Annotated in this window: 200 protein-coding genes, 2 tRNA genes, 3 pseudogenes and 1 riboswitch (2 of these 206 cut by a window edge); of the genes and pseudogenes, 113 read left to right on the top strand and 92 right to left on the bottom strand. The window is 62.3% G+C overall.

All coding sequences use genetic code 11. The features are described from left to right. The 3 genes from C8D04_RS05485 to C8D04_RS05475 all read left to right on the top strand — a co-directional run. On the top strand, positions 1-320 hold the end of the coding sequence (locus C8D04_RS05485) for a hypothetical protein (protein ID WP_116003950.1). The gene continues 352 nt to the left of window position 1, outside the view; only the last 320 of its 672 coding nucleotides appear in the window; the start codon falls outside the window, past its left edge; it ends in the stop codon at positions 318-320. A 26-nt stretch (positions 321-346) separates the two neighbouring features. Then, positions 347-1564: a chromate efflux transporter gene (gene chrA / locus C8D04_RS05480; RefSeq protein WP_116003949.1), complete on the top strand. Its 1218-nt coding sequence runs from the start codon at positions 347-349 to the stop codon at positions 1562-1564. A 128-nt stretch (positions 1565-1692) separates the two neighbouring features. Next, entirely contained in the window at positions 1693-2649 is a 957-nt protein-coding gene (locus C8D04_RS05475; RefSeq protein WP_116006033.1) for an AEC family transporter, read from the top strand. A 12-nt stretch (positions 2650-2661) separates the two neighbouring features. Here C8D04_RS05475 and C8D04_RS05470 read toward each other — a convergent pair whose 3' ends face one another. The 3 genes from C8D04_RS05470 to C8D04_RS05460 all read right to left on the bottom strand — a co-directional run bounded on the left by C8D04_RS05470 (position 2662) and on the right by C8D04_RS05460 (position 4891). After that, a complete protein-coding gene (locus tag C8D04_RS05470; protein ID WP_116003948.1) occupies positions 2662-3525 on the bottom strand; it encodes an NAD(P)-dependent oxidoreductase in 864 nt (287 codons plus the stop codon). Between the two features lie 98 nt (positions 3526-3623). Then, entirely contained in the window at positions 3624-4271 is a 648-nt protein-coding gene (gene pdxH / locus C8D04_RS05465; RefSeq protein WP_116003947.1) for a pyridoxamine 5'-phosphate oxidase, read from the bottom strand. Then, positions 4268-4891: a gamma-glutamylcyclotransferase gene (locus tag C8D04_RS05460; RefSeq protein WP_116003946.1), complete on the bottom strand. Its 624-nt coding sequence runs from the start codon at positions 4889-4891 to the stop codon at positions 4268-4270. The genes pdxH and C8D04_RS05460 overlap by 4 nt, the downstream gene beginning before the upstream one ends. Positions 4892-4992: 101 nt before the next feature. Between C8D04_RS05460 and C8D04_RS05455 the strand changes: the two genes are divergently transcribed. Both C8D04_RS05455 and C8D04_RS05450 read left to right on the top strand, forming a co-directional pair. Continuing rightward, positions 4993-5511 carry an OmpA family protein gene (locus tag C8D04_RS05455; RefSeq protein WP_116003945.1) on the top strand — a complete coding sequence of 173 codons (519 nt, stop codon included), beginning with the start codon at positions 4993-4995 and terminating at the stop codon, positions 5509-5511. 119 nt (positions 5512-5630) lie between these two features. Next, entirely contained in the window at positions 5631-6221 is a 591-nt protein-coding gene (locus C8D04_RS05450) for a lysophospholipid acyltransferase family protein (protein WP_116003944.1), read from the top strand. A 69-nt stretch (positions 6222-6290) separates the two neighbouring features. On the opposite strand, the gene C8D04_RS05445 is transcribed toward C8D04_RS05450, so the two are convergent. After that, complete coding sequence (locus tag C8D04_RS05445; protein WP_116003943.1) at positions 6291-6737, bottom strand: Lrp/AsnC family transcriptional regulator; 447 nt, start codon at positions 6735-6737, stop codon at positions 6291-6293. A gap of 140 nt (positions 6738-6877) precedes the next feature. Between C8D04_RS05445 and C8D04_RS05440 the strand changes: the two genes are divergently transcribed. Continuing rightward, a complete protein-coding gene (locus C8D04_RS05440) occupies positions 6878-7984 on the top strand; it encodes a saccharopine dehydrogenase NADP-binding domain-containing protein (protein WP_116003942.1) in 1107 nt (368 codons plus the stop codon). Positions 7985-8019: 35 nt separating this feature from the next. On the opposite strand, the gene C8D04_RS05435 is transcribed toward C8D04_RS05440, so the two are convergent. The 3 genes from C8D04_RS05435 to C8D04_RS05425 form a co-directional block, all read right to left on the bottom strand. Beyond that, a complete protein-coding gene (locus C8D04_RS05435; RefSeq protein WP_116003941.1) occupies positions 8020-9873 on the bottom strand; it encodes an AMP-dependent synthetase/ligase in 1854 nt (617 codons plus the stop codon). A 101-nt stretch (positions 9874-9974) separates the two neighbouring features. Continuing rightward, entirely contained in the window at positions 9975-10673 is a 699-nt protein-coding gene (locus C8D04_RS05430) for a DUF3334 family protein (protein ID WP_116003940.1), read from the bottom strand. 127 nt (positions 10674-10800) lie between these two features. Then, complete coding sequence (locus tag C8D04_RS05425) at positions 10801-11436, bottom strand: GntR family transcriptional regulator (RefSeq protein ID WP_116003939.1); 636 nt, start codon at positions 11434-11436, stop codon at positions 10801-10803. Positions 11437-11556: 120 nt separating this feature from the next. On the opposite strand from C8D04_RS05425, the gene scpA reads away from it, so the two are divergent. The 8 genes from scpA to bioB all read left to right on the top strand — a co-directional run bounded on the left by scpA (position 11557) and on the right by bioB (position 21895). Further along, on the top strand, positions 11557-13725 hold the full coding sequence (gene scpA / locus C8D04_RS05420; RefSeq protein ID WP_116006032.1) for a methylmalonyl-CoA mutase: 2169 nt from the start codon (positions 11557-11559) through the stop codon (positions 13723-13725). Beyond that, positions 13722-14750 (top strand): methylmalonyl Co-A mutase-associated GTPase MeaB, encoded by a 1029-nt coding sequence (gene meaB, locus C8D04_RS05415; RefSeq protein ID WP_233521116.1) that lies wholly within the window; start codon positions 13722-13724, stop codon positions 14748-14750. The genes scpA and meaB overlap by 4 nt, the downstream gene beginning before the upstream one ends. A gap of 40 nt (positions 14751-14790) precedes the next feature. Beyond that, the gene (locus tag C8D04_RS05410; protein WP_116003938.1) at positions 14791-16323 is read left to right on the top strand and encodes an acyl-CoA carboxylase subunit beta; all 1533 of its coding nucleotides are present in this window, start codon (positions 14791-14793) and stop codon (positions 16321-16323) included. A 673-nt stretch (positions 16324-16996) separates the two neighbouring features. Then, complete coding sequence (locus C8D04_RS05400; RefSeq protein WP_158550284.1) at positions 16997-17152, top strand: biotin carboxylase N-terminal domain-containing protein; 156 nt, start codon at positions 16997-16999, stop codon at positions 17150-17152. 91 nt (positions 17153-17243) lie between these two features. Then, entirely contained in the window at positions 17244-17807 is a 564-nt protein-coding gene (locus C8D04_RS18540) for a hypothetical protein (protein ID WP_133243604.1), read from the top strand. 22 nt (positions 17808-17829) lie between these two features. Continuing rightward, positions 17830-19878 carry an acetyl/propionyl/methylcrotonyl-CoA carboxylase subunit alpha gene (locus C8D04_RS05395; RefSeq protein WP_116003935.1) on the top strand — a complete coding sequence of 683 codons (2049 nt, stop codon included), beginning with the start codon at positions 17830-17832 and terminating at the stop codon, positions 19876-19878. A 131-nt stretch (positions 19879-20009) separates the two neighbouring features. Continuing rightward, a complete protein-coding gene (locus C8D04_RS05390) occupies positions 20010-20486 on the top strand; it encodes a VOC family protein (protein ID WP_116003934.1) in 477 nt (158 codons plus the stop codon). Positions 20487-20866: 380 nt separating this feature from the next. After that, positions 20867-21895 (top strand): biotin synthase BioB, encoded by a 1029-nt coding sequence (bioB, locus tag C8D04_RS05385; RefSeq protein ID WP_116006030.1) that lies wholly within the window; start codon positions 20867-20869, stop codon positions 21893-21895. Positions 21896-22015: 120 nt separating this feature from the next. Here bioB and C8D04_RS05380 read toward each other — a convergent pair whose 3' ends face one another. Genes C8D04_RS05380 through C8D04_RS05365 form a run of 4 tightly spaced genes read right to left on the bottom strand, consistent with a single transcriptional unit; the run spans position 22016 to position 23273 of the window. Next, entirely contained in the window at positions 22016-22210 is a 195-nt protein-coding gene (locus C8D04_RS05380; RefSeq protein WP_116003933.1) for a DUF2892 domain-containing protein, read from the bottom strand. Positions 22211-22262: 52 nt separating this feature from the next. Next, positions 22263-22709, bottom strand: coding sequence for an OsmC family protein (locus C8D04_RS05375; protein ID WP_116003932.1), 447 nt, complete (start codon positions 22707-22709; stop codon positions 22263-22265). A gap of 33 nt (positions 22710-22742) precedes the next feature. Beyond that, positions 22743-23048: a rhodanese-like domain-containing protein gene (locus tag C8D04_RS05370; protein ID WP_116003931.1), complete on the bottom strand. Its 306-nt coding sequence runs from the start codon at positions 23046-23048 to the stop codon at positions 22743-22745. A gap of 15 nt (positions 23049-23063) precedes the next feature. Continuing rightward, positions 23064-23273, bottom strand: a complete 210-nt coding sequence (locus C8D04_RS05365) for a DUF2892 domain-containing protein (RefSeq protein WP_116003930.1) — start codon at positions 23271-23273, stop codon at positions 23064-23066. 134 nt (positions 23274-23407) lie between these two features. Between C8D04_RS05365 and C8D04_RS05360 the strand changes: the two genes are divergently transcribed. Both C8D04_RS05360 and gloA read left to right on the top strand, forming a co-directional pair. Continuing rightward, positions 23408-23752 (top strand): metalloregulator ArsR/SmtB family transcription factor, encoded by a 345-nt coding sequence (locus tag C8D04_RS05360; RefSeq protein WP_116006029.1) that lies wholly within the window; start codon positions 23408-23410, stop codon positions 23750-23752. A 317-nt stretch (positions 23753-24069) separates the two neighbouring features. Beyond that, complete coding sequence (gloA, locus tag C8D04_RS05355; RefSeq protein WP_116003929.1) at positions 24070-24483, top strand: lactoylglutathione lyase; 414 nt, start codon at positions 24070-24072, stop codon at positions 24481-24483. A 68-nt stretch (positions 24484-24551) separates the two neighbouring features. Here the strand turns inward: gloA and C8D04_RS05350 are convergent, their stop codons facing one another. Continuing rightward, complete coding sequence (locus C8D04_RS05350) at positions 24552-25733, bottom strand: GGDEF domain-containing protein (protein ID WP_116003928.1); 1182 nt, start codon at positions 25731-25733, stop codon at positions 24552-24554. A gap of 119 nt (positions 25734-25852) precedes the next feature. Between C8D04_RS05350 and C8D04_RS18640 the strand changes: the two genes are divergently transcribed. Beyond that, complete coding sequence (locus C8D04_RS18640; RefSeq protein ID WP_165829121.1) at positions 25853-26014, top strand: hypothetical protein; 162 nt, start codon at positions 25853-25855, stop codon at positions 26012-26014. A gap of 14 nt (positions 26015-26028) precedes the next feature. On the opposite strand, the gene C8D04_RS05345 is transcribed toward C8D04_RS18640, so the two are convergent. From C8D04_RS05345 to C8D04_RS05330, 4 genes are all read right to left on the bottom strand, one after another. Next, positions 26029-26709, bottom strand: coding sequence for a hypothetical protein (locus tag C8D04_RS05345; RefSeq protein WP_116003927.1), 681 nt, complete (start codon positions 26707-26709; stop codon positions 26029-26031). Next, on the bottom strand, positions 26706-27689 hold the full coding sequence (locus tag C8D04_RS05340) for an MlaD family protein (protein WP_116003926.1): 984 nt from the start codon (positions 27687-27689) through the stop codon (positions 26706-26708). The genes C8D04_RS05345 and C8D04_RS05340 overlap by 4 nt, the downstream gene beginning before the upstream one ends. Before the next feature lie 20 nt (positions 27690-27709). After that, positions 27710-28510 carry an ABC transporter permease gene (locus C8D04_RS05335; RefSeq protein ID WP_116003925.1) on the bottom strand — a complete coding sequence of 267 codons (801 nt, stop codon included), beginning with the start codon at positions 28508-28510 and terminating at the stop codon, positions 27710-27712. A 103-nt stretch (positions 28511-28613) separates the two neighbouring features. Next, on the bottom strand, positions 28614-29078 hold the full coding sequence (locus tag C8D04_RS05330; RefSeq protein WP_116003924.1) for a Cd(II)/Pb(II)-responsive transcriptional regulator: 465 nt from the start codon (positions 29076-29078) through the stop codon (positions 28614-28616). A gap of 69 nt (positions 29079-29147) precedes the next feature. Between C8D04_RS05330 and C8D04_RS05325 the strand changes: the two genes are divergently transcribed. The 7 genes from C8D04_RS05325 (at position 29148) to C8D04_RS05295 (ending at position 34919) form a co-directional block, all read left to right on the top strand. Then, the gene (locus C8D04_RS05325) at positions 29148-29783 is read left to right on the top strand and encodes a cation transporter (RefSeq protein WP_116003923.1); all 636 of its coding nucleotides are present in this window, start codon (positions 29148-29150) and stop codon (positions 29781-29783) included. A gap of 275 nt (positions 29784-30058) precedes the next feature. Then, positions 30059-30673: a hypothetical protein gene (locus C8D04_RS05320; protein ID WP_116003922.1), complete on the top strand. Its 615-nt coding sequence runs from the start codon at positions 30059-30061 to the stop codon at positions 30671-30673. A gap of 79 nt (positions 30674-30752) precedes the next feature. Next, complete coding sequence (locus C8D04_RS05315; RefSeq protein ID WP_116003921.1) at positions 30753-31388, top strand: YitT family protein; 636 nt, start codon at positions 30753-30755, stop codon at positions 31386-31388. A gap of 57 nt (positions 31389-31445) precedes the next feature. Continuing rightward, a complete protein-coding gene (locus C8D04_RS05310) occupies positions 31446-31853 on the top strand; it encodes a hypothetical protein (RefSeq protein WP_116003920.1) in 408 nt (135 codons plus the stop codon). A gap of 181 nt (positions 31854-32034) precedes the next feature. Then, positions 32035-32556 carry a DUF411 domain-containing protein gene (locus C8D04_RS05305; RefSeq protein ID WP_116003919.1) on the top strand — a complete coding sequence of 174 codons (522 nt, stop codon included), beginning with the start codon at positions 32035-32037 and terminating at the stop codon, positions 32554-32556. Positions 32557-32583: 27 nt separating this feature from the next. Further along, positions 32584-33600, top strand: coding sequence for a P1 family peptidase (locus C8D04_RS05300; protein WP_116003918.1), 1017 nt, complete (start codon positions 32584-32586; stop codon positions 33598-33600). Next, entirely contained in the window at positions 33600-34919 is a 1320-nt protein-coding gene (locus tag C8D04_RS05295) for a TAXI family TRAP transporter solute-binding subunit (RefSeq protein WP_116003917.1), read from the top strand. Before C8D04_RS05300 ends, C8D04_RS05295 begins: the two co-directional genes overlap by 1 nt. Before the next feature lie 38 nt (positions 34920-34957). Here C8D04_RS05295 and C8D04_RS05290 read toward each other — a convergent pair whose 3' ends face one another. Next, positions 34958-37303 (bottom strand): DUF1631 family protein, encoded by a 2346-nt coding sequence (locus C8D04_RS05290; protein WP_116003916.1) that lies wholly within the window; start codon positions 37301-37303, stop codon positions 34958-34960. A gap of 51 nt (positions 37304-37354) precedes the next feature. Further along, the gene (gene ettA / locus C8D04_RS05285; protein WP_116003915.1) at positions 37355-39016 is read right to left on the bottom strand and encodes an energy-dependent translational throttle protein EttA; all 1662 of its coding nucleotides are present in this window, start codon (positions 39014-39016) and stop codon (positions 37355-37357) included. 252 nt (positions 39017-39268) lie between these two features. Here ettA and C8D04_RS05280 point away from each other — a divergent pair, with 252 nt between their 5' ends. The 3 genes from C8D04_RS05280 to C8D04_RS05270 all read left to right on the top strand — a co-directional run bounded on the left by C8D04_RS05280 (position 39269) and on the right by C8D04_RS05270 (position 43339). Beyond that, complete coding sequence (locus C8D04_RS05280; protein WP_116003914.1) at positions 39269-40996, top strand: DEAD/DEAH box helicase; 1728 nt, start codon at positions 39269-39271, stop codon at positions 40994-40996. A gap of 364 nt (positions 40997-41360) precedes the next feature. Continuing rightward, complete coding sequence (locus C8D04_RS05275) at positions 41361-43145, top strand: M14 family metallocarboxypeptidase (RefSeq protein WP_233521115.1); 1785 nt, start codon at positions 41361-41363, stop codon at positions 43143-43145. A 117-nt stretch (positions 43146-43262) separates the two neighbouring features. After that, positions 43263-43339, top strand: a tRNA-Arg gene (locus tag C8D04_RS05270). 48 nt (positions 43340-43387) lie between these two features. Here the strand turns inward: C8D04_RS05270 and C8D04_RS05265 are convergent. Continuing rightward, positions 43388-44137 carry a GntR family transcriptional regulator gene (locus tag C8D04_RS05265; protein ID WP_116003912.1) on the bottom strand — a complete coding sequence of 250 codons (750 nt, stop codon included), beginning with the start codon at positions 44135-44137 and terminating at the stop codon, positions 43388-43390. A 236-nt stretch (positions 44138-44373) separates the two neighbouring features. Here C8D04_RS05265 and C8D04_RS05260 point away from each other — a divergent pair, with 236 nt between their 5' ends. The 9 genes from C8D04_RS05260 to C8D04_RS05220 are packed head-to-tail and all read left to right on the top strand — an operon-like array spanning position 44374 to position 54826. Next, positions 44374-46068, top strand: a complete 1695-nt coding sequence (locus tag C8D04_RS05260) for an AMP-binding protein (protein ID WP_199562973.1) — start codon at positions 44374-44376, stop codon at positions 46066-46068. Positions 46069-46105: 37 nt separating this feature from the next. Next, positions 46106-47653, top strand: coding sequence for a carboxyl transferase domain-containing protein (locus tag C8D04_RS05255; protein ID WP_116003911.1), 1548 nt, complete (start codon positions 46106-46108; stop codon positions 47651-47653). Beyond that, a complete protein-coding gene (locus C8D04_RS05250; RefSeq protein WP_116003910.1) occupies positions 47650-49032 on the top strand; it encodes a biotin carboxylase N-terminal domain-containing protein in 1383 nt (460 codons plus the stop codon). Before C8D04_RS05255 ends, C8D04_RS05250 begins: the two co-directional genes overlap by 4 nt. A 5-nt stretch (positions 49033-49037) precedes the next feature. Next, entirely contained in the window at positions 49038-49262 is a 225-nt protein-coding gene (locus C8D04_RS05245; RefSeq protein ID WP_116003909.1) for an acetyl-CoA carboxylase biotin carboxyl carrier protein subunit, read from the top strand. A gap of 33 nt (positions 49263-49295) precedes the next feature. After that, positions 49296-50339 (top strand): ABC transporter ATP-binding protein, encoded by a 1044-nt coding sequence (locus C8D04_RS05240; protein WP_116003908.1) that lies wholly within the window; start codon positions 49296-49298, stop codon positions 50337-50339. After that, positions 50336-51346: an oligopeptide/dipeptide ABC transporter ATP-binding protein gene (locus tag C8D04_RS05235; RefSeq protein WP_243405756.1), complete on the top strand. Its 1011-nt coding sequence runs from the start codon at positions 50336-50338 to the stop codon at positions 51344-51346. The genes C8D04_RS05240 and C8D04_RS05235 overlap by 4 nt, the downstream gene beginning before the upstream one ends. Before the next feature lie 27 nt (positions 51347-51373). Next, positions 51374-52954, top strand: coding sequence for an ABC transporter substrate-binding protein (locus C8D04_RS05230; protein WP_233521114.1), 1581 nt, complete (start codon positions 51374-51376; stop codon positions 52952-52954). A gap of 23 nt (positions 52955-52977) precedes the next feature. Continuing rightward, positions 52978-53952 carry an ABC transporter permease gene (locus C8D04_RS05225; RefSeq protein ID WP_116003905.1) on the top strand — a complete coding sequence of 325 codons (975 nt, stop codon included), beginning with the start codon at positions 52978-52980 and terminating at the stop codon, positions 53950-53952. Further along, positions 53933-54826, top strand: a complete 894-nt coding sequence (locus C8D04_RS05220; RefSeq protein WP_233521113.1) for an ABC transporter permease — start codon at positions 53933-53935, stop codon at positions 54824-54826. The genes C8D04_RS05225 and C8D04_RS05220 overlap by 20 nt, the downstream gene beginning before the upstream one ends. 103 nt (positions 54827-54929) lie before the next feature. On the opposite strand, the gene C8D04_RS05215 is transcribed toward C8D04_RS05220, so the two are convergent. Genes C8D04_RS05215 through mltG form a run of 4 tightly spaced genes read right to left on the bottom strand, consistent with a single transcriptional unit; the run spans position 54930 to position 58024 of the window. Further along, positions 54930-55289 carry a PilZ domain-containing protein gene (locus C8D04_RS05215; RefSeq protein WP_116003903.1) on the bottom strand — a complete coding sequence of 120 codons (360 nt, stop codon included), beginning with the start codon at positions 55287-55289 and terminating at the stop codon, positions 54930-54932. Continuing rightward, positions 55286-56308, bottom strand: coding sequence for a DNA polymerase III subunit delta' (locus C8D04_RS05210; protein ID WP_233521112.1), 1023 nt, complete (start codon positions 56306-56308; stop codon positions 55286-55288). Before C8D04_RS05210 ends, C8D04_RS05215 begins: the two co-directional genes overlap by 4 nt. Further along, a complete protein-coding gene (gene tmk / locus C8D04_RS05205) occupies positions 56305-56982 on the bottom strand; it encodes a dTMP kinase (protein ID WP_116003901.1) in 678 nt (225 codons plus the stop codon). Before tmk ends, C8D04_RS05210 begins: the two co-directional genes overlap by 4 nt. Positions 56983-56998: 16 nt before the next feature. Further along, the gene (mltG, locus tag C8D04_RS05200; protein WP_199562972.1) at positions 56999-58024 is read right to left on the bottom strand and encodes an endolytic transglycosylase MltG; all 1026 of its coding nucleotides are present in this window, start codon (positions 58022-58024) and stop codon (positions 56999-57001) included. A 9-nt stretch (positions 58025-58033) separates the two neighbouring features. Here mltG and C8D04_RS05195 point away from each other — a divergent pair, with 9 nt between their 5' ends. Beyond that, a complete protein-coding gene (locus tag C8D04_RS05195) occupies positions 58034-58951 on the top strand; it encodes a folate-binding protein YgfZ (RefSeq protein ID WP_116003900.1) in 918 nt (305 codons plus the stop codon). An 86-nt stretch (positions 58952-59037) separates the two neighbouring features. Continuing rightward, positions 59038-60063, top strand: coding sequence for a tRNA dihydrouridine(20/20a) synthase DusA (gene dusA / locus C8D04_RS05190; protein ID WP_255415503.1), 1026 nt, complete (start codon positions 59038-59040; stop codon positions 60061-60063). On the opposite strand, the gene C8D04_RS19100 is transcribed toward dusA, so the two are convergent. Then, entirely contained in the window at positions 60055-62802 is a 2748-nt protein-coding gene (locus C8D04_RS19100; protein WP_279338422.1) for an EAL domain-containing protein, read from the bottom strand. The genes dusA and C8D04_RS19100 overlap by 9 nt on opposite strands. Positions 62803-62985: 183 nt before the next feature. Between C8D04_RS19100 and C8D04_RS05180 the strand changes: the two genes are divergently transcribed. The 3 genes from C8D04_RS05180 to rsxB all read left to right on the top strand — a co-directional run bounded on the left by C8D04_RS05180 (position 62986) and on the right by rsxB (position 66682). Next, complete coding sequence (locus C8D04_RS05180; protein ID WP_116003898.1) at positions 62986-64092, top strand: (p)ppGpp synthetase; 1107 nt, start codon at positions 62986-62988, stop codon at positions 64090-64092. 173 nt (positions 64093-64265) lie between these two features. Next, a complete protein-coding gene (gene phaZ / locus C8D04_RS05175; RefSeq protein ID WP_116003897.1) occupies positions 64266-66011 on the top strand; it encodes a polyhydroxyalkanoate depolymerase in 1746 nt (581 codons plus the stop codon). Between the two features lie 8 nt (positions 66012-66019). Further along, positions 66020-66682 carry an electron transport complex subunit RsxB gene (gene rsxB / locus C8D04_RS05170; RefSeq protein ID WP_116003896.1) on the top strand — a complete coding sequence of 221 codons (663 nt, stop codon included), beginning with the start codon at positions 66020-66022 and terminating at the stop codon, positions 66680-66682. Between the two features lie 24 nt (positions 66683-66706). On the opposite strand, the gene C8D04_RS05165 is transcribed toward rsxB, so the two are convergent. Further along, a complete protein-coding gene (locus C8D04_RS05165; RefSeq protein WP_116003895.1) occupies positions 66707-68221 on the bottom strand; it encodes a methyl-accepting chemotaxis protein in 1515 nt (504 codons plus the stop codon). Between the two features lie 207 nt (positions 68222-68428). On the opposite strand from C8D04_RS05165, the gene dapC reads away from it, so the two are divergent. From dapC to C8D04_RS05135, 6 genes are all read left to right on the top strand, one after another. Beyond that, positions 68429-69634, top strand: coding sequence for a succinyldiaminopimelate transaminase (dapC, locus tag C8D04_RS05160; protein WP_116006025.1), 1206 nt, complete (start codon positions 68429-68431; stop codon positions 69632-69634). A gap of 4 nt (positions 69635-69638) precedes the next feature. After that, on the top strand, positions 69639-70463 hold the full coding sequence (dapD, locus tag C8D04_RS05155; protein WP_116003894.1) for a 2,3,4,5-tetrahydropyridine-2,6-dicarboxylate N-succinyltransferase: 825 nt from the start codon (positions 69639-69641) through the stop codon (positions 70461-70463). Positions 70464-70514: 51 nt separating this feature from the next. Further along, positions 70515-71684: a PilT/PilU family type 4a pilus ATPase gene (locus C8D04_RS05150; RefSeq protein ID WP_116003893.1), complete on the top strand. Its 1170-nt coding sequence runs from the start codon at positions 70515-70517 to the stop codon at positions 71682-71684. 15 nt (positions 71685-71699) lie between these two features. Continuing rightward, positions 71700-72890 (top strand): succinyl-diaminopimelate desuccinylase, encoded by a 1191-nt coding sequence (gene dapE, locus C8D04_RS05145; RefSeq protein WP_116003892.1) that lies wholly within the window; start codon positions 71700-71702, stop codon positions 72888-72890. Next, positions 72887-73822 (top strand): 50S ribosomal protein L3 N(5)-glutamine methyltransferase, encoded by a 936-nt coding sequence (gene prmB / locus C8D04_RS05140; protein WP_116003891.1) that lies wholly within the window; start codon positions 72887-72889, stop codon positions 73820-73822. Before dapE ends, prmB begins: the two co-directional genes overlap by 4 nt. 142 nt (positions 73823-73964) lie before the next feature. Continuing rightward, positions 73965-75971: an ATP-binding cassette domain-containing protein gene (locus tag C8D04_RS05135; RefSeq protein WP_116003890.1), complete on the top strand. Its 2007-nt coding sequence runs from the start codon at positions 73965-73967 to the stop codon at positions 75969-75971. Positions 75972-76377: 406 nt separating this feature from the next. On the opposite strand, the gene phbB is transcribed toward C8D04_RS05135, so the two are convergent. The 3 genes from phbB to phaC all read right to left on the bottom strand — a co-directional run bounded on the left by phbB (position 76378) and on the right by phaC (position 80387). Further along, the gene (gene phbB, locus C8D04_RS05130) at positions 76378-77115 is read right to left on the bottom strand and encodes an acetoacetyl-CoA reductase (protein ID WP_116003889.1); all 738 of its coding nucleotides are present in this window, start codon (positions 77113-77115) and stop codon (positions 76378-76380) included. Between the two features lie 130 nt (positions 77116-77245). Continuing rightward, entirely contained in the window at positions 77246-78424 is a 1179-nt protein-coding gene (locus tag C8D04_RS05125; RefSeq protein WP_116003888.1) for an acetyl-CoA C-acetyltransferase, read from the bottom strand. 259 nt (positions 78425-78683) lie between these two features. Then, positions 78684-80387 carry a class I poly(R)-hydroxyalkanoic acid synthase gene (phaC, locus tag C8D04_RS05120; RefSeq protein WP_116003887.1) on the bottom strand — a complete coding sequence of 568 codons (1704 nt, stop codon included), beginning with the start codon at positions 80385-80387 and terminating at the stop codon, positions 78684-78686. 124 nt (positions 80388-80511) lie between these two features. Between phaC and C8D04_RS05115 the strand changes: the two genes are divergently transcribed. After that, a complete protein-coding gene (locus C8D04_RS05115; protein ID WP_116003886.1) occupies positions 80512-80826 on the top strand; it encodes a hypothetical protein in 315 nt (104 codons plus the stop codon). Here the strand turns inward: C8D04_RS05115 and C8D04_RS05110 are convergent. Both C8D04_RS05110 and C8D04_RS05105 read right to left on the bottom strand, forming a co-directional pair. Beyond that, positions 80746-81621 (bottom strand): laccase domain-containing protein, encoded by an 876-nt coding sequence (locus C8D04_RS05110; protein WP_116003885.1) that lies wholly within the window; start codon positions 81619-81621, stop codon positions 80746-80748. The two genes, C8D04_RS05115 and C8D04_RS05110, sit on opposite strands and share 81 nt — an antisense overlap. Further along, complete coding sequence (locus tag C8D04_RS05105; RefSeq protein ID WP_116006024.1) at positions 81621-82055, bottom strand: MarR family transcriptional regulator; 435 nt, start codon at positions 82053-82055, stop codon at positions 81621-81623. Before C8D04_RS05105 ends, C8D04_RS05110 begins: the two co-directional genes overlap by 1 nt. 96 nt (positions 82056-82151) lie before the next feature. Here C8D04_RS05105 and C8D04_RS05100 point away from each other — a divergent pair, with 96 nt between their 5' ends. Further along, the gene (locus tag C8D04_RS05100) at positions 82152-82847 is read left to right on the top strand and encodes a fumarylacetoacetate hydrolase family protein (RefSeq protein WP_116003884.1); all 696 of its coding nucleotides are present in this window, start codon (positions 82152-82154) and stop codon (positions 82845-82847) included. Positions 82848-82929: 82 nt separating this feature from the next. Further along, positions 82930-83481 (top strand): NUDIX hydrolase, encoded by a 552-nt coding sequence (locus tag C8D04_RS05095; RefSeq protein WP_116003883.1) that lies wholly within the window; start codon positions 82930-82932, stop codon positions 83479-83481. A gap of 13 nt (positions 83482-83494) precedes the next feature. Here the strand turns inward: C8D04_RS05095 and C8D04_RS05090 are convergent, their stop codons facing one another. Continuing rightward, positions 83495-86029 carry a transglycosylase domain-containing protein gene (locus C8D04_RS05090; RefSeq protein WP_116003882.1) on the bottom strand — a complete coding sequence of 845 codons (2535 nt, stop codon included), beginning with the start codon at positions 86027-86029 and terminating at the stop codon, positions 83495-83497. Between the two features lie 59 nt (positions 86030-86088). Between C8D04_RS05090 and C8D04_RS18535 the strand changes: the two genes are divergently transcribed. Then, positions 86089-86763 carry a hypothetical protein gene (locus C8D04_RS18535; RefSeq protein ID WP_133243602.1) on the top strand — a complete coding sequence of 225 codons (675 nt, stop codon included), beginning with the start codon at positions 86089-86091 and terminating at the stop codon, positions 86761-86763. A 22-nt stretch (positions 86764-86785) separates the two neighbouring features. Here C8D04_RS18535 and C8D04_RS05085 read toward each other — a convergent pair. The 7 genes and pseudogenes from C8D04_RS05085 to smc all read right to left on the bottom strand — a co-directional run. Next, a pseudogene (locus tag C8D04_RS05085) lies at positions 86786-87214 on the bottom strand (transglycosylase domain-containing protein); the annotation flags it as partial. 340 nt (positions 87215-87554) lie between these two features. Continuing rightward, positions 87555-88313 (bottom strand): RES family NAD+ phosphorylase, encoded by a 759-nt coding sequence (locus C8D04_RS05080; RefSeq protein ID WP_158550283.1) that lies wholly within the window; start codon positions 88311-88313, stop codon positions 87555-87557. Between the two features lie 129 nt (positions 88314-88442). Continuing rightward, a complete protein-coding gene (locus tag C8D04_RS05075) occupies positions 88443-89264 on the bottom strand; it encodes an HNH endonuclease signature motif containing protein (protein WP_116003879.1) in 822 nt (273 codons plus the stop codon). 258 nt (positions 89265-89522) lie between these two features. Further along, on the bottom strand, positions 89523-90458 hold the full coding sequence (gene rssA / locus C8D04_RS05070) for a patatin-like phospholipase RssA (RefSeq protein WP_116003878.1): 936 nt from the start codon (positions 90456-90458) through the stop codon (positions 89523-89525). Next, a complete protein-coding gene (ligA, locus tag C8D04_RS05065) occupies positions 90455-92623 on the bottom strand; it encodes an NAD-dependent DNA ligase LigA (RefSeq protein WP_116006023.1) in 2169 nt (722 codons plus the stop codon). Before ligA ends, rssA begins: the two co-directional genes overlap by 4 nt. Before the next feature lie 185 nt (positions 92624-92808). After that, complete coding sequence (locus C8D04_RS05060; protein WP_116003877.1) at positions 92809-93924, bottom strand: cell division protein FtsZ; 1116 nt, start codon at positions 93922-93924, stop codon at positions 92809-92811. Between the two features lie 205 nt (positions 93925-94129). Next, positions 94130-97657, bottom strand: coding sequence for a chromosome segregation protein SMC (gene smc / locus C8D04_RS05050; protein WP_116003876.1), 3528 nt, complete (start codon positions 97655-97657; stop codon positions 94130-94132). 243 nt (positions 97658-97900) lie between these two features. Here smc and C8D04_RS05045 point away from each other — a divergent pair, with 243 nt between their 5' ends. Then, the gene (locus C8D04_RS05045) at positions 97901-99640 is read left to right on the top strand and encodes a DUF1800 domain-containing protein (RefSeq protein WP_233521111.1); all 1740 of its coding nucleotides are present in this window, start codon (positions 97901-97903) and stop codon (positions 99638-99640) included. Positions 99641-99648: 8 nt separating this feature from the next. After that, the gene (locus C8D04_RS05040) at positions 99649-101046 is read left to right on the top strand and encodes a DUF1501 domain-containing protein (protein ID WP_116003875.1); all 1398 of its coding nucleotides are present in this window, start codon (positions 99649-99651) and stop codon (positions 101044-101046) included. Between the two features lie 93 nt (positions 101047-101139). On the opposite strand, the gene C8D04_RS05035 is transcribed toward C8D04_RS05040, so the two are convergent. After that, positions 101140-102627, bottom strand: coding sequence for a short-chain fatty acyl-CoA regulator family protein (locus tag C8D04_RS05035; RefSeq protein WP_116003874.1), 1488 nt, complete (start codon positions 102625-102627; stop codon positions 101140-101142). A gap of 112 nt (positions 102628-102739) precedes the next feature. Here C8D04_RS05035 and C8D04_RS05030 point away from each other — a divergent pair, with 112 nt between their 5' ends. The 4 genes from C8D04_RS05030 to prpF all read left to right on the top strand — a co-directional run bounded on the left by C8D04_RS05030 (position 102740) and on the right by prpF (position 108619). Continuing rightward, entirely contained in the window at positions 102740-103138 is a 399-nt protein-coding gene (locus C8D04_RS05030; RefSeq protein WP_116003873.1) for an acyl-CoA thioesterase, read from the top strand. 32 nt (positions 103139-103170) lie between these two features. Continuing rightward, positions 103171-104325, top strand: a complete 1155-nt coding sequence (gene prpC, locus C8D04_RS05025) for a 2-methylcitrate synthase (RefSeq protein ID WP_116003872.1) — start codon at positions 103171-103173, stop codon at positions 104323-104325. 32 nt (positions 104326-104357) lie between these two features. Next, entirely contained in the window at positions 104358-107006 is a 2649-nt protein-coding gene (gene acnD, locus C8D04_RS05020; protein ID WP_116006021.1) for a Fe/S-dependent 2-methylisocitrate dehydratase AcnD, read from the top strand. Positions 107007-107413: 407 nt separating this feature from the next. Beyond that, complete coding sequence (gene prpF, locus C8D04_RS05015; RefSeq protein ID WP_116003871.1) at positions 107414-108619, top strand: 2-methylaconitate cis-trans isomerase PrpF; 1206 nt, start codon at positions 107414-107416, stop codon at positions 108617-108619. A gap of 295 nt (positions 108620-108914) precedes the next feature. On the opposite strand, the gene C8D04_RS05010 is transcribed toward prpF, so the two are convergent. Beyond that, on the bottom strand, positions 108915-110219 hold the full coding sequence (locus C8D04_RS05010) for an SIR2 family protein (protein WP_116003870.1): 1305 nt from the start codon (positions 110217-110219) through the stop codon (positions 108915-108917). A gap of 545 nt (positions 110220-110764) precedes the next feature. Then, the gene (gene prpR, locus C8D04_RS05000; RefSeq protein ID WP_116003869.1) at positions 110765-112738 is read right to left on the bottom strand and encodes a propionate catabolism operon regulatory protein PrpR; all 1974 of its coding nucleotides are present in this window, start codon (positions 112736-112738) and stop codon (positions 110765-110767) included. Between the two features lie 194 nt (positions 112739-112932). Between prpR and C8D04_RS04995 the strand changes: the two genes are divergently transcribed. The 7 genes from C8D04_RS04995 (at position 112933) to C8D04_RS04965 (ending at position 121097) form a co-directional block, all read left to right on the top strand. After that, the gene (locus C8D04_RS04995) at positions 112933-113796 is read left to right on the top strand and encodes an isocitrate lyase/PEP mutase family protein (protein ID WP_116003868.1); all 864 of its coding nucleotides are present in this window, start codon (positions 112933-112935) and stop codon (positions 113794-113796) included. 209 nt (positions 113797-114005) lie between these two features. Continuing rightward, on the top strand, positions 114006-115367 hold the full coding sequence (locus C8D04_RS04990; protein WP_116003867.1) for a GGDEF domain-containing protein: 1362 nt from the start codon (positions 114006-114008) through the stop codon (positions 115365-115367). Positions 115368-115419: 52 nt separating this feature from the next. Next, positions 115420-115890 (top strand): CopD family protein, encoded by a 471-nt coding sequence (locus C8D04_RS04985; RefSeq protein WP_199563039.1) that lies wholly within the window; start codon positions 115420-115422, stop codon positions 115888-115890. A 237-nt stretch (positions 115891-116127) separates the two neighbouring features. Next, positions 116128-116628, top strand: coding sequence for a MarR family transcriptional regulator (locus C8D04_RS04980; protein ID WP_116003865.1), 501 nt, complete (start codon positions 116128-116130; stop codon positions 116626-116628). Between the two features lie 20 nt (positions 116629-116648). Further along, the gene (locus tag C8D04_RS04975; protein WP_116003864.1) at positions 116649-118115 is read left to right on the top strand and encodes an efflux transporter outer membrane subunit; all 1467 of its coding nucleotides are present in this window, start codon (positions 116649-116651) and stop codon (positions 118113-118115) included. A 54-nt stretch (positions 118116-118169) separates the two neighbouring features. Beyond that, positions 118170-119465 carry an efflux RND transporter periplasmic adaptor subunit gene (locus C8D04_RS04970; RefSeq protein ID WP_116003863.1) on the top strand — a complete coding sequence of 432 codons (1296 nt, stop codon included), beginning with the start codon at positions 118170-118172 and terminating at the stop codon, positions 119463-119465. Positions 119466-119477: 12 nt separating this feature from the next. Beyond that, positions 119478-121097 carry a DHA2 family efflux MFS transporter permease subunit gene (locus tag C8D04_RS04965; RefSeq protein WP_116003862.1) on the top strand — a complete coding sequence of 540 codons (1620 nt, stop codon included), beginning with the start codon at positions 119478-119480 and terminating at the stop codon, positions 121095-121097. Positions 121098-121208: 111 nt separating this feature from the next. Here C8D04_RS04965 and C8D04_RS04960 read toward each other — a convergent pair whose 3' ends face one another. Then, positions 121209-121454 carry a DUF2789 domain-containing protein gene (locus C8D04_RS04960; RefSeq protein ID WP_116003861.1) on the bottom strand — a complete coding sequence of 82 codons (246 nt, stop codon included), beginning with the start codon at positions 121452-121454 and terminating at the stop codon, positions 121209-121211. A 120-nt stretch (positions 121455-121574) separates the two neighbouring features. Continuing rightward, positions 121575-122501 carry a LysR family transcriptional regulator gene (locus tag C8D04_RS04955; RefSeq protein WP_116003860.1) on the bottom strand — a complete coding sequence of 309 codons (927 nt, stop codon included), beginning with the start codon at positions 122499-122501 and terminating at the stop codon, positions 121575-121577. A gap of 107 nt (positions 122502-122608) precedes the next feature. On the opposite strand from C8D04_RS04955, the gene metE reads away from it, so the two are divergent. The 4 genes from metE to C8D04_RS04935 all read left to right on the top strand — a co-directional run bounded on the left by metE (position 122609) and on the right by C8D04_RS04935 (position 126370). Continuing rightward, complete coding sequence (metE, locus tag C8D04_RS04950) at positions 122609-124984, top strand: 5-methyltetrahydropteroyltriglutamate--homocysteine S-methyltransferase (RefSeq protein ID WP_116003859.1); 2376 nt, start codon at positions 122609-122611, stop codon at positions 124982-124984. A 184-nt stretch (positions 124985-125168) separates the two neighbouring features. Continuing rightward, a complete protein-coding gene (locus tag C8D04_RS04945) occupies positions 125169-125327 on the top strand; it encodes a DUF3309 family protein (RefSeq protein WP_106447573.1) in 159 nt (52 codons plus the stop codon). Positions 125328-125391: 64 nt separating this feature from the next. Continuing rightward, complete coding sequence (locus tag C8D04_RS04940) at positions 125392-125721, top strand: hypothetical protein (RefSeq protein ID WP_116003858.1); 330 nt, start codon at positions 125392-125394, stop codon at positions 125719-125721. Between the two features lie 4 nt (positions 125722-125725). Continuing rightward, positions 125726-126370 (top strand): AAA family ATPase, encoded by a 645-nt coding sequence (locus tag C8D04_RS04935; protein ID WP_116003857.1) that lies wholly within the window; start codon positions 125726-125728, stop codon positions 126368-126370. Between the two features lie 70 nt (positions 126371-126440). On the opposite strand, the gene C8D04_RS04930 is transcribed toward C8D04_RS04935, so the two are convergent. From C8D04_RS04930 to C8D04_RS04920, 3 genes are all read right to left on the bottom strand, one after another. Further along, positions 126441-126689: a helix-hairpin-helix domain-containing protein gene (locus C8D04_RS04930; RefSeq protein ID WP_116003856.1), complete on the bottom strand. Its 249-nt coding sequence runs from the start codon at positions 126687-126689 to the stop codon at positions 126441-126443. A gap of 19 nt (positions 126690-126708) precedes the next feature. Beyond that, complete coding sequence (locus tag C8D04_RS04925) at positions 126709-127125, bottom strand: SRPBCC family protein (protein WP_116003855.1); 417 nt, start codon at positions 127123-127125, stop codon at positions 126709-126711. Positions 127126-127415: 290 nt separating this feature from the next. After that, complete coding sequence (locus C8D04_RS04920; protein ID WP_116003854.1) at positions 127416-128303, bottom strand: LysR family transcriptional regulator; 888 nt, start codon at positions 128301-128303, stop codon at positions 127416-127418. A 169-nt stretch (positions 128304-128472) separates the two neighbouring features. On the opposite strand from C8D04_RS04920, the gene C8D04_RS04915 reads away from it, so the two are divergent. The 5 genes from C8D04_RS04915 to mmsB all read left to right on the top strand — a co-directional run bounded on the left by C8D04_RS04915 (position 128473) and on the right by mmsB (position 133300). Continuing rightward, positions 128473-129996 (top strand): CoA-acylating methylmalonate-semialdehyde dehydrogenase, encoded by a 1524-nt coding sequence (locus C8D04_RS04915; protein ID WP_116003853.1) that lies wholly within the window; start codon positions 128473-128475, stop codon positions 129994-129996. Between the two features lie 232 nt (positions 129997-130228). After that, complete coding sequence (locus C8D04_RS04910) at positions 130229-131395, top strand: acyl-CoA dehydrogenase family protein (RefSeq protein ID WP_116003852.1); 1167 nt, start codon at positions 130229-130231, stop codon at positions 131393-131395. A 60-nt stretch (positions 131396-131455) separates the two neighbouring features. Further along, complete coding sequence (locus tag C8D04_RS04905; protein WP_116003851.1) at positions 131456-131893, top strand: TfoX/Sxy family protein; 438 nt, start codon at positions 131456-131458, stop codon at positions 131891-131893. Between the two features lie 26 nt (positions 131894-131919). Next, positions 131920-132309 (top strand): DUF488 family protein, encoded by a 390-nt coding sequence (locus C8D04_RS04900; protein ID WP_116003850.1) that lies wholly within the window; start codon positions 131920-131922, stop codon positions 132307-132309. A 94-nt stretch (positions 132310-132403) separates the two neighbouring features. Continuing rightward, complete coding sequence (mmsB, locus tag C8D04_RS04895; RefSeq protein ID WP_116003849.1) at positions 132404-133300, top strand: 3-hydroxyisobutyrate dehydrogenase; 897 nt, start codon at positions 132404-132406, stop codon at positions 133298-133300. Positions 133301-133518: 218 nt separating this feature from the next. On the opposite strand, the gene icd is transcribed toward mmsB, so the two are convergent. Beyond that, positions 133519-134778 (bottom strand): NADP-dependent isocitrate dehydrogenase, encoded by a 1260-nt coding sequence (gene icd / locus C8D04_RS04890; RefSeq protein ID WP_116003848.1) that lies wholly within the window; start codon positions 134776-134778, stop codon positions 133519-133521. A gap of 189 nt (positions 134779-134967) precedes the next feature. Between icd and C8D04_RS04885 the strand changes: the two genes are divergently transcribed. Together C8D04_RS04885 and C8D04_RS04880 are read left to right on the top strand one after the other, a co-directional pair. After that, a complete protein-coding gene (locus tag C8D04_RS04885) occupies positions 134968-135180 on the top strand; it encodes a hypothetical protein (protein WP_116003847.1) in 213 nt (70 codons plus the stop codon). Positions 135181-135294: 114 nt separating this feature from the next. Then, a complete protein-coding gene (locus tag C8D04_RS04880) occupies positions 135295-135765 on the top strand; it encodes a DUF192 domain-containing protein (RefSeq protein WP_116003846.1) in 471 nt (156 codons plus the stop codon). Positions 135766-135899: 134 nt separating this feature from the next. Here the strand turns inward: C8D04_RS04880 and C8D04_RS04875 are convergent, their stop codons facing one another. The 3 genes from C8D04_RS04875 to xseA all read right to left on the bottom strand — a co-directional run bounded on the left by C8D04_RS04875 (position 135900) and on the right by xseA (position 140471). After that, entirely contained in the window at positions 135900-138137 is a 2238-nt protein-coding gene (locus C8D04_RS04875) for an NADP-dependent isocitrate dehydrogenase (protein ID WP_116003845.1), read from the bottom strand. Positions 138138-138426: 289 nt separating this feature from the next. Next, positions 138427-139008, bottom strand: a complete 582-nt coding sequence (locus C8D04_RS04870; protein ID WP_116006020.1) for a Fe-Mn family superoxide dismutase — start codon at positions 139006-139008, stop codon at positions 138427-138429. A 137-nt stretch (positions 139009-139145) separates the two neighbouring features. After that, the gene (gene xseA / locus C8D04_RS04865; RefSeq protein WP_116003844.1) at positions 139146-140471 is read right to left on the bottom strand and encodes an exodeoxyribonuclease VII large subunit; all 1326 of its coding nucleotides are present in this window, start codon (positions 140469-140471) and stop codon (positions 139146-139148) included. A 351-nt stretch (positions 140472-140822) separates the two neighbouring features. Between xseA and C8D04_RS04860 the strand changes: the two genes are divergently transcribed. The 6 genes from C8D04_RS04860 to adk all read left to right on the top strand — a co-directional run bounded on the left by C8D04_RS04860 (position 140823) and on the right by adk (position 144792). Continuing rightward, positions 140823-141455: a MotA/TolQ/ExbB proton channel family protein gene (locus C8D04_RS04860; protein WP_116003843.1), complete on the top strand. Its 633-nt coding sequence runs from the start codon at positions 140823-140825 to the stop codon at positions 141453-141455. 19 nt (positions 141456-141474) lie between these two features. Further along, positions 141475-141909, top strand: a complete 435-nt coding sequence (locus tag C8D04_RS04855) for a biopolymer transporter ExbD (protein WP_116003842.1) — start codon at positions 141475-141477, stop codon at positions 141907-141909. Between the two features lie 18 nt (positions 141910-141927). Further along, complete coding sequence (gene lpxK, locus C8D04_RS04850) at positions 141928-142971, top strand: tetraacyldisaccharide 4'-kinase (protein ID WP_116003841.1); 1044 nt, start codon at positions 141928-141930, stop codon at positions 142969-142971. Between the two features lie 25 nt (positions 142972-142996). Further along, complete coding sequence (locus C8D04_RS04845; protein WP_116003840.1) at positions 142997-143179, top strand: Trm112 family protein; 183 nt, start codon at positions 142997-142999, stop codon at positions 143177-143179. After that, positions 143176-143976: a 3-deoxy-manno-octulosonate cytidylyltransferase gene (gene kdsB / locus C8D04_RS04840; protein ID WP_116003839.1), complete on the top strand. Its 801-nt coding sequence runs from the start codon at positions 143176-143178 to the stop codon at positions 143974-143976. The genes C8D04_RS04845 and kdsB overlap by 4 nt, the downstream gene beginning before the upstream one ends. 159 nt (positions 143977-144135) lie before the next feature. Further along, the gene (gene adk, locus C8D04_RS04835; RefSeq protein WP_116003838.1) at positions 144136-144792 is read left to right on the top strand and encodes an adenylate kinase; all 657 of its coding nucleotides are present in this window, start codon (positions 144136-144138) and stop codon (positions 144790-144792) included. A gap of 88 nt (positions 144793-144880) precedes the next feature. Here the strand turns inward: adk and C8D04_RS04830 are convergent, their stop codons facing one another. Beyond that, the gene (locus tag C8D04_RS04830; protein ID WP_116003837.1) at positions 144881-145849 is read right to left on the bottom strand and encodes an asparaginase; all 969 of its coding nucleotides are present in this window, start codon (positions 145847-145849) and stop codon (positions 144881-144883) included. A gap of 82 nt (positions 145850-145931) precedes the next feature. On the opposite strand from C8D04_RS04830, the gene lexA reads away from it, so the two are divergent. The 3 genes from lexA (at position 145932) to C8D04_RS04815 (ending at position 148237) form a co-directional block, all read left to right on the top strand. Then, positions 145932-146606 carry a transcriptional repressor LexA gene (gene lexA / locus C8D04_RS04825; protein ID WP_116003836.1) on the top strand — a complete coding sequence of 225 codons (675 nt, stop codon included), beginning with the start codon at positions 145932-145934 and terminating at the stop codon, positions 146604-146606. 124 nt (positions 146607-146730) lie between these two features. After that, a complete protein-coding gene (locus C8D04_RS04820; protein WP_116003835.1) occupies positions 146731-147135 on the top strand; it encodes a hypothetical protein in 405 nt (134 codons plus the stop codon). A gap of 94 nt (positions 147136-147229) precedes the next feature. Then, entirely contained in the window at positions 147230-148237 is a 1008-nt protein-coding gene (locus C8D04_RS04815) for a D-2-hydroxyacid dehydrogenase family protein (RefSeq protein ID WP_116003834.1), read from the top strand. Positions 148238-148309: 72 nt separating this feature from the next. Here the strand turns inward: C8D04_RS04815 and C8D04_RS04810 are convergent, their stop codons facing one another. From C8D04_RS04810 to C8D04_RS04795, 4 genes are all read right to left on the bottom strand, one after another. Further along, on the bottom strand, positions 148310-149440 hold the full coding sequence (locus C8D04_RS04810) for a branched-chain amino acid ABC transporter substrate-binding protein (protein ID WP_116003833.1): 1131 nt from the start codon (positions 149438-149440) through the stop codon (positions 148310-148312). Between the two features lie 130 nt (positions 149441-149570). Then, on the bottom strand, positions 149571-149756 hold the full coding sequence (locus C8D04_RS04805) for a hypothetical protein (protein ID WP_233521110.1): 186 nt from the start codon (positions 149754-149756) through the stop codon (positions 149571-149573). Positions 149757-150202: 446 nt separating this feature from the next. Continuing rightward, entirely contained in the window at positions 150203-150637 is a 435-nt protein-coding gene (locus tag C8D04_RS04800; RefSeq protein WP_116003832.1) for a DNA polymerase III subunit chi, read from the bottom strand. 6 nt (positions 150638-150643) lie between these two features. Continuing rightward, positions 150644-152140 carry a leucyl aminopeptidase gene (locus C8D04_RS04795; RefSeq protein WP_116003831.1) on the bottom strand — a complete coding sequence of 499 codons (1497 nt, stop codon included), beginning with the start codon at positions 152138-152140 and terminating at the stop codon, positions 150644-150646. Between the two features lie 23 nt (positions 152141-152163). On the opposite strand from C8D04_RS04795, the gene lptF reads away from it, so the two are divergent. The 5 genes from lptF (at position 152164) to C8D04_RS04770 (ending at position 157049) form a co-directional block, all read left to right on the top strand. Next, a complete protein-coding gene (gene lptF, locus C8D04_RS04790) occupies positions 152164-153258 on the top strand; it encodes an LPS export ABC transporter permease LptF (RefSeq protein WP_116003830.1) in 1095 nt (364 codons plus the stop codon). Then, positions 153255-154361 (top strand): LPS export ABC transporter permease LptG, encoded by a 1107-nt coding sequence (gene lptG / locus C8D04_RS04785; protein WP_116003829.1) that lies wholly within the window; start codon positions 153255-153257, stop codon positions 154359-154361. Before lptF ends, lptG begins: the two co-directional genes overlap by 4 nt. Positions 154362-154372: 11 nt before the next feature. Beyond that, positions 154373-154762 carry a CbiX/SirB N-terminal domain-containing protein gene (locus C8D04_RS04780; RefSeq protein WP_116003828.1) on the top strand — a complete coding sequence of 130 codons (390 nt, stop codon included), beginning with the start codon at positions 154373-154375 and terminating at the stop codon, positions 154760-154762. A gap of 39 nt (positions 154763-154801) precedes the next feature. Then, positions 154802-155743 (top strand): CysB family HTH-type transcriptional regulator, encoded by a 942-nt coding sequence (locus tag C8D04_RS04775; RefSeq protein WP_116003827.1) that lies wholly within the window; start codon positions 154802-154804, stop codon positions 155741-155743. A 148-nt stretch (positions 155744-155891) separates the two neighbouring features. After that, positions 155892-157049, top strand: a complete 1158-nt coding sequence (locus tag C8D04_RS04770; protein WP_116003826.1) for a pyridoxal phosphate-dependent aminotransferase — start codon at positions 155892-155894, stop codon at positions 157047-157049. Here C8D04_RS04770 and C8D04_RS04765 read toward each other — a convergent pair. The 3 genes from C8D04_RS04765 to C8D04_RS04755 form a co-directional block, all read right to left on the bottom strand. Then, the gene (locus tag C8D04_RS04765) at positions 157035-157907 is read right to left on the bottom strand and encodes a YbgC/FadM family acyl-CoA thioesterase (protein WP_116006018.1); all 873 of its coding nucleotides are present in this window, start codon (positions 157905-157907) and stop codon (positions 157035-157037) included. The genes C8D04_RS04770 and C8D04_RS04765 overlap by 15 nt on opposite strands. Positions 157908-157912: 5 nt before the next feature. After that, entirely contained in the window at positions 157913-158833 is a 921-nt protein-coding gene (locus C8D04_RS04760) for an alpha/beta hydrolase (RefSeq protein ID WP_116006017.1), read from the bottom strand. Positions 158834-158897: 64 nt separating this feature from the next. After that, positions 158898-159767, bottom strand: coding sequence for a fumarylacetoacetate hydrolase (locus C8D04_RS04755; RefSeq protein ID WP_116003825.1), 870 nt, complete (start codon positions 159765-159767; stop codon positions 158898-158900). Positions 159768-159847: 80 nt separating this feature from the next. Between C8D04_RS04755 and C8D04_RS04750 the strand changes: the two genes are divergently transcribed. Further along, positions 159848-160984: an iron-containing alcohol dehydrogenase gene (locus C8D04_RS04750; protein WP_116003824.1), complete on the top strand. Its 1137-nt coding sequence runs from the start codon at positions 159848-159850 to the stop codon at positions 160982-160984. Here the strand turns inward: C8D04_RS04750 and C8D04_RS04745 are convergent, their stop codons facing one another. From C8D04_RS04745 to C8D04_RS04725, 5 genes are all read right to left on the bottom strand, one after another. Further along, positions 160985-162151 carry a phospholipase gene (locus C8D04_RS04745; protein ID WP_116006016.1) on the bottom strand — a complete coding sequence of 389 codons (1167 nt, stop codon included), beginning with the start codon at positions 162149-162151 and terminating at the stop codon, positions 160985-160987. Positions 162152-162190: 39 nt separating this feature from the next. Continuing rightward, positions 162191-163030: an HDOD domain-containing protein gene (locus C8D04_RS04740; protein WP_116003823.1), complete on the bottom strand. Its 840-nt coding sequence runs from the start codon at positions 163028-163030 to the stop codon at positions 162191-162193. A 67-nt stretch (positions 163031-163097) separates the two neighbouring features. Beyond that, positions 163098-165512, bottom strand: coding sequence for a Tex family protein (locus C8D04_RS04735; RefSeq protein ID WP_116003822.1), 2415 nt, complete (start codon positions 165510-165512; stop codon positions 163098-163100). Positions 165513-165641: 129 nt separating this feature from the next. Then, a complete protein-coding gene (locus C8D04_RS04730) occupies positions 165642-166502 on the bottom strand; it encodes an ATP-binding protein (RefSeq protein WP_116003821.1) in 861 nt (286 codons plus the stop codon). A gap of 47 nt (positions 166503-166549) precedes the next feature. Further along, the gene (locus tag C8D04_RS04725) at positions 166550-167272 is read right to left on the bottom strand and encodes a response regulator transcription factor (protein ID WP_116006015.1); all 723 of its coding nucleotides are present in this window, start codon (positions 167270-167272) and stop codon (positions 166550-166552) included. A gap of 736 nt (positions 167273-168008) precedes the next feature. Here C8D04_RS04725 and C8D04_RS18790 point away from each other — a divergent pair. The 7 genes and pseudogenes from C8D04_RS18790 to C8D04_RS04690 all read left to right on the top strand — a co-directional run bounded on the left by C8D04_RS18790 (position 168009) and on the right by C8D04_RS04690 (position 175536). Then, positions 168009-169028 (top strand): hypothetical protein, encoded by a 1020-nt coding sequence (locus tag C8D04_RS18790; protein WP_199562970.1) that lies wholly within the window; start codon positions 168009-168011, stop codon positions 169026-169028. A 76-nt stretch (positions 169029-169104) separates the two neighbouring features. Then, positions 169105-169515, top strand: coding sequence for a hypothetical protein (locus C8D04_RS04715; RefSeq protein WP_116003820.1), 411 nt, complete (start codon positions 169105-169107; stop codon positions 169513-169515). Positions 169516-169827: 312 nt separating this feature from the next. Then, on the top strand, positions 169828-171561 hold the full coding sequence (locus C8D04_RS04710; RefSeq protein ID WP_116003819.1) for a DUF4384 domain-containing protein: 1734 nt from the start codon (positions 169828-169830) through the stop codon (positions 171559-171561). Positions 171562-171655: 94 nt separating this feature from the next. Beyond that, positions 171656-172894: an SEL1-like repeat protein gene (locus C8D04_RS04705; protein WP_116003818.1), complete on the top strand. Its 1239-nt coding sequence runs from the start codon at positions 171656-171658 to the stop codon at positions 172892-172894. 355 nt (positions 172895-173249) lie between these two features. Next, positions 173250-173414 (top strand): annotated as a pseudogene (locus C8D04_RS04700) (IS1380 family transposase); the annotation flags it as partial. 274 nt (positions 173415-173688) lie between these two features. Next, positions 173689-174672, top strand: coding sequence for a hypothetical protein (locus C8D04_RS04695; RefSeq protein ID WP_233521109.1), 984 nt, complete (start codon positions 173689-173691; stop codon positions 174670-174672). A 252-nt stretch (positions 174673-174924) separates the two neighbouring features. Then, a complete protein-coding gene (locus C8D04_RS04690; protein ID WP_116003816.1) occupies positions 174925-175536 on the top strand; it encodes a DUF1566 domain-containing protein in 612 nt (203 codons plus the stop codon). Between the two features lie 6 nt (positions 175537-175542). On the opposite strand, the gene C8D04_RS04685 is transcribed toward C8D04_RS04690, so the two are convergent. Then, the gene (locus C8D04_RS04685; RefSeq protein WP_158550281.1) at positions 175543-178701 is read right to left on the bottom strand and encodes an EAL domain-containing protein; all 3159 of its coding nucleotides are present in this window, start codon (positions 178699-178701) and stop codon (positions 175543-175545) included. A gap of 188 nt (positions 178702-178889) precedes the next feature. Then, a riboswitch (yybP-ykoY riboswitch) is annotated at positions 178890-179036 on the top strand. Positions 179037-179165: 129 nt separating this feature from the next. Here C8D04_RS04685 and C8D04_RS04680 point away from each other — a divergent pair. Beyond that, positions 179166-179744: a TMEM165/GDT1 family protein gene (locus tag C8D04_RS04680; RefSeq protein ID WP_116003814.1), complete on the top strand. Its 579-nt coding sequence runs from the start codon at positions 179166-179168 to the stop codon at positions 179742-179744. Between the two features lie 224 nt (positions 179745-179968). Here C8D04_RS04680 and C8D04_RS04675 read toward each other — a convergent pair whose 3' ends face one another. The 4 genes from C8D04_RS04675 to C8D04_RS04660 all read right to left on the bottom strand — a co-directional run bounded on the left by C8D04_RS04675 (position 179969) and on the right by C8D04_RS04660 (position 183120). Then, on the bottom strand, positions 179969-180511 hold the full coding sequence (locus C8D04_RS04675; protein ID WP_116003813.1) for a methylated-DNA--[protein]-cysteine S-methyltransferase: 543 nt from the start codon (positions 180509-180511) through the stop codon (positions 179969-179971). A gap of 65 nt (positions 180512-180576) precedes the next feature. Next, positions 180577-181482, bottom strand: coding sequence for an SDR family oxidoreductase (locus C8D04_RS04670; protein ID WP_116003812.1), 906 nt, complete (start codon positions 181480-181482; stop codon positions 180577-180579). Positions 181483-181708: 226 nt separating this feature from the next. Then, positions 181709-182647, bottom strand: coding sequence for a glutathione S-transferase family protein (locus C8D04_RS04665; protein ID WP_116003811.1), 939 nt, complete (start codon positions 182645-182647; stop codon positions 181709-181711). After that, positions 182644-183120, bottom strand: a complete 477-nt coding sequence (locus tag C8D04_RS04660; protein ID WP_116003810.1) for a GNAT family N-acetyltransferase — start codon at positions 183118-183120, stop codon at positions 182644-182646. The genes C8D04_RS04665 and C8D04_RS04660 overlap by 4 nt, the downstream gene beginning before the upstream one ends. Positions 183121-183288: 168 nt before the next feature. Between C8D04_RS04660 and C8D04_RS04655 the strand changes: the two are divergent. Continuing rightward, a pseudogene (locus C8D04_RS04655) lies at positions 183289-183405 on the top strand (IS110 family transposase); the annotation flags it as partial. Between the two features lie 34 nt (positions 183406-183439). On the opposite strand, the gene C8D04_RS04650 reads toward C8D04_RS04655, so the two are convergent. From C8D04_RS04650 to C8D04_RS04610, 9 genes are all read right to left on the bottom strand, one after another. Continuing rightward, positions 183440-184456, bottom strand: a complete 1017-nt coding sequence (locus C8D04_RS04650) for an NADP-dependent oxidoreductase (RefSeq protein ID WP_116003809.1) — start codon at positions 184454-184456, stop codon at positions 183440-183442. Positions 184457-184565: 109 nt separating this feature from the next. Then, positions 184566-185018, bottom strand: a complete 453-nt coding sequence (locus tag C8D04_RS04645) for a PaaI family thioesterase (RefSeq protein ID WP_116003808.1) — start codon at positions 185016-185018, stop codon at positions 184566-184568. Between the two features lie 5 nt (positions 185019-185023). Next, positions 185024-185815: an SDR family oxidoreductase gene (locus C8D04_RS04640; RefSeq protein WP_116003807.1), complete on the bottom strand. Its 792-nt coding sequence runs from the start codon at positions 185813-185815 to the stop codon at positions 185024-185026. Positions 185816-186056: 241 nt separating this feature from the next. Continuing rightward, on the bottom strand, positions 186057-187895 hold the full coding sequence (locus C8D04_RS04635) for an acyl-CoA dehydrogenase (RefSeq protein ID WP_116003806.1): 1839 nt from the start codon (positions 187893-187895) through the stop codon (positions 186057-186059). A gap of 568 nt (positions 187896-188463) precedes the next feature. Next, complete coding sequence (locus C8D04_RS04630; protein WP_116003805.1) at positions 188464-189639, bottom strand: acetyl-CoA C-acyltransferase; 1176 nt, start codon at positions 189637-189639, stop codon at positions 188464-188466. A 28-nt stretch (positions 189640-189667) separates the two neighbouring features. Beyond that, positions 189668-191155 (bottom strand): M20 family peptidase, encoded by a 1488-nt coding sequence (locus C8D04_RS04625; RefSeq protein ID WP_116003804.1) that lies wholly within the window; start codon positions 191153-191155, stop codon positions 189668-189670. Between the two features lie 17 nt (positions 191156-191172). Then, a complete protein-coding gene (locus C8D04_RS04620; RefSeq protein WP_116003803.1) occupies positions 191173-193272 on the bottom strand; it encodes a 3-hydroxyacyl-CoA dehydrogenase NAD-binding domain-containing protein in 2100 nt (699 codons plus the stop codon). A 111-nt stretch (positions 193273-193383) separates the two neighbouring features. After that, complete coding sequence (locus C8D04_RS04615) at positions 193384-194097, bottom strand: SprT family zinc-dependent metalloprotease (protein WP_233521108.1); 714 nt, start codon at positions 194095-194097, stop codon at positions 193384-193386. A gap of 2 nt (positions 194098-194099) precedes the next feature. After that, positions 194100-197234: an HsdR family type I site-specific deoxyribonuclease gene (locus tag C8D04_RS04610; RefSeq protein WP_116003801.1), complete on the bottom strand. Its 3135-nt coding sequence runs from the start codon at positions 197232-197234 to the stop codon at positions 194100-194102. 66 nt (positions 197235-197300) lie between these two features. On the opposite strand from C8D04_RS04610, the gene C8D04_RS18635 reads away from it, so the two are divergent. After that, positions 197301-197474 carry a hypothetical protein gene (locus C8D04_RS18635; protein ID WP_165829120.1) on the top strand — a complete coding sequence of 58 codons (174 nt, stop codon included), beginning with the start codon at positions 197301-197303 and terminating at the stop codon, positions 197472-197474. Positions 197475-197561: 87 nt separating this feature from the next. Here C8D04_RS18635 and C8D04_RS04605 read toward each other — a convergent pair whose 3' ends face one another. The 10 genes from C8D04_RS04605 to C8D04_RS04560 all read right to left on the bottom strand — a co-directional run bounded on the left by C8D04_RS04605 (position 197562) and on the right by C8D04_RS04560 (position 210588). Further along, positions 197562-198803 (bottom strand): restriction endonuclease subunit S, encoded by a 1242-nt coding sequence (locus tag C8D04_RS04605; RefSeq protein WP_116003800.1) that lies wholly within the window; start codon positions 198801-198803, stop codon positions 197562-197564. A gap of 133 nt (positions 198804-198936) precedes the next feature. After that, complete coding sequence (locus C8D04_RS04600) at positions 198937-199986, bottom strand: PDDEXK nuclease domain-containing protein (protein WP_199562969.1); 1050 nt, start codon at positions 199984-199986, stop codon at positions 198937-198939. After that, on the bottom strand, positions 199983-202406 hold the full coding sequence (locus C8D04_RS04595) for a type I restriction-modification system subunit M (RefSeq protein ID WP_116003799.1): 2424 nt from the start codon (positions 202404-202406) through the stop codon (positions 199983-199985). Before C8D04_RS04595 ends, C8D04_RS04600 begins: the two co-directional genes overlap by 4 nt. Positions 202407-202562: 156 nt before the next feature. Further along, positions 202563-203258 (bottom strand): ABC transporter ATP-binding protein, encoded by a 696-nt coding sequence (locus tag C8D04_RS04590; protein WP_116003798.1) that lies wholly within the window; start codon positions 203256-203258, stop codon positions 202563-202565. A 1-nt stretch (position 203259) separates the two neighbouring features. Continuing rightward, positions 203260-204042: an ABC transporter ATP-binding protein gene (locus C8D04_RS04585; protein WP_116003797.1), complete on the bottom strand. Its 783-nt coding sequence runs from the start codon at positions 204040-204042 to the stop codon at positions 203260-203262. 2 nt (positions 204043-204044) lie between these two features. Then, positions 204045-205358 (bottom strand): branched-chain amino acid ABC transporter permease, encoded by a 1314-nt coding sequence (locus C8D04_RS04580; RefSeq protein WP_233521107.1) that lies wholly within the window; start codon positions 205356-205358, stop codon positions 204045-204047. Between the two features lie 4 nt (positions 205359-205362). Continuing rightward, the gene (locus C8D04_RS04575; RefSeq protein ID WP_116003795.1) at positions 205363-206316 is read right to left on the bottom strand and encodes a branched-chain amino acid ABC transporter permease; all 954 of its coding nucleotides are present in this window, start codon (positions 206314-206316) and stop codon (positions 205363-205365) included. A gap of 72 nt (positions 206317-206388) precedes the next feature. Further along, positions 206389-207624: a branched-chain amino acid ABC transporter substrate-binding protein gene (locus C8D04_RS04570; RefSeq protein ID WP_116003794.1), complete on the bottom strand. Its 1236-nt coding sequence runs from the start codon at positions 207622-207624 to the stop codon at positions 206389-206391. A gap of 132 nt (positions 207625-207756) precedes the next feature. Next, positions 207757-209394 carry a 3-(methylthio)propionyl-CoA ligase gene (locus tag C8D04_RS04565; protein WP_116003793.1) on the bottom strand — a complete coding sequence of 546 codons (1638 nt, stop codon included), beginning with the start codon at positions 209392-209394 and terminating at the stop codon, positions 207757-207759. 42 nt (positions 209395-209436) lie between these two features. Further along, a complete protein-coding gene (locus C8D04_RS04560; protein ID WP_158550280.1) occupies positions 209437-210588 on the bottom strand; it encodes an ABC transporter substrate-binding protein in 1152 nt (383 codons plus the stop codon). Positions 210589-210746: 158 nt separating this feature from the next. On the opposite strand from C8D04_RS04560, the gene C8D04_RS04555 reads away from it, so the two are divergent. Then, on the top strand, positions 210747-211433 hold the full coding sequence (locus C8D04_RS04555; protein WP_116003791.1) for a Crp/Fnr family transcriptional regulator: 687 nt from the start codon (positions 210747-210749) through the stop codon (positions 211431-211433). Between the two features lie 18 nt (positions 211434-211451). On the opposite strand, the gene C8D04_RS04550 is transcribed toward C8D04_RS04555, so the two are convergent. Continuing rightward, positions 211452-213161 (bottom strand): carboxylesterase family protein, encoded by a 1710-nt coding sequence (locus C8D04_RS04550; protein WP_116003790.1) that lies wholly within the window; start codon positions 213159-213161, stop codon positions 211452-211454. Positions 213162-213332: 171 nt separating this feature from the next. On the opposite strand from C8D04_RS04550, the gene C8D04_RS04545 reads away from it, so the two are divergent. From C8D04_RS04545 to C8D04_RS04520, 6 genes are all read left to right on the top strand, one after another. Then, positions 213333-214388 carry an AraC family transcriptional regulator gene (locus C8D04_RS04545; protein WP_233521106.1) on the top strand — a complete coding sequence of 352 codons (1056 nt, stop codon included), beginning with the start codon at positions 213333-213335 and terminating at the stop codon, positions 214386-214388. Positions 214389-214431: 43 nt separating this feature from the next. Next, entirely contained in the window at positions 214432-215922 is a 1491-nt protein-coding gene (locus C8D04_RS04540; RefSeq protein WP_116003789.1) for a protein adenylyltransferase SelO, read from the top strand. Continuing rightward, positions 215919-216332, top strand: a complete 414-nt coding sequence (gene msrB, locus C8D04_RS04535; RefSeq protein WP_116003788.1) for a peptide-methionine (R)-S-oxide reductase MsrB — start codon at positions 215919-215921, stop codon at positions 216330-216332. Before C8D04_RS04540 ends, msrB begins: the two co-directional genes overlap by 4 nt. A 21-nt stretch (positions 216333-216353) precedes the next feature. Continuing rightward, on the top strand, positions 216354-216908 hold the full coding sequence (locus C8D04_RS04530; RefSeq protein ID WP_116003787.1) for a septation protein A: 555 nt from the start codon (positions 216354-216356) through the stop codon (positions 216906-216908). Then, positions 216905-217174: a BolA family protein gene (locus C8D04_RS04525; RefSeq protein ID WP_116003786.1), complete on the top strand. Its 270-nt coding sequence runs from the start codon at positions 216905-216907 to the stop codon at positions 217172-217174. The genes C8D04_RS04530 and C8D04_RS04525 overlap by 4 nt, the downstream gene beginning before the upstream one ends. A 66-nt stretch (positions 217175-217240) precedes the next feature. Next, entirely contained in the window at positions 217241-218026 is a 786-nt protein-coding gene (locus tag C8D04_RS04520) for a peptidylprolyl isomerase (RefSeq protein WP_116003785.1), read from the top strand. Between the two features lie 59 nt (positions 218027-218085). Here the strand turns inward: C8D04_RS04520 and C8D04_RS04515 are convergent, their stop codons facing one another. The 4 genes from C8D04_RS04515 to C8D04_RS04500 all read right to left on the bottom strand — a co-directional run bounded on the left by C8D04_RS04515 (position 218086) and on the right by C8D04_RS04500 (position 220841). Continuing rightward, positions 218086-218865: a heparan-alpha-glucosaminide N-acetyltransferase gene (locus C8D04_RS04515; RefSeq protein WP_165829119.1), complete on the bottom strand. Its 780-nt coding sequence runs from the start codon at positions 218863-218865 to the stop codon at positions 218086-218088. Positions 218866-219010: 145 nt separating this feature from the next. Further along, positions 219011-219087 (bottom strand) — tRNA-Pro (locus C8D04_RS04510). A gap of 87 nt (positions 219088-219174) precedes the next feature. Continuing rightward, positions 219175-219423, bottom strand: a complete 249-nt coding sequence (gene infA / locus C8D04_RS04505) for a translation initiation factor IF-1 (RefSeq protein WP_024815327.1) — start codon at positions 219421-219423, stop codon at positions 219175-219177. 227 nt (positions 219424-219650) lie between these two features. Continuing rightward, a complete protein-coding gene (locus tag C8D04_RS04500; protein WP_116003783.1) occupies positions 219651-220841 on the bottom strand; it encodes an HPP family protein in 1191 nt (396 codons plus the stop codon). A 183-nt stretch (positions 220842-221024) separates the two neighbouring features. Between C8D04_RS04500 and asd the strand changes: the two genes are divergently transcribed. The 6 genes from asd to C8D04_RS04470 form a co-directional block, all read left to right on the top strand. Continuing rightward, a complete protein-coding gene (gene asd / locus C8D04_RS04495) occupies positions 221025-221882 on the top strand; it encodes an archaetidylserine decarboxylase (RefSeq protein ID WP_233521105.1) in 858 nt (285 codons plus the stop codon). A 59-nt stretch (positions 221883-221941) separates the two neighbouring features. Then, positions 221942-223933 (top strand): U32 family peptidase, encoded by a 1992-nt coding sequence (locus tag C8D04_RS04490; protein WP_116003782.1) that lies wholly within the window; start codon positions 221942-221944, stop codon positions 223931-223933. Positions 223934-224027: 94 nt separating this feature from the next. Continuing rightward, positions 224028-225068, top strand: coding sequence for a sodium:calcium antiporter (locus C8D04_RS04485; RefSeq protein WP_116003781.1), 1041 nt, complete (start codon positions 224028-224030; stop codon positions 225066-225068). After that, the gene (locus tag C8D04_RS04480; RefSeq protein WP_116003780.1) at positions 225058-227754 is read left to right on the top strand and encodes a cation-translocating P-type ATPase; all 2697 of its coding nucleotides are present in this window, start codon (positions 225058-225060) and stop codon (positions 227752-227754) included. The genes C8D04_RS04485 and C8D04_RS04480 overlap by 11 nt, the downstream gene beginning before the upstream one ends. Positions 227755-227859: 105 nt before the next feature. Beyond that, positions 227860-229143, top strand: a complete 1284-nt coding sequence (locus tag C8D04_RS04475) for an aminotransferase class I/II-fold pyridoxal phosphate-dependent enzyme (RefSeq protein WP_116003779.1) — start codon at positions 227860-227862, stop codon at positions 229141-229143. A 459-nt stretch (positions 229144-229602) separates the two neighbouring features. Next, positions 229603-230686: the 5' portion of a diguanylate cyclase gene (locus C8D04_RS04470; protein ID WP_199562968.1), read on the top strand. Its footprint extends 806 nt past the window's final position; the window shows 1084 of its 1890 coding nt (coding positions 1-1084); its start codon is at positions 229603-229605; its stop codon lies off the right edge, out of view.

Below are 230686 nucleotides of genomic sequence, written 5' to 3'. Positions count from 1 at the left end.
TGGCATGGCAACTGGGGCGCGAGCCCGTGCGCGCCGCACGCGCTGCCCGTAACCTCAAACCCTGGAGCATGACGCCCCCGGCGCTGGTGGGTGTGGTGCTGGTGGTGGGCCTGGGTGTGGTGGTGGCCGTGCTGCGCAGCGGCGAGGCTGCGGCCCACGCCCGGCTGCTGGCGCAGCAGCAGGTGACGCCCGACTACCGACTGCATGTTCGTTCGGTCAGCAAAACCAGCAGTGGCCAAGGCACCCGCATCACCGCCACCGTGACCGCCTGGACCAACAGCGACATCAAAACGGTACCGGTGCAATGGCAGGCGCCTTGAAGGTGCGTTGAACGGGTACATCTGCAATGGCACATGCACCCCAAGAAACAAAGTACCAGGGCTCCTTGCAGGTGTTCTGGATATTCCTGCGTCTGGGGCTGACTTCGTTTGGTGGCCCGGTGGCGCATCTGGGCTACTTCCGTACCGAGTTTGTGCTGCGCCGCCAATGGTTGACCGAGCGCAGCTATGCCGACCTGGTGGCCTTGTGCCAGTTTCTGCCTGGCCCGGCCAGCAGCCAGGTGGGCATGGCGCTGGGCCTGCTGCGCGCAGGGTTGCCCGGTGCGTTGGCGGCGTGGCTGGGGTTCACGCTGCCCTCGGCGCTGCTGCTGGCCCTGCTGGGCCTGGGGCTGGCCAGCGGCACCACAGTGCTGAATGCGGGCGCGCTGCATGGCCTGAAAGTGGTGGCCGTGGCTGTGGTGGCGCAGGCGGTGTGGGGCATGGCGCGCACCCTGTGCGTGGGGCGGGCGCGGGTCACGCTGATGGTGCTGGCGGCCTGTGCCATGCTGCTGTGGCCCGGTGTGTGGGCGCAGGTGGGCGTGATGCTGCTGGCCGGTGCCGTGGGCTGGTGGTTGTGGGGCAGAAAAGCCACCCTGGCGCCTGCGGTGCAGGGCGCACACGAGGCGTTGCCTGTCCGGCTGGGCCAGCGCACGGGGGCTGCGCTGCTGATCGTGTTTGCCGCGCTGCTGGTGCTGCTGCCGCTGGCCGCGCAGTGGTGGCCCGGCAGGGGCCTGGCCCTGTTCGATGCGTTTTACCGCGTCGGTGCGCTGGTGTTCGGTGGCGGCCATGTGATGCTGCCTTTGCTGCAGGCCGTGGTGGTACCGCCGGGCTGGGTGACCGCCGATACCTTTCTGGCGGGCTACGGCGCTGCGCAGGCGGTGCCGGGGCCGCTGTTCACGTTTGCGGCTTTTCTGGGCGCAGCCATGGCGCCATGGCCAGGGGGCGGGCTGGGAGCGCTGGTGTGTCTGGTGGCCATCTTCGTACCCTCGTTCCTGCTGGTGGCGGGGGCGCTGCCGTTTTGGGAGCCGCTGCGCCGCAGTGCCCACGCGCAGGCGGCGCTGGCGGGGGTGAATGCGGCCGTGGTGGGGCTGCTGCTGGCGGCGCTGTACAACCCCGTGTGGACCAGCGCCATCCTGGGCGCGGCGGATTTCGGGCTGGCACTGCTGGCCTTTGTGGCCCTGGTGTTCTGGCGCGTGCCGCCCTGGGCCGTGGTGCTGGCCTGCGCCACGGCCGGAGCACTGGTTTAGATTTTAAGAGAAAATGGCCTCCAGCGCTTTAAATATAAACGCTGAAAGCTATCAAAAACATAGTATTTTTGGCGCGGATGCGCTGCATATCCTGGCCTATTTCTTTGCCGTCTGTCGGCCTGCGTATCTTGAACTCTCCAGTCTTCGCCTCCCTGGTTCCGGTCGTTCTGTTCATTGCACTGGGTTTTGTGGCCGCGCGCGCCGCGTGGATTCGGGCTGCAGCGGTGAAAGACCTGTCCAACCTGGTTTTCATGGTGCTGACGCCCGCGCTTTTGTTCCGCACCATGAGCACGGTGCACATTGAAACGCTCGATTTCGGGCCGGTGGGCATTTATTTCGCTGCCGCCGCCCTGGTGTTTGGTGCAGCGCTCGCCGTGCAAGGCTTTACCCCGCTGGCCGCAGCGCGGGGGCTGGCCTATACCTTTGGCAACACGATCATGATCGGCGTGCCGCTCATCGGGCTGGCCTTTGGCGAGGCGGGCCTGGTCACGCTGTTCACCCTGATCTCGGTGCATGCCCTGGTGCTGCTGACTGGCGCCACCGTGGTGTTTGAGCTGGCCGCGGCACGCGAGCGTGCCCACACGCCGGGCCAGCCCCCGCCGCACATGCTGCGCACGGTGCTGCAGGCGGTCAAGAACGGCATCCTGCACCCGGTGCCGCTGCCCATCATCGCCGGGCTGCTGTTTGCACAAACCGGGCTGGTCGTGCCCGACGTGGTCGACAAACCCCTGCAACTGCTGGGCCAGGCGCTGGGGCCTCTGGCGCTGCTGCTGGTGGGCGTCACGCTGGCGTTCTCCAAAATCGGTTCGGGCCTATGGCCTGCGCTGCGCGTGGCACTGGTCAAAACGCTGGTGTTCCCGCTGGTGCTGGCCGCGCTGGGTCTGCTGCTGGGTTTTGGGGGCCCGGCGCTGGCGGTGCTGGTCGTCACGGCTTCGCTGCCCATTGGCGCCAACGTTTTCTTGTTTGCCCTGCGCTACGACGTGGCCGAGGCCGAGGTGACCGCGAGCATCGCGGTATCAACCGCCATGGCTCTGGTCACGCTGCCCGTGGTGATGTATCTGGTGGCGCGGTTTGTGGCGGTGTGACGGGCCGCGCCGTCAATCCACAAACAGATCGGGCAGAAAACGGGTGTTGCCCGGCGTGACGGCGTAGCGGTCGAAGTCGGTCACGCCATGCGCTTGCAGCACCGCATCATCGATGTAGAAGTTGCCCGTGGCACCGGAGGTATTGGTCAGGATGTGCCAGGCGGCGTCGGCCATGATCTCGGGCTTGCGGCACAGCGCAATGTCCACGCCGGGAATCATCTGCATGGCAGCCGTGGCAATGGCGGTGCGCGGCCACAGGCTGTTGACGGCAATGCCAAAGCGTTTGAACTCGCCCGCGTGGCCCAGTGTGCACATGCTCATGCCGTACTTGGCCATGGTGTAAGCCGTGTGGGGCTGGAACCAGTGCGTCTGCATGGTGAGCGGGGGCGACATGGTCAGCACTTGTGGATTGCGTCCGGCAGCGGCCGATTTTTTCAGCTCTGGCAGGCAGGCCATGGTGCACAGGTAGGTGCCGCGGGCGTTGACGCCGTGCATCAGGTCGAAGCGCTTCATGGGCGTGGCTTCGGTGCCGGTCAGGCTGATGGCGCTGGCGTTGTTCACCAGGATATCAATACCGCCAAAGGTCTCGACCGCTTTGGCCACGGCGGCCAGCACGGCGGCCTCATCGCGGATGTCCACGGCCAGCGGCAGGGCACGGCCGCCTGCGGCCTCGATTTCAGCGGCTGCGCTGTAGATGGTGCCGGGCAGTTTGGGGTTGGTCTCGGTGGTTTTGGCCACGATGACGATGTGGGCGCCGTCGGCTGCAGCGCGCTTTGCAATCTCCAGGCCAATGCCGCGCGAGGCACCGGTGATGAAGAGAGTTTTGCCTTGGAGGCTGTTTGCGGCAGCTTGTGCGGCATTTTTTTCGGATTGCATTGCGTTGTCTCCTTGTCGTAGTGGGTACCAAAGAATGCGCCGAAGTGTAGGGACGCAAAAATGCCCCTTTGACCTGGTTCACAAGTCCGATAGCCTGTTTACGGTGCCAGGCGCTCGCGTATCCATTGGGTTCCATCGCGCCGGTAGCGCAGCCGGTCGTGCAAGCGGCTTTTGCGCCCCTGCCAGAACTCCCATTGCTCGGGTTGGAGGCGGTAGCCACCCCAGTGGGGTGGGCGGGGAGGCATGAGCATGAATTGCGCACCGTATTTGGCGGCATTGGCGACCAGTACGCCCCGGCCCGAGATGACCTGGCTTTGCGGGCTGGCCCAGGCGCCGATGCGCGAGTCGAGCGGGCGGCTGGCAAAGTATTCGTCGCTCTCTGCGTCGCTGACTTTTTCGACGGTGCCTTCGATGCGCACTACGCGCTCGAGCTCCACCCAGTGAAATTGCAGCGCCGCAAAGGGGTTGCCCGCCAGCTGGCGGCCCTTGCGGCTTTCGTAGTTGGTGTACCAGACGATGCCGCGCTCGTCATACCCTTTGATGAGCACCACGCGGGTGCTGGGCCGCAGGTCACAGCCCACGGTGGCTACCGTCATGGCGTTGGGTTCGGGCACCTGGGAGCGGATGGCTTCCTGGAGCCACTGGTCGAACTGCTGCAGCGGGGCCGCGTGCGAGGCGTCTTCGTTGAGTTCGGCGCGTTCGTAGCTTTTGCGCAGATCGGCGATGGAGGTGTTGGGGCTGCTCATTGCGCCATTGTGCCCGGGCCGTCGGGGCCGGGCGGGGGGCTGGAGAACTGCAGCAGGCGCGCCAGCGCCTGGTCGTGGATGCCCACCTCGCGCAGCCCGTGCAGGGTGTCGCGCGCATAGTCATGTGTGCTGCCATAGCGGCCGCTGGCTTGCTCGAAGATGCGGCGGTATTCATCGGGCTGCAGCTCGCCGGTGTAGCTGGGGCTGCTGCGCGAGAGCGTAAACGCCAGCGCCTGCACCGGCCCCTGGGGGGTGTGGCAGGTCAGCCAGCGCGGGTCGTACACGGCCACGGGCATTTCGCGCTGCCACAGGTTCACCATGACCTGGTGGGCATGCTTTTGTGGAACACGGAACACCATGCCCCGGCAGCTGCCGCCCGAGAGCATGCCAAACACCAGACCAGGGCATTGCGGGGTGCCCCGGTTGATGTGGCTCCACATCTTGAGCGCACGGTGCCAGCCGTGCACGCGGGCGTCGCGCCGCTCGGTGTAGTCGAACTCGGGGCGCCAGATGAGCGAGGCATAGCCAAAAACCCACAGATCGCTCTGGCCGCCCCATTCTTGCAAGGCTCTTTCGAGCAAGGGCGCCGGGTCGCGCGTGGGGGCAGAAAATTCAGGCATGCGGACTCTACAATAGCGGGTTATCCCTTGGGCTCTGTTTGCGACGTTTGGGAGATCGTCAACAGGCTTTTGTTCCACCCCATTTTTCCGGAGTTTCAATAATGTCCTTCAGCAGTTCCGACGACGATAGCCAAGAACGCTTTGCCCTGGGTTTCCTGTTTGCGCTGATTGCGCTGGTGGTGTCCACCGTGGTCGGCGTGGTAGTTTACAAGCGTGGCATCGCCCATGCACCCGCACCTGTGGCTGTAACGGCACCTGCTCCCGCAGCGGTGGTGGTGACGGAAGACGTGGCCAGCGTGCGTGTCGAGGACGGTGTGGTGAAGTTCTACTTTGCCTCGGGCAAGGCCGATCTGGCCGCAGGCGCCAACGAGGCCCTGGCCGATGTGGTCAAGGGCGTGGCCGATGGCCGCATGGCGATCGTCTCGGGTTTCCATGACGCTACGGGCGACGCTGCCCTGAACGCCGAACTGGCCAAGAACCGCGCCCTGGCTGTGCGCGAAGCCCTCAAGGCCCTGGGTGTGGCTGAAGAGCGTGTCGAGCTGAAGAAACCCGAAGAAACCCAGGCCAGCGGCAGCAACGCCGAAGCCCGCCGCGTCGAAGTGGTGTTGTCGGGTTCGTGATTTTGGTCCCGGCCATGGCTGCTGCCATGGCCCATTTTGGTGGTGCAGGCTTGCTACACTCACCCATGATGTAGCAAAAAGTATCAAAAATTTTTGGTGCGCCCTTTGATTGCCTCGCCATGCACCACCACACCATTTTTGATACCCCGGTCGTCAACAGCCTGCTGCGCGGGCTGTCGCTCGCCATTCTTCGTTCCACAGGCTGGAAGGTCGAAGGCTCTTTGCCCGCCCATGCCGCCAAGAGCGTGCTGATTGCGGCCCCGCACACCAGCAATTGGGACTTGCCTTACACCCTGATGATTGCCTTTGCACTGCGCCTGCGGGTGTACTGGATGGGCAAGCAAAGCCTGTTCAGGGCACCGTTTGGGGGGCTGATGCGCTGGCTGGGCGGCATTCCGGTCAACCGGGGCCAGGCTGGCAACTTGGTGGCCATGTCCGCGCAGGCCATGCGCGATGCCGACGGCCCCATGCAGCTCATCATTCCGCCCGAGGGCACGCGCGGCAAGACGCGGCATTGGAAAACAGGCTTTTACTTCATCGCCCACCAGGCGGGCGTACCCATCGTGCTGGCCTTTGTGGACTATGGCCGCAAGGTCGGTGGCTTGGGGCCGGTGTTCGAGCCCACGGGCGATATCGAGCAGGACATGGTGCGCATCAAGGCTTTTTATGCGCCCATCCAGGGCAAGAACGCAGCGCAGTTCGAAGCCTGAAATTTATGAAAAATTGGCCTCTAGCGCTTTACTGGTAAGCGCTAGCAGCTATCTAATCAATAGTATTCATCACACACTGCGCCGATCGATCTTGCGGCTGAGCACGATGCTGGTCTGCGTTTTGTGCACGCCGTCCATCTGGCCGATCTGGTCGAGCAGGCTGTCCAGTCGCTCGTGGCTGGCGCAGCGCAAAAAGGCCAGGTAGTCGAACTGGCCGCTCACGGCCGACACTTCTTCCACCTCGGGCATGGCGGCCAAGGCGCGCAGCACGGCGGGCGCTGTTTGTGGCAGCAAGCTCAGGCTGCACCAGGCGCGTACGGCGGCGCTGTCCATGGGCGCGCCCAGGCGCACGCCATAGCCGGCCACCACACCCGTGCGCTCTAGCCGCGCAATGCGCGCCACCACCGTGGTGCGCGCCAAACCCAGGCGCCGTGCCAGTGTGGATGTGCTCTCGCGCGCGTTGGCCTGGAGCAGGCTCAGAAGCTGGCGGTCGGTGTCGTCCAGAGGGGCGTTCATGGCTTGTGTCGATAGTTTTCGTTATTTTGACGAATATTAGCAAGTTATTCGACGTTTTACATGCTACACATTGACAGCACTGCGCCGTAGCATTGAGTGAGCTGAACCACAGCACCACCAACACTACAAGGAGACACGCCATGATCACGACCCGCCGTTCCATCACCATCCTGGGGGCAGGCCATATCGGCTTTGCCATGGCGCTGCTGCTGTCGCGCAGCGGCGACTATGACGTTCTGGTGGCCGACCGCGATGCGGCGCGCCTGGAAGCCGTGGCCGTGCTGGACGTGGCCACACTGGCCACTCCCGACGATGCGGCATTGCAAACCGCCGTTAGCGGCCGCTACGCCGTGCTCAATGCGCTGCCTTTCCACTGCGCCGTGGGTGTGGCCACGCTGTGCGCGCAGGCCGGCGTGCATTACTTTGATTTGACTGAAGACGTGCAGAGCACCCAGGCCATCCGAGCCCTGGCGCAGGATGCACGCAGCGTGCTCATGCCGCAGTGCGGTTTGGCACCGGGTTTCATTGGCATCGTCGGCAACGACCTGGCGTGCCGCTTCGACGAGCTGCACAGTCTGCGCATGCGCGTGGGGGCGCTGCCGCGCTACCCGCAGGGTGCCCTGCGCTACAACCTGACCTGGAGCACCGAGGGCCTGATCAATGAATACTGCAACCCCTGCGAAGCCATCGTGGACGGCCAGGCCACCACCGTCGCGGCACTGGACGGCCTGGAAACCTTTGCGCTTGATGGCGTGGAGTACGAGGCTTTCAATACCTCCGGCGGCCTGGGCACGCTGACCGAAACCCTGGCGGGCAGGGCGCGGCAGGTGGACTACAAGTCGATCCGCTACCCCGGACATTGCGCCATTCTCAAGCTGCTGCTCAACGATCTGCGCCTGCGCGACCGGCGCGATCTGCTCAAGGAAATTTTCGAGGCGGCCATTCCCACCACCGAGCAGGATGTGATCGTGGTGTTTGCCAGCGCCTCGGGGCTGCGCGGCGGGCGTTTGGTGCAGGATTCGTATTCGGGCCGCATCCTTGGCACCGAGGTGGCGGGCCACCGGCTGAGCGCCATCCAGCGCACCACGGCCGCCGGGATCTGCACTGCGCTGGATCTGGTGGCCCAGGACAAGTTGCCGCAAAAGGGCTTTGTCGGGCAAGAGGCCGTGGCGCTGCAGGATTTTCTCGGCAACCGGTTTGGGCAGGCCTACGCCACTGAATGCGCGGGGGAGGCCGTGGCCGCATGAGGTTTTAGATTCATGCGGCCGCGGCTCAGCAGCGCTTAGCGCCCCCCGGGCTTTTGGTACATGCCCTCGATGGCTTGAGCGAAAGAGGCCATCAAATTGTTGCGCTTGAGCTTGAGCGTGGGCGTCATGAAGCCGTTTTCTGTCGTCCACGGCTCCAGCGTGCAGTACACAGTGCGGGGCACGGCGTAGCGCGGAAAGCTGGCGGTGCTGGTTTCAATGCGCGCCAGGATGGCGCGGTGCACCGCCGGGTTGTTCAGGCTGCCCGGGTCTTGTGCATCCAGGCCCAGGCCTTCGGCCAGGCGCAGCCATTCGTCCCGCTTGAGTACCGCCACACAGGCGATGAAGGGGCGGTTTTCGCCCACCACAAAGGTTTGTTCGAGCAGCGGGTCGGACTGCAGCGCCAGTTCCAGGTCGCCCGGGGGGATTTTTTCGCCGGTCGAGGTGACGATGATTTCCTTGATGCGCCCCCGGATGTAAATGCGGCCATCGACGATGTCGGCCTGGTCGCCGGTGCCCAGCCAGCCTTCGGCGTCCAGGGTTTTGGCGGTGTCTTCGGGGCGCTTCCAGTAGCCTTTCATCACGATGGGGCCGCGCACCTGCAGCTCGCGGTTCTCGCCAATGCGCACTTCCACGCCCGGCAGCGCACGGCCCACGCTGGCAGGGTCGTTGTCGTGCACGGTGTTCACGCACACCACGGGCGAGGTTTCCGTCATGCCGTAGCCCTGCACCAGCGGTAAGCCCAGGCCCAGAAAGCACTTGGCAATGGTGGGTGAGAGCGGCGCGCCGCCGCTGACCGCCACGCGCACGCGCCCGCCAAATTGCGCCAGCAGTGGTTGTGCCACCAGGGCCTGCAGCACAGGCCAGGGCAGCAGGTTCATCCAGCCGCCCAATGCTTCGTCATGTGCGGGCGGCGGCAGGCCTTGTGCGCGGCAAAAGCGCTGCCAGCCTTTGGACTGGGCAGCTTCATAGAGCTGCATTTTCCAGGGCGTGGGCGACAACATTTCGAGCAACTTGGCGTGAACGCGCTCGTAGATGCGGGGCACCGAGACCAGCACCGTGGGGCGAATGGTTTTCAGATCATCGGCCAGCAAAGCCACCGATCGCGCAAAGGCCACGCAGCAACCTGCCGCCACAGGCAGGTAATAGCCCCCTGTGCGCTCGAAGGTGTGCGACAGCGGCAGGAAGGACAGAAAAACGTCGTCCTGGGTGGGTGCAATGCGTTCCAGCACGGCCTGCACATCGCTGACCACGTTGCGGTGCGTCAGCATGACGCCCTTGGGCTTGCCGGTGGTGCCCGAGGTATAGACGATGGCGGCGAGGTCGTCCGCACCCGGCGGTGTGGGCGCTGGCGTGGCCAGGGCTTGCCCTGCACCGCCCAGCCATTGCGCGAGCGATCCCAGGGCAGGGCCGCTGGCGCTGGCGGGATGGGGCTGCAGGGCGGGGTCTTCGTCCGTCACCACCACAGCGCGCAGCGCGGGAAACGGCGTACCCACGCCGCGAATTTGTTCCCACTGCGCAACTTGATCCACGACGAGCACCGAGGCCTCGCTGTCTTGCAGGATGTAGGCAATGCTGCCCGGGTTGTCGATGGCGTGCAGCGGCACCGGCACACCACCCGCAGCCAGGGTGGATTGGTCGGCGCACACGGCGTGCAGCCCGTTGGGCAGCAAGATGGCCACACGCGCGCCGTGGGGCAGCTGCATGGCGACCAGGGCCTGGGTCCACTGCGTCACTTTTTCGGCGGTTTGCGCCCAGCTCAGGTCAAACCAAGCTTGGGTGGCGGGGTCAAAAAGTCGGTAAGCCGGCGCGCTGGGGGTCAGGGCTGCCCGGCGGGCAAAAAGCTGGGGAAGCGTCTGCGCGGAGGCGATGTCGGTGTGGGTCGTGGTCATCTCGGGGCGGTATGGGGTGGGGCTGGCGGCATTGGCATGGATGCCAGAGCGCGGGAAAACCCTTAAATCATACCGCCCGCCCTGGGCGGGGCTCCGCCTGTCTACATGCCCAGGGAGCGGAGCAGATCGTCAGTGGCAGACGATGACGGCTCCGCTGAGGCGGGCGCACCAGCAGCGGCCGCTGCACGCTCGTGGGCCTGGTCGATCAGGGCATCGGGATCGGGCACTTCCTGGGGCGCGAAATCGTAGAGCTTGACGAACTCTGTCTTGTCGATGGCCAGCTCCAGATAGAAGATGTTGTTGGAGCCGGTATAGAAAGTCACGCGCCGCGCTTCGGGCTGGTCAAGGTTGGCATCCACACTCAGCATGACCTGCTTGTTCAACACCAGCATCTTGGGCTGGTTTTGCGTGATGTGGGTGTGCAGCTCGCGGTGCACCTTGCCGGTAAAGTCGCCCACTACCTGGTTCATCAGCTCGCCCATCACGTTGCTGACCTCGTCCGCCGTGTAGGAACGCGCCAGGTCGCTCTGCTGCATGCCCATGTTGAGCAGGTAGTTGGAATACAACTCCATCGCGGCCTGGGCTGAAAAATTGATGATGACCAAGCCAGAGAAGCCGCCATCAAACAGCACAAAGCAGCCAATGTCGGGTTTGAGGCAGGTGCGCGTGATGCGCTGGACCATGCCGGAATAGCGGATATCGCTGTGCGTGGCCACGGTCAGCACGCGCGTGACGGAGTTGCACAGGCTCAGCAACAGATCTTCGGTACCAAAAACAACGGTTTCTTCAGAGGACTTCATGGGCCAGACTGCGTGCGCTAAGTGGTTGGTGCTCACAGCATAGGGCAGGCGGCACAGGCTCGCCAGTTGTTTCAGCCTGTTTCAGTCTTTGGCGGGGTTTTCCTGCCACGGTGAACCAGGGCGCGGATCAGGTGGCAGCTTCCAGGCCGTTGGTGAAATGGCTTTGCATGGCTTGCACCGTGGCCGCCGTGTCGCGGGCGAGCAGGGCGGCCATGATGGCGCGGTGTTCGCGCAGCGAATCGTCAATGCGGCCCTGCTTGAACAGGGAGTTGTGGCGGTTGAGCTTCATCACCTTGCGCAGGTCGGCCACCATCTGGCTGCGCCAGCGGTTGTCGGCCAGCTCCAGCAAGCGCATGTGAAAGCGTTCGTTGATCACAAAAAACTGGTCGCGCTGCCCCTTGGCAGCCTCCAGTTCGGCGTGCAGGTTTTGCAATGCGCGCAGATCTTCGTCACTGGCGGCGCGGGCCACCACGCCTGCAGCATCGCTTTCCAGCAGGCTGAGCAGGTGGTAAACATCACGCAGGTCTTTCTCGGACATCTCGGTCACATAGGCGCCTCGGCGTACCTTCATGGTGACCAGTCCTTCGGCGGCCAGCACCTTCAGGGCTTCGCGCAAGGGGGTGCGGCTGATGCCGAATTCCTCGGCGATCTTGAGCTCGTCAATCCAGCAACCCGGCTCCAGTTCCCGCTGGAAGATGCGTTGGCGCAGCAGTTCGGCCACTTCTTCGTACAGGGCGCGGGGAGTGAGGGTCAGAGTGGACATGGAGCGATTGTAAGCTGCACGGAATATTTTGAATGAATAATTATGAATGATGTAAACTCGCTCACATCACAGGGAATGCCCTGAAACCAAGCTATGCCAACCGCCGGAGAATTTGCCGCCATGAGTGACTCGCAGAACAAAAACGCCCCCGAGTTCGCCGCCGCCAGCCTTGATGCCTGGGCCAAGGCCGCTGCCAAATCGGCCCCCGGCGGCAATGTGGAGGCCCTCAATTGGGTCACTCCCGACGGCATCACCGTCAAGCCGCTCTACACCGCGCAAGACACCGCCGACTTGCCTTACGCCAACACGCTGCCCGGTTTTGAGCCCTACCTGCGCGGCCCGCAGGCCACCATGTACGCGGTGCGCCCCTGGACGATTCGCCAGTACGCAGGCTTCTCCACCGCCGAAGAGTCCAATGCCTTCTACCGCAAGGCCTTGGCTGCCGGCGGGCAGGGCGTGTCGGTCGCGTTCGACCTGGCCACGCACCGGGGCTACGACAGCGACCACCCGCGCGTCACGGGTGACGTGGGCAAGGCGGGCGTGGCGATTGACTCGGTCGAGGACATGAAGATCCTGTTCGACCAGATCCCGCTCGACAAGGTGAGCGTCTCCATGACCATGAACGGCGCGGTGTTGCCCGTACTGGCGGGCTACGTGGTGGCGGCGGAAGAGCAGGGCGTCTCGCAAGACAAGCTCAGCGGAACCATTCAGAACGACATTCTGAAAGAGTTCATGGTGCGCAACACCTACATCTACCCGCCCAAGCCTTCGATGCGCATCATTGGCGACATCATTGGCTACACGGCCAAGAACATGCCGAAGTTCAACTCGATCTCGATCTCGGGTTACCACATGCAGGAGGCTGGCGCCAACCAGGCGCTCGAACTCGCCTTCACCCTGGCCAACGGCAAGGAATATGTCAAAACCGCCATTGCCTCGGGCCTGGACGTGGACGAATTCGCCGGGCGCCTGAGCTTCTTCTGGGCGATCGGCATGAACTTCTACCTCGAAGTGGCCAAGATGCGCGCCGCCCGCCTGCTGTGGTGCCGCATCATGAAGGAGACCGGCGCCAAGAACCCCAAGAGCCTGATGCTGCGCACACACTGCCAGACGTCTGGCTGGTCGCTCACCGAGCAAGACCCCTACAACAACATCGTGCGCACCACCATCGAGGCCATGGCGGCGGTGTTTGGCGGCACGCAGAGCCTGCACACCAACGCGCTCGACGAAGCCATTGCGCTGCCGACCGAATTTTCATCGCGCATTGCGCGCAACACGCAGCTCATCATCCAGGAAGAGACGCACATCACCAACGTGGTGGACCCCTGGGCTGGCAGCTACATGATGGAAAAGCTGACCCAGGACATGGCAGACGCCGCCTGGAAGATCATCGAAGAAGTCGAAGCCATGGGCGGCATGACGCAGGCCGTGGACAGCGGCTGGGCCAAGCTCAAGATCGAAGCGGCTGCGGCCGAGAAGCAGGCACGCATCGACAGCGGCAAGGACGTGATCGTCGGCGTGAACAAATACAAGCTCGCCAAAGAAGACCCGGTCGATATCCTGCAGATCGACAACGTGAAGGTGCGCGACGGCCAGATCGAGCGCCTCAAAAATATCAGGGAAAAACGCGACCCAGCACTTGTGCAGAAAGCGCTGGACGCTCTCACTTCTGCAGCAGAAACCGGCGAAGGCAACCTGCTGGATCTGTCCATCAAGGCCGTGCGCCTGCGCGCCACCGGCGGCGAGATCAGTGACGCGCTCGAAAAAGTTTACGGGCGCCACCGCGCCGATACGCAAAAGGTGACTGGTGTGTACGCTGCTGCTTACGATTCGGCCGAAGGCTGGGACCAACTCAAGGGCGAAATCAACGCCTTCGCCGAAGAACAGGGCCGCCGCCCCCGCGTGATGATCGCCAAACTGGGCCAGGACGGCCACGACCGCGGCGCCAAAGTGGTCGCTACGGCGTTTGCCGACCTGGGATACGACGTGGACATCGGTCCGCTGTTCCAAACCCCCGAAGAATGCGCCCGCCAGGCCATTGAAAACGACGTGCACGCCGTGGGTGTGAGCACGCTCGCCGCCGGCCACAAAACCCTTGTGCCCGCGATCATCGCCTCGCTCAAGGAGCAGGGTGCCGACGACATCGTGGTGTTTGTCGGCGGCGTGATCCCTGCGCAGGACTACGACTTTTTGTATGAAGCAGGCGTCAAGGGCATCTACGGCCCCGGCACGCCGATTCCCGCCAGTGCCAAGGATGTGCTGGAGCAGATTCGCAAGGCAGTGGCGTGATCCCTGCGGAGATTCTCGACGGCATCCTGCATGGCAGCGCCGCCCAGCAGCGCCGCGCCATGGCCAAGGCCATCACGCTGCTCGAATCCACCCGCGCCGACCACCGCGCCCAGGGCGACGAGTTGCTGACGGCGCTGCTGCCGCACACGGGCAAGAGCTTTCGCTTGGGGATCAGCGGCGTGCCGGGCGTGGGAAAGTCCACCTTTATCGAGGCGCTGGGCCTGTATCTCATTGCGCAAGGTCACCGCATTGCGGCGCTCACGATTGATCCGTCCAGCACTGTCTCGGGCGGCTCCATCCTGGGCGACAAGACGCGCATGGAACACCTGTCGGTCAACCCAAATGCCTACATCCGCCCCAGCCCCAGCAGCGGCACGCTGGGCGGGGTGGCCGAAAAAACGCGCGAAGCGATGTTGGTTTGTGAGGCCGCGGGCTACGACATCGTCATCGTCGAGACGGTGGGCGTGGGCCAGTCGGAGACGGCAGTCTCCAGCATGACCGACATGTTTGTGCTGCTGCAACTGCCCAACGCCGGCGACGATCTGCAGGCCATCAAGAAGGGCGTGATGGAGATCGCCGACCTGGTGGTCATCAACAAGGCCGACCTCGACCCCCATGCCGCCATGCGGGCCGACGCGCAAATCACATCGAGCCTGCGCATCCTCAGCCAGCACGGCAACCCCGACAACGCCTCGCACGACACCACGCGCTGGCACCCCAAGGTGCTGCAGATCAGCGCGCTGCTGGGGCAGGGTATCGGTAGTTTCTGGGATGCCGTCACGCAATACCGCCAATTGCAAACGGCCAACGGCCGCCTGGCCGCGCGGCGTGAAAAACAGGCGCTGGCGTGGATGTGGGAGCGCATCGACGCCGGGCTCAAGCAGTCGTTTCGCCAGCATCCGCAGGTACGGCATTTGTTGCCCCAACTGCAGGCCGATGTGGCGGCCGGGCGCATTGCAGCATCGACTGCAGCAAGAAATCTGCTCTCAGCGCAATCAGGACAAGCGCTGTCAGCTATTGAATAAATAGCAACTCAAACAACACAGGCTCACTCAAAGGACGACCATGCAAGACATCCTCGATCAACTGGAAAAGAAGCGCGCGCTGGCCCGCCTGGGCGGTGGGCAAAAGCGCATCGATGCACAGCATGCCAAGGGCAAGCTCACGGCGCGCGAGCGCATCGAGTTGCTCATGGACGACGGCACCTTTGAAGAGTGGGACATGTTCGTCGAGCACCGCTGCACCGACTTTGGCATGGAAGACAGCAAAATCCCGGGCGATGGCGTGGTGACGGGCTACGGCCTCATCAATGGACGCTTGGCCTTTGTGTTCAGCCAGGATTTCACGGTGTTTGGCGGTGCCTTGTCCGAGACGCACGCCGAGAAAATCTGCAAGGTCATGGACCAGGCCATGAAGGTCGGCGCACCCGTCATCGGCCTGAACGACTCGGGCGGCGCGCGCATCCAGGAGGGCGTGGCCAGCCTGGGCGGCTATGCCGATGTGTTCCAGCGCAACGTGCTGGCCAGCGGCGTGGTGCCGCAGATCAGCATGATCATGGGGCCGTGTGCAGGCGGCGCCGTGTACTCGCCTGCCATGACCGACTTCATCTTCATGGTCAAGGACAGCAGCTACATGTTTGTCACCGGCCCCGATGTGGTCAAGACCGTGACGCATGAGAACGTGACCGCCGAGGAGCTGGGCGGCGCTGGCACGCACACCACCAAGAGCGGCGTGGCCGACATGGCCTTCGAGAACGACGTCGAGGCCATCCTCATGCTGCGCCGTCTGTACAACTACCTGCCGCTCAACAACCGCGAAAAAGCGCCTGTGCGCCCCAGCAACGACCCGGCCGACCGGGCCGACAAGTCGCTCGACACGCTGGTGCCCGCCAACGCCAACCAGCCCTACGACATGAAAGAGCTGATCACCAAGGTGGTGGATGACGGCGACTTCTTTGAGCTGCAGCCCGACTACGCCAAGAACATCGTCATTGGCCTGGCCCGCATGGAAGGCCAGACCGTCGGCATCGTGGCCAATCAGCCCCTGGTGCTGGCCGGGTGCCTGGACATCAAGAGCAGCATCAAGGCGGCGCGGTTCGTGCGCTTTTGCGATGCGTTCAACATCCCCGTCATCACCTTCGTGGATGTCCCCGGCTTCATGCCCGGCACCAGCCAGGAGTATGGCGGCATCATCAAACACGGCGCCAAGCTGCTGTTTGCCTATGCGGAATGCACCGTGCCCAAGGTCACCGTCATTACCCGCAAGGCCTATGGCGGTGCGTACGACGTGATGAGCTCAAAGCACCTGCGCGGCGACGTGAACCTGGCCTGGCCCAACGCCGAGATTGCCGTGATGGGCGCCAAGGGCGCGGTGGAAATCATCTTCCGCGAAGACAAGAACGACCCGGTGAAGCTCGCCGCCCGCGAGGCGGAATACAAAGAGCGCTTTGCCAACCCCTTTGTGGCGGGCGCACGCGGCTTTATTGACGATGTGATCCTGCCGCACGAGACACGCAAGCGGATTTGCCGCAGCCTGGTCATGCTGCGCGACAAGAAGCTGGAGAACCCATGGCGCAAGCACGGAAATATTCCGCTGTAGACCCTCATGTTGCCAACCCATGCCCCTGCCAGGCGGTGTTTTCTGACACCGATACCGCAGCTTTCATCTGCTGCGGATTTGCTGGCGTCTGCTGCAGACTGCCTATTGGCAGGTGATGCAGCGAACGCCCGGCAACTAGTGGCAGAGGCCGACATGCCTGTTATCGCCGCGTACACCGCACTGGTAACCGGTGCAGTCAATCCGTTGGTGCACTGGCAATCGGCAATGCCCTCTGTCGGCGATGAGGTTGAACGCAGTGACCAGCGCATGCCCACATCGAGTTCTGAGCGCGCTATTTACGTGCGAGACGGTTGGCGGTGTCGATATTGCGGCACACGCGTGATTGACCGCAGCATGCGAACGCGATTGCATCGCTGCTTGCCAGAAATAGCACGGTGGGGAGCGCGCAACGCTGACAAGCACGCTGCGCTGGCAGCCCTCAGTGCCTCACTCGATCACATCGTTCCGCACAGCCGGGGTGGAACGAATGACGAGCCGAATTTGGTAACGGCATGCAATGCCTGCCAATTCGGTCGAGGGCAATGGACGCTGGAAGAAGTCGGATTCTTTAATCCTCGGAAATATCCGCCGACTCTTGATGCATGGGATGGCCTGACGCGACTCAGTCGCTTGACAATGACCTCAAATGATCTTCAGTGAAAGAGACAAACACATGTTCACCAAAATCCTGATCGTGAACCGCGGCGAAATCGCTTGCCGAGTCTTCGCTACCGCCAAAAAGATGGGCATTGCCACCGTCCCCGTCTACTCCGACGCCGACAAGAAGCTGGAAAATCCGTGGCGCAAGCACGGGAATATACCGCTGTAAATCACCGCGCCCACATATGGTACGTTTCGACCCCCAAAGCTACTCGGGCCTGGATCGGCTTGGACGAATTGCACTGTCCGAGAGCTTTCACATGCGCGAATTCCTGTACAGCGAAATCGCTGTGCAGTATCAACTGCGAAATGTTCCGGAAAAGACTCGAATCGACGTTGCCGTCGAAGCCGGCTCAAAGCTTTGTAGTCAGCTGCTCGAGCCGCTTCAAAAACGATTCGGGCGAATTCATGTTCGCTCTGGCTATCGAAGCCTGGAAGTGAATGCTGCAGGTGTTGAAAAACACAACTGCGCGGCGGATAACCGTGGATTTCACACTTGGGACCATCCGAGTGAAAACAATGGAATCGGTGCCACCGCGTGCATCAGCGTTCCTAGTATTTCAAGAGCAGTTCTTGCAGAAACCTGTACCTACGAAGCAATCGCTTGGTGGATTCACGACAACCTGCCCGAATGGAGTCATTTGGAGTTTTTTGCGACAGCAGAACACTCTGATGAGGTGTGTTTCAACATTGGCTGGCTTTCTAAGCCATTGAAAACCATGACCACCTGGCGGGGTGGACCAAAAGCCTTGCATAAGCGTATCCCTTCGACCGAAGAGAGGGCCATGCTTACTCAATCGTTATTGAATGCCTGCGGCATCTGAGCCGTAGATCGAGGAGTTCTTTATGTTTACCAAAATCCTGATCGCCAACCGTGGTGAAATCGCCTGCCGAGTAATTGCAACGGCAAAAAAAATGGGCATCGCCACCGTCGCCGTCTACTCCGACGCCGACAAGGAAGCCCGCCACGTCAAGCTGGCCGACGAGGCCGTGCGCATTGGCGCGGCGCCCTCGCGCGAGTCGTATCTGCTGGCCGACAAGATCATCGATGCCTGCAAACAGACCGGCGCCCAGGCTGTGCACCCCGGCTACGGCTTCCTCTCCGAGAACGAGGCCTTTGCCAAGCGCTGCGAAGAAGAGGGCATTGCCTTCATCGGCCCCAAGGCGCATTCCATTGCCGCCATGGGCGACAAGATTGCGTCCAAGAAACTGGCGCTGGAGGCCAAGGTCAACACCATCCCCGGCTACAACGACGCGATTGCCGGCCCCGAGCAAGCGGTGGAGATTGCCAAAGGCATTGGCTACCCCGTGATGATCAAGGCCTCCGCCGGCGGCGGTGGCAAGGGCCTGCGCGTGGCGTTCAACGACAAGGAGGCGTTCGAGGGCTTTGCCAGCTGCCAGAACGAAGCGCGCAATAGCTTTGGCGACGACCGCATCTTCATCGAGAAGTTTGTGCAGGAGCCGCGCCACATTGAAATCCAGGTGCTGGGCGACAGCCACGGCAACGTGATCTACCTGAACGAGCGCGAGTGCTCCATCCAGCGCCGCCACCAGAAGGTGATCGAGGAAGCGCCGTCGCCCTTCATCAGCGAGGCCACCCGCAAGGCCATGGGCGAGCAGGCCGTGCAGCTGGCCAAGGCTGTGCAGTACCAAAGCGCCGGCACGGTGGAGTTCGTGGTCGGCAAAGACCAAGACTTCTACTTTCTGGAAATGAACACCCGCCTGCAGGTGGAGCACCCGGTGACGGAATGCATCACCGGCCTGGACCTGGTCGAGCTGATGATCCGCGTGGCGGCGGGCGAAAAGCTGCCGCTCACGCAAGCCGACGTGAAGCGCGACGGCTGGGCCATCGAGTGCCGCATCAACGCCGAAGACCCGTTCCGCAACTTCCTGCCGTCCACCGGCCGCCTGGTGCGCTTTGCACCGCCCGAGGAGAGCATGTTCCAGGCCGACCCCAGCAAAAAATACGGGGTGCGGGTGGATACCGGCGTGTACGAGGGCGGTGAGATTCCGATGTTCTACGACTCGATGATCGCCAAGCTCATCGTGCACGGCACCGACCGCAACGACGCCATCCTCAAGATGCGCGCGGCGCTCAATGGCTTTGTGATTCGCGGCATCAGCAGCAATATTCCGTTCCAGGCCGCCTTGCTGGCACACCCCAAGTTCGTCACGGGCGATTTCAATACCGGCTTTATCGCCGAGAACTATGCGCATGGTTTTGTGGCCGAGGACGTGCCGCACGACGACCCGCTGTTCCTGGTGGCGCTGGCCGCTTACATGCACCGCCGTTACCGCGCCCGGGCCTCGGGCATCAGCGGCCAGCTGGCCGGGCACGAGGTGAAAGTGGGCGAGGCCTTTGTGGTAGCCAGCCTGGGTGCGCTGGGGCAGAACCAGTACCACGACGTAAGCGTGACCGATTTTGAGAACAAATCGGGCTCTAGCGCAGTTTCCGTGGGCGGTAACAGCTATCACATCAGTAGCACGGCAACGCTGGGCCAGATCCGTGTGCAAGGCAGTTGCAATGGCCAGGGCTTTACGGCCCAGGTGGAGCGCGGCGCGGGCAAGAACCCCCTGGCCATGCGCATTGCCCACGACGGCACACAGATCGAAGCCATCGTGTTCTCGCCGCTGGGCGCACGCTTGCACCAACTCATGCCCTACAAGGCGCCGCCGGATTTGTCCAAGTTCCTGCTCTCGCCCATGCCCGGCTTGCTGGTGGATGTGGTGGTGCAGGAAGGCCAGAAGGTGCAGGCCGGTGAAAAGCTGGCCGTCATCGAAGCCATGAAGATGGAAAACGTCCTGCTGGCCACGCAAGATGGCGTGGTGGGCAAGCTGGTGGCGGGCAAGGGCGAGTCGCTCAGTGTGGACCAGGTGATTCTGGAATTCCAATAAGCAGCCGTATCTTCACACCAAGGGGCCTCGCGCCCCTTTTTTGAGTCTTTTTGGCCTCTGGCGCTTATCTATCAAGCGCAAGTAGCTATAAAAACAGAAGCATTTATCGCTTCATCAACCAGAGAATAACCATGGCACAAACAGCAGAGCAACGTCCTTTCCGGGTGCTGGGCATCCAGCAGGTGGCCATTGGCGGCACCGACAAACAGCGCATGAAAACTTTGTGGGTCGACATGCTGGGCCTGACGCAGACCGGCACCTTCCAAAGCGAGCGCGAGAACGTGGACGAGGACATCCTGGCCATGGGGCAGGGCGCCTGGAAGGTGGAGGTGGACATCATGCAGCCGCTGGACATCGACAAGAAGCCGGCCGTGCACACCACGCCCCTCAACCACATCGGCCTGTGGATCGACGACCTGGCCGCCGCCGTGGAATGGCTCACGGCCCAGGGTGTGCGCTTTGCGCCCGGCGGCGTGCGCAAAGGTGCGGCCGGGTATGACATCTGCTTTTTGCACCCCAAGAGCAACGACGAATTTCCGATCGCGGGCGAGGGCGTGCTGATCGAGCTGGTGCAGGCGCCACCCGAAGTGATTTCTGCCCTGGGCTGATTTCCATCTTTCACTCTGACCGAGGGCACAGCCACGCAACGCCCATCAGGTTTGCTGTGCAATCGGCGCACGTTGCGCGACGAAGCGCGACGCTGCTGCAACGGCGGCGATTGTGTGGTCATCTCCCTTCATTTCAGGGTGATTTTGCGTTGAGATGGGTGTATTTTTGGTGGCTTTTATTTGGCAGTATTTGTTACTTTGTGGCGCACATTCAGACTGTTTCAAAAGGCAAAATGTTCTAAAACTGGTGTGCTAGCGCCCATAAATGTTGGCGTGATTTGCGACTTATGTTGCTCTTCCAGGTAGCCTTCATCTCCAAAGGAGTCTCTGTGAAAACCCCACCAATCCATCAACCCGTGCAGGTGCATCTGCCCGTCCAAATGCCGCCCCCCCAGGGCCCCTGGACAGTGGACGCCGTACAGTCCCTGCTCGACAAACCCCTGTTGGAGCTGTTGTTCGAAGCCCAGACCGTGCACCGCCAGCACTGGCCAGCCGGTGACATTGAGTTGGCGGCACTGCTATCGGTCAAAACAGGTGGGTGCCCCGAAAACTGCGGCTACTGCCCCCAGTCGGCCGAGTTCGATACGGGCGTAAAGGCACAAAAACTGCTCGAAGTGGACGAAGTGTTGCGCGCCGCGCAGGCCGCCAAAGATGCGGGTGCCACGCGCTTTTGCATGGGCGCTGCGTGGCGTGCCCCCAAAGACCGCGACATTGAAAAAGTGGCCGCGCTGATTGGCGCCGTCAAAGGGCTGGGCCTGCAAACCTGCGCCACGCTGGGCATGCTTGAATCGCACCAGGCGCAGGCGCTCAAGCAAGCGGGGCTGGACTATTACAACCACAACCTGGACACGGCGCCCGAGTACTACCAGGACGTGGTGAGCACCCGCCAGTACCAGGACCGGCTCGATACCTTGCAGCATGTGCGCGCCGCCGGTATCAGCGTGTGCTGCGGCGGCATCGTGGGCATGGGCGAAGCGCCGGTGCACCGCGCCAGTCTGATTGCACAGCTGGCCAACCTCAACCCTTACCCGGATTCAGTACCCATCAACAACCTGGTGCGCGTTCCCGGCACGCCGCTGGCCGACAGCGACCCTATCGACCCTTTCGATTTTGTGCGCATGATCGCTGTGGCCCGCATCACCATGCCCCAGGCGCGCGTGCGCCTCTCGGCCGGGCGCCAGCAAATGGGCGAGGCCGTGCAGGCCCTGTGCTTCATGGCCGGGGCCAATTCCATCTTTTATGGGGAAAAACTGCTGGTGACGGGCAACCCCGATGCGGGCGCCGATAGGCAATTGCTGCATAAACTGGGGCTGAAAAGCCACCAGACCACGAAGGCACCCCTTGCAGGCGCTGTTGCAGCCAGCGGCTGTGGCGGCAATTGCCAGTGCGCAGAAGGTGTTGCGGCCTGACAGACAGGGAAGGTGGGCGCAAAAAAACGGCCACACCAATGGGGTGTCGGCCGTTTTTTGCTACTAAAAACAGAGCTATAAGCGCTTATTTATAAAGCGCTAGAAGCTCTTTTTACTAGATTAAGGTTTCTTCATCGGGCAGGTCTTGATGCCCAGCAGCGTATAGGCCGGGCAGAAACCAAACAGGCCTGTGGCCACAGGCACTACACCAATCCAGCCCCACAAACCCACCGTGCCGGTAGCGGCCAGGCCAATCAGCACCAGGCCTACCACCACACGCAGAACACGATCCCAGCTTCCCACATTGATTGACATTTCATTTCCCCTTAGTTGATGGTGGCGACCCGTGGAGAGGCGCCGTTTGGATTCATTTCAGGCGCACGCCCTCGGCATCAATGACCTGCAGCTCGATCGCAATACCCTGGCCCACACTTTGCGTCACGGTGCAGAACGCCTCAAACTGGTCCAGCACCCGATCCAGGTGCTGCAACGAAGCGGCAGCCACCCCCAGCTTCAGTACGGCCGTCATCTTGAGCACGCGCAGGCGCTTTTCTTCGTTGCGGCCCACTTCGGCGGTCACCGTGCACTCCATCGGCTCGGGGGCTTGTTTGAACTTGCGCAGCGCAAACAGCAGCGAGTCGGACAGACAGTTGCCCACGGCAGCGGCCAGCAATTGGACCGGCGACGGCCCCTGCCCGCCGCCCAGCGGCGCTGGCTCATCGGCCGCCAGGACGGCAATGCCATTGCCAAAATCCACGTTGAATTGGTAGTCTTTTTGCTGCCGCAGGGTGATTTGAACCAGGTTATCGCTCATGCCAAAGCCTTTATCGTTGGAGTGTTCAAGAGGTCAGAGACGGCGGATGCCGCGTCCTGTCTGCAATGCCACGGCGCCCACTGAGCCGCCATTGACCGCTTGGGTATAGCCCAACTGGCGCATCCATTGCAAGGCCATGCCTGAGCGCGCACCCGACAGGCAGTACAGCACCATCGGCGCAGTCTTGTCAGGTAGCAGCAAGAGCGCATCCTGCGCCAGGCGCTCGAGCGGTAAATGCACTGCGCCATCCACATGCCCCGATTCGAACTCGGAACGCGAGCGCACATCCACCAGCGTAGGGGCAGGGGGCGGCTGAGGGGATTCGTGCAACAGGGTCATGGCGTAGTCTTTGGATCAGCAGCCGGGCTGTGCACCGAGCTTGCGCAGCATGGTTTCCATCAAACACCATTTGGTCAGCCCGCTTTGCATGATGTTGAGACCCACAAAGGCGGTAAAGGCCAACCACCATTGGCTGACAAAGATGGGGCTGCCGGGAATGCCCAGCGCCAACGAGAGAAGAATGAACAGGCCTGCGACCAAACGGACAATTTGCCAGGATTTCATGGGATACCTCACTGTTTTGTTGATGTGATTATTTAGCCAAACAACTAAATAGTCAACTGGCGTATTATGTGGGCAGGCCGGAACAGATGTGGTGTTCAACCGATCGAATGGCCTTGACCCCCAGCAAATTTGCCATGAAGAACCTGCCCCCAGAAGCCATCACGCAAGTTGCCGCGTACTTTCAGACGCTGGCGGAGCCCACGCGCCTGCGCATCCTGAACCTTTTGCGTGAAGGCGAGCGCAACGTGGGCGAGTTGGCCCAGTTGTGCGGCTACACGGCAGCCAACGTCTCGCGCCACCTGAGCCTGATGACGCAACAGGGCTTTGTCGAGCGCGAAAGTCGAGGCACCAGCGTGTACTACCGCATCGCAGACCCGTCGGTGTATGCGCTGTGTGACCTTGTCTGCGACAGCATTGCGCGCCAGTACGAACGCACGGCCAAACAACAGCATGCGATGTTTGGCAAGGGTGTCGCTTAAGGCGACCACAAAGCCTCTCTGGTGTTCCAGAACACTGTGGCGCGTCGGCCACGGTTTGTCGACTTGCATTTCGTAAATGCGCAGGAGCCGTTCTGACCCAGGGCGGCACCCAGGGCCGTGGCAGGAATGTAAAACTGTGAGTAGCGATGGGGTTTCTGTTTTAACAGTTAACATAATATACATCGTATCTAGTTAAACGGAAGATGGAGATCAAGCGTACTGGCTGGCATGCCCCCCGAATGGACGCTTTCTTCCCAGACCGGATTTGTCGTTGAAGCGGTCTGCCTGGTTTTTGATCTCACGGCACAATCACGAACATGAGAATCCTGCACACCATGCTGCGCGTTGGCAATCTCCAGCGCTCCATCGACTTCTATACCCAGGTACTGGGCATGCAACTGCTGCGCCAGTCTGAGAACCCCGACTACAAATACTCGCTCGCCTTCCTGGGCTTTGAGGGGGGCAACCCCGGCCAGGCCGAGATCGAGCTGACCTACAACTGGGGTACCGAGAGCTACGACCATGGCAATGCCTATGGCCATATTGCCCTGGGCGTGCCCGATGCCTATGCGGCCTGCGACAAGATCAAGGCCGCAGGCGGCAACGTGACCCGCGAGGCGGGTCCTGTCAAAGGCGGCAGCACCGTGATTGCGTTTGTGACCGACCCCGATGGTTACAAGATCGAGTTGATCCAGCGGGCTGAAGGTGAACACGGTGCTGGACTGCGCTGAAAACTCTTTATTTGATAGCTGCTGGCGCTTTACCAGTAAGCGTTAGAGCCAGTTTTAACTAAAATTTTTCAACGCACTTCCGGCGTTTTGATAACCACGCGGTTGCGTCCCTGTTCCTTGGCAAGGTACAGGGCTACGTCGGCCAACCGCAGTGCATCGTCCAGGGTTTGGTCGGCCTGTGGCTGCAGATAGGCCAGCCCGATGCTCAGGCTGACATGGGGCGCACCATCGGATGCGGCATGGGGAATCTGTAGTGCGGCGATGTCGTCACGCAGGCTCTCCAGAATGGACCGCATGTGGGCTTCGCTCAGGTTGTACCAAAGGCCGACGAACTCCTCGCCACCGTAGCGGGCCACGATGTCCAGGGGGCGGCCGGCGTGGTTGCCGACCACCTGCGCTACTTTCTTCAGGGTTTCGTCGCCTTCGGCATGGCCATAGTGGTCGTTATAGCGCTTGAAAAAATCCACATCCATCATGACGACGCCCAGCGCATGTTTTTCGCGCACCGCCTGGCGCCAGGTGCAGTTGGCCCGTGTACTGAAGGCGCGGCGGTTGAGCAAACCCGTCAGGAAGTCTTTCTCCGCCATGTCCTGCAACTGCTTTTGCGACAGAAGATTCTGGCGCATGGCCGATTCCAGAAAATGGTTGCCGACCGTGCCGATGACATTGGCTGTGCCCAGGAAGAAGGCGTTGTACAGCAGCACATTGCCTGCCAAGCCGGTGTGCAGTTCCATGCCTAGATAGGCCATGTACGTCGCCCAGCCGCACAGCACCGCTGGCCAAAAGCGGAGCCCGGTCAAAAAATAGAAGAAGAACGTGACCAGGATGATGCCTTCATAGGGCAGTGCAAAGGCATGTACCCGGGCCACCCAGATGATGCCCACCACGCCCAGACCGCAGGTCAAGGCCGCAATGGAGACAAGCGACTGCAAGTGTTGGTGCAGCCGGGCCTGGTAGGTGGCCAACCAGGTCAGAAAAAGCACTGGGAGCATCAGGCCCAGGCGCAAAGCCAGGATGGCGTTGCGTACCTGGGTGGGCAGGCTGATGGCATCGAGCACGGCAAACAACAGAAACAAAGCCATGGCCACCAGCAGGGCCCAGCGCATGCGCAGCAAAAAGACGCCCTGGTGGTAGCGCCGGAAATCCTCTTCCAGTCTGTCTTCAAAACCCAGTCGCAGCGCATGCAGACCCTCGGCCGGTGGTGGGGTTGGCACGCTGCGCTGGCTTGCCCTTTCCCTGGACTGGTTCACGAACGACTCCTATGGTTTAAAACGACGCCAATGCGGCTTTGTCTGACAGCCACAGCGGGCGATCGTTGCTGTAATAAGTTCACCATGCCTTGCAGACTTCGTTCACCCCAGCAACCCCTGTGCCATTACGCGCAGTCGCCGCGTTTGCGCTTGCCGTGGTGCTGGCCCTGGTGGCATCTGCTGCATTGCTGCTGCCTGAGGCGACGGTGCAGTCGGTCGATTCCATGGCAGGCAGTGTGGACGGTCTGGGGCTGGTGCTGAAAATGGCGGTCAGCGACTGACGCGCCTTCCCGTTTTACCCCCCGCCCTGCTCCACCACCGCAATGCGTCGGCGCAATTGCGCTGCGGCATCGCTCTGACCCGCCTGTTCAGCGCGCTGGGCTTGCAAGAGCAGCCAGGCGAGCAGCGGGCGACGCCAGCCCTGGGCGGACGCGGTGTCCGTGGCCAGTTGCATGGTTTGTGGATGGGCATGGCCAGTGCGAAGGAGCACACCCGCCGCCACCAAACGTGACATGGGGTCAGAGATGGCCGCCAGCGCCGTTGCCGCGTTGGCATCCGTGGCGGTTGCTACGGCCTGCTGGCTTTGCGGGAGCAAGGCCGCCGCCGAGGCGGGCAGCGTTCCAGCAAGGTAGTCGGCATAAGCCACTTGCGCCGCGCTCGCGTCGAGGCGCAGTGCTTCGAACGCGCTGCAGGGTTTCATTTCAAGGCTGGCGACCTGGGCAGCGCATTCCAGCAGATGCACCTGCGCCAGCAGCCCGGGTTGCCCGGTACGGGCCGTTTCTTGGCGCGCACGGGCAAACTCCAGTGTGGCCACGCGGGTCTCGCCGGCCAGATAGGCTTGCACAGCCTTTTGTGCTGCACCATGCGCGTTCATTTGCCAGTCAGGTACGGGTGGTTTGCTGGAGCACGCTGCCAGGGCCAGCGCCAGGCACAGGCCCCACGGGCGCCACAGAAGGTGTTGTGTGGTGGGTGTCATGGGAGTTTCAACTCCGTATCACGGGCAAAAGGCCATTTGCGGTTGACTTCGTTCACCAGCCCGTCAATTTTGCGCAGACTGGATTCGACCTCAGCGCGCAGCGCCCCCAGGTCGGCCGTGCCTTCGCGCACGTTGGCACCCACGGCCTGGGCCTCGGCCAGCACGGCATCGACCTTTTTCAGGCTCGCTCGGGTATCGGCCAGCAGGCCCCCGAGTTGCGCCACGGTGGCCTGCACTTCAGGCAGCACGCCACCAGGGCCAAACACCTGGGTATCTGCCTTGGCAGCCATGCCATCAATGCGTGCCAGCAGCGCGTTGGTGCGGTCCAGTGTTGCAACAATCTTGCGGGCATCCTGCTCGTTGCCCATCAGCACCTTGAGAGCGCCGCCCGGGCCCTTGAGTCGATCGGTCAGCTCTTTCACGTTGGCCATGCTGGCACCCAGAGCCGAGTCTTCGGCGGTGAGTGCGTTAAGGTTGCCCAGCAAGGTGCGTGCCTCTGACATAAGTTGCGGGATCTCGCCCGTGGCATCGCCCTTTAGCACGGGGCGCTCTGCGCCATCGAGCAACGGCGGATCCTGCAAGATACCGCTGTAAGCGCGGATGTTGGTGCCGCCCACCACGCCGCGCACCAGCGTGAAAATGCTGGAGACGCGCAACCAGTGCGCGTCTTTGCGTGGCACGTCGATCACGATGCGGGCATTGCCTTCATCGGCCAGTTCGATGCGGCGCACCCGCCCGATGGGAAAGCCCGAAAAAGTCATATCCATGCCCACCACGACACCCTCGGAATCGTCGGCGGTGAGCACCAGGGTTTGCGTGGGTTCGAACGCCCCCCGCGCGTACAGCAGGTACACGGCCGATCCCACGATCAGGGCCAGCGTAAAGAGCATTAACGCCATGGCCTTGAGTTCCAGGTGCGCCACAGGGCGCAGGCCGTCCTCGGCCATGGCGGCTGGTGGCTGTGGTGCGGGGTCTTGCATGGGCGCCGATTTCCTCAATATCAATAGTAGTTGCCTACGAGCGATGCCACTTCAATCAGCAGCAACACGGCAAACATGCGGGCCAGTCCGCCCAGTTCAGTGTCTTGCTGGGCGCCCTCTCCTGCGTCGTACATGCCGGCGGTCATGGGGATCAAGGCAACCGCCAGGCTGGAAAGCAGGGTTTTGATGCCGAACACCAGCGTGACGGCCGGTGAGAACACATGGCCGAACATGCGGGTGTAGCTGGGCAGGCCCGCCAGATTGAAGCCATATACGCCAAGATACGCCATGACCAGCGCCACCACGCACGACAACGCCGCCAGTGTGATGCAGGCGAACACGCCGGCCACCACGCGCGGCAGCAGCTCCATACGCACCGGGTCGGCGCCCCTGCGCCGCAGGGCATCAAGGTGTCCCGACAGGCGCAGTTGTGCCAGGCGGGCTCCGTTGGGAATGGTGCAACGCATGGCGACAAACAGCGCCGCAGTCAGCGGAATCAACTCCAGCACCAGCACGCGAATGACCATTTCCAGCGCATAGGCGGTCAGCCCATAGCTCAGTGCCGTGACCACCACGATGCGCGTGAGCACCAGGCCGAGCAGAGCGGCCAGCACCGTGAACCCCGGCAGGATGGGGGCTGTATCTTCGTAAATGTGGCGGGCCAATTTGCGCCGCGCGCCCGCGCCATAGCTCGATGGCGTGAGCACCAGCACCAGCACCACCGCGCCCAGGTACATGATGCGGCCCCAGGCCAGCGCCCAGCGGCGCATGGCGTGCCACAGGCGCTCGTGCAGGGTCAAGGCGGGCCAGCGGGAGATCATGTGCGCATGATAGCGCCTTGCCCGCTTGCCATGTCATCGAAATGGCATGAAGCGCTTTGTTTACATGCGGTTTAAGCTATTCAAAATGTAGCAAATATCAGAATCAGACATGGCGTTTGGGTGCTGCCGCCAGGGGCGCCGCGGGCAGGGACTGCGCGTCGGCCTGTGCGTGCAGCGCTTCGATGATGCCGCACTGCGGCCCCGTGCCATCGCAGCGGTTGCGCAGTGCCAGCAGGTCCTGCTCCAAGGCTTGCAGTTCATGCAGTCGGGAGCGCACATGGTCGAGGTGGCCGTTCAGCGTCACGCAGGCAGCGTCGCAGTCGGCTTGGGACGCCAGGTCCAGCGCCAGCAGCGTGCGTACTTCGTCCAGCGACATGTCCATGGCGCGGCACAGCCGTATGAAGCGCAGTTGGTGGATGTCGGCACTGCTGTACAAGCGGTAGCTGTTACTGCTGCGGACACCGGGGCTGAGCAGGCCTTCTTTTTCGTAATAGCGGATGTTGGCGGCAGACACACCCGAGCGGCGAGCGGCCTCCCCAATGCGGTGACAGGCGGTCTGGTGGTGCATGGCTTGACCTTATAGTGACTTCAGGGTTTTTAATCAGCAACGATACCGCAACCGATCACGGAGAAACCCATGTCAGCCCATTGCCACGACAACCATTGCCACAGCAGCCCGACCAGCGCCGATCCCCGTTACCGGCGCATCCTGTGGATCGCCCTCATCGTCAACGCTGCCATGTTTGCAGTGGAGATGGGCGCGGGACTGCAGTCGGGTTCAGCGGCACTGCTGGCCGATGCCATCGATTTCCTGGGCGATGCCGCCAACTACGGCGTCTCGCTGTGGGTGTTGGCCATGGCCTTGGCCTGGCGGGCCCGCGCCGCCTTGCTCAAGGGGGCCAGCATGCTGGCGTTTGGAGCGTTCGTGGCCGGACGGGTGGCCTGGGGCGCCTGGCAGGGCATTACGCCTGAACCCCTCACCATGGGCAGCATTGGCCTGCTGGCCCTGGCGGCCAACCTGGGCGTGGCCGTGCTGCTGTACGCCTGGCGCGAAGGCGACGCCAACATGCGCAGCGTGTGGCTGTGCACGCGCAACGATGCGTTGGGCAACTTGGCCGTGATGGCCGCCGCCCTGGGCGTGTTTGGTACAGGCGCTGCCTGGCCCGATTTGGTGGTGGCCGCCACCATGGCGGGTCTGGCCATCAGCGGAGGCTGGAGCGTGGTGCGCCACGCACGCGCAGAACTGGCGCAGGACGCGCATGTGCATGCTTAAGGCAATGCTGAACAAGTCCCTCACGCGCTGCGCATCCGTACCTCGGGCGGTCTGCGGCGTTGCAAATCCTCGCCATAGCTGCGGCCATGGCTGCGGTTTGCGCCTTGCATCCCATCCCGATGCACGGCGCGCATCATCGCGGTGACTTATTCAGCATCGCCTTAATGCGGGCGCTGATAGCTACTAAAATAGTAGCTATCAGCGCTTTCCTGGTAAGCGCAAAACGCCAAAAAATATGTATTTTTCCTGCCCACGGCTCGCGGTACCCTAAGGCCATGCAGATCCAGACCGTTCTGAAAATTGGCGCTGCGCTGTGCGTGGCTTTCTTTGGCATCGAAGCAGCACGCACCAGCCTGCAGGCACCAAAACCCGTGCGGCCCCCGCCAGCACAGGTGCTTGTGCAAAGCCCGGTGCAAACCCCCACCGACAAGGCGGCGTTCGGCTTCGAGGGCTACCAGATCAAGCCCCTGGCGCAGTTCACTGTGCGCGCCCGGGTGTTGGCGCGCGAAGACTACCAGATGGACAAGGAGGCCGATCTGTCACCCATGGACCTGGCGCTGGGCTGGAAGCAGATGGCAGACCCGGCGGTGTACCGCCCGCTGAACATCACGCAGGGCGGCCGCTGGTACCGCTATTCGTGGAAGGAACAGCCGCCTATCCCGCTGCAGGAAATCATCGAATCTTCCGCCAACATGCACATGATTCCGGCCAATGCCAGCGTACACAAGGCGCTCAAGAAGGCGCGCGAAGGCGGCTTGATCCAGATCAGCGGCTACCTGGTAGAGGCCACCCATCCCAAGGGCTGGCGCTGGACCAGTTCACTCACGCGGTCGGACTCTGGCGCCAACTCGTGCGAACTGGTCTTTGTAGAGTCTGCCGTGGTGGAGTAGCCAGCATCGAAAGCCCGCTGCAAGCCCTGCGGGCCTGGCGCGTGCTCCAATGCAAGGCTGCTCTCCACATCCTTTTGTCATGACTCGCCCGCCCGCACCTTCTGCCCCCCTGCCACCGGCTTCGGTGCCGCACACTGCGACCGAGGATGCAGTCGCCATTTTTACCGGTGTACTGATGATTTCCGTGGGCATCGCCTTCTTCACCAGCGCAGGGCTGCTGACGGGCGGCACCGCCGGGCTGGCATTTTTGCTGCATTACGCAACGGGCATCGGGTTTGGCAAAATTTTCTTTGTGCTCAACCTGCCGTTTTACTGGCTGGCACTGCGCAAACTGGGGCGCGAATTCACCCTCAAGACCTTTGTGGCGGTGCTGCTGCTGTCTTTGCTGACCGAGCTGCAATCGCAGTTTCTGCAGTTTGCCCACATCGAGCCGCTGTATGCCGCCATTGCCGGTGGGCTGATCACGGGCACCGGTTTTCTGGCGCTGTTTCGCCACCGCTGCAGCCTGGGCGGCGTGGGCATTGCTGCCCTGTACCTGCAGGATCGCTATGGCTTGCGCGCGGGCAAAGTGCAAATGGCCGTGGACTGCTGCATTGTGCTGCTGGCCCTGTGGACGGTGGAGCCCATGCGCGTCGCCTGGTCCATTGCCGGTGCCGTGGCGCTGAACCTGGTGCTGGCCATGAACCACCGCCCCGGGCGCTACATGGCGACCTGAGCGATGGACGGGCAGCGGGCCACGGAACCTTTGGCGCGTTGCGGCACTCAGTCGTCGATGCGTCTCATGGTTTCTGTGGTGGTCATGCTTGTGCTGGTCTTGCGCGGCCTTGTGGGCACTGCCATGGCTTTTGAGGCCGTGCCCTGCCAACCTGTACCGGCCCAACACAGCGGCATCGATTCACCCCACCCCACCATGGCGCTGCCTGCCCCCCAGGCCAGTGACTGCAGTGAACCCATGCGCTTCGTGGGAAGCACCTGCGAAGACGCTACGCAGGAAGCGTGCTCACCCCTGGGGCATGGCCCTGCCTGCCAGTCGTGCGGCGCCGGTCATTCGGCCCCGTGGGCGCCTGTTGCGCTGCTGTCGTGGCCAACCACGCAAGGCTACGCCGCCCTGCGGCCCCCAGACGCTGCCTGGTTTGCCAGCGTGCCTGTGGCGCCCGCCTTCAAGCCGCCCATTGCCTGATTCTTGCGCCCTCCAGGGCATGCCTTGCGCTGCACTTCAATTGAATAATTTGATAGCTGCTTGCGCAATACAGATAAGCGCTACAGCCATTTTTCTCTAATTTTTCGGCGTTCGATGCCACGGTCGGCGCACCCTGCCCCAGAATCGTCCCATCGATCGCCAGCCATTGAAAGAATTTTCCATGCCTACCCCGCTCTTCCTCTCGCCCCTTCGTGCTTCCCACAGCGGCCTGCAGCGCCGCCATCTGCTGGCGAGCCTGCCTGCGCTGGCGGCGGCGCTGGCCGCATCGCGCCTGGTGCGTGCCGCCCAGGCAACGCCCGTTGAAATCTGGAAAGACCCCAGCTGCGTTTGCTGCCACGACTGGATCACCCATATGGAAGCGAATGGCTTTCACTTCACCATCCACGACACGGGCAACAACGCGGTGCGCGCACGCCTGGGCCTGCCGCAAAAGCTGGGCTCGTGCCATACCGCCCTGGTGGGCGGCTACCTCATCGAGGGCCATGTACCGGCCAGCGATGTGCGCGCGCTGCTGCAGCAAAAGCCCAAGGCTTTGGGACTGGCGGTGCCCGGCATGCCGGTGGGCTCGCCCGGTATGGACGGCCCGGCCTATGGCAACCGGCGCGATCCCTACGACGTGCTGCTGGTCGCGCGAAATGGCAGCACCCGCGTGTTCAAGAGCTACCACCAAGCGCCAAGGTAACCCGGCTGCGGCTTCATAATCGGCCGCATGATTTCCTCCTCTTCCTGCGCCCGAGACCAGGGCAGCATCACCCGTGTGGCCGGTATCGAGGTGGGTCACTACACCGAGAGCCGCCGCCCCACCGGGTGCAGCGTGGTGCTGGCCCGTGACGGTGCTGTGGCCGGTGTGGATGTGCGCGGAGCGGCGCCCGGCACGCGCGAGACCGATTTGCTTGATCCCAGCAACCTGGTCGAGCAGGTGCACGCCGTCATGCTCTCGGGTGGCAGCGCCTGGGGCCTGGAGGCCGCCACCGGCGCTGTGCGCTGGCTCGAAGAACAAGGCGTGGGGCTGGACATTGGCGTGGGCCGCCTGCCGCTGGTGCCGTCCGCCGTGCTGTTCGACCTGATGGTGGGCGATATGCGCGTTCGCCCCGACGCCGCCGCCGGTTACGCCGCCTGCGCAGCCGCCTCCCCTGCCGATCCGCTGGAGGGCAGCGTCGGTGCGGGTACCGGCGCCAGTGTGGGCAAGATGTTTGGCATGGCGCGGGCCATGAAGGGCGGCATTGGAACCGCCTCGGTCACGGTCGATGGCGTGACGGTGGGGGCGTTGATTGCCTGCAATGCCGTAGGCGATGTCCTGGACCCCGACACCGCCCGCCCGGTGGCGGGTGCGCGTACGGCCGATGGGCTGCAACTGGTCGATACCCGGCGTGCCCTGTTGCGCGGCGAGTCAGCACAGTCCCTGCTCGCAGGTACCAACACCACCATCGGCGTGGTAGCCACAGACGCCATGCTTACCAAAGCCCAGGCCCACCGCCTGGCCGTGGCCGCGCACGATGGCCTGGCGCGCAGCATCAACCCGGTGCACACCATGCTCGATGGCGATACCTTGTTTGCCTTGGGCACAGGCCTTGCGGGCAAGAATCCGGGCATGCTGCTGCTGTGCACCATGGCTGCCGAGGCCACAGCCCGTGCCGTGCTGCGCGCGGTACAGGCTGCGCAGGCGATCACCACTTCGGAGGGGCTGCACCTGCCGAGCATGGCCGACATGGACGGGACGATGTGATGCCGCAGGCTTTTCGCTCCACACTGCTCTCCTTGCGGGACATGCTGGTGTCTGCCGGGCCGCTGGCTTTGCTGGCTGTGGGCCTGCTGGCCTTGGCCTATTGGTGGCTCAACCCCACACCGCCCAAGTATGTAGTGCTGGCCACGGGCGCCGAGCAAAGCGCCTACGCTGAATTTGGCCAGCGCTACCAGAAGGCACTGGCGGCACAGGGCATCGAGGTACGCCTGCTGCCCAGCGAAGGATCGCTCGCCAATCTGCAACTGCTGCGCGAGGGGCGCGCCGACCTGGCCTTTGTGCAAGGTGGAACCGCCGTGCTGGAGGCCGAAGACCACGATCAACTGCGGTCTTTGGGAAGTCTGTTTGTAGAGCCCCTGTGGCTGTTCTACCGTACCCAGGCCGTGCGCCACAGCACCCCGGCCGGGCGGCTGGACGCCCTGCCCCAGCTGCGCGGCCTGCGTGTCAATGTGGGTACCGAGGGCAGCGGTGTGCCCATCCTGGTGGACAAACTGCTGGATGCCAACCATATGCTGGCCTCAGATCTGCGGCTGTCCCGCCTGGAGCAAACCCCGGCCACCGTGGCTTTTCTGGACGGCAAGATCGATGTGCTGGTGTTTGCCTCAGCGCCTGAATCCCCCATGGTGCAAATGCTGTTGCAAACCCCGGGCGTGCGCTTGATGGATTTTCCGCAAAACGAGGCTTATGGTCGGCGCTTTCCATTCCTTACCCCGGTCACTTTGCCGCGCGGTGTGGTGGATTTGGCAGGCAATGTGCCTGTCCACGATGTGCGGCTGGTCGCATCCACCACGGCCCTGCTGACCCGCACCGACACCCACCCGGCCCTGCTGCAGCTGTTTGCCCAGCATGCACAGACCCTGCACAGCGGTGCGGGCTGGTTCAACCGGGCCAGGGAGTTTCCCAGCACACGGCACAGCGAGCTGGAGATTGCGCCCGAAGCCGACCGCGCCATCAACGAGCCTGTGCCCTTGCTGCAGCGCTACCTTCCATTCTGGCTGGCCAACCTGGTCCAGCGTATGTGGCTGGTGCTGGGCATCTTGATCGCCGTCATGCTGCCCTTGTCGCGTGTCGTACCGCCGCTCTACCAACTGCGCGTGCGTTCGCGGGTGTTTCGTTGGTATGGGCGGTTGCGTGAGATTGAAAACGACATGGTCTCGGGCCAAGCACCCTCCTGTGATCTGACGCAGGCCCTCGATGCGCTGGAAGCGCAGGTGTTAAAGGTCAGCGTGCCGCTGGCCTATGCCGACGAGTTGTATGCATTGCGCAACCACATCCAGATGGTGCGCGGCAGGTTGGCACGCTAGGAGGTTGTACCGCCCTATAAGGGCGGGCGTTTCAGCTCTCAGCGACGGGTGGATGGCGGACTGCTGCCGCGTCCAGAGCTGGCCATGGCGTCAATAGCGCGTTCCACTACATGTTTGCCCGACATCACGCGCAGCAGCCCCTCTGCCGCCAGCTTGTCGCGCATGCGGCGTGTCATGGACTGGGTGCTGTTATCAGCGGCGGTGAAAAGGAACAGCGTTTTATGCGGGCTGGCCCAGGTCAGTTGCGTACGCATGACCTTACCGTTGGAAACCAGATCCACCCAGGCACCAACCACGAAAAGATCGTCAATGCCGGGCGCTGCATTCAGATCCACATCCACGGCGCTCTGCGAGGAATTGGACAGATCATCGGCCATCGATTCGATGCCGATCTCGGCGCTGTCGACGGGCTCGGTTACGGCAGGCGGCGAATCCAGAATCTGCTGGTGCAGCAAGACGAGCCGTTCAATCAATGCGCTGGTGCTGCTGTCGGGGTGGCCAATAGTGGCCAGGCCCTCGCGCAGCGTCGCTAGCATGCCGGGTATGGCATCGACCATACGGCCGAGGTCTTCACCCACCTGTTCGGGTTGAACGCTCCAGAACAAGAGCGGCACCAAGGCCAGGTAACCACCGGGGTCTCCATCAGCGCCCTCGGGCTGCTTGAGTTGCGCCCGGGCCACCACATCGGCCCAGGGGCCGGTGGCAAATTCCAGGATGTCAGCAGGCACCTTGTCAATATCGGGCAAGGCACGGATGTTGGCGGCAATTTTTTCGGCCAGCAACTCGCGTTGTTCGGCGCGCAGCAAGGCCTTTTCTTCGGCGGTGCGGCGGGCTTGCTGCTTTTTCTCTTGCGTTTCCCAGGCCGATGACAGCGCCTTGAGCACGGCCTCGAAGGGCGCTGCGCTGGTGACATCGGGCTGCTGCGCGAGGTGGTTGACCGCCTGGTCTACCAGACGCATGTAACGTTTGAAGCCGGGCTCTTCCACGTTGGTGAAGGCCAAGCTGCGCTGCGTCAACTCGTCGAGCAGGCGGCGCGCTGGATGGTCGCCATCGCTGAAAAATCGCGGGTCGTGGCGCACCAGCTTGCGGATGGCTGGCTCCAGGTTTTGCACCGCTTGCTGCACGGGGGGCAGCAGGCGTGAATCCTGGGAAATATTCTCTACCATGCGTGCCACCACCTCGGCGGCCATGGCGGGCGATTCGGCCGCGCCGCCATACGGTACGCCGTAGACGCTGCGGGGTGCACCCTGCCCGCTGGGGGCGTACCCGGGCTGGCTTTGGGCCAGGCGCCCGACCAGGCGTTCGAGTTGGGCGATGTCCTCCATAGCTTCGGAAACCGCAACGTTGGCGTACTGTCCGCCAACGGGTGTGCCGTACACGCTGGAGCCGCCACCCTGTGCTTCCATGCGCGCCGGCTGCACATGGGCGTGTGCAAAGCCTGTGACTACCGGTCCAGCGCGCGGAATCTCAAACGGGTCGCCACCACCGGCCAACATCTGGCGCAGGATGCCCACGGTCAGCAAGGCCTCTTCCGCTTCGGGCGCGAGACCCCCCATGGGGCCGGGGTCGCCGCTCCAGCCAGAAGCCATGCCCGCACGCCCGTAAATCGAAGAGGGGCTGCCATAGCCGCTGGCGCCGCCCATGCCATGACCGTAGCCTGTGGGATTGCCATAAGTGCCGTAGCCACTGGCCCCGCCCCTTGCGAGTCCGCCCATGGCGCTCGAGCCCGGCATGGCCACCACGCCATAGCCCACGGGACGCACACCCTGCTCGCGCAGGCTTTTGGCGGCGCGTTTGTACACATCCACCAGCTGCGAGCCCAGTAGATCGCCCATGTGCTGCATCCAGGCTTCACGGATGGGCGCCGCCACCCCGGACTCGGAAATCACCTGCTGCAACGCGCGGATGTAGTTCTCGGGGCGCAACGGGTTGCGTTCGGGTTGCACGCGGTTCAGCCCCTGGGCTCCACTGACCAGTGCGTTGAGTTCGGCCAGCACCGCATCGGTGGCATGTACCGCCATTTGCTGGGTACGGGACAACTCCACCTGTGCCTGCACTTCGGCGTCGTCAACCAGTGAGAGTTCGCCAAAATCCATGCCGCTGGCATCCGCCTGGTGTGGCTTGGCGGCCGACGGACCTTCCGCAAAAATTTCCAGCAAGGCCATGGGGTAGGCTTTGACCAGCGCTGTCTCTTGCTGGTTCAGCAAGCGCAGCGCATCACTGGCCAGGTTGCGCCGCGCAATGTCCCTCAGCTCAGATTCCTGGCTGGTCAGCGCACCGCGCGTGACCTGCACCAGCTGCGTCATCAGGGCTTCGCCCTCGCGCACTGCGTTGACAACGCAGGCGCGGAATACCGTCCTAGTACGAGGCGCAGGCTGTTGCATGGCGGGGCGATGAGGGGCTGGGGAAGAAAACGTCCAGGCGATATCCTACTTCTACTTGAGGGCCTTGAAGCGCATGCGGTGCGGACGCGCACCTTCTTCGCCCAATCGTTTCTTCTTGTCGGCCTCGTATTCCTGATAGTTTCCGTCAAAGAACGTCCACTGGCTGTCGCCTTCGGCTGCCAAAATGTGCGTGGCAATGCGGTCCAGGAACCAGCGGTCGTGGCTGATGACCAGCACGGTGCCGGCAAATTCGAGCAGCGCGTCTTCGAGGGCGCGCAGGGTTTCCACGTCCAGGTCGTTCGAGGGCTCGTCCAGCAGCAGCACGTTGCCGCCGGCAATCAGCGTCTTGGCCAAGTGCAAACGACCGCGTTCGCCGCCCGAGAGCATGCCCACTTTCTTTTGCTGGTCAGCACCGTTGAAGTTGAAGCGCCCGCAGTAGGCGCGGCTGGCCATCTGGAATTTGCCCACATTCAGAATATCGAGCCCGCCAGAAACGTCTTCCCACACGGTTTTTTCGTTCGCCAAAACATCGCGATGCTGGTCCACAAAAGCCATGTTGACGGTCGAGCCGACCACCACCGTACCGCTGTCGGGCTGCTCTTTGCCCGCCAACAGCTTGAACAGCGTCGATTTACCCGCGCCGTTGGGGCCGATGATGCCGACGATGGCGCCCGGCGGAATGGTGAAGCTCAGGTTGTCGATCAGCATGCGGTCGCCAAACGACTTGCTGACGTTGTGAAATTCAAACACCTGCTGGCCCAGGCGCTCGGCCACGGGGATGAAAATCTCCATGGTCTCGTTGCGCTTCTGGTATTCCATGTCGGAGAGCTCTTCAAAGCGCGCCAGACGCGACTTGCTCTTGGCCTGGCGCGCCTTGGGGTTCTGGCGCGACCATTCGAGCTCTTTCTTCAGGGCCTTGGCGTGTGCTTCTTCGCTCTTTTGCTCCTGCGCCAGGCGCTCGCCCTTTTGCTCCAGCCAGGTGCTGTAGTTGCCCTTCCATGGAATGCCGCGGCCGCGGTCCATTTCCAGAATCCATTCGGCGGCGTTGTCGAGGAAGTAGCGGTCATGGGTGATGGCCACCACGGTGCCAGGAAAGCGCTGCAGAAACTGCTCCAGCCATTCCACAGACTCAGCGTCCAGGTGGTTGGTCGGCTCGTCGAGCAGCAGCATGTCGGGCTTGGACAGCAGCAGGCGGCACAAAGCCACACGGCGTTTTTCACCGCCTGAAAGCATGCCGATTTTGGCATCCCACGGTGGCAGGCGCAGCGCATCGGCAGCGATCTCCAGTTGGTGCTCGGAGTCGGTGCCAGCCGTGGCGATGATGGCTTCGAGCTGGGCCTGTTCGGCCGCCAGCGCGTCAAAGTCAGCATCTTCAGCACCATAGGCAATGTAGACCTCTTCGAGGCGCGCCTTGGCGGCAAAGACGGCGCCCATCGACTCTTCCACCGATTCGCGCACCGTGTGCTCGTCGTTGAGCTTGGGTTCCTGCTCCAGGTAACCGATGCTTAGGCCAGGCATGGCGATGGCTTCGCCTTCATATTCCTTGTCGACCCCGGCCATGATCTTGAGCAGCGTGGACTTGCCCGAGCCATTGAGGCCCAGCACGCCAATTTTGGCGCCTGGAAAAAACGAGAGCGAAATGTCTTTCAAGAGCTGGCGCTTGGGCGGCACCGTCTTGCTGACACGGTTCATGGAATAAACGTATTGGGCCATTGTGTGTAGTCAAACCTGCAAATCAAACATGCGCAAGAGGTTGCGCAAACCAGCCCCCATTATCGACTCATGCGACAATACTTGAAGTTGGGCACTCCAGTTGCGCTCGATATCAGCACTTTGCTGGGGACGAAGCAAGTCATTGCAGGCTCCCACCTTTGAACCTCGTCAGCCTGACACTGGCTCGGCAGTCCTTTCGCAGACTGCCTGGACAGGCCGACACCCGGCACCCGGTTGGGTGCATTTCAATCCATGACATTTGACGATTTGAATCTGGCTCCGGCCATCATGAAGGCTGTGCGTGAGCAGGGCTACGAGACCCCCACTCCCATTCAGGCGCAGGCCATTCCAGCCGTGCTGGCGGGCCAGGACTTGCTGGCCGGTGCACAAACCGGTACGGGCAAAACGGCAGCCTTCACGCTGCCCATGCTGCACCGTTTGTCGCAAAGCGCTGCCCCGAAAAACAAGTTTGGCGGCAAGGGTGTGCGCGCCCTGGTACTGACCCCCACGCGCGAACTGGCCGCACAGGTCGAGGAATCGATTCGCCAGTACGGCAAATACCTGGATCTCAATTCCACCGTCGTTTTTGGCGGCGTGGGCATGAACCCGCAAATCGACCGCATCAAGCGCGGCGTTGACTTCCTCGTGGCCACGCCCGGCCGCCTGCTGGACTTGCAACAACAGGGTTTTCTGGACCTCTCCACGGTCGAAGTACTGGTTCTGGACGAAGCCGACCGCATGCTCGACATGGGTTTCATCCATGACGTGAAGAAAATTTTGGCCCTGGTGCCCAAGGAAAAGCAAAGCCTGTTGTTCTCGGCGACGTTCAGCGACGAAATCCGCGAACTGGCAGCCACTCTGCTCAAGAACCCGCAAAGCATCCAGGTGACGCCGCGCAACACCACGGTGCAGCGCATTGCGCAGGTGATCCACCCCGTGGGCCGCACCAAGAAAAAGCAGGTGTTGCTGCACATCATTCAGCAGAACAACTGGAGCCAGGTACTGGTGTTCACACGCACCAAGTTTGGCGCCAACAACGTGGCCGAATTCCTCACCAAGAATGGCGTACAGGCCATGGCGCTGCACGGCAACAAGAGCCAGAGCGCACGCACACAGGCACTGGCCGGCTTCAAGACCGGCGACATCCGGGCCTTGGTCGCCACTGATATTGCTGCACGCGGCATCGACATCGACGAGTTGCCGCACGTCGTCAACTACGAGATCCCCAACGTCCCCGAAGACTACGTGCACCGCATTGGCCGCACGGGGCGCGCGGGCAACAGCGGCGAAGCCGTCAGCCTGGTCTGCATGGACGAAGAAGGCTTCATGATGGAAATCGAGCGCTTCACCAAGCAGGAAATCCCGGTGCAGTTGCTCGAAGGCTTTGGTCCTGAAGATGGTGAACAGGCAGAGCCCATCGCCATGGGTCGACAAACCATTTGGGGCGGGGCCGGTCGGCCGCCCAGCCGTGATGTGATGCAGGCGGCTGCCAAGGCCGCGCGCACCGAAATGATGGACCGCATCCGCACCAACAAGGCAGGCCAAGGTGAGCGCGGCGGGCGTCCGGGTGGCGGTGGCAGCGGTAACGGTGGGCGCAGCGCAGGCGGCGGCGGTCGCAGCAATGCGCCCCGTAATGCCCAAGGCCCGGGTAGTGCACCCAGAGGCCAGGCCCCGGCCCGCAACCGTCCCGCCGGTACAGGCGGCGGCGGGGGCGGCGGGCATCGTTTTGACGACCAGCCACCGCGCGACAACGCCCACCTCGGTACGCATGGTGGACACAGCATGCCATCCCAGCGCAATTCAGGTGGTTCTTCGCAGCCAGATCCTATGCGTACCAGCGTCGACAGCATGGCGGACCGTGGTCGCCGTGGCGGTGGCGGCGCCCGCAGCGGGGGTTATGGCGGCGGCGGTGGCCGCAGCGGAGGTGGCGGTGGTGGAGGCCGCAGTGGCGGCGGCTCGCGCGGTTCCTACGGGCGTTAACCCAAAGCCTGCGTTGCCAATGTGCAACGCAGGCTTTTTTGCCTGTGCGGTGCGAGCGTACCTTTTTCTCGGTTTTTTGTGATTTTGATAAAAAAACCACTCTAACGCCCTGGCAGCAAGCGCATCCAGCTATTAAGTTGATAGTATTTTCAACGTAAATTCCAGACAGCCCTGTTTTCAGCATTCCACTGAACCGGGTCGCTCAGTAACGTACGGTGGCGTTTCCGCTGACATTCACCACAGCTATCGCCGGGTAATATCGCGCCCAGACATGGCCCGGATCCCCTGGGTCTTTGAGGCCGCAACGGCCGTCCGCAGCATGACCATGCCCCCTCTTCCCACACCAGCAATGGTTCCAAATTCCATGCAAACACTCCGCAGACCAGGCCGCTGGCCGCTGGCTTCTTTGCTGGCAGCTGCTTTATTGACCGCTTGCAGCACGACGCCGCTGCCGCCCTGGCCTGCCAAGGCCCCTGCACCACCTCTGCGCGGTACGGTCGTGGTGCCCGCACCGCTGGGTGCGCCGCAGCCTGGGTTTGTACAGGCAGCCCCATCCGTCCAGCCCGTTACCCGGCCAATGCCGGTGCAGGCGGGAACGCTGCAGGACCTTCCCTTCAATGCCGCTGTTGCTGCACGTTTTCCGGACCCGGTGGTGCGCTATAGCACCCCTGGCCTGGCGGATCAGCGCCGCGCCTTTACCACCAATGCCGAACTCAACCAGTGGCTCGATCAGATTGCAGACACCCCATCGCGCAGCGGCACCTTGGCCAGTGTGTTGCGGCTGGGGCCGTCCCAGCGCGGCGAATCCATTTCCGCGTTGGTACTGACCCGCGATAAGGATACCGGTCCCGACACCCTGGTTGCCGGCAAGCGGCCCACCGTTCTATTGATCGGGCAGCAACATGGCGACGAGCCTGCAGGTAGCGAAGCTCTGCTGGTGGTTGCCCAAGAATTGGCCCATGGGTTGCTGGAACCACTGCTCGACCAAATCAACGTCGTCATCGTGCCCCGTGCCAACCCCGATGGCGCCGAAACCGGAACCCGCAGCACGGCCAATGGCGTGGACATGAACCGCGATCACCTACTGCTGAACACCCCCGAGGCCCAGGCATTGGCGGTGCTGACCCGTGACTACCGGCCCATCCTGGTGCTGGACGCCCATGAATTCACCGTGGCAGGCCGCTATCTGCAGAAATTCCATGCAATACAACGCCACGACGTCTTGCTGCAGTACGCCACTACGGCCAACGTCCACGAGTTTTTGACCAAGGCCTCAAGCGAGTGGTACCACGCACCCATGCTCCAGGCCCTCAAGGGCCAGGGATTGAGTACCGAGTGGTACTACACCACTTCCAACCGCTCCGAGGATATGCAGATGTCGATGGGCGGAGTGCAGCCCGATACGGGTCGCAATGTCAATGGCCTGAAGAATGCGGTCAGCCTGCTGGTGGAAACCCGCGGCATCGGCATTGGCCGCATGCACATCCAGCGCCGTGTGCATTCGCAGATCAGCGCCATCAGCAGCGCGCTGCGCAGCACCGCCGAGCGCGCCGCCCGTCTGGAGCAAGTGCGCTCCTATGTGGTGCGTGACACCATTGCCCAGGCATGCCGCGATCAGGTGGTGGTAGAGGCTGCGCAGACGCCAGAAAAACACGCGCTGACCATGCTTGACCCCGAATCGGGTGAAGACCGCATTCTGGACGTCGACTGGAACTCTTCACTCAAGCTGCGCACCGTCAAATCGCGGGCGCGACCTTGCGGTTACTGGCTGTCGGCAGCTTCGACCATAGCTGTTGACCGCCTCAAGCTGCTGGGCGTGCAGGTGATGCGCGTGGCCGAGCCCGGCTCACTGCTGGCTGACACATACCAGGAAACCGCACGCGAAACGACGGCTCGCCAGGACGTGCGTGGCCCCATGGCGGGCAGCGAAGGCATTGTGCGTTCACAGATTGCTCTGGTGCGCAGTGCCATTGACGTGCCTGCCGGAAGCTTTTACGTGCCCCTTAACCAGACCTTGGCCAATGTGGCGGTGGCGGCGTTGGAGCCCGACACGCAAAACAGCTACTACGCCAATCGCCTGATCGAACACCTGGAAGACTCTGCCCGCATCATGGGCACGCCCAGCCTGGTTTTCGAGGAACAGCAATAACTTGCCCGTATCGCTCCCACTGCATGCCGCGTATGCGGCAAGCCGTCATTGGGCAGGTATGATGCCGGGCTGCCTCAACGCCTTGGCCCTTGGCAAGGCTGTCAATTGATTCAAAGGCTGCCCGTAGCTCAACCGGATAGAGCAATAGCCTTCTAAGCTATAGGTCGGGGGTTCGAGTCCCTCCGGGCAGGCCAACACAGCATTCAATACGGGCCATTTTTGGTTATCGATTGCTGAAATCGTCAAAAGCAGCGCAGACGAAACTCATCGACCGGCTCTGCGCGCATCGGTTGGATACGACGCACCATTTCATTGCGAATCAGCGCGCTGAACTTTTCCATGTGCAGCGCTGCGGCATCCGGGTCCTCGGCTTCGATTGCGTTAAACACCTTGCCAAATGACTCACAAGTTTCTTGCCGTCCGGCGCTTGATTCATAGAAAAACGAAGAGTCCTTCCAGATCCGGCTCCACACGGTTTGGTGGGACAAATTGTTGAAGGCATCGATGATGGGCTTGCTTGGGGTTGCCTTTAGCAAGGCCAGCCCGAGTCGACCAATCAGGTGAACAAAGGCCTCCGCCGAAACTGCGTCGGAGTCCACCCCATTACGGGCGTCTTGTAGCGGACCTTCAAGGGTTCGCATCCGTGCTGGATCACCTGAAATGGCCTGGTAGCGCACCGCCAAGGAGAGCAACATGGCTCGTGCGTTGAACAAATCGATGATGTCATTCAGCGTGAGCTTTACAACGGATGCTCCACGTCGCGGCTCGATGCGCACCAAGCCTTGGCGCTCCAAGATGCGTAACGCATCCCGTACCGGCCCCCGGCTAATGCCAAAAATCTCTGCCACCTTGTGCTCCACGATTGCTTCGCCTGGCTTCAATGCGCCAGCCAACATTTGAGCGCCTAAATACTCTGCAATTTGCTCCGCAACGGTCGTTGCTCGCATCTTGGATATACCAGTTGGGGTTGGGGTAAGTGAGGCGACAAGCATGGAAGTGGAGGTTTCAACGACGGAAGAATTGTATTGATCTGCGCAAGAGTGCTTGTGTGTACGTCGTTGCACGCAGTCGAGTGGGACCGCGCCATTCGACTGCCAGAGAACCCATAGAGTACGCGAGAATCCGAGTCTCTTATGTTACACGGTTAACAATCGACAGTTGATCGTGCGCATGCATAATGCAAAACACTGCACGCCATCCACTCCGGATCGCGTATTGGAGGCAAGAGATGAACAACATGCACACGCTCACCGCAAAAATGGCGCGACATGGCGAATCAGTTGTCGAGCAACTCGACAAATGGTCCGTTGAAAGACCGTCGGCCCGTTGCTTTTTCTATGGTGAGAAGGACCTTCTTCTTACCTACCGCGAGTTCAGTGCTCAAACAGATTCCGTGGCTGGTTTTCTGTCGAGCCAAGGATTTGCACGAGGGCGCCGGGTGTCAACGCTGACACGCAATCCCCTGCATGCTGCGCTGCTGATGTTTGGCGTCTGGAAGGCGGGAGCTGTCTATGCGCCGATCAACTTCGCTTTTTCCGGGCGTCTCCTTTCCTATCAAATCAACGACACGCGCCCGTGCGCCGTCTTGGTGGATGCATCGGGATTGCAGGAAATCGCAGCCGTGTGGGATACGTTGACGGAAAAACCGGCGCTGATCCTTTCGCATGATGCTGTAGAAGCACAAACGCCCAGGCCGTCGGGTGCCATCTGTCACCAACTGGCCGATACCACCGTGAGATACACACGGCCAGACGTCCGCACCTTGCCCAGCGATCCAGCGAACATCGTCTACACCTCGGGTACGACCGGGCCAGCCAAGGGTGTGGTGCAACCGCACCGCTGGATGGCGCAATACACCTACAACGCTCGACTCATCATGACGCAGCAGGATGTTGTCTATAACGACCTTCCTCTCTACCACGTTGGCGGCGCCATTTTCAACGTTGTACGCGCCATCTGGGTAGGCTGCGAGGTTGCCTGCTGGGATCGCTTTAGCCCAACGCAGTTCTGGGATCGCATCGACCAAGTCGGTGCAACCACGGCGGTGTTGCTGGACGCCATGATCCCTTGGTTAATGAACGCACCAGCAGGAGAGAAAGACCGCACCAACAGCCTCAACAAGGTGCACATGCAACCGCTTCCGCTCAACCACCACGCAGTTGCGCAACGGTTCGGTATCGACGTCATCACCTGCGGTTTTGGACAGACCGAATCGGGCAACGGCCTCGTGGCTCTGATCAATGAATGTGAGCCCGGCGAGGGAACACCGGCATCCCTCTTCAAAGGCCATGACAGCGCAACGCTGAACCGGCTGTTTGCAGAAAATGGTTTGGCGTGTGTCACTCCAGAGCAGGCCAGTGTGAAGGGATTCATGGGGCGTCCCAGTCCTTTCTTTGAAGTGGCGATTCTGGACGAGTCGGACGAGCTGTGTGCACCGGGCGAAGTGGGCCAACTGGCGCTGCGTCCACTTGTGCAGAACACCATATTTCTCGAATATTTTGGCAAGCCCGAAGCCACCGCCGCGGCATTGCGCAATGCGTGGTTTCACACCGGCGATGCGGCTACTGAGCTTGAAGACGGCACCTTTCTGTTCGTGGATCGTTTGGGTGACCGGATTCGCGTACGCGGAGAAAACTTGTCTTCTTTTCATATCGAAGACTTGCTAAACCAGCATGCGGATGTCTCCATGACTGCCGCTTTTGCGGTTCCTGCCCAAGAAGGCGACGAAGACGACATCGTGGCCTACATCGTCCTCAAAGAAGGCCGCACGTGCGATGAAGTCTCTATGCACAGCTGGATCGCAGAAAACCTACCCAAGTTCATGCGCCCCCGTCATGTGCGTTTCATCGCAGAGCTGCCGCGCACTGCCACAAACAAGATTGAAAAGTACAAGTTGCGCACCCAATTCAGCGCCGCTGTTTGATCGCGTAGCCCTGCGACATAAAGAAAGAATCTATTTCATGACCTGGCAGACCGAATTGAATGAAGTTGCACAGCGTAAAACCTTGGCGCAACGCATGGGCGGGGAGGAGAAAGTGGCGCGCCAACATGCGCACGGAAAACTCACCGTACGTGAACGCATTGATCAACTCCTTGATGCGGGCACCTTCCGTGAAGTCGGCGGACTCAGCGGTTGGGCGGTACGCAATACGCAAGGGGGCATTGAAGATTTCGTTCCCACCAATCAGGTGGCCGGATGGGGTCACATCGACGGGCAACCTGTCGCGGTCGTGGGTGATGACTTCACTGTGCGCGGCGGGGCCAGCGATGCCAGTATTTTTGAAAAACTCATGTATCCCGAGCACATGGCCAAGGGAATGCGCATGCCACTGGTGCGCCTGGTCGATGGCACTGGAGGCGGCGGTTCCGTCAAGCAATTGGAAAACATGGGCTACACCTATATTCCCACCGTGCCAGGCTGGGAAGTGGTGGATCAAAATCTTTCGCAAGTCCCCGTAGTGGCCTTGGCGCTCGGCTCTGTCGCCGGCCTAGGTGCTGCCCGTGTTGCGGCAAGCCACTACTCCTTGATCATCAAAGGTACGGGCCAGTTGTTTGCTGCAGGCCCACCACTAGTGGCCCACCTGGGTCAAATGGTGACCAAGGAAGAGCTAGGCGGCGCCGACATCCATGCGCGCAATGGCACGGTAGACGATGAAGTGGCCAGTGAAGCCGAAGCGTTTGCGCGCACGCGCCGCTTCCTGTCGTTCCTGCCCCGCAGCGTTGACAGCTTGCCGCCACGCGCGGCCAATGCCGATCCGGTGGACCGCAGCGAAGAGTCTTTGCTCTCCACCATTCCGCGCGACGATCGCAAGGTGTATGCCATCCGGCCTTTATTGCAAAAGTTGGTGGACCAGGGTGATTTTTTCGAGATAGGCCGCCACTGGGGGCGATCGCTGGTGACCGGATTTGCGCGGCTTGATGGCTGGCCTGTCGCCATTGTGGCCAACGATCCCTACATTTATGGCGGCGGCTGGACCCGTGCGGCCAGTGAAAAGGTTACGCGCTTCATTGACCTTGCTGAAACCTTCCGCTTGCCCGTTGTACACCTGGTCGACGTGCCTGGCTTCCAGATTGGCATAGAAGCTGAGCAAGCCGCGACTATCCGTGCAGGCGTGCGTGCCATGTCGGCTATTAGCCAGACTACCGTGCCCTGGTGCACCGTCATCCTGCGCAAATGCTTTGGCATAGCAGGTGCTGCTCACCGCCCCGAAGGCCGCTTCACCATGCGTTATGCATGGCCATCCGCACAATGGGGTTCGCTGCCGGTTGCGGGAGGACTGGAAGCTGCCTACAAAAAAGAGTTGGAGGCTGCGGAAGACCCGATCGCCGAAAGAAAGCTGATTGCGCAGCGGTTGGCAGACCTGTCTTCGCCCATGCTGACGGCCGAGAAGTTTGGGATTGAGGACATCATCGATCCGCGGGATACCCGTCGCGTGCTGTGCGACTTTGCCAACCTGGGCGCGCCCTTGCGGGCCTCACGCGGCTTTACCGTGCGGTATCGCCCATGACTGCCCCCGCCATGTTCCGCAAAGTACTGATCGCCAATCGTGGTGCCGTGGCCGCACGTGTGGTGCGCGCTCTGCGAGCCTTGGGCGTCGCCTCGGTGGCGGTGTATTCGGATGCTGATGCTGACCTGCCGTATGTCCGCGAAGCGGACGAAGCGTATGCCCTGGGGCCAGCCACGCCCCAACACAGTTACCTCAACATCACCGCCCTGCTTGGCGTCCTGCAACGCAGTGGCGCAGATGCCGTGCATCCCGGTTACGGGTTTCTTTCGGAAAACGCAGACTTTGCGCGGGCCGTGGAGGCCTACGGCGCGACCTTCATTGGCCCCAAGGCCGACTGGATCGACCTGATGGGTCACAAGACCAAGGCGCGTGACTTCATGGCTGCGCGTGGCATTCCCGTTGCGCCATCCAGCCCGGTCTACACCGCAGAGTGGGCGGACCTGTCACCCGAGCAGCGCGCCAGCATCACCGGCGTGGGCTACCCGGTGTTGGTGAAGCCTGCAGCCGGCGGAGGTGGCATAGGAATGCTTCCGGCGCACGATGACGAAGGCCTGGCCCGCGCTTGGGACACAGCACGATCCCTGGCGCAGCGCAGCTTCTCCAGTGTGGAGATTTATGTAGAGCGTTTGGTGCAAAAGCCCCGCCACGTGGAATTCCAGGTTCTTGCAGATCGGTACGGTCAAGTGCGGGTTCTGTTCGAGCGCGATTGCTCCGTACAACGCCGCCACCAAAAGGTCTTGGAAGAAGCCCCGGCACCGGGCATTCCCCGCGATCTGCTGGATGCCACGTGCGAGCGGATTGCTCAAGTGCTTGGCAGCTTTGGGTACGACGTTATTGGAACGGTAGAAATGTTGTACGACACCGTTGATCAACGCTTTCATTTCCTCGAAATGAACACGCGGCTTCAGGTTGAGCATGCTGTGACAGAAGAAGTCACGGGCGTGGATCTGGTGTGTGCACAGGTTCGCCTGGCAGCTGGTCAGCGGATGAAGGATGTTTTGCCCATAGCGCCATCGCTGAACGGCCATGCGATTGAAGCACGGCTGTATGCCGAAGACCCACAGCGCTTCTTCCCTTCTCCGGGGCCGCTTACCGTCTTCGAACTGCCGCAAGGTCCGGGGCTGCGTACCGAGACAGGCTATGCGCAAGGGGCGCAAGTCACGCCGTATTACGACCCTATGTTGGCGAAGATCATTGCCCACGGACAGGATCGAGAAACCGCACGCCAACGATTGCTCACGGCGTTGGAGTCCGTCCAGATTCAGGGCGTCAAGACCAACCTCGCTTTTCTGTTGGACGCATTGCGTTCCGACGATTTCGTATCGGGCCAAGTGCACACCGAAATGGTGCGCAGTTTGCGGCCTCAACTTTTCAAGTAAACCCCATGAACAAAATTCAATTGCAATCTCTGGTCACAGGCAAGGTCTGGAAGATCGAAAAGAACATCGGCGATGCCGTTATCACGGGTGAAAGCGTGCTCATTGTCGAATCCATGAAGATGGAAATTCCTTTGGAGACGACGGTGGATGGCACTTTGGTGCGTGTGCTGGTTGCCGAAGGAGACATGGTCGAAGAAGGCCAGATCCTTGCGGTCGTCACTGCCAACTAAGGCGACAGACTTTACTGCGCTCCTGGTGTGCCCATGCAAACCCTCTCGTCCATGACCCCCTCTGTTCCTTCGCCCTCAGTTGCAGCCTCTCCGGTGCTTGAAGTGCGCAACCTTGGGGTGACTTTCGCTACCAGTACAGGTCCGTCACCGGTCGTACGCAACGTTTCCTTCAACGTGCATGCGGGTGAACGCATTGGGTTGGTCGGCGAGAGTGGGTGCGGAAAAACCGTCACGGGCCTGGCTTTGATGCGTCTGCTGCCTCCGATGGGTACACAGGTTTCGGGTCAGGTGCTGTTTGATGGCCAGGATTTGCTGGGCTTCAGCCAGCGGCGCATGCGCGCCCTGCGCGGCCGAGGAATAGGCATGGTGTTTCAGGAGCCCATGAGTGCGCTTGACCCCGTTTTCACAGTGGGTGAGCAGATCGCTGAGGCTTACCGGGCTCACTTCAAGTGTTCCAGGGCAGAAGCACGCGAACGCACCGAAAACGCTTTGGCGCAGGTGGGCATCCCCCTGCCCCGCCAGCGCTATGACGAGTATCCGCACCAGCTTTCTGGCGGTATGCGCCAACGGGTGATGATCGCCATGGCTTTGATCTGTGAGCCCCGTCTGGTGATTGCAGATGAACCCACTACAGCGCTCGATGTAACGGTACAGGCCCAAATCACGGCCTTGCTGCGCGACCTCAGCGAACGCACTGGAACGGCGCTTCTGTTTATCACGCATGACTTGGGCGTGGTTGCAGAGACCTGCACGCGCATGGTGACCATGTACGCAGGTGAAGTGGTTGAAGACGCGCAGGTTGACAGCGTCTTATTGGAGCCACGGCATCCCTACACGTCCGGCTTGCTGCGCTCACTGCCGCGCTTTTCCAAACGAAAGGCGCCGCTGGGTTTCGTGGCCGGGCGTGTGCCAGCACCCCAGGACGAGATTGCAGGATGCCGCTTTCAAACACGTTGCCTGCACGCCCAGGCTGAATGCCAGCAGCCTCAATCGTTGGTGGCGCTCGAGGGGAAGGGCAGCCTGGTGCGCTGCATCCGTGCCCCACAACTGACGTTGCCCGGAGTGATCACGCCATGAGCGCACCGAATGGAACCCAGTCCATGAACGGCGTACCCCTTTTGCAAGTACATGACCTGCAGGTGGAGTTTGCATTGAAAGGTACGCGCCAGACGCTCAAGGCGGTCAACGGGGTGAGTTTTGATGTTGGCGCCGGGGAAACTTTCGGCATCATTGGGGAATCTGGTTCCGGCAAGACCACACTGGGCCGGGCATTGGTGTCCTTGGTAGCGCCCACACGCGGGCGCATTGCCCATGCTGGTGTGGATCCAACCACACTCACTGCGGCGCAATTGCGCGTGGAGCGCAGGCAATTCCAGATCATTTTTCAAGACCCGAACGCCTCGCTCAATCCCCGCATGAAGATTGGCGAATCAGTGGCCGAGCCCTTACTGGTGACGGGCACACTGACACGACAGGCATGCCATCAAGCGGCCCAACAGGCACTGGAGCGTGTGGGGCTTTCAGCGGCGCATGCCGATCGATACCCCCACCAGCTCTCTGGTGGACAGAAGCAACGCGCCAATATCGCCCGTGCGCTCACCCTGCATCCTCGGCTCCTCGTTTGTGATGAAGTCGTGGCCGCGCTGGACGTGTCCATTCGCGGTGAAGTGCTCAACCTGTTTGCTGAACTACAGCGTGAACTGGGGCTGACCTACGTTTTCATCACCCATGACCTTTCCGTAGTTGCGCACATCAGCGACCGCGTGGCGGTGATGTACCTGGGCCGCTTCATGGAAATGGGACCCGCTGAATCCGTGGCACATGCCCCGTTGCATCCCTACACACAGGCGTTGTTGTCGGCCGAACCTGTGCCTTTGCCTGCATCGATGCGACAGGAACAGCGCATGGCCTTGAATGGCGACATTCCAAGCCCGGTTGCGCCTCCCTCGGGATGCGTTTTCCGCACCCGTTGCCCCCATGCGCTGCCTGTTTGTGCAGAACAAGTACCCGCCTGGAACGAATTGAAGCCCGGGCATTGGGTTGCTTGCCACATCGCCCAGGCCGATCCCTTGCCTGCTATTTGACTTTCAACCGACCCCAGGAGACAAAAAGTGAAAACAGACATCTTGCACACTACGCCGTCCCATGCCTTTGACCCTGCGCGGCGACGCGCCCTGGCGTCCATGCTGGCAGCCAGCGCTGCCATGGCGGGCGGAGCAAGCATGCCCGTCTGGGCGCAGGCTGCACGCCAAAAAGGCGGCGTTCTGAAGGTGGCCGCGCTGGTCAATCCCTCGAGCCTGGATCCGGCCACCGGAGGAGCAGGAACCGACCACGCCTACCTGTGGACTCTTTATGACACCTTGGTGGAGTGGGACTACAAGACTCTGCAGACCAAGCCTGGCCTTGCAGAGTGGGCATTTCCAGATCCACGCACCATGGTGTTAACGCTGCGCCCCGGGGTGAAATTCCACGATGGCACTGCGTGCGACGCGCAAGCCGTGAAGTTCAATCTTGACCGGAATCGCCAGGACGCGCGCTCCAACCTCAAGGCAGACCTCGCCAACATTTCTCAGGTTGAAGTGACAGGCCCCCTGCAGGTCAAGGTATCGCTGAACCAGCCGGATTACACCCTGCCCGCCTCCTTGTCGGACCGTGCCGGCATGATGGTGTCGCCCAAGGCTGTGCGCGAACTGGGCGCGGACCACGACCGCAAGCCAGTGGGCGCCGGCCCTTGGAAATTCGTCAAATGGGCCGACGGTCAAAACGTGACGTTGGTGCGGCACGAACAATATTGGCGCGCTGATCAGCCCTATGTGGACGGCATCGAATTCAACATCATCGTAGACAACGCTACGGCGTTGCGCTCGGTAGTGGCCAACCAGAACCATTTTGTGCATTCCTTGTCTGCACGCTACAAACCAATCATCGACCGTGCCAAAAATTTGAAATTCGTCACGGGCCCCACGCTGTACCTGCATCAGATTTACTTCAACTTCGCGCGTGGTGCACTCAGTAACCTCAAGGTGCGTCAAGCCATCAACTTTGCCATCGACCGCGACGCCTTCTTGAAGGCCGGTATGGGAGGCCTGGGCGAAATCGCGCACATGCAACTTCCATCGGCCCACTGGGCCTACGACAAATCACTGGTGGGCCTGTACCCCTTTGATCCCGAGCGTGCACGCAAACTGGTTGCAGAGTCAGGCCTCTCCAACATCGAAATTGTGTTTGGTGGCAACAATGACCAAGACTCGGTGCGCCGCAACGAAATCGTGATGGAGCAGCTCGGAAAGGTCGGGATCAAGACGCGCTTCATTGCCGCCCCGGTGGCCGAAGCTGCCTCCCAGTTCTTTGGTAGCGAGAAGAAAACGGACGCCCTGTTGTCGGCCTGGACTGGGCGACCCGATCCCAGTATGTCCTACGGATCTCTGTATGGTACGAGCGCCTATTTCAATGCCGGACGTACGGAAATCTCTCCAGAGTTCACAAAGTTGCTCCAGGAGAGCCGGGCCCGCGAGACCTTGGCAGACCGCCAGCGGGTGTTCTCCAGCATCCAGCGTACCGTCATGGAAGGAGCCTACGTGGCGCCCTTGGTTTTCCAGGTAGAAGTGGCGGCAGCCGCGCCACAAGTGCGCGACTTCGTGCCCAACTTGCTGGGCAAGCCGAAATTCAACGACGTCTGGCTCGCGTCCTGACGCGGTAACGGAGGGCTGCGGTCATGCGCCAATTGCTGCGGGAACTGGGTAACGGAAGAGGTCTGAGCCTTTTATGGGGGCGACTGGCCCAGTCGCTGCCCGTGCTGCTGTTCGCCACCTTTGTGGCGTTCGGTCTGCTCAAGCTTGTTCCGGGTGACATCGCTGTCACCTTGGCCGGCGACAACGCATCCGATGCGCGAATTGCCGAAATCCGGCAGCTTTATGGCCTGGACCGTAGCTTTTTCGTGCAGTATTTTTCCTGGCTCACTGACGCAGTGCAAGGCAACCTTTCACGCTCTTTGCTGTCGGGTGAAGAGGTTGCCACCTCGATTGCACGCAGCCTGCCCCACACCTTGCTCATTGTGGTGATGGCGCTGGTGCTGGCGTTTGCGGTGGGGGCTCCTTTGGGGATCCTGGCGGCGGCACACCAGGGCCGGGGGCTGGATCGGGTTCTTATGGCGCTATCGTCTTTGGGGGTGGCTGTCCCCAATTTCTGGTTGGCCATGGTGATGATTGCGTTCTTCGCCTTGCAACTGGGCTGGTTTCCAGTCACCGGTGCCGTCGCGTGGCAGGACGACTGGGTCAGCGCGCTGCACCATGCAGCTCTCCCTGCGATGGCACTTGCCGCAGGCGGAATAGCCGAAGTGGCACGCCAGATACGAAGCTCGCTCGCCGAACTGGCGCAATCGCAGCAGGTGCGCACGCTGCATGCAAAGGGACTTTCGTCCGCAGCCATTCTTTGGAAACACGGGCTCAAGAACGTGGGCATCAACCTTCTCACAGTCCTGACCTTGCTGGCCAACCGCATGCTGGCGGCCACCGTGGTGATCGAGGCGGTATTTGCGATTCCCGGCGTGGGCAGCCTGATTGTTGGCGCTGCACTTCAGCGTGATTTTCCTGTCGTGCAGGGCGTCATTTTGGTGCTCGTGGTGATCGTTTTGCTCCTCAATCTTCTTGCAGACTTGCTTTATCGCGTGATTGACCCACGCCTTCATTGACATGGCCACTACCCTTACGCCTCCCTTTTCCCCCACATGGCATAGCGCGATTGGGGCGTGGCTGAGCAGAGACCCCTGGGCAGGTCTCAGCCTAGGTTTTCTAGTGCTGCTTGTACTGGTCTCTTTTGGCGCGCCATTGATCGCTCCCTATTCGCCTTCCATGCAAGACTTGGGAAACACGCTGGCAGCACCTTCAGCCCAGCATTGGCTGGGCACAGACGACCTTGGTCGAGACATCCTGAGCCGCCTGCTCTATGGAGGGCGTGTGGCCTTGTACGCAAGCGCACTGGCTGTCGGCATTGCCTTTATTCTGGGCGTGCCGATTGGCATTCTTGCGGGTTTTCGCGGCGGCTGGCTGGATACGGTGGTCAGTCGCGTGATAGATACCTTGCTCTCGTTTCCTGCCATCGTCCTGGCAATCGCTGTCACGGGAGCGCTGGGTATTGGCTTGACTAACGGCATGATAGCCGTGGGTATTGTCTTTGCGCCGCAGCTCGCACGCATCGTGCGGGCACGCACACTGATCGTGCGTCAGGAACAATACGTGGATGCCGCGCGTTGTTACGGTGCGTCCACCACGCATATTTTGTGGCGCCATGTGCTGCCCAACGCAATCCAGCCTGTTTTGGTACAGATCACTATTTTGCTAGCGGGGGCGCTGCTGGCGGAGGCCAGTCTCAGCTTTCTTGGCTTGGGTATCCAGCCGCCAGAAGCTAGTTGGGGCGCCATGTTGGCACGAGCCTATCAAAGCATGGAGATCGAGCCCTCGCAAATGTATGCGCCTGGTTTGGCGATACTTTGCACCGCGTTGGCGTTCAATAGTCTGGGCGAGGCTCTGCGCAAGGAACTGGACCCCACCAACCGACGTTTGTGAAGCGCGCCACCCGGCTGCAGGGATTTTGTCTGCACCGGGCTTCAAGACGGTTCGTATAGAGCCCCGGGGTGCCAGCGCCAAAGCTACGGTTTTTTGTGCTGGATTAGATGGTTTGCGTGGGGCGCTCAGATCCCAGCGCTGTGCCCAGCAGTTCTTCGATTTTGAGCTTGAGCTGGCGTGACTTTTCGTCCTTGGGGAACTGGATACCGACGCCTTGGGTACGGTTACCTCCAGCCCGTGCGGGCGTGACCCAGGCCACACGGCCAGCTACGGGGTAGCGCTGGGGGTCATCGGGCAGGGTCAGCAGCACATAAACATCATCGCCCAGCCGGTATTCGCGCGGCGTGGGTACAAAGATGCCACCCTCGACGAAAAAAGGAATGTAGGCCGCATGCAAGGCCCCTTTTTCCTTGATAGCCAGTTGCATGACACTGGGACGGGGCGCGGTGGGAGGGCTGCTCATGGTGTTGCGGGCGGGGTACGTTGGGGAGAGTGTAGGACGTTTCTCGCCTGGGCGACAAGCGCCTCCAGCACCAGCCCGGTATTGAACGGATGCTCGGCGGTGCGGGCGGACTGCATCAGCGCACGCGACCAGCGCGTGAGCGGTGCCAACGCTGGCGGTGGCGGTAGGTCCGCCACTGCAAAGTAGCGTGGCGCGGCGCCAGTGCGCAGGGCCATCAGGTCATGGCAAAGTTTCTGCATTGCATCGATGGCTTGCGCAGGAGTCCATTGGGCCAATGCGCTGACCTGGCCGCGCAACATGGCCTGCGGAAACTGCGCCCAGACCTCGGGCCCCTGGCCAGACCGGGCCAATGCCAAGGCGTCATCGGGGCGCCCACCTGTTGCACGCAAAAAGGCCGTGGCGGCGGCAGGTGCAACGCCCTGCCCGGTCATCCATTCCAGCATCTCAGGCGCATCGGGCCAAACCATGGTGTGGCCCAGGCAGCGGCTGCGGATGGTGGGCAGCAACTGGTGCGCGGCTTCGCTGGCCAGCACAAAGCGCACATCGCCTGGCGGCTCTTCCAGTGTTTTGAGCAGCGCATTGGCCGTGACGTGGTTCATCTGCTCTGCGGGATAGACAAGCACCGCCTTGCCCCGACCGCGAGCGCTGGTGCGCTGGGAAAATTCGACCGCATTGCGCATGGCCTCGACACGGATTTCCCGGCTGGGTTTGCGCGACTTGTCGTCAATTTCGGCCTGTGCTTTTTCAGGCAGAGGCCACCCCAGGGCCAGCATGTCTACTTCAGGCATCAGCATGCAAAGGTCGGCATGCGCATGCACGTCGATGGCGTGGCAGCTGCTGCACTGACCGCAGGCGCCCTGGGGCGATGGCGCTTCGCAGAGCCAGGCGCGTACCAGCTCCAGGCCCAGCGTGTATTGTCCCAGCCCCGAGGGGCCGTGCAAAAGCCAGGCGTGGCCGCGCTGCGCGAGCAAGGTGTTGCGCTGAGCGGCCACCCAGGGTGCCAGGGGTGAGGTGTTCAAGGGGTTGCTCCAGTCTGCGCGGTCGAGGTTTGCAGCCAGCCCTTGCGCACCAGTACCTGCTGCAGTTGCTGCCATACCTGGGGCCGTTGCTGCGCAGCGTCAAGCCGGGCAAAACGTTTGGGAGCCCCGGCGGCGCGCTGGGCATAGCCCTGGGCCACACGCGCGAAAAAAGCAGCATCCTGGGCCTCGAAACGGTCCGGTGCCCGCGCCTGGGAGAGGCGCTGGGCCGCAATGGCGGGGTCTAGCTCAAACCAGAACGTGAGATCAGGTTCTCGCATAAAATCGGGCTCCAGGGCAACACCCGTCTGCGCAACGCGCTCCAAAAAAGATAGCGTTTCAAGAGAGAAACCACGACCTGCCCCTTGGTAGGCAAAAGTAGCGTCGGTAAAACGGTCGCACAGCACCACGGCACCACCGGCCAATGCAGGCTCGATCACGGTACGCAAGTGGTCGCGCCTTCCGGCAAATACCAGCAGGGCTTCGGTCAGTGCATCCATGCTGTCATTCAGCAGCATGTTGCGCAATTTTTCTGCCAGCGGCGTACCACCGGGCTCGCGGGTAGTGACTACGGTGCGGCCCTGGGCCCGAAAAGCGTTGGCCAGTGTCTCGATGTGCGAGGACTTGCCCGCACCATCGATGCCTTCAAAACTGATGAACAGGCCGGGGAGACTCATGCGACGGACTTTCGTTTTATTGCGACTGGCCGCGCTGAAAACGGTTGACGGCGCGGTTGTGCTCGTCCAGCGAAGCGCTGAAATGGCTGGACCCATCGCCCCGCGCCACAAAATACAGTGCGCGGGTGCTTTCGGGCTGCACAGCCGCCAGGAGCGAGGCCTTGCCCGGCATGGCGATGGGCGTGGGCGGCAGGCCCGCGCGGGTGTAAGTGTTCCAGGGGGTGTCGGTCTGCAGGTCCTTGCGGCGCAGGTTGCCGTCAAATTTTTCGCCCAGACCGTAAATGACGGTCGGGTCGGTTTGCAGCAGCATGCCAGTGCGCAGCCGGTTGCTGAACACCCCGGCAATTTGCGCCCGGTCGGCTGCACGCCCGGTTTCCTTTTCCACAATGCTGGCGAGGATCAGTGCTTCGTCGGCGGATTTGAGAGGGGTGTCATTGGCCCGCTGCGCCCAGGCCGCTTCGAGGCGCCGGTCCATGGCATGCAGAGCACGCCGCAGAACCGCCAACTCGCTCGATCCCTTGGCGTAGGTGTAGGTGTCGGGGAAGAAACGGCCCTCAGGGTGCACACCCGGACGCCCCAGGAGCTCCATCAGGTCGGCATCCGTGAGGGTGGCAGTGTCGTGCTTGAGAGCCTCTTCGCGTGCCAGTGCGGCGCGCACTTGGCGAAAGGTCCATCCCTCCAGCAAGGTCAGGCTGCGCAGGGATTCCTCGCCCCGCACCAGCTTGTCGAGCAGGGTCAGTGGCGTGGTGCCTGGGGGAATCTCATAGTTGCCGGCCTTGATCTCGCGCACCTTGCCGGACAGGCGAAACCAGGCAAACAGAATGCGGGAATCGACCCGGACACCGGCCTGCTCGATGTCCCGTGCAATGGCGCGCGGGGGCGTTCCGGGCTCGATGGCGAGCTCCAGTGGTTCGGCGCCCATGGGCAAGGGGGCGTGCAGCCACCAAGCTGCTGCGCCACCGAAGACCGTTGCCAAGAACAATAACCAGACCAGAAGACGTCGCACAACCCTGCTATGTGTATGTATGAGAGGGGGCATCATAATTCAGGGATGACTTCGAATTTCCATGGCATTGCCCCCCTGAACCACCTGGGCGTGATCCGCGCCGAAGGCGATGACGCCGTCAAGTTTCTCCATGGCCAGCTGACCCATGACTTCGCGTTGCTGGACATGGGTCACGCGCGGCTGACCGCCTTTCTGTCGGCCAAAGGCCGCATGCAGGCCAGTTTCATTGGTTTCAAGCGCAGCCCCACCGAAGTGTGGCTGGTGTGCAGCCGTGACCTGCTGGCGCCTACGCTCAAACGCTTGTCCATGTTCGTGATGCGCGCCAAGGCCAAACTGACCGACGCCACAGCAGACATTCAGATTTTTGGGTTAGCAGGAAATGCTATTGAATCCGTAGCTGGAGGCTCTCAACCAGCTTGGTCGAAAGTCGATTTTGATAATAAAATTGTGGTGCATCTGCCGCCTGCAGCAGGGCAGCCCCGGGCCTTGTGGTTGGCGCCGGCGGGTGAACCCGCACCGGCCGGGCCCGCGATCGACCCGGCGCTGTGGGCCTGGGGCGAGGTGCAAAGCGGCGTTGCCACATTGACTGCGCCGCTGGTGGATGCCTTTGTGCCCCAGATGCTCAACTACGAATCGGTCGATGGCGTGAGCTTCAAGAAAGGCTGCTACCCCGGCCAGGAAGTAGTGGCGCGCAGCCAGTTCCGGGGGGCTATCAAACGCAGGGCCTATCTGGCCCATGCCGACGCCGAACTGCTGGCAGGCGCCGACGTGTATGCCCCCGCCGATCCCGAGCAACCCTGTGGAACCGTGGTGCAGGCCGCCCCGGCTCCCAATGGGGGGTGGGACGCGATTGTTTCACTGCAAATTGCGGCAGCGGAACAAGGCGGGTTGCGCGCCGCAGCCGTGGATGGCGCGGCCTTGACCCTGGGCTCCCTGCCCTACCTCTTGCTCGAAGATATTTGACCCCGCAGGCGACGGTTGTGCGTGCCCTTTTGCCACAGGCAGGAGAGCGGCACTGCGTTGATGCCCACCGTTTGGTAGACACACCTTTGGAATCCACCCAGATCACCACCCCGCACAGTCCCTGGCGTATGTCCATTGCCCCGATGATGGACTGGACGGACCGCCATTGCCGCTACCTGCACCGGCTGTTGAGTCGCCATGTGCTGCTGTACACCGAGATGGTGAATGCCGGCGCCATCATCCACGGCGGCACCGAGCGGCATTTGCGCTTTAACGCCGAAGAGCATCCTGTGGCGCTGCAGCTCGGTGGCAACGATCCGGCCACCCTGGCCCGCAGTGCGCAACTGGGCGCGCAGTGGGGGTATGACGAAATCAACCTGAACTGCGGCTGCCCCAGTGACCGGGTGCAGCGCGGTGCTTTTGGGGCCAGCCTGATGAAGGAGCCCCAGCACGTCGCCGATTGCATCAAGGCCATGGTGGATGCGGTGCAGGTGCCGGTCACCGTGAAGCACCGCATTGGCATCGACAAGGACGAGAGTTATGGCTTTGTGCGCGACTTCATCGGCACGGTGCATGCGGCGGGCTGCTCGGTGTTTATCGTGCATGCACGCAATGCCTGGCTACAGGGTTTGTCACCCAAGGAAAACCGGGAGGTGCCGCCGCTGCGCTACGACGTCGTGCACCAGCTCAAACGTGATTTTCCAGACTTGACCATTGCCATCAACGGGGGGCTGAACACCGATGTGGCTGTACAGGAGCAACTTGCCCACCTCGATGGTGTGATGGTCGGCCGTGAGGCCTACCACAACCCCTGGTGGCTGACCGGCTGGGACGCGTTGTATTACGGCGGAGCGCCCAATCCGCTGACCCGTGACGAGGTGGAGGCCGCCATGGTGGAGTACATGGAGCGGGAAGCTGCAGCCTACGGCACGCACTGGTACGCGATTGCCCGCCATATGCTGGGCTTGCGCCACGGCTTGCCGGGTGCGCGGCGCTGGCGCCAGGTGTGGAGCGACCACCACCTCAAGGACTGCCCGCCGCGTGAGGTGATGGCGTTGGCGCACGCGGCCCAAGTGGAAGTGCAGGAGCGCCGCGAAGCGGCATCACACTGACGTCAGCCTGCGCTGCAGCCAGGGCTCGAGCGGTTCGGGGCGGCCAAAAAAATAGCCCTGCAGACAGTCGCAATCGTGCGAGGCCAGAAACTCGGCCTGGGCGCTGGTTTCCACACCTTCGGCGACCACCCGCAGCTTGAGGTGGCGGGCCACGGCGAGGATGGACTCGACAATCGCCGTCCCGTTGGGGTCGTCCGGTGTGTCTTGCACAAAGCTTTTGTCGATTTTCAACTCAAAAATCGGCAGCTTCTTCAGGTAGGCCAGGCTGGAATAGCCGGTGCCAAAGTCGTCGATTGAGAAGCGCAGCCCCATCTGAACCAGTTCGGTCATGCGGGCTACGGTTTTGTCCAGGTTTTCGATCAACAGGCTTTCGGTCACTTCCAGGATCAGATGTTCGGGCGGAGCGCCCGTGCGCTCCAGCATGCCGCGCACGCGCTCGACAAAATCATCCTGGCGAAACTGGCGTTCGCTCACGTTGACGGAGAGGGAGACGACGCGCTGCGCTGCCTCCAGCCGCGCCAGCGCTTCGCAGGCCTGCTCGATCATCCAATCGCCCATGCGCAAAATCAATCCCGAGGACTCGGCTACAGGTATGAAACAGCTGGGCGGAACGCTGCCCCGCACCGGGTGGTTCCAGCGCATCAGCAACTCGCCCCCCACCACCGTACCGGCCGCATTGACCTGTGGCTGCACATACACCGCCAGTTGACCCTCGGCCTTGGCCTTCTTCAAATCTTGCTCCAGCGCGAGGCGCTCCTGCGCGTCGGCCTGCATCGCCGCCTCGTAGAAGCTGATGCGGTTGCGCCCGAGGTCCTTGGCACGATACATCGCGGTATCGCCTTCCCGCAGCAGGTCTTCCACCTCCTCGTGCTCTTTGGGAAACAAGGTGATGCCAATGCTGGCGGTGGCGTCGTACGAGCGCCCCTCAATCGTGTACGGATCTTCCAGTGCGCTACGGATCGTCTCGCCCATCAACAACGCTTCGCGCCCTGCGTCATGCATGTCCAGGGCAAGGTTGTTGAGCAACAGCACGAACTCATCGCCACCCAGGCGTGCCACGGTAGCGCTGACCGGTACCAGCCCAGTCAGGCGCTGCGCAACCTGCACCAGCAGCGCATCGCCCAGGGTGTGTCCGCGGGCATCGTTGATTTGCTTGAAGTTGTCCAGGTCGATGAAAAACAGCGCACCGACCTGTCCCGACTTGCGTGCCGATGCCAATGCGTGCTCCAGGCGGTCCAGCAGCATGCGGCGGTTGGGCAGCGCCGTCAGGGTGTCAAAGTAAGCCAGCTGGTGTGTGCGCGCCTCGGCCTGCTTGCGTTCGGTAATGTCCCGCGCAATGGCGACAAAGCGTTGCCCCTGACCTGCGGGAATGCCGTCCTTGCGGGCAATCGACAGTTCAAACCAGTGGCTTTGCGCGCCCAGGTCCATGCGGTACTGGTGGCCGGCTGAATAGCCTGTGTCCATGGCCGCCTGGAGCGTGGTGCGGCAGCCCGGCACGGCTTCGGGCGCTACCAGATCGATCAGCCGCTGGCCCAGGAACATCTCGGGAGCCAATTCCAGCAGACCAGACCGTGCCGAGCGGAAGTGGTGAATGCGCCCTTCCTGGTCGAGTTCAAAAAGCAAGTCGGGAATAGCGTTGAGGGTGCTCTCCAGATCGTCGCGGGTGGAGCGCAGTGCTTGGGTCATGCGATGGGCCAGTGTCATGGCACGCACCCGGGCGGTGGAGAAAAACCAGATCAGTCCGCCCACCATCAAGCTGAGCATCACGCCCATCATGGCGTTAAAGGCTTGGTTATTGTTTTTAAAGCGCTGCTCAAAGTGCGGCAGCGCGCGCATGGAAAGCTCCCACGTGCGGCCGCCAATGTCCAAGAGTCGGGTTTCGTGCAGGTCAGAGTCGCCAGCCGAGGAGTTGCCGTACAGCAGTGCCAAGCCTTCAGAAGCGCCCACATCGCGGATGCTCAGGTCGATGTCGGGATCAAGTTGCCGGGTCATGCCCTGCAGCATCTCGTGGATGCGAATGGGAGCTGATATCCAGCCGAACAGCGCCCGCCTGCGACCCTCAACCGTGTCGGGGTCGCTGGGTTTGGTATAGATGGGCAGGTACATGACGACTCCCACAGCATCCTTGCGGCCTGCGTCTTGCCGCAACGTCAACGCGGCACTCAACGAGGCCTTCCCGGTATCACGGGCGCGTTCCAGCGCATCCCTGGTGGCTGGAACCGTGCTGATATCAAACCCCAGCGCTTTCAGGTTGCGGCCGGTGAGTGGTTCGATATAGCTGAGGGGAGCGAAATACGCGCGATCCCCGGCGGGCTGAACTGCGTAGCGGCGAAAACCCTTGCTGTGCATTTCCAGCTCGTGGACCTGCACTTGGCCTGCTACGAGGCGTGGCGCATAAGCCACGGCTTGCAGACCAGGAAGGGTGTCTTCCAGCGACAGCGCTGCTACATAGGCATGGAACTCTTCGCGGTCGATACTTTCAGAACCGTCGTAATACCCTTTGACGCCGCGCAGCATCATCGCCAGGGTGCCCATCTGGTCACGGATGCTGTAGGTGTTACGGTCCACCGCCGCTGTGAAGGCTTGCTGGCGCCGACCAAGGGAAGTCTGTGTTTCGCTGACCCAGTGCCGCCAGGTCAGGCCCAGCAGCAACACCGCCAGCAATAGCCCGGCGAACATCGGCAGGTGCCCGGGAATGCGGGGCTCCTGCGAAACTACAGTGGAGGCAGTGGTTTGCATGAACAGGAAGAGAAGGCCAAGGCAGCTGGCCGACCGCGAAAGAACCGGGCGTTGTAGCAGCTTGTATAGGTTAACAAGTTTGCCCAATTTTGCGAAACTGCCCGACAGAGCGGCTCGGCCAATGCCAGATACCCCTGAGAATCCAAGCAACACGACACACCCGCCTTTCAGAAAGCCCGCCCCATGCCATCGCTTGACTTCGAACTGGAGGAATCCCGCTTCTTGGCCTTCCATGACAAACACCAGAGCCAACTGCAGGCGGCCTGCGCGGCTTTTGTGGATTTGGTAGGTTCGCACGTAGCCCGCAACGGCCAGGTCGAGATCTCCAAGGTGGAAGGCCGGGTCAAGGAGCGCGACGAGTGCATTCGCAAGTTCTCGCGCAAATACCGCGCCGTGCTGGAGGAAAGCAGCACACCTTATGAAATACGCGACTACATCAGCGACCTGATTGGTGTGCGCGTGGTTTGCCTGTACGAAGACGAACTGGAAAAAGTAGCGGCGGCAGTGCAGTCATTGTTTGATGTGATCGAGGTGACGGACAAGGTCAGCGCCGTGGAGGGGACCGAGGCTGCGTTTGGCTACAAGGGCCTGCACCTGGACTTGCGCCTGAATGCCTCGCAGGCCGCCCTGCCAGCGCATGCACTGCTTGCGCCGTGGCCTATCGAGCTGCAGATCCGCACCATCATCCAGGACTCCTGGAGCGTGCTGGACCATAAGATCAAGTACAAAAAGGCCATTCCCGGCCCACTCAAGCGACGCATTAACGTGCTGTCTGCCCTGTTTGAGCTGGCTGACCGCGAATTTCGGCAAATCCGCGACGAAACCGAAGCTGAATTGCTCAAGGCCCCCGACGCGACCGACGAATCCTTGGCCGATCTTGATCCACAGCCTATGCCCCAGGCTGCGCTGCCAGGCAGCGTGCTCGATGCGTTCTCCTTTCTCAAGATCGCCACGCATTTTTTCCGCGACTTCACGTTTGAACCGCACAAATTGGACAGTTTCGTGGACGACATCCACGCCTGGTCGCCCGGGATTACCCGCGCACGCTTCAATGGCCTGTTGCGGCAGAACATCGGCATTGTCAAACGCTACAAGCAGTATTTCGAAGAACAGAACCCGAACGGCAAGTTCAACGCCTATACCGTCATCCGGCACTGCCTGTATCTGGGTAACAAGGAGGTGTTCGGCCAAGCGCTGCGCAAGGTGTCGCGTACCTCGTTCGATGCCTGGTTGCAGTCGCAGGCAGGCAGTCAGGCTGCCGTCAAAGATATAGATAAAAAAGGCGTATAAGGCAATTAGGTAAAGCGTTAGCAGCTATATTGTTGATAGCAATCGGATGTTTGATAGCAGCCATTTCTTGCTTGTTACTGTGTCACCAACGTGACGCTCTCTTAGTAGTTTTACTGCCAACACCAGTAACCAAATGCTGTTATATTGCACTGCAACATATTGGATTTCGCCCCATGCTCTACCAGATCTTTGAAACCCAGCGCTCCTTCATGGAACCCTTCGCAGATTTTGCGTTGGCTGCTTCCAAGCTCTACAGCAACCCGTCCTCGCCGTTCCAGAAGACGCCGCTGGCCCAGCGCATGTCGGCAGGCTACGACCTGATCTATCGGCTGGGCAAAGACTACGAAAAACCGACCTTCGGTATCCGGACTGTGGCCGTGAACGGCGTTGAAGTGGCGATCCACGAACGCGTGGAACTGGACAAGTCTTTCTGCGAACTGCGCCGCTTCAAGCGCTTCTCGGACGATCCGAAGACGCTGGAAAACCTCAAGATCCAGCCCGTGGTGTTGATCGTGGCGCCCTTGTCAGGCCACTACGCCACATTGCTGCGCGACACCGTGCGCTCCATGCTCAGCGACCACAAGGTCTACATCACCGACTGGAAGAACGCGCGCCTGGTGCCTCTTTCCGAGGGTGAATTCCACCTGGATGACTACATCAACTATGTGCAGGAGTTCATCCGTCACCTGCAGGGAAAATACGGCAACTGCCATGTGGTCAGCGTGTGCCAGCCCACCGTGCCTGTGCTGGCAGCGGTTTCTTTGATGGCCAGTCGTGGCGAAAAAACACCGCTGTCGATGACCATGATGGGCGGCCCCATCGATGCCCGCAAATCGCCCACTGCAGTGAACAACCTGGCCAGCGAGCGAAGCTACGAGTGGTTTGAGAACAATGTCATTTACCGTGTCCCGGGCAATTTCCCCGGCGCGGGACGCCGCGTCTATCCAGGTTTCCTGCAGCACACCGGTTTCGTGGCAATGAACCCCGACCGCCACGCCGTCAACCACTACGACTACTTCAAGAACCTGATCAAGGGCGACGACAACAGCACCGAAGCCCACCGCAAGTTCTACGACGAGTACAACGCCGTACTCGACATGGATGCGGACTACTACCTTGAAACCATCAAGACCGTGTTCCAGGACCACAAGCTGGTCAACGGCACCTGGGACGTGCGTTCCTCTGCGGGCACGATCGAACGGGTGCGTCCGCAAGATATCACCCAGGGTGCCCTGCTGACCGTTGAAGGTGAGTTGGACGATATTTCCGGCTCGGGCCAGACCCGCGCCGCGCACGACCTTTGCAGTGGTCTGCCAGGCAAAGAGCAACGCCATCTGGAGGCCAAGGGTGCCGGTCACTACGGCATCTTCAGCGGTCGCCGCTGGCGTGAGACGGTGTACCCAGCGGTGCGTGCTTTCATTCTGGAGCATCAAAAAGTGGCCAAGCCGCAGGCACCCGTTGTCGCCGCTCCCGCTGCAGCCGCCGCTCCAAAGGCTGTCGCCCGCGCAGAAGCCAGTCCAGCCAAGGTCGTCGTTGCTACCAAGGCAGTCGCAAAGCCCAAGGCCGCCCCGTCCAAGGGCGTGGCAGCATCCAAGGCCGCCGCAGGCAAGGCTGTGAGCGCGAAGGTCGTCGCATCTGCGCACGCTACCAAAGCAGCAAAATCGGCTGTAGCCGCCCCTGCCAACAAAAAAACCCCTGTTGTTGCGGCCAAGCCTGTGCCGACGGCATCGCCCGCAGATCCCACGGCTCCCACCACGCGCTGGGCCACGCCGGCAGGCAACGCTTCGGCGTCGCCCACAGCCGCAGCGGCGCCTGCCGTGCAGCCTGAGCGCGAAGCCGTGGCCGTAGCCAATACCACGGTCACCGCAGCGCCCCCAGCAGTGCGCAGCAAAAATCCGGCGCGCAACAAGGCCGCCTGACCCCGGCAATGCCCATACGGCAAGCGGGTCTGGCGGCCCGCATTGAAGCGGCCCTGCCGCAGACGCAGTGCACGCGCTGCGGCTATGCCGACTGTGCAGCCTACGCACACGCCATTGCAGCGGGAGACGCGGGCATCAACCAATGCCCCCCAGGCGGCGCGCAAGGCGTCGCCCGGCTGGCAGCAATTACGGGCTTGCCCGTGCAGGCCCTTGACCCCCAGTACGGCGTGGAAGGGCCACGCAGTGTGGTGGTGATCGACGAAGACTGGTGCATTGGTTGCACGCTGTGCATCAAAGCATGCCCCGCAGACGCCATCGTGGGTGCCAACAAGCTCATGCACACCGTTTTGCCAGAGCATTGCACGGGTTGCGAGCTGTGCATTCCGGCCTGCCCAGTTGATTGCATGGCGCTGGTCAATGCCAGTGGGCCAGCAACGGGCTGGGATGCCTGGTCGCCCGCACAGGCGCAACAGGCGCAAGAACGCTACCACCAGCGCCAGGCTCGCCTGGCCGTTGGTGACTGTGCTGTGCTTGACCGGCGCCTGGTCAACGGCCAGGAGGACGCTGCCAGTGCGCCGCAGGGCGACGCCCCACCCTCCTCGCCTATTGCAGACAAACAGGCCACCATCGCGGCCGCATTGGCAAGGGCACGGGCTCGCCGCTCCCTCTAAAGCCGGTTGAGCGGCTACCTGGCTTTAGGCGCGCGCCGCCAAAGTCTTGTAGACCCCGCAGCCCACGTACAGGTCGTCCACCTTGCGCACGAACGACATTTTGGTCTGTACCTTGCCCGTGGCAGGGTTGTTGATGTCGTACTCGACCCATCCCGGGCCGCGCTCGGCCTGCGCAATGATGTCCTGCACCAACTGATCGCCGGCAATGCCCGGAATGTCCTGGACGCGCGTGCCTACTTTAGTGGCGTTGCCGGCAAAGGCCAGGTAGGTTCCACTGGAATCGAGTGCGAACACATACATGTCACGGTCGTGAAATGGCTGGTTTTTGTCGGTGATGCTGCGTAAAAACTGATCGCGTGAACCGCTCGAACGCATATTCACCGCGCGCTGGGTCAGCGCCACCGCCTCGTCCGCCGTGCCTTGCTGCAGACGGAAAGATTCGACCGCCCGGGAAAGCGTATTGGCCCGCCCTTCCAGCGCCCTGGCCTGCTCGACGGCATGTTCCACCATCTGCGCGTTGTGCTGGGTGATCTGATCGAGCTGGCGCACCGCTGTGGTGATCTCCTGCAGGCCGGTGCTTTGCTCGCCCCCGGAAGTGGCGATTTCCGACATGGTGGCCGCCACGCTGCGAATACCCGTGGCCATGGCAGAGATGCCCTCTCCAGCCGAGCGGATCAGGCCGGCGCTGGACTCCACCTGCCGTACCGACGCGCTGATCAGCGCACGGATTTCGCGGGCGGCTTCCCCGGAGCGTCCTGCCAGCGTGCGTACCTCAGAGGCCACGACGGCAAAGCCGCGACCCTGCTCGCCCGCCCGGGCAGCCTCGACGGCCGCGTTGAGCGCCAGGATATTGGTCTGGAAGGCAATGCTATCGATCACACCAATGATCTCGTTCATGCGGCGTGCATCTTGCTGGATGGCCTGCACCGATTCCACTGCGTGGGCCATGGCCTGGGTTCCGTGCTCGGCTGCACGGCTGACCTCACTGGCTTGCTGGTCTGCTGCGCGAATAGTCTGCGCATTGCCTTGCACAGTGGACGAGAGTTGCTCCACGCTGGCCGCCGTCTGCTCCAGGTTGGCGGCTTGCTGCTCCGTGCGGTCGGCCAGCGCCCGGCTGTCTGAAGAGATGGTTTGGCCTGCATGGGCGACCAGGGCGGCATTGCTGCGGATGTCAGCCACCATGGCCGAGAGGGTTTGCACCATGTGGTCCAGCCGCTGCGCCAAGTCCGCCAGCTCATCGTTTCCCGAGGTTTTGATGTGTACACCCAAATCGCCTTGGGCAGTTTTCTCCATGGCATGGGCCAGGGCGGCAAGGTCCGTGGCCAAACTGGCATACAACGCTGCCAGCAGGTACACGAGCAATGCCACGCAGACGCCAACGACAGTCCATTGCAGGCCTGCCCCGGTCTGCGGCGATGCCAGGCTGGCCGCTCCCACGAACATCGCCACCATCACCGCTCCCAGCAACATCAGTTTGCCCAACAGGTGAAAGCGGCGCATCAGCCAGGTGCCTGGATGCATAAAGATGGAATCGGTCATGGGAGCCTCCTGGATTCTTATAAACCCCTCTGGCAGAAGAATCTCTGCTAAAGGTTTGCACATACTGTTACGAAATGCAAACCCACTACAGTGTTCACAGTCTGCTTGCACGGTACTGACACAGATGCCAAAACCCCCATTGCATACGACAAGGCGCACCCAGGATGCGGCCATCGTGGCCGTGCCATCGCCCATAATGGCGGCCATATGAATCCCCTGCTTTCGCATTTGCAGCCCTACCCTTTCGAGCGGCTGCGACAGCTTTTTGCTGATGTACCGTTACCCACGGCCTTCTCCCCCATCAGCCTGGGCATGGGCGAGCCGCGCCATGCGACACCGGCCTTTATCAAGAGTGCACTGGTCGCGGGTCTGGATGGCCTGGCCAACTACCCGGCAACAGCAGGCGAAGCACGACTGCGCCAGGCTTTTGCAGACTGGCTGGGGCGGCGCTACGGTTTGGCAGTCGATCCGGCCACGCAGGTGCTTCCGGTGAATGGCTCACGCGAGGCCCTGTTTGCCTTTGCGCAGACCGTCATTGACCCCTCACGCGCCAACGCCACAGTGGTGTGCCCGAATCCGTTCTACCAAATCTACGAAGGCGCCACCTTGCTGGCGGGCGCCCAACCATACTTTGCCCCCAGCGACCCTGCACGCAACTTTGCGGTGGACTGGGACAGCGTGCCCGAGGCCGTCTGGCAAAACACCCAATTGTTGTTTGTTTGCTCTCCCGGCAACCCTACGGGGGCAGTCATGCCATTGGCAGAATGGAAAAAGCTGTTTGAACTGTCCGACCAGTATGGTTTCGTGATTGCCTCTGACGAGTGCTACAGCGAGATCTATTTCCGTGATGAGCCTCCGCTGGGGGGGCTGGAAGCCGCCGCGCAACTCGGCCGCAGCGACTTCCGTCGCATGCTGTCGTTTACCAGCCTGTCCAAGCGCAGCAATGTGCCCGGTCTGCGCAGCGGCTTTGTTGCTGGCGACGCCGCCTTGATCAAGGCGTTTTTGCTGTACCGCACTTACCATGGCAGCGCCATGGGGTCGGCGGTGCAAGCGGCCAGCGTTGCTGCCTGGAACGATGAGCAGCATGTGCTGGAAAATCGCAACCTGTACCGCGAAAAGTTCGCCCAGGTCACTCCCTTGCTAGCGCCTGTGATGGACGTGGCCCTGCCCGATGCCGGTTTTTACCTGTGGGCAGGCGTTCCCGCTGCGCTTGGCATGAACGATGCCGAGTTCGCACGGGCGCTGCTGGCTCAATACAATGTCACGGTACTTCCGGGCAGTTACCTGGCGCGCGAAGCGGCTGGCGCCAACCCGGGCGCCCAGCGCATTCGCATGGCCCTGGTGGCCGAAACCGCAGAATGCGTCGAGGCCGCCCGTCGCATCGTGCAATTCATTCAATCCCGTACCGCTTAAATCCATGACCCAACAACTGCAAAGCATCATCGAAACCGCGTGGGAGAACCGCGCCAGCCTGTCGCCCGACGTCGCCCCCAAAGAGGTGCTGGAAGCGGTCGAACATGTGATTGGTGAACTCAACACAGGCAAGCTGCGTGTGGCGACGCGCGAGGCGGTGGGTCAGTGGACGGTGCACCAGTGGATCAAAAAGGCCGTGCTGCTGTCGTTTCGGCTGAAAGACAATGAACTCATCCAATCGGGTGACCTGGGCTTCTACGACAAGGTGCCCACCAAGTTTGGCCACCTCACGGCCCAGGAAATGGCCGCCACCGGTGTGCGCGTGGTACCGCCTGCCGTGGCGCGCCGGGGCAGCTTCATCGCCCGTGGCGCCATCCTGATGCCATCGTACGTGAACATCGGCGCCTACGTCGATGAGGGCACCATGGTGGACACCTGGGCCACCGTGGGCAGTTGCGCGCAGGTAGGCAAGAGCGTACACCTTTCCGGCGGCGTGGGCCTGGGCGGTGTACTCGAACCCCTGCAGGCCAACCCCACCATCATCGAAGACAACTGCTTCATCGGCGCACGCTCCGAAGTCGTCGAAGGCGTCATCGTCGAAGAGAACTCGGTCATCAGCATGGGTGTGTACCTGGGCCAAAGCACCCCTATTTATGACCGCGCAACCGGCGAAGTGAGTTACGGGCGCATTCCTGCCGGCTCGGTGGTCATCAGCGGCAGCCTGCCCAAGGATGGTGGTCGCTACAGCCTGTATGCGGCCATCATCGTCAAGCGCGTAGACGCACAAACCCGCGCCAAAACCAGCCTGAACGACCTGCTGCGCGACTGATCAACAACCCGGCGCAGGCATTCGCACCCACAACACCTGAGGGAGTTCACCATGAGCACTATGGAGCGCATCCTGCGCCTGATGGCCGAGAAGAAGGCGTCAGACGTCTACCTGTCGGCCAACGCCCCGGCACTGATCAAGATCAACGGCGAGAGCGTGCCGATCAACAACCAGGTGCTGCCGCCCGATGCGCCGCGCAACCTGCTGTCTGAAATCGTGCCGCCAGACCGCATCGAGGAGCTGGAAGAAACGGGTGAACTCAACATGGGTGTGCCGCTGTCGGGTGTGGGGCGTTTTCGCGTCAGTGCCATGCGCCAGCGCGGCAGCTATGCCGTGGTCATTCGCTTCATCAGCCAGCAGGTTCCGGAGTTGAGCGACCTCAATCTACCGCCCGTGCTGGGTGATCTGATCCTGGAAAAACGCGGCCTGATACTGGTCGTGGGCGCGACCGGTTCAGGTAAAAGCACCTCACTGGCCTCCATGATCGACCGGCGCAACAGCATGCAGACCGGCCATATCCTGACCATCGAAGACCCGGTCGAGTACCAGTTCCGCAACCGCAAGTCGATCGTCAACCAGCGCGAGGTCGGCAGCGACACCCAGTCACTGCAGACGGCCCTGAAAAATGCCCTGCGCCAGGCACCCGACGTGATCCTGATCGGTGAAATCCGCGACCGTGAAACCATGTCGGCCGCCATTGCTTATGCGCAGTCGGGCCATTTGTGCCTGGCCACGCTGCACGCCAACAACAGTTACCAGGCGCTGAACCGTATTCTCAGCTTCTACCCCGTGGAAGTGCGCGCCACCATGCTGGGCGACCTGTCTTCGGCCCTCAAGTCCATCATCTCGCAACGCCTGGTGCGCACGGCCGCAGGCGAGCGGCTGCCCGCGGTCGAAGTGATGCTCAACACCAAGCTGGTGTCCGAACTCATCGAAAAAGGCGATTTTTCCGGTGTGCGTGAAGCCATGGAAAAATCGATGGCTGAAGGCTCTCAGACCTTCGAGGAAGACCTCGCGCGTCTCATCATGGAGAACCGTATCGACCGCAAGGAAGGCCTGGCCTACGCCGACTCGCCTACCAATCTGATGTGGCGCCTGCAAAACGATTTCGCGCTCGCCTCCAAAACCGCCCAGGCCAACAAGGAGGCCCGCGATGTCCAGAACCAGGACGACCAGCCCTCGTTTACCGAAATCATTCTTGATATCAAGTCAGACGCCTGACCGCTCACTTTTTCCATGTCACAAACCCTGCACCTGGCTGAAACGCTAATTGCCCGCCCCTCAGTCACCCCCAACGACGCCGGATGCCTCGCGCTGATTACCGAGCGACTGGAACCCCTGGGTTTCGTGTGCAAAGCCATGGACAGCGGCCCCGACAATTTCCGTGTCAGTAATTTATGGTCAAAACGCACTGTAGCGCCCGTCCATAAAGCGCAACACGCTATTAAAACAATAGTTTTTGCCGGCCACACCGATGTGGTTCCCACCGGACCGCTTGCGCAATGGAGCAGCCACCCTTTCACGCCCACGCAGCGTGGCGGCAAGCTCTACGGGCGCGGTGCCAGCGATATGAAGACCTCCATCGCCGCTTTTATAGTCGCCGTGGAAGAGTTCTTGCTGGCGACGCCGGACCCACTACTGAACATCGCCTTCCTTCTCACCAGCGACGAGGAAGGCCCGTCGGTCGACGGCACCAAGGTGGTCGTCGAGCAATTGCGTGCCCAAGGCGAGCAACTGGACTACTGCATCGTGGGCGAACCCACTGCCGTGCGCAAAACGGGGGACATGATCAAGAACGGACGTCGCGGCACGCTCAGCGGCAAGCTCACCGTGCGCGGCATCCAGGGCCACATCGCCTACCCCCATCTGGCACGCAACCCCATTCACCAGGCAGTGCCCGCGCTGGCAGAACTTGCCGCCATGCGCTGGGACGCGGGCAACGCCTTCTTCCAGCCCACCAGCTGGCAGATGAGCAACATCCACGGTGGTACGGGTGCAAGCAACATCATTCCGGGCGATGTCGTTATCGACTTCAACTTCCGCTTCTGCACCGAATCTACCGCCGAAGGCCTGAAACAGCGCGTGCACACCGTGCTTGACCGCCATGAACTCGAATACGAATTGCAATGGACGCTGGGCGGCCAGCCCTTTCTGACCACCCCCGGCGAGCTGGTGGTTGCTGTGCAGCAGGCCATTGCCGACGAGACGGGCATCACCACCGAACTCTCGACCACTGGTGGTACCAGCGATGGCCGCTTCATCGCCACCCTCTGTCCCCAGGTCATCGAGTGTGGTCCACCCAACGCCAGCATTCACAAAATCGACGAGCACATCGCGCTGGTGGACATTGAGCCGCTCAAGAACATCTACCGCCGCACGCTCGAAAACCTCCACGCGCAGGCCCTGGCTGGCGCGCAGGCCGCATGAGTGCGGCCCCCGCCACATCCTTGCCGCCGCTCGCCGGCGACACCGTGGGCGCCCTCATCGCGTCGGGTGCGCAGCAGCTTCAGGCCGCTGGCGTGTCCTTCGGCCATGGCACCACCAACGCCCACGACGAAGCCGCATGGCTGGTGCTCTGGCGCCTGGGGCTGCCGTTGGACACCCCGCTTGGCGACGCCCCCGATTCAAAGCAAAATCAGCCCGTAACGCCCATCCAGAAAGCGCTGGTAGCTACACTTTTTGAAGAACGCATCAGCACGCGCAAACCCGCCGCCTACCTCACGCGCGAAGCCTGGCTGCAGGGGGTGCCGTTCTATGTGGACGAACGCGCCATCGTGCCGCGCAGCCTGATTGCCGAGTTGATTGCGGAGGGGGGTGTGGATGCTTTCCTTAGCGAGCACACGCACCGCGTACTCGACTTATGCACTGGCAATGGCAGCCTGGCCATACTGGCGGCCATGGCATGGCCTGATGTCGCCGTCACGGGCGCTGATATTTCTTCCGATGCGCTGGCGGTTGCACACATCAACGTGGTCAAGCACGGTCTTGAGAAGCGCATTGCCCTACTGCAGTCCGATGGCTTGGCCAATGTAGCCGGCCCGTGGGACCTGGTGATTTGCAATCCGCCCTACGTCAACACGCACAGCATGCAGGGCCTGCCGCCTGAATATCGGGCCGAACCCGAACTGGCGCTGGCAGGAGGATCGGACGGCATGGATTTCATTCGCCACTTGCTGCGAGACCTTCCGGAGAATCTTTCCGAGGATGGCGTGCTGCTGCTGGAGATCGGCAACGAGCGCGCACATTTTGAGGCCGCTTTTCCCCATCTGCCGGTGTTTTGGCTGGACACAAGTGCGGGCTCCGACCAAGTATTGCTCATTACCCAGGCCGCCCTGCGCGGCGGCGCGGGCCTGCGTTAGCTGGGCTTACCGTTTTTCTGAACAGCGGCTCCCTGCGTCCTGGCACGCAGGTGGCGTTTGTCTTTCATTTTTCTGGGGGCTCCCGCTCGCTTCGACCCTGACCGGCGCTGCGCGGGATAATCACCCCAAGGCCTTCTATTCCATGATTACTCTTAAAAACGTCATTCTCCGCCGCGGCGCCAAGGTGCTGCTCGACCGTGTCAACGCCACCATCAACCCCGGAGAGCATGTCGGCCTCGTCGGCCGCAACGGGGCTGGCAAATCCAGTCTGTTCGCTCTGTTCAACGGCGGTTTACATGAAGACGGCGGCGATTTCTTTATCCCAACACAGTGGCGCATGTCTCAGGTGGCACAGAACATGCCCGAGACAGATGAGCCCGCGACCGACTTTGTCGTCGCAGGTGACACGCGGCTGATGGAAATGCAGGCGCAGCTTGTGGCCGCCGAAGCGGCAGACGATGGCATGGCCATTGCGCACGCCTATACCGACCTGCACGACGCCGGTGCACACGACGCCATGCCTCGCGCGCAGGCACTCATCCTCGGCCTGGGCTTCAAGGTTTCCGAACTGGACAAGCCCGTCAACAGCTTCTCCGGCGGTTGGCGCATGCGCCTGCAGCTGGCGCGCGCGCTGATGTGCCCGAGCGACCTGCTGCTGCTCGACGAGCCCACCAACCACTTGGACCTGGACGCACTGGTCTGGCTCGAAGCCTGGCTCAAGCGCTACGAAGGCACGATGATCGTCATCAGCCACGACCGTGAGTTTCTTGACGCCGTGACCAATGTGACCATGCACATAGACCACGCGCAATTGACGCGCTACGGCGGCAACTACAGCAAGTTCGAAGACTTGCGCGCCGAGCAGCTAGAGTTACAGCAGACCAGTTTCTCCAAGCAGCAGGACAAAATTGCCCATTTGCAGAAGTTCATTGCGCGCTTCAAGGCCAAGGCCAGCAAGGCCAAACAGGCGCAAAGCCGGGTCAAGGCGCTCGAGCGCATGGAGAAAATTGCCCCGGTGCTGGCGGATGCCGAGTTCACCTTTGAATTCAAGGAACCGGCCAACCTGCCCAATCCGATGCTGGCGATCAGCGATGCGTCCTTCGGCTACCTGGGCGAGGACGGGGTGGAAACCACCATCCTGCAGAAAGTCAGCCGCAGTGTGCTGGCGGGCCAGCGCATCGGCATCCTGGGCGCCAACGGCCAGGGCAAATCCACCCTGGTCAAGACCATTGCCCGCACCATGGCGCCGCTGGCAGGCACCATCACCGAAGGCAAGGGCCTGTCGATCGGATATTTCGCACAGCAAGAACTCGATGTGCTGCGGCCGCACGAGAACCCGCTGGAACACATGATTCGCCTGGCAAAGGAAGCAGGCCCCAACAGCCGCGAACCCAGCCGGGAGCAAGATTTGCGCAGCTACCTGGGCAGCTTCAACTTCAGCGGCGACATGGTCAAACAGAGTGTGGGCAGCATGAGCGGCGGCGAGAAGGCTCGCCTGGTGCTGGCCATGATCGTCTGGCAGCGCCCCAACCTGCTGCTGCTGGACGAGCCGACCAACCACCTTGACTTGGCGACCCGCGAGGCGCTCTCCATGGCGCTCAATGAGTTCGAGGGCACCGTCATGCTGGTCAGCCACGATCGCGCCTTGCTGCGCGCCGTATGTGACGAGTTCTGGATGGTGGGACGCGGGGCAGTCGGACCGTTCGACGGCGACCTGGACGACTACCAGCGCTACCTGCTCGACGAGGCCAAGCGCCAGCGCGAACTGGCGAAGAACGAGGCAGCGGCTGAGCAACGTTCCGCCCCGATGGCCGTGGCCACACCGGCCCCAACCATCGCCAAGCCGCACACAGACAGCAAACCGGCGGTTGACGCCAAGGAACAGCGCAAGCAGGACGCCCAGGCGCGCCAGCAAATGACCGACAAGCTGCGCCCCTACAAGCGTGAGCTTGAGCAGATCGACAAGCGTTTAAAGGAACTGACCGAAGAACGCCGGGTGCTGGAAGACCGGCTGACGCAGGCGCTGCCCCCTGCCGAGATTGCCGACTGCGGGCGTCGCCTGAAAACCGGTAGTGATGAAACGCAGACCCTGGAAGAACGCTGGCTCGAGCTTTCTTCGCAACTGGAAGCGGCTTCTTTCAGTGTTTGATTTCGTATTAAATTGAGGGGATTTTCACCCCCTAGCGCCCGATGGTAAAGCGCTGGTAGCTATCGTTTTTAATTGCTGAGCACACATCAAATTACCAGGGGTTATCCCTCGTTGCATTTTTTTGATCAGATGCGTCAACCCGGCGTGCGGTCGCTCCGTTGTATGTCCATCACAGGAGTTTTCCACATGACTGCAAACAACATCTTGACTGCTTGGCCTGAAGACGAACGCGATCGCAAGCGCTCTCCCGCCCGTTTCTGACCGGTTGCGAAAGCGCCTCCAAGGCGCATCTTCCAACGCAAATGCCCGCGCCTGCGGGCTTTTTGCTTTCCGTGCGGAATGTTTGCAGATGGCCATAAAAAGGCCGCCCGAAGGCGGCCCATAGGAATGGTTGCCCGGTGGGGCTTCAGCCCATGTGCAGTCCACCATTGACCGAGAAATCAGCGCCGGTCGCATAACCGCCCTCTTCCGAGGCCAGCCAGGCGATGATGGAGGCGATCTCGCTGGGCTCGCCCAGGCGCTTGACCGGGACGGTGGCGACAATCTTCTCCAGCACATCGGGGCGAATCGCCTTGACCATATCGGTGCCGATGTAGCCAGGGCTCACGGTGTTTACCGTCACGCCCTTGGTGGCCAGTTCCTGTGCCAGCGCCATGCTGAAACCGTGCATGCCGGCCTTGGCGGCCGAATAGTTGGTTTGCCCGGCCTGGCCTTTTTCGCCATTCACGCTGCTGATGTTGATGATGCGCCCCCAGCCCTTTTCCACCATGTCCGCCACCACCTGCTTGGTGACGTTGAACATGCTGTTGAGGTTGGTTTCAATCACCTGGTCCCAGTCCTCGCGGGTCATCTTGAGGAACATGCGGTCGCGGGTAATGCCGGCATTGTTGACCAGCACATCGATGGTGCCGTGCTCCGCCTTGGTTTTGGCGAAGGCCTCTACCGTGGAATCCCAGTCACCCACGTTGCCCACCGATGCGTGAAAGCTAAAGCCCAGTGCTTTCTGCTCGTCCAGCCATTTGGTGAAATCGCGCGTGGGGCCGCAGCCCGCTATGACCGTGAAGCCGTCTTTGTGCAAACGCTGGCAAATGGCGGTTCCAATTCCGCCCATGCCACCTGTGACATACGCTACTTTTTTACTCATCTGTGATCTCCTGGTTGCTTCTCGGTATCCGTATCCACTCTAACCAACATTTGCAGTCGCTCGGCCTAGGAAAACACCAACAAGGCCGCGGATGCGACGCTCACAGAGCAGTCGCACCGGGAAGCAGGCATTAACGTTCCAGAGCCAGAGAGACGCCCATGCCACCGCCGATGCACAGCGCTGCCAGGCCCTTCTTGGCATCGCGGCGCTGCATTTCGTGCAGCAGCGTCACCAGGATGCGGCAGCCCGATGCACCGATGGGGTGGCCGATGGCGATGGCGCCGCCATTCACATTGACCTTGGCGGGGTCGATGGCCAGTTCCTTGTTCACGGCGCAGGCCTGGGCGGCAAACGCTTCGTTCAGCTCGAACAAATCCACGTCCGCGGCATTCCAGCCTGCGCGCTGCAGGGCCTTGCGCGATGCGGACACCGGGCCCATGCCCATGATGGCCGGGTCCAGGCCACTGGTACCAAACGCCGCAATACGGGCCAGGGGCTTGAGGCCCAGGGCCGCCGCCTTCTTGGCGCTCATCACCACGACAGCCGCAGCACCATCGTTGATGCCCGAGGCATTGCCAGCCGTTACGCTGCCGGCCTTGTCAAACGCTGCACGCAGGCCTGCCAGCGCTTCGGCATTGGTCTTGCGGTTGAGGTATTCGTCCGCGTTGAAGACAACAGGGTCACCTTTGCGCTGGGGGATGCTCACACCGACGATTTCGTCGGCAAAGCGGCCCGCATCTTGTGCCGCCGCGGCTTTTTGCTGGCTGGCCAGGGCCAGCGCATCCTGCATTTCGCGCGTGATGCCGTACTGCTTGGCTACGTTTTCGGCGGTAATGCCCATGTGGTACTGGTTGTAAACGTCCCACAGGCCGTCAACAATCATGGTGTCGGTCAGCTTCCAATCGCCCATGCGCTGGCCGTCGCGCGAGCCGTTCAGCACATGGGGCGAGAGGCTCATGTTCTCCTGCCCGCCGGCGACGACGATCTCGCTGTCGCCCGTGGCCACGGCCTGGGCCGCCAGCATCACGGCCTTGAGGCCGGAGCCGCACACGGCGTTGATGGTGAGCGCAGGCGTTTCCTTGGCTACACCGGCCTTCATCATGGCCTGGCGGGCGGGGTTCTGGCCTACGCCAGCCGCGAGCACCTGGCCCATGATGACTTCACCAATCTGGTCGGCCTGCAGGCCCGCGCGTGCCATGGCTTCGCGGATCACGATGCTGCCCAGCTCGGTGGCCGGCGTCTTGGCCAGCGCGCCACCAAATTTGCCCACAGCGGTGCGGGCGGCCGAAACGATGACGATGTCTTCCATGGTGATTCCTTCTTGCGGCTACTTCAAAAAATGGGCCCGCTGCATGCAGCAGATCCGATGGGGAGGAAACAAAGAGCTTGTGTCCGTGTTGTATGTCAGCTATCCATTCAACGTTCGCAGCATCCACGACGGGCGTAGCCTAGAAAAGGGCGCCCGCGCAAGGGCCGCCCCGCTGCGCTGGGAGCGTCCCCCTGCCCGCAGCGCGCAGCGCTGCGAGAGCGGGGGGAAGGAGCGAAGCGACATAGGGGGGTGTTCCGATTCAGGACTTTTGCTTAACGTAACGGCCCGGCGCCGGCTCGATGGCTTTGAACTTGCTGCCCTTGCCGTAGGTCTTGGGCGCTGCAATTTCCTTGCCGGAATGGCCCTTGAGCCAGCCGGACCAGTCGGTCCACCAGCTGCCCGGGTGTTCCTGGGCGCCCTCCAGCCAGGCGTCCAGCGTTTTGGGCAGCTTGCCATCGGCACGGATCCAATGGCTGCGCTTGCCCTTGGCAGGCGGGTTGATGACGCCGGCAATATGGCCCGATGCGCCCATGACAAAGCGCTTCTTGCCGGGTAGCACCTGCGTGCTGGCATAAGCCGCGTTGATGGGCACGATATGGTCCTCGCGCGAGCCATAGACATACGTCGGGAGCTTGACCTTGCCCAGGTCGATCTTCTCGCCGCACACGGTCAGCTTGCCCGGCTTGATGAGGTTGTTCTCCAGGTACATGTTGCGCAGGTACCAGGCATAGAACGGTCCCGGCAGGTTGGTGCTGTCGCTGTTCCAGTAGAGCAGGTCGAACGGCGGCGGCGTCTCGCCCTTGAGGTAGTTGCCCACCACATAGTTCCACACCAGGTCATTGGGGCGCAGGAAGCTGAAGGTGGACGCCAGATCCTGGCCCTTCATCATGCCGCCCTGGCCCATCTGCAGTTCACGGAACTGCACGAACGCCTCAGTGATGAACACATCAAGGATGCCGGTATCGGTAAAGTCGATCAGCGTGGTCAGGAAGGTGGCGCTGGCCACCGGGTCCTCGCCGCGCGCAGCCAGTACGGCCAGCGCATTGCTCAAAATAGTGCCGCCCACGCAAAAACCCAGGGCGTTGATCTGCGGCGCCCCCGAGATTTGCTGCACGACGTCGATCGCCTCGATGGCGCCATGCTCCACATAGTCGTCCCAGGTCTTGTGCTTCAGCGACGCATCGGGGTTGCGCCAGCTGACGACAAAGGTGCGCTGGCCCTGTTCTACCGCGTAGCGGATGAGCGAGTTCTCGGGCTGCAGATCGAGGATGTAGAACTTGTTGATGCACGGCGGGATGAGCAGGAAGGGCCGCTCATACACTTTGGCCGTCAGCGGTTTGTATTCGATGAGCTGGAACAACTCGTTCTCGTACACCACGGCGCCCTCGGTGGTAGCGACGTTGCGGCCCACTTCGAACAGGGTTTCGTCGGTCATCGAGACATGGCCCTGGCGCAGGTCGTGCAGCAGATTGGCCATACCCTGGGCAATGCTCTCGCCCTGCGTTTCGATGGCTTTCTTCTGGGCCTCGGCGTTGAAGGCCAGGTAGTTGCTGGGCGCCATGGCGGCAATCCACTGCTCTACCCCGAAGCGGATGCGGGCACGGGTCTTGGCATCGGTGTCCACTGCATCGGCCAGGCCCATGAGGGTGCGTGCGTTGAGCAGGTAGGCGGCGGCCGAGTAAGCCGCCACCGGGTTGCTGGCCCATCCCTCGCCAGCAAAACGCTTGTCGGCTGGTTTTTCTGGGGCGCCTTGCAGGCCCTGCAGCCACAGCTTGCCCGCTTCCTCCATGTATTGCGACTGCAGCGCCTTGATTTTTTCGGGCGCCAGCCGGATCGCCGGGGCTTCACCCGCAACGGCCGGTGACTCCATGCTTTGGAACGACTGCAGCGCACGCTGCCAGGTTTCGCCAAAGATTTGCTGGAATTGCTGGGCGCTTTGTGCCCAGAGTGCGTCCGAATCCATGCTGTCTCCTGGTGTGGCAAAAGCCCGCCCGCTGCGGGGCTTTCGTCTGAATAATGCCGATCTTGCGGGGATGTGCTGGTATGGTAACCGCCCTTCCCTCCATCTAACTTACCCGAGCGCCCTGATGTACCTGGTTCTGATTGCCTGGCTGTATGTGACCGTGCTGATGGCCGTTGCCGAAGCCACCAGCCCGGCGGGCTCTGTCATGGGCGCCATCATCACTTTCACGCTGTATGGCCTGCTGCCCATGGGCATCGTGGGCTACATCCTGGGCACCCCGGGGCGCAAGCGCGCGCTGCATGCCCGGGCCATGGCCGAACGCGAGGCCCAGGCGCAGAGCGTTGAGGCCGATGGCGGCTCAGCCGAGCCAGATGCAGGCCGCCATGCGCCCGCTGCCGCCGAGGACGGCGCTGTCGCGCCGGTGCGAAAAGAAGCGTGACGGCTGCGACGCAGTGCACCAGCCGGGGCTGCCGTCGTTGCCATACACCTGACCAATGCCCAGCGCTTGCAAACGCTGGCGCGCCAGCCCTGCCAGGTTGGCCAGAAACTTGCCAGGAGCATGTTCGGTGAAATGCTGCGCTGCCGCTGCATCGTGTGCACAAAAAGCGGCACGCACCTCGGGGCCCACCTCAAAAGCCTGCGGGCCGATGCACGGGCCCAGCCAGGCCAGCGTCTGGCTGGCGACATAACGACTGTCCGTTTCTGACAAGCCGCTGGATGCTATTGAGTTTGTAGCTGCTTGCGCTTGATGTGAAAGCGTTTGAGCCGAAAATGTCTTGAAAACAGTCTCGATCACGCCCCAGCCGCCCACGCCCACGCCCGCCAGCCCGCGCCAGCCCGCGTGGGCTGCGGCCACTGCGGTGCCCTGCAGATTGGTCAACAGCAGCGGCAGGCAATCGGCCACCATGATGGTGCAGGCCAGGCCGGGCGTGGTGGTCACGCAGGCATCGGCCACAGAGCCATCGGCCAGGTCGGGGCGCAAGGCCACCACCTGCGTGCCATGCACCTGTTGCAGAAAAATGGCCCGCGCACCAGGTGTGGCCTGCTGCAGGGCCTCCTGCAGCACCCGCCGGTTGCCTTGTACGGCCTGTGGGTCGTCGCCCACATGGTCGCCCAGGTTGAGCGCGTCAAAAGGCGCCCGGCTGTGCCCGCCGACACGGGTGGTGCACAAGGCATGCACCTGCACAGGCGCGGGCCAATCGGGGCGCAGCCAATCGGGGTGGAATGCGGCCATCAGCTTTCGCCGCTAAAAACCAGCCGCGCCAGCAATTGTTTCAACAGGGCCTGCTCGTGCGGCGGCAGCGGCGCCATCAGGCGCTCCTGCACACGCTGGGCAGGGCCCGTGAGTTGCTGCGCCAGGGTCTCGCCCTCGGGCGTCAACCACAGCAGTTTGCGGCGGCGGTCGCCGGGGTCGCTCTCGCGGCGGACCAGGTTGCGCGCTTGCAGGCGGGTGACGACGGCACCCAGCGTGGCGGCATCCAGGGCCACACGGCCCGCCAGGGTGATCTGGTCTTCGCCTGGCTGGGCCAGCAGCGCGTTGAGGATCGCAAACTGGACGGGAGTGACATCGAAAGCGGCCGCCTCTTCCATGAAAAGGGCCACCGTGCGCTGGTGCGCGCGCCGTACCAGGTGCCCCGGCGCTTGGTGAAGATCGAAGCTCTGTGCCATGGCCACCAGTGTAGTGTTTTGGGTGCCCATTGGATGGTGAAAGGCGATGCATGGCACACTGAACGGCGTCGAACCGCAAAAGAAGAAAGACTTGGCATGAGCACCGTTTTCCCCCCTGCCCCCGTGACCACCGTGCCCGTGGTGGGCCGCAGCGAGCGCTTTCCCGTACACCGCATTTACTGCGTGGGTCGCAACTACGAGGAACATGCCAAAGAGATGGGTTTCACTGGACGCGAGCCCCCGTTTTTCTTCATGAAACCGGCCGATGCGGCACTGCCGGTCGAGGCCGGCCAGACAGGCCAAATGCCCTACCCCAGCCTGACCAGCAACCTGCACCATGAAATCGAACTGGTCGTGGCCATTGGCAAGGGCGGTCGCGGCATTGCGGCGGCCAATGCGCTGGAGCATGTTTTTGGTTATGCCGTGGGCCTGGACATGACGCGCCGCGACCTGCAGAACGACATGAAAAAACAGGGCCGCCCCTGGTGCATCGGCAAAGGCTTTGACCACAGCGCGCCTATCGGCCCCATCACCCCGGCCGCGCAAGCGGGCGACGTGGCACAGGCGGCCATCTGGCTGCAGGTCAACGGCGCAGATCGCCAGCGCAGCACCGTGGCGCAGCTGATCTGGAACATTGCCGAGACCATCGAGCACCTCTCGGCCGCATGGGAGCTGCAACCGGGCGACCTGATTTTCAGCGGCACGCCCGAAGGCGTGGGTGCCGTGGTGCGCGGCGATGTGCTCGAAGGTGGCGTAGACGGCCTGGGCACTTTGCGCCTGCAGCTGGTTTGAGCGGTGCGCTTAACTCCTTTTTTGATAGCTGCTCGCGCTTGACTGATAAGCGTTATAGCCCATTTTTATATAAAACAGCTGCATGATCTTTCACCACCAGATCAAACACTGCCGTGCCTGTGGCACAGCCGTGGTCTACCGACTGCCCGATGATGGCGATACCCGCGAGCGCGCCGTGTGCCCGCAATGCCATACCGTGCACTACGAAAACCCCCTGAACGTGGTGGGCACGGTGCCCGTATTGCAGGATGGCCGGGTGCTGCTGTGCAAACGCAATATCGAGCCCCGCAAGGGCAAATGGACGTTGCCCGCAGGCTTCATGGAGCTGAACGAGACCACCTCTGAAGGCGCCGCCCGCGAGACCGACGAAGAAGCGGGCGCGCAGATCGAGATGGGCCCGCTCTTTAGCGTGTTGAACGTGCGCCGCGTGGGCCAGGTGCATTTGTTCTACCGCGCCACGCTGCTGAGCGAGCACTTCAACCCCGGCTACGAAACCCAGGAAGCGCGCCTGTTCACCGAGGACGAGATACCTTGGGACGAGCTGGCCTTCCGCACCGTCAAGGAAACGCTGGTGTGCTACTTTGCCGACCGCCGGGCGGGCGCCTTCGGCCTGCACTGCGTCGATATCGAATAGCGGCGCCTCCCCCTCAGGGGCGCGTTTCCACAAAAAACGGCACGTTGCCCTGCGCCGGAACCGGCGCTGGCACCACCACGCCGCGCTGCACTGGCGTGGTGAGCACGATGCCTGGCTGCGGCGCAGGGGGCGTTGTCATCACAATGCCCGGCTGCGGCACAGGTGCTGCCCCGGGGCGGGCAGCCTCCGGCTCCTCGTCGTACGTGACCGGCGGCAAGGGCTGCGCCCGGGGCGTCGCGTTCTCCAGCGGCACCAGCGGGGCTTCGGTGATCTCGGGGCGCTCGGCTTCGGCGGGGGCCGACGCGGCGGGCGCAGCGCCAGGCACTGGCAAGGCGCTTGGGGCGTTTTCCGGGCCATCCGGCCCGCCGGTGCGGCGGCCGAACAGGTCGTACACCCAGTTGCGCACGCCGGCCACGGCACTGCCCACCCAGCTGCTCTCTTCCTCGTCGATGAAGCGCTGCTTGCCGTCGATCACCTTGGCGCGCAGCGCCTGCTGGAACACCTCGCCCACCATGGGCAGCGCGCTGTGCGCGCCCTGGCCCCAGTAGTCGCTGCGCAGGGTGATGCGCCCGTCATTGAAACCCACCCACGCGCCCGCCACCAGCTGCGGGTGCATCAGGATGAACCAGCCGTCGGTGTTGTCCTGCGTGGTGCCGGTCTTGCCGGCCACGTCGGCGCTGATGCCGTAGCGGCTGCGGATGGCCACGCCCGTGCCCTTGTCCACCACGCCGCGCAGGGCGTCGCGCAACTGCTGCGCCGCCGTCAGGCCCAGCACCCGCTCGGGCGCGGCGGGGGCAAAGTCTTCCAGCACCTTGCCGTTCTTGTCTTCGATGCGCGTGATGACCCGGGGCGCGTGGTAGCTGCCGGCGCTGGCAATGGCGCCGTAGGCCGCCACCATTTCCTTGAGGCTGACCGGGCTGGTGCCCAGCGCCAACGACGGCACCACGTCCAACTTGGATTCGCGCACGCCCATGGCACGCGCCAGTTGCGCCACGCGCAGCGGGCCCACCTGCTGCATGAGCTGCGCGGTGATGGTGTTCTTGGAAAACGCCAGGCCGTCGCTCAGCGTCATGGGCATGTCGCTGGGCGGCTTGTTGCCGTCCGTGGGGCGCCACACCTGTTTGTTGCCCAGCGGAATCTCCACGGCGGTGTCCATCAGCGTGTCGGTGGGCAGCAGGCCCTGGTCGAACGCGGCGCCGTATACAAAGGGCTTGAACGTGGAGCCCGGCTGGCGGCGCGCGGCCTGCACGTGGTCGAACGGGTCTTGCGCAAAGTCGCGGCTGCCCACCCAGGCGCGCACCTCGCCCGTGCGCGGGTCCATGGCCATGAAGCCGGCCTGCACGCGCGTCTTTTCTTGCCGCAGCAAGCGCAGGAAGGCGGGGTCGGCCAGCAGGTCCTTCAGCGCATCGTCGGGCGCGGCGCCCTTGGCCACGGCAGATTCGTAGCGCGCCGATTCGCGCACCAGCTGCTGCACCAGCGCTCCCTTGGGGTTCCAGGCATTGCGCACGGCCCAGGCCCCGTCGGCCACGCCCTGCAGCGCCCTGCCCTGGCGCGCCACGGCCTGGTTGGCGAGCTGCTGCAGGCGGTAGTCGATGGTGGTGCGGATTACCAGCCCATCGGCATACAGGCTGTAGCCGTTGCGGTCGGCCCAGTCGATGAGCTGCTTGCGCAGTTGCTGCGCCAGGTGCGGCGCGGGGCCGGCCGCCTCCACCTGGCGCTCGAAGCGGATGCGCAGCGGGCGCTTGCTGAGCGCGGCGTACTCCGCCTCGGCCAGCTTGCCGCGCTTCTTCATCTGCGCCAGCACGGTGTTGCGCCGGGCCTGGGCGCGCTCGGGGTTGAGCACCGGGTTGTAGTAGGCCGTGCCCTTGAGCATGCCGATGAGCGTGGCGCTCTCCAGCACGTTGAGCTCGTCGGCCGACTTGTCGAAATACGTGCGCGCCGCCATCTCGATGCCGTAAGCGTTGTAGAGGAAGGGCACGGTGTTCAGGTAGGTCTCCAGGATCTCGTCCTTGGAGTACAGCGCCTCGATCTTCAGCGCCGTGATCGCCTCCTTGATCTTGCGCGTGAGCGTGGGCGCGCGGCCAATGTCCTCCGGGTACAGGTTGCGCGCCAGCTGCTGCGTAATGGTGGAGCCGCCCTGCTTGTCGCCCCCCAGCGTGTGCACCACCGCCGACGCGGTGCGGCGCCAGTCCAGGCCCCAGTGGCTATAAAACCGATGGTCCTCGGTGGCGATCAGCGCATCCACCACCGGCGGGGCGATCTCGCTGAGCGGCACCCAGGCGCGGTTCACCCAGCGGTATTCGGCCAGCAGCTTGCCGTCAAACGCCACCAACTGCGCCGGCTGCTCCGTCTTGGCCTTGCGGATATCGCGGATGCCCGGCGTGAACGGGATCAGCACCAGCACATACATCACCATCGCCAGCCCGGCGGCGATGAGCGCCCAGAGCAGGCTGTGCAGCGACAGCAGCTTTTCGGGCCGCTGCAGCAGGCGCGCCCACACCGGCCGCAGCGCGGCCCAGCGCGTGCGCAGGAAAGCAGGGAAAGACATGGGAATTTGGGTCAAAATTGGCTCAAGCGTTTGATGGGCAAGCGTCAACGGAATCCACTATGCAAGAATTTATCAGACCTTCAATTCTTTTCGCATGCAGTCTTTATTTTTTGACAGCATGTTCAGACGAAGCCACTCAACCAAATAAAAAACAAGAACAAATCACACCCGCCACACCCGCCACACCCGCCGCACCAGATCAAGCCAAAGTCCAAAAGGCGATTTCCCTCAAAGATCTTGCCATCGGCAAAAATGTCAAAAAATTAAAGAATGCGAAAAATTTCTCCGCGAATGCATACATGTTCGATTACGATTACTTCGGAGAAAAAAGGAGTTTCGTAGCCAATACGAATGACAAGGGCGAAATCTACAAATACAAAACGACCTTCAATGGCTCTCTGGATGAACTTAAAACCGCTCTCGAGGAAAAACTCACCTCTGAAAATGGCACAACCGTAAGATTTAAATGCACCACAAAAAGCATTAAACCGGACAGCAGTGCTGAAATCAGCACTAGAACATGTGAAATCAAGGGCCAGTCTGATAGTTTGATAATTGAAGAATCAAAAACTCAACCCACCGAGAAATATGCAGGCCTCCCCCGCGTGCCGACAGTAATTACCTCTCTCACTTTAGAAGGAACTGTGCTGAGCGCGGAATCACGTGCTGCTGAAGAAAAAAAGAAAGCTGATAAACAACGAGCGAATGAAGCGCTCCGGAAAAAAGATATCTGAACCTGCATTCAAGCCCTTGCTACGTAATGGTGGAGCCGCCCTGCTTGTCGCCCCCCAGCGTACGCACCAGCGCCGACGCCGTGCGCCGCCAGTCCAGGCCCCAGTTGCCATAGAAGCGGTGGTCCGCGGTGGCAATCAGCGCGTCCACCACCGGCGAGGCAATCTCGCTGAGCGGCACCCACGCGCGGTTCACCCAGCGGTATTCGGCCAGCAGCTTGCCAGCCGCCGCCACCAACTGCGCCGGCTGCTCCGTCTTGGCCTTGCGAATGTCGCGGATGCCCGGCGTGAACGGAATCAGCACCAGCACATACAGCAGCAGCGTCAGCCCTGCGGCCATCAGCGCCCAGAGCAGGCTGTGCAGCGACAGCAGCTTTTCGGGCCGCTGCAAGGCACGCGCGAACGCCAGCCGCAACGCGGCCCAGCGCGTGCGCAGGAAAGCAGGGAAAAACATGAGGTTTGGAGTCAAAAGTGGCTCAAGCGCTTGATGGGTAAGCGCTAGCAGCTATCAAATTGGGAGTTTGCAGGCGGGATGGATGGCTTGCAGGCCCCTCCGCATGGAGGGCGGGAGGTGCGCAGTTATACCGCCAATCGGCGGGAATTGCGGTTTGGGGTTGTAGCGGCCGAGGCGGCTTCGAGATGATTGCCTGGAATTGCGCTAGTGTTGGCTTGCAACTCGTCGCGAATGGTCGGCGATATACGACTCAAGCAGTAACGGCAAGCACTCTCCTTTCGCGACAAAGTGCGCGGACTCAGCATTACGGCCTTGCACTTACAACTCACGGTGAGCCGCACTATTTGTTCCTCTGTATCTCTGCATCTTGCTGGGCGATGTATTCCTTTTCCATCGAAGAAAATTCAACCTTCGTAGAAATTACGGAAACCGAATTAACCTGATAAAGTAATGTTTTCTCGCACTCAAACCCTTTGGCATCAAAAAATGCAAAGCATCGACCACCCTTATTAACTGCGCTTTCATAACCAATGCCATCATAGGAGAGGTCGCGCACCATTTGCACAAAATATTGATGCGCATAATATTTTTTTGGATCCTTTGGGTGGACTGACCCAGAAAATGCACGTCTCGAAAGATCAATCAGACAAAATATATCGTTATCACAATTGTTCGGCGCATGAAATCTCGTGAGATCCAAGACTTTCAACCTATATCCACTTTTAATTCTGAATTCACCAATTGTGACGTACTCACCAATTTCCGGCCTTACTTCAGCGATAGCGGTCGGCACAGTATCTGCAACATAAAGCAATGAAACTCCTGTCGACTGAGCTCTACCATCAGATGCGAGATTTGCATCTGGCGCCCCCATTTCCGAGGGAGGAAATTCTTTGAATTGATCGTAATCATTTTTTCTTGCACGATATAAAGCAGGTCTATCCAAATCCCATGAAAAATCACAATATTTTCCAGCCAAATCAAGGTAGCGCTTGAGTTCTTTGGCAATTTCATCGGAAGTTTCTATACGCGGAAAAGCGGACGATCGAATTTTAGCAAAAATCTTTTCTACAGGAGATTGGTAGAATCGAAATTTCAAATCATTAAGCTCCACTTTAAATCTTTCAATATATATGAATGATTAATAAAAATCCCGCTATACACAAAACGCTTTTGCAAAACAATGAGTCATCGCCTCACCCCGAAACCACCCTTTTCACTCGATCATTCAATCATGGATGGAATACATTCGTGCGATGATATCTAAGTATGGTGTATGTGCAGCATTCATCTTGCGCAGCTTCATATCTGGCATGACTCCAAGTGATAGAAAATCGGCTGCCGATAGCTTTGACGAAAAAATAATCCTCCCATCTTCGTCAAATGAAATCAGACCAGCATCGAACAAAGCATCAAGATTCGGGGTCAGCAGTAGACCATTAAATGGATCTAGTTTTTCTACAGGATTCGAATCCGCCCATGGTTTCATGTGTGATGCCTTCAGCATCTTCTGAACAGCGCAGCCAGTCACGGCACAGGTTTTCCACAGCTGTACTAGATTCTTCCTAAAATCGAGTTGACCAACTCTGGCCTTTGTCACCTGCGTGCGTTGGGTTTTTGGATCTGCCTTAGCTACAACGGCTGCAAGCGCTACGCTGGCATATTCCACGCCACCCTTGTCATACGCTTCGCATATATCCATGAAGGCATTACAGCCTTGTTCAGATGAAAAATCAAACTTCCACGATTCGTAAACAACCCTACCAGTTTTTTGCTGAACGGATTTAAACTTAAACGCCTCAAATCGGTCATTCGGCCTAGCGCCTTTCTTTGAGGGCTCGATACCTTCAATTCTAGCCAGCAGCTTTGCCAAGTCCGCATATATCGCATCGATATAAACCGATGTATTTCCCTTCGCATAGAAAGGGAACGTCGGGGAAAGATGCCAAAGATAGTAGCTTCCTCTGGCCTCCTCGCGCGTGTAGCCACGAGACAGAAACTTCTCTTCTGCTTGTTTATAAAGCGGATAGGACGGCATGTACGCGGCCATTAAATCCCCCTTTCTTGACTGTGCACAGCTTGGTTATTCGGAAAAACCATATTTAGCCAATTCAAGATTATCTTACGCAGATTTATTCAATCTAGTCACGACCCTGACCAAAAATAGTCAAGGCAGTCATTTCAATATTTATGAATATGAGACGAATAGCTGCTATTAGAGAAGTTGCTGATCAACAACTTCCGATTGCAGCCCTCAACGCATACTTCCGGGAAATCGCACATCCAAATCGATAGACCGCCCAACCGTTCACACCGCCCCCAACCCCAACTGCTGCAAAAACGGCAGCGTTTTCTCCGCCGCACGCTGCCCCTCAGCAATGGCCTCTTCGGCGCGGTAGAAGTCCATCAGCCCCAGGTGGGCCAGTTGCGGGGCGATCACCACCTCGGGCGGGTCGCCGGCCATGCGGCTGCGGGTGATGCGCACCTGCATGATGTTGACGCTGGCCAGCACCACTTCCAGCAGCGATGGCGCGGGCACGCGGGCCGGGTCGGGGGTGGGCAGCAGGGATGCAAAGCCGTCCTGCAGGCGGTCCAGCCAGCCGGCGGTGTCCTCATCGTCCTCCGGTGCCTCGGCGGGCAGCTTGGCCGCACCGTTGGTGCCGGGCTTGCGCAGGTGGCGGCCCAGGATGTCGGCGTTCAGGTCCACGGCGATCACGATGTCGGCGCCCATGGCGCGCGCCAGCGACACGGGCACGGGGTTGACCAGCCCGCCATCGACCAGCAGGCGCCCTTCGCGCTGGGCGGGGGTGAACAGGCCGGGCAAGGCCATGGAGGCACGCACGGCGTCGGCGGTGGAGCCGGTGCGCAGCCACACCTCGCTGCCCGAATGCAGGCCCGTGGCGACGGCGGCGAAGGGAATGTCCAGCGCCTCGATGGGGCGGTCGGAGAAGCGGCTGCGGAAGAAGTCGATCACCCGCTCGCCCTTGAGCATGCCGCCCGCCAGCTTGAAATCCATGAACGAGAACATGGTGCGCCCGGTCAGGCCGCGCGCCCATTGCTCGAAGCGGTCCAGCTCGCCCAGCGCGTAGGCCGCGCCCACCACGGCGCCAATCGATGCGCCGCACACCAGGTCGGGCTTGATGCCGGCCTGCTGCAGCGCGCGGATCACGCCGATGTGCGCCCAGCCGCGCGCCGAGCCGCTGCCCAGGGCCAGGCCGATGATGGGTTTGCGCGGGGTGTTCATACGTCTTGCGGGGCCAGCAGTGCCAACATACCCGCTTCGTCGAGCACCGGCACACCCAGCTCCAGCGCCTTGGCCAGCTTGCTGCCCGCCTCTTCACCGGCCACCACGTAATGCGTCTTCTTGCTGACCGAGCCGGCCACCTTGGCGCCTGCGGCCTCCAGCATGTCCTTGGCGGCATCGCGGCTGAGCGTGGGGAGCGTGCCGGTGAGCACCACCGTCTTGCCCGCCAGCGGCAGGGTGGCGCGCTCGGCCGGGGCGCCCTCTTGCCAGGTGACGCCGCAGGCGCGCAGCTGCTCGACCACCTCGCGGTTGTGGGGCTGGGCAAAGAAGGTGTGGATGGCCTCGGCCACCACGGGGCCTACGTCGTTGACCTGCACAAGCTGTTCGACGCTGGCGTCCATGAGGGCGTCCAACGTGCCGAAGTGGCGCGCCAGCTCCTTGGCCGTGGCCTCGCCCACATGGCGGATGCCCAGCGCAAACAGAAAGCGCGGGAAGGTGGTTTGTTTGGATTTTTCCAATGCCGCCAGCACGTTCTGCGCCGATTTGTCGGCCATGCGCTCCAGGGCAATCAACGACGTGAGGCCCATGCGGTACAGGTCAGGCAGCGTGCGGATCACGCCCTGGTCCACGAGCTGGTCCACCAGCTTGTCACCCAGGCCTTCGATGTCCATGGCGCGGCGCGCGGCGAAGTGCAGGATGGCTTCCTTGCGCTGCGCCGGGCAGAACAGGCCGCCGGTGCAGCGGTGGTTGGCCTCGCCCTTCTCGCGCACCACGGCGCTGCCGCACACGGGGCAGGCCTTGGGCATGTGGAAGTTGGCGACGTAGCCCGCGCGCGGGCCGGGCACTACGCCCACGACCTCGGGGATCACATCGCCCGCACGGCGCACGATCACTTGGTCGCCCACGCGCACGCCCTTCTTGCGGATCTCGAACAGGTTGTGCAGCGTGGCGTTGGTGACGGTGACGCCGCCCACGAACACCGGCGCCAGCCGCGCCACGGGCGTGATCTTGCCGGTGCGGCCCACTTGCACGTCGATGGCCTCGATGCGCGTGGCCATCTCCTGTGCCGGGTATTTGTGCGCCACGGCCCAGCGCGGCTCGCGCGTCTTGAAGCCAAGCTGGCGCTGGAGCTGGAGGCTGTTGACCTTGTAGACCACGCCGTCGATGTCGTAGGGCAGCGCGTCGCGGGTGGCGCCGACGCGCTGGTGAAATGCTACCAATTCAGAAGCGCCCAGCGCAGTCTGCACCTGCTCTGCGACCGGAAAACCCCATTGTTTGAGGGCCTGCAACAGTTCGTAGTGCGTGGCGAACGAGGGGCCGCCTTCGGCCTCGGGGGTGATGGCGCCGATGCCATAGGCGAAGAAGCGCAGCGGCCGCTGCGCGGCAATGCCCGAGTCGAGCTGGCGCACGGCCCCGGCGGCGGCGTTGCGCGGGTTAACGAAGGTCTTGCCGCCCTGCGCACGCTGGCGTTCGTTGAGCGCGTCGAAATCGGCGCGGGGCATGTAAACCTCGCCGCGCACTTCCAGCAGGGGTGGCACGGTTTTGCCGCCGGGCCGCCCCAAGGCAAAACGCGCCCCCTCGGGGGGCAGCGTGGACACGTCAGTGCCGAGCGTGGGGGCCTGGGATGGCAGCATGAGCGGAATCTGGCGGATGGTGCGGATGTTGTGCGTCACATCCTCGCCCACCTCGCCGTCGCCGCGCGTAGCGGCCTGTACCAGCTTGCCGTGTTCGTAGCGCAGGCTCATGGCCAGGCCGTCGAACTTGGGCTCGGCCACGTATTCCACGGGCGGGTCGGCTTCCTGCAGGCCCAGCTCGCGGCGCACGCGCGCGTCGAAGGCCTGGGCGCCGCTGGCCTCGGTATCGGTCTCGGTGTGGATGCTGAGCATGGGCACCACATGGCGCACCGGGGCCAGGCCTTCCATCACGGCGCCAATCACACGCTGCGTGGGCGAATCGGGGGCGACCAGATCCGGGTTCGCGGCCTCCAGCGCTTGCAGTTCGCGGAACACGCGGTCGTACTCGGCATCGGGCACGGAGGGTGCATCCTGCACGTAGTATTCGTGCGCCCAGTGGTTCAGGCGAGCACGCAACGCTTCAATTTCGATAGCTGCTTGCGCTTTACCCGTAGGCTCTGGAGCCGAAAAAAGGTCCAAGTTTTCGGTCATTTCAGACTTCATGGAACTGCGCGTTACCAACGGCGCATGAAACCGGCGCGGCCCAAACCAGCGGCCACCGCGCAAGGGCCGCCAGTATTCCCATGTACGGGCGCTGGTGGCGTCCCCCCTCCTGCAGCGCGCAGCGATGCGAGAGAGGGGATGAAGGAGCGCAGCGACACAGGGGGGTGCAACTTCTAGCTGAACACACGGCGCGCCTGCAACGAGCCAGCCGAAAGATCGCGGCTGTCGAGCTGGTCGTAAAGCTGTTCCAGGTCGGCGGCAATGGGGTCCATGGCCATGGCGGGCAGGGGCGTGCCGTTCTGGTCGCACAGCACGCCATCCATGTCCTCGCACAGGGCTGCAGCCACTTCCCGCAGGCGGGCAAAGGGCTGTTCGCTGCGATGCACCTGGGCGACATCCAGGCTGATGGACAACTCGCGGATCGCCGATTGCTCGGGGTCGTCAGACAGGGCGGCCTGCGTATCAAAGCCCAGCACCAGCATCGTGGTGCGGCCCGCAGTGGTCGAGGGCAGCACCATGCGCCCGGGGATGGCTCCTGGCAAAAAGCCTTGCCGGCCCGCATTTTGTTGAAGGTACCCAGGGCTCCAGGCCGCCTGGCGCGCGCGCAGCATGAAGGCCAGTTGCGCATCGTGCTCGCTGGCGAACTGGTCCAGCTCGCGTGCGCGGGCGACTTCCTGCAGCATGTCCGGGAAGTCCGGGGCGGCGTTCAGTGCGTCGGCAAAAGACTGGGTCTTCATGACGAATTCCGAGAATTCGATCTCGTTGAGCGCGCCCATGCGGTTGGCCAGTTGCACCCCCGCCTGGAACGACCGGTAGCGCTGGTGGGGAGCGGGGGTTTCCCAGCGCTGTGTGGTTTCGTTCAGGCCCTCGATGGAAAACGGCTTGCTGCCTGCACGGCGCGTGGGCGGCAGGGCCGCCAGGGCGGCTTCGCCCGAGACGGGGTGCTCGGGCACGATGGGCGCAATGGCGTCGATCAGCGGGTCCAGCAGGCCCCAGCGGTCGTGGCTGCCCGGGGGCGGCACAGGCAGTGCCAGGGCGTCGTCCAGGTCCACACCGTGCAGGGACGGGTCCGGGCCGTGGTCCAGGCCGTGCACTGCGCTGACGGGCACTGGCGCAAGCTCGGTGTCGAGCGCGGGTTCCTGGCGGGCGGGCGACTCGGGTTTACGCTCGCCCTCGGGTGGCAGCGCCTTGCGCGGGGTGTTGCGGTGGGTGGTCCAGGCGTTGTAGGCCACGATCAGGGCCAGCAACACGGCGCCAATGACGGCCAGGCTGATTTGCAGGGTGCTCATGGGTCGAAATATTTAGGGTATCAGTATCGCGGGGAGCGTCTCGCCACCCGCGACGCATGAAACGGGCGCTGCCCAGACCAGCGGCCCCCGCGCAAGGGCCGCCCACATGCCGATATCCGGGCGCTGGGGGCGTCCCTCTGCCCGCATCGCGCAGCGAGGCGAGAGCAGGGGGAAGGCGCGAAGCGACTCAGGAGGGTGTTGCATTTCATGTATCGGCCATGGACAGGGCGGATTCCATGTCTACCGCCACGATGCGCGAGACGCCCTGCTCCTGCATGGTCACGCCGATCAGTTGCTCGGCCATTTCCATGGCGATCTTGTTGTGGCTGATGAACAGGAACTGGGTGCCCTGCTTGCTCATGCTGGTCACCAGCTTGGCGTAGCGTTCGGTGTTGGCGTCGTCCAGCGGCGCGTCCACCTCGTCGAGCAGGCAGAACGGCGCCGGGTTGAGCTGGAAGATGGCGAACACCAGCGCAATGGCGGTGAGGGCTTTTTCGCCGCCCGAGAGCAGGTGGATGGTCTGGTTCTTTTTGCCCGGCGGCTGGGCCATGACCTGCACGCCCGAATCCAGAATTTCGTCGCCGGTGATGATGAGCCGCGCCTGCCCGCCGCCAAACAGCTCGGGGAACATGCGCCCGAAATGCTGGTTGACGGCGTCGAACGTGCTTGACAGCATGTCGCGCGTTTCGGCGTCGATCTTGCGGATGGCGTTCTCCAGCGTATTCATCGCTTCCGTCAGGTCGGCGGTCTGCGCATCCAGGAAGGTCTTGCGCTCGCTGGCGATGGCCAGTTCTTCCAGCGCGGCCAGGTTTACCGCGCCCAGCGCAGCAATCTCGCGGTGCAGGCGGTCGATGTCCGACTGCAAGCCGGACAGGCGCACCTTGCCATCGGCCACCGATTGGGCCACGGCCTCCAGGTCGGCCTGGGCGTCCTGCAACAGCGTGGTGTATTGCTCCAGCCCCAGGCGCGCCGCCTGTTCCTTGAGCTGCAGTTCGGTGATGCGCGCGCGCAGCGGGTCCATGGCGCGTTCGAGCTGCATGCGCCGCTCATCGCTGGCCCGCAACCGGGCGGTCAGGTCGTCGTACTGGTTGCGCTGCGCGGCCAGTTGCTTTTCGCGCTCCATCTTGAGCGCCAGCACGTCTTGCAGGCCGCCTTGCGCAGCGGCGTCGGACAGTCGTTCGAGTTCGCCCTGGGCGCGCTGGCGTTCATCCTGCAGGGCCCGGGCCTGGGTGTCGGCCGTGTCCAGCGTGCGCGCCAGCTCGGCGCGGCGGGCTTCCAGGCTGCGCTGCGAGAACGTGGCCTCTTGTGCCTGGCGCTCCAGGCTGCGCTGCTGTTCGCGGCTCTCGGCCAGCTTGCGCTCGGCCTCGATCACGCGGTCGCCCAGTTGGGCGTGGCGCTCCTGGTTGTCGGCCAGTTGCATGTCGAGTTCTTCAAAGCGTGCCTCGGCGGTCACGCGGCGCTCCTGCAGGTCGGCCAGCTGCGCCTCGACCTCGGCCAGATCGGCGCCAATCTGCTCGCTGCGCGCGCGCGTCTGCTCCACCAGTTGTGACAGGCGCAGGTGCTCGACCTGTAGCTCGTGCGTGCGGCCCTGGGCCTCGCTGGCTTCGCGGCGCACCGTGGTCAGGCGCTGCGCCGCGTCGGCGTAGCCCGATTCGGCGCGCACCAGCGCGGTGCGCGCTTCTTCACTGATCAGGGCCTGGGCGCGCAGCTCTTTTTCGAGATGCTCGATTTCCTGGGCGCGGGCCAGCAGGCCCGATTGTTCGGAATCCTGGGCATAAAAGCCCACGCTGTGCGCCGTCACCGCATGGCCGCCGGGCACAAAAATGGCTTCACCGGCCTGCAGCTGGCCGCGCCGGTTCAGGGCTTCGTCCAGGGTCTGGGCGGTGTAGCAGCCTTGCAGCCAGTCGGTCAGCACGGCGCGCAGGCCTGCATCTTCCAGGCGCAGCAGGTCGGCCAGGCGCGGCAGGCTGCCTGCCGGGGCAGGCACGGCAGCGGCCGGTGGGGTAAAAAACGCCAGCCGCGCTGGGGGGGCGTCGGCACCGGCGGCGCCGACAAAGCCGCGCACCATGTCCAGGCGCCCGACTTCCAGTGCGCTCAAACGCTCGCGCAGGGCGGCTTCCAGGGCATTTTCCCAGCCGGGCTCGATGTGGATGCGGCTCCACAGGCCCTGCAGGCCGTCTAGCCCATGCTTGGCCAGCCAGGGGCGCAGCTTGCCGTCGGTTTTGACCTTTTCCTGCAGCGCCTTGAGGGCCTCCATGCGCGCGGACAGGTCGGTCTGGCGCGCTGTTTCCTGGTTCACGGCCTGCTGGCGCTCGCGCCGCTCTTCGTCGAGCCGGGGCACGGTTTCCTGCAGTTCTTCCAGCCGGGCGGCGGTCAGTTCCTGCGCTTCCTGGGCTTCGTCGAGCTGGCTGCGCAGGTTGGCCAGGCGGGCCTCGTCTGGGGCGGCCAGGGCGTTGCGGTCGGCGCGCAGGCGCTCGAAACGGGTTTCAAACTGGCGGCTTTGTTCGTCGATGTTGCGCTGCTCGGCCGCCAGCACCTGGATTTGCTGCTGCACCTGCACCACGGCGCTGCGCTGCTCATTGGCGTGGTTCTGGCTTTGACGCAGGGCCTCTTCCAGATCGGGCAGGCGCATGGCTTGCTCTTCCACCTGCGCGGCGAGCAGTTCGGCCTTTTCTTCGGCGTCCACCCCGGCACCGGCCAGTCGTTCCAGCTCGGCATCGGCCTCCTCGCGGCGGGCCTGCCATTGCGCAATTTGCTCGGCCAGCTGGACCAGGCGCTGCTCCACGCGCTGGCGCCCTTCCACCACGTAACGGATCTCGGCCTCCAGGCGGCCCACTTCGGCCGTGGCTTCGTAAAGTTTGCCTTGCGCCTGGTTGACCTGGTCACCCGCGGCGTAATGCGCCTGGCGGATGGTCTCCAGCTCGGACTCGACATGGCGCAGGTCGGCCATACGCGCTTCCAGGTCGTTCACGGCCTGCAGGCCGTCCATGCGCACCTTGTCCTGCTCGGCCTCGGCGTCGGCGCGCTTCAAGAACCACTGCTGCTGCTGCTTGAGGGTGACGTCCGCCTGCAGCGCGTTGTAGCGCGCGGCCACCTCGGCCTGCTTTTCGAGCTTGTCGAGGTTGGCGTTCAGCTCGCGCAGAATGTCTTCCACCCGCGTGAGGTTTTCGCGCGTGTCGTGCAGGCGGTTTTCGGTCTCGCGCCTGCGCTCTTTGTATTTGGAGACGCCGGCCGCCTCTTCGAGGAACAGGCGCAGTTCTTCGGGGCGCGACTCGATGATGCGGCTGATGGTGCCCTGGCCAATGATGGCGTAGGCGCGCGGCCCCAGGCCCGTGCCCAGAAAAACGTCCTGCACGTCGCGCCGACGCACCGGCTGGTTGTTGATGTAGTAGCTGCTGCTGCCGTCGCGCGTCAGCACGCGCTTGACGGCGATCTCGCCATACTGGTTCCACTGGCCTCCGGCGCGGTGGTCGGCGTTGTCAAAAATCAGCTCCACACTGGAGCGGCTGGCAGGCTTGCGGGTGTTGGTGCCGTTAAAGATCACGTCCTGCATCGACTCGCCGCGCAGCTCGCTCGCCTTGGACTCGCCCAGCACCCAGCGCACCGCATCCATGATGTTGGACTTGCCGCAACCGTTGGGCCCCACCACGCCCACCAGTTGGCCAGGCAGCAGGAAGTTGGTCGGTTCAGCAAACGACTTGAAGCCGGAGAGTTTGATGGAGTTGAGACGCACGGATCACCCAGTAAGGCCAGCGCCGCGGGCACAAAGCCAGCGCCAGTCACGGCGCGGCCAACAGCCCTGTGGCAGCCAACCGACAAGCCGCCAATGTTACCCGAGCGCTGCACCGCAACTAGCTGTGCGCACCCCATGTGCGTGCTTGTAAAACTTGGAAACAACCAGTGCACGGTTGTTGCAGGCCACCAGGGCGGCCATTAGGCATGCCAGACTAGACGAACGACTCTGCAGGAAATCACTGTGACAGCACCCCCCTCACTTTCCCTGGACGCCGAACCGGTCTCTGAAACCCGTCCTGTCACAGCCCCACGGCACCTCATAGCAACCCCTGCCATAGTCGCTGCCAGCACGCTGGCGCTCGCTGCCTGCGGCGGGGGAAGCGATGGAGAGGCCAACCCGGACACCGGCGTTCCGGAGCCAGATGGCGCAGGGCCGTCTTTGCCTGACACCCGCAGCCTGGAAGAAACAGCACTCTTTCTGGGCCAGGCCACGCTGGGTGCCGGGCGGGCCGAAATCCAGGCGCTTGCGCGCCGCCCCCTGAACGACTGGCTGACCGAACAATTCGCGCTACCGCCTACGTCCAGCCATGTGGCCTGGCTCTATGCCAACGGCTACGACGCCGAAGAGTTCCGGTACAGCCAGCGCGGTATGGACAACACGGTCTGGCGGGCCTTTATCGGGGGCGCTGACGCCTTGCGCCAGCGGGTGGTGCTGGCCTTGTCGGAAATCTGTGTGGTTTCTGTTTTGGGGGTGGACAGCGCCTGGCGCCAGTTTGCGCTGGGCAACTATCTCGACATTTTGCAAACCCACGCTTTTGGCAATTACCGCCAATTGCTGGAGGCTCTGACGTTGAGCCCCGCAATGGGTTACTACCTCACCTACCGCGGCAACGCCAAGGCCAACCCCAAAACAGGCAGCCAGCCCGACGAAAACTACGCCCGCGAGTTGATGCAGCTTTTCACCATTGGCTTGGTGCAGTTGCAGGACGACGGTACCCCCGTCGTTCGCGGCGGCAACCCTGTGGAAACCTACCGCGGCGAAGATGTGAGCGGCCTGGCACGTGTCTTCACCGGGTGGGACCTTGATAGCACCGGCTTGTCCAAGCCCTACTCTCCGGAGCTGATGGTCCGGCCCATGGCACAAGTGCCTTCGCGCTACGAAACCGGTGCCAAACAGTTCCTAGGCGCCAACATTGCGGATGGCACCGAGGCCCGCGCCGCGTTGCGCACGGCACTCGACACGCTGTTTGCCCACCCCAACGTACCCCCCTTTGTGAGCCGCCAGCTCATCCAGCGGCTCGTTACCAGCAACCCCAGCGGCGCCTATGTGCGCCGGGTAGCGGCCGTGTTTGCCAACAACGGACAGGGCGTGCGGGGCGACTTGCGCGCCGTCGTGCGGGCGATCTTGTTGGACCCAACGGCTCGCAGCGCAACCCGCCTACAAGACCCATCGTGGGGCAAGCTGCGCGAACCCGTGCACCGCTTTGTGCACTGGGCGCGGGCTTTTGGTGCCACTTCGTCCGCCCAGGCCTGGGACGTGGGCGACTTGTCTGATCCTGGTTCACGCTTGGGCCAGAGCCCGCTGCGGTCGTCCTCGGTGTTCAATTTTTTCCGGCCGGGTTATGTGCCGCCCAATACGGCCCTGTCATCCCAGGGACTGGTAGCGCCGGAATTCCAGATCACCAACGAGTCCACCGTGGCGGGCTATGTGAACTTCATGCAACGTGCCGTAGCGAGCAAAAACGTGGGCGACTTGCGCCTGGAATACGGCAGTTTGTTGGGCCTGGCGCCTGACGGCGCCGCATTGGTGGCCGAGCTGCAAGTGGTCCTGGCCGGCGGCCAGCTTTCGGCCGCCACGGTGGCCACGGTGGTGGCCGCCGTCAATGCCATGCCCACCAAGGTCGGCGCCGACCTGCAAAACCGCGTGTACGCCGCGCTGACCCTGGTGCTGGCAGCGCCCGACTACATCGTTCAGAAATGAGACCGCCCATGCACGCACCCCACCCGTTTGACCCCGACAGTGCATCGCGCCGGGCCTTTCTGCGCCGTGGCGGCGCCTTGTCTCTGGCGGCCAGCGCCGCGCCCTGGGCGTTGACCCTTTCCGCCATCAGCGACGCGGCGGCCCAAAGCGCCCCCGACTACAAGGCGCTGGTCTGCGTTTTTCTGCAAGGGGGCAACGACCACTGGAACACGCTGGTGCCCTACGACACCACGCACCACGCGCTCTACCAGGGGTTGCGCAGCAACATCGCCTACAGCCGCGATGCCCTGGCGCCCTGCGTTCTGCAACCCACAACCGCTGCCACCGATGGCCGCCAGTTTGCCCTGGCGCCTACGCTGTCAGCGGGGCTGCTGCCCTTGTTCAACCAAGGCCATCTGGCGGTGCTGCACAACGTGGGCACGCTGGCCCAGCCCACCACCAAGGCGCAGTACATGGCGCGCTCGGTGCCGCTGCCCCCCAAGCTTTTTTCGCACAACGACCAGCAGTCGTACTGGCAGGCGTCCTCGGCCGAGGGCGCCGTGCGGGGCTGGGGCGGGCGGCTGGGTGACCTGGCCGTCGCCAGCAATGGCATCTCCACCTTCACGTGCATTAACGTCTCCGGCAATGCGGTGTTTCTGTCGGGCGACACGGCCATTCCCTACCAAGTAACGACCAGCGGACCCGTGCCTGTCACCGGCATCAAGAGTCCGCTTTTTGGCTCCAGCGCGGCATCCCAGGCGCTGCGCCAACTCATGACGGCATCGTCACCGCACTGGCTGGCCAACGAGCATGCCCGGATTGCACAGCGCAGCATCCAGTCGGGCGAATTACTCACCAGTGCACTGGCTGGCACGCCCGTGCCCACGCCCTTCCCCACGGGCAACCGGCTGGCCGACCAGTTGGCGCTGGTGGCTCGCATGATCGCTGCACGCCAACAATTGGGCGCCAAACGGCAGGTGTTTTTTGTTTCGATTGGTGGGTTCGACACGCACGACAACCAGTTGGGCGTTCACCCGGGCCTGCTGGGCCAGGTAGGCAACGCACTGGCCGCGTTCTACCGCGCTACCGAAGTGCTGGGCATCGCCTCGCAGGTCACCGCCTTCACGGCATCCGACTTTGGCCGCACGCTGGTCAGCAACAACGACGGATCTGACCATGGTTGGGGTGCGGCGCAGTTTGTGCTGGGCGGCGCGGTGCAAGGAGGCCGTTTTGTGGGGCCTGCGCCCCTGCCCGCCAACAACGGCCCCGACGATGTGGGCCAGGGGCGCCTCCTGCCCGCCCTGGCGGTTGAGCAATATGCCGGAACGCTGGCACGCTGGTTTGGTGTGTCCGCATCCGATCTGCCCCTGGTGCTGCCCCGATTGAGCCAGTTCACTGAAAAGGACCTGGGCTTCATGGTGGCATGACAAATTTTTAAGCAAAAACAGCTTAAAACGCTTTATGGTAAAGCGCTAATAGCTATTATTTTTATAGCTTTTCAATGGTACAAAAAACAGGCCCTACCCGGCCCGCGCCTGCACCACCGGGTACGGTGCCAGCGTGCTGCGACGCTCGTCAACGGCCACCTCGCGGCCCATGGGCGGGAAGGCGCGTTGCGGGCAGTCGGTGCGCTCACACACCTTGCAGCCCATGCCGATGGGCACGGCGGCGGCCGGGTCGGTCAGGTTCAGCCCCTGGGCATACACCCAGCGCGGCGCGTGCTGGATGTCGCAGCCCAGTGCCACCGCGTGCAGCTTGCCCGGTGCGCCCCAGGCACCGCCGCTGTGCTGCACGGTGCGCGCCACCCACAGATAGGTGCGCCCGTCGGGCATGCGCGCCAGTTGCGTGACGATGCGCCCGGGCTGGGCAAAGGCCTCGTACACATTCCACAAAGGGCACGTGCCACCCACGCGCGAGAAGTGGAAATGCGTGGCCGACTGGCGTTTGGAGATGTTGCCCGCCCGGTCCACCCGAATAAAGATGAACGGCACGCCGCGCGCCTGGGGCCGCTGCAACATCGACAAGCGGTGGCACACCGCCTCGAAACCGACGCCAAAGCGCTGCCCCAGCCGCTCGATGTCGTAGCGCTCGGCCTCAGCGGCCTGCAGGAAGGCGGTGTAAGGCATGAGCAGCGCACCCGCAAAGTAATTTGCCAGGCCAATGCGCGCCAGCTGGCGCGCCTGCGGGCTCGACAGGCGAGCGTCCTGGGCCAGGCGCTGCAGAACGGGCTCCATTTCCAGAAACGCCAGCTGCGTTGCCAGCTGAAAATTGCGTTGGCCCGGCTCCAGCAGGCTGGCCAGATAGAGCACGCCGACCGCCGGGTCGTACAGGCGCTGGGCGCCCCCGGCCAGTACGGGCGCATCGGGGCCCGACGTGACGACACGTACGCTGTGTGCCTGCGCTAGCCGCTGCACCAGGGCCGCTTCGGCACGGCGCGGCTCCAGCTGCCACTGCGCAGCGCAGCGCTCGGCCGCATCGTCCAGCTCGGCCATGTGGTTGTGGTGGGCAAAAAAGTAGTCGCGTACCTCTTCATAGGCCATGGGCGGCAGCGCCGCCCCGCCCTGCGTGCCGCGCTCATCGCCCAGGCGCTCGGACAAGGCCTCGATGCGCTCGAGCGCCTGCCGGTGGCGGGTGTGCAAGCCCATCAGCGTGCGTGCCACGGCGGGCATGCTGGCCGCCAGCTCGCGGATTTCAGCCATCGACACCTGGGTGGCCGTGCCCGCAATCCCCCCCGCACCCACGGGTGCAGTGCTGGGCGGCTGGTCGGCCAGCACATCGCACAAGCCAGCCACCAGGCGGGCCTCTTCGTCGTCCGAGAAGCGCTGCACGTCCACACCCAGTTCGGCGTTGATCTTGAGCAGCACCGGCACCGTCATGGGCCGCTGGTTCTGCTCGATCTGGTTCAGGTAGCTGGCCGAAAGCCCCAGCGCACGCGCCAGAGCCACCTGGGTCATTCCGCGCTCTTCGCGCAGGCGGCGCAACTGCACGCCCATGAAAGTTTTTCGCATTGTTTTTCTCGTCTTGAAATTCGCAACATTCGCAAATAACGCCACAAAACTTCGCATTCATTCGCCAATTCAGTCCTTCTGCAGTGCAGATGGTTTGCGTACATTGCGAATCATGCACCAAACCACCCCTCCTTCGCCGGTGCTTGCGCCGGTTTTGCACTTCACCGAAATGGTGCTGCCGCCACTGTCCAACCACTACGGCACGCTGTTTGCGGGCCAAGCCCTGGCGCTGATGAGCAAGGCCGCTTTTGTAACGGCCAGCCGCCACGCCGGGCACGACGTGGTGATGGCGCGCTGCAGCCAGGTTGATTTTTTGGCCCCCGTGCCCCAAGGACGCGCGCTGGAGCTATCAAGCCAGGTGGTGCGCAGCGGGCGCAGCTCGATGAGCGTGCAGGTCATCGGCCTGATGCCGCCGCAACGACCGCACACAGAGCCGGTCGAGGTGCTGCGCGGCATGTTCGAGATGGTCTGCGTCGATGCACAAGGCCGCCCGCAGCCGCTTGCGCACTGATTTCCTTCCTTCATTTCTATCCAGGAGACACCATGAGCGAAACACTGAGCCCCACCTTCAAACCGAAAAAATCCGTCGCCCTGTCCGGCGTGACTGCGGGCAACACCGCCCTGTGCACCGTCGGCAAGACCGGCAACGACCTGCATTACCGGGGTTACGACATCCTGGACATGGCCGATGTGTGCGAGTTTGAAGAAATCGCGCACCTGCTGGTACACGGCAAGCTGCCCACGCCCGCCGAGCTGCGCGCCTACAAAGCCAAGCTCAAGGCCCTGCGCGGCCTGCCCGCCAGCGTGAAAGAAGCGCTGGAGCACCTGCCCGCCAGCAGCCACCCGATGGACGTGGTGCGCACCGGCGTATCGACCCTGGGCTGCGTGCTGCCCGAAAAAGACGACCACAACACCCCTGGCGCGCGCGACATTGCCGACCGCCTGCTGGCATCGCTGGGTTCGATGCTGCTGTATTGGTACCACTGGAGCACGCAGGGCAAGCGCATCGCGGTCGAGACCGACGACGACTCGATTGGCGCGCACTTTCTGCACCTGCTGCACGGCAAGGCGCCGCCGCCCGAATGGGAGCGCGCCATGCACACCTCGCTCAACCTGTACGCCGAGCACGAATTCAACGCCAGCACCTTTGCCTGCCGCGTGATTGCCGGCACCGGCTCGGACCTGTATTCGTGCATCACCGGCGGCATTGGCGCGCTGCGCGGCCCCAAGCACGGCGGCGCCAACGAGGTGGCGTTCGAAATCCAGAAGCGCTACGACAGCCCCTGCGAAGCCGAAGCCGACATCCGTCGCCGCGTCGAGGCCAAAGAGGTGGTGATTGGCTTTGGCCACCCGGTCTACACCGTAAGCGACCCGCGCAACGAGGTCATCAAGCGTGTGGCGCGCCAGCTCTCGGGCAGCGCCAGCAACACCAAGATGTACGACATTGCCGAGCGGCTGGAGGCCGTGATGTGGGACGCCAAGCAGATGTTCCCCAACCTGGACTGGTTCAGCGCCGTCAGCTACCACCTGATGGGTGTGCCGACCGCCATGTTCACGCCGCTGTTTGTGGTGGCCCGCACCAGCGGCTGGGCGGCACACGCCATCGAGCAGCGCATCGACAACAAAATCATCCGCCCCAGCGCAAACTACACCGGCCCCGACGACAAGGTGTTCGTGCCTTTGAGCGAGCGCCAGTAACAATCCATCCGCTTGCCCCCAGCCGCCCCATGATGAACACCCAACACCGCAAACCCCTGCCCGGCACCGCGCTGGACTACTTCGACGCCCGCGACGCCGTCGAGGCCATCGCCCCCGGCGCCTACGCCAAGCTGCCCTACACGGCGCGCGTCCATGCAGAAAACCTGGTGCGCCGCTGCGACCCGGCCACGCTCACCGCCTCGCTCCAGCAACTGATAGAGCGCAAGAGGGATCTGGACTTTCCGTGGTTTCCGGCGCGCGTGGTGTGCCACGACATCCTGGGGCAGACGGCGCTGGTCGATCTGGCCGGCCTGCGCGACGCCATTGCCGAGCGCGGCGGCGACCCGGCGCAGGTCAACCCGGTGGTGCCCACGCAGCTCATCGTGGACCATTCGCTGGCGGTGGAATTTGCCGGCTTCGACCCTGACGCTTTCGCCAAGAACCGCGCCGTGGAAGACCGCCGCAACGAAGACCGCTTCCACTTCATCGAGTGGTGCAAAACCGCCTTCAAAAACGTCGAGGTGATCCCGCCGGGGAACGGGATCATGCACCAGATCAACCTCGAAAGAATGTCTCCGGTGGTGCATTCGCGCGATGGCGTGGCCTTCCCCGACACGCTGGTCGGCACCGACAGCCACACGCCGCATGTCGATGCGCTGGGCGTGATTGCCATTGGCGTAGGCGGTCTGGAGGCCGAGAGCGTGATGCTGGGGCGCGCCTCGTGGATGCGCTTGCCCGACATCGTCGGCGTCGAGCTGACCGGCCAGCCCCAGCCCGGTATCACCGCCACCGACGTGGTGCTGGCGCTGACCGAATACCTGCGCCAACAAAAGGTGGTGGGCGCCTACCTCGAATTTTTCGGCGCCGGCGCCAGCGCCCTGACGCTGGGCGACCGCGCCACCATCTCCAACATGACGCCCGAGTTTGGCGCCACGGCGGCGATGTTCTACATCGACCAGCAAACCATCGACTACCTGCGCCTGACCGGCCGCGACGACGCGCAGGTCAGGCTGGTCGAAACCTATGCCAAGCGCACCGGCCTGTGGGCCGACGCGCTGGCGACCGCCGAATACGAGCGCGTGCTGCGCTTTGATTTGTCCAGCGTGGTGCGCAACATGGCCGGGCCGTCCAACCCGCACAAACGCCTGCCTACCGCTGACCTGACCGCACGCGGCATTGCCGGCCCGGTCAAGCTGCAAATGGCCCGCGACCAAGAGGCCGAGGGCCTGATGCCCGACGGCGCCGTCATCATTGCCGCCATCACCAGCTGCACCAACACCAGCAACCCGCGCAACGTCATCGCAGCGGCTCTGCTGGCGCGCAACGCCAATGCACGGGGCTTGGCGCGCAAGCCCTGGGTCAAAACCTCGCTGGCACCCGGCTCGAAAGCGGTCGAGCTGTATTTGCAAGACGCCGGTTTGCTGAAAGAGCTGGAGCAGCTGGGCTTTGGCATCGTCGGCTTTGCCTGCACCACCTGCAACGGCATGAGCGGCGCGCTCGACCCCGCCATCCAGCAAGAAATCATTGACCGGGGCCTCTACGCCACCGCCGTGCTGTCGGGCAACCGCAACTTCGACGGGCGCATCCACCCGTACGCCCAGCAGGCATTCTTGGCCTCGCCGCCGCTGGTGGTGGCCTACGCCATTGCCGGCACCATCCGCTTTGACATTGAAAAAGACGTGCTCAGCATGGACCAGAGCGGCCAGCCGGTCACGCTCAAAGACCTCTGGCCCAGCGACGCAGAGATCGACGCCGTGGTGGCGCACAGCGTCAAGCCGGCGCATTTTCGCCAGGTGTACGAGCCGATGTTCAAGCTCGGCGTTGTGACCGGCAACCACATCGACCCGCTCTACGACTGGCGCCCGCAAAGCACCTACATCCGCCGCCCGCCCTATTGGGAAGGCGCGCTGGCGGGAGAGCGCACGCTGCAGGGCCTGCGCCCGCTGGCCGTGCTGCCCGACAACATCACCACCGACCACCTTTCGCCGTCGAACGCCATTTTGTTGGACAGCGCAGCGGGCGAATACCTGCACAAAATGGGCCTGCCCGAGGAAGACTTCAACTCGTATGCCACGCACCGGGGCGACCACCTGACGGCCCAGCGCGCCACCTTTGCCAACCCGCAGCTCATCAACGAGATGGCCGTGGTCGATGGCCAGGTGCAAAAAGGCTCGCTCACCCGCATCGAACCCGAGGGCCAGGTGGTGCGCATGTGGGAGGCGATCGAGACCTATATGCAGCGCCGCCAGCCGCTCATCATCATTGCCGGCGCCGACTACGGCCAGGGCAGCTCGCGCGACTGGGCCGCCAAAGGCGTGCGCCTGGCGGGCGTCGAAGCCATCGCCGCCGAGGGCTTTGAGCGCATCCACCGCACCAACCTGGTCGGCATGGGCGTGCTGCCGCTGCAATTCCAACCCGGCACCACGCGCCACACGCTGCAGATCGACGGCAGTGAAGTGTTTGACGTGCGCGGCCAGCGCACCCCCGGCGCCACGCTGGCGCTGGTCATCGCGCGCAAGAATGGTGAACAGGTCGAGGTGCCGGTGACCTGCCGCCTCGACACCGCCGAAGAAGTGTCGATCTACGCCGCTGGCGGCGTGCTGCAGCGCTTTGCGCAAGACTTTCTGGCGCAGAACGGACAAGAGAATAATGAGCCAAATAAGGCTCTAACCCAGGCGTGACAAGCGCTGGCAGCTATCAAATCCGCATGCCAACTGCCGCCCCCGTGTTGCTCCCGCTCCCACAGCGCGCACACGAGCAACGCAGGCATTAAGGTCGGGCGCAGGCATGCGGGTCAGACCACGGTTTCGTGCAGCGTAATCAGGTTCCTGCCTCAGACAGCGCACGCGAGCGACGCAGGCAGTGGGGTCGGATCACGATTTCGCAAAGCGAAACTCGTGCTCTGACCCCGATGCCGGAACGCAGGGCACGGCGGTGAATATGTTGACTGCTTGACCCCAGTTGTTCTCAACAGGATCAGATCGAACGGCAATCAAAAACAGCACATTCACAACAAAATTAGCCTCTAGCCCAATACCCACAAGCGCTAGCAGCTATCAAATTCGAAAAACCCAATCCCCGCCACCCCATGACCCGCTTCGCCCCCCAAATCAAAATCCCCGCCACCTATATGCGCGGCGGCACCAGCAAGGGCGTGTTCTTCCGCCTGCAAGACCTGCCAGAAGCCGCCCGCCAGCCCGGCGCCGTGCGCGATGCCCTCCTGCTGCGCGTGCTCGGCAGCCCCGACCCCTATGGCAAGCAGATCGACGGCCTGGGCAACGCCTCGTCCAGCACCAGCAAGGCCGTGATCCTGAGCCAAAGCACCCGCCCCGGCCACGACGTGGACTACCTGTTTGGCCAAGTCAGCATCGACCGGCCTTTGGTGGACTGGAGCGGCAACTGCGGCAACCTCTCAGCAGCAGTCGGCCCCTGCGCCATCCACATGGGCCTGATCGACGCCGCGCGCATCCCGCAGAGCGGCATGGCAACCGTGCGCATCTGGCAGGCCAACATCGGCAAAACCATCGTCGCCCACGTGCCCATCACCGACGGCCAGGTGCAGGAAACGGGCGACTTTGAACTCGACGGCGTGGCCTTTGCCGCCGCCGAGGTGCAGCTCGAATTCATCCACCCCGCCGCCGAAGGCGCTCTGTTCCCGACCGGCAACGTGGTGGACACGCTCGAAGTGCCCGCGTCCGTGGTGCCGGGCGGCGCGCTGCAGGTGACGATGGTTAACGCCGGCATCCCGACCATCTTCGTCAACGCCGCCGACCTGGGCTACACCGGCACCGAGCTGCAAGGCGCCATCAACGGCGACCCGCAGGCCCTCGCCCGCTTCGAGGCCATCCGCGCCCACGGCGCCGTGCGCATGGGGCTCATAGCGCACACCGGCCACGCCGCCGCCCTCCAGCACACGCCCAAGGTGGCGTTCGTGGCGCCGCCGGCCAATTACGCCGCGTCCAGCGGCAAAACCGTGCGCGCCGCTGATGTGGATTTGCTGGTGCGCGCCCTGTCCATGGGCCAACTGCACCACGCCATGATGGGCACCGCCGCCGTCGCCATCGGCGCCGCTGCCGCCATTCCGGGAACGCTGGTGAACCAGGCGGCTGGGGGTGGCACCCGCACCGCCGTGCGTTTTGGCCACCCCTCGGGGACGCTGCGCGTGGGCGCCGAGGCAGAGCAGGTCAACGGCCAGTGGCAAGTCACCAAAGCCCTGATGGGCCGCAGCGCGCGGGTTTTGATGGAAGGGTGGGTGCGGGTGCCGGGGGAGGTTTTGGAGGGGGTGAGCGGGTGACGCGGTGCCGTTGTGCGGCTGCGGCAGGCGTTGAGTATTTTTATATGAAATACCCCTGAAACGCTTGATAGACGTGCGCTAGCAGCTATCAAAAATGATGTGCACAAAAAGCAGAAGGCGCTGGAATTTTTTATTCCAGCGCCTTTAGCTACGCAACGAATTTATCTGAGGCCCAGAGCCTGACTGAGCTTCTGCTCGCGGCCAGGAGTCGCCGCTAGAGGTAAAAAGAAGCGGGTACTCAGCGTCTGAATTCCTAGGCCTGCCGTGGTAGGTCCGGTGGAGTGATGGGTTATGCCTAAGCACTTCTCACTACAGCCAACGCATCTGGCCAAGTCGTATTCGCTTCTATATGCTTTCGAATGAGCGCCCTATTAGACGCAATTATTCCGGGCCAGCGGCTGCTCCACGACTTGTATGCATGCCATGAGTAACCAATGTAGAGTTCCTTTCTCATACTCTTCATGGAACGACACGCAGCCTCCAAATAAATCTGCTCTATTGATGTGCCCTTCAATTCAAGAATGCTAGATAAATAGGCCAGCCATCTAGCCAGATGCTCGTATTGAACCCAGGCCCCACTTTCTTGAGTAAGCTCTGTCTTTGATCTTATTATGTCTCCAAGCGCTTTCACTACACGGGAGTCATTTATGCTAACGCCGATCGCAGCAAGAGACGATACGATTTCAAAGAAAGAGTTCTCAATTTTTAGGTAGTCTTTTTTGAAGCTAAGATTTTCAAAAACCACCTTCCGAATGTTATCGATAGACTTAGCGAAACGTTTTTCAGCCTCTGGCAGGGCAGCGTTGAGCGACTTAAAGAAGTCATGCACTTCTATTCTGTCGAGAACCCGAATGCCGTAACAGTGAGCGTAATAGTCCTTGATATGCTGGTCAACCTTAGATCGAGATATTAGAAAAATATTCGACCCAATTACATGACTTCTCGAGAATCCCTTGTAGTCGCTGATAATCGCTTTTAAGTTATTATCCCCAAGGGAATACCCAATAATAACGACGGTGTTCTCGTGGAGAACGGTACTCAATTTTCTCGAAAAATACGATTCGCTATTTATGAAGCGGAAGTAATCGTCGGATGTCACGACCATGTTTTCGTATGAGTCAATCGACCCGTGAACATGGTAGATCTTCACTCTGGATTGTGATCGAGGGATGGGTAGCCCCGGCGTCAGCGAGTGGCAGTCGGCTTCACCTGAAAGGTCTTCGATAAGCTTGTCATAGTTTGTAGTGGCGACCTTAAACGTTCTTTTTGACAGGAAATCCTGAACGGCAGAGTTATCACCTTTAAGGGTGAGTGCACGAATTCTGGCGGCAATCTCTTCGTGAATATTCTTATCGACCTTAGATAGCTCGATGGCAATTACTTGGGCCGCTTCCTCAAGACTGAGGACATTTTTTTCACCTGGAGGGAAAAGCGCAGCTTTGAGGCTTGCAGGCTCTGGCGTCAGATCACAGATTGACTCCAGTAGTCCTTGCCAACTTGGGGCCTCATTGTCGGTCACCGCCTTTGAGAATCCCGTTCCAGTGAAAAGGCAAAGCTTCCCGGATACTGTCGCATAGGCGATTTCAAAATATTCACTCACAGAAGAAACTCCAGGGCATAACTTAATATAGACCGCATAAACGCGCAGGCCATCTCTGACGCCTGCGGTCTAAATTGGCGGTACGAAGACTTAAAAATGGCTTATAGCCTAGATCTGCGGCAAGCATGCTATATGCAAATATAGTAATAAATTCAACCTTGAAAACCGCCTTTCATCCTGGGTTAGACGCCACACAGTCACCGATTAGAGTCCGTGAGTTAATTTATTACAAACACTATAGCTTGCGCACCGAGCAGACCTATGTGTACTGGGTGCGAGTGTTATGAAATGGCTGGTTTGTGGCATCCGCGAGACATAGGATGGTAGGAGGTCGAGGGTTTTCTGGCCATGCAGCCCAATGAGCGATGGGTAGCCGCTGGCACGCACAACCAAGTGGCATCGAGGATGCCTCCAGCCCAGAGATTCTTGGTGTCTTGCTTAATGACAGCTTTGCGGCTTTTATCTGAATGGCGGCTCTGGGTCGAAGGCCCTCATCCACAACGCACATACAGTGCACAACCACTTCAGCGAGCAGCCTCATTCTCCTACCCCTTCATCCTCCGCCACAACGTAGCCCGGCTGATCCCCAAAACCTCGCAAGCCTGCCGCTGGTCGCCGTTGACGGACTCCAGCACCTCTTGCACCCGCTGCTGTTCGGCGCGGCGGCGGGTTTCTTTCAATGGCATTGGGCGGGCGGCGGCGGGCGCGGCCACAGGCAACGGCTCGGCGCATTCCGGAAAAACTTCCAACAGCCGCGCCGCATCCACCGCGCCTTGCGCACCGCACACATAGCCCTGGCAGGCCAGCACCCGCTCTACCCAGTTTTCCAGTTCGCGCACGTTGCCGGGCCAGGTGTGGCCCTGGGCGCGCTGTAGCACGGCGGCCAGCAGCGTGTGGATGGCAGCGGCAGGCGGCGGCGCATCGGTGGGCGCATCCGCAGCGGCATTCAGGCGCCGCTGCAGCAGGGCCTGGGCCAGGTGGGCGACGTCTTGCGGGCTGCGCTCGCGCAGGGCGGGCGTGGCCAGGCGCAGCACGGCCAGGCGGTAATACAGGTCGCGGCGAAACAGGCTTTTTTCGACCTGCGCGCCCAGGTCGGCGTGGGTGGCGGCGATCACGCGCACATCGACCGGCACGGGCGTGGTCGCGCCCACGCGCAGCACTTCGCGCTCTTGCAGCACGCGCAGCAGGCGCGATTGCAGGGCCAGCGGCATGTCGCCGATTTCGTCCAGGAACAGGGTGCCGGTGTGCGCCGCTTCGATCAGCCCGGTCTTGCCACCCCGGCGCGCGCCGGTGAAGGCGCCTTCTTCGTAGCCGAACAGTTCGCTCTCCAGCAGGCTTTCGCCTAAAGCGGCGCAGTTGACGGCCAGAAAGGGCTGCAAGGCGCGGCGGCTGGCACGATGGATGCCCTGGGCCACCAGCTCTTTGCCGGTGCCGCTCTCGCCCAGGATAAGCACGGTGGCGTCGCTCCCCGCGCACTGGTGCGCCAGCGCGCGCAGGCGCTGCATGGCGGGGCTGTCGCCCACGCAGTCGGCTATGCGCCAGCGCACGCCCGCGCTGCGCTGGCGCTGGTTGGCGCGCAGGTGGCGGTCGGCGTTCTGGATGACCTGCGGGTCGCGGCAGACCAGCAGCGCGCCGGTGAGCACGCCGTTTTCCACGATGGGGGCGCGGCGCACGACCTGGGTGCGCGTGGCCAGTTGCACCACGTCTTCGCTGCTTTGTTGGTGGCGCAGGGTGCCGGCCATGTCCAGCTGCGGGGCCACGGCGCCCAGCGTGCGGCCGTGCAACTGCTCGGCCGGCGTGCCCAGCAGGGCCGCCATGGCCGGGTTCAGCGCCTGGATGCGCTGCGCGCAGTCCACGGCCACCACGCCGTCTTGCAGCTGGCCCAGGATGGTCTGCAGCCGCTGGTGGCGCGCGCGCTCGGCCAGGCGCTGGCGCGCCAGCAGCACGCCCTCTTGCAGCGCCTGCTGAACGGCGGCGTCTGAATAGAGCAGCACGCTGGCCATGCCGGCCTCTTCGGCCAGGTCGGCCACCAGCCCCGGCGCCACCACGGCGCCGATGCCGGCGGCTTGCATGGCCTGCACGCAGGCGGCGGCGTCTTCGGGCCCGTGGTAGCTGAACTGGGCAATGCCGGCGCCAAACTGGGCGTCGAACTGGGCCAGCTGCTCGGACGGCGCGCCAAACGTGACCAGCGCCACGCGCGGCGACAGCGCACGGGCACGCGCCAGCGCCCCCAGCAGATCAAAGCCGCGCACCTCGACCATGGCGACGGGAATGTCCACGCGCTCGCGCATCCAGGCGCCGCTGGCCCCGGCCACGACCAGCGTATCGATGGGCGCGCGTGCGTGCAGGGCCCGCACGGCGTCCACGGCGGTGTCGAACGAGGCGCTGATGTGTTCGATATGCGCCTGGCCGGCGAAGAGCTCGGCCACGCGCTCCAGCACCCGGCCGATGCGGTGGCGGCCGACGGTAACGATGCGGGGCAAGGCAAGGGCGGAGGAATGCGCGGTCGCTTCAATCATGCAATGCATTATTTCAATTTTGAAACACCGCGAAAAGAAAATTGAGAAAAGCAAAGTACTCAGGTGCCAAAAACCTTTGCTTCATAAGCACTTGCGCATCGCAACGCTAACGGGAGGTGCTTGGCACAAGGATTGCAATAGTTCGTACGCGCCTGTGCCACAGGCCTTCACACCAATTGAGACAAGGACATTGCATGACCAGCACCCAACAACAACTCAAGGCCCTGGCCAACGCGCGCCGTGGCGTCATCGTGCCCGGCGCGTTCAACGCCCTTTCTGCCCGCGTGGTGGCCGACCTGGGGTATGAGGCGATCTACGTCACTGGCGCCGGGGTGACCAACATGTGGTTCGGCCTGCCCGACCAGGCGTTCATGGGCCTCACGGACATTGCCGACCACACCGCCCGCATCCACGACGCCGTGGAGCTGCCGCTGATCGTGGACGCCGACACCGGCTTTGGCAACGCGCTCAACACCTACCACGCCGTGCGCACGCTTGAGCGCGCCGGGGCCGATTGCATCCAGCTCGAAGACCAGGTTTCACCGAAGCGCTGCGGGCATTTCAACGGCAAGGAAGTCCTATCGGCCGCCGAGATGGTCGGCAAAATCAAGGCGGCTACCGATGCCCGGCGCAATGGCGACACCCTCATCATGGCCCGCACCGATGCCTGCGCCATGCATGGTTTCGAGGCTGCGGTGGAGCGCGCCCAGCGCTACAGCGAAGCCGGCGCCGACATTCTGTTCGTGGAAGCCGTCACCACCGAGAGCGAAATCCGCGCCCTGCCCCAGCGCCTGGACAAGCCCCAGCTGATGAATATGGTGATCGGCGGCAAAACACCCCTCTTCGGCGCTGACGAGCTGGGCGGCCTGGGCTATGGCCTGGTGTTGTACGCCAACGCCGCCCTGCAAGCCGCTGTGGCCGGCATGCAAAAAGCGCTGACGGTGCTGCGCGACACCCACAGCCTGCGTGAAGACCCCGCCCTGGTCACGCCGTTTGCCGAACGCCAGCGCCTGGTGGGCAAACCTGGGTGGGATGCGCTAGAAGAAAAATACCGGTAAAACAGCCTTAAAAGCCCACCAGTGAAGCGCTATATGCTATTAATTAAATAGTATTCGTGTGTGCATGCTTCGTTGCTGCGCGCGGCGTGCCCTTGGTTCTGTAGGGCGCATGGCCAGGGCTTTTGGCCTTGGAAAGCATGGATGGAGCCATCACGGCACAATGGTTTGCATCCATGCCTACTGCAAGCTCCGACCGCCCACTTCACTCCATGCACAGTATTTCTTCGCTGAATGTTGTCAACTTGCTGCTGGACGCCGTGTGCATGGTGCAGGCCGACAGCCGCATCGTGTTTGTCAGCCCCGCATTCGAGCGCATCTTTGGCTACGCACCGGCCGAAGTGGTGGGGCGCCGCATGCTCGACCTGGTGCATCCGGATGACCGGGCCGTCACCCAGAGCCAGGCGCAAAACATCATGGAAGGCGACCTGCAATTGCAGTTCGAGAACCGCTATGTGCGCAAGGATGGCTCCATCGCACACATCAGCTGGACGGCGCGCTGGCTCCCCGACCGGCAACTGCGGCTGGCCGTGGCGCATGACATCACCGAGCGCAAATTAAGCGAATCCAAGCAGGCAGCGATCTACGCCATCTCGGAGATTGCGCACACAGCGAAAAGTCTGGAGTCGCTGTACGAAGGCATCCACCAGGCCATCGGGCAATTGCTGAGCGCCGCCCACTTCTCGGTGGTGCTGTACGACCAGGCCAGCAACACGCTGTGCTACGCCTACCATGCCAATACGCAGCTGGCCGCGCCGGGCACCATTGCATTGAAAGACGACGCATTGTGTGCCGAGGTGGTGCGCACAGGCCGCACTGTTTTGCTCACCCCCGCCAACCGCCACACCTTGCCTGCACCGCAGAGTGATGCCCTTTACTGGCTGGGCGTGCCCTTGCGCACCGACAGTGGGACCCTTGGGATTCTGGTACTGGAAAGCTATACCGAAAACGGCTCGTACACCGAGAAGGAAAAGGAGCTGCTGCAGTTCATCTCCACCCAGGTGGCGGCAGCCATCGAGCGCAAGCAGATGCACGAACGCCTGCTGCACATGGCGCAGCACGACATGCTCACCCATCTGCCCAACCGCGCCCTGCTGCTCGACCGCCTGCACACCGCGTTGGCCCGTGCGCGGCGCGATGGCACGATGGTGTCGCTGTTGTTTGTGGATCTCGACCGCTTCAAGCGCGTGAACGACAGCCTGGGCCACGCCATGGGCGACCGGCTGCTGCAACAGGTGGCACAGCGCCTGCAAGCCTGCGTACGCGCCGCAGACACCGTGGCGCGCTTGGGCGGAGACGAGTTTGTCGTGCTGCTCGAAAACGGCCGCACGTCCCGCCATGCAGCGAAGGTGGCGAGCAAAATCCTGGAAGCCTTCCAGCAGCCTTTTTCCTTGAAGGACGAGTCACTGCACATGCAAACCAGCATTGGCGTGGCCGTGTACCCCGAGCACGGCACGGACGTCGCTGAACTGTTGAACCATGCCGACCGCACCATGTACCGCTCCAAGCACAATGGCGGCAACCAGGTCCAGACGGAAACAGCCCCTGGCATAGCGTCCCGTTTCAGCGCCTGACCTGCGTTCTCGCAGAGCCGAACTTTTTTTACCTGCCCCAACCGCCTGTTGCCTGATGTACGCCACCCTCAAACTGATTCACCTGCTGTCCATCGTCGTGTGGATCGGCGGCATGGTATTTGCCCATTTCTTTTTGCGCCCTGCGGCCCAGGCGCTGGAGCCCCCCGTTCGCCTTGCGCTGATGTGCAGCGTGCTGCAGCGCTTTTTTGCCGCCGTGCTGGTCGCCGTGGTGCTGACGCTGGGCACCGGGCTGTGGATGATCGGCCGTGTAGCGCGCGAGGCATCGCAGATCGGTGGCCCCTTCACCATGCCGATATCGTGGACCATCATGGCCACGCTGGGGCTGGTGATGATAGGCATCTTCGGCCATATCCGTTTTGCGCTCTTCAAGCGCCTGCAGCGCGCTGTTGCTGCAGAAAACTGGGCGGCAGGCGGCCAGGCCATGGCGGCCATTCGCACCGGAGTGACCGTCAACCTCGTGCTGGGTTTCGCGGTCATCGCGGCTACCGTGCTGCTGGTCTGATCCACAGGTTTCGCCGATCCACGGAACCGCACCTGATTTCGTTACGGCTCGACTTGGCTGCAGCCACGGCCAAATCACCAACGCAAGCCGCCAAGACCTTTGCGCGCAGCGTTCGAATCGCTCTGCCACACCAACTCTTCACTGGACGGGCCTTCGGGCCCCAATAGCCCTCTTTTCCCAGATGTTTTTGAGATGTTTGTCGCGCCAATAATTGTCTAGTCAACTATATTCGCGGGTATGCCTTCTGCTCCCGTTTGCGCGCGCGCCCCGTTCTATAACCCCACCGATCTGTCTCCCGAAGACAGCGTGGGCTATCTCATGCGCAAGGTGCTGTCGTCGATCCGCACCCAGGCCGACGGGCAACTGGCCACGCACGACCTGACTTATGCGCAGTGGCTCCCGCTGTACAAGATTTCGCGCTGCAAAGACACCACGGTGGCCAGCCTGGCCCGCGACCTGGAAAACGACCCCGCCGCCATGACCCGTGCCCTGGACCGCCTGGAAACCAAGGGCCTGGTCGTGCGCGAGCGCTCCACCACCGACCGTCGCGTGGTGCAGCTTGCGCTCACCGCCGAAGGACAGAAGGTGGCTGCGCAGGTGCCGGCCGTGCTGTCGGATGTGCTCAACGGCCACCTCAGCGATTTCACCCGCGACGAATGGCAAACACTGCTGGGCCTGCTGCGCCGCATGCAATCCAACGGCGAAGCGCTGCGCCAAAGTGCAGACCGCCAACCCTGATTCACCCCCTCTCCTCCCCCATGCCGTTCACCACATTACCCCAGTGCAGCCCCGCACCGCTGCGCAGCAGCCTGCTGGCCAGCGCTTTGGCCGCCGCCCTGTTTGCCAGCGGCTGCGCCAGCCCCGGCCCCAGCCATGCACCCCTGGCCCAAACCACGCCCGAAGCCGTAGGGCTGAACGCCGCAGCCGACACACCCGCAGCGCCAGCGCAGTGGTGGTCGGTGCTGGGGGACACCCGACTCGACGCACTGGTCGCGCAGGCCCTGCAAGGCAGCCCCAGCCTGGCCATCAGCCGCGCCCGGCTAGAGCAGGCCGTGGCACTGAGCCAGGTGCGCGAAGCGGCCAATGGGCCGCAGGCCACGCTGGGGCTGGATGCCACGCGCCAGCGCTACACCGCCCATGGGCTGGTTCCCGCTCCGGTCGCGGGCAACACCTACAACAGCGGCAACCTGCAGGCATCGTTGTCGTGGGCGCCCGACTTCTTTGGCCAGCACGCCGCCGAATTGCAAGCCGCCCTGGGCCAGGCCCGCGCCGCCCAGGCCGATGCGGCCGCCGCTGCCAACCTGCTGGCCACCCAGGTAGCGCGCAGCTATGTGGCGCTGGCCCGGCTGGTAGCGCAGCGCGACGTGGCCCAGCGTGCCCTGGCGCAGCGGGAAGAACAGCAAAAGCTGACGCACGAGCGCGTTTCCGCCGGGCTGGACAGCCAGGTCGAACTGACCCAGGCCCAGGCGGCCGTGCCCGATGCGCGCACCCAGATCGAGGCATTGGAAGAACAAATCACCCTCGCACGCCGCCAACTGGCCGTGCTCAGTGCCCAGGCGCCCGATGCGCTGGCCACGCTGGCGCCCCGGCTGGCCGCACTGCAGCCCCTCACCGTGCCCGACACGCTGGGCGCCGACCTGCTGGGCCGCCGCCCTGATGTCGTGGCCGCCCGCTGGCGCGTGGAAGCCGCCACCCAAGGCGTGCACAGCGCGCGCAGCGAGTTCTACCCCAACATCAACATCGGCGCCTTTATTGGCTTGAACGCGCTGGGGCTCGACAGTCTGTTCAACGCTGGCTCGCGTCAGATGGGTGTGAGCCCTGCCCTGCGCCTGCCCCTTTTTGACGGCGGCCGCCTGCGCGCGCAACTGGGCGGACGCCAGGCCGAACAGGACGCCGCCATTGCGCAATACAACAGCGCCGTGCTTGAAGCCGTCAAAGAAGCGGGCGACGCGCTGGCCTCGGTGCAGTCGCTCACCCGCCAGCAGGCCCTGCAGCGCGAAACCGCCGCCAGCGCCGAAAAAGCCTACGGCTTTGCCCAGGAACGCTACCGCGCAGGCCTGGGCAGCTACCTGTTGGTGCTGAGCACCGAAAGCCAGGTCCTGGCCCAACGCCGCCTGGCCGTGGACCTGCGTGCCCGCCAGATCGACACGCAATTGCAGTTGATGAAAGCGCTGGGCGGCGGCTGGACCGACGACACGGCCACCTTGCACACTGCAGCGCACTGACACCGCCGCGCTACCCAACACCCCGCACAGACCGAACCCCCGAAAGACCCCGCCATGAGCGCACCCCTGACCGCCACCGAAGCCAACACCGCCCGCCGCCGTGGCCTGACCCTGATCGCCGTGGCCGTAGCCTTGGCTGGCGCCGCCTGGGGCGGCTGGCACTGGTTCAACGGCCGCCACTTTGAATCGACCGACAACGCCTACGTCGCGGGCAACGTGGTGCAGATCACTCCGCAAATGGGCGGCACCGTGGTGTCCATTGGTGCCGACGACACCGACTTTGTGCACGCCGGCCAGATGCTGGTATCGCTGGACCCGGCCGACGCCCGTGTAGCGCTGGACCAGGCAGAGGCACAACTGGCGCAAACCGTGCGCGAGGTGCGCACCCTGTTTGCCAACAACTCCACCCTGCAAGCGCAGGTCAGCCTGCGCAAAGCCGACCTGGCCCGTGCCCAGGCCGACGCAGCCCGGCTGCAAGACGACGTGAACCGCCGCGCCCCCTTGATGGCCAGCGGCGCCGTGGGCAAGGAAGAGTTCCAGCACGCCAACGCCCAGCTGACCGCCGCCCGCAGCAGCGTGGCGGCCGCCCAATCGGCCGTGCTGGCCGCGCAAGAACAACTGGCCGCCAGCCAGACGCAGACCGAGGGCGTATCGATCGAGCAGCACCCGAACGTGCAGCGTGCCTCGGCCCGCGTGCGCGAAGCCTACCTGGCCGTGCAGCGCGCCCAACTGGTGGCCCCGCTCGACGGCTATGTCGCCAAGCGCGGCGTGCAGGTGGGCCAGCGTGTGCAAGCCGGTGCCCCGATGATGACGCTGGTGGCACTGAACGACTTGTGGGTGGACGCCAATTTCAAGGAAAGCCAGCTGCAAAACCTGCGCATCGGCCAAAGCGCCGATCTGGAGGCCGATGTGTACGGCGACAAGGTGATTTACCACGGCCGCATTGCCGGCCTGGGCGCCGGAACCGGCGCGGCCTTTGCCCTGCTACCCGCGCAAAACGCCACCGGCAACTGGATCAAGGTGGTGCAGCGCGTTCCCGTGCGCGTGGCGCTCGACCCCAAAGAACTGGCCGAGCACCCGCTGCGCGTGGGCCTGTCGATGGTCGTCAAGGTGGACATTGCCGACCAAAGCGGCAAGACCCTCTCCGACACGCCGCGCACCGCGCCTGTGGCATCCACCACCGTGTTTGACGCCCAGCTCCAGGCGGCAGACGCCGAGGTAGCGAACATCATTGCGGCCAACCTGGGCGGCCGCAAGGCGGCCATGGCCTCGCCCGGCGCAGCCCGCACGGCGCGCGCCCACGGAACGGCCCATGCGGCCGCGCCAGTGCACGCGCCCGTGGTGCGTTAAGCCAGGATTTGCATGACTGCCGCCAGTCCCGCTGCGCCCCAAGCGTCCACAGGTGCCCCGGCGCCTGCCAGCGCAACGCCTGTAACACCTCCCGCACAGCACCCGCCGCTGACCGGCTCCACGCTGCTGCTGGGCACGCTGGCGCTGTCGCTGGCCACGTTCATGAACGTGCTCGATTCGTCGATTGCCAACGTGTCCATTCCCGCCATTGCCGGCGACCTGGGCGTGAGCCCCGGCCAGGGCACCTGGGTCATCACCAGCTTTGGCGTGGCCAATGCCATCTCGGTGCCGCTGACCGGATGGCTCACGCAGCGTTTTGGCGCCGTGCGTCTGTTCAGCATGAGCGTGCTGCTGTTTGTCATCACCTCCTGGCTGTGCGGCTTTGCCACGTCGCTGGAGATGTTGGTGTTCTTCCGCGTGCTGCAAGGCCTGGTGGCCGGGCCGATGATTCCGCTGTCGCAAACCCTGCTGCTGTCGAGTTTTCCGCGCGCACTGGCGGGCACCGCGCTGGCCCTGTGGGGCATGACCACGCTGGTCGCCCCGGTGGTAGGGCCGCTGTTGGGCGGCTGGATCACCGACAACATTTCCTGGCCGTGGATCTTCTACATCAACGTTCCCGTGGGTCTGCTGGCCGCTGCGTTCACCTGGGCCATCTACAAGCAACGCGAAACCCCCACACGCAAGCTGCCCATCGACAGCGTTGGTTTGGGCCTGCTGGTGTTGTGGGTGGGCTCGCTGCAGCTCATGCTCGACAAGGGCAAAGAGTTGGACTGGTTTGCCTCGGGCGAAATCACGGCCATGGCCATCGTTGCAGCGGTGGCGTTTGCGGTGTTCGTGGTGTGGGAGCTGACCGACGAGCACCCGGTGGTGGACCTGCGCCTGTTCAAGGGCCGCAACTTCACTTTTGGCGCGCTGTCGCTGTCCGTGGCCTATGCCCTGTTCTTTGGCAATGTGGTGCTGCTGCCGTTGTGGCTGCAGCAGTTCATGGGCTACACCGCTACGGCCGCCGGTATGGCGCTGGCGCCTGTGGGGGTGCTGGCCATCTTGCTGACGCCCATCGTCGGGCGCAAGGTGGGCCAGTGGGACCCCCGCCGCATGGCCACCGGGGCGTTCATTGTGTTTGCCCTGGTGTTGTGGATGCGCTCGCGTTTCAATACCGAAACCGATTTTGTGACGGTGCTGATCCCCACCGTGATCCAGGGCGCGGCCATGGCGTTCTTTTTCATTCCGCTGACCACCATCACGCTCTCGGGACTGCCGCCCGAGCGCATTCCGGCGGCGGCCGGGCTGAGCAACTTTGTACGCATCACCGCGGGTGCCATGGGTGTATCGATTACGACCACCCTGTGGGAAAGCCGCGCCGCCATGCACCACGCCCACCTGACCGAAACGCTGGTGCAAGGACAAGGTGTCTTTGCCCAAACGCTCAACGGCCTGACCGCTTCGGGGCTGACCATGCCGCAGGCACTGGCACAGGTCAACCGCCTGATCGACCAGCAGGCCTATACACGCGCCGTGGACGACATCTTTCTGGCGTCCGCATTTCTGTTCCTGACCTTGATCGCCACCATCTGGCTGACCCACCGGCCCGCGTCAGCAGGCGCAGCGGTGGATGCCGGCGGGGCGCATTGAGGGTTTGATTTTTTGCATTGTTAAAAAACTAACAAAAATAGCTTCTAGCGCCCTATACACAAGCGCTAGAAGCTATTTTTTTAATAGCAACCATAAGGATAAGCCAGGCGATCAACCCAGTACCGGTGCCCGCAGCGCAAGGTTGAGCTGATCAACCAGTTCAGCCCAGTCGGCATCTTCGCGCCACCCGTCGCGCAGAAATGCGGCCTGCGCGGTGGTCCAGAACGGGGCATTGGGCAGGGTGATGTCATCCGCCAGGGGCGAATGCTGGCGCAAAAACTGTCCGATCTCGGCGTTGTCGGTCGGCAGGCCCAGTTGGGCAAAAAGGTCTGTAAAGCGGTGGATGCTGCTGTCCATGGCGTGTCACTCCTTTGGCGCAAGAGAAAAGTGGATCAAAAGCTTGTAAACCAGTATCTACAGAATTCAGGCCAAACCCAAGCCCGCAGCACCAACAAGCGAAAAAGGATGACAGCCTCCTCAGAGCAGCGCCACCCCCTTCAGGCTTAAAAAACTGCTCTCCCGCGTCACCGTGACGAAATCGGCCAGCCAGGGCCGCTCGGCCGTGCGCTGCATGCACGCGGCGTACAGGCGGCCGGTCAGGCCGTGCGGGCCAATCGGCCGGGCGGTGACGTAGCCGCGCTCCACATAGCTTTGCACTGCCCACACCGGCAGCGCCGCCACGCCGCGCCCGCTAGCCACCAGCTGCAGCATGGCGACCGTCAGTTCGGTGGTGCGGCGCGGCGGGCGCACGCCGGCGGGCTCCAGCACCTGGCGCACCAGGTCGAGCATGTCGTCGGGCACCGGGTAGGTGATGAGGGTCTGGTCGGCAAAATCCTGCGCCGCCAGGTGGCTGCGCGCCACCAGCGGGTGGCCATTGGCCAGCAGCGCCTGGATTTCAAAACCAAACAGCGGGTGGAACTGCACCACCGGGTCGTCAGCATCCACCTCCGAGACGATGGCCACGTCGGCACGGTCCTGGTGCAGCAGGCCCACCGGGTCGGCCTGAAAGCCCGAGACGATGTCCAGCTCGACCTCGGGCCAGCGGCTGCGAAAGGCGTCCATGGCCGGCATCAGCCAGTCAAAGCAGGTGTGGCATTCGACCGCAATGCGCAACTGGCCGCCGCGCCCGGTCAGCAGCCGCGCCACGTCGCGCTCGGCCGCTTCGACCTGCGGCAGCACCGCGTCGGCCAGCGCCAGCAGGCGGCTGCCTGTGGCACTGAACTGCGGCGGTACCGATTTGCGCTCGAACAGCGGCGCAGCGTAGCGGTCTTCGAGCAGCTTGACCTGGTGCGACAGCGCCGACTGCGTGAGGTTGAGCAGTTGCGCCGCCCGCACCAGGCTGCCGCTGTCGCGCAGCGCCTGCAGGGTGCGCAGGTGGCGCAGCTCCAAAATCGATTGCATCATTAGATTAATTCAAGTTGAGCAGATAAAACTTTCGTTTGAATAATAAATGAGTCCGCGCGACCATTGCAACCTTCATTGCACTGCACACCCTCCGAAGGAACACAACCATGTCGCAAGCCGCGCTCTCGCCCTCCCGCCCCGTGCTCACCCACACCTTGGGCTTCCCACGCATGGGCGCACAGCGCGAACTGAAATTTGCGCTCGAATCGCACTGGCGCGGCGACCGCACCGCCGCCGACCTGCAGACCACCGCTACCCAGCTGCGCCAGAAGCACTGGCAAGCGCAGGCCGACGCGGGCCTGGGTTTTGTCACCGTGGGCGACTTCGCCCTGTACGACCATGTGGCCAACCACATCCAACTGCTGGGCTGCGAGCCCGCACGTTTTGCGTTGGGCGCCGACACGCCTGAACTGGACCGCTACTTCGCCATGGCGCGCGGTGTGTCGGCCGGTGCCACCGCCCACGAAGGCTGCAGCCCCGGCTGCACCGCAGCGCACGCTACCGACGGCCAGCCCGCGCTGGAGATGACCAAGTGGTTTGACACCAACTACCACTACCTGGTGCCCGAGTTCAGCGCGACCACCACGTTCCGCGTGGCCAGCGAGCGCCTGTTTGATGAAGTGCAAGAAGCGCAGGCGCTGGGCCACCCGGTCAAGGCCGTGCTGCTGGGGCCGCTGAGCTTTTTGTGGCTGGGCAAATCCAAAGAGGCCGGTTTTGACCGCTTCACGCTGCTGGAGCCATTGCTGTCGGTGTACGAAGCCGTGCTGGCGCGCCTGAAGGCGCAGGGCGTGCAATGGGTGCAGATCGACGAGCCCATCCTGGGCCTGGACTTGCCCGCAGCCTGGCGCCACGCTTTTGAGCCCGCCTACTGGCAACTGGCCCGCAGCGCGCCCCAACTGCTGCTGGCGACGTACTTCTCGCCGCTGTCGGAGAACCTGCGCCTGGCCTGCCAGCTGCCGGTGGCCGGCCTGCACGTGGACGCCGTGCGCGCCCCCGAAGAGCTGGTCGGCGTGGCCGACTGGCTGCCCTCGCACAAGGTGCTGTCGGTGGGCGTGGTCGATGGCCGCAACATCTGGCGCACCGACCTCGATGCCGCCCTGGCGCGCCTGGCGCCGGTGCTGCAAAAACACCAGGGCGCGCTGTGGCTGGCGCCCTCGTGCTCGCTGCTGCATGTGCCGTTCAGCCTGGCGGCCGAAACCGCGCTCGACCCCGAAGTCCGCTCCTGGCTGGCCTTTGCCGTTGAAAAGCTGGGCGAACTGCGCCTGCTGGCCAGCGCCCTCACCCAGGGCGAAGCGGCCGTCGGCCCCGAACTGGCCGCCGCGCGCGCGGCCCTGGCCGCCCGCCACGCCAGCCCGCGCGCGCACCGCGCCACGGTGGCGGCCCGCCTGGCCGCTGCCGCCCCTGGCGCCGACCAGCGCAGCAGCCGCTTTGCCGTGCGCCAGCAGGCGCAGCGCGCGCGCCTGCAACTGCCCCTGCTGCCCACCACCACCATCGGCTCGTTTCCGCAGACCACCGAAATCCGCGCGGCCCGCGCCAGCTTCAAGCGCGGCACGCTGAGCGCCGCGCACTACCAGCGCAGCATGGAAGCAGAAATCGCCCTGGCCGTGCGCAAGCAGGAAGCCCTGGGCCTGGACGTGCTGGTGCACGGCGAAGCCGAGCGCAACGACATGGTCGAATACTTTGGCGAGCAGCTCGACGGCTTTGCCTTTACACAGAACGGCTGGGTGCAAAGCTACGGCTCGCGCTGCGTCAAGCCGCCCATCATTTATGGCGACGTGGCCCGCCCCGCGCCCATGACGGTGGCCTGGACGCGCTACGCCCAAAGCCTGACCGACAAGCCCATGAAGGGCATGCTGACCGGCCCCATCACCATCCTGCAGTGGAGCTTCGTACGCGACGACCAGCCGCGCAGCCAGACCGCCGAACAGATCGCCTGGGCTATCCGCGACGAAGTGAGCGACCTGGAAGCCGCCGGCATTGCCGTGATCCAGATCGACGAGCCCGCCATTCGCGAAGGCCTGCCCCTGCGCAAAGCCGGTGGTCAACCCTACCTGGCCTGGGCCACGCGCGCCTTTCGCATCGCGGCCAGCGGCGTGCGCGACGACACGCAAATCCACACCCACATGTGCTACAGCGAGTTCAACGACATCCTGCCGGCCATCGCCTCCATGGATGCCGACGTCATCACCATCGAAACCAGCCGCTCGGACATGGAACTGCTGCACGGCTTTGGCCAGTTCCAATACCCCAACGAAATCGGCCCCGGCGTGTACGACATCCACTCGCCGCGCGTGCCCGGCGTGGGCGAGATGACCGCGCTGCTCGAAAAAGCCGCCGAAGTGGTGCCCGTAGGCAACCTGTGGGTCAACCCCGACTGCGGCCTCAAAACCCGCAGCTGGCCCGAAACCGAAGCCGCGCTGGCCCACATGGTGCAGGCCGCGCACGCGGTGCGGGCGCGGCTGGAAGAAGAAATGAGTCTGTAACTAAATCGGCCTTCAGGGCTTTCCCATAAAGCGCAAGAAGCTATCAAACAAATAGCTGAATACGCGCTGTCTGACAGACTCACCCGAAGAAACCCGACAGCCAGGATCGCCCTGCGCCTGCCGGGCTGCACGCGGGCGCGCCGCACCATGCAGAGACTTCCCACAAACACCAGAAAGAACTGCCATGTCGATCTCCCTGATCCTTCTCATCGTGCTGATCCTGATCCTCGTCGGCGCCCTGCCCACCTGGGGCCACAGCCGCTCCTGGGGGTACGGCCCCAGCGGCGGCATCGGCCTGGTGGTTCTGATTTTGGTGGTCTTGCTGCTGATGGGGCGGATCTAGGCGGGCACTGCAGCTTTGCGTTTAATGCCTGATTGGCGCAAAATGCGCCAATCAGGAGAAAATCATGGCCGCCACCCCCTTTGCATCCGTCAAACTTCCCAGCGCCCTTGTCGAGCAGGCACGCCAGGCCGCGCAGCCCATGCGTCGCTCGGTCGCCAGCCAGATTGAATACTGGGCCACGCTGGGCCAGATCGTGGAACACACGGGCCTGAGCGTGCAAGAAGCGCGCCTCGCCATCGAGCAGTACGAAGCCACCTCGACCCCGCACACCCCCGCCACGGCCGCCGCCTCGGTGGACGCGCTGAGCGCCCGCCTGCTGGCCGCGCAAACCAGCGGCTCGCTGGCCCAGCGCGTGCGCGAAGTGGTGCGCGAGAACCAGGCCCACGCCGTCTGAGCCCATGCCAGCGCCCCGCGCGGCAACGCCCTCGCCACTCTGGTTCCACCTGCTCGCCGGCCCCAACGGCGCGGGCAAATCCACGCTCTACCGCGCCCTGGTGCGCGAAGGCATCCTGGGGCCGCCGCTCGAATTCGTGAACGCCGACCTGCACGAGCGCGCGCACCTGCAGCACATCGCCAACGCCCAAGAACGCTCCGAAGCCGCCCGCGCCTGGGCCGAGGCGCGCCGCACGGCCTTGATCGCGGCGCACACGCCATTCGCCAGCGAAACCGTGTTCTCCCACCCCTCCAAGCTCGTGCTCATCAAGGAGGCACAACGCCACGGCTTCACCGTTGCGCTGCACATCGTGGCACTGGACGACCCGGCCCGCTTGCTCGACCGCGTGGCCCAGCGCGTGCGCGAAGGCGGCCACCCCGTGCCGCCCGAGCGCATCCTGGCGCGCTACCCGCGCACCCTGGCGAACCTCGCACAGGCCGTTCGCCTGGCCGATGTGGCTTATCTGTATGACGCCATGGAAGTAACCGAAGGTGGCCCGCGCCTGGTGGCCATTCGCACGGCCACGGCCACCACGGCGCTGGTGGATGCCATGCCGGACTGGGTGCAGCGCATGTTGGGTGCAGCGGGGGCTGAAAAAGCTGCTGATTGATCTGCCGGGATTCATGCAACGAACGCCCTGAGTTCAGCCGCTGCCCTAGGCGGTCGGTCGCGACAAACAATTAGGTCGGTTTTGCATGATGGGACTGCGCCAACGCAATAGCTGACTGAATGGCTGCACGTGCTTGTGGACTATTTTTCCAGCACGTTGACCCGACAATGACGGACGCTTTTGAAACAATATCAAGAGCATTGGATTTGCTTAAATGCGCCAAAGACTCATATCCCATTTGTTCAAGGCGAGCTACTACTGTAGGGCCAACACCTTTTACAGCAAGAAGCGCTTTTCTTTCAGATGGAGGAAATGGCATGGCAATTTTTTTAAAATACCTAACCCGCGCCCTCTGCGAGAGCCTTTAGCTTGCGCAGTGTGACCGGAAGGCCTGAGTTCAGTTGCTTAGATAGCATAGGACCTAGAACAAAGGACAGAAAACCTGAGAATGTAACCCTGTGGATGACCTCTGTCGCTCCTTCCACGGGAACGAGCTCATGCTCGAATAGCATGCGAAACAAGGGAATATTCGATTCGACCGTGAAGTACTTGCCGGGCTCAACTTGAGTAAGAAGCATAGGAACTGTCATGCCCTTAGGAGGCGTGATACGGCCGCGGCTACCAACGCGAAATGGACCTTCAAGAAAAGCCTGCTTTGTGTCCGGGTCCCACGTGTGCCAGTTTTGGACATCCTCGTAAATCCGGAAGATTTTTTCGGGGGGCGCAGTGATTGCGATTCGGTGTTCAACCTGCATTGAGAATTTTCAGAAGGGGGAAAAATGACGTGAGCGGCCTAACAGCCTGAGTTCAGCCGCCGCCGTAGGCGGTCGGCTGCGAAAAATATTTAGATACCATAACCAGCAAACCGCCAAAAAACACTACTGACAAGCCTCAAAACTCTGGTTTAGGCAAACCTAAAAAATTCGCGGATGCTTGGGCTCAGTGTTTTGTGCATGCACAGCATGCATAAAACTTTCTATTACACCCCTGATACCCATATCCGGCTTACTGCGCGCTGCGCGCATCGCCCACCTCACCTCGCCCCCTACGGCACCAATCTTGCTCCCTCTTCCTGCACCGTCTCTTTCAAAAAACCCCACACCGCCTGCATGCGCGCCAAATGCTTGCCCTCGGCCGGCATGCTCATCCAGAAGGTGCGTGTGAAGCGCGCCTCGTGCGGCAGCACGCGCGCGAGGAGGGGGTCGCGGTCGGCAAGAAAGGCCGGCAGCACCGCCAAACCGGCACCGGCGCGCACGGCTTCGTATTGCGCGGTAATGCTGGTGCTGCGAAACGCGAAGCGCTCGGGCTGGTGCAGGGCATCGAGAAACTGCAGCTCCTTGGTGAACAGCAGGTCGTCCACATAGCTGATGAAGGCATGGTGGCACAGGTCTTCGCGCTGGGTCACGGGAAACGTTTGGGCCAGGTAGTCGCGCTGACCATACAGGTGCAGCACATAGTCGGTCAGCCGGGCGACGATGACCGAGCCGCGCGTGGGGCGTTCGAGCGAGATGACGATGTCGGCCTCGCGCCGGCTCAGGTGCAGCATGCGCGGCAGTGCCAGCAGGTCAATGGACAGCTGCGGGTGCTTTTGCGTCAAGCGCGCCAGGTGCGGCGCCAGTATCTGGGTGCCAAAACCTTCGGTGGCGCCCACGCGCACCAGGCCCGAGGGGCCGCCGCCCGGCGTGGGGGCCGCACGCTCCACCCCCAGCACCGCTGCCTCCATGGCCTCGACAGAGGGCAGCAGGTGACGCCCCGCCTCGGCCAGGCGATGGCCCCCCGCCTCGCGAGCGAACAAGGTGGCGCCCATTTGCTTTTCCAGCGCCTGGATGCGGCGCGACACGGTGGTGTGCTCCACGCCCAGGCGCCGCGCTGCGCCCGCCAGCGTGCCGGTGCGGGCCAGTTCCAGAAAAAAGCGCAGGTTGTCCCAGTCCATCGTATCTCCCGCTACAGGCTTGTTTGACCCGGTTCTTACGCGCGCCTTGCGAAATAGTGTGCATAAATGCAGATACTGTGCGCGCTTTTATCTCTTGTGCTGACAATTATGCACATATACCATCAGGGGGTTTCGGGCAATCAAGCCCATCCTTTCAGGAGACAACTGCATGAACGCACCTACCAACGTGGCCGCACTGGCCCCCACCGTCAAGCTGCTGATCGGCGGCCAGTTCGTCGAATCCAAAACCACCGAGTGGCGCGACGTGGTCAACCCCGCCACGCAGCAGGTGCTGGCCCGTGTGCCCTTTGCCACGCAGGACGAAATCAACGCCGCCGTGGCCTCGGCCAAGGAAGCCTTCAAGACCTGGAAGAAAACCCCCATCGGCGCGCGCGCCCGCATCTTCCTCAAGCTCCAGCAGCTCATCCGTGAAAACATGGGCGAGCTGGCCGCCATCCTGACGGCCGAACAGGGCAAGACACTGCCCGATGCCGAAGGCGACGTGTTCCGTGGCCTGGAAGTGGTTGAACATGCCGCCAGCATTGGCAACCTGCAGCTGGGCGAGCTGGCCAACAACGTGGCCGGCGGCGTGGACACCTACACCCTGCTCCAGCCCCTGGGCGTGTGCGCAGGCATCACCCCGTTCAACTTCCCCGCCATGATTCCGCTGTGGATGTTCCCCATGGCCATTGCCACGGGCAACACCTTCGTGCTCAAGCCCTCCGAGCAAGACCCCATGGTCACCATGCGCCTGTGCGAGCTGGCACTCGAAGCGGGCATCCCTCCCGGCGTGCTGAACGTGATCCACGGCGGCGAAATGGCCGTCAACGCGATCTGCGACCACAAGGACATCAAGGCGGTGTCGTTTGTCGGTTCCACCAAGGTGGGCACCCATGTGTACAACCGCGCCACCCTGGCCGGCAAGCGTGCGCAATGCATGATGGGTGCGAAGAACCACGCCATCGTCCTGCCCGATGCGAACAAGGAACAAACCCTCAATGCCATCGCTGGTGCTGCGTTTGGCGCCGCCGGCCAGCGCTGCATGGCCCTGCCCGTGGTGGTGCTGGTGGGCGAGTCGCAAAAGTGGATTCCCGAGCTGGTCGCCAAGGCCCAAACGCTCAAGGTCAACGCCGGTACCGAAAAGGGCACCGATGTGGGGCCCGTCATCTCCTGCGCCGCCCTCTCGCGTGTGGAAGGCCTGATCGAACGCGGCGTGCTTGAGGGTGCCAAGCTGGAACTCGACGGCCGCAAGCCCCAGGTGGCAGGCTTTGAGAAGGGCAACTTTGTCGGCCCGACGATCTTCTCGGGCGTCAAGCCCGGCATGGCCATTTACGACCAGGAAATCTTTGGCCCCGTGCTGGCCCTGGTAGCCGCCGACGACATCGACCAGGCCATCGAGTTCATCAACGAAAACCCCAACGGCAACGGCACCGCCATCTTCACGCAGTCGGGCGCCGCAGCGCGCAAGTTCCAGGAAGAAATCGACGTCGGCCAGGTCGGCATCAACGTGCCAATCCCCGTGCCGGTGCCGCTGTTCTCGTTCACCGGTTCGCGCGCCTCCAAGCTGGGCGACCTGGGCCCTTACGGCAAGCAAGTGGTAATGTTCTACACCCAGACCAAGACCGTCACGGCCCGCTGGTTTGACGACAGCACCACTTCGCATGGTGTGAACACAACCATTAGCTTGAAGTAACCCCCTGAGCCGCTTCGCGTCTTCCCCCTTTTGCTGCGCGATGCGAAAGGGGGACGCCACCAGCGCGGCAGGGCGGCTCTTGCGCGGAGGCACTGGTATGGGGTCGCGCCCAGGTTTAAACACCTGCCAACGGTGATGGCCAGGAAATTGAAGTCAAATCAGGCTCCAGTACTTATTCTGTAAGCGCAAGCAGCTATCAAAACAAAAGCAAAACACACCAGGAGACCCGCCGATGGACTTTGAACTGACCGAAGACCAGCGTGCCTTTGCCGACACGGCGCGCCAATTTGCCCAGGCCGAACTCGCGCCCCACGCCGCACAATGGGACGCCGAAGCCATCTTCCCCAAAGACGCGATTGCCAAGGCGGGCGAACTGGGCTTTTGCGGGCTCTATGCCCCTGAGAACGCCGGTGGCCTCGCCCTGCCCCGCCTCGACGCCACGCTGGTGTTTGAGGAAATGGCCGCCATCGACCCCAGCACCACCGCCTTCATCACCATCCACAACATGGCCACCTGGATGCTGGGCACCTGGGCCACCCCAGCGGTGCGCGACCACTGGGGCCCGCTGCTGACCACGGGCGAAAAACTCGCGTCCTACTGCCTGACCGAACCTGGCGCGGGCTCGGACGCGGCATCGCTCAAGACACGGGCCGATCGGGTGGGCGATGAATACGTCATCAACGGCTCCAAAGCTTTTATCTCGGGCGCCGGCGCCACCGATGTGCTGGTGCTCATGGCCCGCACGGGCGATGCGCAGTCGGGCGCGCACGGCATCAGCGCGTTTGCCGTGCCCGCCAACACCCCCGGCATCAGCTACGGCAAAAAAGAACACAAGATGGGCTGGAACAGCCAGCCCACGCGCACCATCAGCTTTGACAACGTACGCATCCCCGTCGACCACCTGCTGGGCAGCGAAGGTGAAGGCTTCAAGATCGCCATGAAGGGCCTGGACGGCGGCCGCATCAACATCGCCACCTGCTCGGTGGGCGCGGCGCAAGGCGCGCTGGCGCAAGCGCAGGCCTACATGCAGGAGCGCAAACAGTTTGGCAAAAGCCTGGCGAGCTTTCAGGCCCTTCAGTTCAAGCTGGCCGACATGGCCACCGAACTGGTTGCCGCCCGCCAGATGGTGCGCCTGGCCGCCAGCAAACTCGACGCCGGCGACCCGGATGCATCGACCTACTGCGCCATGGCCAAGCGCTTTGCCACCGATGCGGGCTTTACCGTGTGCAACGAGGCGCTGCAGCTGCACGGCGGCTACGGCTACATCCGCGAATACCCGCTGGAGCGCTTGCTGCGCGACGCGCGCGTGCACCAGATCCTGGAGGGCACGAACGAAATCATGCGCGTCATCATCGCCCGGCGCATGCTCGAGAGCGACGCGCCCGATGCGATTCGCTAGGTTTTTCATAGCTTCTGGCGATTGATGCATCAGCGTTAGCGGCCTATTTCATCCACACCCATGCCCGCCCGCCCCATTGCCGACGCAACGCTGCACCTGATCAACGCCGTGCGCGCTTTTCTGGCGCGGCGCGACGATGTGGACGAGCGCACCCTGTTCGGCAGCTACTGCTTCTTCGTGGACGGCAAGCTGTGCATCGGCGTCAAGGGCGATGAGTTGCTGCTGCGCCTACCGCCCGAGCGGCATGGCGAGTTCCAGGAGATGCAGAACACGCGCGAACTCTCGCCTGGTGGCGGCATGCAGGGCTACTTCTGGGTCGAACCCAACGGCTACGCCACGCGCGCGCAGTGGATCTTCTGGCTGGAAGAAGCCCTGGCTTACAACCCCCAGGCCAAGGCCACGCCGCCGCGCAAGAAAGCGCCCGGCGCAGGCACAAAGAAGAAAACCAGCGCCCAGCCGGCCCGCAGAAGACACAGCATCTTCGACGCCGAAGACTGATATCCATTGACCCGGAGGAAACCACCATGCCCCTTCGCATCGTCCGCCTCGGCACCCCGCGCGCAGCAGGGGAAGGCACGCGCATCGGCACCGTGCGCCGCCCGCCACGCGGCGTGCCCAAAGCCGAGTTCGCCAGCCGCGACTACTACGACGTGTGGTACCCGCTGCTCTCGCCCAGCGCCGAACTCATGGCCCAGGGCCAGCAGGCGCAGACCGACAAGGAATGGGAGCAGTTCATCAAACAGTTCCGCAAGGAGCTGGCCCAGCCCGAGGCCAGCCGCACGCTCGACCTGCTGGCCGCGCTGTCGCACCACAGCGCCATGTCAGTCGGCTGCTACTGCGAAGAGGAGGCGCGCTGCCACCGCTCGGTGCTGCGCGCCGAGCTGCTGGCGCGCGGCGCGGACGTTGCCCCCTGAAATTCAAGCCATTTTGGCCTCTAGCGCTTAGCTGTAAAGCGCTGGCAGCTATCAAATCCATACCATTTCACTCACCACCACCGGAGACAACACCATGAAAATCGCATTCATCGGCCTGGGCCACATGGGCGGCCCTATGGCCCTGAACCTGCACAAGGCGGGCCACGAAGTGCGCGCGTTCGACCTGTCCAAAGCCGCCTGCGAGCAGCTCGCGGCCAGTGGCGTGCCGATTGCGACAGACGCTTTCGCCGCCGTGCAAGGCGCTGAAGCGGTCATCACCATGCTGCCCGCGAGCCACCATGTCGACGGCCTGTTCTTCGGTGCCAACGGCCAGCCGGGCCTGCTGGCGCACATTGCCAAGGGCACGCTGGTGATCGATTCGTCGACCATCGCCGCCGCGACTTCGCAAAAGGTGGCCAAGGCCGCCGAGGCGCAGGGCGTGCAGTTCATCGACGCGCCGGTGTCGGGCGGCACCGGCGGCGCCATTGCCGGCACGCTGACCTTCATGGTCGGCGGCGACGCAGCGGCGCTGGAGCGCGCCCGGCCCCTGCTTGAAAAAATGGGTAAGAACATCTTCCACGCCGGGGCCGTGGGCGCCGGCCAGACCGCCAAGATCTGCAACAACATGCTGCTCGGCATCCTCATGGTGGGCACCAGCGAAGCCATCGCCCTGGGCGTGGCCAATGGCCTGGACCCCAAGGTGCTGTCTGAAATCATGCGCCGCAGCTCGGGTGGCAACTGGGCGCTGGAGGTCTACAACCCCTACCCCGGCGTGCAAGAAGCCAGCGCCGCCACCCGTGGCTACACCGGCGGCTTTGGCACCGACCTGATGCTCAAGGACCTGGGCCTGTCGCAAGAAAACGCCATGGCCGTGAAAGCCAGCACCCCCCTGGGCGGCATGGCGCGCGCCATTTATGCCGCGCACAGCCTGGCAGGGCACGGCGGAGAAGATTTTTCCAGCGTGATCAAGATGCTGCAAAAGAAGGGTTGATCTGCGGGGCTGCGGCCCTTCTTTGATAGGAATGGGCGCCGTAACATGCCGTGACGGCGCCCATTCCTTTTTCAAAGCCAGCCCTTCACCCGTTGCAAGGTCATCTGATATCGGAAGATATGTCCCCCCGGACGATGGCGGCCCAAAAAAAACCCGCGCCATGCTCCATGGGTGCGGGGACAGGTTTCAAGGCGCTCCGGTGAGGCCCTGAGACGCGCTTACATGTGGTCGATCATGACCTGGCCAAAGCCCGAGCAGCTCACCTGCGTGGCGCCGTCCATCAGGCGGGCGAAATCGTAGGTGACCTTCTTGCTGGCAATCGACTTCTTCATCGAGCTGATGATGAGGTCGGCCGCTTCCGTCCAGCCCATGTGGCGCAGCATCATTTCGGCCGAGAGGATCTCGGAGCCGGGGTTCACGTAGTCCTTGCCGGCGTACTTGGGCGCCGTGCCGTGCGTGGCTTCGAACATGGCGATGGTATCCGACAGGTTGGCGCCGGGGGCAATGCCGATGCCGCCCACTTGTGCAGCCAGCGCGTCGGAAACGTAGTCGCCGTTCAGGTTGAGCGTGGCGATCACGCTGTATTCGGCCGGGCGCAGCAAAATTTGCTGCAGGAAGGCGTCGGCAATGCTGTCCTTGATGGTGATTTCCTTGCCCGTCTTGGGGTTCTTGAACTTCATCCAGGGGCCGCCGTCGATCAGCTCGGCGCCGAATTCCTTGGCCGCCAGGCCGTAGGCCCAGTCGCGGAAGCCCCCTTCGGTGAACTTCATGATGTTGCCCTTGTGCACGATGGTCACGCTGGGCTTGTCGTTGTCGATGGCGTACTGGATGGCCTTGCGCACCAGGCGCTCGGTGCCTTCGCGCGAGACGGGTTTGATGCCGATGCCAGAAGTATTGGGGAAGCGGATCTTCTTGACGCCGAATTCGTCCTGCAGGATCTTGATGAGCTTCTTGGCTTTGTCCGATTCGGCTTCGAACTCGATGCCGGCGTAGATGTCTTCCGAGTTCTCGCGGAAGATGACCATGTTGGTCTTGTGCGGCTCTTTCACGGGCGAGGGCACGCCGTCGAAGTACTGGATGGGGCGCAGGCAGACGTAGAGGTCGAGCTCCTGGCGCAGGGCCACGTTCAGCGAGCGGATGCCCCCGCCCACGGGCGTGGTGAGCGGGCCCTTGATGGAGACGACGTAGTCCTTGACGGCGGCGAGCGTTTCCTCGGGCAGCCAGACGTCGGGGCCGTAGACCTTGGTCGATTTCTCGCCGGCGTAGACCTCCATCCAGTGGATCTTCTTTTTGCCGCCGTAGGCCTTGGCCACGGCTGCATCCACCACCTTGAGCATCACCGGGGTGATGTCGCCGCCCGTGCCGTCGCCTTCGATGAAGGGAATGATCGGCTGGTCCGGCACATTCAGCGACATGTCGGCATTGACGGTGATTTTCGTGCCTTCGGCAGGCACCTTGATGTGCTGGTAGCTGGTCATGGACGTGAGGTCTCCGATGGAATGCTGAAGGGTCTTCAGCGGGTTAGGCAAAACTCTCTAAACCGGTTGATTCTATCGACAAAAAAACCGGTAAACCCTGTCAACGCCACGGTTTGGCGGGCGTTGTGAATAAGCTTCGCAGTCTTTTTGCGACGCATCAAACTCTTCATTTGCACGTCAAAGGTTTCTATGAACAAGCTTCTCACTGCCCTGATCGCCGGTCTGTTTGCCGCAGGTGCGTTTGCACAGCAGGCTCCCGCTGCCACCGCAGCCCCTGCTGCAGCTCCCGAAGCAGCGGCGGCAGCTGCACCAGCACCTGCAGCAACCAAGATGACCGCCAAGAAAGCCCACAAAAAAGTGGCAAAGAAAAAGGCCCACAAGTCGGCTGCCAAGGCTGTCTGACGCAGCAAAGTGGGAGCAGGCCCTGTGCCTTCTTCCCATTTGCGACAAAATTGCCCGCATCCGCGGGCTTTTTTGTGCCTGCGATGGACTTTTTCTGTTGAAGGTAGACCTCCCATGACAACCATTTCCCTGTCCCGTTTTGCTGCGCTGGTGTGCACGGGGGCGCTGGCGTTGACAGGCGCGCTGGCCCAGGCGCAAGAGCCACAGTTGAACCTGCAGCGCGTGCAGCTCACCGCGGGTATGCACCGCATCGATGCGCAGCTGGCCCTCAGCCCCCAGGAGCGCCAGATCGGCCTGATGCATCGCAGGGAGATGCCGCAGCATGAGGGCATGTTGTTTGTGTTCAATCAACCGGGCATTCAGTGCTTCTGGATGAAAAACACCTTGCTTGCGCTGACAGCGGCTTTTGTGGCCGATGACGGCACCATCGTGAACCTGGCCGACATGAAACCCGAAACCACCGATTCGCATTGCTCCGACAAGCCCGTTCGCTTTGTGCTGGAGATGAACCAGGGCTGGTTTGCCAAGAAGTCGATCAAGGCGGGTAGCAAACTGGTCGGCACGCCTTTCTCTGCGAACCGCTGACCGCGCCCTGCCCATCTGATCGCTCTCACAAAAAAGGCCGGTCTACCCGCGTGGGTGGACCGGCCTTTTGCGCTGCGCTTGTTGCCCAACCCGGGGGCGCAGGCCCCGATCTGGCAAAAATGCAGCCGCAGAGATCAGCTTTGCATGGTGGCCAGGGCTGCGTTGAGCGTTGCGCTCGGGCGCATGATGGCGTTGAGCTTGTCCAGGTCAGGCTGGTAGTAACCGCCAATATCCACGGCCTTGCCCTGCACTGCGGCGAGCTCAGCCACGATGGCCTGCTCGCCTGCGGCCAGCTTGGCAGCCAGCGGGGCAAACTTGGCGGCCAATGCAGCGTCGTCGGTTTGTTCCGCCAAGGCTTGCGCCCAGTACAGGGCCAGATAAAACTGGCTGCCACGGTTGTCGAGCTGCCCGGTCTTGGGAGACGGGTTTTTGTTGTTTTCCAGCAGCTTGCCGGTGGCGGCATCAAGCGTCTGCGCCAGGATTTTGGCCTGTGCGTTGCCGGTCTTGAGGCCGAGGTCTTCGAGCGATACGGCCAGCGCCAGAAACTCGCCCAGCGAATCCCAGCGCAGGTGGTTTTCTTCGACCAACTGCTGCACATGCTTGGGCGCCGAGCCGCCCGCACCGGTCTCGTACATGCCGCCGCCCGCCATCAACGGCACGATAGACAGCATCTTGGCGCTGGTGCCCAGCTCCATGATGGGAAACAGGTCGGTCAGGTAGTCGCGCAGGATGTTGCCGGTCACCGAGATGGTGTCCAGGCCGCGGATCACGCGCTCGAGCGTGTAACGCATGGCGCGCACCTGGCTCATGATCTGGATGTCCAGGCCCGTGGTGTCGTGGTCTTTCAGATAGGCCTCGACCTTCTTGATCAATTCGGCCTCGTGCGGGCGGTACGGATCGAGCCAGAACACCGCCGGCATGCCCGAGTTGCGCGCGCGCGTAACGGCCAGCTTGACCCAGTCGCGGATCGGTGCGTCCTTGACCTGGCACATGCGCCAGATATCGCCCTGTTCCACGTTCTGCGAAAGCAGCACTTTGCCCGTGGCCAGATCGATGATGTTGGCGACGCCGTCCTCCTGGATCTCGAAGGTCTTGTCGTGCGAGCCATATTCCTCGGCCTGCTGCGCCATCAAACCAACGTTGGGCACAGTGCCCATGGTGCGCGGGTCGAAGTTGCCGTGCCATTTGCAGAAGTTGATCATCTCCTGGTAAATGCGGGCAAACGTTGATTCAGGCATCACGGCCTTGACGTCTTTCAGGCGGCCGTCTGCGCCCCACATCTTGCCGCCATTGCGGATCATGGCGGGCATGGAGGCGTCCACGATGATGTCGTTGGGCGAGTGGAAGTTGGTGATGCCCTTGGCCGAATCGACCATGGCCAGCTCGGGGCGGCCTTCGTGGCAGGCGTGCAGGTCCTTGAGGACCTCTTCGCGCTGGGCGGTGGGCAGCGTGGCGACCTTTTCGTACAGGTTTGCCATGCCGTTATTGACGTTAACACCCAATTCTTCGAACAGCTTGCCGTGCTTGGCAAAGGCGTCTTTGTAGAAAATTTTCACGCAGTGGCCGAAGACGATGGGGTGCGAGACCTTCATCATCGTGGCCTTGACGTGCAGCGAGAACATCACGCCCGTCTTGAAGGCGTCTTGAATCTCGTTTTCGTAAAACTCGACCAGCGCTTTTTTGCTCATGAACATGCTGTCGATGACTTCGCCCGCCTTGAGCGACACCTTGGGCTTGAGCACAATGGTCTGACCGCTTTTGGTCGTGAGCTCCATCTTCACGTCGCAGGCGGCATCCAGCGTCATCGATTTCTCGCCGGCATAGAAGTCACCGTGGTGCATGTGCGAGACATGCGAGCGCGATGCCTGGCTCCAGTCGGCCATTGAATGCGGATTTTTGCGTGCGTATTCCTTGACGGCACGGGGTGCACGGCGGTCCGAATTGCCCTCGCGCAGCACCGGGTTCACGGCGCTGCCAATGCACTTGGCATAGCGCGCACGCACCTCTTTTTCTTCGTCGCTCTTGGGGTCTTCAGGATAGTCGGGAATGGCATAGCCCTTGCCCTGCAGCTCTTTGATGCAGGCAATCAACTGGCCCACCGAAGCGCTGATGTTGGGCAGCTTGATGATGTTGGCATCGGGCTGCAGGGTTTTCTGGCCCAGTTCGGCCAGGGTGTTGGGCACCCTTTGAGCGTCCGTCAAACGCTCAGGGAAAGAAGCCAAAACGCGGGCTGCCACCGAAATATCGGTTTCCTCCACATGGATGCCAGCGGGCGCGGTAAAGCTGCGCACGATGGGCAAGAACGACGCCGTGGCCAGGCGCGGTGCTTCGTCGGTCAAGGTATAGAGGATGGTGGGTTGCTGGATGCTCATCTTTTCTCTCAGTGAACAAAAACAGGGGTCGCACAGCCGGGCTGCAGCCCAGCGCGCGTCGCATGGTCAGACGCCAGAGGATTGTGCTTGAGGCGAAATTTCAAGGGGGACGATTTTGCAATCAAATATCACAATACGAAATATTCTAACGATGAATCGACTTTTTTTTGAAGTCTTCTATAAGACTTACAAAATTTCATCTTCGCGCGCCCATGAGAAAGGGCCCGAGGATCGCTCTTCGGGCCCTTTTTTTCGGGTTTGAAGCGCTGCCACCGCAGCGCCTGTTCGCTCAGGCGAAGTTGGCTTCGGCAAACTTCCAGTTGACCAGCTTGTCGAGGAAAGTCTCGACAAACTTAGGGCGGGCGTTGCGGTAGTCGATGTAGTAAGCGTGTTCCCACACGTCTACGGTCAGCAGTGCCTTGTCGGCAGTGGTCAGCGGCGTGCCGGCAGCGCCGGTGTTGACGATGTCCACGCTACCGTCCGCCTTCTTCACCAGCCAGGTCCAGCCGGAGCCGAAGTTGCCCACGGCGCTCTTGACAAAGGCTTCCTTGAAAGCGGCATAGGAGCCAAATTTTGCGTTGATGGCTGCAGCCAGCGCTCCGCTGGGCTCGCCGCCACCGCTCGGAGCCATGCAGTTCCAGAAGAAGGTGTGGTTCCAGATCTGGGCTGCGTTGTTGTAGATGCCACCGCTGGATTTCTTGATGATTTCTTCCAGGGTCATCGATTCGAATTCGGTGCCCTTTTGCAGGTTGTTGAGGTTCACCACATAGGCGTTGTGGTGCTTGCCATGGTGGTACTCCAGCGTTTCCTGGCTGTAGTTCGGGGCCAGGGCATCAATGGCGTAGGGCAGCGCGGGCAGGGTATGTTCCATGGGGGTGTTCCTTATGGTGGTTTTGTTGTAGGGCACCATGCGCGCGATGCGCGGACGGCGGGATGTCACCCGACCATTGTAGGAAGAAGCACCAACCCTTGCAGTCCTGTGCGTATGCCCCGCAGGGCCGCCCTGCTCTACCGTGGCTTGGGCGGCTGCACTACCAGGTCGAGCGCGCCATCGGCCAGCGTGGCCTGCAAGGCGGCGCCGGGCTGGGTTTGCTGCACGCTGGTCACCGCGTGGCCCTGGCTATCGCTGAGCAGGGCGTAGCCGCGCTGCAGTACCAGGTACGGATCGAGCAACTGCAGGCGCAAGGCAGCGCGCTCCAGGCGCTGGCGATGATCGGCCAGGTTTTGCTGCATCTTTACTAAAAAATCAGCCTCTAGCGCTTGCTGGTTGTGCGCGAGAAGCTGCATTTTCAATAGCACTGCACGGCGCATGCGCTCGGCCAGGCGGGCGCTGCGTTGCTGTTCGCGCACCACCAGGCCCGACGGACGGCCCAAGCGTGCGGCCACTTGGTCCAGGCGCTGGCTGCGCTGCTCGATCTGGCGCTGCACGCCGTCGCCCAGCCGCGTTGCCAGCAGGTCCAGCGCACCCAGCCACACGCCGCGTGGCTGGGCCACCAGTTCGGCGGCGGCTGTAGGGGTGGGCGCCCGCAGATCGGCACAGAAGTCGGCCACGGTGAAGTCGGTTTCGTGCCCCACGCCACTGACCACCGGCACAGGGCTTTGCACGATGGTGCGGGCCAGTTGCTCGTCATTGAAGGCCCACAAGTCTTCGATGGAGCCACCACCACGCACCAGCAAGATCGCATCGATTGGAGGATTTTTAGCCAAATCGGCCCCTGGCGCTTGCCCAGCTTGCGCCATCAGATACAGTTTTGATAGCGCTGTGCACAAGGATGGTGCCGCGCCTTCGCCCTGCACCAGTGCTGGCACCAGCACCACGGGCAGATGGGGAACCCGCCGACGCAACGCCGTCACCACGTCGTGTAAGGCTGCGGCACCGGGCGAGGTGACCAGGCCAATGCCGCGCGGCATCAGGGGCAGCGGGCGTTTGCGGGCCGTGTCGAACAGGCCTTCAGCCTCCAGCCGGGCCTTCAGGCGCAAAAACTGTTCAAACAAAGCACCTTGGCCGGCCCGCTGCAGGCTTTCTACAACGAGCTGCAGGTCGCCACGCGCCTCGTACACGCCCAGGCGCCCGCGCAACTCGACCAGTTCACCGTCGCGCGGCACAAAGTCGAGGCGGCTGGCAGCGCTGCGGAACATGGCGCAGCGGATCTGCCCCTGCGTGTCCTTGATGGAAAAGTAGCAATGCCCGCTGGATGCGCGCGAAAAGCCGGTGATCTCTCCGCGCACCGCGACCGGATTGAAGCGCGCCTGCAAAGCATCAGCCACGGCGCGGCATAGCGCGCCAACTTCCCAGATACGTGGCGCCAGGGCGTTGTTTTGGGGGTCAAACATGGGGTTCCAGGCGTGTTTCCGGCGTTGCTGCGGTGCAGTACTCCACAGGAGCGCCAGGAGGCAATAATGTAACTTTTTGTCTTATAAAACACCGGGGAAAGCGTTTGTTTCCGTGCAACCCGTTGTTTTTGTTGTGTTTTTTGATGCGCAAAATTTCAGCATTCTGTTTCGGTGACGGTTTGGCGCCATTTTCCGGGGCACCCCCCTGCTGTTTTCCACAAAGTTATCCACAGAAACTGTGGGTGACAGGGGCGGGTGCTGGATTCCGGGGAGTGGGGTGGTCATCGCCGCAGGAAAAGGCCGAAAGCTGGGCCATAATCGCCCTTTGCCCATCCCCGTGCGGAGAGATAATTGCTGTCCATCATACAAGCCGCAGGCTGGCCCATCTGGCCCTTGATTGCCTGCTCGGTCCTGGCCATGGCGCTGATTTTTGAGCGTTTCGTATCACTCAAAACCGCCCGCATCGCCCCCCCAAAATTACTGGATGAAGCCATTTCGGTATCGGTCCATGCCGTGCCCGGACCCGATGTGGTGGCCCAACTGGCCCAAAACTCTGCGCTCGGAGAGGTGTTGGCCACCGGCCTGCGCACCCTCAACAGCAATCCCCGCTGCAGCGAATCGGACCTGCGCGCCTCCATGGAAGGCTCGGGCCGGGTGGTTGCGCATCGCCTGGAGAAATACCTCAGCGCCCTGGCCACCATTGCCTCGGCTGCGCCCCTGCTGGGGCTGCTGGGCACCGTGGTCGGCATGATCGAAATTTTCGGCTCCCAGGCCAGCGCAGGCGGCGGCATGGGCAGCGGCAACCCGGCGCAGCTGGCGCATGGCATCTCGGTGGCGCTCTACAACACGGCGTTTGGCCTGATTGTGGCCATTCCATCGCTGATTTTCTGGCGCTACTTCCGGGGCCGGGTCGATGCCTACCTGCTCACGCTGGAGTTGGCCTCCGAGCAGTTCGTGCGGCACCTGCTGCGCCTCAGAAAGTGACCCCCAAGGCCTACCGCCCATGAACTTTCGTCCCCGCGCCAAGGAAGAACCCGAGATCAATCTGATCCCGTTCATCGACGTGCTGCTGGTCATCCTCATCTTTCTGATGCTGACGACCACGTACAGCAAGTTCACTGAACTGCAACTCACCCTGCCCGTGGCCGACGCGGACCAGCAGCGCGACCACCCCAAGGAGGTGATCGTGGCCGTGGCCGCCGATGGCCGCTATGCCGTTAACAAGACGGGCATTGAAGGCAAAAGCGTGGATGTGCTGGCCAGCGCCATGCAAGGCGCCGCCAAGGCCGGACCCGGCAGCATCGTCATCATCAGTGCCGACGCCACCGCGCCCCACCAGTCCGTGGTGACGGTCATGGAGGCCGCACGCCGCGTGGGCCTGACGCAAATCACCTTCGCGACCCAGTCGTCCGCCCGCGCGGGCGCTGGCAAGCCCTGACGCAGCGCGGCTGCTGCCATGCCGCAGCCCCCACTCTCTCCCTCTTCTAATCTGGCGCCTGGATCGGTGCTGCAGCGTGCCTGGCGCCAGCGTGGATGGCTCGCATGGCTGCTGTGGCCCCTGTCGCTGCTGATGGGCCTGGCCGTGGCGCTGCGCCGCATGCTCTACCGGGCCCGCGTACTGCGGGCCGAGCACCCGGGCGTGCCCGTGGTGGTGGTGGGCAATGTGGTGGCAGGCGGCGCGGGCAAGACGCCCGTGGTCATGGCCGTGGTGCGCCACCTGCAGGCGCAGGGCTGGCACCCGGGCGTGGTCTCACGGGGCTACGGGCGCAGCACGCAAGATTGCCGCATGGCATATGCCAGCAGTCCCGCCCGCGAGGTCGGCGACGAACCAGCATTGATCGCCCGCCAATGTGCTGTGCCCGTGGCCGTGGCAGCGCAGCGCATTGCTGCGGTGCAGCTGATCTTGGCGCAGCACCCGGACACCGATGTCATCGTCTGCGATGACGGGCTGCAGCACTTGGCGCTGGCGCGAGACATTGAAATTTGTGTTTTTAACGACCTGGGCACGGGCAACGGGTTCCTTTTGCCCGCAGGCCCGCTGCGCGAATCCTGGCCTCGCCCGGTCGATCTGGTGGTGCATGCCGGGTCCGCCGTGGCTGACAGTGGCGCGCCAGCGTTTGCACTGCAGCGCTCACTGGCCGACTTTGCGCTGCGTGCCGACGGACAGCGTGTCCCCCTGGCCGACCTGCACCAACAGCCGCTGCTGGCCGTGGCAGGCATTGCCAGGCCCCAGGATTTTTTTACCATGCTGCAATCTCTGGGGTTGCCGTTGGCGCAAATGCAGGGGCTGCCAGATCACTCTAATTTTGATAGCTGGAACCGCCCAAAGGATAAGCCTTACACGCTTATTTGCACTGAAAAAGACGCCGTTAAATTATGGCAATACCACCCCGATGCGCTGGCGGTACCGCTGCGTACAGCCATCGATGACGGCTTCTTTATCGCCCTCGATGCCCTGCTAGCCCGTGCCAGGGCTCGCTCGCTATCATCACCTTCCTGATTTTCTTTCTTCCGATTGCGCCGCCATGGACACCAAATTACTTGAACTGCTGGTCTGCCCCGTCACCAAGGGGCCCCTCACCTACGACCGGGAACGCCAGGAACTGGTTTCACGCAGCGCACGCCTGGCCTACCCGGTGCGCGACGGCATCCCCGTGCTGCTCGAACCCGAGGCGCGTACGTTGAGCGACGAGGAACTCGAACAATGAACACTGCAGCCGGCTTCACCGTACTGATTCCGGCACGCATGGCATCGAGCCGCCTGCCCGACAAGCCCCTGGCCGAGATCGGCGGGTTGCCCATGGTGGTGCAGGTGGCCCGGCGCGCGGCGCAAAGCGCGGCCCTGCGCACGGTGGTAGCGGCGGACGATGCACGCATCCTCGACGCCTGCCAGCGCCATGGTGTTGAGGCGGTGGCCACCCGCGCCGACCATCCCAGCGGCAGCGACCGTCTGGCCGAAGCCTGCGCGTTGCTGGGCTTGCAGGGCGACGACGTGGTTGTCAACGTGCAGGGCGACGAGCCTCTGATCGACCCACAGCTCATCAACGCGGTCGCCGCACTGCTCGCAGCCCACCCGCAAGCCAGCATGGGCACGGCAGCGCATCGCATCGAAACCTTGACCGACCTGACCAATCCCAACGCAGTGAAGGTTGTGCTGGACGCTCAGGGGCTGGCCCATTACTTCAGCCGCGCGCCCATCCCGTATGCACGCGACCATGCCGACACCGCCTGGTGGCAAGGTGCTGCCGTGCAGGCACACCCCAACGTGACTGCTCTGGCAGGGTTTGCTCCGCTACGCCATATCGGCATTTACAGCTACCGCGCAGGTTTTCTGCGCCAATTTCCCACGCTGTCGCAAGCACCCACCGAAGCCGTCGAGGCGCTGGAGCAACTGCGCGCCCTGTGGCATGGCCACCGCATTGCCGTGCACGTCACCGCAACAGCACCCGGCCCGGGCGTGGATACCCCACAAGACCTGGCACGGGTGCGCGCACTGCTGGGCTGAGCACATGCGCCGCCTGCGCGCAGCCGCTCCATCGTGTGTAAGCCAGAGCGAAAGTTGCGCATGCTATCCTTGCCCTCCAAAAAAACACCGCATCCGGGCCGGGCGTAAGCACGCCTGCGACCTGCTGTGCAGCCAGATTCACATAGCGAGAGGATTTCCATGAAACTGATTCTGTTGGGCGCACCAGGCGCCGGCAAAGGTACGCAGGCCACCTTCATCTGCCAGAAGTACGGTATCCCGCAAATCTCCACGGGTGACATGCTGCGCGCTGCCGTCAAGGCGGGCACGCCGTTGGGCCTGAAGGCCAAAGCGGTCATGGAGTCGGGTGGGCTGGTCAGCGACGACCTCATCATCGGCCTGGTCAAGGAACGCATTGCCGAGCCTGATTGCGCCAAGGGCTTCCTGTTCGATGGCTTCCCGCGCACCATACCGCAGGCCGACGCCATGAAGGAAGCCGGAGTCAAGCTGGACTACGTGCTGGAGATCGATGTGCCCTTTGACGCCATCATCGAACGCATGAGTGGCCGCCGCTCGCACCCCGGCAGCGGTCGCACCTACCACGTCAAGTTCAATCCGCCCAAGGTGGCAGGCAAGGACGACGCAACGGGCGAGGATCTGATCCAGCGCGACGACGACAAGGAAGAAACTGTGAAGAAGCGCCTGGAGGTCTACAGCGCCCAGACACGCCCTCTCGTCGATTACTACTCAGGCTGGGCGACCCAGGACCCCGCCAACGCCCCCCAATACCGCGCCATCAGCGGTACCGGCAGCGTGGAAGAAATCACCGCCCGCGCAATGGCCGCACTGGCAGGCTGAGCGCCATTCCTGTAGGCCCGCACGCGAGCCCCAGCACAACGCCCCGCATGCGGGGCGTTGGCGTTTCTGGGCTTCAACCCATCGGCAATCAGGCCGGAACGCCGCCGCCGAGCAGTTCCAGCATCAGAGATACGCGGGCCTTTACCGGACTGAGCCCATGGCCCAGTGGCAAAGAAGCCCCGGCACGCGGCAGCACCTGACCCTCGGTACAGCGCGTTGTCACACGCACGGCTACGCCCGCGGCCTGCGCATGTTCCAGCGCGGCCTGCAAGTTATGGTGCAGGCTGCCATTTCCAGTGGCGGCGACTACCAAGCCCTGCACGCCGTCGCCCACCAGAGCGTCCACCGTGGCACCACGGGCGCCAGCGTAATTCATGACGATCTCTACACGCGGCCAAGGCGCACCGTTAGCTATCTTTTCAAGAGCTGATTGCGCCCATCCCATAAGCGCTACAGGCCTATTTTGTGCCCATCGCACATGCCCTTCCTCGATCCAGCCCAGAGGGCCTGTTTCGTCGGAACCAAACGCATCCACCCGGTAGGGATGGACTTTTCGCACCTGTCGCGCACCATGTACCACCCCAGCGCACACGGCCAGTACGCCGCAGGCTCCCGGCGCCGTGGCCACGGCCATGGCATCCAGCAGGTTTTGCGGCCCGTCTGGAGCCATAGCGGTGGCGGGGCGCATAGCACAGGTCAGCACCACCGGCTTAGCGGCATCCAGCACCGAGTGCAGAAACCAAGCCGTCTCTTCCAGGGTATCCGTGCCGTGGGTGATCACGATGGCGCGCACCGTTTCGTCGGCCAGATAGCGGCGGCACCGGATCGCGAGGTCAGCCCAGACCGAAAACTCCATGTCCTTGCTATCGATCTGCGCGACCTGCTCCACCTGCAGCGGCCCCTGGGCCGCCTGCACCAGTCCGGGCACAGCCTCCAGCAGTTCCTGCACATCCACCTGTCCCGCCACATACCCAATGTTGTCACCCGCTACAGACGCTTTGCCTGCGATGGTTCCGCCTGTGCCCAAAACAACGATTTTTCCTGCGCTCACTTGCATCCCCTGAAAAACTGGTTAAAAATACAGCTACTGGATTAAAAAACAGTTTCAATCCTTTTTCTCGTCCTTTGTGGAACCTGCCATGCTCAACGTCCCCAAACTCACGGCCCGCCAGCAGCAGATTCTGGATCTGATCCAAACTGCCATTTCGCGCACCGGCGCCCCCCCCACACGCGCCGAAATCGCCACCGAACTGGGTTTCAAATCGGCCAACGCCGCTGAAGAACACCTCCAGGCCTTGGCGCGCAAGGGTGTGATCGAACTGGTCAGCGGCACTTCGCGCGGCATTCGCTTGTGCGGCGAGACGGTGCGCTCCATCAATGCCGCTCGCGGCACACAATACAGCCTGCCTATTCCCGGCCTGTCACAACTCATGCTGCCCCTGGTAGGTCGGGTAGCCGCTGGCTCGCCCATTCTCGCGCAGGAACATGTGGAACAGACCTATTGTGTTGAAGACAGCCTGTTCCAGCACAAGCCTGACTACCTGCTCAAAGTACGCGGCATGTCGATGCGCGACATTGGCATCATGGATGGGGACTTGCTGGCCGTGAAAATTGCACATGAGGCGCGCAACGGCCAGATCGTCGTGGCCCGCTTGGGCGACGATGTCACGGTCAAGCGCCTGCGGCGTACGGCCCACGCCATCGAATTGCTGCCAGAGAATCCCGATTACCCAGTCATCGTCGTCGAACCCGGCGAGCCTTTTGCCATCGAAGGGCTCGCTGTCGGCCTGATCCGCAACACCATGCTCATGTAGCAGCGTACGCACCGCCGCAGGTGGCGGGCGTTTGGCAGGCCTCCATTCATGCCTGCCAGCCCTGCTGGCGGTGCATTTTTCGCAATCCTGCCTGTGTTCAACCTCTGACCTCTGGAGTTTTCACATGGGAATTGCCCTGCTGGCTGCGGCCACCCTCACCCATCCTTTGACGGCCTTGCACCGCTGGTGGAGTACCCGGCGCAACACGCCAGGCCTGCAAAACCCCACGCTCAGTAATGCGCAGCAACCGCTGCACCCACTGCTGCCTTCGCACACTTCCGCAAGCCCCGTCAGACTGCAACATCAGGGCCTGAATGAGTCTTTGCGCCACAGCACCATCGCAGTGCGCAAGGCCCACAAACCCTCAGCACGCCCTCTGCGCCCCCTGCCTCGCACCAGCGACGCCCATGCGCCCTTGCGCGTGCTGCGCAGCCACACCAGCGCCTGCGGGCGCATGGCAATTTCCGGGCGTATGGCCGATGTATGCGCTGAACTTGACCGACTGGCCGCCAGCGAGAACCAGCACTAACGCCCGCCCATTCCTGCTCCGCGTGCTTTGACCCCGGAGCAGCCTTACGTGTTGTTGCCGGCGAACCGCCATGGAGCCAAGGCACAATGGCGGGATGAATATCGTGATCCTCGATGATTACCAGGATGCCGTGCGCAAGCTCCACTGCGCCACACGCTTGGACGCTTATTCCGCCAAGGTCTATACCAATACCGTCAAAGGCTTGGGGCAGCTGTCGGTGCGCTTGAAAGATGCCGACGTGATCGTGCTGGTGCGTGAGCGCACGCATATTTCACGACAGTTGATCGAGAAACTCCCCCGTCTGAAACTGATCGCTCAGACTGGCAAGGTCGGCAGCCATATCGATGTGGGCGCCTGCACCGAACGCGGCATTGCCGTGGCCGAGGGTGTGGGTTCCCCGGTGGCGCCTGCTGAACTGACCTGGGCACTCACCATGGCGGCCATGCGGCGGCTTCCCCAGTACATAGCCAACCTCAAACATGGAGCCTGGCAGCAATCGGGCCTGAAGGCGGCAGGAATGCCACCCAATTTCGGTGTTGGCAACGTATTGCGCGGCAAAACTTTGGGCATCTGGGGATATGGCCGCATCGGCCAGCTCGTCGCCAGTTACGGCAAGGCTTTTGGTATGAATGTGCGCATCTGGGGAAGCGATGGATCGCGCGTCCAGGCACTGACGGATGGGTACCAGGTCGCTTCCACCTGTCACGAATTTTTTGCGCAATGCGACGTGATTTCATTGCACTTGCGCCTGACCGATGAAACCCGGGGAGTCGTTACACTGGAAACCCTCTCGTGTATGAAGCCCACGTCCCTGCTGGTCAATACGTCGCGCGCCGAACTCATCGAACCCGATGCCCTGATCGCCGCACTCAACCGTGGGCGCCCCGGTATGGCTGCGGTCGATGTTTTCGAGAGCGAGCCTATTTTGCAAGGCCATGCCTTGCTGCGCCTGGAGAACTGCATCTGCACACCGCATATTGGGTATGTCGAGCAGGAGAGCTATGAGCTGTATTTCGGTGCAGCTTTCGATAACGTGGTGAATTTCATTAAAGGTACACCCACAAATATCGTGAACCCTGGCGCACTACAGGTCAGGCGCTGAAATAAAAAAGGCTTCCCAAAGGAAGCCTTTTTTGCGTGCACTGGCCTAAACCAGCGCAAACCTGACCACGGATCAGTTCAATGCAGTCTTCTTGCCGTCAACATACTTGTACAGCGTGATGGCAGGGTTCTTCATTTCGCCATTGGATTCAAAGGCAATATTGGCGGTCACGCCCTTAAAATTGGACTTCGCAAGTTCAGGCGTGTAAACCTTGGGATCCACAGAGTCGGCGCGTTTCATAGCGTCAACCAGCAGCGTGGTGGCATCGTAGGTGTAGGGGCTGTAAACCTGGAACTGACCTGGGTACTTGGCATCGTAGCGCTTCTTCCACTCTACACCGCCAGGCATCTTGGCCAACGATGCGCCGCCTTCAGCGCAAATCACGTTGGTCAGGGTTTTAGCGCCTGCAGCCAACTTGGCGATTTCTGAAGTGCACACACCGTCACCACCGAAATACTTCGTGTTGGCCATGCCCAACTGCTCCATCTGGCGCAGCATAGGGCCAGCCTGGGGGTCCATGCCGCCGAAGAAGATGCCATCGGGATTCTTGGCCTTGATGGCCGTCAGAATCGCCATGAAGTCGGTGGCCTTGTCGGTGGTGAATTGCTCATCGACAACCTTCATGCCCAATTCAGCAGCCACTTTCTTGAACACATTGGCCACGCCTTGGCCGTAAGCGGTACGGTCATCGACGATGGCAACCGTCTTCAGCTTGAGCACGTCATGGGCATAAGCTGCCAGTCCAGCGCCCAGGGCGTTGTCATTGGAGATGATGCGGAACGTGGTCTTGTAGCCAGGCTTCGTCAGGGTGGGGTTGGTTGCAGCGCCCGTGACCATGGGAATACCGCAATCGTTATAGACCTTGGATGCAGGAATGGTAGTACCCGAGTTCAGGTGGCCCACCACGCCAACGACCTTGGAGTCGCACAGCTTCTGCGCAGCAGCGGTGCCCTGCTTGGGGTCAGCTGCGTCGTCTTCGGCCTGCAGTTCAAACTTGATCTTCTTGCCACCGATCGTGACGCCCTTGGCATTGATGTCTTCAATAGCCATGCGCGCGCCGTTTTCGTTGTCCTTGCCGTAGTGGGCTTGGGCGCCGGAAACCGGTGCCACGTGACCGATCTTGACCACCTGTTCTTGTGCAGAGGCCAATCCGGTGACAGCCGCGATAGCAGCAACTACGGTCAGTTTCAACTTCAATTGCATAGGAATCTCCAGTAAAGATAAACGCTGAGATTATTCTTGTTTCTCAACGCAGGGGAACATACCGCAATTTACGCCACAAGGCATTAGGGAACACGATGAAATGCAGAAGAATTAATCATCGAAAACCCTGTCAACGCAGCGCAGTGGTTGGTGATCCGCTGGCCAGTTCGTCGGCTACCGCCTCGTAAACAGAGTGGCGCACGACCGACTCGATTTCTTCACGAAGACGCGGCAGTACGGAGCGCGTCTGCTCCTGCACCACCAAGGCAATCGCGTCGCGCAGACGCTGCTCCAGCATCACATCGACACGTTGCATGACGCGGTGCACCATCATCTCTTCAAACCCATCCGCCAACACACGAGCCGGCCGGGCTGTCGCAGACCCGCCCCCTGCTTCTTGCACGACAGGAGACGTTTTTTGGAGCTCCCTTGCAGGTACGGAACCAGCAATATCCTGTGGAGGCGGCACTGGTGAGGCAGCATAGTGCGGTGCGGGCGGCGGTACTACTGCAGGGGTAGCACGAACGGCTGCAGCCGGTGGAGGCAGTGGCACAGCGGGCAAAACGCCTGATTTCTGAAGCGCCACCGCGGCGGCAGGAATGCCGGGCGGAACGGATGGACGAACAGAACTTGCCAATGCACCGACTGTCTGCGCAGGGCGCACAGCCGCAGATTCCGGCTTTGTGTCGATCGGTCCGGGTTGCACGACCTCGGTCAAGGTGGGCACGAACCGAGGCGGCGTTCTGGGTGGAAGGGTCGACATCAATCAGCTTTCTGCACCAGATCATGGCGGACCAGGCCATAGCCCTGCTGGGTATAGTGGCGCCAGCGCATGCGCGCATGCGCGCGGTCTGGTTCATCATGGGCGCTGACCACCTCAACCAGCTTGCTATACCGTTCAAACGCCAGAGGAAGCGTATCCCCCAGGTTCAGCAGCACATCACGGTGGGGAGACTGGCTAGGGTCCGATGTCAGCACAATGGGCGATGCATCCAACAGTTGTGGATCGCTATCGCCGCGGCAGTGGGCCACAAAGTCGTGTGCCGACATGTTCCACAACAGAGCATCGACATCTTCCAGCACATGCTCGGGGCCCGTGATGACCAGGCGCCTGTCGTTTTTAAGGAGCTTGCGGGCATAGCGACACGCATGCACCAGCTTGTCTGGCGCATTGAAATGGAATTCAATGTCTGTCATGGCCTCTCAGGCACCCCGCGCGGGCCCCTTGCGTGGGCGTGCTTTGGGTTTTGCACTGACAGGCGCTGTCGCCGTGCCCAGCAGGTAATGCACTAGCAAGCCCACAGGTCGGCCCGTGGCGCCCTTGGCGGCCCCACCCTTCCAAGCCGTTCCGGCAATGTCCAGATGCGCCCAGGGAACACCCTCCACAAAGCGCTGCAGGAACTTGGCCGCCGAGATGGCGCCCCCAGGCCGACCAGCCACATTGGCGACGTCGGCGAAGTTGGTCTTCAAACCTTCGGCATAGTCATCGTCCAGCGGCATGCGCCAGCACAGGTCGTCGCTGGCCTCCCCCGCCGCCAGCAAGGCATTGGCCAGGGCATCATCCGAGGCAAACATACCGGTGCGCACGCCGCCCAGTGCGATCACACAGGCACCCGTCAAGGTTGCAATATCGACCACCGCCGCAGGTTTGAAACGCGCAGCGTAGGTCAACGCATCGCACAGCACCAGACGCCCCTCGGCGTCAGTGTTCAGGATTTCAATGGTCTGGCCGCTCATGCTGGTGACCACATCGCCCGGCTTGATGGCACGGCCATCGGGCATGTTCTCGCAGGCAGGGATCAGGCCCACGACGTTGATGGAGGGCTGCAGCTCGGCCAGCGCACGGAAAACACCCAGCACGCTGGCCGCACCGCACATGTCGAACTTCATTTCATCCATTTCGGGCGCTGGCTTGATGGAGATGCCGCCCGTATCAAAGGTAATGCCCTTGCCCACCAGCACCACGGGTGCCTGCGTTTTGGCAGCCCCGCTGTAGCGCAACTCGATCAGGCGCAAGGGCTCGTGCGACCCTTGGGCCACCGCCATGAAAGCGCCCATGCCCAGCCGTGCCACTTCTGGAGGCCCCATGACCTTGCACTGGATGCCTGGATGCTTGGCCAAGGCCTTGGCGGCTCCGGCCAGCAAGGCGGGCGTGGCATGGTTGGCGGGGCGGTTGCCCCATTCACGCGCAAATTCCACCCCTGTCACCACCGCCGCGCTGTGCTCGAAGGCATCGTTCACGGCATTTGCGTTGGCCACTGCGATCACCACGCGGACCAGGCTGCGAGCCTCTGCCTTGGGCTTGGTCGTGGTATAGACATAGCTGACCTGTGCCGCACCTTGCACAGCGGCTGCAACGGCGGCAGGCGATGCCAACGCCGCAAAACAGACAACGGCACGCTTGACAGCCGCTTGCCGAAACACGGAAGCGATGGCCGCCATGGCTTGTCGCACCGCGCGCGCATCGCCCTGGCCGATACCCGCCAGCACCACACGGCGGGCCGCAACCCCTTGTGGCTGGTACATCTGCAAGTGTTTTCCAGGCTTGGCGTCGAGGTCTTTGGCTTTGAAGGCCTGCGTGACCAAGTCAGAGAGCGCATCCGCTCCCGGAACGAATGCTTCTGGCACCAGCAGCACCAACAGATCACACTTTTCAGCAACTGCGCCAGCGAGGTTCAGGGTCTTCAGATCAAAGTTCATAATCAGCCTTTTCTGTCGTGCCAATGTTATTCGATTCATCCATCCGCAAGGAACTGGCCCGCAGCTTCGGCGCGACCGTGGTCGTACTGATTACCGTGGTCATGACCATGATGTTGATCCGCACCCTGGGTCAGGCCGCACGCGGCAGCGTCAGCCCTTCCGACGTGATGCTGGTGATGGGCTTTACCGTGCTTGGCCAGTTGCCCACCATCCTGAGCCTGAGCCTTTTCGTCTCCATCGTAGCCACTCTCTCACGGATGTACCGCGACAGCGAGATGGTCATCTGGTTTGCCAGTGGCCGTGGTTTGATAAGCCTACTCCCCCCGCTGCTGCGTTTTGCCTGGCCTGTGATGCTGGTGGTATCGCTGCTGTCTCTGGCGGTATGGCCCTGGGCCAACCAGCAGATCCAGGAAATGCGCACGCAGTACGAGCAGCGCGGCGACATCGACCGTATCGCTCCCGGTGAGTTCCAGGAGTCCGCCAACGGCACCCGCGTTTTCTTCATTGACAAGGAAAGCCAGGACCCGGAATCTGCCAGCAATGTTTTCATTGCCACGGCAGAAAAAAACCGCGAAACGGTGACATCGGCACGCAGCGCCAGACTGGAAGTGCGCAACGGCGAACGCATGGTTGTGTTGTCGCAGGGCCAGCGGATGGAGTCCTCCACCGACAAGCCCGGTCTCAAGATCAGCGAATTCGCCGAATACAGCACCCGCATTGGCGAAGCCTCCCCCAGCGGCCCCAGTGAAGGGTCCATCAAGACACGCAACACCCTGCAACTGCTGGAGCAACCGCTCCCCATCTACAAGGCAGAACTGGGATGGCGCCTGGGACTGGCATTTGCCGCTCTCAATCTGGTGCTGATGGCACTGGCTCTGTCCAGCGTGAACCCACGTGCGAGCCGCAGCGGAAACCTCATGTTTGCTCTGTTTGCTTTCATCGTGTATTACAACTTCATGACTCTGGGCCAAAGCTGGGTCGGCGCCGAAAAAATCGGGCTGACAAGCTACGTGGCATTGCTGCATGGCGGAACCATGGCTCTGGCATTGCTGCTGCTGGGGGCGCGCCACCACCAGTGGACACCGCGCAGGCTATGGCAACGCGAGGGCACAGCATGAAAACCATACGCAAGCTGGTGCATCGGGAAATCATCACCGCCGTGGCCTTTGTCACGCTGGGGTTTCTGGCGCTCTTCTTTTTTTTCGACCTGGTAGACGAACTGCGCTGGGTAGGACGCGGCCCTAACGGGGGTTACGAAGTCTCGCACGCAGTGCTCTTCGTGGCGTTGAGCATTCCAAGCCACCTCTACGAGCTGCTGCCCATCACCGTACTGATCGGAACCATCTTTGTCATGGCGCGACTCGCGCAAAGTTCTGAATTCACCATCATGCGCACCAGCGGCCTGGGCCCGGGGCGTGCGCTGCGCACCTTGCTGGCACTGGGCGGGATATTTGTGCTGATCACGTTTGGGGTGGGCGACTATCTGGCGCCACTGAGCGACAGAGCTGCACAACTGGTGAAAGCCAGTCAATGGGGCCGGTTGACCACGGGCGCCACGGGGGCCTGGCTCAAGGAACGCCAGGATGGAAATTCGTTTGCCGTCAACGTGCGCTCCATCAACCCCGACGGCAGCATGCACGATGTGCGTATTTTCGAGTTCGATGCCCAGGGACGTCTTGCGTCCAAAACCCATGCGGTTTCTGCGCAGTTCCAGGACGATGATGCCTGGACACTGAACCAGGTTCAGCGCAGCGCCTTCCAACTGCTCTCTGGAGACGAAGCGCGTGTGCAATACCAGAATGAACCCAGCATGCGCTGGCCTACGCAAATCAGTGCCGATATGGTGGCTGCTGCAGTGCTCAAACCGGACCGCATGGCCACGCTAGACCTGTTCCAGTACATCCGCCACCTGCAGGCCAACGGGCAGTCGGCCCAGCGCTACGAGATCGAATTCTGGCGCAAGGTGTTCTATCCCCTGAGCTGCCTGGTGATGGTGGTGCTGGCCCTGCCCTTTGCCTACCTGCATTTCCGTGCAGGTTCAACGGCAGGTTATGTCTTTGGTGGCGTGATGGCCGGGATCAGTTTCTTCTTGCTCAACAACCTGTTCGGTTTTGCCGGCAATCTGCAAAACTGGTCGCCCTGGCTCACCGCAGCGGCTCCAGGCATTATCTATTCCTTGCTCTCGCTGGCTGCATTTGGCTGGCTGGTTCTCAGGCGCTGACTTCTCCCACCATGACCACACTCCCTCTCATCGGCATCGTGCTGTTTGCCCACGGCTCGCGCGACCCCCTTTGGCGTGCGCCCATCGAGGCCGTGCAAACCTATATCCAGGCCCACAATCCGCAGATGCCAGTGCGGTGTGCCTATCTGGAGCTTTCCACCCCCGATCTAGGGCAGGCCGTGCAGGAACTGATCGACATAGGTACCCATTCCATCACCATCGTTCCCATGTTCCTGGGCACCGGCAAGCATGCCCGCGAAGACCTGCCTGTGCTGCTGGAGGATTTGCGCGTGCGCCACCCACAAGTGCGTTTCAACACCCAGACTGCCATTGGCGAAGACCCGCGCATGACAGCGCTGATGGCTTCCATTGCCTGCGGCGAAGAGACCATCGTTAGATAAATGCAGCATAATGATGCGACTTTTTAGCCGTATTCAGATATGAATCTGCACCAATTTCGCTTTGTCCAGGAAGCCGCTCGCCGCAACCTCAACCTGACCGAGGCTGCCAAGGCGCTGCACACCTCACAGCCGGGGGTCTCCAAGGCCATCATCGAGCTGGAGGGCGAACTGGGCATCGAAATCTTTGCACGCCATGGCAAGCGGCTCAAACGCATTACCGAACCGGGCCAGCATGTGCTCAAAAGCATCGAACTCATCATGCGCGAGGTCGGCAACCTCAAACGCATCGGAGAACAGTTCAGCGCCCAGGACAGCGGCACCCTGAGCATTGCCACCACCCACACCCAGGCGCGCTATGTACTGCCCGTGCCCGTGGCCCGGTTGCGCGAAACCTATCCCAAGGTCAATATCAGCCTGCACCAAACCACGCCAGACCAGGTGGCGCGCATGGTGATCGACGAAGTAGCGGAGATCGGCATGGCAACCGAATCGCTGGCCGAGTATCCCGAACTCGTCACCCTGCCCTGCTACGAATGGCAGCATGTGCTGGTGATGCCGCCCGGCCACCCCCTGGCCCAGAAAGAGCGCCTGGGCCTGGACGACATCGCGCACGAACCGCTCATCACCTACCACCCGTCCTTCACGGGGCGCGGCAAAATCGACCATGCCTTTGCCGCCCGCCGCCTGCAGCCCCGGATCGCACTGGAGGCCATCGACTCCGACGTGATCAAGACCTACGTGCGCCTGGGCCTGGGCCTGGGCATCGTCGCCGAAATGGCCATGAAGGACGACCCACTGGGTGACTTGGTGGTGCGCCCTGTGGGGCACCTTTTTGGTCAGAGTGTGGCGCGCGTGGCCTTCAAGCGTGGCGCCTACCTGCGCAATTTTGTTTACAAGTTTGCCGAGCTGCTCAGCGACCGGCTGAGCCGCGATCTGGTGGCCCGCGCCATGAGCGGCCAGGTGAACGATTACGAGTTATGACACTCCCCCTGTGCCGCTTCGCGTCGTCCCCCGCCAGGGGGACGACGCCCGTGGCCGGGCAAGGCCCGTTCCACGGCGTCCGCTGGCGCGGCCTGCTCGGCGGCCATCGGATGGGCGCAGCGACGCCCATTGACAGGAAACCATCCCCATGAACGAACGCACGCCTGCCATCACCAGCCGCCTGCCCCAGGTGGGCACCACCATCTTCAGCGTCATGTCGGCCCTGGCGGCCGAGCATGGCGCGGTCAATCTGGGCCAGGGTTTTCCAGATTTCGATTGCGACCCGGCGCTCATCGACGCGGTTCACCAGGCCATGCGCGCCGGGCACAACCAGTACCCTCCCATGCCCGGTATCCTCGCATTGCGGAAGACCGTTGCTACAAAAATTGAAGCCACTACCGCACGCCAGTATTGCCCTGATGCCGAAATAACCATCACAGCGGGTGCTACACAAGCCATCCTGACCGCCATTTTGGCCATCGTGCATCCAGGCGACGAAGTGATCGTGCTCGACCCCTGCTACGACAGCTATGCGCCCAACATCACGCTGGCGGGTGGCACCGTGGTGCGCGTGCCGCTAACGCCAGGGAGCTTTCGCCCCGATTTTGCCCGCATCAGTGCAGCCATCACGCCGCGCACGCGCGCGCTCATCATCAACAGCCCGCACAACCCCAGCGCCACCGTCTGGAGCGCGCAGGACATGCAGGCGCTGCAAGACCTGCTGGCACCGACCGACCTCTTTCTCATCAGCGACGAGGTGTACGAGCACATGGTGTTTGATGGCGCCGAGCACCAAAGCGCTGCGCGCTTTCCAGGCCTGGCAGCCCGTGCCTTCATCGTGTCGAGTTTTGGCAAGACCTTCCATGTCACTGGCTGGAAAGTCGGCACGGTGGCTGCCCCCGCAGCACTCACCGCCGAGTTTCGCAAGGTGCACCAGTTCAACGTCTTCACGGTCAACACGCCCATGCAGCACGGGCTGGCCCGCTACCTGCAGGACCCTGCACCCTACCTGCAGTTGCCCGCCTTCTACCAGGCCAAGCGCGACCTTTTCCGCCAAGGGCTGGAAGGCTCACGCCTGCGCCTGCTGCCCAGCACGGGCAGCTATTTCCAGTGCGTAGACATTTCGGCCGTGAGCGACCTGGGCGAAGCGGATTTTTGCCAATGGCTCACGCGCGAGATCGGCGTGGCCGCCATCCCTCTGTCGGCCTTCTACGGTGACGGCTTCGACCAGCGCGTGGTGCGCTTCTGCTTTGCCAAAAAGGATGAAACGTTGCGCGAAGCCATCGCCCGCCTACGCAAGCTGTGACGACAGAGCCCGTTCCATCGGAACGAGCTGCAGCCCCGCCTCCATGAAGGGCGCGCCGCACACGGCAAAACCGGCACGTTGGTAAAAGGCCTGGACGCTGGCTTGGGCATCCAGCGCAACGCGGCTGTCGCCACGCTCCTGGGCGGCCTGCACAAGAGCGTCGAGCAGCATGCTGCCCCACCCCGCGCCGCGCAAAGACCGGTCCACCGCCAGCCGCTCAATGCGTGCCACGCCGACCACCGACGGCAACAATCGCCCCGCAGCCACCGGCATGTCCAAGGCGTTGTGCAGCACGGCGTGGACTGCCGTCGCATCCTGTCCGTCGGACTCCTCTTCAAGTGCAACACCCATTTCTTGCACGAAAACTTCTTGCCGAACCCGTGCGGCATCCTTGCCTAGAGCGCTCCATGTGCCCACCTGCGCGGTCACCACCGGGTGACCTGCCTCGTAGTCGGTCAGCAGTTTGCGCAGCGCTGCAGGCACTGGGCGCGATGTCTGGGTGGCCGGGTCTGCAAACACGTACACCAGTTCGCCCTCGATCAAGCGCTGGTCACCCCGGAAGATGCCCGTCTGGAACAACACCGATGAATTGCCCATGCGGGCGCAGCGCAGGGCGACATCCAGTGTGTCATCCAGAATGGCTGATGCGTGGTATTCGACGGTGGCCTTCTTCACGTACATCTCGCCGCCCAGCACCTCCATGCTGGCCTCGTACGGCAAGGCCAGGGCACGCCAATAGTCCATCATGGCCGTGTCGATGTACATCAGGTAATGGGCGTTGAAGACAATCTTCTGCATATCAACCTCGGCCCAGCGTACACGCAGGCGATGGAAACAGCGAAATTCATAGCGTTGCATGGTGCTCAATCTCTCTCGAAAGCCCGGCGCAGCGCAGCTGCCGCGTCGGCATGGGCCTGGCGCGCTTCGGGGATGGCGCGGCCCATCTTGATGAATTCGTGCGTCACGCCGCGGTAGATCTCCAGATCCACCGCCACGCCCGCCGCACGCAGTTTGTCGGCGTACTCAACGCCTTCGTCCACCAACGGATCACATTCGGCCAGGCCCACCCAGGCAGGTGCCACGCCATCAACATCCGGGGCGAACAACGGCGCAAAACGCCAGTCCTCGCGTTGCTCCCGCGTGCTCACGTAGTTGCCAAAGAACCAGCTGATCGCCGGCTCCTCCAGCACCAGGCCGCGCGCATACGTAGCGTGCGACGGAGTGTCCTGGTGCGCGGCACAGCCCGGATAAAACAGCAACTGCAGTGCCAGCGGTAAACCGGCGTCGCGCGCCAAAATGGCATTCACAGCAGCCAGCGTGCCGCCTGCACTGTCTCCCCCCACCGCCAGCCGGGCAGGGTCTGCCCCCAGGGTGTCGGCGTGTGCGGCAAGCCAGGCCAGGGCGTCCCAGGCATCGTTGCTGGCCACCGGGAACCGGTGTTCTGGTGCCAGCCGGTAGTCCAAAGACACCACCATGCAGCCCGACAGGCGGGCCAGTTCGCGGCACAGAACATCGTGCGTCGCAATGCTGCCAATCGTGAATCCACCACCATGCAGGTACAGCAGCACAGGCAGGCCTGCTACATCCGATGGCGCATACAGGCGCGCAGCCAATGCATGGCCATCGCGGGCAGGAATGCGAAAGTCCTCTACCCGCGCAAGCTGGGCACTGGCCAGTTCCAGCACGCCCGACCCTGCCTCGTAGGCAGCCCGCGCGGCGCTCGGTGACAAAGTATGCAGCGCTGGGCGCCCAGCACGCAGCATGCCCTGCAGCACGCTGCGCATTGGCACCGTCAGGCGTTTGTGGTGGATATGCAGATCGCTCACAGTGCGCCCCCGGCGCAAGCCGTCACTTGAAGTTCACGCGCACAGGTGCCGCGCCCGCAAGACCGCTAAAGGTTGCGGTGACCGACAAGCCCGCCTTGGGAGGCAGCAGCGGCGAGAAAGAGCCCAAACTGATGAGGTCGCCCGGCTGCATGGCAAGTCCCTCCTGTGCCAGCGCACCCGCCAGCCAGACCACAGCGTTGAGCGGATGCTCCAGGATGTCGCTGCCCTTGCCCCCGCCCAGCCGTGCACCACTAGCGTCCTGCAGGCTGACCTGCATATCGCGCAGCGCATCCAGCATGGCATAGCGCTCCGCACGCAGCACCGGCACAGCCACAGGGGCTCCAGCCACGCCCAAGCGGGCGCCCACGTTGATGGCGCTGACGCCGGCACCGTTGAGTTTGGGTGGCGCCTGCACCACCAGGTCGGGCAGCTCAATGAACGGAATCACCTGATCGATCGCCTGCAATACCTCCATGGGGGTCTTGGCACGGTTGATGTCGGCGCTCTTAACGCGCACCAGCATGTCCGCCTCATACAACGGGCGGGCGCCAAAGGCGGCCTCCACCGTGGCTCCGTTTTCCAGCACCATGCCTTCGTAGAGCTTGCCCCACACCGGCTTGTCGGTGTTGAAACGCTTTTGCACAGCCGGGTTGGTCAGACCCGCCTTGTAGCCCACCACCTTGCCCAGGCGGGGTTCCAGCAAGGCGTTGATCTTGGCACGGGTGCAGGCGCCGTCGGCGTCCGAGAGGCCTTCAATATTGGCCGCGGGCTGGCGCGAGAGGTAATGCGCCACCAAATCGGCAGCCTGCGCATCACTCAGGCAAGCCGCCTGGGCGCTTGTCACAAAAGCGACGGCCAGGGCAAGGGGAACGAGGCGGGGCAACTTGGTCATGTCTGTCTCCGGGTTTAAAGTGTTTGCAGCAATCGTAAACGCAAGTAGCAATCTTCCGCCCCATACACTCCCATTCCACCATGGCACTCATCTACTACCTCACCCAGATCCAGTTCGACAATGGTGCCATCGGGCTCCTCAAGCAGGAATGCGAGCGCACCGGCATTACGCGCCCGCTCGTCGTCACCGACCCCGGTGTGAAGGCGGCAGGCGTGTTGCAAAAAGCACTGGACGCCCTGGCGGGCGTGCCGCTGGCCGTGTTTGACCAGACCCCCGCCAACCCGACCGAAGCCGCCGTGCGCGCCGCCACAGCGGTCTACAAAACACACGGCTGTGACGGCCTGATCGCTGTGGGCGGCGGCTCCGCCATCGACTGCGCCAAAGGCATCGCCATCGCCGCCACGCACGAAGGCCCGCTCACGCACTACGCCACCATCGAAGGCGGGTCACCGCGCATCACGGACCGCGCAGCCCCCCTGATCGCCGTACCCACCACCAGCGGCACCGGTAGCGAAGTGGCGCGCGGCGCCATCATCATCGTGGACGACCACCGCAAGCTGGGCTTTCACTCGTGGAACCTGCTGCCCAAAGCCGCCATCTGCGACCCCGAACTCACCCTGGGCCTACCGCCCCTGCTCACGGCAGCCACCGGCATGGACGCCATCGCACACTGCATGGAGACCTTCATGTCGGCCGCCTTCAACCCCCCGGCCGACGGTATTGCCCTGGACGGCCTCACACGCGGCTGGGCGCACATCGAGCGGGCGACGCGCAACGGCGCCGACCTCGAGGCACGCCTGAACATGATGAGCGCCAGCATGCAGGGCGCCATGGCCTTCCAGAAGGGGTTGGGCGCTGTGCATTCGCTCAGCCACAGCCTGGGCGGCGTGAACCCGCGCCTGCACCACGGCACGCTCAACGCCATGTTCCTGCCTGCTGTGGTGCGCTTCAACGCCGAGGCGCAGTCGGTTCAAAAAGACAAGCGCCTCGAACGCATGGCCCATGCCATGGGCCTGGCCAGCGCAAGCAATATTCCCGAGGCCCTCCGTGACATGAACGCCCGCCTGGGCCTGCCCACCGGCCTGGCCGCCATGGGCGTAACCGAGAGCCAGTTCGACGATGTGATCAAGGGCGCACTGGCCGACCACTGCCACAAGACCAATCCGCGCATTGCCACGGCAGATGAGTACCGCGCCATGCTGACCGCGTCCATGTAATCACAAGGGCTGCACGGCCCGCATGTCAGGCCGTTCCAGCCACTGGGCAAACTCCTCGGCCAACTGGCCGCTGGCCGATGTCGCGGCCTGCCAGGCGCGCACGCGGGCGGCAGTGTCGGTGCCGTAGTGCACAAAGTCCTGGCGGTCGGGCAGTTTGCCGTTGGGCAGCGTGCGCACCCATTCGGGGTTGGGCGCCAGCAACACCACGGAATCGAGCGCCGCAGTCGCCTTGTGGCGCCACCTCAGCGACTTGTCGAACCAGCCGGGCACCACCTGCGGCTGGAAATGCGGGTACAGCACCAAGCCTGCAGATTTTGATTGTTTTTGGCCTCCGGCGCTTACTGGGAAAGCGCCAACAGCTATATTATTAATAGCATTTAAGGCGCTACCGTACTGCAGATGCAGGTGGTAGTCGGTGATGCCACCATCCCAGTAGGCCCCGGGCGGCGCCCCCGGAATGTGCTGCACGGCCTGCAGCACAAAGGGGATGGAGCAGCTGGCTTGCAAGGCGGGCAAAAAGTTGGTTTGCGTCAGCAGCACCTGGCGCGTGCGGTAGTCGTGCGTGCCAAAAGGCAGCAGCGCACAGCCGCTGCCCGGCTGCTCACGGTCAGGCGAGGAAAACACCACGCGCTCCAGCCAGGCCCCCAGGGTCTTGCGGTGTACAGCGTTGCTCAGGAAAGCGCCCAGATACCCCAGTGGGGTGAGCACGGGGTGCTCACGGCCCAGCACATGGCGGCCCCGTGATGCCACGATGTGCAGCCGATAGCGCGGGTGCGCGAGCAGGTCTACCACCTGCTCGCCATAAAAGGCCTGCAGGGTCTGGCCGAAGCGCTCGCTCACATGCTGCGGCGTGGGTCGATTGCGCCCGGGCGGCGGCTCGTAATGTTGGTGAATGTAGTCGTGCTCCAGCCGCGCAAAAGCGGCTGGGCTGTCCGGCAGGCAGGCCGTGGCCATGCGCCAGGCGCCGATGGATGCACCCACCAGGTGCACCACCTGCGGGGATGGAGGCAACCAGTCGCCAAAGATGAACCGGTCAAGCGGCCCCAGGATCAGGCCTTTGGGTCCCCCAGCTGCGGCGGGAATGGTGTGCACATCCTGCGGACGCAGGCCTTGTGCGCGCAGGTGCCGCAGTGCGCTGGGGCCTGCGTAGATACACAAAGCTTTCATGCTGCGGGAAGCAGGCTGGCGCACAGCCATGGCCCGTGATCAGACCAGATAGTCCGCCGCCTCGGCACCGGCTTCCGGGCGCGGACTCCAGTCGATGGGGTCCTGGCGCAGGACCATATCAATGTCCAGCCCCAGGGCCAACCCGACTTCATCGGGAAAAGACACCACACGCTCCCTTTCGTCCAGGCCCAATTCATGCACACGCACACGCCAGACCGCCAGGTGGATCACCCCCGCCAGAGGCTCGTAGGTATTATTTTCAAACGGTGCATGTTGGTAGTTAAGGGCATCCACCACCACCTCGGGCAGTTGCCAGCGTCGCGCCAGGGCCGCGGTGACGCGGCTGTAGCAGTAACCAAAGATGCGCGTCTCGATCTTGCCCCGGCGCAGGTCGAGCGGCGGCACCAGGGTATTGAGCGACTGCACGCGCTCGGGATCAGACAGGTGGATCAGCAGCTCGCCCAGACCATGCAACAGGCCTGCCGTGTAGGCGGCAATCTGGTTCTGGTGCACGCTGCCTGCCAACGAGCGGGCGATCTTGGCCGTGTGCAGGCTGTAGCGCCAGAACTGCTGCAGGTTGATGCCCGGCACCGACCGCGATGTCATGCCCAGCGGAGCCGAACTCACCAGCGTGCGCAGGTGCTGCGTACCCAGCAGCGCCAGCGCCTCCGGAATGCCCGCCACCTGGCGCGAGCCCTGGAACGCATCGGAGTTGGCCATTTCCAGCAAGCGGGCTGACAGCGCCGGGTCGGTGCCAAACAGCTGGTTCACGCGCCGCAGGTTGGGCTCCTCATGGGCCAACTCATTCATGAGCAATGCCACGGTGCGCGGCAAGCTGGGCAGGACAGCGGGCAAAGCCAGCAGAGCATTCAAATCCATGGGGTCAGCGCTGTAGTGGAACTGAGATGGATGGTGGGATTGAAATGGATTATGTACCCTGCGCCGCTTACTGTTTTTTCGCCTGTTGCAGCTTCGCAAAGGCCGATGCCATGGCCGACTGCTGCACCGATTCGGGCGCCCGGCGCTGCGGCTGCTGGTAGCCGCGCCCTGCCCCTTCATACCGGTTCTCGCGTGGAGCGCCCCGGTCACCACTTTGGCGCGGCGGTGCCTCGCCCAGCTTCATCGACAGGCCGATGCGTTTGCGCTCGACATCCACCTCCATCACCTTAACCTTGACGATGTCGCCGGTCTTGACCACTTCGCGTGCGTCGGTCACAAACTTGTGCGCCAGCTGGCTCACATGCACCAGGCCGTCCTGGTGCACACCCAGGTCGATGAAGGCGCCGAACTGGGCCACGTTGCTCACCGTGCCTTCCAGAATCATGCCTTCCTTCAAATCCTTGATGTCTTCCACACCGTCATTGAAGCGCGCCACCTTGAAGTCGGGGCGCGGGTCTCGGCCGGGTTTTTCCAACTCGGCCAGGATATCCCGGGCGGTAATGACGCCAAACTTCTCATTGGCAAACAGCTCGGGCTTCAAGGTTTTGAGCATGTCCGCGCGGCCCATGATCTCGGCCACAGGCTTGCCCGTCGTCTGCATGATCTGCTCCACCACGGAATAGGTCTCCGGGTGCACGCCGGTCATATCCAGCGGATTGTCGCCACCCCGAATGCGCAGGAAGCCCGCACTTTGCTCAAACGTTTTTGCGCCCAGGCCGCTCACCTCCAGGAGCTGCTTGCGGGTCTTGAACGCACCATTGGTCTCGCGCCAGCGCACCACGGCCTTGGCCACACTGGCGGACAGGCCCGACACGCGGCTGAGCAGCGGCACGCTGGCCGTGTTCAGGTCCACACCTACTGAGTTCACGCAATCCTCCACCACCGTGCCCAACGTGCGGGCCAGCTCGCTCTGGTTCACATCATGCTGGTACTGGCCCACGCCAATGCTCTTGGGGTCGATCTTGACCAGCTCGGCCAGCGGGTCCTGCAGGCGCCGGGCAATGCTGGCCGCGCCGCGCAGGCTCACGTCCACATCAGGCATCTCTTGCGATGCGTATTCGCTGGCGCTGTAGACGGAGGCACCGGCCTCGCTGACTACTACTTTTTCGATAGCTGCTCGCGCTTTACCTGTCTGCGTTACAGGCACTTTTTCCATTAATTTAATCAACTCGGCCGCCAGCTTGTCGGTCTCGCGGCTGGCCGTGCCGTTGCCAATCGCAATCAGGTTCACGCCGTGCTTTTCGGCCAGCTTGGCCAGGGTGTGCAGCGAGCCTTCCCAGTCGCGGCGCGGCTCGTGGGGGTAGACGGTCGCGGTTTCCACGAGCTTGCCCGTGGCGTCCACCACGGCCACCTTCACGCCAGTGCGAATGCCCGGGTCCAGCCCCATCACCACACGCGGTCCCGCGGGAGCTGCCAGCAGCAGGTCGCGCAGGTTGTCGGCAAACACCTTGATCGCCACCTTCTCAGCCTCGTCGCGCAGGCGTGCAAACAGGTCGCGCTCGGTCGAAAGGCTCAGCTTGACGCGCCAGGTCCAGGCCACGCACTTGCGCAGCAGGTCGTCGGCAGGGCGCCCCGCATGGCTCCAACCCAGGTGCAGGGCAATTTTTCCTTCGGCCAGGCTCGGTTTGCGCGGGTCGGGCGTGGATGTGGGATGCGCCTGCGGCTCGGGCTGCACCAGCTTGGCTTCCAGCATCTCCAGCGCCCGGCCCCGAAAGACCGCCAGCGCACGGTGCGAAGGCACCCGGCCAATCGGCTCGTCGTAGTCGAAGTAGTCCCGAAACTTGGAGACCTCAGGGTCGTTCTCGTTCTTGCCTTCCACTTTCTTCGCTGCCAGCAGGCCTTCAGCCCAGAGCCATTCGCGCAGGCTTTGCACCAGCGCCGGGTCTTCGGCCCAGCGCTCTGAAAGGATGTCGCGCACGCCATCGAGCACGGCGGGCACCGTCGAAAAGTCCGCGCCCGGCTTGCCATCGTCCAGCACTTCAGGGGGCTTGGTAAACGCGGCCGCCTCCACGGCCGGGTCGAGCGAGGGATCAGCAAAAAGCCTGTCGGCCAGCGGCTCAATGCCAAATTCCTTGGCGATCTGGCCCTTGGTACGGCGCTTTTGCTTGAACGGCAGGTAAATGTCTTCCAATTCCTGCTTGGTCGGCGCAGCAGCAATGGCGGCGCGGAGCGGGTCGGTCAGCTTGCCCTGCTCGTCAATGCTCTTGAGTACGGCAACGCGGCGATCCTGCAACTCGCGCAGGTAGGACAGGCGGGCTTCCAGCTCACGCAGCTGGATATCGTCCAACCCGTTGGTGACTTCCTTGCGGTAACGGGCAATAAAGGGCACCGTCGCTCCGCCGTCCAGCAGTTCGACGGCGGCGACCACCTGCTGTTCCTTGATTTTGATTTCTGCGGCCAGTTGCCGGATGATCTGCTGCATGGGCTGCTGAGGTTTCAAAACACGAAGCGCGCGAGTGTGCCATAGCTGCAAAACCGGCGGTAACTCTGTCTCCAAATCATTCGTGTCGAGGCGCGAAGCCGCAGACAGTGCTGTAGCACGGCAAGGCGATCAACTGAAGAACATCTCCCTCGCGTCAGACTGCCAATAGCCACGCGCCTCCAGGCGTACCCGCGTACCGCCGCCTTCAGGGGTTTCCAGCGCAAGGTGCAGCCCTGCCTGTTTTGCCCTATGGCGCATGGCTTTCATGCCCTGGCCATGTCCACTATCGACGGCATCCAGGCCTGCGGGCAATCCAACGCCGTTGTCGCACACTTCAAAGCACCATATCCCCCGATTCGGCTCGTGCATCATCGTCACCTGGACCTGCGTGGCCTGTGCATGGTGCACGACGTTACCGAGTGCCTCCTGCATGATGAAAATAATCTCGGACGCTTTGGGGCCCTCGGGCAACGACACATCATCGGGCGACTGGACATTCCACTCGAGCCTGACGCCCCGGCACTCCAGCAAAGGTTCGATACGGTGGCGCAGCCCGGCCAGGCGTACGATGAGCGGCTCGTTGGACATGGCCATCGCGTCTACGGCCATGCGCAGGCCCAGCATGCACAGTTCCAGCTCCTGCAAAATACGAAGCTCTTTCGGATTGCGTGCATCGAGCATGGCCATCGCGGCCACCAGTTGCAAGCCAATACCGTCATGCAGGTCCCGTGCAATGCGGTGGCGTTCGGCCATCACCTCTGGGCTGGCCCGCTTGCTGCTGCGGCGGTTCCGGGACAAAGCGCCCTCAAATCTTTGCCAGATCACCGGACCTCGAAACAACACCGTCGCAAGCAATGCCGCTTGCAGCGCCAACATGTAGTGGGCACGCTCGCGCAATAGCAGGTAGATGGCGAGAACAATCAAGAACAGTTGTACGCACCAGATCGCCGTGCAATACATCGCTTGGCGGCGATTGCGACTTAGGAACATGGCGGTCAACCTTTCACCAGACACACTGCCAGCGCGCGCCCAACACGCTACAACAAGCCCCACAGCGATGCGAAACGAACGGCCTGCGCGCGCGTTCGTACCTGCAGCTTGCGGTAAATGTTGCGGATGTGTGTGTTGACAGTCATCGGACTGATCAAGAGTCGGGAAGCAATCTCGGCACTGGTGAAGCCATTGGCCACCATGCGCAGGATTTCCTTCTCGCGCACAGACAAATGCTCCGCCACATCAGGCTCGCGTTTCATGGCATCTGCAGCGTGGGCGTGATCAAAGCGGTGGAGCAACCGCCGCGCCAAATTCGGGGAGATCGACGCACCGCCATTGGCCACCTGCAAAACTGCCTGCAAGTAGTTGCCGAACCAGCAGTTCTTGCCCAAATAGCCTGCCGCACCAAGCTCCAATGCGCGCAACACCTGTTCATCGCTTTCCATCACCGAAATCACTACAGCCTGGGCCTGTGGGCGCACGAACCGCAACGATTCCAGCAAGTCGAAACCCTGACCATCTCCGAGGTTCAGGTCAACCAGCAGCACGTCGAATTCATGCTGTTTGATCGCCTTGCGCCCTTCACGCACACTGGATGCCTGGGCCACCAACAAGGTGCGCGAGTCGCCCATGAGTTCTTGCGCAATCACCCGTCGGATGTGTTCGTCGTCGTCAACGAGCAGCACCCGCACCGGCTTGGCTTCTTGGCCCATCATGAAGTCAGGCCATACCGATGGAGTGTTGTTGAACGTGGAGAAAGGACCCATGGGCGCCACCTCGGGTGGACACAAGACGGGCGCATTGGCGTTGGCTTGCAAACTAAGGTTCACGACAACAACTCCTTAAAGCGGCCGATCAGCATACCCACATGTCGGCGGCATCCACCATTACAGCCACAAATGTTGCTGCGACAAAAGCCACGCCTCTTGCCATGCATCTCACCGCATGACTGACCATTGCTCAACCCGATTTTGGTTCAAACCGGCGCAAAGAGGTTGTCGAATTGAGAAACTACAGCCTACAAAACCACGGCAGGGTTGACTTCTCACCATTTTTAGGCCGCATGACCAGGCGATGGGCTGCAAATGCGGGAAGAAACGTCCCTATTCAAGCCGGTTTTGCTTTGACGTTGCAAGTCGAAAACCTCTCAGAACACATTGCAACAAATAATGGGACGAAATAGTGAAGAACACAGATGCCGTTGCGTTTGTTGCAAGTTGTTACTACCGAACATTCGTACCTGCCAAAACGCTTTTTGACCCTTGCATTGGCTCAGCAACAGAGGCACTCCATCAGCTACACCACGCGCAGATCTATCACATGCGCTAACCCGTTTGGTGGATTGGCGCAATTTGGCACACCACACACACTGAAACCAGACAGCGCTGAAACGCGCGGCACCCCCAACAGGGATCAGCCCACGATTCGACACTGTCAGGCGGCTGCAACGCAGATCCCCTGTCAATGCAGCCTGTGTAGCCGTGCAATCTCGAAGGAACTGTCATGAAAAAGCTTGCTCTGTTCACCCTCACCGCTCTCGCATCTGCGGCAGCCTTGGCTGACCCCGCTTCCCTCGCGGCGGCCAAGATCGAAATCAGCGGAACGTCGATCCAGCACACCGGCGTCGACAGAGGTGCGACTGTGTCCAACACAGCCAACGCCTACGCCACTGCCGTCCAGAACCTGTCGAGCAACAAGGGCGACATCACCATCGCGGGCCGTTCGGAACAAACCACCGAAGTGAACTACGGCGGTAGGGTCATGAACATGGCCACGAACCCTGGGGACGTCGCGGTTCAAAGCCTCGCCTCCAACGTGGGCAAGGTCGAGGTCAAGAAAGGCGGGTCGTCCAAACAGGAGGCCAACATCAGCGGCTCTGTGACGAACACAGCCGCCGGCGCCGGATCGGTTGGCGGGTGCAATGGTGTGGACTGCAAAGACGCTGCCCTGGCCGTGCAAAGCCTGTCCAGCAACGTAGGCAACGTAACGATCGCTGGTGAGAGCACCCAAAGCACCACTGTCGTCGGCGGTGCCGTGGACAACAAGGCCATAGGTGCGGGAGCCGTCGCGATTCAGTCGCTGGCCACCAACATCGGCACCGTGGCGATTGATGGCAAGAGTCATCAGGCGGTCGGCCTGCTGGGGACCACCGTCACCAACTTCGCCAATGGCGCTGACACGACCGCAGTGCAAAACCTGGCCAGCAACTACGATGGTGTGAAGATCAAGAGTGGGGGCCAATCTGACCAGACCGTCACCGGCCTCGGAGGCACCATCAGCAACGAAGCCACGGGCAGGTACGCTCAGGCCTTCCAGAACCTGTCGTCCAATTTTGGCGACGTGACGATCTCCGGGACTTCCAGCCAGTTCACACACGTCAGCGGCATCGTGATGAACAAGGCCAACGGCGTCAAGAGCCTCGCGGTGCAAAACCTGTCGTCCAACGACGCCTGCGATCCGCCTAACTTCAAACTGCCTGACTGCCCTACCGGCTACTGCGGCTGGGGCAGAAACAGCCTCTGATGCGCTGCCACAGGCCTTGGTCGGCTGAAATCGGCCAAGGCCCATTTGCCAACTGGCGAACACAAGGAGAACCACCATGAAACGCAAATCCGCGAGCGCGATGGGCAAGCTCATCGTGGTCATGCTGGCCGGCGCAACCACTTGCGCCCTGGCGGCACCGGGTGAAGATCCTGTGCACATCAACGGCAAAGTCAGCTACCTGCAAATGCCAACGGCCCCGCGGTCTTTATCGAGTGGCATCGTTTACAAAACCGGCATGCCGGACGACGCCAAAGCGAAGATCGCGCACTACGTCGCCAAGTCCTTCTCAGCCGATACCACGGGCATCCTGACCGAGAAGAATGCGGTGTCGAGTGTTCAGACCAACAGCTTAGGCGGCGTCACCTGCGTGCAGACGGTGCAGCCCAGTGCGCCCGGTGCGGGTGCCACCATGGGCCAAGACCAGGTGGTCGTGATCCGCGGTGACCTGGTCAACATCTGCAATTGACCTGCACGTGAAAGCCCACAACCCACAACCCACAACCCACAATCCTTATCAAGGTTCTTGTCGGTTGTTTTGAGGGCTGCGTTTAACTAGATTCCGAACGGCGTTGCCTAAGGCGATGCTGAATAAGTCACCGCGATGATGCGCGCCGTGCATCGGGATGGGATGCAAGGCGCAAACCGCAGCCATAGCCGCAGCGATGGCGAGGATTTGCAACGCCGCAGACCGCCCGAGGTACGGATGCGCAGCGCGTGAGGGACTTGTTCAGCATTGCCCTCAGCAGCAACACAACAAGATCGACACAAGGGGAAGGTTATGACCAAACGCAGCGCAACCCCGGGTTCAGAGCGTCGCCCAGCGCATGGGACTCGCAACTGGCTGGCGGCCACCCTGGCCACTGCCGCCCTGCTGGCGGGCTGTGCGACGCCCCTGGACGCGCGCAAGGACGCCGAATACCAGCGGCACGCCTCGGTGGCCGACCGTCCGGTGGTGCGCCCGGTGCGATCCGTCTCCAGTTTTTCCGAATCGCTGGTCTGCATGGACCGCATGCTGCGTGAGGCGCAACTGCCCACCACGCTGATCACCAGCAAGCAATTCATCGATTTCTCTGGCAAGGTGCCCGTGGCGACCAAGGAGATGATCACCACCTCGCTGTCGCAGATGTCGCGCCTGAGCAATGCCTTCCGCTTCGTCGACTTCGAGGTTGATATCGCGCGCCAGGACACGGTGCAGAACCTCACAACGATCCTGCTCAACAACAACCAGATGCAGTTGCAGCGCCCCGCGCTGTATGTGTCGGGTGCGATTGCCTTTGTCGACCAGAGCGTCACCAACAACAGCATGGACGCGGGCGTCTCGGGCGCGCGCGTTGACCTTGGCTACAGCCGATCGCGCAGCGCCACGATCATCGGTCTCGAGGTTCACTTGGGCGACTTTCGCACGCGCACCCTCATTCCCGGCATCGATTCGGCCAACGAGGTGGTGACCGGCGGCGGCGGCGAGGGACTTGACGTGGGGGGCCGCATCGGCACCTACGGAGTGAAGTTCAACGTCGGGCGCGACTATGCCATTGGCACCGGCGCCGCAATGCGCACGCTCGTCGATCTGGCGATGATTGAAGTCGTTGGAAAGTGGGCCCGCGTGCCCTATTGGCAATGCCTGACACTGGATCAGGCGCATCCACACTTTCAGCGGGTAATGCACGAGTGGTACAACGAAAGCGGCCCCGACGGGCAATTCAATCTGGTCAAGGCCTCGCTGACCAGCCAGGGCTATTTGCCGCGCGAATCGGAAACCCTCTCGAACAACCACCCCATCATGCGTCATGCGCTGGCCAGGTTTCAGGCCGACCGGGGTTTGACGGTGAGTGGCACCATCGACTTTCCGACCTACGAGGCGGCGTTGAATCACTTCGTCGCATTGGCTGAGGACGGCTCGCTCACCCGCATCGGCTGGAACAGCAGCGGACGCGAGACAGTTGCGGCTGCCGACGGCACCGCTGCGACTACGCTTGGGCTGGCCACTGCCCAACCCTGGACGATCAACTTACAGATCGAGAATCCGCAGCCGGCCGGCGAACTTCCTGCATTCACCTCAGGTGAGCAAATCTTCCTGTCGACCACGGTCTCGCACGCCTCGCACCTGTACTGCTACTACGCCGACAGCGCCGGGTGGGTGATGCGATTGCTGCCCAACGGGCTGCAACCCAATTCGCTGGTGTCGGCCAACCAGGCCATCCGTATCCCGGACTGGATGGCGCCCAACCCCGGCTTCATCCTCGAGGCGGGCAGCCCTGGAACCGAAGGCGTGATCTGCGTCGCCACGCAAGAAGACGTCGCGCCCAAGCTACCCACCGAGATGCAAGTGCCCGCGCTGACCCTGATGAGCGGTGTGCAGGGAGCGCAAGGAGTGCTGGAACGTTTTACTGCAGTGACTGGGAAAAACGGCCTGACCTCGCAATCGATCCAATGGATCGTGCAGCCACGCCGCCCACCGCCACCACCGCCACCACCTGCTCCAGCGTTGCCCCAACGGCGACCTGCAACGTAATGGCGTGACAGCAGCCACGGGTTCGGCACCGTTCGTCCCGTGGCATTGAATCACGCAGCCGACTGAGCCGTATCACCAGGAAGCCAGACCTCCTATGAAACCCTGCACCCGCATCACGAGACTTGCGTCCTTGGTACTGGTAGTGCTGGCCGCCACCGGGCCGAGCGCAGGCGCCAGCGCACACACGCGAGCCACCGTCATTGCCCAGGTACAAATGCCCTCGCCCAAGCAGGAGCACATTGATGCAGAGCCTGCCACAGTGCCGTACATTGAATCGGCACCGGCGACGATGCCGAGCATCGACCCCAGGCCACTCGACGATCAGCCAAGCATCGTTGCCCCGCCGGTCACGAAAGACTCGCTCACCACGCACGACACGCAGCAGGCGCAGGCGGTCGATCGTGAGTTGCGGCGCCTGCTGCGCACCGCAGAGGCGCCACGCACGATCGGCAGCACCACGCAGTCGGCCCAGGCAGCCTGGACGCTGGGCTTGATTTACCTGCACGGCGCGGGTGTTCGGCGCGACACGGCGCTGGCGCAGCGCTGGTTCGAGCAGGCGGCGCGTTTCGGGCGTGAGCCCTGGGCCTACGCCGGGTTGGCCTGGTGCTACCTCGACGGCTGCACGGGGCCTCCCGACCCCATGGCCGCTGCGCGTGCCATCGATCAGTTGCGCCCGCGCCACCGCGCGCGCGCCGACTTCCTGCAATGGGTGCTGGCTATGCGCCAGACGCCGCTGCAGGTGGCCAAGCCAGGAATGAATCAGGATCAGGTGCTGGAGTTGCCCAACCGCCCGTTGCTCGAGAAAGCCGCTGCGGCCGGCGACATGCACGCCAACATTGAGCTGGGTATGGACGCCGTCACCAACGAGCGCTTTGAGCAGGCCGAGCAGTACTTTCGCCGCGCCGGCCCCCAGTCGCAGGCCGCACAAAAAAACCTGCAGCAGTTGGCCGCACGCGGCAACAGCCCGATCACGGCGCCACAGAAGTCGCCGCTTACCGCGAGCGCCGCAGAGGCGCTGACGACTGCGCGCAAATACCACCGGGGCCAGGGCGTCCCGTCGAATTTCACAGAGGCGATTCGCTTTTATCGGCTGGCCGACCAGCGCGGCAGTGTGGAGGCGCGGCGCATGCTGGCCCTGATTTATTCCAGGCCCGCGCCCGGTGGCAGTATCGACCCGGGCTGGATGCAGCAACTTGCCCAGGTCGACCTCGCCACGACCATTCCAACGATGGGGGTGCTTGGTACCACGCATCTGCTGCACCGCGAGCCGACCCCTTTGTATGACTTGATGCCGGTGTTTTGGCGCGATCAATTGACCCAGGTCGAACGTTGATGTCTGCACCGCTTCGCAGCGCGCGAGGATGGCGCCAGCCGAACGTCGGACGTTTCTCTCTCTGGTGAACGCACCCAGCCTGGAGGAGGATGCACTGATGCGCGGCGAGAACATCGGGGGCCGCCCGCCTGACCCGAATATTTCACGCAAATGAGTCGGTGGCCCTGCCCGAAAGCGCGTTGTCATTGGCATCTGATTCCATTTCCAAATCATTCGTGTCTAGGCACGAAGCCGCAGACAGTGCTGCAGCACGGCAAGGCAAAGCAACAACGACACGGGTGATTTGGAAATGGAATGACGCCAACCACAACACAGGACCGCCAAGCCAAACTGTACCGAAGAAGAGGAGCCGCACATGATTGAATTTGGCAAACTGGGCAGATGCGTTGTAGAGGGCTGTTTTGACGGCGGCAGCATGACAAGCGATGGCGAGGTGATGCTGCTGGGGGCCACTGACCGCAAGCTCGGCCTGCTGCAGGCGGCGGCACGCTGCATTGCCGTCCCGCGCAACCCGCTGTTGACAGCGCACGAGCGCCGGGGTGATGACGCGACTGGAATAGGGCCAGCAGGGCAGCAACTCCAACTGGCCCAGTGCCGACATCTTTGCGCAGGCCATGCGCCAGTTACACACGCCCTTGTGTGGTGCAGCGGGGCATTGGCCTTCGCCGTGGGCACAGCGCATGCCCAGGTTCGCTCGCAGATCACACAGGTGAACCCGCCGGTTGACCGCTCCCTGCTGAGCGCGTTCTCCCCCCCCAATGCCGGTCTCAGACGATTCGGCGCAGGAAAAAGCCATGGAAAAGCTGCGCTCCACCGCCCAAAGCACCCCAGTGCCGCCAGGTCGCAAAGGCAGGCCACCGGCCGACATAGCAAGTGAGCCTTCACCGAAAGAAGCCGCTTGGCTATTAGGCTTGCTTGCCCTGCACGGCAAAGCCATGCCGTTCGATCCGGTGCAGGCACAGCACTGGTTTGAACGCGCCTACCTTCTGGGCAACCCTCTGGCCGCCGCTGGTCTGGCCTGGTGCCAGATGGACGGCTGCGGTGGCACACCCAACCCCGAACTGGCGCGCACCTGGATCGACCGGTTGCGCAAAGTGGCGCCCGGCCGTGCGATTTACCTGGAATGGGCACTGAATACTCAGCTCGCAGCGCTGGAGATTGCACAGCCCGGCCCCCTGCACCAGACACCGCCCAACGCCCCCATCAGGTTCCGCGACTTGCTGCTGCGCGCAGCCCAGGCCGGCGACAGCAACGCACTCAACGAACTGGGACTTGAAAACCTGGCAACAGGGCGATTCGATCTGGCATTGCGGCAATTCCAGGCGGCCGCACGACAGTCGGACGCTGCCGCAAACAACGCACGCCTGCTGACCGAGCGCATAAAGTTAGCCAAGAAACCACCCGGAGCAGGAAGCCAAACGGCCAGCGCATGGTGGCTGCAAGCCCGCAGGTACCACCGGGGTGAAGGAGTCCCCGCCAACTTTACGGAAGCCATGCGCCTGTACCAACTGGCGGCCGCCCATGGCAGCCGGGAAGCCCGGCACATGCTGGAGCTGATCTCTTCACGCCCCGGCCCCCAGGGAGGGATCGATATTGCCTGGATGCAACAATTGGCAATGATGGAGACTGGGCCAGACGGCACCTTGCTGCCGAGCACATCGCCCGCCAGATCGCCTTTGTTCGGGCGCGACCCCACTCCGCTCTATGACTTTTTACCCAAACACTGGCGCACCGCGCAACACGCAGCCGTAGCACCCGGTGAAGGCGAAAACCCCTAAGTGCCTGCAGGGACAGGACCGACATACCGAGCACTTGATCCATGATGGTGAACCAATCAGCGCCAGTGCATTCGGACTTTGATCGGTGATGCCACCGCTCCACATGCGGCAAAAGCGCAGTACGAGCGCCTGGCACAACCGCCCTGGCTTTCCACCAGGCTTGCAACAGCGTGCTGCGCCGGTACCATCGGTCCACAGAACAACAGGATCGCCGTCCTTGCGCGGCGCACCCCTACTTGCTGGAGCACCGCCATGAAATTCATCCAACCGACCTGCCACACATGGCTTGCCTGCCTGGCAGCCCTCGGTTTCGCTTCGGCCGCCTTGGCTCAAGAACAGGCAGCAGCATCAGTCACCGCGGCGCCCGCCCCGGCGCGCATGCAGCTCTCAGAAGACGGCACCCTGGTGATCGACAAGCGCTCCAAAGTGGCCTGGGCACGCTGTGTTGAAGGCACGCACTGGAACGGCAAGACCTGCGAAGGCCTGCCCTTGCTGTTCGACCGGGCCGAGGCCATGGCCACAGCCGCCGCCCGCAGCAAGGCCGAAGGCGTTGCGTGGCGCCTGCCCCGCGCCAATGAATTGCGCCATCTGGTGAATAAAAGGGCTGTACCCGCAGGGGTGGACTTGGCGCTGTTTCCTGCAGCGCCCGGCACCTGGCATTGGTCCAGCTCCACCCGTGTGCACACGGGCAGCATCAATACGTACAACTACGGCAGTGTGATGCACGGCAGCGGGGGCGGCACATCCAGCCACCTGGGATCGTTTCGCAATGGCTGGGCGGTAGACATGTCCTCCGGCGAAGCCAGCGGCGACGTTGCCAAGAGCAGCCGCCTGCCCGTTCGGCTGGTGCGACCCTATCAATGAGGGTGCCTATAAATCGTGCACCGGCTGGATGGGGCCCCCGGGCCGTTTGATTCCGCTCTGGAGCAGGCGCCCCATCTGGTCGGCGGGCACCGGGCGGCTGAACAGGTAGCCTTGCACCTGATCGCACCCTGATTTTTCCAGGAAATCACACTCCGCCACGGTTTCTACGCCCTCGGCGATCACGGTCAATTGCAGGTTGTGCCCTAACTGGATGATGGCCCGCACGATCGAGGCACCATCAGTGCCCATCAGCATGTCGCGCACAAAGGTCTGGTCAATCTTGAGGGTATCGACGGCCAGCCGCTTGAGATACGACAGGCTGGAATAGCCCGTTCCAAAGTCGTCGATAGACAGCTTCACCCCCATCGCCTTGAGGCCCTGCAGCGTATGAATGGTCGATTCCACGTCCTGCAGCAAAATGGATTCGGTGAGCTCTAGCTCCAGGTAGGCGGATTGCAGGCCCGAAGCGGCCAAGGCGTCGGCCACCATCTCCAGCACGTTGCCGCGTTTGAATTGCAGGGCCGAAAGGTTGACGCTCACCACCGGCGGCTCGGGCAACAGGTCTTGCCATTGACAGGCCTGGCGGCAGGCCTCGTGCAGAACCCACTCGCCCAACGGCACGATGTGCCCACTGCGCTCGGCCAGGCCGATGAACTTGCCAGGCGGCAGCAGGCCATCGGTGGGGTGCTGCCAGCGCACCAGGGCCTCCACTCCAACAATGCGGCCACTGGCCAGATCGATCTGTGGCTGGTAGTGCAGCAAAAATTCGCCCTGGCGCAAGGCATTGGCCAGGCCGCCGGTCAGGTGAATCTGCTCCAGCATGCCATCGTTCATTTCGTGCGAGAAGAAACGGCAAGCGTTGCGACCGGCTTCCTTGGCGCTGGCCACGGCCGCATGGGTATGTTTGAGCAGGGTTTCGAAATCATCGCCATCGGCCGGATACAGGCCGATGCCCACGGAGCACGAAACATTGAGCGGACGGCCATTGATCTGAATCGGCTCGGTCAACACATCACGGATCGCATTGCCTACGCCTGCCAAGGCTGGAGCATCAAAGAGGCCCGCCAGCAGCACCACGAACTCATCACCGCTCATGCGGCTGACAGTGGCGGATACAGGAACGCACTGCTGCAGCCGCTCGACCACCTTCACGATCACCTGATCACCCACGGCATAGCCCAGGCTGTCGTTGATCTGTTTGAAATGGTCCAGATCGATGTACAGCATGCCAATCCGGCGCGGGTTGCCTTGAGCCACCCGCGCAGCATGCTCAAAGCGGTCCCGCAGCAACAAGCGGTTGGGCAAATGGGTCAGTGGGTCGAAGTTGGACAAGAACTCCAATCGCGCCTTGGTCTGGGCATGCTCGCTGCGGGTGCGTAAAGTGGCAATGCCATACGCCAGATCGGAGGCCAACTCCATCAACAGGCGCAGTTCATCGGAATCAAAACAGTCCTCCTCCGCCGAATACAGTGCCAGCGAACCGATGACATCGGCATTGCAGACCAGCGGCAGGGCCGCACACGAGCGCATGCTGCGCTGGTCCGTCTGCTCGCGCCACAGGGCCATGCGCGGATCGCTCTTGATGTGATCGATGGCGCACGGCAGGCCCGTGCGAATGGCGGTGCCCACAGGCCCACGGCCGTGCGGTTCATCGGCCCAGGTGACGGGCAGGTTGTGAAGATAGCCATCGTGGTCCCCCGATTGGGCCATCACCTGCACGGAGTGCGCCGCATCGTGCACGGCATAACCCACCCATGCCATGAGATAACCGCCCCGCTCCACGCACAGGCGGCAGACTTCCGCCAGCAGGCTGTGCTCCTCCTCGGCATGCACCAAAGCTGTGTTGCAGTCACTCAGCAGGCGCAAATCCCGGTTGGCACGCTCCAGAGCCAGTTTGCCTTGCAGGCTCACGGTAACGTCCTGCACCGTACCAAGGGAGCGCAGAGGCTGGCCCGCTGCGTTGTAATGCGTTTCGCCCCGCTCATGGACATGCTTGATCCGGCCATCAGGCATCAGCAGGCGATGGGTGATGTGGTAGGGCTCCCGGCGCTGCACGGATTCGGAATACGTTTTGCTGACGCTGTCGCGGTCGTCGGGATGAATGACGCCGAGAAAAACCTCATAAGACGGCGGCTGCGTGGGGTCGAGCTCGAAAATCGCGTAGGTTTCATCCGACCACGCCAGCTGGCGGGTTGCCAGATCCAGCTCCCAATGGCCCAGAACGGCCAGCCGCTGGGCTTCTTTCAAGCGCGCTGCATTGTTCTCCAATTCAGATTGTGTGCGGATGCGCTCGCTCTCCATTGCCTGAAGTTGCGCCTGCGATTGCGCCAGCCGCGCCATCACGCTGCCGCTCGCACTGTGCGCCAGCACCAGCGATCCGCTGAAATCACCCTTGCCCAGGCGGGTGATCTGCGCCTGCACCTCATCGACCGACCCACCCATGACGCTGCGCAGAGCCTTTGAGGTACGGTAGAGCATGAACGCCAGAGCAAGGCCCAGACCGATGAAGATCCACCGCATGGCCAGGGCATTGCGCTCGGCCCGCGCCACGGCGGCCAAGGTGCGCTCCATCACCAGGGCGTGGAATTCTTCAATCGGCGCCATAATGGCCGCCTTGGCCGAGAGGTAAGCCGCATCGTGCAGCATGGCGCGGGCCCGCGCATGGCTGGCCTCGGCATTACTGCCCTGGTCCTGCCGCAACTGCATGGCTTCGTGCTCGGTGCGGCTCAGTTGGTCGGAGAGCGATTTAGCCTGGGCCAGCAGGGAAAATTCCTGCTCGGTAAAGCCAGCATCGCGCATCAGATCCAGCAAGGCCACCGCAACGCCGGGCGGTGCCGACAAATCCACATCGGAGGGCACATCGAAGGAGACCACGCGGTCGCGCGGGGGCCTTGGCTTGCGCCCCTCACGAATCTCCAGCAAGGATTCGTAGTGGCGCTGGTACAAGCCATCGCCGGTCATCACGGCCATGCGTGCCAGGCGGGTGAGGTCGTCGGTCGAGCGGCGCATTTCGTCTGCCAGGTGCAGCGAGCGCAGACGTTGCCTGTTGGCCGCATCGATGGCTTTCTCGGAAACGACATAACCCCCAAATGCCGCCACCATGGCCAGCAGCACAGCCAGCGTGTACCAGAGGTGGCGGGTAAAGGTGGAGGTAGTCCGTTGCATGGTCAAAATCAGGGCAATAACCATTGTAGGGGTGCTGCCTTACCGGATGACAAGACTTCAACATGAGGGCGCAACGCTCTTTTCCGGAGCAAAGCCAACCCCTTCGATCAACGACAAAAGGCGAATCTGCGCCCAGTCGATGTATCGCCCTCGCAGCTCTGCAATGGACGGGCCGCCACCGCTATAATTTCCGGGTCATTGGGGAGTAGCCTCTCTTCGCATCGAAGAGGCTTACGTCAACATACTTGACCCACCGGTCATGGCGTAAGCGGTTTCTGATTCCATTTCCAAACCATCCGTGTCGTTGTTGCTTGGCCTTGCCGTGCTACAACACTGATCGTAGGCTCCGCGCCTAGGAATGATTTGGAAACAGAATGCGCTTGGCAAGACCTTTGACCACCACGCCTCCGATTGGCCGGGGATGCGTGGTGGTCAATCGTCTGTAAACCGGCCTGGAAACATTGATGGAATCCCTCCTTGTCTCGACCGGAGTGGTCGCCCTTGCTGAAATTGGCGACAAAACCCAACTCCTCGCCTTCATCCTCGCAGCCCGCTTCAAAAAGCCTGTCCCAATCATCCTCGGCATCCTGGCTGCTACCGTGGTCAATCATGGCCTCGCGGGTGCTCTCGGGGCCTGGATCACTGCAGTGGTCAGTCCCGAGATCATGCGCTGGGCTTTGGGCCTGTCGTTCATCGGCATGGCCGCCTGGACCATGATTCCGGACAAAATTGAAGACGAGGAAGCACAGATCGCCCAAAGGTTTGGCGTGTTCGGCGCCACCTTGATCACCTTCTTTCTGGCCGAAATGGGCGACAAGACACAGATCGCCACGGTCGCTCTGGCCGCACATTACGCGGCACCTGTGATGGTGGTGATCGGCACCACCCTCGGGATGCTGATTGCCGATGTGCCTGCCGTGTTCGTCGGCGACAAGCTCGCGTCAAAAATCCCGATGAAGCTGGTGCATACGATAGCCGCCGCGATTTTTGCGCTCCTTGGGATCGTGACCCTGCTCGGGGCGGGATCAAAGCTGGGGTTCTAGTTCCATTTCTAAACCATCCTTGTCGTTGTTGCTTCGCCTTGCCGTGCTACGGCACTGATCGTAGGCTTCGCGCCGAGACACGGATGATTGGGAAACAGAATAAAACACACGCCTGGGCGGCCTCCAGCCTCTTTGGGGCCGACAGCCGTCCCATGGGAAACGCTGGCATGCGTTGCGCAAGGGAGGAACAGGGGAAAAATTGCCACGCCCCGTGCAAAGGCGTTTTAAAAAAGCTGCCCGTCCTGCGCAGCAAAAGCAGCTTCAGTGGCCAGCATGCGCAGCTTGGTGGCTGCGCCGCCGTGCGCAGAAAAACCGCCTGGCCGTTGCCCCGCTGCCAGCACGCGGTGGCAGGGCACCACCGGCGCAAAGGGGTTAAAACCCAGCGCCTGTCCCACCGCGCGGGCGAGGTGTCTGTCGCCCAGCTCGGCGGCAATCTCGCCATAGGTGCGTGTCTGGCCTGGGGGGATGCGGCAGGTGATGGCGTACACACGGCGCTGGAAGTCGGTGAGGCCGCCCATGTCCAGCACCAGGGAACTCAGGTCGTGCGGCTCACCTGCCAGCAGGGCCGCAATCTGGGCCATGGCGGCGCGCACCTCGGGCGGGGGGGCTGCTTCTGGCAAGGGGCCGGCATAGCGCAGCAGGCGCGCACGGGTGCCTGCTGCGTCCTGCTCGGGCAACTGCACCGCAGCAATGCCGCGTGGCGCCCAGGCGATGCCGCAAACGCCTATGGCGGTTTCGAACAAAGCATGGCCTGCCAACGTGCTCATTACTATGTTTTCAATAGCTGCTAACGCTTATTCCATAAGCGTTAGCAGCTATTTTTACCCATATTTCAGTTGGCACGCAACTGTGCACGCAACTGCACGCCCAACTCGGGCTTGTCGGCAAAGGGGTCGGTGGGGTTGCGCGCCTGCAGGATGTCTTCCATGCGCGTCTGCACGGCGCCGATGGCTTTGGGGTGGCTGTAGATATAGAACTGGCCCGCACCCACGGCATCGAACACCTTTTGCGCCACCTCGGCGGCGGTCACCTTGCCCGAACTGACCGCCTTGCCAATCATGGCCTGGCCGATGAGCTGGCTCTTGGTGGGCTTGCCCGACTGCAAGGCATCCGGTCGGTTGCGATGGCTGTCGTTGATGCCCGTGGCCACAAAATAGGGGCAGAGCACGCTGGCGCTGACCTGGTCCGTGACCAGCGAGAGATCCTGGTACAGCGTTTCGCTCAGACTGACGACGGCGTGCTTGCTCACGTTGTAGATACCCATGTTGGGCGGCGCCAGCAAACCGGCCATGCTGGCCGTGTTGACGATGTGGCCACGCCAGGCCGGGTCTTTGGCGGCAGCGTCGAGCATCATGGGGGTGAACAGGCGCACACCATGCACCACACCCATGAGGTTGACGCCCAGCACCCATTCCCAGTCCCTCACCGAGTTTTCCCACACCAGGCCGCCGGCACCCACGCCAGCGTTGTTGAACACCAGGTGCGGCGCGCCAAAGCGCTCCTGCACATCCAGTGCGAGCTGCTCCATCTGCGCAGCGTTCGACACATCGACCTTGCGTGCCAGCACCTGGGCCCCTGCGGCCTGCATCTCAGCGGTGGCGGCGTCCAGCGCGTCCTGCTGCACATCGACCAGCACCAGGTTCATGCCCAAACGGGCGCCAATGCGCGCGCATTCCAGCCCAAAGCCAGAACCCGCTCCCGTCAGAACCGCGGTCTTGCCTGCAAAATTTTCGATCATGTGGTGTGTCTCCTTCAGTTGTTGATGATTCAGGGCGTCGTACTTGAAACGGGCGCCGCCCAGGCCAGCGACCGCTGCGCAAGGGCTGCCCCGCTGCGTCGGCGGTGTCTCCCTTCCTGGCGTAGCCGAGAGAAGGGGCTGAGAGCCGCGGCTCCAAGCCTGCCTGCGCAGGCTTGGACGGCCTCAAAGAGCTGCCGCGTCAGGCGGCTGCACGGAGCGGCGTATCTCAGGAGGTTGCCTTCTTTAGTACATAACCAATGCGGGGAAAATGCACATTGACGGTGCCTGCACGCGGGTCCTCGCGGCGCAGGATATAGCGCGTGCGGGTGGCGGCCACCAGCGTGCCCTGCGTGGCCTCGGGGCCAAAGCTCTCGGGCGCCACGGTGACTTCGCTGCCCAGGGCAATGCCATGTTCGTCCTGGAACACATCACTCATGTGCGGCAACGGCTCGGCACCAGCGGCCACAGTGATGGCATCTTGGGCGGTGAACCGCTCCATGCGGCCATGGCCCAGTGCGGCCATGCGATCCATCCATTCGAGCACGGCGGGTACATGGTCGAACACATCGGCCACCGACGGCGTGCACACGCGCGTAAACCACAACGGGTGGTAGGCGGCAAAGTCGGCCACACAGGGCGCAATGCCAAACAAAAAGTCGTGCTCTTCGACCATGTGCGCGATGCGCCGCAGGTAGGAGCGGTAGGCGGGCGCGGCGTCCTGCGTGCGCAGGCGCGTCATGTTCACGCTCATGGCCTTGCGGTCTTCGGCAAAGGCCGCCCCGGCCTCGGGCGGCAGCTTGGCGAACAGCGCGGCCACGCCCTTGGGCTGCATGTTGTAGGCCATGGCCGTCCAGAACAGGGTGCTGTCGGCCCACTGGGCGAACACGCGGGAGACGCCCTTCAAGTGCGGCGGATACAGCACGGGCTCGGGCTGCTTGTGGTCCAGCACCTCGCAGATCAGGCTGGTATCGCAGTAAATGTCGGCGCCGATCTGCAGGATGGGCGTGCGCCGGTAGCCGCCCGTCAGCGCCACCACATCGGGCTTGGGCATGACGCTGGGGATGATGACGGACTTCCAGGGCAGTTGCTTGAAGCCCAGCACCATGCGGATTTTTTCGGCAAATGGCGACGCGGGGTAGTGGTGCAGGATGAGTTCTGTGCTCATGGTGTCTCCTTGGCAAGGGCTGGCTCTGCGGGGCGCAGCATTTCAATGTGGGGAATGGCGTCTTCCAGGTAGGGCGCGCCCACCGGCGCAAAACCGAGCGCCGCATAAAAATCGTGCAGATGCGCCTGTGCGCTGATGCGCACCGCCCTGCCCGGCCACGCTTTGGCGCAGCACGCCAGGCCCTCGGACATCAACACACGGCCCAGGCCCAGGCCACGGGCCTCGGGCGCTGTCACCACGCGGCCAAGGGAGGGCTCGGCAAACTTGACGCCAGGGTCTACCACGCGCAGGCAGGCCTGGAGCTGGCCCGCAGCGTTGTAGCCCAGCAGGTGCCAGGCCTGCTTGTCGGCGGTATCCGGGTCCTGGTACGGGCCTTGCTCAAGAATGAACACCCGGCACCGCAAGGCCAGCGCATCGTGCAGGGCGTGCACGCCCAGGTCATCAAAGCGCTTGCAGGTCCAGCTCAACGTCATTGCAATGCTCCACTACGCTGCGCTGCAGATCAATTCACGCCCTGCGAATCTGGCACGACCCATACCAGGGACGCCGCGCAAGGGCCGCCACGACATGGAAATGTCGTCTGCACTCCGGGCGCTGGCCTCGTCCCCCTTCCCGGCGATAACCGAGAGAAGGGGCTGAGGGCCGCAGGCAAGCTGCCCAAGGTGGCCTTGGTCGCGTGCATGCGCAAGCTGCTGACCATGCTCAACGCCATGGTCAGAACAGGCAAACCTTGGGATGCTTCGCTTCATAGGACTTGACTTTGAAGACGGTTACTCAGGGGGTTGTTCATGTTCATACCAACTTGACGACCTGCTTGCCGAAGTTCTTCCCCTTGAGCAGGCCAAGGAACGCCTCGGGCGCTGCGGCAATGCCTTCGGCCACGCTCTCGCGCGGGCGCAGCTTGCCGGTGGCCACCAGCGTGCCCAGCTCGGTCAGCGCCTCGGGCCAGACTTCCATGTGCTCGCTGACGATGAAGCCTTCGATCTTCAGGCGGTTCACCAGGATGAGCGCCGGGTTTGCCATGGGCAGGGGCGCGCCGTCGTAGCCGGCGATCATGCCGCACAGCGCGATGCGGCCAAAGGCGTTCATGCGCAGCATCACCGCGTCCATGATCCAGCCGCCCACGTTTTCAAAGTAACCGTCAATGCCCTTGGGGCAGGCTTCCTTGAGCGCTTTGCCCATGGCCTTGCCGTCGCTGTGTTCCTTGTAGTCGATGCAGGCGTCAAAGTGCAGTTCGTCTACGGCGTATTTGCATTTGTCGGGGCCACCGGCAATGCCCACCACGCGGCAGCCGCGCGCCTTGGCCAGGGCGGCAAAGGCGCTGCCCACCGCGCCGGTGGCAGCGCTGACCACCACGGTATCGCCCTCTTTCGGCGCAATGATCTTCACCAGGCCATACCAGGCCGTCACGCCGGGCATGCCGACGGCGCCCAGATAGTGCGACAGCGGCACGTGCGTGGTGTCCACCTTTTTCAAGGAGCCGGGTTGGCTGGCGTCCACTACGCTGTACTCCTGCCAGCCGCCAAAACCCACCACTTTGTCGCCCACGGCGAACTTGGGGCTGCGGCTCTCGACCACTTCGCCTGCCGTGCCGCCCTGCATGACTTCACCCAGCGGTTGGGGCTGGGCGTAGCTCTTGGCATCGTTCATGCGGCCGCGCATGTAGGGGTCCAGGCTCAAATAATGGTTGCGCACCAGGACCTGGCCGTCCTGCAGCGTGGGGGTATCGGTGGCGACCAGTTTGAAGTTGCTCGCCACGGCTTCGCCCTGTGGGCGGTTGTCGAGAAGAATCTGTTGATTGCGGGGCATGGAAGTACTCCTGAAAATGATTACTATAAATTTGATAGCTGCCTGCGCAATACCATCAAGCGTTAGATGCCAATTTGACCTGAAATAGATACCGTGGGCGACGGCAAGGTCAATCGGTGGCAATGGCGCGCAGCTCGTTCACGCTGCCCGGCCCGACCGGCAGGCGCCGCACGTACTTGAAGGTGCCGATGGCGTGGGTGCACGGCCGCCCTTTGGCGTCGAAGACCGTGGCTTCGGTGAAGGCCATGGTGGCCGTGCGGTGGATCAAACGCCCCTTGGCCACCAAGGGGCCCTGCGCGGCTTGCATGAAGCTGGTCTTCATCTCGATGGTGACCACACCCAGCTCGGGTGCCACGCTGCGCGCTGCCGTGGCCATGGTCACGTCGAGCAGCGTCATCGAGGCGCCGCCATGCGTCACGCCAAACGAGTTGAGGTGCTCAGGCCGCGCTTCGTAGTGCAGCTCGGATGCACCGTCCTGCATGCACACCAGTTCGAAACCCAGCAGGTTGACGAAAGGGATTTCAACGCCAAACCCCAGGCTGGACTCGGCGGCCGTGGCCATGCTGGTCAGCCCCCGACCAGTGCGCTCACGCCGCCATCCACGGCCAGGTGCTGGCCGGTGATGTGCTTGCCTGCATCCGAAGCAAACAACGCGCACAGGCCCTTGAGGTCTTCATCATCGCCCAGGCGCCCCAGAGGGGCATGGGCCGTCAGGTTTTCTTCACCCAGGGTCTTGAGCAAGCCTGCAGTCATCTTGCTCGGGAAGAAACCCGGGCAGATGGCGTTGACGCGGATGCCGTACTTGCCCCATTCCCCTGCCAGCGTGCGCGTGAAGTTGATCACCGCCGCCTTGGAGGTGTTGTAGGCAATGGTGTTCATGCCTTGGGGGTTGCCGCCCAAACCAGCAATCGAGGCCACGTTGATGATGCTGCCGCTGCGCTGCCCGATCATGCTGTGCTTGGCCACGTACTGGCTCAGCAAGAAGTAGCCGCGTACGTTCAGGTTCATGACCTTGTCCCAGGCGTCCAGCGGGTGGTCTTCGGCCGGTGCGCCCCAGGTGGCGCCAGCGTTGTTGACCAGGATGTCGATGTTGCCCATGCGCTCCATCGTCTCGCGGGCCAGGCGGTGGATTTCAGCCTCTTGGGCGCAGTCCGCCGCAATCCAGCGGGCATCAATGCCCGCGGCCTGCAGTTCGGCGGTGGCCGCTTCCAGGTCCGCAGCCTTGCGCGAACTGAGCATGATTTTGGCTCCGGCCTCGCCCAGCGCATGCGCCATTTGCAGGCCCAGGCCGCGCGATCCACCGGTGACGAGTGCAGTTTTGCCCTTGAGGTCGAACAATTGCTGGATGGTACGGGTCATGTTGTTGTCTCCTGAAGGTTGAATAAGCCGGGTCAGACCACAGCGGTTGCCCGGCATAAAAAAAGATTGTGCGATGCCGTTACTGCAAAACCTGTCGCCTGCGCGATTGGTACGCCCAGCACGGCAACGGCACACAGGCCGGTGCACAGGGCATGGTATTCAAACCTGCCTTGGGCCACTGCGCTGCCCACATCGCGGCTTCAAGCCGTGGGGGACACCAATCCCTGCGCACTGCTGCAGCTCAAAAAGCATCTTCAGGCAGGTTGGCGCAGGTGGCGTCGCGGCGACTCACTACCTGCAGCCAGGCGCCGATTTTCGGTAATTCGTAATGGTAAAAATAACGTGCAGCGCCCATTCTTCCTGCGCTGGCAGCTATTGAAAGCGTAGCATCCGAGCGCAACGTAGCCAGGGCTACGTCGAGCCAGGTCCAGGCCAGCACGGTATGGCCAAAAGCCTGCATGTAGGGCACGGCGTTCGCCAGCGCTTCGGTGGGGTTACTGGTGGCCCAGGCGGCCTGCGTGGCGCTGCCCACCTGCTGCAAGGCGTCGCCCAGCGCAGCCGCATACCCTGCCAGTTCAGGCACGGCAGCGGCCTGCGCCATGGTGGCCTGCATGCGCCCGGCCAGCAATTGCATGCCCCGGCCGTTTTCCATCAGCACCTTGCGGCCCAGCAGGTCGGCCGCCTGGATGCCGTGCGTGCCCTCGTGGATCATGTTCAGGCGGTTGTCGCGCCAGTACTGCTCCACCGGAAAGTCGCGCGTATAGCCGTAGCCGCCGTGGATCTGGATGGCCAGCGAGTTGGCCTCCAGGCAGAACTCGCTCGGCCAGCTCTTGGCGATGGGCGTGAGCACTTCGAGCAGCAGGCGCGCCTCGTCGGCGGCGTCGGGCGCACCGGTATGCTGCTCGTCCACCAGGCGGGCGCAGAACAGGTTGAGCGCCAGCGCGCCCTCGCCATAACTCTTTTGCGCCAGCAGCATGCGCTTGACGTCGGCGTGCTCGATGATGCGCACCTGGGGCTGCGCAGCATCCTTGCCGCCCTGCCCCAGGGGTCGGCCCTGGGGACGGTTTTTGGCGTAGTCGAGGCTGGCGTAATAACCCGCCAGGCCCAGCATGGTGGCAGCCATGCCGATGCCGATGCGCGCCTCGTTCATCATGTGGAACATGCAGGCCAGGCCCTTGCCGGGCTGGCCGACCAGGTAGCCCACGGCACCGGGTTGGCCGTTCACCGGGTACTTGCCCTCGCCAAAGTTGAGCAGCGTGTTGGTGGTGCCGCGCCAGCCCAGTTTGTGGTTCAGGCCGGCCAGGGCCACGTCGTTGCGCACACCCGTGAGGTTGCCCTCCAAATCGACCAGCTTCTTCGGCACGATGAACAGCGAGATGCCGCGCGTGCCGGGCACCAGCTTGCCGTGTTCGTCGGGAATCTTGGCCAGCACAAGGTGGACGATGTTCTCTGACAGCTCGTGCTCACCGGAGGAAATCCACATCTTGTTGCCGGTCAACCGGTAGCGCGCGCCCAGCGGGTCAGCCTCGAAACCGGCTCCATCGGGCACGGCGCGTGTAGCGACGTCGCTGAGCGATGAGCCCGCCTGCGGCTCGCTCAGGCACATGGTGCCCGAGAAGCGCCCCGAGAACTCGTTGAGCGCGAACACCTTCTTCTGCACATCGGTGCCGTGCACCATCAGCAGATTGGCATTGCCCGCACTCAGCAGGCTGGAGCTGATGCTGATCGACGCCACGGCAAAAAAGGCATTGGCCGCCGCGTCCACCGTGTAGGGCAGCTGCATGCCGCCAATGTCGTAATCCTGCGCCGCGCTGAGCATGCCCGAGGCGGCGTAGGCGTCGTACGCATCCTTGGTCGCCTGCGGCAGGATCACTTTTTCGCCGTCGAAATGCGGCTCCTGCGTGTCCACCGTGCGATTGAACGGCGCGTACTTCTCGCGCGCGATGCGCTCGCAGGTGTCGAGCACGGCATCAAACGTCTCGCGCGAATGGTCGGCAAAGCGCTCGCGCGCACTGAGCGATTCGGCTTGGAGCCAGTTGTAGAGCAGGAAATCAAGGGTGGAGCGGAGGGAGGTCGTCATGCCGCAAATTATGGGTGGGGCACCCGGTCAGGCATGTCAGCTGCGCGACGCGGCTGGGGGATGCTGCCGCCTGTGAGCGGTCCGGTGAATCGCCCCGGGTTTGAACTGACCCCCAGAAGTTGGACGGTTGCCATCCCGCCAACTAGGCGATGTTTTTCAGCCGGTATCCCACCGGGCTGAGGCCAGCCTGTCGATGCCTCAGCGCAGGCCGAAAAAGGACAGGACGAAAAGCACGATAACAACCAGGCCGACGATGTAAATGATGCTGTTCATAGGGGTTTCCTTCGCGTGAATGGGATGGGCGGCGGTGCAGCGCTCAAGAGGCGCCGACCCGCAACTCCACCTTATCGGCTGCGCTGCAGTTGCTCTGTGCGCTAGCGCTCATAGAGCCCCACGGCGGTTGTCATTCATGCCGTGGCAACTGGTGCCTGCACATCAGTAGATCACCAGCATTTTTAGCCTCCAGCGCCCGCCAGAAAAGCGCTATCAGCTATCAAAACAAAAGCAAACGCCCCGCGCAAACCTTGCGGTCTGCGCGGGGCGTTGATCTGCAGAGCGTCGTCAGCGCTTACAGCACTTCAAACACACCCGCAGCGCCCATGCCGCCGCCGATGCACATGGTCACGCAGACGCGCTTGGCACCGCGGCGCTTGCCTTCGATCAGGGCGTGGCCGGTAAGGCGCTGGCCGCTCATGCCGAAGGGGTGGCCCACGGCGATGGCACCGCCGTTGACGTTGAGCTTGTCGGCAGGAATGCCCAGCTTGTCACGGCAGTAGATCACCTGCACGGCGAAGGCTTCGTTCAGCTCCCACAGGTCGATGTCGTTCATCGTGAGGCCCAGGCGCTTGAGCACCTTGGGAATGGCGAACACGGGGCCGATGCCCATTTCGTCGGGCTCGCATCCGGCCACGGCAAATCCCAGGAAACGGCCCAGGGGCTTGAGTCCCTTTTGTTCGGCCAGCTTTTCGTGCATGACCACCACGGCGCCAGCGCCGTCAGACAGCTGGCTGGCGTTGCCTGCCGAAACCAGGCCGCCGGGCAGTGCCGAGCGCAGATCCTTGATGCCGTCATACGTGGTCCCGGCGCGGATGCCTTCGTCCGCACTCACGGTCACCTCCTTGGTGGTCAGGCCCATGACCTTGTCGGCCACGCCCATGGTGACGGTGATGGGGGCGATTTCGTCCTTGAACAGGCCCTTTTCCAGTGCGGCGCTGGCCTTTTGCTGGCTGCTGGCACCATATTCGTCCATGGCCTGGCGGGTAATGCCGTAGCGCTTGGCCACCTGTTCGGCGGTTTGCAGCATGGCCCAGTACACCTCGGGCTTGTGCTTCATGAGCCAGGGGTCTTGCAGCATGTGGGTGTTCATTTCCTGCGCGGTGCAGGAGATGGCTTCCAGACCGCCGGCAACGTAGATATCGCCTTCGTTGGCAATGATGCGCTGGGCGGCGGTGGCAATGGTCTGCAGGCCCGACGAGCAGAAGCGGTTGATGGTCATGCCCGAGACGGTGACGGGGCAACCGGCGCGCAGGGCGGCCTGGCGGGCGATGTTGGCGCCGGTAGCGCCTTCGGGTGTGCCGCAACCCATGATGACGTCGTCCACCTCGGCGGCCTCAATGCCTGCACGTTGAATGGCATGCTCCACCACATGGCCACCCATGGTGGCGCCGTGGGTCATGTTGAGGGCACCCTTCCAGGACTTGGTCAGGGGGGTGCGTGCGGTGGAAACGATTACTGCTGATGTCATGGTAAAGCTCTCCTAAATAGTGTCAGGTTCAAGATGCCTTGGCACCTTGGGTCAAAAGGCGGTGGTAGAAACGGATCAGTTCGGCCAGGTTGCTGACGGCAATGCGTTCGTTGGTGCCGTGAAAACGCGACAGGTCTTGCGGCCCTGCCCGCACGGGCGAGAACTTGAAGATGTGGTCGCTGATGTCGCCAAAGTGGATAGAGTCCGAGCCGCCAATCATCAAACCGGGCGCCACCAGCGTTCCGGGGAACACTTCGCGCACAGTGCGGTTGATGAGGGCGTACTGCGCGGAGTCGGTGGGCGCGACCTTGGAGGCCTCGGCACCGCCGGGCAGCGCATGCAGTTCGAACTTGCCGTTGTGCGTGGCGTCGGCCACCAGGGCGCGGGTGCGCTCAACCACCTGCTCGCGGGTGTCCCCGGGCAGTAGGCGGAAGTTCACCGTGGCCTCGGCCTGGCCTGGCAGCACGTTCTCCTTGTTGCCCGCATGAACGATCGTCAGCGCCGTGGTGGTGCGCAGCATGGCATTGGTGCTGGCACCGGCCTCCAGTTGCTTTTGCACCAGGGGGCCAAACAGCCAGAGGTTGGACAAGGCCACACGCGAGAAGCCGCTCATCTCCGGTGCAATGGTGGCAAACATCTCGCCCGCCACACCGCGAATGGCGCCGGGCAACTGCTTGTCGTCGATGCGCTGGAGGGCCGCACTCATCATGGCAATCGCACTGCTGCCCTTGGGCGGCGGCATAGACGAGTGACCGGGAGTGGCCGACGTCTTGAGTACCACCGAGAGGTAGCCCTTCTCGGCCACGCCAATCAGCGCGGTCGGGCTTTGCAAGCCGGGCATGATGCCTTCGGTGATGAGCAAGCCTTCGTCGATCACAAAGTCCAGGCGGACCTTGCGCTCTTTCAGGAGCGCTGCAATCTTCTCGGCGCCACGGTGGCCACCCACTTCTTCGTCGGCACCAAAGGCCAGGTACACGGTGCGCTCGGGCTGGTAGCCGCTGGCCACCAGCATCTCCACCGCCTCCATCTGGGACATGAGGTTGCCCTTGTCGTCCCAGGCGCCGCGCCCCCAGACAAAGCCGTCCTTTACTTCACCACCGAAGGACTCGGCCTTCCAGTCGCCCTCGGTGCCCGGTGCCACGGGCACCACGTCCTGGTGGGCCATGAGCAGGATGGGCTGCGCCTCGGGCTTGCTGCCGCGCCAGGTGTAGAGCAGGCTCAGGTCGCCCACCACCTCACGCTGCAGGGCGGCGTGGGTTTTGGGAAACCGGGCTTGCAACAGCGCATGCAACTGCTTGAACTGGTCGGCATTGAGCCCCGGATCGTCCAGCGATGAAATGGTGCGCAAGCGCACCGCCTCGGCCAGGCGCTGGGCGGCACCCGCTTCATCCACCTGCAGCAGGGGCAGCGGCGCCACGTCGAGCTGGCGCGAGCCCTTGCGCAGGGTGTTGACACCCAGCACAACAGCCAGCGCAAGCAGCAATGCCAGCAGGCCCCAGGCGAGTTTCTTGACCATGGTGCGACGGCCTGCGGTCAGTTGAAGGTCTTGCCTTCAGCGGCCAGTCGGGCCAGCAGGGGTGCGGGCTTCCAGAAGGCGGCGTCGTCCAGCGGGTTCTGGGCAAAGCGGTTCATGGCCTGCACCACGTTGAACAGACCGACTTCGTCGGCGTAGTTCAGCGGGCCGCCACGGTGCACCGGGAAGCCATAGCCAAAGATGTAGACCACGTCGATGTCGCTGGCCTTGTTGGCAATGCCTTCTTCCAGAATGTGGGCGGCCTCGTTGACCAGGCTGAATACCAGGCGCTGCACGATTTCTTCGTCCGTGATCTTGCGCGGCGTGATGCCCAATGCGGCGCGGTGGTCTTCGATCATCTTGACCACTTCAGCGTTCGGGATCGCATCGCGCTTACCAGGCACATAGTCGTACCAGCCAGCTCCCGTTTTCTGGCCAAAGCGGCCTTTTTCGCAGAGCAAGTCAGCAGTCTTGCTGTACTTCATGTCAGGTTTTTCTTGGTAGCGGCGCTTGCGGATGGCCCAGCCAATGTCGTTGCCAGCCAGGTCGCCCATGCGGAACGGACCCATGGCCATGCCGAACTTCTCCATGGCCTTATCGACCTGCTGCGGCGTGCAGCCTTCGTCCAGCAGAAACCCGCCCTGGCGGCCGTACTGCTCGATCATGCGGTTGCCGATGAAACCATCGCACACGCCGGAGACCACAGCGGTCTTGCGGATCTTCTTGGCCACGGCCATCACGGTGGCCATCACGTCCTTGGCGGTGGCTTCGCCGCGCACCACTTCGAGCAGCTTCATCACGTTGGCTGGGCTGAAGAAGTGCAGGCCCACCACGTCCTGCGGGCGCTTGGTGAAGTGGGCGATCTTGTTGACGTCGAGCGTGGAGGTGTTGGACGCCAGGATGGCGCCGGGCTTCATCACGCGGTCGAGTTCCTTGAACACGGCTTCCTTGACGCCGATTTCTTCAAACACGGCCTCAATCACCATGTCGGCATCGCTCAGGTCATCGTAGCTCAGCGTGGTGCTGAGCAGCGCCATGCGCTGCTCGTACTTGTCTTGCTTGAGCTTCTTCTTGGTGACCTGGGCTTCGTAGTTCTTGCGGATGGTGGCGATGCCACGGTCCAGCGCTTCCTGCTTCATTTCCAGCATCTTCACGGGAATACCGGCGTTGAGGAAGTTCATGGCAATGCCGCCACCCATGGTGCCGGCACCAATCACCGCAATGCTCTTGATCTCGCGCTTGGGCGTATCGGCGGGCACATCGGGAATCTTGGAAGCTGCGCGCTCGGACAGGAACAGGTGGCGCAGCGAACGCGACTCGGGCGTCCACATCAGGTTGATGAACAGCTCGCGCTCAACGGCCAGGCCATCGGTAAACTTGCCCTTGGTGGCGGCTTCGACGGCGTCCACGCACTTGGCGGGCGCCGGGAAGTTTTTGCTCATGCCCTTGACCATGTTGCGTGCGAACTGGAAGTACGCATCGCCCAGGGGGTGCTTGCAAGGCAGGTTGCGCACCAGCGGCAGCGGACGGGTGTCGGCCACGCTTTGCGCAAAGGCCAGGGCCTCGGCGGCCAGGGTTTCAGGCGAGGCCGCGAGTTTGTCGAACAGCTTCTGGCCGGGCAGCATGCCCAGCATTTCGCTCTTGATGGCCTCGCCACTCACGATCATGTTCAGCGCGGGCTCCACTCCCAGCACGCGCGGCAGGCGCTGCGTGCCACCAGCGCCGGGCAGGATGCCCAGCTTGACTTCGGGCAGCGCAATGCTGCAGCCGGGCGCTGCCACGCGGTAGTGGCAGCCCAGGGCCAACTCCAGACCGCCGCCCATGGCCACACTGTGCATTGCTGCCACCACGGGCTTGGGTGAATTTTCGATCGCCAGGATCACTGAATTGAGATTGGGTTCCTGCATGGCACGGTCGGTGCCGAATTCCTTGATGTCGGCACCACCGGAAAACGCTGCACCGGCGCCCGTGACGACGATGGCCTTGACAGCAGCATCAGCATTGGCCTTGCCCAGGCCGTCCACGATGCCCTGGCGGGTGGACAAGCCCAGTCCGTTGACAGGCGGGTTGGTCATCGTGATCACGGCGACATTGCCGTGGACTTTGTATTCAGCGGTCATGCTGTTGTTCCTTGAAAAGTAGAAAAAGAACGGTCGTGCGATTTTTTCATTGTAGAGAGTTCTGCGCGCTTTGCCAGTGGGGCTTTGTCTCGCCTGGGACAAAAGAAACGTTCAGTAGTCCCAATTTTCATGCCGTACCGGCAAGTTGTTCAGTTCATCCCGATAGTGCTGCCACTTGGGCATGAACAGATTCATCACCGACACAAACCGGGCGTTGTGGCTGGGCTCGATCAAGTGCGCGAGTTCATGCACCACGATGTACTCCAGGCACTCCGGCGGCTTTTTAGCCAGGTCGGTGTTCAGGCGGATGGCACGGCTGGTGGGGTTGCAACTGCCCCACTTGGTTTTCATGCGCTGCACAAAGACCTTGGATGACTTCACGTTCATCAAGGCCTCCCACTTTTTCAGCAGCGGTGGCACGGCCGTTTTGACTTGCTCCCGGTACCACGCATCCAGCAATTCTTCCCGGCGCTCTGTGGTGGCACCTGGGCGCACCGAAAGCACGATCCGGTTGTGCTGGCGGTCTATGCTGGGTGCGGCATCACGTTCCACCACTGTCAACAGATAGCGCTTGCCCCACAGGTAGTGGCTTTCGCGGTCGATGTAGTCACGGGGCGCTTCACGCTCCTGCGCTTGGACTTTGCGTTGCTGGCCTTTGATCCATGGCAGCTTGGATATGGCAAATACTCGGATGGTGTCCAGCGCCATCTGTGCGGGCGCAGAAATCCGTACCCGGCCTGTCGGCGGGTAAACGCTCAAGTGCACATGCTTGATGCGCTTTCTGAGCACATCGGCAGGAATGCCGCCGAGGTCGATGGTCTCCACCGTCAATACTCCTGCTGCGCGTAGATGATCAGAAATAAGCGCTCAACCTCATCCACATCCTTGAGCACGTCGTACAGCGCACGTTTGATCACCAGCTCCTTGGCCTGCACGCCGCGCCAGCCATCAGGTCGGGCCAGCTTGACGGCGTTGTCGATCTTCAGTGCCAGCACCAAGGCCGGGTCTTCTTCACTGTCGGCATGGCCGTAAGGGGCATCCGGCTCAGCCACTTTGTGGGCCTGCAGCACTGGCGAGTTCTTCACGTTGTTGAACACGGCACGCTTGCCCGGCGAGTCCAGATTGACCGGCGTGTCTTCCGCCTTGCCGGCCTGCACCTTGGTGGCAATGTCGGCGATGCGTTGCAAATACTCTTCGTACTCGATGGCCCGGTCTTTGCGCAGCTTGATGATTTCGTCGAGCAGGGCCGACATTTTTTCAAAGTAAGCCGGGTCGGTCAGGCTCTCTTTGATGATCTTGCTGCGGACGTTGTTCTCGATGGTCTCGGCAATGGCCTGCTGGTTGCCCTGCATGTCGGCCAGCTTGTTGGCAATGGCGTCCGCTATCCCAGTCTTCACGATCAGGTCGAGCAGGCCAATGCCGTCAAAAGGAGAAATCTTGCGCGGCTCGCTGGCTTCGATGTATGTGTCGATCAGGTGCCGCATGTCCGCCTCGAAAGGCTTCAGGTCCAGCGTTTCGCCACTGGCCTTGCGGATGATCTCGCGGATGGCAAGGTACTGGTCCAGCTTGGTCTTGATCGCTTTGGCGTCAGCTTCGCTATACCCTGCGGGGGCCATTTCGTCGGCCACATTGGCATAGGCGCGCAGCAGCGCCACCACACCCTTGTAAAACGCCACGCGCTGCGGTTCATGGGTTTTGAGGTCGTCGGCAATCTCGGTGTTGCCGCAAAAGTAGTGGATGTGCTCCAGCTCGCCCTTGGGCGGCTGCACTGGCTCGCACAGCAAGAACATGGCTTCCAGCGCGTTGTCCAGCCGTTCCCGGCCCAGCGTCAGCCGGTCTTGCAGCATCACCTCCGGGTCAACACCGCCCGCGCTGTGGTCGATTTCTGAGGTGTACACCGCAATGGCGTTTTCGACCTTCTTGAACAAGTCCTTGTAATCGACGATGTAGCCAAAGTCCTTGTCTTCACCATCGAGCCGGTTGGTGCGGCAGATGGCCTGGAACAAGCCGTGGTCCTGCATGGATTTGTCGATGTACAGGTACGAGCATGGCGGCGCGTCAAAGCCGGTCAACAGCTTGTCCACCACCACCAGCAAGCGCATGTTGGCCGGTTGTTTGATGAACAGCGCCTTGGCCTGGTCTTCGTAGGTTTCGGTCTTCGACTTGCCCGGCTTGGGCTGCACATTGGCCAGCAGGTCGGTATAGGTGTTGTAGATGAACTGCTTGTCGGTCTCGGTGTTGGCGCCGATCTCTTCCAGCGTCACATCCTTGGCCTGCGGGTTGTACGAGGTGATGACCGCGCACCGGCCTTTGAACAGCGTCTTCTGGAACAACGTGAAGTATTTGCAAGCCTCGTAGATGCTGGAAGCCACCAAGATGGCGTTGCCCCGTTCGCTGGACAGCCGGGGTTTGACGCTGAAGTCAAAAATTATGTCTGCCACCACCCGGTCCATGCGGGCCTTGGAACTGAGCACGTTTTGCATCGTGCCCCATTGCTTTTTCAGCTCTTGCTTCTGCCAGTCGTTCAGGGCTTTGGTCTTGGCATCAAACCACTGGTCAATCTTGTCCTGCGAGCCGAGCTTTTGGTCAATGTCGCGGGCCTCGTACACCAAGTCCAGCACCACGCCGTCTTCCACCGCCTCGCTGAATTTGTAGGTGTGGATATAGCCGCCAAACACTTCCAGGCTGGTGGCTTTGTCTTTCTTGAGCAGGGGCGTGCCGGTGAAGCCGATGAATACGGCATTGGGCATCAACGCCTTCATCACGCGGTTGAGCTTGCCGCCCTGCGTGCGGTGGCATTCATCCACAAACACAAACACCTCGCCCACCGTAGTGCTGGGCTGGGCCTGCAGGTCTTTGATGAAGGCATCAAAGTCTGCATCGGCGTTCTTGGCTGTCACGCCAAATTTGTGCACCAGTGAACACAGCAGCCGGGGCGTGGCCTGGCCCAGTTGCGCCATTAAATCGCGCCCGCTGCTGGTGCGGCAAATGGCCTCGCCCGCATCGGTAAACACCCGCTCGATCTGCTTATCCAACTCGTCGCGGTCGGTGATGATGGCCACCCGTGCCTGCGGGTTGTTCTCCAGAATCCACTTGGCCAGCAGCACCATCAAGATGCTTTTGCCCGAGCCTTGGGTGTGCCAGAGAATGCCGCCCTTGCGCTGGCGCGCAAACTCTTGCGCCGCCTTGATGCCGAAATACTGGTGCACGCGGGGCAGCTTTTTGATGCCGCCATCAAACAGCACAAAGTCGTGCATCAGTTCGATGATGCGGGCCTTGTTGCACATTTTCAGCAGGTACTTGTCCAGCTTGAAGCGGCTGTTGTCGGCCTCGTCCTCCTTCCATTTCAGAAAAAATTTTTCTGAAGTGCCAACGGTGCCGTACTGCATGCCTTCGGAGTCATTGCCCGCCATGATTAACTGCACGGTGCTGAAAAACCACGCATTGAATTCGGGCTGCTGGTTCGACAGGCTTTGCCGGATGCCGTCGCCAATGCTCACGCGGCTGTTCTTGAGTTCCAGCACCCCAATGGCGATGCCGTTCACGTACAGCACCACGTCGGGCCGCCGCTGCAGCTTGCCTTTCAGGGTGACTTCTTCGGCAATGGCAAAGTGGTTGCGGGCGGGGGCTTTCCAGTCGATCAGGTGCACGGTTTCCGTCACCTTGCCCGCCTCGGTCTTCACCGGCACGCCATAGCGCAGCAACTGGTACACGGCCTGGTTGTTGCCGTACAGGCTGCGCTCGGGGTGGTTGGCTTCAATGCGCAGCTTGTACAGCGCCGTGCTGATCTGCGCCGGGGTGTAGCCCGCGCTGGTCAGGTACTCCGTCAGCAAACCCTCTTCGATATTGCTATTGCCCGCGCGGTCGGCCCAGTCGCCCAGGTAGCGGTAACCCAGTTCGTCGCAGAACAGTTTGACCACGCGGTTTTGCGTGGCGCGCTCAGGCTTGCCAATGTCGGTCATATGGATGTTTTCTCCCTCACCCCAAGATTACCCGGCGAACTGTAACGATTGCCACAGGATGTGACCATGGCCCACAACAAACCCCCGTCCCCAAAGCCCTTCAAGCCCAGCACACGCGCCGTGCGCCGATCCGTGGCCAGTTCCACGGCGTTGGAAACAGGTCAGGCCGTGCAGCAACTGGAGCAAAAGTTGCAGAACCGCAGCCAGAACCGATTTGCGCACATCAAGCTGGCGGACTGATGCAGGCCGCGTCACCCAACAATCCCACAAATATGTAGTCAAAATGGCCTGTAGCGCTTATTCATCAAGCGCAAGCAGCTATTGTTTTCATAGTAAACGAATCCTGCCGGTCAGCAGCGCCTGCATCATGCCCTGCTTGATCTGGCGGGCTTTGGCAAGTCGGGATTCCAGCGCGGTGAGTTCGGTGTCCATGTCACTGAGGACGGTAGCGATGGCCGCCTGTTCTTCAAGCTTCGGTACTGGAATTTGTAGCTGACGCACGTCGCGGCTGTTGATTGCTGGATAGTTCGAGCCGGTAAGCAAGGCGTCAATCTGTTTGGAGACGCCTTCAGCAAAAAGGTGAGCAAAAACGTAACCTGGATGACTCAATGACTCGAAGCAGCGAACTACAGAAAATCCTGTTGAGCACACCCAGTTCGCTGACCTGTCTCGAAACCACAGATGCGACTTCAGGTTTGGCCTTACTGTTGAGACGAGAAGATCATCAATACGCAATCTGCGTCGCGCACGAGATGGAGCAGAGTCAAACACTTGGAGACTGTGTCCACGAAGCGCGCCAAAGTCCACATCTTCAAGCGAGATGTATTTGAACTCGTAGTCGGGCTGGGTATTGCTGCTTAGCTGCTCAGGGTCGATTTCCGCCAGTTCATTAAGGCATTTCACCTCCCACCCGCCACTAAACCCCGGTAGCCGCCGCTTGCCGGTGAGCAATTCCTGCATGGCGCCTTGTTTGATCTGGCGCTTTTTGGTGATGAGTTGATACAGGGATTCGATGAGGGCATCGGCATCGCTCAAGGCTTCGGCGATGGCACGCTGCTCATCAAGCGAAGGAAGCAGGGCATGGATTTGCTTAAGGTCAGATTGGCCAATGTTGGCTCTGATTGCTCCCTGTCCCCGTGCGACCATTTGCGTCCGGATTACTGGCGCACGGAATGCATAGCCAGAATATACGGGATCAAGAGCTTGCTTGCATTGCCCTCGAATAACGAAACCACCAAACACTGCGGGGGCATCGTCTAAATAAACTGAGGACAGACCAACTTCATCTTGCGTCTCAGAACTTCTATTAAAGACAATATCACCTCGCCGAACAAGGTACGATTCCATAGATTTCTTGTCTATTGAAACCCTGCCTGGAATATCTTGGGCCTTCAAATGTCCTTTCGATATGATTTCAAAGACATTAATGAAAGGCATCCCTCTGCCATAAGCGCGCCTGTCTGCATTGATTCCATTGCGAAAGTCGAGCAGTTGTTGGAATGGCACGACTGTCCAGTCCTCCGGAATCACTCCCACCTCCGTTTGTTTGTATCCCGGACTCAGTTTCATACAAACCCCATCTTCGCCAGATGCTGGTTCACCTTGGCCTCCAGCGCCACCGCAGAGGCACCGCACAATTTCAAGCAAAATCGACCTACAGCCCTTTTGCAGCAAGCGCAAGCAGCTATTAAATCAATAGTATTCATGGGCTTTTTTCCCCGTTTTCTGGCTCGGTGGTGCGCAAGGTGTTTTCCAGTTCACGCCGCAGTTCTTCCCGGTCGGGCAAATACAGCTGGTATTGCTGCACAAACAGTTGGCTGTTCATGCCGTAGGTGGCGTACTCCACCAGCAGCTCGTCCTTGTGGCGGCTGAGGATGATGCCGATGGGCGGCTGGTCGCCTGCAGTGTTTTCTTCGTTGGCAAAGTAGCCCAGGTACAGGTTCATTTGCCCAATGTCGTGGTGCTGCACATCGCCCAGCTTCAGGTCGATCAGCACAAAGCAGCGCAGGATGCGGTGGTAGAACACCAGGTCCACCCGGTAATGCGTGTTGTTGATGGTGATGCGGTATTGCCGCCCCACAAAGGTGAAGCCCTTGCCCAGCTCCAGCAAAAAGGGCTGCAGGTGGTCGCACAGGGCGGTTTCCAATTGGGTTTCCGTGACACGGTACGGCTCGGGGATTTTCAGGAACTCAAACACATACGGTTCGCGCAGCAGGTCGGCGGGTTGCTCCACCACCTGGCCTTGGGCGGCCAGTTGCAGCACGCCGGCCTTGTCTTTGCTGGCGGCCAGGCGCAGAAACAGGGCGCTTTCTTTTTGCCGTACCAGCTCGCGCACTGACCAGTGATCACGCAGGGTTTGCTGTTCGTAAAAGCTGCGCTCCAGCGGGTCGTCTATTTTCAGCAGCTCTACCCAGTGTGACCAGCTCAAAAAGTGCGACGCTGTCGCACCTTTTGGATAAGCCAGAAAAAACTGCCGGATGCGAATCAGGTTGCTACGACTAAAACCTTTGCCGTGGCGCAGGCCCAGGTCGATGGCTAGGCGGTTGATCAGCGCCTTGCCATATTCGGCGCGGGTGTGGCCGCCTTGCTCAAATTCGACGATGTGCCGGCCCACTTGCCAATACGTTTGGGTAAGGTGCGCATTGACGGCCTGCACCGCCATGGCGCGGCCCTGGGTGTAGGTGTCGGAGATATGGCCCAGCAGTTGCTGGTAGCCAGCAGGGGTAGCCGACTTGGGCGCGGCGGGCTTCACAGCGCAAACCCCATCTTGGCCAGGTGGCCGTTGACCTTGGCTTCCAGTTCCGCCACGCGGCGGGCCATCTGCGGCATGGGCGTGTCGTAGCGGTCTGCCAGTTCCTTCACCCGCTGCGTCAGCGCCTGGCTGATGCAGTCCATCTCGCCGTGGATGGCGGTACTGAGCGCGGCCAGCCATTTGTCATCCACCACCAGCGCCTGGGTGTCCGCTTCGCTCAGTTGGGGGTAGTGGGCGTAGGCCTTGGCGTCGAGCGCTGCCTCGGCCTCCTTCAGGTTCTTCTTCAGGTCGGCTTCTTGTTTGGCGAGCTTGAGCCAGCGGTTCAGCACGTCGGCTTCGTCCTTGGCGTCCGCGTCTCCCTTGATCTCGCGCAGCCGGTCGGTCACGCTGGCTTTGTTGATCTTGTCAAACCCTGCAAACGCCGCATCGTCGCCGCTGTGCTCTTCTTCCAACTCGGTGAGTTGGGCGGTGATGCTGTCGAGGCTGGCCGTCAACTCGTCAATGGCAGCTTGGTCTTGGGCGAAGTAGCGCGCTACGATCAGCGCCTTGGGCACCAGGTCGCAGGCCCAGCCCTTGTCCACGGTTTTGGTGACTTTTCCGTCCTTGTTCTTCTTGACTTCAATCACCCGGTAGGTTTCTGCCTTCCAGCCGTCGGCGGCGATCAGGTAAGCATCGTCCTGCATGGTGGTGGCCCAGTAGTCCATGAGGTGCTGGTACACGGCGTATTCGTCGATGAGCGGCTGGCCTGTGTAGTGGGCGAGCAGGTCTTCGGACAGGTCGGCAATGAGTTGCTTGGGGTGAACGCCCGGCTGCAGGGCCTTGAGCGTGGGGGCGGCCTGCTGCTGCCAGTGGTCAAACAGAGTGTTCATACGACCGATGAAGGCGGCAAACTCTGTGTGCTGGTAGATGGCGGGCTTGATGGCGGTTTTGTCCACCGCCAAAGACAGGTAACCGGGGCGCAACGCCGTAAACAGCGACTGGCACAGTTGCGGGCACACGGCCCAGTAAGGCTGCAGCGCATCCACATCCGCCGTGGGGATGCCGCCCTGCAGGTGGCCTGCAATGTCTTGCAGGTCTTCGGCCACGCTGCTGTCGATGTAGCGCGGCAGGTTCAGGTTGAAGTCGTTTTTCTCGATCTCTTCCAGGCCCACCATGCGAGCGAGTTTGGGCACGTCGGTTTGTTTGGAGAACACATCCACGATTTGGTGAATGTCTTGCTCGCGCAGGCGGTTCTTGGGGCCGTCTTTCATGTAGCCGCTGCTCGCGTCCACCATGAAAATGCCCTTGCGTGCATGGGCGCCCTCTTTGTCGATGACGATGATGCAGGCCGGGATGCCGGTGCCATAGAACAGATTGGCAGGCAGGCCGATGATGCCCAAGATGTAGCCGTGGCGGATCAGGTTCTTGCGAATGTCGGCCTCGGCATTGCCACGGAACAGCACGCCGTGCGGCAAGATGCAGGCGGCTTTGCCGGTGCTTTTGAGCGATCGGATGATGTGCAGCAGGTAGGCAAAGTCGCCCTGTTTGGCGGGCGGCACGCCGAACGTTTCAAACCGACCGTAGGGGTCGTGCAGCGGGTCGATGCCGGTGCTCCAGCGCTTGTCAGAAAACGGGGGGTTGGCGACCACGTAGTCAAAGGTCTTGAGCACGTCTTGGCCGTTCAAATCAGCCTTGAATTTGGGGTCTGCCAACGTGTTGCCCTGGCGGATTTCTGCCGTGGGGTTGTCGTGCAAGATCATATTCATGCGCGCCAAACCGCTGGTGGCCGAGTCTTTTTCTTGGCCGTAGAGGGTGACCTTGGCTGAAGCTTCGTCGCCCACTTTCAAAAGCAGCGATCCGGACCCACATGTCGGGTCGTACACGGTGGTGGCGCTGGTGGTGTGCGCGCCGCCAATGCCGATGATCTTGGCCATGATGCGGCTGACTTCGGCGGGGGTATAGAACTGGCCCTTGCTCTTGCCACTTTCGGTGGCGAAGTGGCGCATCAAGTATTCATAGGCATCGCCCAGAATGTCGTCGCCATCAGCGCGGTTTTTGGAGAAGTCCAGCGCCGGGTTTTCAAACGTGGCGATGAGGTTGGTGAGCCGGTCCACCATCTCTTTGCCGGTGCCCAGCTTGGTCGCGTCGTTGAAGTCTGGCATGTCGGCCAGCTTGTTGGCAGCAGCCAATGGGCCAATGATCTTTTTGTTGATCTGGTCGCCAATGTCCGTGGTGCCCTTGAGCGCCACCATGTCGGCAAAGCTGGCCCCGGCCGGAATGGTGATGGGGGCGTAGGGGTGACCGGCGTACTTGTCGCTGACGTATTTGATGAACAGCAGCACCAGCACATAGTCTTTGTACTGGCTGGCATCCATGCCGCCGCGCAGTTCGTCACACGATGACCAGAGAGAAGAGTAAAGCTCGGATTTTTTGATGGCCATGGGGTGTTGCTGAGGGGGTCGTAGGCACAGATTGTGGACGAGTTTGGCCCCGAAAATGGCAGCTGAATGCGCCCACCCGTACCCAGCGGACGTGCCGCCCCAAAATGCCAAACGCCCTGCGCACAGCACAGGGCGTTTGGGCCAGAATGCTGCTGGTCAAACCTCCAGCCACTCCTTGCGCACATAGTTATCGGCGCGCAAACCGTCCGGTGTGCCATCAAAGACGATGCTGCCATGTCCCATGACCAGGCAGCGGTCAGAAATGGTCATTGCAATGGTGAGCTTCTGTTCAATCAGCAGCACCGAGATGCCTTTGGCCTTGAGGGTCTGTAGATATTGCCCCACCAGTTCGACGATCTTGGGGGCCAGGCCCTCGGTAGGTTCGTCGATGATGATGAGGTCCGGGTCGCCCATGAGGGTGCGGCACAGGGTGAGCATCTGCTGCTCTCCGCCCGACATCACCCCCGCCGGGATATTGCGCCGCTCCTTGAGCCGCGGGAACATGTCGTACATGTCGTCAAACGACCAACGACTGCCTTTGCCGCTGCCCTTTTGGCCGAGCAGCAGGTTCTGGTGCACCGTGAGGTTAGGAAACACGTCCCGGCTCTCTGGCACGTAGCCCAGGCCCAGGTGGGCAATCTCGTAGGCTTTTTTGCCTTCCAGGCTTTTGCCCTTCCATTGCACGTCGCCTTCCCAGTTCACCAAACCCATGATGGCCTTGGCAGTGGTCGAGCGGCCTGAGCCATTGCGACCCAGCAGGGCCACGATCTCGCCCGGCTGCACGTCGAAGCTGACGCCGTGCAGTACATGGCTTTTGCCGTAATAAGCGTGAAGGTTGTTGATGTGCAGCATGTCAGTGTCCCTCCGCCTGTGCATCGGCCACGGCAGAGCCCAGGTAGGCCTCCTGTACGCGCGCATTGGCACGCACCTTGTCGGGTGTGTCATAGGCGATGACCTCGCCATAGACCACCACAGCAATCTTGTCCGCCAACCCGAACACCACGCCCATGTCGTGCTCCACGGTCAGCAAGGTGCGGCCTTCGGTCACTTCCTTGATGAGATGGATGAAGCGCGTGGTCTCGCTGCGGCTCATGCCGGCGGTGGGTTCGTCGAGCAAGATCACATTGGCGCCACCGGCAATGGTGATGCCGATCTCCAGTGCGCGCTGCTCGGCGTAGGTCAGGTTCACGGCCAGTGTGTCGCGCTTCTTGTCCAGCTTGATCATCTCCATGAGCTGGCGGGCACGGTCATTGGCGTCGTCCAGCCGCGAGAGAAAACGCAGAAAGGTGTACTTGTAGCCCAGGCTCCAGAGCACGCCGCAGCGCAGGTTCTCAAAAACACTCAGGTTGGGGAAGATGTTGGTGATCTGGAAGCTCCGCGAAAGCCCCATGCGGTTGATTTCGAAGGGTTTTTTACCGTCGATGCGCTGCCCGCCCAGCAGCACCTCTCCACTGGTAGGCGCAAAGCGCCCACTGATCAGGTTGAACAGCGTGGATTTGCCCGCACCGTTAGGGCCAATGATGGCCACACGTTCGCCCGCAGCCACAGACAGGTTGGCTCCACGGATAATCTCCGTCTTGCCAAAGCTCTTGCGCAGGTCACGCAGCTCCAATGCATAAGTAGCGTTTTGCGCCATGGTTACAGCGCCTCCCCACGCTTGATCTGGTGTTCAATTTCTTCCTGGATAGTTTCCCACTGGCGTCGGAACTGGCGTCTGCACAGTTCAAACAGTCCCAGCCCCGTCAGCAGCACGAACCCGGCGCCGAACCAACTTGTGAATGCCCTGGCATTGAGTGTGGCACCCATGAACGACAGCTCTGGCCCCAACGCTTCATTGAGCTGCAAGTGGTAAATCATTTCGACCATGCAGGCAGCGCCCAACACAGCCACCAGCCCGGTACCAAACAGCGCCAGGTACGACGGCAACAGTGCACGCAGTTTGCCGAACTTGGCCAAACGCATGTTCATCATGATGAGGCTGGCGACACCTCCCGGTGCAAACATGACCATGAACAGGAACACCAGGCCCAGGTACAGCAACCAGGCTTTCGATAGTTCGGACAGCAGCACCGATGCAAACACCAGCAGCACCGCACCGATGATGGGCCCAAAGAAGAAGGTGGCCCCTCCCAGGAAGGTGAACAGCAGATAGCCGCCAGAGCGAATCACGCTCACGCTGTCCACCGCTGTGACGATCTCGAAGTTGATCGCCGCCAGGCCACCACCGATGCCGGCAAAGAACCCAGAAACGATGAACGCGAAATAGCGCACCCGCTGGGTGTTGTAGCCAATGAACTCAACCCGCTCCGGGTTGTCCCGCACGGCATTCAGCATGCGCCCCAGCGGCGTCGCCGTGAAGGCGAACATGGCAGCCGTGCACACAAAGCAGTAGGCAGCGATCAGGTAGTACACCTGAATGGCCGGTCCAAAACTCAGACCCATGAACGACTTGCCATATACGCGATCGGTCGTGATACCGCCTTCGCCGCCAAAGAACTCAGGGAACATCAGAGCCATCGAGGCCACCAGTTCCCCAATACCCAGGGTGATCATGGCGAAGGTAGTGCCCGATTTCTTGGTGGTTACAAAACCCAGCAGCACAGCAAACAGCATGCCGGCCAGCCCGCCCACCAAGGGAATCAGAACCAGCGGGATGGGCAGGCTGCCTTTGCCGGCCAGATTCATCGCGTGGATCGCCATGAAGGAGCCCAGCCCGGTGTACACCGCATGCCCGAAGCTGAGCATGCCGCCCTGCCCCAACAACATGTTGTAGCTCAAGCAAATGACGATCAGATAGCCGATCTGCGACAGCATGGTCAGCGCCAGGCTACTGGTGAACAGCAGCGGCGCTGCAATGAGCACGAGCGCAAACAAAGACCAGATAACGATGCGCCCGACGTTCCAGGGCTTGAAACGGTAGTACGAAGTAGCGGTGGATGTAGTCATTGTCATGGCATCAGTCCTCCCGCGTGCCCAAAAGGCCCTTGGGGCGGAAGATCAAAATCAGCACCAAAAAGAGGTACGGCAGGATGGGAGCTACCTGCGAAATGGTGAGTTTGAGCAAAGGCCAGCCAAAGGTTTCTTCGGTCACTGCCATGCCCAGCGCTTGCAGGCCGGTCGCCAGCGACTGGTCCATGGCCACGGCAAAGGTTTGCACCAACCCGATAATCAGCGATGCCAGGAAGGCACCCGCCAGCGAGCCCATGCCGCCCACCACCACCACCACAAAGATGATGGAACCCACCGATCCCGCCATGGCAGGCTCGGTGACATAGGTGTTGCCACCAATCACCCCCGCCAGGCCAGCCAGCGCGCAGCCGCCGCCAAACACCAGCATGAAGACGCGCGGCACGTTGTGGCCCAGCGACTGCACCATCTCGGGGTGCTTGAGGGCTGCCTGGATGACCAGGCCAATGCGTGTGCGCGTCAGCAGCAGCCATACCGAGACCAGCATGACCAGGGCGACAAGCATGATGAAGGAGCGCGATTTGGGAAACTGCGTGCCGTAGATGGTGAAGAGCGGCCCCTGTAGCTGTTCGGGCAGGCCATAGGGTACGGTCGATCGCCCCCACACCAGCTGCACCAGTTCCAGAATCAAATACGACAAGCCGAACGTGACCAGCAACTCGGGCACATGCCCAAACTTGTGCACGCGGCGCAGGCTGTAGCGCTCGAACAGCGCCCCCAGGGCACCCACTGCCAAGGGTGCCAGAACCAGGGCCGGCCAGAACCCGACCACACTGGAGATGGTGTAGGCGAAATAGGCCCCCAGCATGTAGAAACTGGTGTGCGCAAAATTGAGCACGCCCATCATGCTGAAGATCAGCGTAAGGCCCGAACTGAGCATGAACAGCAGCAGTCCATAGCTCACGCCATTGAGCGTCGAGATGACGAAAAACTCAGGATTCATGGAAATTCTTCACCACTAGGTCAAAAAAAGAGGCCCGAGGGGTATCGGGCCTCATATACCGAAATAACCGCTTTAGGAAGGGCGCTTCATCTGGCACGACGTCGGCGTGCTGGCCACATAGGGCTCGTAGTACTTCACGGGCACAAAGGTGTAGCCCGTACCTTCCGAGTCAATGGGGTTCTTGCCACCGGCCTTTTCCCACTTGGAGATAAACAGGCCCTGCTGGAGCTGGTGGTCGGTCTTGCGCATTTCGACCTCGCCGTTGAAGCTCTTGAACTTCATGCCTTCCAGCACGGGGGCCACCTTGGCCGGCTCGGTGGACTTGGCCTTGGCAAAGGCTTCGGACAGCATGGCAAAGCCGTGGTACACGGCGCCGGTGTACATGTCATCGTTGAACTTCTTCTTGTAGTCCACCACGATCTGGTTCAGCGGGCCAGGCAGGTTCATGTGGGCATAAGCCACCATGTACACGCGGCCTGCGGCGTTCGCACCCATGGCCGTGGGCGTGCCCGAGACAGAGCCGTAGTAGGTGTAGAAGTTGACGTTGTTCAGGCCTGCATCGTTGGCAGCTTTGATGAGCAGCGCCAGGTCGGAGCCCCAGTTACCGGTGATCACGGTATCGGCACCCGAAGCCTTGATCTTGGCGATGTAGGGCGAGAAGTCACGCACCTGGGCCAGTGGCGACAGGTCGTCACCCACGATCTGCACGTCGGGGCGCTTGCGCTTGAGCATTTCCTTGGCGTATTTGGAAACCTGGTGGCCGTGCGAGTAGTTCTGGTTGATCAGGTAAACCTTCTTGACCTCTGGCACATCCTTCATGTAAGTGGTCAGCGCTTCCATTTTCATGGAAGTGTCGGCATCGAGGCGGAAATGCCAGTAGCTGCACTTGCTGTTGGTCAGGTCAGGGTCCACCGCAGCGTAGTTGAGGTACAGCACCTCCTTGCCGGGATTGCGGGCATTGTGCTTTTCCAGCGCATCCATGATGGCCAGCGCAGGGCCCGAGCCGTTGCCCTGCACCACGTAGCGCACGCCCTGGTCGATGGCAGAGCGCAAGGCGCTGCTGGTCTCCTGCGGGCTGAGCTTGTTGTCGATGCCGATGATCTCGTACTTCACGCCCGCGACATTCTTCTTGCTGAACTCTTCTGCCAGAAACTGCCAGCTCTTGAGCTGGTTCGTACCGACCGCTGCCATGAGGCCAGACAGAGGATCCATCCAGGCAATTTTGACGGTTTCACCCTTTTGAGCAAAAGCACCTGTAGCGCTTGCCAGCAAAAGGGAAGCAGCTACGGTCTTGATAGCAAATTTCATTTTTAGTCTCCAGTTGAATCAACAAAGTGCAGCGTACAGTGTTGCGCTGCATCATTACTCAGGGATTGCCCCTAGCACCTATCACACGCGCGACTGCCATGGCACTCCCCCGAGTTCCATAGCAGCTTCTCATCACAGGCTTGGAAGCCTGTAATCCTTGAGCTGCTCACGCAGCCTTGTTTTGAGCATCTTGCCGGTCGCACCCAAAGGAATGGCCTCGACGAACACCACGTCGTCCGGGATTTGCCATTTCGCAGTCTTGCCTTCGAAGAACCGCAGCAGTTCCTCGCGCGTGACCTCCGCACCTTGCTTGAGCGTGACGGCAACAATCGGGCGTTCATCCCACTTGGGGTGCGGCATGCCAATGCAGGCAGCCATGGCCACGGCCGGATGCGCCATGGCGATGTTTTCAATATCGATGGAGCTGATCCATTCGCCACCCGACTTGATCACGTCCTTGCTGCGGTCAGTGATCTGCATGAAGCCATTGGCGTCAATGGTGGCCACGTCGCCCGTGGGGAACCAGCCCCGGCCCTGGGCATCTTCGACCAACGGGCTCTCCCCCTTGTAATAGGTTCCGAGAATCCACGGTCCGCGCACCAGCAGGTCGCCATAGGTCTTGCCGTCCCAGGGCAATTCGTCGCCATTGCCGTCCACGATTTTCATGTCCACGCCGAAGATAGCCCGCCCTTGCTTCTGGCGGATCTTCATCTGCTCGTCCTTGGACAGGTCGAGCTGCTTGTTCTTGAGCGTGCACAGGGTGCCCAACGGGCTCATTTCAGTCATACCCCAGGCGTGCAGCACCTCGACACCAAAATCGTCCTGGAAGGCGGTGATCATGGCCGGTGGGCAGGCCGAACCACCAATCACGGTGCGCTTGAGCGTTGAGAACTTCAGGCCGGCGGGCTTCATGTGGCCCAGCATCATCTGCCAGACCGTGGGCACGCCCGCAGCGTAGGTGACCCTCTCGGCCTCGATCAATTCGTAGATCGACTTGCCGTCCATCGCCGGACCGGGGAAAACAACCTTGCAGCCGGTCAGCGCCGCAGAGTACGGAATGCCCCAGGCGTTGACGTGGAACATGGGCACCACGGGCAAAACGGCATCGCGGGCCGACAGGCACATCACATCGGGCAATGCGGCTGCATAGGCGTGCAGCGTGGTCGAGCGGTGGCTGTAGAGCGCAGCCTTGGGGTTCCCTGTGGTGCCACTGGTGTAGCACATGCTGGACGCCGTGTTTTCGTCAAACTGCGGCCAGGCATATTCGGTCGATTGGGGGGCAATCCATGCCTCATAGCTGATCAGCCCCGGGACGCCCGTGTCTGCCGGCAATTTGTCGGCATCGCACAGTGCCACCCATTTCTTCACCGTGGGGCACTTGGCATGCACAGCCTGCACCAGGGGGAGGAAGCTCATGTCAAAACACAGCACCTGGTCTTCTGCGTGGTTGATGATCCAGGCAATCTGCTCGGGGTGCAGACGCGGGTTGATGGTGTGCAGCACACGGCCCGAACCACTCACGCCGAAATACATTTCCATGTGGCGATAGCCGTTCCAGGCCAGGGAAGCCACACGGTCGCTGAACGCCAACCCTTGCTTGTCCAGCGCGTTGGCCAACTGGCGCGAGCGCGCCGCCAGATCACGGTAGGTGTAGCGGTGAATATCGCCTTCCACACGCCGCGAAACAATTTCCCCATCGCCGTGGTGGCGCTCGGCAAATTCAATCAACGACGAAATCAGCAATGGCTGACTCTGCATCAAACCCAGCATATGTGCTCCTTTAACTATGCATTCCATAAAAACAGAACCATCCTAACGGGTGAACTTGCCACCCGCACCGATGATGGTCAAATCCACGAAGCGGGAGCCTTGGCGCACCCCTTTGCCATAGTCCACCTCGAACCCGCCCACATCAAAATGCTGCAAGGATTCCAGGGCCTGGATGAAGCGGGGCCGTGTCAGGTCCTTGCCGGCGCGGCGCAGTCCCTCGACCAGCACCTTGGCATTGATATAGGCCTCCAGGCCGATGAAAGACACTGATTCCTCCATGTGGGCCTTCTTCAACACAGCGCGGTATTCCCGGGCCACAGGCAGACTGTGGCTCCATGGAAATGGCACGACCGATGTCACCACCACACCCACGCCATCGGGCCCCAGTGCCTGGATGGTGGACTGCGACCCCATCACCGAGGTGGTGTAGAAACGGGCTGCCCGGCTCACCTTGCGATAGGCCTTGATGAAAGTCACCGTCGGCGCACCCGCGGTAATCATGATGATGGCATCGGGTGCGCTGGCGCTCAGGGCCTGCACCGCTTGCTGCACATCGGAGGAATCGGCCTGGATGGGTGCATCGGAGTGCAGCTTGAGCCCACGTTTTTCCATGGATTTGCGTGCACCCGTCAAACCATCCTTGCCAAAACCGTTGTTCATCCAAAGCACCGAGATGCGTGGTACACCCAGGGTGGTGAGGTGCTGCACCAGCTTCTCGACCTCGTCGCCATAACTGGCGCGGACATTGAAGACATGGTTGATGGCCGGCTCCCGCAGCAGGTCGGCCCCGGTAAATGGCGAAATCAACGGTACGGGCGGGGTCTCCTTGGCCAGCAAGGGCAGGATGGCACCTACATTGGCGGTGCCAGTCAGGTTCATCAAAGCGAATACCTGATCTTCTGCAACCATCTTGCCCACCAGCCGGACAGTGTTTTCCGGTTTGTAGCCGTCGTCCTCGGTCACGATCCGGATGCGCCGCCCATGGATGCCGCCCTGGGCATTGATGCCGTCCAGATACGTCTTGGTGACATTCACCAGTTCGGGGGCCATGGCGGCCAACGGGCCGGTCAACCCCAGTGACTGGCCAATGACGATCTCGCTGTCGGTTACGCCCGGCCCCGCATGCAGCGCACCCCAGGGCGCCAGCAATGCCAGTGAGGCCAGCACACCCAGCACGCGTCTCTTGTTCAACATTTCGGTCTCCGTTTCGTTGGGATGCTTCTGCATCACATGCGACGCAAAGGCCGCGCAGTGTGCTGTGCCTGGACAGGAAATCCAACACCTGTCGCCTGTCCGACATTTAGCACGGGTTTTCCCGCAGTTGCAGACACATATGCAGCGACAATCCAGCCATGTTTTGCACCACCCCCTCGGCGGATCGCTTCATTGCATGCCAGCCGTGGTTCACCTCGATTCCCACTGATCTGCAGGAACAGTTGCGTCGCGACGTGTATGCCATCGGCGGTGCCAAAGGCGATGTCATGCTGCCTGCAGGTTCTGCCGTGGAGGGCTGGCACGCCGTGCTCTCGGGACTGGTCTTGCTGCAAAGCCCTGCATGCAAGGGGCGCGCATCGGCTTTCATCGGCGTGTCCGATGGCGACTGGTTCGGTGAAGGCTCTGCCATGAAACCCGAGCCGCGCAAGTACGAAGTGGTGGCCCTGCGCCCGACCCAGCTGCTTTGCCTGCCACAGCCTCTGTTCGCTACGCTGCGTGAAACCAGCCTGGCTTTCAACCAATTTCTGGTGCTGCACATGAACTTGCGGCTAGGCCAGGCCATGGCCATCATCGAAGCGGGTCGCATGCGCTCAACAGAACACCGCGTGGCGCTGTACCTCAGCCGTCTGTTTTGGCGCAGCACGCGCAGGCTCAACCTCACACAGGAAGAAATCGGCCAGCTGTGCGGCCTTTCGCGCCAGACCGTCAACCGCGTGCTGCGCACTCTGGAAGCCTCAGGCATCGTGTCGCTGGACTTCGGACGGGTGGCCATCGTGGACGACAACGCGCTTGCGGCGCACCTCAAGGCCACAGCCGGCGACTGACGAGCCTGCGGTACCACCCTATTTCTGGCCCATGCGCAAATCAGACAGATCCGCATCGAATAACCAGATCCGAGGCGCCGGCTCCCACGTCTTGCCCAGTGCCGCATTGTTTGGATTGCCCGTTCGCAAAAATGCTCCCAGACTCCCCATCATTGCAGTGGCGAGTGCCAGACGCCCAGGCTGATTGGCCCGGCTGTTCACTGCCCTAGCAAAAACCGAAGGACCAAAGTTACCAAATACGAATGGCAAATCAAATGCATGGGCTGAGCCATACACATCGTTCCAAGGTGCGGGCTCTTGACTCCAGTTGAACTGATATGCCCATACGTTGTCTTGCTGGGAGCGCAAAGATTGCAGCAGATTATCGCGGCTAGCGCCGGTAAAAAGCGCACCCAAAAGGTCGGTCTTGGCGTTGTAGCCAGTACCAGGGGCTGTGACCGGTAAATACGACGGATCGAGGATGTCTGCCGCCGTGAGCGTTGGCGGCGCATCGGGGTCAAACGCCTGCATCATGCGAAAGCGCGTCGCATCGTCTATTTTCATCCCCGGTTTTCCGCCCAGCAGCGCCAGGAAAGGTGCAAACAATTTACCCTCTTGACCCGTGCTGCCCACCAATGCGGGAACTTTGTTGTAACGGCCCGCCGCTATTTCTGCCATTGGATTGACAGGCAGAAAAACGCCATCGGGAATCGGTCCCGACCCTCCCAAGCCGTACTTGAGGACGGTCTGCAGTACGAGCTTCCCGTCCTTGCCGCGCAGGTATTCCCCAACCCGGGCCGACGACCACGCACCTGCCAGCGTCTGGGCAGCAGGAAGATCTGCTGCCAGACCCTCATCCACGATCAGGTGAGCGAGCAGCAGACTCGACTGCGCCGAATATTTCGCCACCGGATTCAGGGTCGGAATAGTTCCCTTTGGCAGATTTTCAGCCAACGAAAGACCGCCACTGATCGGGATGATCTTGTGGAAAAGACCCTTGGCCTGCGGTGCGGCCAGTAATGCCAATGCATTAATTGCGCCCGCCGATTGCCCCATGAGGGTCACGTTGCCCGGGTCACCACCAAAAGTTGCGGCGTTTTTCTGCAGGAATTTCAACGCTTGCATGTGGTCCAGCAGCGCATAGTTCCCGGTATAGGACGCCGAGCCACCACCCAGCTGGGGCATCTGCATATAGCCCAGCACATCAAGGCGATAGTTTGCCGTCACCACCACGGCATTCGCGGTGCGCGCCAACATCGCACCGTCATATACCGGGTCGGCTGTGTAACCCGAGATGGCGCTGCCCCCATGCAAAAACAGAACCACGGGCAGGCGCTCCTGAGAACTTGCCGGGCGCCAGATATTGAGCGTCAAGCAATCCTCGCTGCCCACCGGCGTGTTGAGTGTCTGCGCAATGCTGTCGTCGAACCGGTTGTTCGCACCGGGCCCATAAATACGGCCTATTTGCAGGCAGGCGTTGCCAAAAGTACGCACATCGCGCACGCCTGGCCAGGCGGCGGGTTCCACCGGAGGCTGCCAGCGCAGCGCCCCCACAGGCGCTTGTGCAAAAGGAATGCCTTTCCATGCATAGGTGCCCGAAACGGCACTGTCGTTCACCCCCCGAATCACGCCGTAGGTGGTCGCACGCAACTCGGGCGCATCCGTACCCAGCGTTCCACCGCAACCGGCCACCGTGCCTGCCAGCAAGGCAAGACCACACCACTGCATTAAGAACCGCAACTTCATCATGTTTGTCTCCTCATGGGGTTTTCAGGAATGGGCATGCAAGCGATATCCGGTCCACACTTGCGGCCCTGAACAGGCACCCCGCCATTCTGTGGACACACCTCCTTTAAGCCACTGTCGTAACCACGCCAACACAATGACTTCACGCGCCATCCGCCCTCCGAGGAATCTGCGATGCCTTTCAAGGGGGTGATAGGCCGCACCAGCTCCGCCGCATGGGTCAAAGGTGTGGCCGACATGATGTCGGCCCAGGGCCTGGACACCCGATCACTGTTTGCACAGGCAGGCATCGATATCGCTGTGTTGCAAGACCCCACGGCCCGCATTCCCGCCGATGCCTTCAGCCAGGTATGGGAGCTGGCCGTAGCGCAGTCGGGCAACAGCCATCTCGGGCTCGACCGCCCGCTGGCCGCGCGCTACGGCTACCTGGACGTGGTGGGCCACGCACTCGCATCGGCCCCCTGCCTGCGCGCAGGGTTTGAGCTTCTGGCGCGCCAGATGGCCGTGGTGTCAGACGCCGCCACTTTTGCACTGCAGAAAGAAGACACCCAGGGGTTCTGGCTGATCCTTGGCCACATCGGCACCGCCCGCCCGGTGCCACGCCAGCGCGTGGAATACGGCATGCTCACCCTGCTCATGCTGTGCCAGTGGCTCACACGCCAGAAGGTCGAACCGCTGGCCGTGGAATGGGTTTATCCGGCTCCCGCCAACCCGGCACCGCTCCGGGTTGCTTTTGGCGTGCCCATGCGCTTTGACCAGCCCGCCAGCCGCATGCTGCTGGCCAGACAGGACATGCTCAGCCCGATTCCCACGTACAACCCCAGTTTGTGGGACTTGCATGGCCGACTGGTCCAAGAGCGGCTGGACGAGCTCGGCCAGACCCACATCAGCACGCGCGTGCGCAGCGAACTGGCGCGCGTTTTGCATCAAGGAGGCGAGCCGCGCCGCGACGTCATCGCGGCGCGCCTGCACTTGTCCGATCGCACCCTGCAGCGCCGTCTTCTGGCCGAGGCCAGCAGCTTTGCACAACTGCTGGACGCAACCCGGTGCGAGCTGGCCCGCCAGTACCTGGGCGACGCGCACCGCAGTCTCGGCGAAGTGGCTGACCTGCTCGGCTTTGCAGACCAAAGCAATTTGTTTCGCGCCTGCCGACGCTGGTTTGGCATGCCTCCAGGGCAATACCGCGCCCAGTTGCCAGCGAACGGCCCGTCGTCCCACCACCCGGGATAGCCCTGCGCGCCACGTGCTTTGCGCCCTGCGGGAGAATAGGCGTATGAACCAGTCTGAAGACCGCCCGGAGCGGGCCGATTGCGGCCTGGCCTGGCGCAACAGCTTCGCCGCTCTGGGGCCCGCTTTCCATACCCCGCTACAACCGACCCCCCTGCCCGCCCCGTACTGGGTTAGCACCAGCGCAGGGCTGGCACAAGAACTTGGGCTGGCGCCGGAGTGGCTGCACTCCGACGCGGCATTGCACGCCCTGAGTGGCAACACCCCCCTGCACGGCAGCGCCCCCCTGGCCAGCGTATACAGCGGCCACCAGTTCGGTGTGTGGGCTGGGCAGCTCGGCGATGGCCGGGCCATCCTGCTGGGCGAAGTGGAAACACCGGCGGGGCCGATGGAGATACAACTCAAAGGCAGCGGCCTCACACCCTATTCACGCATGGGGGATGGCCGGGCAGTGCTGCGGTCCAGCATCCGCGAGTATTTGTGCAGCGAAGCCATGCACGCGCTGGGCATACCCACCACGCGTGCCTTGTGCTTGACGGGCTCGCCCGAGCCGGTGCGCCGCGAAGCCATGGAAACAGCCGCCGTGGTCACCCGCGTTGCGCCCAGCTTCATCCGGTTTGGGCACTTCGAACATTTCGCCGCGCGCGGGCAGTTGACCGAGCTGCAAACGCTGGCGGATTTCGTGATTGAGCACCATTACCCCGAATGCCAGGCGGGAGCGGGTTTTGACGGCAACCGCTACGCAGCGCTGTTGCAAGCAGTGAGCGAGCGCACAGCAGCCCTGGTGGCGCAGTGGCAGGCGGTTGGCTTTTGCCACGGCGTGCTCAACACCGACAACATGAGCATCCTGGGCCTGACCATCGACTACGGCCCCTTCCAGTTTCTCGATGCATTCGATCCAGGCCACATCTGCAACCACAGCGACCACCAGGGGCGCTATGCCTTCCAGCAGCAACCTGCCGTCGTGCGCTGGAACCTGTACCGGCTGGGCCAGGCACTGCAGCCGCTGATTGGCGACCCGGCCATCGCCATGGCTGCATTAGATTCTTTCGTTGCCCTCTTTCCCGCAGAATTCATGGCACACATGCGTGGCAAGCTCGGGCTGGCGGCGGCGCATGAGAGCGACAGCACGCTGATCGACGGTATTCTTCACCTGCTGGCCGACAATGCTGTGGACTACACCATCTTCTGGCGCCGCCTGTCGCATGCGGTGGCGTCGGGCAACCATGAACCAGTGCGCGACCTGTTTGCTGATCGTGCAGGTTTTGATCGCTGGTTACTATCGTATTCAGAGCATTCAGCGCTTACTGGTATTGCGTTAGATGCCAATTTGATGCTAAACAATAATCCACAGCTTGTTTTGCGCAACCACCTTGCAGAGCAGGCCATTCGCGCTGCACAGGCCGGGAATTTTTCCGAAGTACACACACTCCAAGCCTTGCTCGAGCGTCCGTTCGACGAACATCCGGGCTTCGAGGCGTATACCGATTTCCCGCCCGATTGGGCCCAGCAACTTTCCATCAGCTGCTCATCATGAACTATCCCATCCAGAAAACCGAGGCCCAGTGGCAGGAAGCGCTACAGGCCAAGAATGCGGAGCCCGGCGCCTTGGCGGTCACCCGCCATGCAGCGACCGAGCGCCCATTTACCGGCAAATTCGAGGCGCATTGGCAGGACGGCAGCTACCACTGTATCTGCTGCGGCAACAAGCTGTTTGACTCTGGCACCAAGTTCGACGCAGGCTGCGGCTGGCCCAGCTTCTCGCAGGCGGTGCCCGGCGCCATTGCCGAAATCACCGACAGCAGCCACGGCATGCGCCGCACCGAGACAGTGTGTGCACAATGCGGGTCGCACCTGGGCCACGTTTTCGAGGACGGGCCGGCCCCCACGGGCCTGCGCTATTGCATGAACTCGGCGTCGCTGGACTTTGCTCCCGACGCCTCCTGACAAGGCACCACCGGCTACGCCATGAAACTGCTGATCGACTTTTTCCCCATCATCCTGTTCTTCGTTGCCTTCAAATTCTGGGGCATCTACGTGGCTACAGGCATCGCCATCGCTGCCACCGTAGTGCAAATCGCCTACCTGCGGGTCAAGCACGGCAAGGTCGAACCCATGCAATGGCTGAGCCTGGGCGTCATCGTGCTGTTTGGCGGGGCCACCCTGCTGGCGCAAAGTGAAACCTTCATCAAATGGAAGCCAACAGTGCTCTACTGGCTGATGGGCGGCACCCTGCTCATCGGTCAACTGTTCTTTCGCAAGAACTTCATCCAGAGCCTGATGGGTGCACAAATGGAGCTGCCCGACGCCGCCTGGCGTGCCATGAACTGGAGCTGGACCGGTTTTTTTGCCGCCATGGGCGGTATCAACCTCTGGGTGGCCTACCACTACGACACTGACACCTGGGTCAACTTCAAACTGTTTGGCGGGCTGGGGCTGATGCTGCTTTTTGTACTGGCGCAGGCCCTTTTTCTCAGCCGTTACATCAAGGACACCGATAACGCAAAGGATCCGCTGGCATGAACACCCTCGCCATCACCGCCCCGAACATGGAACAGCGCCTGCGCGAAAAACTCACGCCCACCGCGCTGCAAGTCCTCGATGAAAGCCATGCGCACGATGGCCACGCAGGCGCCAACGGCACCGGGTTTGGCACCCATTTTCGGGTGCGCATTGCGTCACCAATGTTTACTGGTTTGCCCCGCGTACGCCAGCATCGCCTTGTGTATGATGCGCTGCAAGAATTCATTGACCGGGGCGCCCACGCCATCGCGATTGAAATTCTCTGAACAGGCGACAGCGCATTCCTCTCGTTAGCTCCCCGCCTGGAAAACCATTCTCTTTTTGGATTTCGAATGAAGAAAAAGCTCTTGACCGGCCTCGTGGCCGCCGCCTTGATGGGCACCGTGGCCCTGCCCGTTTCTGCCCAAAACCTTGCCATCGTCAATGGCAAGCCTATTCCGAAGGAGCGCGCCGAAGCCTTGCGCCAGCAGGTGGAGCGCTCGGGTCGCCCGGTCACGCCTGAAATGGAAGGCCAGATCAAGGAAGAAGTGATCGCCCGTGAGATCTTCATGCAGGAAGCGCAAAGACGCGGGCTGGATGCCTCGGCCGACTACAAGGCACAGATGGAACTGGCACGCCAGAGCATCATGATCCGCGAGCTGTTCCTCGACGAGCAGAAGAAGAACGCCGTGACCGATGCCGAAATCCAGGCAGAGTACGACAAGTTCGTGGCCGCCAACAGCGGCAAGGAATACAAGGCCAGCCACATCCTGGTCGAAAAGGAAGACGAAGCCAAGGCCATCCTCGCTGCGCTCAAAAAGGGCGGCAAGTTTGAAGAAATCGCCAAGAAGCAATCCAAAGACCCAGGCTCTGGCGCCAAGGGTGGTGACCTCGACTGGGCCAACCCCAGCAGCTATGTCCCCGAATTCACCGAAGCTCTGACCAAGCTCGAAAAGGGCAAGACCACCACCACTCCGGTCAAGAGCCAGTTTGGCTGGCACATCATCCGCCTGGATGACGTTCGTACGGCCCAATTGCCCAAGCTGGAAGAAGTCAAGCCGCAGATTGCCCAACAATTGCAGCAGACGAAGGCGGCCAAGTTCCAGGAAGAAATGCGCGCCAAGGCCAAGGTCGAATAAGTACCTGATGCTTTTTGCACCAACACGCGGCCTCGGCCGCGTTTTTTTATGCCTGGGTTCTAGTGTCCCGCCACCACGCCCCACAGCAGCAACAGACCAATCAACACCGGCTGGTGCAGCATGTAATAGCTCAGGCTCCATCGCCCCAGCACAGCCAAGCCTTGCAACCCAGCAGGCAGACGCACTTGCAGCCAATGGGTGCGATGCTCCAGCAACCAGATTCCCGCCGCCATACCCCACCACATCACTCCCAGCCAGGGTAGCAGCGGCACATAGTCTTCCGTGAATGGCTTGCGCGAAACCAGGCCCAGCCAGTTCAGGGGACGGGCATTGAAATACACCGCCCAATCGGCCAGCGGCCCGGTCAATGCCGCATGCGCCACCCAAGGCAATGCCAGTGCAATGCCACCCACCAGCCACAACCAGCGCCGCCACGACGCCGTAGCGCGCACCAGCGGCAGCATGACCGCCATGCCATGGAGCACACCAAAATAGATATAGCTGCGGGGAAACATCGCCAAAGAGCCCAGGGTCACCAGCATGGCGCAGGCTGCAATCTGCATCCACCGCTTGCCAAACCGATTCCAACTCTGGCCCTGGTGGATCGCTACGGCCTGGCCCATGCCTGCACACAGCAAAAACAGGCTGACGATCAACGTGCGCTGCAGCGTCCAGACCGGGTCAGACCGGAAGTCTTGTGGCCAGTAGCCGAAATGGCTCAGATCAAAACAAAAATGAAAGACGCTCATCCACACCATGGCGCTGCCGCGCAAGGCATCGACAACACCCAGGCGGACCGGGCTGACGACAGGAACAGACAGAGATTTGGATGGAGTCACGCAGCAAAGGGCAATGAACGCAAAGCGCCATGATGCCATCAGCAAGCACCGATCTGCGTTGAAGGGAAGCGCTCCACACAGGAGTAAACTTTGCACCCCAAAGCAAAAAGGACTTGCAACACGGGGTTGCAAGTCCTTCAAACAATGGTCGGAGCGGCGGGATTCGAACTCGCGACCCTCTGCTCCCAAAGCAGATGCGCTACCAGGCTGCGCTACGCTCCGACAGCTAGAATTCTAACCCGAAAAATTCACCGAATCAGAACCAAGGAAGGATTTTATTTTTAGTGTGAGCACGCTGGCCACACCCCATCAACGACTGGACGGGCCCGGGCCGCGGCCTGCCAGGTGACGGAAGGTGATGCGACCCTTGGTCAGGTCGTAAGGAGAAAGCTCCAGGGACACCTTGTCACCGGCCAGGATGCGGATGTGGTGCTTGCGCATCTTGCCGCCGGTATAGGCGATCAGTTGATGACCGTTTTCCAGCGTCACGCGAAAGCGCGAATCGGGCAGCACTTCGGTGACGCTGCCCTGCATTTCAATGAGTTCTTCTTTTGCCATATTCAATCTCTAAAACAATTCAATCCGTGGACGGCGCCTGCGAAATTGCGGTTCCTCCACAGACGGTACCGCCTGTCGCTTACGGCAGACGCCATGTGCTTTGCATGCTGTGGGGTTCGCTGCACCCGGGGCGCAGTTCGGGAAGAATGCCGGGAGAGACGGCTTCAATGGACAGGCAAAGCGCTGTGCATGAGCCTGTCGATTGTAGCGCGATGCAGCCTTTTTGCCTACAGGCTGCCAACCGGCGTGCCTTCAGGGGCAGGCAAAGCCGACGCCAGAGCACGCACGAGGTCGGTTTGGGTGATGACTCCAGCCAACCGTGATTTCGCATCTACGATAGGTATGTGGTGGTGTCCACCCCGGGAAAAAAGCGGCACCAGGTCCATCACATGCTGATGTGCCTGCACCACCTGGACCTGTCGGCTCATGATGTCCTCCACCCGTGTCGGCTGGCCCGAGCGCCCCCTCACCAGGGTGCGCAAACGCTGTCCCCATCCTTCATGCATCTCGAGTTTGGCCAGGCGCATGAAGTCCGCCATGGTGACGATACCTTGCACCTGCCCTGCGGAATCGACCACCGGCAAGGCCTTGATCTGCTCGCGCTGCATCATCTCCCAGGCGTCTTTCAGGGCCACCCCTGCTTCCACGGCCATGGGTGGGCGGGACATGATGTCGGCGCAGCGCAACTCTCCCAGTGTGCGCTGAAAAGCAGCCCTGCCCGCCATGTGCAGCAGCCCCGCCAGATCCGCGCGGCTGATATCGAGCACCTGGTTGTAGTGCGACAGTGCAGCGTCAAGGTCTGCGTTGGTGAAGCCGCCATCCCCTTCAGCTTGCGGCGCCTGCGCGGCATTTTGTGGATGCGGGTAGCTGCGCCCCGTGAGATTGTTGTAGACAATGCCCGCCAGCAACAAGACGCACACATTGAACATCACAGGGAACGCCGCCAGCTGCGCACTTTCTTCGGGATTAAGCACTACAAACAAGGCCACGGCCGCCCCGGGTGGATGCAGGCAGCGCAGCGGCACCATCACCAGCACTGCGGCCGAAACCGCCAGCGCTGCCGCCAGCGAGGGATCGGGCACCAGTGCTGCACAGGCCACTCCCACCAGCACGGACAGGGCATTGCCACCCAGCACCGACCATGGCTGCGACAAGGGGCTGGATGGCATACCAAACACAAGCACCGCACTGGCCCCCAACGAAGCCACCATCCAGTAATGCCCACCGGCCCCGGCGTGCCACCACCAACGGCCCAGCAATGCCGACAGCAGCACCCCCAGTGCCACACCGATGGTCACGCGCAACCATTCGCGACGATTGATGCCCACCGGAGCGGGCCAGAAATTGCGCAGCCAGCCTGCCATGCGCCCAAAGGCAGCGGGATTCGGCGGGACTGGCTCGGGAGAAAAATCAGGCATTTGAAAGCAGAAAACAAGCGCGCCCAGCGCCAATGCTGTGGCTGACCAGACAGAAGGGGGGCGAATTTTGCCTTGGTTGGGGCGGTACTGCCTGCGCCCGCTCATTGACCTTGCCGCAGCCATGTCATCGCAGCGCGCGCCGATAGAATGGCGCGCTTGCGCCACTCCCCCATGAGCCCTGCCGTGTCCGATCGACTTGCCGTACTGCCCCAGTACCTGATGCCCAAACGGGCTTTGACCGTCGCTGCGGGGCGCATTGCATCGGCGCGTGCCGGCGCGCTGACCACCACCCTCATCCGCCGTTTTGTGGCCCGCTACGGCGTCAACATGGCCGAAGCCGCCAATCCAGACCCGGCCAGCTATGCCAGCTTCAACGACTTCTTCACCCGCCCCTTGCGCACGGGTGCGCGGCCCCTGGCCAATGCCGACCTGATTTGTCCGGTGGACGGCGCCATCAGCCAGTTCGGGCCCATACAGCAGGACCAGATCTTTCAGGCCAAAGGGCACAGCTACACCACCACCGCGCTGGTCGGTGGAGACGCCGCCCTGGGCGCACAGTTCCAGAACGGTCATTTCGCCACCCTGTACCTGAGCCCGCGCGACTACCACCGTATCCACATGCCTTGCGACGGCACGCTACAACACATGGTGCATGTCCCCGGCGACCTGTTTTCTGTCAACCCCACCACCGCACGCGGTGTGCCGGGCCTGTTTGCGCGCAACGAGCGTGTCGTCTGCGTATTCGATGGCGCCCAGGGACCCTTCGTGCTGGTACTGGTGGGCGCCACCATCGTGGGCAGCATGGCCACGGTGTGGCATGGCCTGGTGAACCCGCCGCGCCCCGATGTGCCGCGCCGGTGGGACTACGCCGACCAGTCGATCACCCTGCGCCAGGGCGAGGAAATGGGCCGCTTTTTGCTCGGCTCCACCGTGGTCATGCTATTTCCGCAAGGGCCGCTGCAGTTCAACCCCGACTGGGCCGCCGCACGGCCCATCCGCCTGGGAGAAGCCATGGCACAACGACAGGCAAGTCCCGCATAAAGCGGGGAAACGCAGGGGCTGCCAGCGCGTAGGCGCCCTCGGCGGGATAATTGCGCCCCATGTCCCTCCTGCCCCACCAGCTTGAATTGCTCTCTCCCGCCCGTGACGCCGACATCGGCATTGCGGCCATTGACCACGGCGCCGACGCCGTCTACATTGGCGGCCCGGCCTTTGGCGCACGTGCCGGGGCGGGCAACGACATCCGGGACATTGAACGCCTGGTGAAGCACGCGCACCGCTTCAACAGCCGCATCTTCATCACGCTCAACACCATCTTGCGCGACGACGAACTGGAGGATGCTCGCCAGATGGCCTTGCAGGTCTACAACGCGGGCGCCGATGCGCTCATCATCCAGGACATGGGGTTGCTGGAGATCGATCTGCCACCGATCCAGTTGCACGCCAGCACACAGACCGATATCCGCACACCTGAAAAAGCACGCTTTCTGCAAGACGCCGGCCTGAGCCAGATCGTGCTGGCACGCGAGCTGACCGTGCAGCAGATCGCCGCCGTGCGCGCCGCCACCAACCCCGAGCGGTGCAGTATCGAGTTTTTCATCCATGGTGCGCTGTGCGTGGCCTACAGCGGCCAGTGCAACATCAGCCATGCCCAAACGGGCCGCAGCGCCAACCGGGGCGACTGCAGCCAGGCCTGCCGCCTGCCCTACCAGGTGACCGACGCACAGGGCCGCTTCATTGCACACGACAAGCATGTGCTCTCGATGAAAGACAACAACCAGAGCGATAACCTGCGTGCGCTTATCGATGCCGGGGTGCGCAGCTTCAAAATCGAAGGACGCTACAAGGACATGGGCTACGTGAAGAACATCACCGCCCACTACCGCACCTTGCTCGACGAAATCATCGATGAGCGCGAAAACTCTGCCCACCCGTTGGCCCGCGCTTCCAGCGGCCGTACCCGGTTCACCTTCACGCCCGATCCACTGCAAAACTTCAACCGCGAGTTCACCGACTACTTTGTCAATGGACGCAAAGACGACATTGGAGCCTTCGATACCCCCAAAAACCCCGGCCAAGCCATTGGCTGGGTGACAAAACTGGGGCCAAATTTCGTGGAGCTGGAAGTGAGCAACCCCGCAACCGTGCTGCACAACGGCGACGGCCTGTGCTACTACAACCTGCAAAAGGAACTGGTCGGCTTGGCCATCAACCGCGCTGAGCCCGCATCACCACGCAGCACGACCCAGTGGCGTGTCTTCCCCAAAGATCCGATGGAAGGCTTTAAGGATCTGCGCAAGGGCACAGAAATCAACCGCAACCGGGACATGGATTGGGTGCGTGGCCTCGACCGCAAGTCGAGCGACCGGCGTATCGGCCTGTGGGTACAACTGGCCGAAACCGCCCATGGATTCGCTCTCACGCTGACGGACGAGGACGGTTTCACCGGCACAGCCGAGGTGGCCCAGCCCCACCAGACTGCCCAGGACAGGGCCCAGGCCGAAGCCAGCCTGCGCGAGCAACTGGGCCGCTTTGGCAGCAGCCACTTTGCCGTGCACGATATCAGGCTGCAGTTCTCCCAGCCATGGTTCATACCTGCCTCGGTGCTCAACCCCTTGCGCCGCGATGCCTTGGCCAGCCTTGAAGCCGCGCGCAACCATGGCTGGGTGCGCCTGCAACGCGCACAGCCGGTAGAGCCCCCAGCGCCCTACCCCGAGGACACCCTGACCTACCTGGCCAATGTGTATAACCACAAGGCACGCGACTTCTATGCGCGCCATGGCGTCAAGGTGATCGCATCGGCTTACGAAAGCCACGAGGAAGAAGGCGAAGTCAGCCTGATGATCACCAAGCACTGCGTACGCTATTCCTTGAGCCTATGTCCCAAGCAGGCCAAGGGCGTCACAGGAGTACAGGGCACGATTCGCGCCGAACCCTTGACACTGGTCAACGGAAACGAGCGGCTGACCTTGCGCTTTGACTGCAAGCCCTGTGAAATGCATGTCGTCGGCAAGATCAAGCGCCACGTGCTCCAGCAAGCGCACGAAACCCCCGTTACCTTTTACACCCACCGTCCGCAGCGCGCGCCCTGATGCGCGGCACCCTGCGGGCCCTGGAAATCACCATGACCCGCGTCTCACTGCACCGCCCCGTTTCATCGCCTGCCGCCTGGAGGCCCCTGGCCGCATGAGTGCCGCTGCCTGGGCCTGGATGCAGTTTGCTGCCTGCGCGGCCTTGATCGGTACCGCAGGCTTTCAGCTCTCGCGCTATGGCGATGCCATCGCACGGCACACCGGGCTGTCGGGGAGCTGGATTGGCCTGACACTGGTCGCCAGCGTCACCTCTCTGCCAGAACTGGCCACCGGCATTACCAGCGTGACCCTGGCCCAGGCGCCCAACCTGGCTGTGGGCAATGCCGTGGGCAGTTGCGTGCTGAACCTGGCATTTCTCGTGGTGATCGACCTGCTGCACCGGCGCGAACCTGTCTGGAGCCGCGCCCACCGGGGCCATGTGCTGGCGGCTGCTTTTGGCGTGGTACTGCTGGGCTTTTTGCTGTTGGGCCTACTGATCGGCCAACTGGCACCGCAGCCTGCTACGGGCCACGTATCCCAGGCTTCGCGCTGGGGGCTGGGGCTGATGACGCCCGTCATGCTGGTGTTGTATGTAGTGGCCATGCGCGTTGTCTTTGCCTATGAACGCGCCCACCCGACCGAAACGGACATGGAGCCAGCTTCTGCCCCCGCAACCGCTTTGCTGCGCCAGGCCATTGCGCGCTTTGTGCTAGCGGCGCTGGTGGTTGTGCTCGCAGGGTTGTGGCTGCCCTTCGCCGCGATTGACCTGGCACACGCCATGGGCTGGAACCGCAGTTTTGTCGGCAGCCTGTTCGTGGCCATGGCCACCACCCTGCCGGAGCTGGCCGTCACCCTGTCGGCCCTGCGCCTGGGTGCGCTCGACATGGCCATTGGCAACCTGCTGGGCAGCAACCTGTTCAACGTCACCATCATTGCCGTAGACGACCTTTTTTACCGCCAGGGCGCCTTGCTGGCCGACGTATCACTGGTGCACGCCGTCTCGACCGCATCGGCCATCGTGATGACTGGCCTGGCCATGGTCGGCCTGTTCTTCCGCCCACGCGACCGGGTCCTGCGCGCCGTGGGCGCCGTCAGCCTGGCCCTTGTGGCGGTCTACCTGCTCAACACCTATGTGATTTTTCTGCATGGCAACTGATCCGGCCCAGCCATCTTCTCAAGCCCCTGCGCCCACGGGCGGCGCACACCTGCGCGACATCCCGGACCTGGCCCGCGCCCATGGCGTGGACCCGGACACCGGCCTGCATCCTGACGAAGCGGGACGCCGCACCGAACTGCATGGCGCGAACGAACTGGCGGGCCCCGCATCGCACGGATGGCCCCGCCTGCTGGTCGATCAATTCAAGGATTTCATGGTTCTGGTGCTGCTGGGCGCCGCCATCGTTTCAGGCCTGGTGGGAGAACTGACAGACACACTGGTCATTCTGGTCATCGTGGTGCTCAATGCCGTCATCGGTTTCGTGCAGGCCTGGCGCGCCGACAAGGCCATGGCGGCGCTGCAGCAATTGGCGGCCGCGCATGCCACCGTGCTGCGCGGCGGAGAGGTGCAGGACCTGGCCGCCAGCGCCCTGGTGCCGGGCGACATCGTGCTGCTGGAGGCTGGAAACCAAATTCCAGCCGACCTGCGCCTCATCGAGATTGCGCAACTGCAGGTGGACGAATCTGCGCTGACGGGCGAATCCGTCACCGTCGCCAAGCAAACCGGCACTCTGGCCTTTGCAGGTGCCAGTGCCCTGGGCGACCGCACCAACATGGCATTCAAGGGCACTACGGCCACCCATGGCCGTGCCCGTGGTCTGGTGGTGGCCACCGGCATGCACACCGAGCTGGGCAAAGTAGCCCGGTTGCTCGACAGCGAGGACCGCAGCACCCCCTTGCAATTGCGCCTGGCCGCATTCGGCAAGCGCCTGGCACTGGCGGTACTGGGCATCTGCGCGATCATTTTCGTGGTGGGCGTGCTGCGCGGCGAGGCACCCTTGCTGATGGCGCTCACGGCCATCAGCCTGGCCGTGGCGGCCATCCCCGAAGCGCTGCCTGCGGTGGTGACGGTGCTGCTGGCGCTGGGCGCACGCCGCATGGTGGCTGTGCATGCGCTGGTGCGCCGCCTGCCTTCGGTCGAAACTCTGGGCTCGGTCACCACCATTTGCTCCGACAAGACCGGCACCCTCACCCAGAACCGCATGCAGGCAGAACAACTGCTGGCCCTGGGCCAGCGCTGGACACCGGGCGACGCCCTGCCCGGCCCCGTGCACCACGAAGCGCTGCGCGCCGCAGCCCTGTGCAACGACGCAACGCGCCACGGGCACAACGGCACCGATGAAAGCGACCCACCCGCCACGGCCAAACCCTGGGTGGGCGACCCCACCGAAACCGCTCTGGTACTGGCTGCGCACGCGGGCGGGTTGGACAAGGACCAGCTGGACCACACGTGCCCGCGCGTGCAGGAACAGCCCTTCGATTCCGACCGCAAGCGCATGACGACCTTCCACCGGGAGGGCGATGGCTTTGTGGCCTACACCAAGGGCGCGCCCGAATCGCTGCTGCCGCGCTGCACCGCGCAATGGACGCCCGAAGGCGGCGCCCCACTCGACGGGGCCAGCGTGCTGGCCACCGCCTCCACCCTGGCCGCACAGGGCCTGCGCGTGCTGGCCCTGGCCCGGCGCCACCATGCCTGCCTGCCCGATACCAATGCGCTCGATGCCGTGGAAAGCCAGCTCGAACTGCTGGGCCTGATCGCCCTTATCGACCCGCCCCGCCCCGAGGCGCAGGCCGCCGTGCGCGACTGCATCAGCGCGGGCATCACCCCTGTGATGATCACCGGCGACCACCCCGCCACAGCACGCGCCATTGCGCACCGCCTGGGTATCGTGACTCGCAGCGACGCCCCGGTGCTCACCGGCGCCGATCTAGCCACGCTGGACGCTGCGGCCCTGCGTGCGCAGGTCGAGCAGGTGCAGGTGTATGCGCGGGTCGACCCGGAACAAAAGATTCGCATCGTCGAGGCGCTACAGGCCCAGGGGCATTTCGTGGCCATGACGGGCGATGGCGTGAACGATGCCCCGGCCCTCAAACGCGCCGACATTGGCGTGGCCATGGGGCGCGGCGGCACCGATGTGGCACGCGAGGCCAGCAGCCTGGTGCTGCTCGACGACAACTTCGCCACCATCGTGGCCGCAGTGAAGGAGGGGCGCCGCATCTACGACAACATCCGAAAATTTGTGCGCTATGCCATGACCGGCAATTCAGGCGAGGTCTGGACCATCTTCCTCGCACCGCTGCTGTTTCTGCCCATTCCGCTGCTGCCCATCCATATCCTGTGGGTCAATCTGGTCACCGACGGCCTGCCCGGCCTGGCTCTGGCGGCCGAACCGGCCGAGCGCGGCATCATGCAACGCCCGCCCCGACCCCCGAACGAGAGCCTGTTCGCCCATGGCATGTGGCAGCACATCCTGTTCATGGGCCTGCTGATTGCCGGGTTGTGCCTGGCCGTGCAGGCCTGGGCCCTGCACACCGGCCATGCCCACTGGCAAACCATGGTGTTCACGGTGCTCACCCTGGCCCAGATGGCGCATGTCATCGCCATCCGCTCTGAATCCGAACCCATCTGGCGCTTGGGACTACTGAGCAACCGCCCACTGCTGGGCGCCGTGCTGCTCACCTTTGCCCTGCAGATGGCCACCATCTATGTGCCTTTTCTCAACCCCATCTTCAAGACCCAGCCGCTCAGCCTGTCAGAGCTGCTGATCTGCCTGGCCGCCGCCGCCACCGTTTACATCGCCGTGGAAGTCGGAAAGGCCCTGCGCAGCAGGCGGGCCGCCAAATAAGCTCATAGCAAATTGTTCGATCGCGGGCCGGTTCGGGCATGCACAATGCCCACTTGCCCGGGCGCGCGTGCGCTCACACCACCACCCTCCAGAGAGACTCCAACCATGCGCATTGAAACCCTTGCCGTTCACGCCGGTTACTCCCCCGATCCGACGACCAAATCAGCCGCCGTGCCGCTGTACCAGACCACGGCCTACGCCTTTGACAACGCCCAGCACGGCGCCGACCTGTTTGACCTGAAGGTGGCGGGCAACATCTACACCCGCATCATGAACCCGACCACCGACGTGCTGGAGCAGCGCGTCGCAGCGCTCGAGGGCGGTGTGGCGGCCCTGGCCATGGCCTCGGGCATGGCGGCCATCACCGCGGCCATCCAGACCATTGCCGAGACCGGTGACAACATCGTCTCGACCAGCACGCTGTATGGCGGCACCTACAACCTGTTTGCCCACACCTTTCCGCAGCAAGGCATTGAAGTGCGCTTTGCCGATGCCGCCAACCCTGCCAGTTTTGCCAAGCTGATTGACGAGCGCACCAAGGCGGTGTTCTGCGAATCGATCGGCAACCCGCTGGGCAACGTGACCGATATCGCAGCGCTGGCCAAGGTGGCGCACGACGCTGGCGTGCCGCTGATCGTGGACAACACCGTGCCCAGTCCCTACCTGTGCCGCCCCATCGAACACGGCGCCGACATCGTGGTGCACGCGCTGACCAAGTACATGAACGGCCACGGCAACAGCATTGGCGGCATCATTGTCGACAGCGGCAAGTTCCCCTGGGCAGAGCACAAAGCCCGGTTCAAGCGCCTGAACGAGCCCGACGTGAGCTACCACGGCGTGGTCTACACCGAAGCCCTGGGCGCCGCCGCCTACATCGGCCGCGCCCGCGTCGTGCCGCTGCGCAACATGGGTGCGGCCATTTCGCCGTTCAACGCATGGCTCACGCTGCAAGGCATCGAAACCCTGCCGCTGCGCATGGACCGCACCTGCGACAACACCCTGGCGCTGGCCAAGTTCCTGCAAAGCCACCCCAAGGTGGAATGGGTGCGCTATGCCGGGCTGCCCGACCACCCCGACCACGCGCTGGCGCAGCGCCAAATGGGCGGGCGGGCTTCGGGTATCTTGAGCTTCGGCCTCAAGAGCAGCGACGCCGACCCGCGTGCCGCTGGCGCACGCTTCCTCGACGCGCTGGACCTGTTCACGCGCCTGGTCAACATCGGCGACGCCAAGTCGCTGGCCACGCACCCTGCATCGACCACGCACCGCCAGCTCAACCCTGAGGAGCTGGCAAAGGCCGGTGTGAGCGAGAACATGGTGCGCCTGTCGGTGGGCATCGAGCACATCAACGATCTGCAGGCTGACCTGGCCCAGGCGCTGGACAAGGTCTGAAGACCACTCCGGCCGCTGCTTTCAACACAGTGGCCGGATTTCAAGCATTTTCGGCCTCTAGCGCTTAATGGGTAAGCGTTGCTAGCTATTTTTAGAATAGCAAAAACCACACCATTACAGACAGCTCTACCCATCATTCTGTTTCCAAACCATTCGTGTTTAGGCGCGAAGCCTACGATCAGTGCTGTAACACGGCAAGGCGAAGCCACAACGACACGAGTGGTTTAGGGCAATGCTGAACAAGTCCCTCACGCGCTGCGCATCCGTACCTCGGGCGGTCTGCGGCGTTGCAAATCCTCGCCATAGCTGCGGCTATGGCTGCGGTTTGCGCCTTGCATCCCATCCCGATGCACGGCGCGCATCATCGCGGTGACTTATTCAGCATCGCCTTAGAAATGGAATCACACGGCACGGGCCCGAATACACTGGGCTCCTTCAAAGCCCCTGTGCATGCACCGCATGCCCGCTGCCCTCGCCGTGCTGTACTCTTCCCGCGCTCCGTTGCTGCGTTTTGCTGCGCTGCTGCTCACCAGCCTGCTGCTGGCACTGGGCAACGCGCAGGCCTGGGCTTCTACTTCCCCGCAGGATGCGGTGGATGCCTCCAGGCTGGGCGCCCAACCGCTGGCCCTGACGGCCCACCTGGACGTACTCGAAGACCCCGGCGGCAGTTTGACGCTGGAGCAGGTTCGCGCACCCGCGCTGGCGCAGCAATTCACCCGCAGCCGCCTCACCGGAGAGGCTCTGAATTTCGGCATCACGCCGTCGGCCTGGTGGCTGCGCCTGCAGGTGGTCAACACCAGCGACCAGCCGATAGAGCGCCTGCTGGAAGTGGCCTACGCACGCCTGTCGCACCTGAACTTCTACGCCCCGCAAAGCGATGGCAGCTATCACACGGTAGAAACCGGAACCACCGCGCCTTTTGAGAGCCGCGGCTACGCGCACCGCCATTTCGTCTTCAACGTGCCCTTGCCTCCCCAGGCTGAACAAACCCTGTACCTGCGCGTGGCGTCCACCACGGCCTTTATCGTGCCTGCGCGGCTGTGGGAGCCCGCTGCGTTTCACGCCTACGAACGCAGCGACTACGCGGTGCAGGCCTGGTATTTCGGCATGGCGGCCGCCATGGTGCTGTTCAATCTGTTGCTGTTCGTGCGCCTGAAAGACTGGCTGTATCTGCAGTACGTAGGGTTTGCGCTCTCGATGGCCTTTGCCCTGGCGGCGCAAAACGGCCTGGTCAAAGAAATTTTCCGGCTCGAATCGCCCCTGTGGTCAGACCTGTGCACCAGCTTTGGCTATTCGTTCGCCCTGGCCAGCGGCATGCTGTTTTTGCGCCGCATGGTGGAGACACGGCTCCTGCTGCCCCGCCTGGACCCCTGGTTGCAGGGCTTTATCGTCTTTTTCCTTTTCAGTCCCCTGCTGTTTCTGGTGACGGGCCAGGCCCTGATCAAGGCCGCCGCCGTGGCGTATCTGCTGGCCATGGTGGCCATGATGGCCGTGGCGGTCTACGCCGCCTGGCGGCGCCAGCGCAGCGCGTATTTTTTTATCG

This window comes from Simplicispira sp. 125 (assembly GCF_003096555.1).
Lineage (GTDB): Bacteria > Pseudomonadota > Gammaproteobacteria > Burkholderiales > Burkholderiaceae_C > Simplicispira.
The sequence above is the reverse complement of the archived record's forward strand: the minus strand, read 5'-3'. Positions and strand labels throughout refer to the sequence as shown.

What these genes read in the sequence shown, in the direction of transcription:
- C8D04_RS04730 (WP_116003821.1), bottom strand. Translation starts at nt 166,502, where the DNA reads ATGTTCCTAAGTCGCAATCGCCGCCAAGCGATGTATTGCACGGCGATC.
- C8D04_RS04970 (WP_116003863.1), top strand. Translation starts at nt 118,170, where the DNA reads ATGAGCGCACCCCTGACCGCCACCGAAGCCAACACCGCCCGCCGCCGT.
- xseA (WP_116003844.1), bottom strand. Translation starts at nt 140,471, where the DNA reads ATGTTTGACCCCCAAAACAACGCCCTGGCGCCACGTATCTGGGAAGTT.
- pdxH (WP_116003947.1), bottom strand. Translation starts at nt 4,271, where the DNA reads ATGAGCAGCCCCAACACCTCCATCGCCGATCTGCGCAAAAGCTACGAA.
- C8D04_RS04905 (WP_116003851.1), top strand. Translation starts at nt 131,456, where the DNA reads ATGCCCGCCCGCCCCATTGCCGACGCAACGCTGCACCTGATCAACGCC.
- acnD (WP_116006021.1), top strand. Translation starts at nt 104,358, where the DNA reads ATGAACACCCAACACCGCAAACCCCTGCCCGGCACCGCGCTGGACTAC.
- bioB (WP_116006030.1), top strand. Translation starts at nt 20,867, where the DNA reads ATGCCGCCCCCCCAGGGCCCCTGGACAGTGGACGCCGTACAGTCCCTG.
- C8D04_RS05090 (WP_116003882.1), bottom strand. Translation starts at nt 86,029, where the DNA reads ATGTCTTTCCCTGCTTTCCTGCGCACGCGCTGGGCCGCGCTGCGGCCG.
- C8D04_RS05395 (WP_116003935.1), top strand. Translation starts at nt 17,830, where the DNA reads ATGTTTACCAAAATCCTGATCGCCAACCGTGGTGAAATCGCCTGCCGA.
- C8D04_RS04735 (WP_116003822.1), bottom strand. Translation starts at nt 165,512, where the DNA reads ATGCAGCAGATCATCCGGCAACTGGCCGCAGAAATCAAAATCAAGGAA.
- C8D04_RS05330 (WP_116003924.1), bottom strand. Translation starts at nt 29,078, where the DNA reads ATGCACCACCAGACCGCCTGTCACCGCATTGGGGAGGCCGCTCGCCGC.
- C8D04_RS04680 (WP_116003814.1), top strand. Translation starts at nt 179,166, where the DNA reads ATGGAATCCCTCCTTGTCTCGACCGGAGTGGTCGCCCTTGCTGAAATT.
- C8D04_RS04580 (WP_233521107.1), bottom strand. Translation starts at nt 205,358, where the DNA reads ATGACAATGACTACATCCACCGCTACTTCGTACTACCGTTTCAAGCCC.
- C8D04_RS04610 (WP_116003801.1), bottom strand. Translation starts at nt 197,234, where the DNA reads ATGACCGACATTGGCAAGCCTGAGCGCGCCACGCAAAACCGCGTGGTC.
- C8D04_RS04715 (WP_116003820.1), top strand. Translation starts at nt 169,105, where the DNA reads ATGAAACGCAAATCCGCGAGCGCGATGGGCAAGCTCATCGTGGTCATG.
- C8D04_RS04800 (WP_116003832.1), bottom strand. Translation starts at nt 150,637, where the DNA reads ATGACAGACATTGAATTCCATTTCAATGCGCCAGACAAGCTGGTGCAT.
- C8D04_RS04725 (WP_116006015.1), bottom strand. Translation starts at nt 167,272, where the DNA reads ATGGGTCCTTTCTCCACGTTCAACAACACTCCATCGGTATGGCCTGAC.
- C8D04_RS04995 (WP_116003868.1), top strand. Translation starts at nt 112,933, where the DNA reads ATGACCAGCACCCAACAACAACTCAAGGCCCTGGCCAACGCGCGCCGT.
- C8D04_RS04795 (WP_116003831.1), bottom strand. Translation starts at nt 152,140, where the DNA reads ATGAACTTTGATCTGAAGACCCTGAACCTCGCTGGCGCAGTTGCTGAA.
- C8D04_RS05425 (WP_116003939.1), bottom strand. Translation starts at nt 11,436, where the DNA reads ATGTCCACTCTGACCCTCACTCCCCGCGCCCTGTACGAAGAAGTGGCC.
- kdsB (WP_116003839.1), top strand. Translation starts at nt 143,176, where the DNA reads ATGAACACTGCAGCCGGCTTCACCGTACTGATTCCGGCACGCATGGCA.
- C8D04_RS04880 (WP_116003846.1), top strand. Translation starts at nt 135,295, where the DNA reads ATGACAACCATTTCCCTGTCCCGTTTTGCTGCGCTGGTGTGCACGGGG.
- icd (WP_116003848.1), bottom strand. Translation starts at nt 134,778, where the DNA reads ATGACCAGCTACCAGCACATCAAGGTGCCTGCCGAAGGCACGAAAATC.
- C8D04_RS04820 (WP_116003835.1), top strand. Translation starts at nt 146,731, where the DNA reads ATGGGAATTGCCCTGCTGGCTGCGGCCACCCTCACCCATCCTTTGACG.
- C8D04_RS05265 (WP_116003912.1), bottom strand. Translation starts at nt 44,137, where the DNA reads ATGCTTGTCGCCTCACTTACCCCAACCCCAACTGGTATATCCAAGATG.
- C8D04_RS04875 (WP_116003845.1), bottom strand. Translation starts at nt 138,137, where the DNA reads ATGAGCATCCAGCAACCCACCATCCTCTATACCTTGACCGACGAAGCA.
- C8D04_RS05300 (WP_116003918.1), top strand. Translation starts at nt 32,584, where the DNA reads ATGATTTCCTCCTCTTCCTGCGCCCGAGACCAGGGCAGCATCACCCGT.
- C8D04_RS04540 (WP_116003789.1), top strand. Translation starts at nt 214,432, where the DNA reads ATGAACCAGTCTGAAGACCGCCCGGAGCGGGCCGATTGCGGCCTGGCC.
- dapC (WP_116006025.1), top strand. Translation starts at nt 68,429, where the DNA reads ATGAATCCCCTGCTTTCGCATTTGCAGCCCTACCCTTTCGAGCGGCTG.
- C8D04_RS04675 (WP_116003813.1), bottom strand. Translation starts at nt 180,511, where the DNA reads ATGAGCACGTTGGCAGGCCATGCTTTGTTCGAAACCGCCATAGGCGTT.
- C8D04_RS05295 (WP_116003917.1), top strand. Translation starts at nt 33,600, where the DNA reads ATGCCGCAGGCTTTTCGCTCCACACTGCTCTCCTTGCGGGACATGCTG.
- C8D04_RS04920 (WP_116003854.1), bottom strand. Translation starts at nt 128,303, where the DNA reads ATGGACTGGGACAACCTGCGCTTTTTTCTGGAACTGGCCCGCACCGGC.
- C8D04_RS05275 (WP_233521115.1), top strand. Translation starts at nt 41,361, where the DNA reads ATGCAAACACTCCGCAGACCAGGCCGCTGGCCGCTGGCTTCTTTGCTG.
- C8D04_RS05165 (WP_116003895.1), bottom strand. Translation starts at nt 68,221, where the DNA reads ATGACCGATTCCATCTTTATGCATCCAGGCACCTGGCTGATGCGCCGC.
- C8D04_RS04975 (WP_116003864.1), top strand. Translation starts at nt 116,649, where the DNA reads ATGCCGTTCACCACATTACCCCAGTGCAGCCCCGCACCGCTGCGCAGC.
- C8D04_RS04900 (WP_116003850.1), top strand. Translation starts at nt 131,920, where the DNA reads ATGCCCCTTCGCATCGTCCGCCTCGGCACCCCGCGCGCAGCAGGGGAA.
- C8D04_RS04625 (WP_116003804.1), bottom strand. Translation starts at nt 191,155, where the DNA reads ATGGTCAAGAAACTCGCCTGGGGCCTGCTGGCATTGCTGCTTGCGCTG.
- lexA (WP_116003836.1), top strand. Translation starts at nt 145,932, where the DNA reads ATGCTCAACGTCCCCAAACTCACGGCCCGCCAGCAGCAGATTCTGGAT.
- prpC (WP_116003872.1), top strand. Translation starts at nt 103,171, where the DNA reads ATGAGCGAAACACTGAGCCCCACCTTCAAACCGAAAAAATCCGTCGCC.
- C8D04_RS05400 (WP_158550284.1), top strand. Translation starts at nt 16,997, where the DNA reads ATGTTCACCAAAATCCTGATCGTGAACCGCGGCGAAATCGCTTGCCGA.
- C8D04_RS04545 (WP_233521106.1), top strand. Translation starts at nt 213,333, where the DNA reads ATGCCTTTCAAGGGGGTGATAGGCCGCACCAGCTCCGCCGCATGGGTC.
- C8D04_RS05325 (WP_116003923.1), top strand. Translation starts at nt 29,148, where the DNA reads ATGTCAGCCCATTGCCACGACAACCATTGCCACAGCAGCCCGACCAGC.
- C8D04_RS05455 (WP_116003945.1), top strand. Translation starts at nt 4,993, where the DNA reads ATGTCCTTCAGCAGTTCCGACGACGATAGCCAAGAACGCTTTGCCCTG.
- C8D04_RS05315 (WP_116003921.1), top strand. Translation starts at nt 30,753, where the DNA reads ATGACTCGCCCGCCCGCACCTTCTGCCCCCCTGCCACCGGCTTCGGTG.
- C8D04_RS04685 (WP_158550281.1), bottom strand. Translation starts at nt 178,701, where the DNA reads ATGCAACGGACTACCTCCACCTTTACCCGCCACCTCTGGTACACGCTG.
- C8D04_RS05290 (WP_116003916.1), bottom strand. Translation starts at nt 37,303, where the DNA reads ATGCAACAGCCTGCGCCTCGTACTAGGACGGTATTCCGCGCCTGCGTT.
- C8D04_RS18535 (WP_133243602.1), top strand. Translation starts at nt 86,089, where the DNA reads ATGCAAGAATTTATCAGACCTTCAATTCTTTTCGCATGCAGTCTTTAT.
- C8D04_RS05430 (WP_116003940.1), bottom strand. Translation starts at nt 10,673, where the DNA reads ATGAAGTCCTCTGAAGAAACCGTTGTTTTTGGTACCGAAGATCTGTTG.
- C8D04_RS04590 (WP_116003798.1), bottom strand. Translation starts at nt 203,258, where the DNA reads ATGCTGCACATCAACAACCTTCACGCTTATTACGGCAAAAGCCATGTA.
- lpxK (WP_116003841.1), top strand. Translation starts at nt 141,928, where the DNA reads ATGCCGCAGCCCCCACTCTCTCCCTCTTCTAATCTGGCGCCTGGATCG.
- msrB (WP_116003788.1), top strand. Translation starts at nt 215,919, where the DNA reads ATGAACTATCCCATCCAGAAAACCGAGGCCCAGTGGCAGGAAGCGCTA.
- C8D04_RS05075 (WP_116003879.1), bottom strand. Translation starts at nt 89,264, where the DNA reads ATGGCCGCGTACATGCCGTCCTATCCGCTTTATAAACAAGCAGAAGAG.
- C8D04_RS05440 (WP_116003942.1), top strand. Translation starts at nt 6,878, where the DNA reads ATGATCACGACCCGCCGTTCCATCACCATCCTGGGGGCAGGCCATATC.
- C8D04_RS04560 (WP_158550280.1), bottom strand. Translation starts at nt 210,588, where the DNA reads ATGTTGAACAAGAGACGCGTGCTGGGTGTGCTGGCCTCACTGGCATTG.
- C8D04_RS04775 (WP_116003827.1), top strand. Translation starts at nt 154,802, where the DNA reads ATGAATCTGCACCAATTTCGCTTTGTCCAGGAAGCCGCTCGCCGCAAC.
- scpA (WP_116006032.1), top strand. Translation starts at nt 11,557, where the DNA reads ATGAGTGACTCGCAGAACAAAAACGCCCCCGAGTTCGCCGCCGCCAGC.
- C8D04_RS04565 (WP_116003793.1), bottom strand. Translation starts at nt 209,394, where the DNA reads ATGCTGGGTTTGATGCAGAGTCAGCCATTGCTGATTTCGTCGTTGATT.
- C8D04_RS18790 (WP_199562970.1), top strand. Translation starts at nt 168,009, where the DNA reads ATGAAAAAGCTTGCTCTGTTCACCCTCACCGCTCTCGCATCTGCGGCA.
- C8D04_RS04605 (WP_116003800.1), bottom strand. Translation starts at nt 198,803, where the DNA reads ATGAAACTGAGTCCGGGATACAAACAAACGGAGGTGGGAGTGATTCCG.
- C8D04_RS05435 (WP_116003941.1), bottom strand. Translation starts at nt 9,873, where the DNA reads ATGACCACGACCCACACCGACATCGCCTCCGCGCAGACGCTTCCCCAG.
- phaC (WP_116003887.1), bottom strand. Translation starts at nt 80,387, where the DNA reads ATGGATTCGGACGCACTCTGGGCACAAAGCGCCCAGCAATTCCAGCAA.
- infA (WP_024815327.1), bottom strand. Translation starts at nt 219,423, where the DNA reads ATGGCAAAAGAAGAACTCATTGAAATGCAGGGCAGCGTCACCGAAGTG.
- C8D04_RS05340 (WP_116003926.1), bottom strand. Translation starts at nt 27,689, where the DNA reads ATGCAAGACCCCGCACCACAGCCACCAGCCGCCATGGCCGAGGACGGC.
- C8D04_RS05235 (WP_243405756.1), top strand. Translation starts at nt 50,336, where the DNA reads ATGAGCGCACCGAATGGAACCCAGTCCATGAACGGCGTACCCCTTTTG.
- C8D04_RS05255 (WP_116003911.1), top strand. Translation starts at nt 46,106, where the DNA reads ATGACCTGGCAGACCGAATTGAATGAAGTTGCACAGCGTAAAACCTTG.
- C8D04_RS05450 (WP_116003944.1), top strand. Translation starts at nt 5,631, where the DNA reads ATGCACCACCACACCATTTTTGATACCCCGGTCGTCAACAGCCTGCTG.
- mltG (WP_199562972.1), bottom strand. Translation starts at nt 58,024, where the DNA reads ATGATGCCCCCTCTCATACATACACATAGCAGGGTTGTGCGACGTCTT.
- C8D04_RS05100 (WP_116003884.1), top strand. Translation starts at nt 82,152, where the DNA reads ATGAGCACCGTTTTCCCCCCTGCCCCCGTGACCACCGTGCCCGTGGTG.
- prpR (WP_116003869.1), bottom strand. Translation starts at nt 112,738, where the DNA reads ATGATTGAAGCGACCGCGCATTCCTCCGCCCTTGCCTTGCCCCGCATC.
- mmsB (WP_116003849.1), top strand. Translation starts at nt 132,404, where the DNA reads ATGAAAATCGCATTCATCGGCCTGGGCCACATGGGCGGCCCTATGGCC.
- C8D04_RS04935 (WP_116003857.1), top strand. Translation starts at nt 125,726, where the DNA reads ATGCCAGCGCCCCGCGCGGCAACGCCCTCGCCACTCTGGTTCCACCTG.
- phbB (WP_116003889.1), bottom strand. Translation starts at nt 77,115, where the DNA reads ATGAGTAAAAAAGTAGCGTATGTCACAGGTGGCATGGGCGGAATTGGA.
- C8D04_RS05115 (WP_116003886.1), top strand. Translation starts at nt 80,512, where the DNA reads ATGTACCTGGTTCTGATTGCCTGGCTGTATGTGACCGTGCTGATGGCC.
- C8D04_RS05040 (WP_116003875.1), top strand. Translation starts at nt 99,649, where the DNA reads ATGCACGCACCCCACCCGTTTGACCCCGACAGTGCATCGCGCCGGGCC.
- C8D04_RS04740 (WP_116003823.1), bottom strand. Translation starts at nt 163,030, where the DNA reads ATGGATTTGAATGCTCTGCTGGCTTTGCCCGCTGTCCTGCCCAGCTTG.
- C8D04_RS05260 (WP_199562973.1), top strand. Translation starts at nt 44,374, where the DNA reads ATGAACAACATGCACACGCTCACCGCAAAAATGGCGCGACATGGCGAA.
- C8D04_RS05470 (WP_116003948.1), bottom strand. Translation starts at nt 3,525, where the DNA reads ATGCAATCCGAAAAAAATGCCGCACAAGCTGCCGCAAACAGCCTCCAA.
- C8D04_RS05240 (WP_116003908.1), top strand. Translation starts at nt 49,296, where the DNA reads ATGCAAACCCTCTCGTCCATGACCCCCTCTGTTCCTTCGCCCTCAGTT.
- C8D04_RS04660 (WP_116003810.1), bottom strand. Translation starts at nt 183,120, where the DNA reads ATGACGTTGAGCTGGACCTGCAAGCGCTTTGATGACCTGGGCGTGCAC.
- lptG (WP_116003829.1), top strand. Translation starts at nt 153,255, where the DNA reads ATGAAAACCATACGCAAGCTGGTGCATCGGGAAATCATCACCGCCGTG.
- C8D04_RS04770 (WP_116003826.1), top strand. Translation starts at nt 155,892, where the DNA reads ATGAACGAACGCACGCCTGCCATCACCAGCCGCCTGCCCCAGGTGGGC.
- C8D04_RS04965 (WP_116003862.1), top strand. Translation starts at nt 119,478, where the DNA reads ATGACTGCCGCCAGTCCCGCTGCGCCCCAAGCGTCCACAGGTGCCCCG.
- C8D04_RS04480 (WP_116003780.1), top strand. Translation starts at nt 225,058, where the DNA reads ATGGCAACTGATCCGGCCCAGCCATCTTCTCAAGCCCCTGCGCCCACG.
- metE (WP_116003859.1), top strand. Translation starts at nt 122,609, where the DNA reads ATGTCGCAAGCCGCGCTCTCGCCCTCCCGCCCCGTGCTCACCCACACC.
- C8D04_RS05410 (WP_116003938.1), top strand. Translation starts at nt 14,791, where the DNA reads ATGCAAGACATCCTCGATCAACTGGAAAAGAAGCGCGCGCTGGCCCGC.
- C8D04_RS05180 (WP_116003898.1), top strand. Translation starts at nt 62,986, where the DNA reads ATGCCATCGCTTGACTTCGAACTGGAGGAATCCCGCTTCTTGGCCTTC.
- C8D04_RS04620 (WP_116003803.1), bottom strand. Translation starts at nt 193,272, where the DNA reads ATGACCGCTGAATACAAAGTCCACGGCAATGTCGCCGTGATCACGATG.
- adk (WP_116003838.1), top strand. Translation starts at nt 144,136, where the DNA reads ATGAAACTGATTCTGTTGGGCGCACCAGGCGCCGGCAAAGGTACGCAG.
- C8D04_RS04490 (WP_116003782.1), top strand. Translation starts at nt 221,942, where the DNA reads ATGTCCCTCCTGCCCCACCAGCTTGAATTGCTCTCTCCCGCCCGTGAC.
- C8D04_RS18635 (WP_165829120.1), top strand. Translation starts at nt 197,301, where the DNA reads ATGGCCCACAACAAACCCCCGTCCCCAAAGCCCTTCAAGCCCAGCACA.
- C8D04_RS05380 (WP_116003933.1), bottom strand. Translation starts at nt 22,210, where the DNA reads ATGTCAATCAATGTGGGAAGCTGGGATCGTGTTCTGCGTGTGGTGGTA.
- C8D04_RS05105 (WP_116006024.1), bottom strand. Translation starts at nt 82,055, where the DNA reads ATGGCACAGAGCTTCGATCTTCACCAAGCGCCGGGGCACCTGGTACGG.
- C8D04_RS04745 (WP_116006016.1), bottom strand. Translation starts at nt 162,151, where the DNA reads ATGAAAGCTTTGTGTATCTACGCAGGCCCCAGCGCACTGCGGCACCTG.
- C8D04_RS04870 (WP_116006020.1), bottom strand. Translation starts at nt 139,008, where the DNA reads ATGGAACATACCCTGCCCGCGCTGCCCTACGCCATTGATGCCCTGGCC.
- C8D04_RS05110 (WP_116003885.1), bottom strand. Translation starts at nt 81,621, where the DNA reads ATGGCCGCATTCCACCCCGATTGGCTGCGCCCCGATTGGCCCGCGCCT.
- C8D04_RS04830 (WP_116003837.1), bottom strand. Translation starts at nt 145,849, where the DNA reads ATGCAAGTGAGCGCAGGAAAAATCGTTGTTTTGGGCACAGGCGGAACC.
- C8D04_RS05225 (WP_116003905.1), top strand. Translation starts at nt 52,978, where the DNA reads ATGCGCCAATTGCTGCGGGAACTGGGTAACGGAAGAGGTCTGAGCCTT.
- C8D04_RS05460 (WP_116003946.1), bottom strand. Translation starts at nt 4,891, where the DNA reads ATGCCTGAATTTTCTGCCCCCACGCGCGACCCGGCGCCCTTGCTCGAA.
- C8D04_RS05135 (WP_116003890.1), top strand. Translation starts at nt 73,965, where the DNA reads ATGATTACTCTTAAAAACGTCATTCTCCGCCGCGGCGCCAAGGTGCTG.
- C8D04_RS05335 (WP_116003925.1), bottom strand. Translation starts at nt 28,510, where the DNA reads ATGATCTCCCGCTGGCCCGCCTTGACCCTGCACGAGCGCCTGTGGCAC.
- ligA (WP_116006023.1), bottom strand. Translation starts at nt 92,623, where the DNA reads ATGACCGAAAACTTGGACCTTTTTTCGGCTCCAGAGCCTACGGGTAAA.
- C8D04_RS04845 (WP_116003840.1), top strand. Translation starts at nt 142,997, where the DNA reads ATGGACACCAAATTACTTGAACTGCTGGTCTGCCCCGTCACCAAGGGG.
- C8D04_RS05095 (WP_116003883.1), top strand. Translation starts at nt 82,930, where the DNA reads ATGATCTTTCACCACCAGATCAAACACTGCCGTGCCTGTGGCACAGCC.
- C8D04_RS04645 (WP_116003808.1), bottom strand. Translation starts at nt 185,018, where the DNA reads ATGGCCACGGCCGCCGAGTCCAGCCTGGGGTTTGGCGTTGAAATCCCT.
- chrA (WP_116003949.1), top strand. Translation starts at nt 347, where the DNA reads ATGGCACATGCACCCCAAGAAACAAAGTACCAGGGCTCCTTGCAGGTG.
- C8D04_RS04530 (WP_116003787.1), top strand. Translation starts at nt 216,354, where the DNA reads ATGAAACTGCTGATCGACTTTTTCCCCATCATCCTGTTCTTCGTTGCC.
- C8D04_RS05310 (WP_116003920.1), top strand. Translation starts at nt 31,446, where the DNA reads ATGCGTCTCATGGTTTCTGTGGTGGTCATGCTTGTGCTGGTCTTGCGC.
- C8D04_RS05390 (WP_116003934.1), top strand. Translation starts at nt 20,010, where the DNA reads ATGGCACAAACAGCAGAGCAACGTCCTTTCCGGGTGCTGGGCATCCAG.
- C8D04_RS04930 (WP_116003856.1), bottom strand. Translation starts at nt 126,689, where the DNA reads ATGCCATTTCCTCCATCTGAAAGAAAAGCGCTTCTTGCTGTAAAAGGT.
- C8D04_RS04855 (WP_116003842.1), top strand. Translation starts at nt 141,475, where the DNA reads ATGAACTTTCGTCCCCGCGCCAAGGAAGAACCCGAGATCAATCTGATC.
- C8D04_RS05250 (WP_116003910.1), top strand. Translation starts at nt 47,650, where the DNA reads ATGACTGCCCCCGCCATGTTCCGCAAAGTACTGATCGCCAATCGTGGT.
- C8D04_RS05035 (WP_116003874.1), bottom strand. Translation starts at nt 102,627, where the DNA reads ATGCGAAAAACTTTCATGGGCGTGCAGTTGCGCCGCCTGCGCGAAGAG.
- C8D04_RS04525 (WP_116003786.1), top strand. Translation starts at nt 216,905, where the DNA reads ATGAACACCCTCGCCATCACCGCCCCGAACATGGAACAGCGCCTGCGC.
- C8D04_RS04520 (WP_116003785.1), top strand. Translation starts at nt 217,241, where the DNA reads ATGAAGAAAAAGCTCTTGACCGGCCTCGTGGCCGCCGCCTTGATGGGC.
- C8D04_RS05280 (WP_116003914.1), top strand. Translation starts at nt 39,269, where the DNA reads ATGACATTTGACGATTTGAATCTGGCTCCGGCCATCATGAAGGCTGTG.
- rssA (WP_116003878.1), bottom strand. Translation starts at nt 90,458, where the DNA reads ATGAACACCCCGCGCAAACCCATCATCGGCCTGGCCCTGGGCAGCGGC.
- C8D04_RS05370 (WP_116003931.1), bottom strand. Translation starts at nt 23,048, where the DNA reads ATGACCCTGTTGCACGAATCCCCTCAGCCGCCCCCTGCCCCTACGCTG.
- C8D04_RS04990 (WP_116003867.1), top strand. Translation starts at nt 114,006, where the DNA reads ATGCACAGTATTTCTTCGCTGAATGTTGTCAACTTGCTGCTGGACGCC.
- C8D04_RS05245 (WP_116003909.1), top strand. Translation starts at nt 49,038, where the DNA reads ATGAACAAAATTCAATTGCAATCTCTGGTCACAGGCAAGGTCTGGAAG.
- phaZ (WP_116003897.1), top strand. Translation starts at nt 64,266, where the DNA reads ATGCTCTACCAGATCTTTGAAACCCAGCGCTCCTTCATGGAACCCTTC.
- C8D04_RS04670 (WP_116003812.1), bottom strand. Translation starts at nt 181,482, where the DNA reads ATGATCGAAAATTTTGCAGGCAAGACCGCGGTTCTGACGGGAGCGGGT.
- C8D04_RS04980 (WP_116003865.1), top strand. Translation starts at nt 116,128, where the DNA reads ATGCCTTCTGCTCCCGTTTGCGCGCGCGCCCCGTTCTATAACCCCACC.
- C8D04_RS04630 (WP_116003805.1), bottom strand. Translation starts at nt 189,639, where the DNA reads ATGACATCAGCAGTAATCGTTTCCACCGCACGCACCCCCCTGACCAAG.
- C8D04_RS05345 (WP_116003927.1), bottom strand. Translation starts at nt 26,709, where the DNA reads ATGACACCCACCACACAACACCTTCTGTGGCGCCCGTGGGGCCTGTGC.
- C8D04_RS05150 (WP_116003893.1), top strand. Translation starts at nt 70,515, where the DNA reads ATGAGCACTATGGAGCGCATCCTGCGCCTGATGGCCGAGAAGAAGGCG.
- C8D04_RS04925 (WP_116003855.1), bottom strand. Translation starts at nt 127,125, where the DNA reads ATGCAGGTTGAACACCGAATCGCAATCACTGCGCCCCCCGAAAAAATC.
- prpF (WP_116003871.1), top strand. Translation starts at nt 107,414, where the DNA reads ATGACCCGCTTCGCCCCCCAAATCAAAATCCCCGCCACCTATATGCGC.
- C8D04_RS04780 (WP_116003828.1), top strand. Translation starts at nt 154,373, where the DNA reads ATGACCACACTCCCTCTCATCGGCATCGTGCTGTTTGCCCACGGCTCG.
- C8D04_RS04575 (WP_116003795.1), bottom strand. Translation starts at nt 206,316, where the DNA reads ATGAATCCTGAGTTTTTCGTCATCTCGACGCTCAATGGCGTGAGCTAT.
- C8D04_RS04585 (WP_116003797.1), bottom strand. Translation starts at nt 204,042, where the DNA reads ATGGCGCAAAACGCTACTTATGCATTGGAGCTGCGTGACCTGCGCAAG.
- C8D04_RS05375 (WP_116003932.1), bottom strand. Translation starts at nt 22,709, where the DNA reads ATGAGCGATAACCTGGTTCAAATCACCCTGCGGCAGCAAAAAGACTAC.
- C8D04_RS04635 (WP_116003806.1), bottom strand. Translation starts at nt 187,895, where the DNA reads ATGACGACCTCCCTCCGCTCCACCCTTGATTTCCTGCTCTACAACTGG.
- C8D04_RS04755 (WP_116003825.1), bottom strand. Translation starts at nt 159,767, where the DNA reads ATGACCAAGTTGCCCCGCCTCGTTCCCCTTGCCCTGGCCGTCGCTTTT.
- C8D04_RS04640 (WP_116003807.1), bottom strand. Translation starts at nt 185,815, where the DNA reads ATGACCCGTACCATCCAGCAATTGTTCGACCTCAAGGGCAAAACTGCA.
- C8D04_RS19100 (WP_279338422.1), bottom strand. Translation starts at nt 62,802, where the DNA reads ATGCAAACCACTGCCTCCACTGTAGTTTCGCAGGAGCCCCGCATTCCC.
- C8D04_RS04760 (WP_116006017.1), bottom strand. Translation starts at nt 158,833, where the DNA reads ATGCGCAGCGTGCTGCAGGGCATGCTGCGTGCTGGGCGCCCAGCGCTG.
- C8D04_RS04815 (WP_116003834.1), top strand. Translation starts at nt 147,230, where the DNA reads ATGAATATCGTGATCCTCGATGATTACCAGGATGCCGTGCGCAAGCTC.
- C8D04_RS05320 (WP_116003922.1), top strand. Translation starts at nt 30,059, where the DNA reads ATGCAGATCCAGACCGTTCTGAAAATTGGCGCTGCGCTGTGCGTGGCT.
- C8D04_RS04910 (WP_116003852.1), top strand. Translation starts at nt 130,229, where the DNA reads ATGGACTTTGAACTGACCGAAGACCAGCGTGCCTTTGCCGACACGGCG.
- C8D04_RS04695 (WP_233521109.1), top strand. Translation starts at nt 173,689, where the DNA reads ATGGAAAAGCTGCGCTCCACCGCCCAAAGCACCCCAGTGCCGCCAGGT.
- C8D04_RS05445 (WP_116003943.1), bottom strand. Translation starts at nt 6,737, where the DNA reads ATGAACGCCCCTCTGGACGACACCGACCGCCAGCTTCTGAGCCTGCTC.
- C8D04_RS18540 (WP_133243604.1), top strand. Translation starts at nt 17,244, where the DNA reads ATGCGCGAATTCCTGTACAGCGAAATCGCTGTGCAGTATCAACTGCGA.
- C8D04_RS04485 (WP_116003781.1), top strand. Translation starts at nt 224,028, where the DNA reads ATGAGTGCCGCTGCCTGGGCCTGGATGCAGTTTGCTGCCTGCGCGGCC.
- C8D04_RS04650 (WP_116003809.1), bottom strand. Translation starts at nt 184,456, where the DNA reads ATGCCCCGCAATCAACAGATTCTTCTCGACAACCGCCCACAGGGCGAA.
- C8D04_RS05030 (WP_116003873.1), top strand. Translation starts at nt 102,740, where the DNA reads ATGCACCAAACCACCCCTCCTTCGCCGGTGCTTGCGCCGGTTTTGCAC.
- dapE (WP_116003892.1), top strand. Translation starts at nt 71,700, where the DNA reads ATGTCACAAACCCTGCACCTGGCTGAAACGCTAATTGCCCGCCCCTCA.
- C8D04_RS05195 (WP_116003900.1), top strand. Translation starts at nt 58,034, where the DNA reads ATGACTTCGAATTTCCATGGCATTGCCCCCCTGAACCACCTGGGCGTG.
- C8D04_RS04475 (WP_116003779.1), top strand. Translation starts at nt 227,860, where the DNA reads ATGCGCATTGAAACCCTTGCCGTTCACGCCGGTTACTCCCCCGATCCG.
- C8D04_RS04665 (WP_116003811.1), bottom strand. Translation starts at nt 182,647, where the DNA reads ATGAGCACAGAACTCATCCTGCACCACTACCCCGCGTCGCCATTTGCC.
- C8D04_RS04810 (WP_116003833.1), bottom strand. Translation starts at nt 149,440, where the DNA reads ATGCAATTGAAGTTGAAACTGACCGTAGTTGCTGCTATCGCGGCTGTC.
- C8D04_RS04595 (WP_116003799.1), bottom strand. Translation starts at nt 202,406, where the DNA reads ATGGCCATCAAAAAATCCGAGCTTTACTCTTCTCTCTGGTCATCGTGT.
- C8D04_RS04710 (WP_116003819.1), top strand. Translation starts at nt 169,828, where the DNA reads ATGACCAAACGCAGCGCAACCCCGGGTTCAGAGCGTCGCCCAGCGCAT.
- C8D04_RS05305 (WP_116003919.1), top strand. Translation starts at nt 32,035, where the DNA reads ATGCCTACCCCGCTCTTCCTCTCGCCCCTTCGTGCTTCCCACAGCGGC.
- C8D04_RS05360 (WP_116006029.1), top strand. Translation starts at nt 23,408, where the DNA reads ATGAAGAACCTGCCCCCAGAAGCCATCACGCAAGTTGCCGCGTACTTT.
- tmk (WP_116003901.1), bottom strand. Translation starts at nt 56,982, where the DNA reads ATGAGTCTCCCCGGCCTGTTCATCAGTTTTGAAGGCATCGATGGTGCG.
- C8D04_RS04750 (WP_116003824.1), top strand. Translation starts at nt 159,848, where the DNA reads ATGGCACTCATCTACTACCTCACCCAGATCCAGTTCGACAATGGTGCC.
- C8D04_RS05365 (WP_116003930.1), bottom strand. Translation starts at nt 23,273, where the DNA reads ATGAAATCCTGGCAAATTGTCCGTTTGGTCGCAGGCCTGTTCATTCTT.
- C8D04_RS04945 (WP_106447573.1), top strand. Translation starts at nt 125,169, where the DNA reads ATGTCGATCTCCCTGATCCTTCTCATCGTGCTGATCCTGATCCTCGTC.
- C8D04_RS04500 (WP_116003783.1), bottom strand. Translation starts at nt 220,841, where the DNA reads ATGCCTGATTTTTCTCCCGAGCCAGTCCCGCCGAATCCCGCTGCCTTT.
- gloA (WP_116003929.1), top strand. Translation starts at nt 24,070, where the DNA reads ATGAGAATCCTGCACACCATGCTGCGCGTTGGCAATCTCCAGCGCTCC.
- C8D04_RS04765 (WP_116006018.1), bottom strand. Translation starts at nt 157,907, where the DNA reads ATGCAACGCTATGAATTTCGCTGTTTCCATCGCCTGCGTGTACGCTGG.
- C8D04_RS04555 (WP_116003791.1), top strand. Translation starts at nt 210,747, where the DNA reads ATGTTTTGCACCACCCCCTCGGCGGATCGCTTCATTGCATGCCAGCCG.
- prmB (WP_116003891.1), top strand. Translation starts at nt 72,887, where the DNA reads ATGAGTGCGGCCCCCGCCACATCCTTGCCGCCGCTCGCCGGCGACACC.
- C8D04_RS04690 (WP_116003816.1), top strand. Translation starts at nt 174,925, where the DNA reads ATGAAATTCATCCAACCGACCTGCCACACATGGCTTGCCTGCCTGGCA.
- lptF (WP_116003830.1), top strand. Translation starts at nt 152,164, where the DNA reads ATGTTATTCGATTCATCCATCCGCAAGGAACTGGCCCGCAGCTTCGGC.
- C8D04_RS05215 (WP_116003903.1), bottom strand. Translation starts at nt 55,289, where the DNA reads ATGAGCAGCCCTCCCACCGCGCCCCGTCCCAGTGTCATGCAACTGGCT.
- C8D04_RS04915 (WP_116003853.1), top strand. Translation starts at nt 128,473, where the DNA reads ATGAACGCACCTACCAACGTGGCCGCACTGGCCCCCACCGTCAAGCTG.
- C8D04_RS04550 (WP_116003790.1), bottom strand. Translation starts at nt 213,161, where the DNA reads ATGATGAAGTTGCGGTTCTTAATGCAGTGGTGTGGTCTTGCCTTGCTG.
- C8D04_RS04570 (WP_116003794.1), bottom strand. Translation starts at nt 207,624, where the DNA reads ATGAAATTTGCTATCAAGACCGTAGCTGCTTCCCTTTTGCTGGCAAGC.
- C8D04_RS04705 (WP_116003818.1), top strand. Translation starts at nt 171,656, where the DNA reads ATGAAACCCTGCACCCGCATCACGAGACTTGCGTCCTTGGTACTGGTA.
- C8D04_RS04955 (WP_116003860.1), bottom strand. Translation starts at nt 122,501, where the DNA reads ATGATGCAATCGATTTTGGAGCTGCGCCACCTGCGCACCCTGCAGGCG.
- C8D04_RS04885 (WP_116003847.1), top strand. Translation starts at nt 134,968, where the DNA reads ATGAACAAGCTTCTCACTGCCCTGATCGCCGGTCTGTTTGCCGCAGGT.
- ettA (WP_116003915.1), bottom strand. Translation starts at nt 39,016, where the DNA reads ATGGCCCAATACGTTTATTCCATGAACCGTGTCAGCAAGACGGTGCCG.
- C8D04_RS05060 (WP_116003877.1), bottom strand. Translation starts at nt 93,924, where the DNA reads ATGAGCACCCTGCAAATCAGCCTGGCCGTCATTGGCGCCGTGTTGCTG.
- C8D04_RS05125 (WP_116003888.1), bottom strand. Translation starts at nt 78,424, where the DNA reads ATGGAAGACATCGTCATCGTTTCGGCCGCCCGCACCGCTGTGGGCAAA.
- rsxB (WP_116003896.1), top strand. Translation starts at nt 66,020, where the DNA reads ATGCCCATACGGCAAGCGGGTCTGGCGGCCCGCATTGAAGCGGCCCTG.
- dapD (WP_116003894.1), top strand. Translation starts at nt 69,639, where the DNA reads ATGACCCAACAACTGCAAAGCATCATCGAAACCGCGTGGGAGAACCGC.
- C8D04_RS04805 (WP_233521110.1), bottom strand. Translation starts at nt 149,756, where the DNA reads ATGCAACGTGTCGATGTGATGCTGGAGCAGCGTCTGCGCGACGCGATT.
- C8D04_RS04960 (WP_116003861.1), bottom strand. Translation starts at nt 121,454, where the DNA reads ATGGACAGCAGCATCCACCGCTTTACAGACCTTTTTGCCCAACTGGGC.
- C8D04_RS04940 (WP_116003858.1), top strand. Translation starts at nt 125,392, where the DNA reads ATGGCCGCCACCCCCTTTGCATCCGTCAAACTTCCCAGCGCCCTTGTC.